This is a genomic window from Pseudoalteromonas sp. T1lg21, from assembly GCF_002964625.1.
Taxonomy (GTDB): domain Bacteria; phylum Pseudomonadota; class Gammaproteobacteria; order Enterobacterales; family Alteromonadaceae; genus Pseudoalteromonas; species Pseudoalteromonas gelatinilytica.
In genome coordinates this window covers 80,399-311,084 of record NZ_PQBX01000004.1, presented here as the reverse complement: position 1 = coordinate 311,084, position 230,686 = coordinate 80,399, and the positions used below count along the sequence as shown (strand labels likewise).

Below are 230,686 nucleotides of genomic sequence, written 5' to 3'. Positions count from 1 at the left end.
TAGTGATTTGGTCAAGGAACCAATGTAAGCCCATACGCGCACCTAACTTGAAGTAGGTGTTAGAAACCATATCAATGCTACGCTCTGAATTGTTAGCAATTTCAGCTAAGTCCATGACAGAGAATAAGCTTGATAGTGACACAATACGTGTTGCAAGTGCTTTTGGTACATTGCTGTCAATTAGCTTATCTGCCGCTTTAACTAGGCGCTCGCTTTCTTTTTCAACCATGTAGCTGTTTAGGTTTTCACTTAAATCAGCAAATGTTGGTGCAAAGAATTCAATTGCTTGCTCAATCGTTTGTGCTTTATTGCGATGACGTAAGAACCAACGTGTTGCACGACGAACCGTACGACGTAGTTGATATAGCATTTCTGTTTGTACAGCTGCTGGGATCTTATTATCAAGTGCAACAATTGATGACCATGTTTCTGGCATCTGGAACACTTCTTTTGCAATTGAGTAGCAAAGTGCGATTTCAGCTTCGTTAGCACCTGTTTCTTCGTGCATACGAACCATAAAGTTAAGACCCATATCGTTAACGATGTTGTTTGCAAGTTTCGTTGCGATAATCTCTTTACGAAGTGGGTGGTTATCCATTGCATCGTTGAACTTCTCACGAAGTGGTACCGGGAATGAATTAACTAATAACTGACGGTAATAAGGGTTTTCTGTGATTTCATCAACCACTAGAGACTCTTTAAGAACCATTTTCGCGTAAGAAACAAGTACAGAAAGCTCTGGACGAGTTAAGTCTTTACCCGCTGCTGCACGCTCTGCAAGTTCTTCATCTGTTGGGATGAACTCGATTGCACGGTTAAGCTTGCCGTCTTTTTCAAGGGCATGGATAAAGCGTACTTTTTCTTTAAGTGTTGATGTACCTTTTGATTGTGTAATCGATAAGGTATGTGTTTGACGATAACAGTCTTTTAATACTAACTCAGACACTTCATCAGTCATTGAATAAAGTAACTCATCACGTTGTTTACGCGTTAAGTCACCTTCAGCAACTAGACCATTCAGTAAGATCTTAATGTTTACTTCGTTATCTGAACACGCAACACCACCTACGTTATCGATGAAGTCAGTGTTAACACGACCGCCTTTCGCAGCAAATTCGATACGACCAAGTTGCGTCGCACCTAAGTTACCGCCCTCACCTAAGATCTTCGCACCAAGCTCAGAACCATTAATACGAAGTGCATCATTCGCGCGGTCACCCACATCAGCATCTGTCTCTTTAGAGTTCTTGATGTAAGTACCGATACCACCATTCCAAAGTAAATCAAACTCCATCATCAGTGCAGCTTTGATTAACTCGTTAGGTGTCATGCTTGCTTTTTTAGTGCCAAGCATTTTCTTCATTTCAGGGCTTAAGCTAATTGATTTAGCCGCACGAGAGAATACACCACCACCTTGTGAAATAAGGTCTTTGTTGTAATCTTCCCAAGAAGAACGCGGTAGATTGAATAAACGCTCACGCTCTGGGTAAGATGCCGCTGCATCTGGGTTTGGATCAACGAAGATATGCATGTGGTTAAATGCAACTTGTAAGCGAATGTGCTTAGAAAGCAGCATACCGTTACCAAATACGTCACCTGCCATGTCACCGATAGCCACAACAGTGAAGTCTGTTGTTTGACAGTCAATATCCATTTCGCGGAAATGACGTTTAACAGATTCCCAACCACCTTTAGCAGTGATACCCATTTTCTTATGGTCATAACCAACTGAACCACCAGATGCGAATGCATCCCCTAGCCAGAAGTTATATTCATTTGCGATGCCGTTAGCGATATCAGAAAAAGTCGCAGTACCCTTATCGGCAGCAACTACTAAATACGGGTCATCTTCATCATGACGAACAACATCAACTGGTGGCACAATCTCACCACGTTCGATGTTATCTGTGATATCTAATAAACCACGGATGAAGATTTTGTAACACTCTTGGCCTTCTTTAAAGAACGCTTCACGGTCTGTCGGTAGCTGTTTACATACGAAACCACCTTTAGAACCTACTGGCACGATAACCGTGTTTTTAACTTGTTGCGCTTTAACAAGACCCAGTACTTCAGTACGGAAATCTTCACGACGGTCAGACCAACGTAAACCACCACGCGCAACTTTACCACCACGTAAATGCACACCTTCAACGCGCGGTGAGTATACGAAAATCTCAAACGCTGGAAGCGGTAATGGCATTTCTGGGATCATAGAAGGCTGAACCTTGAACGATACATATGACTTAAATTGGCCATCCGCTTCTTTTTGGAAGAAGTTCGTTCTTAGTGTCGCGATGATCATGTCTACGTATAAACGAATGATACGGTCATCATCCAGGTTCGCTACGTTTTCAAGTTCTAAATAAATTTGTGCGATTAGCTTTTCTAAAACTTTTTCACTGCCAGGGTTCTTAACTGAGAACTTTTTAGTGAATAAGTTTACGATTTGCGATGCAATGTGTGGGTAATTTGCAAATGTGCTTTCAATGTAAGTCTGTGAGAACGTTACACCAATTTGACGCATGTATTTTGCATAGGCGCGAAGAATAGACGCTTCGCGACCCGTTAAACCACCCATTAATACTAAGCGGTTGAAACCATCGTTTTCTAAACGGTTATTCCACACATTTGTTAATGCAGCACGGAAACGCGCTGAAACTTTATCAAAGTCAGCAATGCCTTTGTTGTCAATTAGCATGGTGAAGTCCATGATCCAATTAACTTTACCATCAGTTGTTTTAACTGAGTAAGGCGTTTCACCCACGACACGTAAACCAAAGTTTTCTAACATTGGCATGACGTCAGATAAGTGGATTGGCTCATCTTTATGGAATAAGCTTAAACGAACTACGTTGGTATTTGCTTCTTCTTGTGGACGATAGAACAACATTTCTAGTTTGTTTTCGTCATTCAGAAGTTCAAGTTTTTCAATATCAACAACCGCTGCACTTGGTAGAACCTGGTCTTTATACGCACTTGCAAACGCTTGCGCATATTTACGGTTTAATTCTTTACCACGTGCTTCACCTGCGCTTTCTAAGAGTGCAGATTGGAGTCTATCTTCCCATGTACGGGCAGCTTCAATTAGGTTGTTTTCGATGTCTTTCACGTTATATTCAATATTATTGTCAGTCACACGCACCGTATAGTGTGTACGGGCTAATGTTGACTCAGAGAAGAAAGTAGTAAATTCGACTTTATCGTCAGAATTAAATGCATTGGCTAAGATACGTTGCGTTTCACGACGAAGAGCCGTGTTGTAGCGCTCACGTGGTACGTAAACCATGCAAGATAAGAAACGACCATAAGCGTCTTTACGAACGAACAAGCGACACATATCACGCTCTTGAACTTGCAATACACCCATCGCAACTTCAAGTAGCTCTGTTTCACGTGCTTGAACAAGTTCATCACGTGGATACGTTTCTAGAATGTTTAATACCGCTTTGTATGCGTGTGTACCTTTTGCAAAATCACACATATCCATGATGCGGTTAATTTTACTTTTTAGTACCGGCACATCAGCAGCGCTATTGTTGTAGAAGCTTGATGAGAATAAACCGATAAAACGGTCTTCACCAATTACATTGCCTTTGTCATCAAAACGCTTAATGCCTACGTAATCGATATAAGCTGGGCGATGAACGCGAGATACTGAGTTAGTTTTAGTTAAGATCAGTAAGTTATTGCTACGTGCTTCTTGACGAGCAACTTCAGGTAATTCTGATAATAAACGGCTGTGCTCTTCATCTGAATTTTTCATCAGACCAAGGCTTGTGCCCTTTTTACCTTTTAATTGATAATCACCTTTAACCGCTGATAATTCGTATTCACGGTAACCCATTAAGGTAAAGTTATCTTTTGCTAACCAGTCTAAAAACTCAACGGTTTCAGCAACTTCACTATCGTTATTATTATGATGGCGTTTTGGTAGCTCTTTGGTTACCGCAATCAACTTGTCACGAATTGGCTGCCAATCTTCTACAGCAATCGATACATCAACAAGCACAGATTCAAGTTCTTCTTTGAAAGACTCAATCACTTTTGCATCTGTTTGACGGTCAATTTCGATAAAGAACACAGTTTTTGTCGACGTTGATTCTTGCTCTGCCTTTAAGCTTGAAATACCCGTGATTTTCGCGTTTTTATCACGTTGGATTTTCAGCGGAGAGTGAAGTAATAAGTGAGAAGCGATGTTTGCGCGAGTCATGGCCATACGCACAGAATCAACTAAGAAAGGCATGTCTTTCGCGATGATTTCAACAATAGTGTGCGATGACTGCCAGCCATCTTTTGCTACTTCTGGGTTGAAGACACGGACAACCGCGTCATCAGAATTATTTTTTTCTAGCGAGTTCCATAGGCTTAGTGCAGCGCCATATAAGTCACTATCGTTGCGATGTGCCAAATCCTCTTTAGACATATTGCTGTACAAGGCTTTGGCGAATTTCTCAACGAGTAACACATTATCAGCGTGAACTTTTTTCTGGATCAGCTTACAGACATTATCTAAGATAACCGAGGCTTGCCCTTCATTTCGTGTCATTGTATGTTCCTTAATCTATACTACTTATCGATTAGTAGAATATTTGTACAGCCATTTATTAGCGTGGAGTCAGGTAAATTCTAACTCTTTTACAGCTAATAAACAGCCTTTTCGATGAAATCATTTTAAGCTTTTCAGCTATTTGGTCATCTATTCACAAAATATAGATATAAATGGCCATTACTGGCCATATTGGAGCACAATTATTCACATTATTTTTTCTGGTCAGTCCAGAGGAAGCTGCCAATTGCAGGTAAAAGTAGTACTGCACCCAACATGTTAACCAAGAACATGAAGGTCAAAAGTATACCCATATCTACTTGGAACTTCAGATCAGAGAAAATCCATGTGCTGACACCGATGGCTAAGGTAATACCCGTGAATAACACTGCGCTACCACGCTCTGCTAATGCATTGCGATAAGCCACTTCCAGTGCGACACCTTGTTTTAGCTGCCCCATCATTGATGACAGTATATAAATCCCATAATCAACACCAATACCAACACCTAAAGCGATAACAGGTAGTGTCGACACTGTTAAGCCAATTTCTAACTGTACCATCAACGCTTGCGCTAACGTCGATACGATGTACAGAGGTAATACTACGGCGATTGTGGCCTTCACACTTCTAAAGCTTATTAAGCATAGCAGGATTACGGCGCCGTAAACGTAAAGCATCATAGGTAGCTGTGCAGCTGATACTGATTCGTTCGTTGCAGCCATTACACCCACAGGCCCTGATGCAAGTTTAAACTTCAACGTGTCAGTTTCTTCGCCAGCAGCAAACTCTTTAACTTTAGCAACAACGTGGTCAATCGTTTCTGCTTTGTGGTCATTTAAGAAAATGATCACCGGCATGACAGAACAGTTTCCATCAAGTAAGCCTGAGCTTGTTTCAACACGCGATGTTGATTGCACTAAGCTCGCGGTGTTTCGCGGCAAGCTTTGCCATTTTAAGTTACCTTCGTTAAAGCCTGCATTCACAGATTGCGCAACTGAGCTTAAACTCACAGCCGATTGCACCCCTGCTACGTTTTCCATTTGCCATTGGAAACGACTAATACGTTCCATCACATCATGCTCAGTACAGGCTGCAGGATAGGCTTCAACAATCACTTTTAGGATATCTGAAGATATGGTGTATTTATCTGATATTAAGAAAGTATCTTGGTTATAACGGGCATCTTGATGCAGTGATGGTGCACCAGCATGTAAATCACCGATACGCATCTTATCAGCTTGCCAATAGCCCACAGCGAATAACACAGCTGTGAGTGCAATGATGAACAAAGCTGTTTTACGGTCTGTTGCTTTAACTAACAGTTCACGTAGTTTATCTAAGAAATTCGGTTTGTCTGTATGTGTACCCGCTTGAATATGCACTGAACCTTCGAAGCGCATATACGAAGCCCAAACCGGCAATAAGATTAAGTTTGTGAAAATAATAACCGCAACACCTAAGCTCGCGGTAATAGCAAGCTCACGAATAATACCAATATCAATCGTCAGTAAAGTTAAAAAGCCCACGGTATCAGATAACAGAGCAATACCACCTGGAATAAGTAGTGCTCTAAAGCTTGCCTGACAGCACACTCTGGTTGAGCTGCCCGATGTGACTTTTTTACCGATATCATTAATCATTTGCACACCATGGCTTACACCAATGGCAAACACTAAAAACGGCACCAAAATTGACATAGGGTCTAAACCAAAGCCTAGGCTTGACAGCAAACCTAACTGCCAAACAACAGCAATGATCGAACAAGCAATCGGTAAAATAGTCAGTTTTAAAGAGTGGCAGAACAGCCAAACCATTACAAATGTGAAAGCAATAGCAATAGCAAAGAATAACAGTACGCCCTTAGCGCCCTCTGCGACATCCCCAGCCATTTTTGCAAAACCGATAATATGAATACTGACCTTGTCAGTGCTTAGCGGTTCACGTACTTGTGTTTCTAACTTTTCAGCAAAGGCTAACGTGTCGAGTTTTTCTTGTGTTTGTGGATCAGTCTCGAGTAGCTGAGCAGTTACCATTGCACACGAGTAGTCGCTTGCAATCATGCGACCAACTACTTTTGCTTTTTCGATGTTTTCTTTTACAACCGCAAGCCCACGTTTGTCTGCTGTAAAGTTTGCAGGAATAATAGGACCACCGGCGAAACCATCTTCAACCACTTCAACGAAACGCGCACTCGGTGCAAAAATTGAATTTACTAACGGACGATTTACCCCTGGAATAAAGTAAAGCTGGTCGTGAACTGCTTTCAGTTGAGTAAAAAATTCTTCATTAAAAATATCACCGTCTGCATCACAGACTGAAATTAAAATACTGTTAGCGCCACCAAACTGCTTTTCGTGTTTAGTGTAAACTTTCATGTAGTCATGATTGAGCGGAATATTTTTGTTAAACGACGCGTCTAATTGAATTTGCGTTGCTTTGAATAATAAAAAACAGGTGATCAAAGCAAAAGAAATAATTGCGAACAAGCGATGGCGAAACACCGCTCTTTCTAAGATATCTAAAAAACCACGCATTACGGATTCAACTCCTTCACTTTAATGCCATTTTCTGAAGCCATAATCAGTTTGTTTTGAAACACAACGCCATCGAGTAATGACTTACCATCTGCCATTTGTTCTTCTGAGAGTTGATCATTTTTAATATGGAAAATCACGCCACTGTTTGCGAATAATAGCCATTCATTATTGTAATTAATTGCGCTATTCACGGTTGCATAATTGCTGTGCGGGATTTGCTGCCACTGATCACTGTCGGCTTGACGAGTAAAAATATTGCCACGAAGTCCTGCAACGATGTCTTCTCCACCTTGATCTGCAGTTGACGCAAACGTAAAGAAAGAGCCCATATAGATCTCTTCGAGGCGTTGCCAAGTTTGACCATTGTCTACACTTTCTGCCATCAACCCCATTTCACCGGCTAAAATTAAACGCTCACCGGCTTTAACGATGCGATTAAAATGTGGCAGTATTGATGCTGTCTCGACTTCATAACCCTCAGGATCATTTTCTTTTAAGTCATTTAAATAATCACGGTCATCTTCAAACAGTAAACTATCTAAAAAGCGCTTTTGCCAATGCTCACCACCATCATTGGTTTCAAAGAACATGCCATAAGCACCAACGGCATAACCGTGCTTTTCTGATGTAAATAAGATATCCAAACACGGTTTATCCATGTTTGGTAAAGATTGTTGTAACTGCCATGTTTTACCTGCATCCACTGTGTTAATGATGGTTGCATCATGACCACATGCCCAGCCTAAGTCGCTATTGTAAAAATCAACGGCTGTGAGTAGCACTTGTGTTGGGACACTCGCTTGTTGCCAAGATTGCGCATCTGAGCTTGTAATAACCACACCATGTTTACCTACAGCAACCAGCTGTGAACCTGCTAATTCAATGTCAGTAAGAAGAGTTTTGTTCGCATTAACAGCGCTAACGGCGTGTTGCGCTACTGGCATGTCTTGAGAAAAACATGAAGCACTATAAGCAAGACAGGCATAAAGCAAATACTTCATAAAGATAAATCGCCTTCGAAATGATAAAAAGAGAAGTCAAAAAAGCCACTGGGAAAACCAATTGCGTGTCCTGATGACTTACGCGAATTGCAAAAGGCACCTGTTAGCAGGTGCCTTATTTTGATTAACGACCTTCGCGACGTAATGCGCTTGAAGTAAACTCGTTATCGTTGAATGATTTAGAGAAATCATACATTTTTTCTTGGTTATCTAAACCAATTGCTAAATAACGACGTGAGTTAAGATCATGGTAAACTTCTAACGTACTCCAATGAGTTGGTACTTCATAGTAGTTAAGACCATGTGCCATCGCTACACGATACATTTGATCACGGTTATCGTAGATATCCGTTACATGTACTTGCCAGCTATCTTCATCAATATAGAAAACACGTTTCTTATAAATGTGACGCGTGCCCTCTTTTAGATTCGCTTCTACAACCCAAACACGGTGTTTTTCATAACGAACATGCTCAGGGTTGATATGACCAGCTTGTAAAATGTCATCATAGCTCAGTTTGTCACTGTGTAGCTTGTAGCTGTTATAAGGAATATAAAGCTCTTGCTTACCTTTTAATGTCCAGTTGTAACGGTTCGGTGAACCATTGAACATATCAAAGTCATCAGTTGTACGTAAGCTGTCAGCCGCTGTTCCTGGTGCATCATAAGCAACATTAGGTGCGCGACGAACACGGCGTTGACCTGAGTTGTATGTCCATGCTTGGCGAGGCGTTAAGATTTGGTCCATGGTTTCATGAACTAATAACGCAGTACCAGCAAGACGCGCAGGCTCAGTTACTTTTTGCTTAAACTTAAACAAGATATTTGATTCTTGTAGTTTTTCAGGTGTCGCTTCAGGCGATGAATACTCAACTAACAATTGTTCTTCAAAACCAACGTAGTTATAAGAGCCTGATGCTGTTGGTGCTGCTTGACCACCAGAGCGCTCGATTGATAAACCACGGAAACGTAATAAGTGGTTCCAAATAGCTTCTAAACCATCTTTAGGAATTGGAAACGGAACACCTACAGCGGTATTTTTAATACCATTACCACCTTCCACTAATTCCGCTGTCGTTGCATATTTTTTCGTTGCATCATATACAAACTGCGGATAAGACGCGCTACGACGGGTTGGATAGATGTTCATTTTGAACGTGTCAGGATAGGTATTGAATAATTCAATTTGACCTGGGCTCAAGTAATCTTTGTACTCGGCAACATTCGATTTATCAATCGTGAATAAAATTTTATCATCTGCATACGGATCAGGATGATGCATACCTGGCTTATAACTTGCCGGTGGCGTTGTAATGCCGCCTGTCCAAGCTGGAATTGAGCCATCTTTATTCGCTGCTTTTTCTGCGCCAATTGGCGTTAAATCATTACCTAAACGTGCCGCTTCATCAGCGGTAATTTTTGCAAGTACACTCGAGCTTGCGAAAATGCCACAAAATGCTGCAGCAATGAGGGTAGGTTTTCTAATAATCATAATTTACCCTTAGATTGAATATTTAATATTGAAAGAAACATAATCGCGGTCAGAGAAAGTATTCGTTGCGCCACCACCCCAGAAAGAGTTGTAGCTAAAGTCGAACGACCACGCATTTTGATAGTTGAAGTTCATAGTAACACCGAGCGATTTACGGTCTTCAACAAATAAGAACATTGGATCTGGTGTAATACCATTCACGTCATGTGAGAACACAAAACGTGGCGAGAAGTTAACACCATTAAAAATGTTGTAGTAATCACCTTTCGCAATAAGACGATAACCCCAAGCCGATGCTGTTGGGAATGGGTTCGTCTCAGGACCATTAGACAGACCTAGATGAAGTGTTGAGTAATCATCACTTAACGGGCCTTGCATGATACCGCTACGACCAGTACCCGCTACGTTTAAACGAAGCTCGTCGTAGTCAGGCATATCGTTAATGCGTACACCACCAATTTCACCAACAACTGCCCAGCTATCAGCACCTAATGATGGGCCAAATAGATGTGTTGCTGTAAATTGTAACTGTGCTGTATTACGCAGGATGAAACCTTGTGCAACTTCACCCGGACCTACAACACTTGTTGCATCGCCAAGACTCATTTGCGAAATACCAGCAAAGTCAGGACGAATACCCGCAACAGCTAGTTGCTCAGGCATACCCGCATACAGTAACTCTACGTCATCAATTTGTAGAGGCTCATCTTGACGGAAGGCAAATTCACCGGCAAATGCTGTTTCACCTAGCGAGGTATTGAAGCTGATACCGTAAAGTTTAATATCTTCTGGGTATTCTAACTGGCCTTTAGTGAATGCTTGTAGGTTTGTTACGTTATCTTCAGTGATATCTGTTGTTAAAAGCATACCGATATCGGCAGCGATTGCTTCACTGGTAAAGTTTGAAACCTGACCAGAGATTACCGGGCGACGGCTATGATAGTTAATGTGATATAGCGCTAACTCAGTATCATTCAAATCAGGTAAGAACATACCTAAACGTAAACCGTATTGGCCACCGTCATCAGGTTCGTTTTTACCAGCGCCACCCTTGCCTTTTAACGCCACTTTAGTTGGGTAAGCTAGGTACATTTGTGCCATCATTGCTCGGCCTTGTACTGATGTAGGATCAACACCTTGCGAGCGAACAATGTCATCTAAATTATTTAAGCTTTCAGTCAAGAATGCTAAGTCGATATCAGGGTTAGACGTGAAGCCTAATTGGATATTTTGCTGATAACCATTTTCAGATGCGAAATCGTTGGTCGAGAAGTACGTACCAGCCGCTGGAAGACGCGTTTCATGCCATTGATATTGGTAAAAGCCTTCAAGGGTTACATTATCAGTAATACCTAAAGACGCCCAAAGCATACCAACTGGAATAAAGGCTTCTTTTAATTCAGCACCAGGGGCTTTTAAACGATCGATATCAACAGGGTTTACGTTAATACCGTGAGAAATTAAAGTACTCTCCCCCCAGTTAACAACTTGTTGGCCTAAACGAATAGACAGCGGGTTACGACCTTCATTTAAATCAAAGTTTGCCCAAACATAAGCATCTAATAAACGCAGATCAGCACACACTTGTTCTTTGGTGTCGTCATCATCACATGGGTCTACTTTTTTACCTGATGTTGGGTTGCTATACGCAAAATCACCATCCATTAGGGCGAAGTCGTAGAAATACATGAAACGAGTAAATAAACCAAAGTTATCTTTGCTGATTGATAGCTCATGGTTACCTTTTAATAATTTTGAAAATGAATCACCACTATCAAAATTAAGGTTACCTGCATCACCATTATTTGAGTAAGCACCCGGTTGGTTCCATACATCAGCAGAAGAATAAATTGGATTTAGCGCAGAGTGATAACCCGTCCAATCAAATGAAGGATTATTACTTTTACCAATATGTTGGAAATCACGGTCTTCAATTCGTATGCTTTGACCATAAGAAAAGTTAGAGTCAAATCGAACGTCGAAGCCACCTAACTCAAAATTTGCCGCATGCAAAGATGTGCTTGAGAGTCCGAGTGTAGCTGCAGCGAGTCCCAAAGCTATTTTGTTTTTAACAAAAAGCGATCGTTTTATCATTGTGTTCATCCCCCTGTAACGGGTTGTTTTGTGATCAAATTGTTGTTTTTAGTATCTTTCTAACGATAGAAGCGAAACGCTAAAATTACAATACGGAACGCGTTCAATCGGTTAATATTTATTTAAAAATGTGACGTTTACGTATTGGTAAGACGTCATACTAGATATTTTATACACGTAAATTAACAATAGAACAAATCGAATTAACAAAAATATAATAAATTGAGCGAATTGGGGACAGTAAAAATTAGCTTTTTAGGTAACAAAAAAGCAGCCGAAGCTGCTTTATTAACTGATTTTTTCGAGTTTTAAGAATTGATTATCTGCGGTTAACGTTAATCTAAAACGCCCTCTTATTCCTAACGATGAGATAAAAGGACGTAAATGACTGGCAGCAAATCGAACTGTCTTACCACCATCTTCTGTGACTTGCACCGATTTATATTTACCGTGGTAGTAATCAAGACATTCTGAGTAACTCAGATACAATGCAAAATAATATTCTGTCATTAACTTTCGAGTGCTTTCTCTACTTTTTCAAACAGATCATCACTGAGTCCATCTAAATCAGCTAAACGTTGTAGTTGTGCTTTCATTGCCGCAGAACGATTTTCATCATAGCGTTTCCATGACATAAATGGCGTCAGCATACGTGATGCATTTTGTGGATTAATATCATTAAGCTTAACTAATAAGTCACCCAACAGCTGGTATCCTTTACCATCTGCACGATGGAACTGAGTGATATTAAAGTGACTAAAGCTGCCAACTAAAGCACGCACGCGGTTAGGGTTACCAAAGTCAAAACTTGGGTGTTCATAGAGCGCTTTAATATCGTTGATACTCGTTGCAGAATCTTTCATTGCTTGCAACGCAAACCATTTATCCATAACGAGCACATCATGCCGCCACTTTGCATCAAACTCTGTTAGCAGCCTATCACATAGTGAATGGTTTGCTTTTACCACCGCACTCAATGCGGCAAGGGCATTGGTCATATTAATACTGTGTGCAGATTCTATGATGAGGCTATTAACGTCGCTATGATTCGTTTTCGCTAAATAATGTAAACAAAGTTGCTTAAGAGCACGTACGGCAACAGCTGTCGCAGATGTTGAACCATCATCTTCTAGCGCGTTATAACAATTTACCAATGATTCTGTTAGGTGAGTTGCTATTTGTGATTCAAATGCATTTTGTACAGCAATAATGTCATCAACAGGGATAACTGCATATTCTGCCGCGAGGGTATCGTAGCTAGGCAGTTTTAAAAGCTCAGCAATTAGAGCAAGATCACCTTCTCGCTGATCAATTAATGCTTTTAATGCGAATAAAATGTCATCCGATAAACAGGCTTCACCACTGGCAATCGCCGCTTTCATTTCATTGGTAAATAAACGCTGCTGCGCATCCCAACGTGAAAAATCACTGCGAGCAAAACGCATGATATGTAATAGATCAGCAGCAGAGGTATCTTGATTAACAATACACGGCGCAGAGAAATCTTCGAGTAGCACTGCTACAGGGCGCTGTTTAATGCCCTCGAAAACAAACTGCTGCGTTTTTTCAGTGACATTTAATACCGAATCTTGGACCTGATTATCAATTATAAGAGGTAGCGACTGCCCTTCACTATCTAATAGCTCAATAGCAAATGGAATATGTAATAAGGCATTGTTAGGCTGATTATCAGGTGCAAACTGCTCAATGCTTAATGTGAAAGTTTGGTTTTGTTCATCATACGCTTGCTCTACATTGAGCTTAGGTGTACCCGCTTGACTATACCAGCGCTTAAATTGCGTTAAATCAATGCCAGACGCATCACTCATGGCAGCCACAAAATCATCACAGGTAACAGCCTGTCCGTCATGGCGCTCGAAATACAATGCCATACCTTGTTGGAACTTTTCTTCTCCAAGTAAGGTGTGCATCATGCGAATAACTTCAGCCCCTTTGTCATACACAGTCACTGTATAAAAGTTATTCATTTCAATGACTTTTTCAGGGCGAATTGGGTGTGCCATCGGCCCTGCATCTTCACTAAATTGGTGAGTACGCATGACTTTAACTGCATCGATACGGTTAAGCGCACGAGAACCTAAATCGCTACTAAACTCTTGGTCGCGGAAAACCGTTAAGCCCTCTTTTAACGACAGCTGGAACCAGTCACGGCAAGTAACACGGTTGCCGGTCCAGTTATGGAAATACTCGTGCCCTACAATTGATTCAATCGTATGATAATCTTTGTCAGTGGCTGTTTCTTGATTCGCCAGAACACATTTAGAGTTAAAGATATTCAAACCTTTATTTTCCATTGCGCCCATGTTGAAGAAATCAACGGCAACAATCATGTAGATATCTAAATCGTATTCAAGGTTAAAGCGCTCTTCATCCCATTGCATTGATTTCTTTAAAGACGTCATAGCATGAGGCGTCTTAGATAAATTACCTTTATCAACAAACAAAGCTAATTCTACTTTTCGACCAGACTGCGTCGTGTAATGGTCACGTAATACGTCAAAGTCACCGGCGACTAATGCAAATAAGTAGCTAGGCTTTTTAAATGGGTCTTGCCATTTTACAAAATGACGACCATCATCTAAGTTACCTGATTCAATTTGGTTACCATTAGACAGTAAATGAGTGTACTTTTTGTCGGCAATAATGGTTACATCAAAGCTGGCAAGTACGTCTGGGCGGTCAAGGTAATAGGTAATCTTTCTAAACCCTTCAGCTTCACATTGCGTACAGTAAGCTCCACCCGACAAGTACAAACCTTCTAACGAAGTATTCGTTTGTGGATCAATATGGTTTTCAATTTTAAGAATAAAGCTTGCAGGTAGATTATGAATAATCAGCTTTTCATCTTCAAGCGTGTAATCATCATACGCTTGATCATCAACCTTTACTGAGATAAGTGTTAAATCAACACCATCAAGCGCAAGATCTGCATTGCTCTCATCAGTACGGTTGATTGTCATTGTTGACTGTACTGATGTTTTTAAAGGGGCTAATTCGAAACGTAAATTGATGTGCTGGATTGAAAATTGTGGGGCTTGGTAATCTTTTAAATATTGAGCTTGAGGTTTAGTCGTAGTAGACATGACTGACTCCAAATGGCCCTGCACTGCAGGGCCTATATAGTTTATTCAGCGTTAGCTTCTTGTTTAAGGTGCTTTGGGGTAATACGTAAAATTTTAATACCTAAATAAGCGTAAACAATCGCTAAAAGTGGATTAATTAAATTAAAGAATGCATACATGGCATAATCAAATGGATTGATTAATAAAACACTTTGCATGTAGGCACCACAGGTGTTCCATGGGATAAGTGGGCTGGTAATTGTGCCGCCATCTTCTAATGTGCGAGATAAGTTAACCGGCTTTAAACCGCGTTTTTCGTATTCATCTTTAAACATACGACCAGGAACAACAATCGCGATATATTGATCCGCTGCAACTGCATTCGTACCAATACATGTTGCAATCGTAGCAGTGATAAGTGAGCCGGTGCTTTTAGCAATTTTTAAAATGCTTTTAACGAACATATCAAGTAAGCCGGTTTTTTCCATGATAGCGCCAAACATCAAGGCCGTCATGATCAGCCACGTTGTTGTTAGCATGCCAGCCATGCCACCACCGCTTAATAGTGAGTCCATTTTTTCATCGCCAGTATCAATGCTAAAACCATCGAAGAACGTTGTCCAAACTAGTTTAAAGTAGCCAATAGCATGACCTTGTGATGCATCAATTTGGCTATTGATTAAATCTGATTGAAATAACATAGCCCATATTGCACCTAGCACGGCACCAATCGAAATAGCAGGGAAAGCAGGCATCTTACGTATTGCTAAAAATAACAGCACCACCAGTGGCACTAGCATTTCAAAACCAATATTAAAATTTTGTTCTAGTAAATTTACGATTTCGTCAATACGGCCTGCTTCTGCTGAACCGCCAGCATTAAAGCCCATAAATATGAAAATGATTAATGCGATAATAAAGCTTGGTACCGTTGTCCAAAGCATGTGATGAATATGGTCAAATAAATCAGCCCCTGCCACTGCCGGCGCTAAATTCGTTGTTTCAGAAAGCGGGCTTAATTTATCACCAAAGTAGGCACCTGAGATAACCGCACCCGCCGTGACAACTTGTTCAAGACCAAGACCAGTTGCAACACCTAATAACGCCACACCAATGGTCGCAGCCGTTGTCCAAGAGCTACCGATACTCATAGCGACAATGCCACAAATCAAGCAGCTAGCGGCATAGAACCAGCTAGGGTTGATAATCTGTAGACCATAATAAATTAAAGTAGGTACGGTGCCTGATAACAACCAAGTACCAATTAAGGCACCCACCATTAATAGAATAATGATTGCTCCCAGGGATAAGGTGATCCCCTCAATCATAGCTTGTTCTAGTTTCTTCCAAGTGTAACCATTTTTTAAGCCTATTAATGCCGCGGTAAATGTAGCGAATAATAAAGCGATTTGGTTAGGACCTGATGATGAATTATCACCGAATAAATAAACAGCAGCGCCTAATAGGCACACGAGAACAGTAATTGGGATTAAGCATCTAAAAAACTGGCCTGTTTAATTGGCTTCTCTTCAATTGAATTCAAAAGATAGTCTCCTACACGTCTTATGTGGCGTGTTTAATTATTATTGTAAGCTTTGACGCAAAACTTCAGTGGCCTTATGCAGCCAAGTATTGTGATTATACCAATATGACCTGTTTTAGGTAGCAAAAAAGGCGCTTATGCGCCTTTTTATTAATCGATATTGCTAATTAATTGCTAATTATTTCTTAGCGATACGACCATATTTTATATAATCTTGGGTGATTAATGCCGCTTCTTCTAAGAAAGGGTCTAGTTCATCAAGGCTATCTGGTAAATCATCAAGCTTCTCAACTGGCTTTTCACCTAAGCGAACAAGTCGTTCATTAGCACGCTCTAAGGCACGCTCTTCACCTTCATCTTTCTCTTTTAGACGGGTCGCTTCAACCAATGAGATAGTTTTACGGTCTTTCTCTTCTTGGTAGCGCTTAATGTCATCAAACACATAGCCAAACTCAGGCTCACTGGCAATACGCGTATCATGAAGCTTATTAACGTAAGCAATCGCTGGTTTTAGGTTATCAACCGAATTGTACTTAGCACGGATGATGCTATCCCAAGGTAATGCGTTATCTTGCTGGCTCTCGCCCCACTCTGATGGGTCAATTGCCGATGGGAACGATACATCTGGGATCACGCCTTTGTGTTGTGTGCTGCCGCCGTTAATCCGGTAGAATTTTGCAATGGTATATTGCACGCTACCTAATGGGTGATCGTATAAGTCATAAGCACGGCCAAGTGGTTTGTGCTGTTGAACGGTACCCTTACCAAAGGTTTGTTCACCAATCACAATTGCGCGGCCATAGTCTTGCATTGCAGCTGCAAAAATCTCTGATGCAGACGCACTGTAGCGATCAACTAACACAGTTAGCGGGCCATCATAAAAAGTGACACCGTCACGATCTTTTTGCTCTTCAATACGATTATTCAGGGTATGAATTTGTACAACAGGGCCTTGGTCGATGAACAAGCCAGATAACTGAGTCGCTTCGTAAAGTGAACCGCCCCCGTTTTGACGTAAATCGATGATGATGCCGTCTACTTTAGCTTCTTTTAATTTCGCAATTTCAACTTTAACGTCTTGCGATAAATTGTTATAGAAACCAGGGATTTCAATCACACCAATTTTGCTGGTTAAGTCTGAATATTTTGCTTCAAATACTTCAGATTTTGCAGCGCGATCTTCTAGGCGAATTTTATCACGCGTAATTTCAACCACTTTCGGTGTGCCGTGAGCATCTGCCCCTTTAAGATATTGCAGACGAACTTTTGTGCCTTTAGGACCCTTGATCAAATCAACGACGTCATCTAAACGCCAGCCAATTACGTCAACAAAGTCTTCGCCTTCTTGAGCAACACCAATAATACGATCGTCTGCTTTAATTTGTTCTGATTTATCAGCTGGGCCACCAGGCACTAAACTACGGATAACTGTGTAGTCTTCATCATAGCTAAGCACCGCACCAATACCTTCTAACTCAAGATCCATATCCATCTTGAACTGTTCAGCGCGTCGTGGTGATAAATAAGAGGTATGTGCTTCGATGCTTCGTGCGAATGAATTCATCACGATTTGAAACGCATCTTCACTGTTTGTCTGAACTAAACGTTTTTGCGCATTGTGGTAGCGTTTGGTCAGAACTTCTTTGATGCCCTGCCAATCTTTACCGGTCATTTTTAAACGTAACGCATCATATTTAACGCGTTGACGCCAAAGTTCATCAAGCTCAGCTTGGCTTGTTGCCCAATCAGCGTCTTCACGGTCAAATACGTACTCATCTTCATTATCGAACTTCATTTCATTTTCAAGTAGCGATAAAGAATAATCGTAACGTTCAAAACGACGTTTTAAGCTTAAGTTAAAAATATCAAAGGCAAAACCCAATTTACCTGTCGACAATGCATTATCAAACTGGTCTTTATATTGCTCAAACGAGGCAATGTCAGACGCTAAAAATACACTTTTGTTGTAGTCGAGAGATTCAATGTAGCGATCAAAAATCTGTTCAGATAATTCATCGTTAAATTTAATTGGTTTGTAGTGTGCACGAGTAAATAAGTTTGTCACCCGTTTGCTTGCTGTACTATGTTGGCTTTCTTGCTTGAGTACTGGCAAATCTTTTTCTGTCAGATTATCTGACGATGCCAATAATGAACCTGAAAACAGGGCAGCGACTAACGGAATGAGCGTAAACTTTTTACTCATACACAACTCCTTTATTTTTTACAGCTATTAAATGATATACAGGCTGTCTGCTTTGGTTTTAACTTGCATCCCTGTTACTAACTCAACGTGAACTTCATCTTTATTCACTTCAGTAATAACTGCGTTTACAAGTGCTTGGCCAAGTTTAACTTTAACTTTGCTATTTACCTTGACCTCAGAGGCAGGTAAAGGTTCAACTTTTCCTGAACGTTTTACAGGAGCAGCTTTAGCAGGCTTATTACTTACTTTAGCGCCTTTTTCGCCAGATTTAGCGTGATGACCTGTATTCTTTTTGTAAGATTTTGTGTCACCGTCTTTGCGTGGACGTTGTGGCTTTTTACGCTTCGCCATTTTAGCGCGGCTTTCTTCTAACGCTTTTTGCGCGTGTTCAATGTGCTCTTGTTCCACTTTCTCGTCTTGATTACCATCAAGGTCGATACGGAACTCAGACTTAGTCACGGCTTCTAAATAGCGCCAGTTTGAGGTGTATTTTCTTAGTGCTTGACGTACCTGAGTCTTACTTACTTTCTCAGAACCTTCAATGCGCTCAGCAATATCTTTAAAGATACCGACTTTAAGCGGTTGAATGCCGTCTTTTTGTTTAAAACATTGTGGAAATTCTTGGTATAAGAAATCCAATACTTCATTAATATCTTTTAGCTTGTTTGTGGTTTCCATGTTAGAACCTTTTATTACATCTTTTCATCTAATGATGAATCGACATAGTGTGTTACCCAGTCGGTCAACTCTTCGAAGTCCGCTTCAATAAGCGCTAAATCACCACGAAGGTGTTCCCAAATACCATTTATAATTTCATCAATTGATTCACAGTCAAGGTCATCCGGTAGACGATCCCAAGCCATGTGAATCAAGTCGTTGAGCCTTTCGGCAACAACTTCTTCTTCCCCTTCCCAATCACCAACATCAGCAATTGCAAAGAGGTAATCTTGCACATTTAGCAGATCTTTCATTTTAGATTTGCCTCAAAGCATTTTACCAATGCTTCTAAACCAGCTTGATCATCAGCGTCGAATCGCGCAATGCTTGGGCTGTCGATATCAAGTACAGCAAATACTTTACCGTCTTTGAAAATCGGCACAACAACTTCAGAATTCGATGCAGCATCACAGGCAATGTGCCCAGCAAATGCATGAACGTCTTCAACGAGTTGTGTTTGTTGTGTTTGCGCGGCAGTTCCACATACCCCTTTACCTACTGGAATACGGATACATGCAGGATTACCTTGAAACGGCCCTAGCACTAATTCTTCAGGTGAATCCATTAAATAAAAGCCCGCCCAGTTTATATCCTCTAAAGAGGTAAATAACAGCGCACTAATATTTGCCATGTTGGCAATAACATTTGATTCACCAGTGATTAGCGACTCAGTTTGTTTAACTAATGACTGGTAAAAATCTTGCTTTTGCATACCAAACTACTTCTTATTAAACATACAGTAGCTAAAGGTACTCTTTGTAGACGACAAATGAAACCTTTTAAGGGCAAAAAAAAACATTTTGCCCTCAATTTCAGTCAGCTTGATTAAATATTCTGCTATTGATGAGAAGATTGTGTTGTAAGACCCTGTCTTAAACCAAATAAAAACAGACCCGCTGCAAGTGCAGACATCAATGCATTAACAATAAATTCCATGCCTGTTGTCGGACTTAATAGATAACTAAAGATGGCACCACCTAATAGACCTAGCGTTAATACACCTGAATAATTTACCTTTGCATACTTATACATAAGCAAATATCCCGGTACGACAAAGGCTGCCATAGTTAACCCAACGATATGTGCATTGGCTATTGCGCTAACAAGAAGCTTAAAGAAAATGCTTAAGCCATTTCCCTCAAGTGTAAACGCATAATAAAGGCCTAAGATACAACCGATGATCACAGGCGATAATAAAGAAAGTCCTACACTCTTTGCTAAACGATGTTTCATAAATTCCCTAATTTCACAAAGATAATACGAGAAGTAATAAGCATGGACTAACTAGTTGAAATGCGAAATATCGACAATAGTCGTAATTTGCAGGCTGAAGAAAAAGCGCTAGAAACAAAAAAGCCGCTGAATAAATTCAGCGGCTTCAATGATGGTGGAGAGATAGGGATTTGAACCCTAGAGGGGCTACAAACCCCTGCCGGTTTTCAAGACCGGTGCATTCGACCACTCTGCCATCTCTCCGACGGCGTGCATAATAGATAAAGCGGCCGTGCTTGTGAAGCTTTTTTTTCAAAAAACTGTTTAAGTGATTAAAAAACAACTAAATCGTTCAGCATTAACACAATTAAAGTCAAAATATAATCGATTTGAACTTTTCAATTATTTATCCTGTCTATTGATCCACAATAGTTTGCCCAAATATATAACTCTTGATAGGCTTAGTTCAGTTTAACAATTGGAACTAACGAACGTATAAGTTCATTTAAAGGAGCTCTAACAATGGCGTTTAATCAATCGTACAATACTGCTAGACCAGTAATGTCGACTATTGAAACCAATAAAGTTTTAAAAAACACCTACTTTTTACTCGCTATGACACTTGCATTTAGTGCAGTCACTGCCGGTATCTCTATGGTAATGAATCTACCTTATTTTATGGGGTTAGTATTCAGCTTGATTGCATTCGGCGTACTTTTTGTTGTTAATAAAAAGGCCGACAGTGCGTCAGGTGTTGCTTGGGTATTTGTTTTCACAGGTTTGATGGGCGCAGGGCTTGGTCCAATGCTTAACTACTACGCAGCAATGCCAAATGGCCCATTCCTTATTATGCAAGCGTTAGGTTCTACCGCGTTAATTTTCTTTGGTTTGTCGGCTTATGCGCTTACCACTAAAAAAGACTTCTCATTTATGGGCGGCTTTTTAACTGTTGGTTTAATAGTAGTTATTATTGCAAGCCTAGTTAACTTATTTATCGGCAGCTCAGTTACCTTTATGGTTATCAACGCCGCTGTTGTACTAATTATGTCTGGTTTCATCTTATTCGACACAAGCCGTATTATTAACGGCGGCGAAACCAATTACATCCGTGCAACGGTTGCTTTATACCTGAACATTTATAACTTATTCACTTCACTTCTACACCTACTTGGTGCAAGTGATGACTAATTAAATAGTTCTGCTAAAATAGCCCCTTTCTAGGGGCTTTTTTATTGGATGCGTTTTGGCACAATTTGTACTTTCTATTCATACCGCACCGACCGATCACGACACTACTCAACGGCTGATTAAATTTGCACAGGCTTGTCTTGATTCTGGTCACTCGATTGCAGCTGTTTTTCTTTATCAAGCAGGTGTTTACCACGCAAGTAACCATTTAGAACTTGCCAGTGACGAGCTACCAATTAATCGCTTGTGGCAGTCGTTAAGTGAGCAAAACATCCCCCTACTGCTATGTGTAACGGCCGCTGAAAAGCGTGGCTTAGATACCGCTAATACAGGTGTGTTTACCGTCGCTGGACTCGCTGAATTTGCGATGCTTGTCAGTGAAGCAGATAAATGGGTGCAATTTAAATGAAAAACATTTTAGTAATTAGTCAACATGGCCCATTTGATGATCAGCATATTCGTGAATCACTCGATACCACACTGATTTTTGCCGCTATCGAACAGAATATTAGCTGGCTTCTGAGTGGTGAAGCTGTTTTGGCTTTGAAAAAAAATCAACAGCCAGAATTACTTGGTATTAAAAACTATTTTAAAACCATTAAAACCCTTGAGTTATACGATGTAGAAAACATTTATGTATGTGAAAAGTCGTTAATGGATTTTAACTTAACAAAAGACACGTTAATGATTGATGTCAAAGTAGCTAACTTTGAACAACAGCGAGCGTTGATTGCACAGCAACATCAGGTGGTTACACTATGAGTACCTTGCATATTTTTTCAAAACCCTTATCGCATTACTGCAACAATATGCTCGCTAATTTGATTACTGCTCAAGATTCTGTGCTACTTGTCAGTGACGCATGTTATAACAGCAGACAATTTAAACAGTTTTCTTCTGCACTTTTTTTACTGAAAGAAGATGCAGAAGCGCGCGATATTTCACTTAGTCATAATGAATCAGCCTTAGACTACAGGCAATTTGTAGAATTGACTTTAAACGCAAAGAACACGATTACTTGGTAAACCATGCTTGAATTTAATAACAAACAGATTGAAACAGACAAACAAGGCTATTTACTTGATTCAAATGATTGGAGTGAAGAGCTCGCACCTATTATTGCTGAACAAGAGAACATTACCTTAAGTGAACAGCACTGGGAAGTTGTCCATTTCGTACGTGATTTTTACGTAGAGTACAACACCAGCCCCGCTATTCGCATGCTGGTCAAAGCCATGGCCCAAAAGCTAGGTGAAGAAAAAGGTAATAGTATGTATTTATACAAACTGTTTCCTAAGGGCCCCGCTAAGCAAGCGACTAAAATTGCTGGTTTACCTAAACCTGCTAGGTGCATTTAATGGTTAATAAAACCAATAGCAAACCACATCGCAGTAGCGGTCGCACTTATTCAAGACCAACACAAAAACGTGAATTTAAAAAAGCAATTAGCCCTGAGCAGCGCAAAGTGGTGCTATTTAACAAACCATTTGATGTGCTTTGCCAATTCACCGATGATCAAAACCGCAAGACGTTGGCAGACTATATCACTATTAAAGACGTGTATGCAGCAGGACGCCTAGACAGAGACAGCGAAGGGCTTTTGTTACTTACTAACTGTGGAAAGTTGCAACACACCCTTACTGAGCCCAATAAGAAAACAGCTAAAACTTATTGGGTGCAAGTAGAAGGTAATGTCAGTGATGAGGCTATCTTTGCGCTTAACAAAGGCGTAGCACTGAAAGATGGCATGACCAAGCCAGCCAAGGTTAGACGTATTGATGAGCCATCCGTTTGGCTTCGTACCCCACCCGTTCGCGAGCGTAAAAACATTCCAACTAGCTGGTTAGAAATCTCTATCACCGAAGGGCGCAATCGCCAAGTTCGCCGCATGACAGCACATGTTGGCTTCCCTACTTTGCGATTGATTCGTTACAGTATTGGTAACTATACCCTTGATGGCTTAGAGAGTGGTCAATTTAACGTAGTGAACAACCCAGATGCATAAACCGAATGTCACAGTGGCTGCTATCGTCACATGCCAAGACAAATTTTTACTTGTTAAAGAGCGCGATAAACACACAGGTGAGATTTGCTATAACCAGCCTGCCGGCCATTTGGAAGCCAATGAAACCTTAGCTGAAGCAGCTCATCGCGAACTTATTGAAGAAACAGGTATTAGCCTTCATGCCAGTCACCTTGTAGGCATTTATAATTTGCATGCCGCGAATGGTGTCCACTATATGCGTTTTAGCTTTGCTTTTAATTGCCCAGAGCCCGTTGAAACATCACCCCAAGATAATGACATTTTAAGTGCAGATTGGTTTAGCCTTGAACAAATTAAAAGCATGCCGCTGAGAAGCCCTTTGGTTTTAAAATGCATTGAAGATCATTTAGCTGGTAAAGCCTACCCACTTAGTTTGATTTACCAATAACCGCTGTGATTTTGGCTGGTTTGGGCGTCTAAAAGCATGCTATAATATCGGCCTTTCCATAGCAGTTAAAAAATGACAGCGAATATTATGAGCGAAAATAGTCACATTAAAGTCATCGTGGGCATGTCCGGCGGTGTTGATTCTTCAGTATCAGCGTATTTATTAAAGCAGCAAGGCTATCAAGTTGAAGGCCTGTTCATGAAAAACTGGGAAGAAGATGATAATGATGAATATTGCGCTGCAGCTGAAGACCTAAAAGACGCACAAGCAGTGTGCGACAAGCTAGGTATTGAGCTTCACACTGTAAATTTTGCAGCCGAATACTGGGACAACGTGTTTGAGTACTTTTTAGCAGAGTACAAAGCAGGCCGCACACCAAACCCAGACATCATGTGTAATAAAGAAATCAAATTCAAAGCATTCTTAGAGTTTGCAGCACAGGCACTGGGTGCTGATTATATTGCTACAGGTCACTATGTACGCCGCGAACAACGCGGTGATAAATTTGTAATGTGTCGTGGCCTTGATGACAACAAAGATCAAAGCTATTTCTTATACACGCTAAGCCATGAGCATATTGCGCAAACACTTTTCCCTGTTGGTGATATTGCTAAACCTGAAGTACGCCGCATCGCTGAAGAGCAAGACTTAATTACGCATGATAAGAAAGACAGTACCGGTATTTGTTTTATCGGTGAGCGTAAATTTAAAGATTTCTTACAAAAATTCTTACCAGCACAGCCTGGTAAAATTGAAGATACCGATGGCAATGAAGTGGGCGAGCACGAAGGCTTGATGTACCACACGCTTGGTCAACGTAAAGGCCTGTTAATTGGCGGCATGAAAGAAGGCTCAGGTGAACCTTGGTACGTTGTAGATAAAGACGTTGAACGTAACGTGTTAGTCGTTGGTCAAGGTAAAGACCACCCTCGCCTATACAGTAATGGCTTAAATGCAAACCAGCTACACTGGGTTGACCGTGAAGGCCCTAAAGGGACTACACGCTGTACTGTTAAAACTCGTTATCGCCAAGAAGATATCAGCTGTACTTTACTCGTTGGTGAAGATGGTATGGCACGCGTACTATTTGATGAGCCACAAAAAGCGGTTACACCGGGCCAATCAGCCGTATTTTACGCTGACGAAGTCTGTTTAGGTGGCGGTATTATTGATTCGGTGATCAAGTAATGACAGAGCACCAAGTCATGGCTTTAGCTGCCATGTGTCAAGTTGCTAAACAAGTACAAAAAGTTGCGCAATATGGCCAAGGCAGTGATCACGAATTAGAGAAATTACTAAACTGTATTGTCGAAACATCACCAAATAGCCCTGAAGAAGTGTATCAAGGTAAGCATAATTTACGAGAAGGCTATTGCATTTTGATTGCACAGCTTTCAGCCGGCGCAGACAAAGACGTCGAAATCGTAAAGTATGTAGGTGGTTTAATGCAATTAGAGCGTGCATTAAGCTCAAAACAAAACAGTTTAAATGAATTAGGTCGTCGCATTGATGATGTTAAACGTCGCCTCGACCATTTTGCTATCACAGATGATACTGTTGTAGCAGCGCTTGCTGATATTTACTCATCGGTGCTAAGCCCCCTTGGGCATCGTATTCAAGTGTACGGCAAGCCAGAGTTATTAAAACAGCAGCTCACGCAAAACAAAATCCGCGCCCTATTATTGGCCGGAATTCGTAGTGCCGTGTTATGGCGACAAATGGGCGGTAAACGCCGTCACTTTTTCTTTGCAAAAAGAAAAATCCTCGCCATTGCTAAACAATCAATTTAATTATCGTTCAAACTAGACAATTTAGGAGTCATTATGGAGCTTTCAGCGTTAACCGCTATCTCTCCGGTAGATGGTCGCTATGGCAGCAAGACCACGGAACTACGCAGCATTTTCAGCGAATTTGGTTTAATCAAATACCGTGTAACTGTTGAAGTTCGTTGGTTACAAGCTTTGTCTGCAGCAAGCGCAATCGCAGAAGTACCGGCATTTAGCGACGAGGCTAATGCTTTACTTAATGCCATTGTTGATAACTTTAGCGAAGCGGATGCAGCACGCGTTAAAGAAATCGAGCGCACAACTAACCATGACGTAAAAGCCGTTGAATACCTACTTAAAGAAAAAGTAGCAGACAACGCAGAGCTTAACGCAGTAAACGAATTTATTCACTTTGCATGTACTTCAGAAGACATTAATAACCTATCTCACGGTTTAATGCTAACAGAAGCGCGTGACAAAGTATTACTTCCATACTGTGACCAACTTCTAAATGCATTAAAAGAAAAAGCGGTTGAGTACAAGTCAGTTGCGATGATGACACGTACCCACGGTCAACCTGCTACTCCTTCTACAATGGGTAAAGAATTTGCTAACGTATACATGCGCTTAAAGCGTCAACGTGACCAAATTGCTAACGTAGAAATGTTAGGTAAAATCAATGGTGCTGTAGGTAACTACAATGCTCACCTAAGTGCATACCCAGATTACGATTGGCACAGCCACGCTGAACAATTCGTAACAAGCCTTGGTTTAACATTTAACCCGTTCACAACACAAATCGAGCCACACGATTACATTGCTGAGTTATTCGATGCGATTGCACGTTTCAACACTGTATTGCTTGATTTTGACCGTGACGTTTGGGGCTACATTGCGCTTAACCACTTCAAGCAAAAAACAATTGCAGGTGAAATTGGTTCTTCAACCATGCCTCACAAAGTAAACCCGATTGATTTTGAAAACTCTGAAGGTAACTTAGGTATTGCGAACGCAATTTTTGCACACCTTGCGCAAAAGCTACCTGTATCTCGCTGGCAACGTGACTTAACTGATTCAACAGTTTTACGTAACCTGGGTGTTGGTATGGGCTACACACTTATCGCTTACCAAGCGACATTAAAAGGTGTTAGCAAGCTTGAAGTAAATGAAGCGCGTTTACTCGAAGAACTAGATCAAAACTGGGAATTATTAGCAGAGCCTATCCAAACGGTAATGCGTAAATATGGTATCGAAAAGCCATATGAAAAACTTAAAGACCTTACGCGTGGTAAACGTGTAAACCAAGAAATCATGGCTGATTTCATCGATGGTCTTGAGTTACCTGAAGAAGCAAAAGTAGAAATGAAAAAATTAACACCGGCTAATTACATCGGTCGTGCTGTTGAGTTCATCGACAACTTAGCTTAAATTCAAACTAAGATTTTAAAAAGCGAAAGGCCTTCCTTTCGCTTTTTTTATACCACTTCGTTTAGGTCATGTTATGTATCAATTAACTATAAACTCATTAACCCAAGAGCAGTTTTTAGCCGAGTACTGGCAAAAGAAACCATTACTTATTAAGCAAGGCTTTAAAGATTTTTCTGATCCTATTGAGCCTGAAGAACTTGCCGGCCTTGCCATGGAAGAAAGTATTGAATCACGCATTGTCACCAATCACTCAGATGATTGGCAAGCATACCATGGCCCATTTGAAGACTTTAGTTTGCTAACTGAAAAGCACGCAACACTACTCGTGCAAGCGGTTGACCATTGGCATAACGATGCTGCGCAATTACTGGAGCCATTTTGTTTTATTCCAAACTGGCGTATCGATGACTTGATGATCAGCTATTCTACGCCGGGTGGTGGCGTGGGACCGCATTTAGATCAATACGATGTATTTATTATTCAAGGTGAAGGTAAACGCCATTGGCGCGTTGGTTTACCTGATGCGAACTTAAAACAATTCGCACAAAATAAAAGCCTATTACAAGTTGAGCAATTTCCTGCCGTGATCGATTGTGTGTTAGAGCCGGGTGATATTTTGTATATCCCACCTGGTTGTCCGCATGAAGGCTATGCCGTTGAAAACGCGCTTAATTACTCTGTGGGTTTTAGAGCGCCAAATCAACGCGATTTACTCTCTCAATTTGCCGATCACCTCATTTGATACTGAGCTTGGCAATCAACGATATGGTGATGCAGAGCTTAAATTGCGTACTTCAAAAGGTGAACTTAGCCAAGCTGAAGCTGAAAAAGTAAAGCAGCTTATGATTGCTGCGATTAATGATGACGAAGTATTCAAGACTTGGCTTGGTAACAGTATGAGCCAGCCAAAGCATGAGATGGATTTAGCCCCGCTAGAAGACCCATATTCATTAAATGATGTCATCGAGTTAATCAATGATGACGAGGTTGTTTTTGAGCGTTTAGGCGGTACCCGAGCTATCTACCAAGTTATTGACGATAAGATACTTTTAAGTATTAATGGCGTTAACTACATACATGATTTAGATGAACTTGAATTGATAACCAAGCTTACTGATCAAACTTGGCTGACCGCAGCTGACATAAATAGTTCAAAAAATAATCACATTTTCTTGAAAACCTTTACTACACTTTTAAATGAGGGTATTTGGTTTTGTTAGGAGCGTGTGTTTATGGGCTATCATATAGATGAAGTTGAATGGAGTATCGACAAGGAACTCTTACAACAAATCCGAGAACGGGTATTTGTATGCGAATTACATATCCCTAAACACATAGAGTTTGATCACCTAGATAAAACAGCACACCACGTACTCGTTACAGATGAGTGTAAATGCCCGGTTGCAACCGGGCGTTTATGTAGTGATGGCCTCATTGGCCGTATTGCCGTTTTACCTGAGCATCGCAATCGCTCAGTTTACAAATCATTACTGACATACTTAGTCAATATGGCAGAAAAACAAGGCTGCGACTGTGTCAGTATTAATTGTATTTTGAATGAAGTTGATCGATTTAAACGTAATGGCTTTTCAGCAGATGGCTTAGTATTTATGGAAGCCGGTATTCCAAGACAACGAATGCTGTGCCCTATCAAGCAATTTGATACTAGGCCGTTCACTTTAGTGCATTAAGCGAATTGGCATCAATAAAAAAGCTGAATAACATTATTCAGCTTTTTTAATAGAAATTATGCAAATTGAGTTATGCTGGCTCGTTTTGCCACAATTCTTCTCTTTGGAACAAATCATACAAGCCATGGGCACGATTGATGAGTAGATTTGCAAAATCAACTTTGGTTTTATCTACCGCGCCTGATTGCATAATTTGGTCAGCTTTTAATTGCCACTGCATCGAAAAGTAGCGCAACGCTTCTCGAGCACTACTAGCAGCCTCAACCGCAGCATGGTCTGCAGGAAGACGGCCATTTATGACCCAATAAACTTTACCGTTTTGTGCTTTAAATTTCCAAACGGCCACTAATGGCGCAATAAAACGACATTCTTTATCCATCACTGTCTGCGGGATAATCCCCTTTTCTGCTAAATGCTTTTGTGCATTTTGGAAACATTCTCTTTGCCAAATAACACTTTGTTTTTGCGCTTCGGCTTGTTCTTCTGGTGTTAATGGTCTTGCTTGTTTTTGTTCCATGGTGGTTACTCTTTTACAACATTTATGACACTTTAAGGTTTAAAATGGCGCTGTGCAAGTGTTTACGGGCTATCAAAGAGCATTTTAAATTACTTGCCTACTATTCATTCAAATCAGAAAGAAGAGTTAGGCTCAGTTAAAAATTGTAGCTCTTCGGGGGTTGATTCACGGCCTAAAATCGCGTTTCGGTGTGGGTAACGACCAAACCTATCAATAATCACTTTATGCTTTAGTTCAAATTCATAATTACTCATGCCTTTAAACAATTGTTCAGCATGTTGATGAATGACTTTCGATTCACTGTGCATAAACGGCATATAAATAAACGCCGCTTGAGAGCTAGGTAATTTTTTATCAAAACCAAGTTCAATTGCTCTTTGCGCTAAGCTTAGGGCTTGTGGATCTTGGCTAAAAGCCTGTGCAGTGTTTCGATAAATATTCCGTGAGAATTGATCTAACACAATAATTTCAGCTAAAGAGCCTTGGGCATCAAGTCGCCAGTCAGCATGCTCGCCAGCGATAACCTGCAAAAGACACTCTGAAAACTCACGTGAAATTAATGCATCAATGTCATTAGATTGTTGATACCAAGCTTCTGGGCCTAATTCATTAAACCAAAAATCGATAATCCTTTGCTTATTCATAAACTCTCCTTAATTACCCAGTACTTTTGCCGGATCTACCCTAGTGGCTTGCCACGCAGGATATAAGGTTGCCAAAATAGCGAGAACAAATGTAACAATCACCGTGATAACGATATCTTGCCAAACTAATTTACTGGGTAAAAACTCTATAAAATAAACACCTTGTAACGGGTTATCGCCAAATAAGTTACTTGCCCAAGTGAATAGTTCACTGATGTTTAACGCAAGCATTACGCCGATAATAGTGCCTAAGATCACACCAATTAAAGCTTGTGTAAAACCTTGCATTACGAAGGTTACTAAAATGGTGCTATCTTGTGCGCCCATGGTTTTTAAAATCGCAATATTTGCTTGTTTTTCACGTACTTCCATCACTAATGAAGAAACGATATTAAAACTCGCTACGGCAATTATTAAAAACACCACGATATACACAATGGTGCGAACCATTTGAATATCTTGATATAAGCTACCCTGCGTTCTAAACCAACTCGAGACATAGACATAATCTGGTATAACTTGCCCCACGCGCATCGCTGTTTGATGGGCTGCAAATACATCTTCTACTTGTAATCGTAATCCGGTTACTTGGTTTTCATCGAAACTCAGCACACTTTGCGCTTTATCAAGGCGAATGAAAGCAGCCGTTTCATCAATTGGGCCGCCCATTTTTATAATACCCGCAAGATTCAAGCTCACCCGCTTTGGTGCCAGTAAAGTGTTACTTTGCTGGTTTATCTGGGGAATTAATAAGGTAACTGGGTCGCCAATCTTAAGACCTAATCGGTTGACTATTTGCTGCCCTAACAGTACATCTTCTTGTTGTAACTGACTAACTAAACGCCCTTCTGTGAATTGGTTTAATGCCGACACTTGGTTTTCAAATTCGGGGCTAACACCACGCACTTCAACCGCTTTTAGCTCGCTTTTATATTGTGCCATGCCGTTAACACTAATAAATGGCGCAGCACCTGTAACACCTGCTTGAGAACGCAATAAAGCAACTTTTGACTGCCAGTTATTGATTGGTTTGTTAGGGGCAACATATTCAACCTGCGGAACTACCGATAAAAGTCGATGTACTAATTGCTGCTCAAAGCCATTGATCACTGAAAGCGCAACAATTAACACGGCGACTCCCAAAAGTATGCCGATTGTCGATGCTTTAGCGATAAAACTAACAAAACCGTTTTGTCCGTCTTTTTGGCCACTATGGGCACGAAATCGTTTTGAAATAAAGGCACTAAGCAACATGCTGAGACTCTTTAATAGCAAGCTTACCATCATCTAAATAGGCAATTTTGCCTAGTTTATCTGCAAGCTCTAAATCATGGGTTACCACAACAAAGCTGGTTTTTAAGCTGGTATTTAGCTCTTTGATTAAATCGTAAATCTTAATAGCGTTTTGTTTATCTAGGTTACCCGTAGGTTCATCGGCTAGCACTAAAGCAGGTTCGGTTACTAATGCACGTGCTATTGCAACCCGCTGCCTCTCACCACCTGATAACGCCGATGGTTTATGTTCGCTACGATGAGATAGCCCTACTTTATCTAGCATGTTACGGGCTTTTTCGGTTGCCGCTTTTGCGCTTAAGCCTTTAATTAATAATGGCATTGCAACATTTTCGATGGCAGTAAATTCCATTAATAAATGATGAAATTGATAAATGAAGCCCAAATTTTCATTTCGGAAACTGGCTTGTTGTTTACGGTTTAATTTAGCAACTTGCTGACCTTTAATTTCAACTTTACCTGAGCTTGCATTATCCAAGGTGCCTAATATGTGCAATAAGGTACTTTTACCGGAGCCTGAGCTACCAACAACGGCTAACATCTCACCTTGTTGAAGCGCTAAATCAACCCCTTTTAAAACAGCAACTTCGTTATCACCATCTTGATATACTTTGTTAAGCTGCTGACAATTGATAACTAAATCACTCATAACGTAATACCTCTGCTGGATTCACTTTTGCAGCTTTTCTGGCAGGATACAAGGTAGCTAAAAAGCTCATTGCGATACTCCCTGCGGCAATTAAACTCAAACTCATCACATCAAATTTAACGGGTAAACTCACACCGGCTAATAAATTGATGCCTAACATATTCAATAATTCATTAATGTTGCTACTTAATAGCACGCCAAGTAACGCACCGATGCTGGTACCGATTAGACCGTTGTATAAGCCTTGGATCATAAACACATGCTGTACTTGTAACGGAGTTAAACCCAATGTTTGTAAAATAGCGACTTCACTTTGTTTTTCACTGACCATCATGGTTAATGCTGACACGATATTAAACACCGCAACGAGCACGATTAAGCCAAGTAACATCGACATAATGCGCTTTTCCATTGCCACAGCAGCAAATAGTGTCCCTTGGCTAGCTCGCCAATCAGTAACAGCGTAATCATTTAAAATCGCTAACTGAGATTGCAATACTTGCTCAACGGCAAAAGGTTCATATAGCGACACACTTAAATTTGGCGCAGCTGATTTTGGCAGCTTTAAAACTCGGCCTAACGAATAGCCACTGGTAAATGCCAATGACATATCAATTTCTGATTGTGTTTCATACAGTGCAGCTACGGTAAACAAGCGCTGACTCGGTACTCGACCAAGTGGGGTGTACGAACTGGCATTAGGCATGATCACCCGTACTTTATCCCCAAGCGAAATACCCAATTTGCGGCTCAAATAGCGGCTAATTGCAATGTGGTAATTGCTATCCATTACCAAGGACCAATTACCGGCAACAATTTTATCTTTTACGTTATAAAGGGAGCTTCCTTCATCATAGAGCCCTTGTAACAACACACCATGCAAATCTTGGTTAGTTTGTAAAATGGCTTCACCATGACGATACAGGTTAACTTGTTTGATATCTTGAGAATTTTCTAGTTGCTGCTTTAACTGCAACATGGTTTCTTTCGAATTACCCTCAGCTGATACTTCAATATGAGGAATTAAACCGAGCATGTTGGTTTTAAGGTTATTCTCAAAGCCATTCATTACCGAACTAACTGTAAACAAGGCCATTAAGCCAATAGCAATGCCCGCAATAGAAAAAAATGAGATGAATGAGATAAAGGCATTACCCTTTGAGGAGCGACTATATCTCAGCCCTATAAAAAGGCTAACAGGTTGAAACATAATAAGTTGTGGGTAGTCCAAGGGCTAAATATGCGCCCATGTTAGCATACATTTAGCCAGCATGGGATGCGTGAAATTGTAAAAAATAATTATAAATCTGATACTTGAACACTAGCTACTAAATGGTCTAGCAATGCTTTTACATTGGTTGCTATAAATTGCCTTGGCGGGTATACCCCCCATACTCCTTCAGGTTCCGGTGCAACATTCGAAAGTACAGCTGTCAAACGGCCATTGGCTAGATGTTCATTTACATAGTAATCCGGTAATTGCACGATGCCTAACCCTTTAATTGCAGCATCAACCAATGCCCAACCACTATTACAGGCTAAGCGCCCAGCCACTTTAATATGCTTATCTTGGCCCTGCTCTTTTACCCGCCAATAACTGTTATTACCGATAAGGCAATGATGTTGATGTAATTCACTGACACTGTGTGGTTGACCAAAATTATTAATGTATTCTGGGCTACAGCATATAACGAGTCTGCGCTGACTAATACGGCGTGCTTTTAATGTTGAATCTTTTAAGTGGCCAAGTCGAATTGCTAAGTCATACCCTTCTTCGAGTAAATTAACTTGCTCATTACTTAAATGACTGATCACTTCAATATCTGGGTGCTTTTGCATAAACGAGTGCACTGCTGGCATGATATAGCTTTCACCGTACATCACAGGTGCCGTTAATTTTATACTGCCTTTAGGTGTCAGTTGCTGCTCTGCAAGCAGTGCCGTGGCATCATCCATGGCATGCTGTAATTGTTTTGTTTGATGCGCAAACACTTGACCCTCTTGTGTTAGCACAACTTTACGCGTTGTTCGGGTTAGCAGCTGTGTGTTCAATCGCTCTTCCAATTGACTCACATACCGGCTTACATGCGCCACTGACATACCCAGTAGTTTACTTGCTTTTGTAAAACTGCCCGTCTCTGCTACCGCTAAAAACTCATCAATTCCGTGCCAACGATTCATTATTACCATAGTGTAAAAGTGTTTTAATAAAACGGAGATTATCATTCATTGAGAAACAAATAAAATAGACTAGGTTTAATACTTACTTCCAACAACTATAAGGGAACGTTATGACTGATTTTATTAAATCAAAAGCGGCTATCGCTTGGGGTCCAAATCAACCACTATCAATTGAAGAAGTGGATGTAATGATGCCTAAAAAAGGCGAAGTGCTTGTAAAGATTGTTGCTACCGGTGTTTGTCACACAGATGCATTTACTTTATCTGGTGAAGACCCTGAAGGTATTTTCCCAGCAATCCTTGGCCATGAAGGTGGCGGTATCGTTGAAGCCATCGGTGAAGGCGTAACGCACGTTGAAGTAGGCGATCATGTTATTCCTCTTTACACTGCTGAATGTGGCGAGTGTAAGATGTGTAAATCGGGTAAAACAAACTTATGCTCTGCGGTACGTGAAACGCAAGGTAAAGGTTTAATGCCAGATGGCACAACGCGTTTCTATAAAGATGGCCAGCCAATTTATCACTACATGGGTTGCTCTACGTTCTCTGAGTACACTGTATTACCAGAGATTTCACTTGCTAAAGTAAGTAAAGAAGCGCCGCTTGAAGAAATTTGTTTACTTGGTTGTGGTGTAACAACCGGTATGGGTGCTGTTACTAAAACAGCAAAAGTTCAAAAAGGCGATACAGTCGCTATTTTTGGCTTAGGTGGTATCGGTTTATCAGCGATTATCGGGGCGAAAATGGCGGGTGCAAGCCGTATCATTGGTGTTGATATCAACACCAGTAAATTTGATCTTGCTACTAAATTAGGCGCAACTGATTTAATCAATCCAAATGACTTCGACAAACCAATTCAAGAAGTTATCGTTGAGATGACTGATGGCGGTGTTGATTTCTCATTTGAATGTATCGGTAACGTTAATGTAATGCGCTCTGCTCTTGAGTGTTGTCACAAAGGTTGGGGTGAATCGGTAATCATTGGTGTTGCAGGTGCAGGCCAAGAGATCTCTACTCGTCCATTCCAACTAGTTACGGGTCGTGTATGGCGCGGTAGTGCATTTGGTGGCGTTAAAGGTCGCTCTGAATTACCAGAGATTGTTGAGCGCTATATGAATGGTGAGTTTGCGTTAAATGATTTCATTACGCACACCATGAAACTTGAAGATATCAATGAAGCTTTCGACTTAATGCACGAAGGTAAGAGTATCCGCTCTGTAATTCATTATTAATCTTATAATTTGGCGCTAGGTATCAACCTAGCGCCTTTGTTTCAAGGATGTGGTTATGCTAGAAAACATAAGCTCAACAAAAGTCAGTGGTGGCTGGCATAAACAATATACCCACCAAGCTAGCAGCACACATTGTGCTATGCGCTTTGCAATATTTTTACCACCTGGTGCCAGCGAAACCAATAAAGTACCCGTCATGTATTGGTTGTCAGGTTTAACCTGTACTGATGAAAACTTTATGCAAAAAGCCGGGGCATTTAAAAAAGCGGCTGAACTGGGTATTGCGATTGTCGCTCCAGACACTAGCCCGCGCGGTGAAAATGTGCCTGACGATGAAAACTACGATTTTGGTCAAGGTGCTGGCTTTTATGTCAATGCGACTCAAGCGCCTTACAATGTGCATTACAACATGTACGACTATGTGGTTTCTGAATTACCTGCACTTATCGAAGCACACTTCCCTGTGACGTCTAAAAAAGCCATTGCGGGGCACTCTATGGGTGGTCACGGCGCATTGATGATTGCACTTAAAAACCCTAAACAATACGTCAGCGCCAGTGCTTTTAGCCCGATTGTGAACCCGATTAATTGCCCTTGGGGTGAAAAAGCATTTAGTAATTACCTTGGTAGTGATAAAGCAAGTTGGCTTGAATACGACAGCTGTGAATTAATGAAAAAAGCCGTCGCTGAAGATTATTTACCCATGCGTATTGATCAAGGTGAGGCCGATAATTTCTTAGCTGAGCAACTCAAAACCGAGCACTTATTTGCTGTCGTAAACGAGAAAGATTACCCAGCCGAAATTAACATGCACGCGGGTTATGATCATAGTTACTTCTTTATCAGCAGCTTTATTGATGAACACCTAATGTTTCATCAAAAATATCTGTGATTAATATCTCATTTTTAGTGTGAGGGCTTAGCTTCCTCACACTCTTTAATACTGCGTGTGATTTGCCTACAAACTAACTGTGGTTGTTGTTCTTCTGGTTTGAGTAAACCAATAACAGCGCTATCAATTTCAAAGCCTAACTTTGCAAATGAAAAGCCGTCGGCATCGGTTACAGTTCTGTTAGTTTGATTTGCATTTGTGGTTGCAAGATTCGTTGGTTGTGAGTTTTTTGCATAACCATCGACTAATGACCCTGCCACTGTACATCCAACTAATTGGTAACTAAATAAGAAAGTGACAAGTTTTAGACTGTTACTCATCATTAAAACTATCCATTAATGTGGGCCTTTTTTTCGGCTCAGCTTTAACCTCAACACATTCTTTTACTGCGCGACTAATTTGACGACATTTAAGCTCAACATCCTTATCTTTGCTGCTATTCTCTAAGCCTTCAATAATCGCTTTGTCGATTTCATAACCTAACATTGTCATGGTCATACCATAGTTGACTCGGTCGTTATCTTTTTTATCTGCATAGGCACTTGCAGGCTGTGCTTGGCTAGCGCGCCCACCAATACCATCAGCAACTAGGCCGATTGCAGTACAGCCACTGAGCAAACTAACAGAAAGTATAAGATACAGAGATTTAAGCATCGGTCCTCCAATACACTTAAGCTTATTTTGTAAGCATAATAACAAACGCGTAATTTAACTGTAAAAAACTGTAGATTAATCACAAATATCGCGAATAAACTCTTTTAGAAATCCGACTAATTGTAAAAGGAATATTAATAAAAAAGGCAAAGCGCCTAAAATTGCGACGCTACGATTTAACGGCTCATCTTGTAACAGTAATAATGCAAAGCTGCATATGAATAATGCTAAACACCATGCGTAGAGTGTCACACGGTTATTTTGCTCAGAGCCAACCAGCTCTCTTATGACCAAAATTGCAGAGTCAGCGGATGTAGCAACAAATATCAATAGTAATAACAAACTTGCCCAAATAAACACGGTTCCTTGCCAGTCTAATTGATTAAAAAATACAAACAAGCCTTGGCTATAATCCTGTTTTATTGCGACTAAAATGCCCGCTTGATTGAGTCTATCCCATTCAATTGCTGCCCCAGAAAAGGCCGCAAACCAAACAATAGTGACTAAAGTTGGAATACACACAACCGCCAAAATAAATTGCCAAACCTTGCGCCCCTGACTAATTTTAGCCAGGAACACACCAACAAATGGCCCCCACGCTAACCACCAAAAGTAATAGTTATATGTCCAATGAGTGGCCCAGTCAGGCGTTTTTAATTGGCTATCAAATTGCCAAGTGCCGGTCGCAAGTAACTGTAAATAGTACCCAGTTCCATCTAATGCGATTTTAATAATGGGCGCAATCGGCACAACAGTTAATAACCAGGTTAGTAAAGCAAAGGCCAAGACCACATTGAATATACTCAGTGACTGTACCCCGCGTCGTAATCCAAATTTAACCGACAGCGAATAAATAACGGCTAACAAACAAACGATTAATGAACCCACTAATAATGTTGAAGTAACCCCCAACTCGATTTCTACACCTTTACTGATCAGTAAAGTCGAGTTTGCTATGGTGCCGACGACACCAAAAAAAATAGCGATTACCGCAATTAATTTCACAACAAATGACACTGTAAATTTTGCAGACTTATCTATGTGATTACCAAGTGCAGTTAAAACAGGTGCACAAATATCACCTGACTTACCACTGTATTGCGTTAATCCACCAAGCACTAACGCAAACACCGCATAAAGTGCCCATGCATGGGCGCCCCAATTAACCAAGGTTAAAGCGAGACTACTGGCTAGTCGGTCTGGGTATAAGCTTTGTTTAAGTGGAGGGTCGAGAGAATGTAATGCTGGCTCTGCTACGCCCCAAAAAACCAAGCCAGACCCCATTCCCGCTGCAAACAACATAGCAAACCAGCCAAAATTAGAATACTCGACCACAGCCTGCTCGCCCCCCACTTTACGACTTCCGAGTGGGCTAATGGCTAAAATAATGATGGCAAACAATAAAAAATTCACCAATAAGAAAAAACTGCTCCCTGTCCATTTTAAAATCATTTGTACAAACGGCTGTACTTGCTCAGTGATAACACTAGGTAAAATAACAGCTATCAGTGCACCAAACATACACAGTGCAAGCGCGGTCTTTTCAAGAGAGGAGATGGAATGTTTCAATGTGAAGCCTATTTAGTCAGCGTGTTTAGCATACTGTTAGCATGGCTGAAATTCAAACAGCCAAAAGGCTGAAAAAATGACATAGCACTGCGTAAAAATCGCAAATTATACCAAGCCCTCCTTTTTTAAACCCGGCTACATGTCCCTAGTTTCCTCATTTTATTCAATTTGTTGATCGGGTATTGAAATTGCAACGCAATCAAAATCTAGATAGCAAGGAGCAAAGCATGGACTTTAATCTCGATTGGCATGAAATACTCGATAACTTAATTCATTTAGGAATTGCCTACTTACTTGCCCTCCCTATGGCATTTGATCGAGAAAAAACCAGTAATGGTGCAGGGCTTCGAACATTTCCTTTAGTTGCCGTTGCATCATGTGGTTATGCATTAGTGGGCATGTCTGTTTTGACAAGCTCTGAGGCTGAATCAAAAGTGCTCGAAGGGATTATCACCGGTATTGGTTTTATTGGCGGTGGCGCCATTTTGAAGAACAAGAATTCAACGTATGGAACAGCCACAGCAGCCAGTATTTGGAACATGGGACTCATCGGCATTGCTGTGGCATTTAGTCGTTACGAAATCGCCTTTCTAATGGCACTGATTAATTTCGTAACGCTTAAGTATGTAAAACGCTTAAAGTAAGCAATTAACTGGCGTCAAATTTTGAGTTAACGATGGCATAACCAGTTTGTTTAACTTTAATCTCAGCTGGGTTTGCAGATTTAACTAATAAACCGCAGCGTCTGCTTTGCTCATCAATAACGTAGTTAACTGACTCACTTGCTTCAAGATCAACGACTTGATCAGCACAGCGGATCTGCAATTTAGAGACATCGCTCGCGCCTTCAATTTTGATTGAACCGCGAGATAAAGATAAATAAGACAGCTTATCTTTTGAAACATTAATTTGTGAATTGATCTGCGGTGTACGGGCTAATAAGTCATCAATTTGCTTGATGGTGGCAAGCTTATTTTCTTCTGAAAACGCTTTTCCTTCAATATTATCCAATGCATAAATTGCATTGTAAGCAAGATTAAAATCGCCCTTAAAGCTGTACCATTGTAGAGCACTTTTAGCGACTAAATACTGTATATCAGTTGGCAGTTTTGCTCGCAGTAAATAGGCAACAGATAACTGTTCGTCAAAGCCAAACCATTGTTGTTGATGGTAATAATATTGGCTTTTCAACCAAGCAAATAATGCCTGCTCAGAGGTGTTTTTAGTATGATCTTTATATAACTCAACCAATGCTAATTCAGCTTTTTTAAACTCTTTCGCTTGTAGCATTTTATTGATTTCATCGTATTCATTAATAAACCCACGGCTCGCTTTATCATTAGAGTACCCGTTAAAATACTTACCTACTTCAAATGAAAACAGGTAACCACCTTCAACTGTTTTGCCTTCTTTTGTTGCGGGAGCAAACTCTAAATTTGTTAAATATTTCTCTGCGTTTTCTTCGCTACCGCGAGTATCAGATGCCATGATCACTTCAATGTCTTTTGCCTTACCTTGCGTATCAACCACATAAGACATTAATGCCCAGCCTTCTAAGCGAGAGCCATTGTAACTACCGGGATAACGGGGGTTTGTATTTTTGACAATATAGGCAGAAGTAGCAGCTTGAACATCAACGCCTAAGTCATTGACATCTCTAGCTAAAGTCTGAGTAGGTAATGCGATAAGTGAACAAAGTACAGCGAGTTTAGTTAATTTAATCATGAGTAATTGCTCCAATTCCCTTTGATAGGAACATTTATAGCACTAAAAAAGGCGCTTTAAAAGCGCCTTGCAATCAAGAATGTGCTTAAACATGCCTTGATCTTAAAACATATCCTGATAAGGGTTTGATTTTGATAATAAAACTTTTTTATCAAAACCTGGAATTGTCATTGAATCTTCACTAATTTCAATGTCATTTTCGTCAATTAAGCCATCACCAAAGCGATAAATAAGTTCATAATGACCTAAATCAGCCTGATGTTGGTAGTCAGCTTGCGCTTGGGCTACCTGAGTGTGACGGTCTTGATATTGCGCCATAACCTCATCACCATGCCGCTTTGCGAGCATCTTCAATGTAATTGCCGGTGATAACACAGTCGCTGTAGCATTGTTACCGCCAAACCCTTTGGAGTTAATGAATGCAATGTCCATTGCATCACATTGATAATGTTCTGTACGAATATCTAAATGTTGGCTGTACACATCATCTGCTACTTTATCGATTGTCGTAATACCCGGCATAATGTTGTGACTAAATACACCTAATGCCATAGCCAATTGATCACCACTGGCAGGCGCAATGGTATGGCCAACATACGCTTTAGGCGCAGCAACCTTCCAATTATCAATTGCAAATGTCTCTGCCACTTTATGATAGATCAGTGATTCTGTTACGCGGTTTTGCGGTGTACTTGAGCCGTGTGCCAAAATAAAGCTACGCTTTTGTACCGCCTCTTGACCAACAATACTGCTCGCTAGTGCAACAGATTTTGCCATCGTAATGTAGTTACCAGGGCCTGGTGCTGTAATTGATTTTTTAATACCATCGGCATTAACGAACACATCTGCAACACTGCCTAACACATCTGCACCTAACTCTAATGCCAATGCATCATCCATTAAAATAGCAACCTGTGCACCTTCACCAATTGTAAAACCACAGTTTTCACCAAATGGACGGCTGGTACGGCGATGATCAACCACATCAGAATTATCAAGGCGCTTTAGGCCCTCTTCATTAGCAAGTGCGCTCATATTACCAAAACCTTCAACGATTTCAGGTGTAATAGCACACTCAACAGACGCCACTATGGCTACACGCGTACGACCCGCTTGAATATCGTTTACTGCAGCACGGAGGTTATATAAAAACGTGGCACATGCACCTGATGTAGTAAAGGTTGTACCCACATTGCCTGTTACATAAGCATTGATAAAGTCAGTAGACATAGTGTTTAAGCCAAGTGCCAGTTGTTTTGTGCTCACACGGTCGCCCTGCTGACGTGCACGAATCAGTCCACCAAACCCTTCATCATCAACTTGACCCGCAACAGAAGCTGAATAAGTGCCAATTTGATCAGGCTCAACGCTATTCATTACCTGCTGCCATGGCAGACCTGTCGAACGAATTGCATCGGTTGCGGCAAAGATAGTCGCTTGCAGGCCTCTTGGTTGATAACGGCTGTTATACATAGCCGAAGGTTCAAAACCTGTTGGTAATTGGCCTGCTGCTTTAATTGGATTATCACGGGTACTGTCATGTTTAATAGCAAGATCAGCAGTAATTGTGACTTTCACTTTTTTATCGCTTAACTCTTCAACCTGCCAAGCACTTGGTACTGGGGTTGGTAAATCACGGCGGCGCGTTTCAAAAACAATCTGCTGCTCATCTGACGCTGTTAACGTCATTTTTTGCTGCCATGGCGTTGCATCCACATCGAAGTGATTTTTTTCAATTTTACGAATAAGTGTGCCAGCTAAAATTTGTTCACCGAACTTAGCTTCGATGTCTGATTCAGCAATGCTATTGCCGTCAACATCTTTGAGTACACCTTCAGTAAGAGTAACTAAGTTCATTAATGTCGCTAAGCCTAAAAATGTCTCCTGACGGGCTTTAGCGTCCAAGCTGTCTAACACGATACGACGATAACCTTGATGAAAAGAAGTGCGGCCTGCGGCATTAATACCACCCATACCGACAATAACGGGTAATGCTGTCATAAAAAACCTTGAGAAAACGTGTTATGAGAATTAAGCCAAGTTTAAATGGATTAATTAACCTGCTTTATGCTTAAATAGCCAAATAACCTGCACAATAGGCCAAAAACAACTGGTCGGAGCAATTTGAGTGACGAAACTTCAACACGTAAAAGCCATTGAAATTAGTATTTTGGTTTATCCCCATTTACTAATAACCAGTTTAACCTTGCCTATCGAAATGCTCAGAGCTGGTGAGGCCTTTGCTAAAAGCCATCGTCAGCAGAACGAATTTAAACCTCTCAACATCAATTTAGTGGCAAGTAGTCTAAAAGCGATCCCTAATCGTACTGGGCTGGCAATTATGCCCGATTGCGAAACCGTCACAGCGCCTGCTAGTGACTTAATTATTGTGCCTGGGATTTGGCGAAACCCGCGTCCTGTGGTGAGCAAGCAGCAAAGTTTGGTGAATTGGCTTGGTGATTCTTGGCAGCAAGGCAGCCATATCATTGGTGTTGGAACAGGTAATTGTTTAGTTGCCGAAGCAGGGTTATTGGATGGCCACCCTGCTACCACTCACTGGCATTACGCAGAGCAATTTAAACGTGACTACCCTAAAGTGCAGCTTAAGCCTGACTTTTTCATCACGCAATCTGAGCGCATGTATACGGTTGCGAGTTTAAATGCCCTTGCCGATGTTATTGTGCATATTATTAGTCAATATTACGGGCGAGAAGCTGCACAACATGTTGAGCGCAATTTCTCCCATGAAATTCGTAAACCCTATGAAGAGCAGCGCTACCTTGAAGGTGCTGTCGATAAACACCCAGATGAGCTCATTGCACAAATTCAATTTTGGCTAAAAAACAATTTAACCTCCGAACTTACCCTGCAAGAAATTGCGGCGCAATTTAGTTTAAGCTACCGCACCTTTACGCGCCGCTTTCGTCAAGCCACCAGCCAAACTCCTGTTGAGTATTGGCAACAGCTTCGAGTACAAACCGCAAAAGAGTTATTAGCGTCTTCAAATTTATCAATTCAAGAAGTTGCCCTAGAAGTAGGTTATAACGACCAAGGCCATTTAACTCGGGTATTTAAGAAAGTACTCTCACAAACACCCAGTGAATACCGTACCGTCGTTAGACGAAAACTATTTGGCTAACTCTAAATAGCAAGAAATGTTCTAAGTCGAAGTCAGATAAATCATATTTAAGTTGCTGAATTAAAAATTATTACTAAGCTTTTAGTTAGTTGTATTGGTATTTGTTTGAGTAAGAAAAAATGTATCAGCTTGATTATGATGAATTAGTGCAAAGTTGGAATAAAACGCTCGAAGTTTTAGCCTTGTTTGCCGATGTACCCGTCGCCTTAGTAATGAAGGTAGAAAATAATATTATTAGTGTTTTTTCTAAAAACGATAATCAAGCAAACCCCTATGAAATTGGTGATAATGAAGAGTTAGAAGATTCAGGTCTTTACTGTGAGCATGTATTAAAAACCCAGAACTTACTGAATATCCCCAACGCTCTTATTGATGAGGACTGGAAAGAAAACCCAGATATCAAACTTAATATGATTTCTTATTTAGGTTTACCAATATGTGCTGGAGACACCACACCATTTGGCACTATTTGTATCCTTGATAGCAAACCCCATGAATACACAGAGCCTGTCATAAAACTACTCGAAACCATAAAGCAAAGCTTTGAAACGCAACTCAAATTGTTATACCAACAAAAGCAAGCGTTTGAACAACAACAATTTGCAGAACTGGCTACTCTAATTAGAGGGATTGCCCACGAGCTCAACACGCCACTTGGTAACTGTATAACAGCAGTTGATGTCACTCAACTTGCTGTCAAAGAAACACAAACACGGCTTGTGAAAAAACGCCTTAGCCAACAAGCCTTACAAAGCACATTAGAAACATTAATAAATACCAATGAACTCTTAGACAGAAACTTAACTTCATGTGCTTACAAGATACGTATTTTACAAGATTTGCTTTATACCAAGTCACAATCAAGTAAAACAATCATGACGTTAGCTCAGCTTTCGGAGTCACTGTACAAACACTTAGAAGAACAAATAAAACATCGTGGTATCAAATTAGATATTAATTATCAAAACCCTCACAGCCAATTCGAAGTTGAAATAGACTTGCTAAAACAAGTACTTTTTATTTTGCAGCAAAACTCAATTGAGCATGCGTTCAACAATATCGAAAACCCTGCTATAGAAATTGATATATATGATTTTGATGAGGTATTAAAAGTTCACTACACCGATAATGGCACCGGTATCAGCATAAGTGAACAAAACTCCATTTTCACCCCATTTTATAAAGGTAAAAACAACCAATCAGGTATTGGGCTTGGCCTCAGCATTGCGAAGAAAATAGTTACTCAACAACTACAAGGTGAAATCTGTGTTCAAGAAAGTAACAACGGCGCACACTTTTTGATTAGTTTACCGAAGTAAGTAAATTAGTTTAAATGTCTTTTGTAAATAAAATTTTGCTAGTCTGTGGGCAGCCTCTGTCTTCATAACCCACTATTGCATAGTCATTTTTGATAAGCAGACTCAGCATTGCAGGAAAACGGTTCATCGACTTAACTTTTATAGCTCGATAGCTGTGGGCTTTAACCCATGCTTCTTGCGCGTTTAGTAAAGCCTGCGCAATGCCCTTCCCTCTACATTCTGGCGCAACCGCGCCAAGCCAACTATAAAAGGTGTTTGAATCTAACGCATAACCCAGTTTGTAGGCCACAGGCTTATTATCGATATAGGCAACTAAAGCTAGGTGCTCAACATCTGCACACTGTGCTTGTAATTTGCTAAGGGTATTTCGGCCATCAAACTCAGGAATTTGACTATCAACAAGTAACAAATCGTCTAAACTAGCAGGCTTTATCGTGTAACAAGGCTCCATGACTCACTCTAATCTATTATCTAACTTCACTTTTCTTTTCGATAATACAACTTTGAATAGCGTTTTACACGGGCATGCACGCCGCGACCTAAACTCTTAAATTTAGCTTCAAGTACATCTACACCATATAAAATACCTACTACTAGCACAGATAGTTTTATTGCAGCTAGTAAGTTGTCGGTGGCAATGACAACACCAATTGATGCTAATACCCAGATCGTTGCAGCGGATGTTACACCAACTACCGCGCCATCTTTTGCAAGCATTACTCCGGCACCTAAAAAGCCAATACCGGTGATAATTTGGCCCACTACACGTGAATGGTCTATCACATCGCCATGCAACATAAATGCAGTAGCAAGAAATAAGTAGGTACCTAACACAATGAGTGCGGAGGTACGAATACCAACAGGCTTACCGCGTAACTGACGCTCCATACCAATAATTGCGCCGCAAAATGCGGCGCTACCAATTGCTGACCAAGAATAAGGGGCAATATCAAATAAACTACTCAGAGTCACTGTACTTCCAAATCAAACTAACAATTAAAATTATAAATAAAAGGCCATCGCAGTGCTGAGTCTTGATGAACCAAAACTCGCCATTTTGTTAAAATCAGCTTTGGCTATTGGGACATGCTGACAATCAATCGCCAATTGTTTTTCGTTTTCACAAAACGGGTCATGCACGTACAAGCAATGCTCATCAATATGCGTTACACACACCCAGTGCGGTGACTTTTTACCATCAAACCGATAGGTGCTGATCAATAACACCACCGCTTTACCCTCAGCAAGCCAATCTTCAATGGAGGCCAAGGTTAACTCTTGATACCTCACAGGCAGTTTTGCAGCGATTGCTTCAGCCACAAACTGATTGTGTACGGTATGCAAAATGGCTTTTTTCTTTTCGCTTCTCACCCCGTCAATAAACAAAGTATCACGGGTATTTAAAACTACATCAGCTTTAAAACCACGTTTCATTGCTGCAAGTGCTAACCCTAGAGGATGGCAACCGCCATGCCCTGAAGTCATGAAGATAGTCGTGGCTTCACGCCATATATCCAGCTCTTTGAGTTGGCTCATTGCGGTATCATTCAAGGATGACATTGCCATTAATAGCGCCGCAGGACCACAGGTAAACTCGGTTGTTTGCTGATACCAAGGCGTGTGCTTATCGGCATTAAATTCGATATTACGACGAATGTTTTTTTGCATTCGATGGGCATCACTATGGTCATCATAATAATCACTGTAATGACCAAACACCTGGTAACCCAGTTTTTCATATAAACGAATTGCTGATTGGTTGTTTACCGCAACTTCTAAACGCATGTATAAACGGCCCCGTTTAGCCGTTTCATTTTCAAGCGCAAGTAGTAACTTTGAAGCAATACCTTTACCTTGCTGAGATTGCAAAACCGCCAGTGAATATAACCGAGCAAGGCGCGTCCCTTTGTGGCACCACACTAAACCATAACCAACCAGTTGATTATCTACCTCAGCCACCATCAATAAGCCGTGGCTTGCGCTGATCCAGCGTTTTAAACTACGGCTACTTAATCTATCTTGGCTAAAGCTTTGCTCTTCAATGGCGACAAGAGCCGTCAAATCCGTTGCATTGGCAAAGCGGATTTGACAAACAGATGCGTTCATTAACTGCGGCCTCGTGCTTCTAGGCGTTGTTTAAACTCATCCATAATGATCATATAAAGCTCATCACCTAAATAGGCATCTTCGACTTTATGGTCGATACTCGGGTTGTCATTCACTTCTAACACGTATGCTTTACCTTGATGCTCTTTAACATCAACACCATACAAACCTTTACCCACCGTTTTACAAGCTTTTAATGCTGCATCAAGTACCACTTTAGGTAGCTCAAAGGTTGGCAAGGTTTCAAAACCACCTGAGAAAAAGCGTTTTGCATCATGGTTGTAAATTTGCCAGTGATTACGCGCCATTAAATAACGACACGCATAAATTGCACGGCCATTTAACACCCCGACACGCCAGTCGTATTCGGTGTACATGTACTCTTGTGCAAGCACAAGTGCACTAAACTCAAACAGTTCTGTTAACTTAGCAACTAACTCATCACGAGTAGCAACTTTAAATACGCCTTTTGAAAAAGAGCCTTCTGGCATTTTTAATACCAGTGGGTAGCTAAAGTTTGCTTCTAAACTTTCAATTGTCTCTTCACGTGTATCAGCCACAACGTGAGTTTTTAAACTCGGCACTTTTTGATAATTAAAGGCATCGTGCAAATACACTTTATTACAACAGCGCAGTATTGACTCTGCATCATCAATCACCACTAACCCTAAGCTTTGTGCTTTACTCGCTAAACGATAGGTTGGATGGTCGATGGCCGTTGTTTGACGAATAAATAGCGCATCAAATTGTGCAATATTGGTAATTTCATCAAATGTCAGTGCTTGAGCATAAATACCATGTTTAGCGGCTGCTTTAATAAATTTAGCAATGGCATCTTTATCACTTGGCGGCACTTTTTCTTGGTGATCAACCAATATAGCCATATCCCAACGGTAACGACGTTTTTTATCGTGAATGCGCCACACAGACTCGGTAAAGCTACTAAGTTGTTTTACAAACTCTGTAAAGCCAGTGTCATCTAATGATGCAATCGTGCCTTGCTTCACAACTCCTTGCTCATCACACACCAAAATAGGCGCAGGATATTGTGAGAATAATGCTTTGGTTGCTTTACTTTGCTGCTCTTGATCTGTGTGACCAAAAAAGACAGTACCACCAGCGAGCTCTTTATGACGCGTGCTGTGCTCATCGCTACGGAGCGCATTAATTGTTTTTACACTCGGTAATACCTGGTGCTTTCTCGCTTCAGCAAGCAAAGAACAATAATAACCTTTACTTAAATACTGCCCTGTATCACACAAGTTTAAAATGCGCGTTTTTGGCTCATTATGTTTTGGGTAATCACGTAAGTAGGTGTCAAAGGTAATGACATTTTCGAAATTTTGAGCAATACGTTGCTCATTGTTATCAACCACTATCAAGGTTTTAAACACGACTTTTCCTAAATTAAGTCTTATGAAAAAAATGAAAACACCCAACCAATTAAGTGAACGCATGAGGCTAAACTTCACTTAACTAGATGGGTGCTTGAAATACCAATACCCGAGAATTGGTAATTGCGCGTATTGGTATAAGCATTAAGCTTGATGTGATTTATAGAGGGTTTTTAGCTTTGTGACCAACGAGTTATTTTTTACCTTAAGATGAAATTTATTGATTAATAAACTTTCTAGATCAGAGTATTTCAGTAATGTTGTAAAACTGCTTATTTCCTGCAATAGTCAGTGTTACTTCATCATCAATTTGCTGGCCAATCAGTTGTTTACCTAACGGCGCTTCTCGGGTTACAACATAAATCGGTTGCTCTTTTACGGTGACCACTAAGCCACCAGCACTTGGGCCCATAAAGAACCACTTTGCGTTATCTTGCTCATCGATAAGACACACTAATGCACCTTCACGAACCTTATTAAATTCGCTTTCTTTAAACACCGTATTGAATGCCTGAATATCACGGTAGCACTCATTAACTCGCTCAGCTTGCCCTTGCGCTAAATAAGCGGCTTCTAAACCCAAGGTATCGTATTGAGTTTCAGCAACACTTTCTTCGTGAGTTGCTGCATCATGGGCCGCTTTTGCCGCTTCTTTAGCGTTTTGCAGTTGTGCCTCAAGCGCAAAGCGTAAATGTTCAATTACGTGTGTTTTATTCATATCAAAGCAGTTAAAACAGAAAAGCCGCTATTCTATGGAAAATAGCGGCTGATGAAAGTAAGTTATAAAACTGACTTACGGCATCTCCATATAGGCTTTGGTTTTATCATCCAGTGTTTGGGTGTAATTTTCTGAACTTAACCCCAATAACTGCGGCAAGGTCGCGGCGATACAAATCGATGAGAATGTCCCCACCACAATGCCCACAAATAACGCGATAGCAAAACCCGTTAATGCAGCCCCTGCAAGCAGCCAAATACAGGCAATGGTCGCAAGTGTTGTGCCTGAGGTGATCAATGTACGCGTTAACGTAGAGCCAATTGCATCATTAATCACAACATGGGTATTTATGCGTTGATTGTCTGGCTGAATACGTAAAAGCTCTCTGACTCTGTCGCCAACAATAATTGAGTCATTTAATGAATAACCAATAATAGCCAGTAAACTCGCCAGCACGGTTAAATTAAACTCAAGCCCTAGCAAGGAAAACAAACCAAGCACTAAGATTAAATCATGTAACAGTGCAACCACTGAACCTACTGCGAGTCGCCATTCAAAGCGCACGGCAAGATAAACCATAATTGCAATCAGCGCTGCAAATAAAGCTAAACAGCCCTGTTCAAAAAGCTCATCACCCACTTGTGAGCCTAAAAATGAGCTAGATAATACGCTATAGTCGACGCCTTGTTCATTCAGCTCTGCTTGCCAAGTACTCGCTTTGCTAGCCTCTGGTGCTTCTCTTAAAACAAAGTGATATTCACCCGCTTTACTGATGGCTAATTTACTCGCAACCTCTGGGCTTAACTTTGCCTTTAAATCAGAAATTGTTGTGACTGACGTTGTGTTAATTTCCGTGATGTAGCCACCTGTAAAATCAAGACCAAAGTTTAGCCCTTTTACAGATAAAACAGTTAAGCTCGCGATGACTAAAACACAACTTAGCAGTAATCCTAAAACGCGCGCTATACTCGGTGCAGTTAATGTTGACCAACTCATGCTTTAGCCCCCGTTAAATTAGTTAGTTTAATGTAGAGTGTTTGGCTAAGCGCTTTCGAAATATAAACGCCAGTAAAGACACTGGTTAATAGCCCAAGCGCTAACGTGATTGCAAAGCCTTTCACCGGCCCATAACCAATGGCGTATAAAATAATTGCCGTGATCATCGTAGTCACATTGGCATCAAAAATGGTCGTAAATGCTTGGTTATAACCTTGCTCAATCGCTTGATATGTAGGTCGACCTTTGCGCTTCTCTTCTTTTATTCGCTCAAAGATAATCACATTGGTATCCACTGCCATCCCTATCGTCAGAACAAGCCCTGCAATACCCGGTAAAGTCAGTACAACCCCCGGTAATAACGACATTAAACCAACTAAAGCCGTTAGATTAAGCAATAAAGCAATATTGGCAATCAGCCCTAAGCGACGATACCAAAGCGCCATAAAGGCAAGGGTAATACCGATACCCAGCATTAACGCTGCTAAACCGTGTTCAATGTTTTCACTACCTAAGCTTGGGCCTATGGTTTGTTCTTGAACGATTGTCACTGGCGCTGTGAGCGACCCTGCGCGTAGTAAAAGCGCTAAATCGTAAGCTGCTTGCGGGCTTTTCATATTAGTAATGCTAAAACGAGAACTTAAATGCTGGGCAATGTTTGCTACATTGATCACTTCGCTTTTTTTCACAACGTCGCCATTCGCATCCCGCGAGTATTCAGAATACACCGTGGCCATTGGTTTACCTATGTTGTGCTTTGAAAAAGCAGACATCGCATCGCCACCTTGCGAATCTAAACTAAGCTGAACTAAAGGCTTGCCCCATTCATCTTTGCCAACACTGGCATTATTAATGTGATCACCTGAAAAAATCGCCATCGGATTTAAATTAACAACGCCACCGCCTTGTACATTAAACGCTTTACCACCTACTTCGACGACCTGGTAAAAATCAAGGGTCGCAGTTGCACCAATAATCCGTTTCGCTTCTGATGGGTCCTGCACACCGGGTAACTCAATGCGAATGCGCTGCTTACCTTGTCTTTGCGTTACCGCTTCAGTAATACCAAGCTCTTCAATGCGACCACGCAGGGTTGTTAAGCTTTGCGCCATAACTTGTTTATTGAATTCGTTTTGGCTTTGCTCATTAAAATGCAGTAATACTGTGGTTAGGTTATTCGTTGTTGATTTAGTTTGCATCAGGCCTTTGAATTGACCTTGTAACGTTGATACGAGCCCTGCAAGTTGCTCCTCGGAGCTTGGTAAAATTTGTAACTCAACTCCATCTTTTACTTCACTTGCACGGATCCCACGAATTTTGTCTTTACGAAGCGTCAATTTAGTTTGTTGATACACACTGTTTAAGTGCTCTTGCATTGCTTTATCTAGGTCAACATCAAGCACAAATAAAACGCCACCATTTAAGTCGAGTCCCAATTTAATCGGTGAAAGACCCAGCTGCTGAAGCCATTGTGGGCTTGTCGCATGCTCAACAATTTTAACCTTTAGCTGTGGGTATTGCGTTTTTATAAAGCTCAACGCATTAGCACTTTGAGTCGGCTCAGCTAATAAAATAGCCAGTTGTGCTTGGCTATCATTGGCTTCAGTCACTTCAAAACCATGTTGATTTAGTGACGTTGTCACACTTTGCAGCGTCACAGTTTGATCTGGCAAGCTAATGTGCAACCAAGATTTGTTAGGATAAAGATTAGGTAATGCGCTTACCGCTAGTAAAATACACGCCGCTATCATAGCGACATAACTCATTTTTAGACGACGCCATAGCGCCGGCTTAGATTTATGTGACATACATGACTTCCTTCCGGCATTGTCAGCCGGTAAAAATTAATTCCAAAAATATAAAAGTAACGAAGGAAGTCGTTTAGCTATGATAGGTCGTATTGGCTTTGTACAAGAGATTAGCGTCTTTCCAGCCACTAATGCGGGATTTACGTTGAGTGGCTAACGCAAACCATGGGATCACACGCACAGCACCTGGCGGCGCTAAAAAGTGCTCTTTTCCCCAATCTTCAGCAAAGAATTCAATCAATAGCTCGTAATCAGGATCAACCTGACTATGATAAAGAAACAATGATGAATTACTGGCAGTTAAACGCGGCACAAGGGTATCAAACCCCGATGGTTCTACCGGTTTAGGGTGTTCAACTGTATGAGTTTGAGAAATAACTGGGGTTTTAGTCAGCTCGACTTGGAACAATTTAGTCGCAGCATAGTGTGAGTGATTGTCAGGCATAGCCATGCTCTGTGCACTAAAGAACACAGTAAATAGCAAGATAATGACTGAGAAAAACCGTAACAAGAACTGACCAATAAATTAAGCGGATAACAGAGATATAATGAGGGTAAAAAAATAAAACACAAGGTATTACTTAAATAAAAGTACCTAAAATAAAGCGAGCCTAACTAGACCCGCTTATTAATTTAACTTTTTTAAACAAGTTAAACTTCTAATGATGACATGTCGATAACAAAGCGAGAGGCCATATCACCTTGCTTTAATTTATCGAATGCGTCATTAATTTGGTCCATATTGATCATTTCGACTTCTGGCAGAATATTATGTAACGCACAGAAATCGAGGATCTCTTGGGTTTGCGCTATACCGCCAATTAATGAGCCAGCAACACGGCGACGCCCCATTAATAACGGCACTGAGTTAGACTCAGCAAGCTCACCTACTTGACCAACCAATACTTGCGTACCATCAATATCCAAAAGCGGAATATACGGCGTAAAGTCGTGTTTTACCGGAATGGTATTAATGATCACATCAAATTGATTAGCATGCGCTTGCATGGCTGCTTCATCACTCGATACCAATAAATCTTTTGCGCCATAAGATAAAACCTGCTGTTTTTTCTTATCACTACGGCTTATTGCCGTAACATGTGCGCCCATTGCAGCTGCGATTTTAATCGCCATGTGGCCTAAACCACCTAGCCCAATCACACCAACACGGCTACCTGGGCCGACATTCCACGTGCGTAGTGGCGAATACGTTGTGATACCCGCACATAGAATTGGTGCACATTTAGCAAGGTCTAAGCCTTTTGGCACGCTCAATACAAACTCTTCACGCACAACAATGTGCTTTGAATAACCACCTTGAGTGAGTTCACCACTGATACGGTCTTGTCCTGAGTAGGTTCCTACCATCCCTTCGCGACAAAACTGCTCTTCACCGTGATGACACTGGTCACAGCTTAAACAGCTATCAACCATACAACCTACAGCGACATTATCGCCTACTTTATATTTTGTAACACCACTGCCTACTTCAAGGACACGGCCAACAATTTCATGGCCTGGTACGACAGGATACTGAGTCCAGCCCCAATCGTTTTCTGCTGTGTGTAAGTCTGAATGGCACACGCCACAATACAGAATTTCAATTGATACATCTTCATCACGAAGTGCACGGCGTTCAAAATGATACGGCTCTAATGGTTTTTCAGAATCATGTGCTGCATAACCGACGGTTTTCATGCTTACTCCTTAATTTTCTTCGTGTTTAACTCATGCAATTAACTAATTTGCTAATGCACTGGTGTATACTTCACTCAGTATAGAGGTAAATTTGCAAAGTTCACTTGCCTAAAACACGAAAGCTTTTGCCTATTTTTATCAAATTGATTTTAAGAGACCCCCATGCGTGGAATGAGCCGCAAAGAACAGGTGACAAGATCGCCTGATGCAATGAACCTATCACAAAGCATCAAAACACTCTGGCCCTATTTAATGACCTTTAAAGGCCGCGTTATTTTAGCCGTCTTAGCGCTTATTGCTGCAAAAGGCGCCACATTGCTGATGCCTTGGGCACTAAAAGAAATAATTGACGCTGTTGATGCGAGTATCAACCCGCTATTAAGCGTTCCTATTGCCTTGCTGATCGCCTATGGTTTACTGCGCTTTGCCAGTGTGTTTTTTGGTGAAGTACGCGATGCATTATTTGGCCGTGTTACAGAGCACGCAATGCGCCATATCGGCTTAAAAGTATTTAAGCACTTGCACAGTTTAGAGCTTGCCTTTCACCTTGATAGGCAAACAGGTGGTATCAGTCGCGATATAGAGCGTGGTACAAATGGCCTCAGTTTTTTAATGCGCTTTTTGATGTTTAACATCGTGCCAACCCTATTTGAAATAATCACAGTAGCGATTATTTTTGCGACCTTATTTTCACCGTGGTTTGCATTAGTCACCGTTATCGCGGTCGCTATTTACATTGTTTTTACTGTGATTGTAACGCAGTGGCGAAACCGATTCATTCGTGAAGCAAATACTGCTGATAATAACTCTAATACCCGTGCTATCGACAGCTTGCTAAATTACGAAACCGTTAAGTACTTCAACAATGAACACTATGAAGCAAACACCTACGACAGCTTTTTAGCTAAATGGGAGCAAGCGAGGCTTAAAAATCGTTTATCTTTACTGGCACTTAATTCAGGGCAAGCGCTTATAATCGCCGCGGCTATTACAGCGCTAATGTGGCTAGGTGCCAGCTCAGTGGTCAATAAAGAGCTGACAATAGGTGAGCTTGTGATGATCAATGCTTACATGATCCAGTTATTTTTACCGCTTAACTTTTTAGGTTTTGTTTATCGTGAGATACGTCGTGCGCTGACTGACCTTGAAAACATGCTGGGGCTATTAAATCGAAAAGCCGCCATTAGCGATGATAAAGATGCAAAACCATTAAATGTAACCAAAGCGGCTATTCGATTTGAAAATGTGTCGTTTAGTTACGACAAACAACGGCCAATTTTAAATACCTTAAGCTTTGAGGTTACTTCTGGCAGCAAAGTGGCCATTGTTGGTGCCAGTGGCGCAGGTAAAAGCACTCTAAGCCGCCTGCTCTACCGCTTTTATGATGTGGATGCGGGCAAAATTTATATCGATGAGCAAGCAATCAACACAGTAACACTTGAGAGCTTGCGCCAAGCTATTGCCATCGTACCGCAAGATACCGTGCTATTTAATACCAGCATTCGCGAAAACATCGCCTACGGAAACCCAACAGCAAGCGAAGATGAAATTGATAAAGCCATAAGCCTTGCCCATTTAGATGGATTTATTGCCAGCCTAGACAAAGGCGATAAAACCCTTGTTGGTGAGCGCGGTTTAAAAGTATCAGGCGGTGAAAAGCAGCGCATTGCAATAGCCAGAGCCATTTTAAAAGGTTCACCGATTTTATTATTTGATGAAGCAACATCGGCGCTAGATTCGCATTCAGAGCAAGCCATTCTTAGTGCGATGCGTGAAGTCGCACAAAGACACACCAGCTTAGTCATTGCGCATCGTTTATCAACAATTACTGACGCAGACAAAATTATTGTTATGAAACAAGGACAGGTTGTTGAGCAAGGTCAGCACCATCAACTGCTTGCAGCGAATGGTGAATACGCACGAATGTGGCAGTTACAGCAAAGCGAAGAATAAACACTGTTAACTAGTAGTTTAAATGATTAGAATAACCGCTTTATTTTTATCTATAACAAAAAGGCAACACGCAGATGGGCAGAGCTTATCAAAACAAAAAAGACTCAATGGCAAAAACTGCGGGTGCAAAAACCAAAGTTTATTCAAAGTACGGAAAAGAAATTTATATCTGCGCTAAGAATGGTGGTGTTGATCCCGATGGCAACTTAGCGCTTCGTCGCTTAATTGAGCGTGCAAAGAAAGACCAAGTACCTACGCATGTAATTGAGCGTGCAATCGATAAAGCCAAAGGCGGTGGCGGCGAAGATTACGTAGCAACTCGCTACGAAGGTTACGGCCCGGGCAACTGTATGATCATTGTTGACTGTTTAACCGACAACAACAAACGTACCTTTGCTGACGTACGTGTTTGTTTTACAAAAGCGAATGCAAAAATTGGTGCGCAAAACTCAGTATCACACTTATTCGATCACCTCGCTATTTTTGTCTTTGATGGTGATGATGACGAAGCTGTTTTAGAAGCATTAATGATGGCTGATGTAGATGTAACTGATGTTGAAGTTGAAGACGGTAAAATTACCGTATTTGCTCCACACACAGAATACAACAACACCCGTACAGCACTTGAAGAAATGGGAATTACTGATTTCCACGAAGATCTAATTGCTTTTGTGCCGCAAGTAGAAGCACCCATTGAAGGTGAAGACGTTGAAGTCATGGAGCGCTTTTTAGCCATGCTAGAAGACTGTGACGACGTACAAAACGTTTACCATAACGCACAGTTTTAATTAAAAAGGCCAACCAAGTTGGCCTTTTACCTTTTAGCCAAAGGAATCAACATTGAATACCCTCGAAGAGTTAAAAGCCGGTTCTCTACAAGGTTGTACACGGCTTCAGCTTGTTGCAGAACTAACCGAATTCCCAAAAGAAATTTATACCCTAGCCGATACGTTAGAAATCCTCGATTTATCTAATAACAAGCTAAGTGATTTACCTGACGATTTTTACAAATTAAAAAATCTCAAACGGCTGTTTTTATCATTTAATCAGTTTAAACATATTCCAGACGTGCTAAGACTATGCCCAAACTTAATCATGGTGGCATTTAAAGGTAATCAAATTACTGAGTTTAAAGCGCACTGTTTGCCAACGCAGATTGAATGGCTGATTTTAACTGATAATCAAATTCCCGCTTTGCCTGATACATTTGGTGAGTACGGCAAGCTTAAAAAGCTCGCACTGGCAGGTAATCAGTTAACACATTTGCCAGTCTCAATGGCTAATTGTAAAGAGCTTGAGCTAATACGTTTAAGTGCCAATAAACTTACAAAAATTGAAGATTGGCTTTTAGCTTTACCGAAACTTGCTTGGCTTGCCTTCTCTGGTAACGATTTAAATCGCTCAACTAGCTTGCACTGTGAGCAGTTTAGCCAAATCGCACTGGATGAAATCGAAGTAAAAAAGCAGATTGGCCAAGGTGCGTCTGGGGTTATTCATTTGGCCAATTGGCATCAACGTCCTGTTGCCCTTAAGTTATTTAAAGGCGAGATCACCAGTGATGGCTATCCACTTGATGAACTAAATTGTTGTTTAAAAGCAAGTGAGCATCCAAATCTCATAAAAGCATTGGGCTATGTCGATGAAAAGTCACAACTTGGTTTAGTGATGGAGCTTATCAGTAAAGAGTTTAGTAATCTTGGTTTGCCACCCTCTCTTGCAACTTGTACCCGAGACACATTCGAAGACAACTGCCAGTATTCGCCAGAAATGGTGCTAAAAATCGTCAAGCAAATGGCAAGTACCCTCGCCCATTTGCATCAAAAACAAGTAAGCCATGGTGACATTTATGCCCATAACAGTATGATCAATTCACATGGCGAGTTATTATTTGGTGACTTTGGCGCAGCAACTGACTTATCAATGCTGACGCCTAATCAACAGCAGCTATTAGAAGGCATTGAAGTACGCGCCCTTGGTTATTTCATCGATGATTTACTGACTGTAGTGAGAGAACAAAACGACATTACTAAGATGCTTTCTGAGATAGCTCAAGAGTGCTTGGTACTAAACTCAGACAAACGCCCTCGCCTTTCTGAGCTAGTTTCGCGATTATGAGTATAGGTAATAATAAATAAAGCCTCTATGAGGCTTTATTTTTGCTTTTTAAACGGGAACACCTGTTGCTTTAACATACCTTCGGGCATGTAATCGCCAACCACACCATATTTATCGGGCCACTCTGCTTGACCTTTCACAGCAGTGCCAAAAAGATAATCTAAAAAAGAAAAATGCGCAGCATAGTTACGGTCAATGGCCGCTTTATCAGATGAATGATGCCAATGATGAAACTGAGGTGTAACCAGCAAATACTTTAGCCAACCAAAATTCACCCGAACATTAGCGTGGTTAAACACGGCCTGAAAGCCAACAATAATGACATAGAGGCTAATAACATCCGATGGAAAGCCGAGCACAAAAATAGGCGTGAGCACTAAGCTGCGCGTCACGAGTATTTCTAAAATATGCTGACGAGAGCCTGCCAGCCAATCCATCTCTTTTGCACTATGATGCACGGCATGAAAACGCCAAAGCAGAGGCACTTCGTGATAAGCCCTATGCACAAAATATTGCATTAAATCGGCTACTAAAATGATTAGAAATAGCTGCAGTAAAAATGGCAGTTGAATAATAAAGCCTTGCACTGTATCAGACACAGCCCAGCCAAATGCATGATGCACGAACTGATTGGTTGCCAGCAACACAAAACCAATAATTAAGTGATTAACAAAGAAATGATTTAAATCACCCTGCCACTCAGAGCGGAGAATTTTTTGCTCTTTACGGTGCGGCAGTAGCTTCTCAATTAGAATAAAAATCAGTGTGGAGCCAAGTAAATCAAGAATAAACCAATCCAGCCCTAAATACGGCGTATTATCTTTAAAGTCGCCCACTTCAACATTCGGACCGCCAAATGCAATTGCCACAACTATAAATACCCAAGCCGTTGCACCCAGCCGTTTCTTGGTATTACGAACAAAGTTCAACAACCCTAAACTACCTGAAATAATCAATGCCACAAACATTAGCTGGCGTAAAAACTCGACACTGTAGTTTTGCCTGAGCTCTGGGGTCGTTAAGTACTCTGGAAAATGAAAAGCTAATACCCCTAAACAGGATAAAACAGCTAAGAAACAAGCAATATAACCGCTAATATTGCCTTCACCCACTTGAAACTGATCAGCTCTAAATAGCCGATGATAAAGACGTGTCATGATATAAAAATCCATTTATCAATTTTTTGCAGCATAACACAGAAGAATTTAGGAACAAATATACGCTAAGCCATCATGAACATGTGCACACAACAAATTGATATTGAGCTAATAAAGCCCAAAACGATACTGCGTTCAGGTAGGTAATGAATAATCAACGCAGGCATTGCAATAATATGTGAAGCTTTTGGCCTATTGCACAAACTATGTTTTTCAAAGTTCATAAAAGCGTTTTTTAGCCTTAAAAGATAAAGCTTTATTCCAGCCAAATGAATAAGCACAAATGTCGATGGACCTAAAAACTCAAGTAGCGCCATGAGCTCATATCCCATCATTAACTCAGGTCCAGCAATGAGAATGAGTAAAACTAGGGCAATTAACCTATATAACTTATTAGCGAATAACTGTTTAATTGTATTGAACATCCATATCCTTATGAAACGAAATGGCTTATAAAAGAATAAGCCTTTAACTATTACTGAAATGCTTTATCAAACTTATCTTGATCAAGATATTTATCAAATGCACCTAAAGCATTACCCACACTTGGCTCAGCCATTAACTCTTGCATTGCAACTTCACCGACAATACCGAATGCGTTTTCCATTGCTCCCTGACCGCCGACATCAATCGCCGCCCTAGCTTGCTTTGGACAGTCTTCGGTTAATAAACGGGTAACTAACGCACCAACATAGCGATTAGTGTCATCTATATCTTGCTCTGTTACATTCGCGAAAGGTTTAATAATACTGTGCGTCGACATACCTAGATAAATCCACTTAGCGAGGTTCTTTCGTTCTTTACCATTTAGTGAATCTGTTAAACACACTGCAAGTTGTTGTGCTTCTTCTGATGCTGAAGCATAACTAGGCAGTAACGAGGTTACAAAGAATGAAGTAGTTAATAAGATTTTTTTCATTATCTTTCCTTGAAAATAATTACGCACAATAAAGTAATGTGAATCCAAATCAATTTCCAGTAAAAACCAAAAAAGCCACGATAAACGTGGCTTTGTTGGATAAAGCTTAAACTTTTACTGTTCTATTATAAGAACTGACCTAACGCTTTAACTTGGTCTAACATGCGGTTTGAGAAACCCCACTCGTTATCGTACCAAGCCATCACTTTAACAAGCTTACCATCTACTTTAGTTTGAGTAGAATCGAAGATTGAAGACGCTGGGTTGTGGTTAAAGTCGATAGAAACAAGTGGTAGTTCGTTGTATTCAAGAATACCTTGCATTGCACCTTCTGATGCTGCTTTAACGACTTCGTTGATTTCTGCTGCAGTTGTTTCACGCTTAGCAACGAACGTTAAGTCTACTAAAGAAACGTTGATTGTTGGAACGCGAACTGCCATGCCGTCAAGTTTACCCGCAAGTTCAGGAAGCACTAAGCCAACCGCTTTAGCTGCACCTGTTTTAGTTGGGATCATTGACTGAGTTGCGCTACGTGCACGGTATAAGTCTGGGTGATAAACGTCAGATAAGTTTTGATCGTTTGTGTAAGCATGGATGGTTGTCATGCTACCTTGCTCGATACCTACTGTGTCGTTGATTGCTTTTGCAATCGGTGCTAAACAGTTTGTTGTACACGATGCGTTTGAAATGATGTTGCTGTCAGCGTTTAAAACTTCGCTGTTAACACCATGAACAACCGTTGCATCCATATCAGTACCAGGCGCAGAAACAATAACTTTTTTAGCACCGGCTTCAATGTGTTTTGTAGCTGCTTCACGTGAAGTGAATAAACCCGTACATTCTAATACGATATCGACGTTTAATTCCTTCCAAGGAAGGTTTGCAGGATCACGCTCTTGAGTAAGGGTAATTTCATCATTACCAATTAGCATGGTGTTTTCAGCAAGTGTTACTTTTTGAGAAAATTGACCGTGTACTGAGTCAAATTGAGTTAAATGCGCGTTAACATTTGCTGGTGCTAAATCGTTGATAGCAACAATTTTGATTTCGTTGTTTTGAGCTGACTCATAAAGAGCACGTAATACGTTACGACCGATACGTCCATAGCCATTAATTGCAACATTAATCATTCTAATATCTCCCGTTAATTATTTTACTTCACTTGCTTGGCGAGCAAGCGCTTCAATGGCTTGCCAGTCTTTGTTTTCAATAAGTTGTTTATCTAACATCCAAGTACCACCTACACAGATTACGTTTTTAAGTGCTAGGTAGTTAGGTGCTGTTTCAAGGCTAATGCCGCCAGTTGGGCAGAAAGTCACTTGCGGTAAAGGGCCACCAATTGATTTAAGCATTGCTGTACCACCTGCCGCTTCTGCAGGGAAGAACTTTAAGAACTTAAAGCCTTGGCTTGCTAATTTCATTACTTCACTTGGTGTTGCTGCACCGGGTAAAAATGGAATATCAGACTCTTTAGCCAGTGCTAATAATTCGTCGTTTACACCTGGGCTAACCATAAAATCAGCACCAGCTTCTACAGATGCATTAAATGTCGCTTTATCAATAACAGTGCCCGTGCCTACGTATGCTTCAGGTACAGCTTCTTTCATAAGCTTTACTGCTTCTGCCGCAATCGGCGTTCGCAAAGTAATTTCTAATGCTTTTAAGCCACCGTTATAAAGCGCACGCGCAAGGGGTGCTGCATCTTCAAGTTTTTCGATAACAACAACCGGTACCACAGGTGCCGATGATAAAATTTTCTCAATGCTCATTGTATGTTCCTCATAGCCCAGTAACGGCGTATTATTATTCTAAACCGAAGGCGCTAGCGCCAAGGTCTGCACTACTTACTATATTTCTGAAACCTGCGAATAATTCTCGGCCTGTACCATATGTTTGGCTTGGTTGGCTAAGTTGTAATTCACGTTTTGCTAATTCTTCATCGCTTACGTGTACTTTTAATACACCCGCTGGTGCATCAAGTGTCACTAAATCACCTTCGTGAATTTTAGCGATTACACCACCTTCAACAGCTTCAGGTGCTAAGTGGATTGCTGCAGGCACTTTACCTGATGCGCCCGACATACGACCGTCTGTCACAATCGCCACTTTGTAGCCTTGGTCTTGTAGTGTTGCCATTACTGGCGTTAATTTATGAAGCTCAGGCATGCCTTTCGCTTTCGGACCTTGCTCTTTAATTACAGCAATAAAGTCGGTGTTTAATTCACCACGGCTATACGCTTCTTGTAACTCGCCTTGTGAGCTAAATACTTTAGCTGGCGCAGAAACAACCTGATGTGACTCAGCCACTGCAGATACTTTAATAACTGCTTTACCAAGGTTACCTGTAAGAAGCTGTAAACCACCCTGCTTACTAAACGGATTATCAATCGGACGCAATACTTCTTCGTCGTGTGACTTTTCAGGACACGCTACCCATTTAACTTTGCTTGGGCCTGTGCTGTTAGTCATGATCACTGATGAATCTTTATCTAACATTGGCTCTGTGGTGTAAGCTTCAAGGCCATCACCAACAATCGTTTTCACGTCGTTGTGTAGGTAACCTTTGCTAAGTAGTTGCTTCATTAGGAAGCCCATACCACCAGCAGCTTGGAAGTGGTTCACATCTGCTGAACCATTCGGGTAGATGCGCGTAAGAAGTGGCACAACTTCAGATAGGTCAGCCATGTCTTTCCACGTAAGGATCACACCCGCTGCTTTAGCGATTGCTACTAAGTGGATTGCGTGGTTTGTTGAACCGCCTGTTGATAACAAGCCGACTAAACCATTAATAATTGTTTTTTCACTCACTACGTCTGCAAGGCAGTTAGCATCTTTTGTTTCGATTAACTGCTTTAACATGGTTTCTACAGCATGACCTGTTAAACCATCACGTAGTTCTGTGTATGGGTTAATGAAAGAGCTACCTGGTAAATGTAGACCCATGATTTCCATTAACATTTGATTCGAGTTTGCTGTGCCGTAGAAAGTACACGTACCCGCACTGTGATACGATGCGCTTTCTGCTTCTAAAAGCTCTTCGCGACTTACTAAGCCTTGTGCAAATTTTTGACGTACACGGGCTTTTTCTTTATTCGGGATACCCGATTGCATTGGACCTGCTGGTAAGAAATACGTTGGTAAATGACCAAATGATAAGGCACCAATTAAAAGTCCAGGGACAATCTTGTCGCATACGCCTAAACAGAAAACACCATCGAACACGTCGTGCGATAAAGAAACCGCTGTAGACATTGCGATCACATCACGCGAAAACAATGACAGTTCCATACCATCACGGCCTTGTGTCACACCGTCACACATTGCAGGTACGCCGCCAGCAACTTGTGCTGTTGCATCATACTTAGTTGCAAGGTTTTTGATGATTTCTGGATAGTCTTTGTAAGGCACATGCGCAGAAAGCATGTCATTATATGAATTGATAATCGCTAGATTTGGTTGCTCGTCTGCTTTTAAACGAGCTTTGTCATCGCTGCTACAAGCAGCCATAACGTGTGCAATATTACCACAGCCTAAACCAGCACGAACTCTTGTTTGTTTTTTTGCGTGCGCGATTCGCTCTAAATAAGCTTGGCGGGTCTCTTTACTACGTTCAATAACGCGTTCGGTGACTTCTTGGATACGAGGATGCAACATAAAATTCGACTCATCTCTATAGTTAGAGGATAAAGGCTCAGTAACAATTACAGACTCCACGAAAATAATTGTACTGAGCATCTTTGATTTACCCGTTCAAAGGTACGCTGACAGGCTGTCTCTCACAACCAACCTGACACCGGTGTCACTGTATTAACTCACGACTGTGACACCGGTGTCAACCCTATCTGTTAAATTTAGTTTAATTTTTTAAAATGACCAAATAATGAACAGTTTTATTTTAATAGAATATGAGTAGAATTCATGTAAAGCACCACTATCAAAGGTGTAACCATAAGAAAGGTTTTGTTGTGAGCTTTATTTAAAAACAGCAACTTACAGCATAAAAATGCAATTTTTAGATTGAAAATAAAAAAGCCCGAGAACGCGTCACTCATTCTCGGGCTACTGTGAAAAAACAAGATGAAATTTATTTAATCGCTGCTGTCGACTCGCGAGTAATCAATTTTGCCTCAAGGGTTACTTGGTAAGGAGACTCTTGTGGGTCGCTAATATGAGTGATCAGTTGTTTAACCGCTTGCTGAGTCATCTCTTCAACCGGTTGTGCAATGGTCGTTAACCCTGGCCAAATATGGCGAGCAATAGGTGCGTTATCAAACCCAGCAATAGAGATATCATCCGGCACTCTTAACTGCATTTGCGTAGCAAGTTTTAGCACCGCCGCTGCCATGTAGTCATTTGAAGCAAATACCGCTGTTGGGCGAGGGTTTAAATCTAAAATAGTACGCGCACTGTCAACACCAGAGTGATAACTAAAGTTACCTTCTTCAACTAAGCGTTCATCAAACTCAATACCATTTGAGGCAAGTGCTCTGCGGTAACCTTTAAAACGCTGCTCTGTCGCACTGTGATCAGGGTGACCTTTAATGAAAGCGATTTCTTTATGACCAAGCTTAATAAGATGCTCTGTTATTTCAAAAGCCCCCTGCTCGTCATTACTTCTTACCGAAATAGAGTCGTCTTCAAGTACCGCTGATGCGACACGAGCATACGGGATCTTTTTAGATTTTAAAAAACTTACAAGTTCAGGAAAATCTGAAAATGGAGGGGTAAGTACAATACCGTCTAAACGAGAAGTTTGAATTAAATGTTCAATGTTGCTAATTAATTCTTCTCCTCGTAACTCGCAAGGGTGGATCAATAAGTTGTAATTAAGCTCGTGACACGCAGCTAAAGCACCGGTTTGCACACGGGTGATATAGCTTTTACTCGGATTATCGTATAAGCAACCAATAATAAAACTACGGTTTTGAGCCAAACCTCGAGCGATTGGGTTTGGCGTGTAATCAAGCTCTTTAAATACCTTAAGTACTTTTTCGCGCGTTGCATCACTCACGTTAGGCTCATTGTTGAGTACGCGAGATACTGTTTTTTTCGATACACCGGCATAGCTGGCGACACTGTTGATGGTTACTTTCTTCATCCGCTCTACATCCAACTGCTAGTTACGCGTTACTATTTACATGTAAACACGCAGCAGCACCAATGAATGGAATGTTGTCTTGTGTTACAAGCGTAACGGGGATCTGTGAAGTATATTGCGACATAATGCCTTTGTCTGCAAAACGCTCAACAAATCGACTAGATAATAGACGTTGTTGCATGCGAGGTAAAATACCACCACCAATAAATACGCCACCTAAAGCACCGAATGTCAGGGCTAAGTCCCCTGCTACGCTGCCGATCCAATCACAAAATTGATTAAGTGTTGCATCACACACTTCGCATTGACCAGTGGTTGCAAGCTCGCTAATTTGTGCTGCATCTAAATTTTTTGCTTCAACACCTTTTACCGCTGCCATAGCACGATATAAATGTGCGATCCCTGGGCCCGAGAACACAGTCTCAACAGATACATGATTTAACTGCTTTTTAAGCTCAGTGATTAACAAGCGGTCTAATTCTGTCACTGCCGCAAGAGAAATATGCCCTGCTTCGCAGCTAAGAACAGCGCTGCCTTGTGATGTGCGAACTAAACACGCAGCACCAAAACCAGTGCCTGGTCCCATAACCGCAATGTTCGCATTTTCATCAGCCTGACCTGCTTTAACAGCCATATTTTGCGAATCATCTAAATACGGTGCAGCGTAAGCAAATGCAGCAAAGTCGTTGATTACTTCAAGTTGCTCGAATGAGAATTCTGCTTTTAAATCCGCAACATTAAAGTGCCAACCTAAGTTTGTTAAGTGAACTTGGCCTGCTTTAATTGGGCCTGCGACTGCTAAACATGCACGGCTTGGCTTAGGAAATGAAATTTGGCTGAAGTACTGGTTAATTGCACTTTCTAATGAGCCAAAATCAGCACTTGGGAATGTTAAATTGTGCTCGATAACAAACTGGTTAGTTTGTGCATTAAAGTCAGTGATTAAAGCGAAACGAGCGTTAGTGCCGCCGATATCGGCAACAAGAATAGGAGCAAATTCTGTGGTTGTCTGTGTGTTCATGATGTTTTCTCTATTTGTCTAAGCTGGTTGCCGCTTATTTTTCTAGTTTTCAATGGCAAAGCCACTGTGTCTGCTAAACTTTGGGTCATTACCTCAAAGAAGCTATCTTTTGTATTAAAAAAATGCTGCCCAAATGAATGGGCAGCCAAATACGTTTTGACAACAAAATGATAAAACAGTGACATTATGACACCGGTGTCAGATTGGGATCAATAAAAATTTTCATTATTTGTGCATGCATACGTATTTATTGGAAAAACCTGCGTATTAAGTATCGAAAAAGCATTTATATACGCATAAAAAATGCCTAGCTGTGTACAGAACAGCCACACACACGCCGCTTGTCACAAATAGCTTGAAAAAAATAATAAATAGCCGAAAATGGCAAATACTACTTCTGTTATTTGGTAACCATATGAAAGGTAAGGCGACATCTTTTGACATTGCACATTATGCGGGTGTGTCGCAGTCAACCGTGTCTCGCGCGCTGCGAAATAGTCCTTTGGTCAACGAAGAAACGCGTCGACGTGTTCATGAGGTAGCAAAGCAGCTCAACTATAAAGTTGATAAAAATGCCAGTAACTTAAGAACACAGCAAAGTAGCACCCTCGCCCTGTTGTTATTTGAAGATCCCACTTCGGATGAATCACAAATAAACCCTTTCTTTTTGGCAATGCTTGGCAGTATTACTAGAGCCTGTGCGAAAGAAGGCTACGACTTACTGGTGTCGTTTCAGTCGAGTAGCTCTGATTGGCAAGCCGATTACGAAGACAGCCACCGTGCAGATGGCTTAATTCTGCTTGGTTATGGTGATTACCTCGATTATCAACCTAAATTTAAAACCTTAATTGATCAACACACGAAATTTGTCTGCTGGGGTGCAAGTGTTGATAACCGCCCAGATTTAACGGTGAGCTGCGATAACTACGGCGGTGGTAAATTAGCAGCAGAACATTTACTTGCAACCGGTAGAACTGATTGTGCATTTATTGGCGATGCTTCTGATCATAGCCCGGAGTTTTTTGCCCGCTACCAAGGCTTTAAAGATGCATTTTTAGCAAAAGGCATAAAACTTAACGAACGAAAAATGGCGAATGCCATTTCGACAGAAGAATCTGGCTATCACGCGACTCGCTCTCTCATAGCAAATAACATTCGCTTTAACTCATTATTTGCCGCCAGTGACCTTATTGCTATTGGTGCTATTCGCGCATTGAAAGAAGCAAAAATAAAGGTCCCTGATGATGTGCATGTTGTTGGCTTTGATAACATTGCTGTTGCCAGCTTTGTAAACCCACCACTCACCACTGTTCAACAAGACACCACTCTTGCCGGGCAAATGTTGGTCGATAACCTGCTCAAGCTTATTCGTGGTGAAGATGTAGAGAATACCCTTTTACCACCGCGATTAATTATTCGCGGTTCGAGTGTTTAATTTTGTGGCGATAACAGCCTTGTTATCGCCTACTTCCTACTCAACCAGACACTGATTGCATTAAAATTAGTTTTTTTTCGATTTACCCAAGACTATTACTTCGAAAAAGCAGATAATTACACCTATTATGATGAAAATGCTTATCTGGCATAACGCTTTAGATGGCAACGCGCACAAAGGTGGAATTTTTTAATGGAAATTAAAGTTAATTTTCTCGACAACCTCAGACTTGAAGCCAAGTTTGATGATTTTTCAGTCATTGCAGACCAACCTATTCGCTATAAAGGTGATGGCACTGCACCAAGTCCATTCGATTACTTCTTAGCATCTTCTGCATTGTGTGCGGCTTACTTTATTAAAGTGTATTGTAATTCACGTGATATCCCGACTGACGGTATTCGTGTTGCGCAAAACAATATCGTTGACCCAGAAGACCGCTATAACCAAATTTTCCAAATTCAGGTTGAGTTACCAGAAAGCCTTTCAGAGAAAGATCGCACAGGTATTTTACGCTCTGTCGAGCGCTGTACAGTTAAACGTGTTATTCAAACTGGCCCTGAATTTAAGATCGATACTGTTGAAAGCATCGAAGCTGATGCGCAAGCAATGCTGATGGCAAAACCAAGTGATGACAGCAACACGTTTATTTTAGGTAAAGATTTACCACTTGAAGAAACCATCGCAAATATGACGGCCATCCTTGAAGAGTTAGGGATGAAAATCGAGATTTCTTCTTGGCGTAATATTGTGCCAAATGTATGGTCACTTCATATTCGTGATGCAGCTTCGCCTATGTGTTTTACTAATGGTAAAGGTGCAACGAAAGAAAGCGCACTATGCTCAGCTTTAGGTGAGTTTATTGAACGCTTAAACTGTAACTTCTTCTATAACGATCAGTTCTTAGGCGAAGACATTGCTAATAGCGAGTTTGTTCATTACCCAAATGAAAAGTGGTTTGCTCTGACTGACGATGACTCTCTACCTGAGGGTATTTTAGATGACTATACCCGTGAAATTTATAATCCAGATGGTGAGCTATGTGGCTCACACCTAATTGATACCAACTCGGGTAATAAAGAACGTGGTATTTGCTCTATTCCTTATGTACGCCACTCTGACGGTGAAACTGTTTACTTCCCATCAAACCTAATCGAAAACTTATTCTTAAGTAATGGTATGAGCGCAGGTAACAACTTTGCCGAAGCAAAAGTACAATGTTTATCTGAAATTTTTGAACGTGCTGTTAAGCGCCAGATCATTGAGCAAGAAATTGTTTTACCAGACGTACCAGAGGACGTTTTAAACAAATACCCAGGGATTGTTGCGGGTATTAATGGCCTTGAAGAACAAGGTTTCCCTGTTGTAGTAAAAGATGCCTCACTAGGCGGTCAGTTCCCAGTGATGTGCGTAACACTCATGAACCCTAAAACAGGCGGTGTATTTGCCTCTTTTGGTGCGCATCCAAGCTTTGAAGTGGCGTTAGAGCGCAGCTTAACTGAGCTATTACAAGGTAGAAGCTTTGAAGGCTTAAACGATGTGCCTAAACCGACGTTCAATAGCATGGCTGTGTCTGAGCCAGAAAACTTTGTAGAGCACTTTATTGATTCAACTGGCGTGATTTCATGGCGTTTCTTCAGTGCTAAACACGACTATGAGTTTGTTGAGTGGGATTTTTCTGGCAGCAATGAAGAAGAAACAGCGAGCTTATTCGGTATATTAGAAAGCTTAGGTAAAGAAGCTTACATTGCTGAATTCTCAGACCTTGGTACTGCATGTCGCATTTTAGTGCCTGATTTCTCAGAAGTGTATCCAGTAGAAGACTTAATTTGGGACAATACCAATAAAGCACTAAACTTCCGTGAAGATATCCTAAACCTGCATCGTTTATCAGAAGATCAACTTGCTGATCTCGTTGAGCGCTTAGAACAAAGTGAACTTGATAACTATATTGATATCATCACCTTAATCGGTATTGAGTTTGATGAAAACACTGTATGGGGTCAGTTAACGATTCTTGAGCTGAAGCTACTTATTTACCTAGCACTTGGTGATTTAGAAGCAGCAATGGAGCTTGTTGAAGCATTCTTACAGTATAACGACAATACCATTGTTGAGCGCGGCCTATTCTACCAAGCAATGCATGCAACGTTAGAAGTCGCACTGAGCGATGACCTTGAGATTGAAGATTACATTCATAGCTTCACCCGTATGTTTGGTCAAGAAACGATGGATGCAGTTGTTGGCTCAATCAACGGCGATGTAATGTTCTATGGTTTAACAGAAACCAGCATGAAGCTTGAGGGCTTAGATAGACACCTTCGTTTAATCGAAAGCTACAAAAAGCTACACACTGCTCGCGCTAAAAAAGCAGGGCTATAATCAGGTAAATCGAGCTGTAAGCAACCAACTTACAGCTCCATCCCTCTGTTTATTAAGGAAATTAATTAATATCTCAATAAAATACTTACATTTTTATATATTTGCGCTGTAAGCACCCCTACCTTGTCCAGTTCTGTTTAAACTGATAAATTTCGCTCAAGTTTCACCCTATCGATTTTTTAAATGGACTTAAAAGACTTCATTTCAGCCCCCCTTATCCTGCTTGTACTGTTTTGCTCTCACCCTTGTTTTGCAAAAATAACAATTGGTGTATCAAGCGAAAATGGCGAATCATTAAAGTACTCACGTAAACACTTTCACGGTGAATTAAAATCGGCTTATAGCTGTGTGTTCAATCACCTAGATACCGATTACGATGTTATCACTGTACCGCAAGCACGGCTTATTAAAATGTTGCAAAACAATGAAGTAGATATAGCCATGCCACTTTTATTATTACCACAGAGAGATCTATTTGCGGTTCGCTCAGCAACAATTTATCAAGTTGGATATGAACTGATAAGCCAAAGCGCAGACCCAGATTTGAGTATCGAGAATTTACGCAGGCAGGCTAACTTGAACGGTATCGTGTATAAACGCGGTACTGGGGCACGTACCTTAATGCTTAAATATTTAGGCATTGATAAAAATGAATCGCTAAGCCATGAACATCAAGTTAGTACATGGCAACAAGCCGTTGATTTCGTAGCTAAGAATAGAGCTGGTATCACAGCCCTACCGACTGTAATTGCAAAAGATATCGAGCCTCACCACTTTAATGGCGTTACGCGTATTAAAATGCCAGACCACCAATTAGGGCTATATATGTCATCACGTTTTGCCAAAAGCACTGATGCAACTGTGATCAATGATGCATCAAAAACCTGTAAAGAAGTTAGATAAACGATAGATTATTTAGTTTTAAGCTCGGCTAAACGGCTTTCAACTTGTAAACGCTCTTGCTCTGTTAGCTCGCCATAAAGCTTGGGGTATGGCCAGCCATAACCCCAACGAAAGCTGGTAGGTAAAAAAGGTGTGCCACCCACTCTGACCCCAGCAAGCATCAATACTGCAATTTCTTGCTCACCTACTTTTGCAACACACTTTTTTAAATCAATGTCAGCTTGCTCTCGTTGCTTGAAAGTACCGCCTTGCCAATATGCAAGGTCATGGGCTGTACAGCAAGCCAACCATAAGTTTTTATGTTCTAAGGTACCATCAGGAAAAGAGCTGCAACCATCTGTAGTGAAGGGTTTAAGTTCAGCACTACTGGTAATAGAAACATGAAAAAGTAACATCAAACCTAGGATAACGTTAGGATAATTTGCCACGCTCAAGACCTTAAGTAACGACTTAATACTCAACTTGGTACGCAAACCCTTCACAACTCAGCGCTTTTTGGCAATCAGTATCTGCATGTGCACTGATATAACACTGTCCATATACAATCGCATTGCCACCCCTTTGCTGTACTTTACTTTTAAGAGTATCTTGGAGTTGACTTCTAGATCCATCAATATCATCAAACGGACCAGCTTGTGGTAAATGCATATCACTTTCTAATTGGCAATAATAGCTCGAAACCTGGCCAAGAAATGTTGCTCTATAGCTCACTAATTGGCGATCTGTAAATACTTCAACATTGTGACCTCGTACTGAAGTTTCAACATCACCAAGCACATATTCACCCACGTTTGTATTTATTGCACAAGAGCACAATAAGCTAACACTCAATAAAGTAGATAAAACCCTATACATATTTGTACCTTCCCTGCATTGATTGATCGGCTTCTAACTCCGCCAAATAATAATGGCTTTTGTTAACTGAACTAAAGATAAGCAATCTTAACGTACCTATATAGGGAAATCACAATTAAATTGTAAAAAAGTGCAAAACAAAAAAACCGCCTAGATTAGTTCGGCGGCTTAATTATTTAAGTAGTTATTTAAAAGAAGCTTACTTTGCTAATGTTTCGGCTGCTTTTTCTGCAAAAAGGTTACCTAGTTTTATATAGTAATTACTTTTATAGTGCCATTTATCTTCAATGAATTCGACAGGTTCATCAAAGGCGATTAAATGAGCATTAGCATTTGATTTAACAAACTTTTTTTGAGCATCCCATACACTCTCTATATATGGCATCATGCGTGTTTCTGGTGTTTTACCAGAGTCTTCGATTCTGCCAAGAATGATTGGTAACTTTTTATTGCCAAATGTCATTTTCATATCATTCATTAGGCTTGTTAAATTAGCTAAATAAACCTTAGATGCTTGCTCATGATAGGCATCGGCCTCACCCTGCATCCAAATGATCCCTGCTGGGACTAAAGTATCTGCTTCACCATCACCGTCTATATCATTATTAGCTAACGCAGATCTTACTGTAGTTTGAAAGTTATCCCATTGGTTGATCTTGGAGTTGTCAGCATAGTTCTGCCCCCACGTACCAAAGCCAGATGCCCCAAGCGCAATAGATGAGCCACCACGCGCATATTTAATAATGGCTATTTTTTTACCCGTGAGCTCAGATAAACGTTTACCAAAACTCAATTCAGGGCCAAATCTATCAGATAAAATAATTGCATGATCTGTCGATCTTGCGCCTGTACCAAAGCCCGGCATTAAATTAGTCCAAACACCTTTGCCACCATTTAATGCATCATCAGCAACCGGGTTACCAAAAAAAAGTAACGTATTTTCAACTGGTTTTTTATACTGCGCTGGTAGGTCTTTATTAAAGCCAAATCCTTCCATATTTGATTGGCCGCCCATAAAGTAAAGCAAATAGTCATCCGCTTTACTTTGCGTACTTACTGCTAATAGAGCACATAAAGCTAGTTTTTTTAACATTATTTTTCCTTTTGCCAAAAGCAACATGCCCAATAAATATTGGGCATGTTAATTACGTTTTTACTTCAATGCGTCTTCAACAACTGGGTAATGATCCCACACATGTTTATCGCTCACTGAACGGAGTAACTTGATATATTCAGCGTGAGTCCAAGCCAGTGGTGTGGCAGAGTTTGTACCCTCACCTAGCTGATAGCCTGCTTTATTGTTGCCTACGCCATCCCAAACTTGTTCAGGTAACATCATGCCTTCATTGGCAAATGCTTCCATACCTTTTACATAGGTGTCTTTAATCACTTGTTGCTTCATCGCATCAAGGCTATTGGTTGCGTTTGCCGCAGCGATTTCATAGTGACCACGCTCACCTGTGAAAAACGGCCATACACGACCACGTTGACCAGGGGTGTTATTGCCACCTTCGGCATAGTTGTTACCTGTCACTTCATCTTCACCGTAACCATCGTTACCATAGCGACGGTAACCAGGGAATGAACCTGAGCCATCAGCAAAATTAAAGGTGTAACGCACTTGTAGGTTATCAACTAAGGTTTCGTCATCGTATTCTGGTAATGTTTTTACAATGCTTGGCGCAAGTGCATCACGAACACCATAACGTACAAGCTCTAAGAAACCACCATCAAGGATTTGCTTTTTATCAAAGCCTTCACGGCCATTATTGGCGTTAAGTGTGGTTGATGAGTTTGGATCTTTGTCTTGACCGATACGAATGAAATATTCACCATCGCTGTTTTCAGACTTAAGGTTACCTTGAGTCGTAAACATGGTGCTTTCAATTTCACTATTGTAGGTTTTAGCCGTTGCTAAGTAACGCTCTGCATTTTTAGTGTCACCTGCTTTTTTAGCAATATCAGCAGCTGTCACAAGGCCTGCAACAACCGCAGCCGTTGTTGAAGGAGAGAAACCATTTTGTTCTTCCCAACGCTCTTGTTGCGTAGCAGGCGGTGTAATTTGAGTGTCATTCCAAAGAATTTTCGCAAGACCACCATCAACTAAGAAATCAGCAGCTGGTTTTAACATTTTGCCATACCAATCTGTCAGCTCTTGATCGCTAAGTACGCCAGCTTGATGTAGTTTCCACGCTAACATAATTGGCATTGCTGTTTGGTCAAGCTGAACTCCTACCCACTCAAGCTCACCATCAACATGCGTCTTTTGTAAGAACCAACCCGTATCACCACCATTGCCAGGTGTGTTATCTGTTACTTGTACTTTTTCTAGATATTCAAACGCCGTTTTAGCGGTACGTGTATCACCCATGGCCATAAATGCCATTGCTACTTGATAGAAATCACGTACCCAAACCGCTTTATAACCGGTAGAACCTGTTTTAGCTGATACTGTTTCACCCCAAGGGTTAGACAGTGACGCAATTAAAGCACCGGCATGAGTTTTATCTTCTTGCGCTTTCAACACCATGGCGCTTGTATAGAGCAGCTTACCATTATCTGCGGTGCTGTTAGTTAATGTGCTCAAAGGTTCAAGGCTTGCTAAGTAGTCTTGCCAACCAATTGCAGCACCTTCACCGTTATATGCTGCAAGCACTTTTTGGTAACCTTGGTTTAAACTTGCTTGGCCTTCTTTTAAGCTTGCAGCTTCAGAGTTACCAAAGCTTAACGCTAAATCAAAGGTGGTGTTTTTTGATACTTCACCAAGCTCTGCAAGTAAGCTTACATTACCCGACTTATCACCAGTATTTTGGTAAATCGTTGAGAGTGATTGCGATGTTTTTAACTCTTTTAAGCCATCACTTACACCCGTAAAGCCAACGCTTGCTTGCTTAAATGGTTTAGCGGCTTGTAAAGATAAAAAGCTATCATCTTGCCAAGCAACTAGACCCTTATCAGTCACTTTTGCAAAATCATCTAAGCCGTTGTTATCAATGTAAGGGTTTACATTAACGTAGGCTTTTACACCTTCAAGATCGGTATTAAATACGCTACGAACAAACAATGTTTGCCCGTTAGGATCTGTAAAGATGTGTTTTTCTAGGGTGAAACGGCCTTGTTTATCTTTACTTACCACTTTGTACGCAAGCGATAATGGGCGACCAGCGTCGTCTTTGTATAAATAATCAATGCTTACATCAAGATCATCGCTCTCTGTAACGGTAAAGTCTTTACCGACTACAACAAACTGCATATCTTTGATTTGCGCCTGGTGAATTAAACCAAACATAGTTTCTGTGATCATGCCTTTCGCGATTGAGAACCATACTTTTGATACTTTGCCAGTAGCAGCTGCATCGCTATAGTGGCCGTCTTGGTATTGCTCGTAAGAGGTACCAATACCCGTTTTACCTGAGTAAGCCCAAAAAGGCTCAACACCCGGAGCTCCTGGCGCAGACACTTGCTCAACTGCTGTATTAACTGATTGCTCTGAACTACAAGCTGTTAAACCTAACGCTAACAAGCTTGCCGTAATAAGATTAAATTTTTTCATTGTGTGTCCTTATTATTGTTGCTTAACGCGCAGTACAGCGACTGCTGCTAGTACGAATGACACTGCACCAAGCACTAACGCATAAATCGGTTGATTATCAAAAAAGTGGCGTAAAATTAGGCCTAATACGCTTGCCGCTAAAAGCTGCGGAATAACAATAAAGAAGTTAAAGATACCCATGTACACACCCATTTTCTTACTTGGTACTGAGGTACTTAACATTGCGTATGGCAAAGATAGAATTGACGCCCAAGCAAAACCTACCCCAATCATCGGCCAGATAAGTAAACTTGGATCTTTGATAATAATGAAGCTGACCAGACCCAATGCACCTAGCACTAGATTGATAGCATGGGCCATTTTTAGCCCCACCTTTTTAACGATAACCGGAATACACATTGCAGCAATGGCAGCAAAACCATTGTAAGCGGCAAATAACACACCAACCCAATCAGCGCCGTTGTTATAAGCAAGTGAGCTTGTGTCACTGCTGCCATAGTGGAAACTGGTTACTGCCGACGTGGTATAAATCCACATTGCAAATAATGAGAACCAGCTAAAAAATTGTACCCAAGCCAATTGCTTCATTGCCTCAGGCATTGTGAATACATCATTCACAACTTGGTAAAAACCACCATTGGTTGCGTTTTTAGCCTTTAAAGCCCCTGCAATAAATTGAATAACACCAAAACTAATCAAGCCGCCAGCAAGTAAATAAAGCTCTTTTTCAAGCGATAAACCCGTAACAATACCAAGCACGACAAGACCAAGAACCGTAAAGATTACCGCGCCTTTATTAAAGTTTACATCACTTTGAATATCACTTGCGTCATCACTTTGCTCTTGCTCATGAAAGCTTTCAAGCTCTTCTGGCGAATACTCTTTAGTTGTAAATACAGTCCAAAGAACAGCAATAACAAGTACAACTGCACCAAAATAAAACGAGAATTTTACAGAATCTGGGATTTGCCCAGCAGGTGCTGTATTAGCAATATCGAACCAGTTAGTCATCATCCAAGGTAACGCAGACGCGACAACCGCACCAACACCAATGAAGAAGCTTTGCATTGCATAACCCGTTGCGCGTTGTTTTTTCGGTAGGTTATCACTGACAAGAGCACGGAATGGCTCCATAGTCACGTTAATTGACGCATCCATGATCCATAACATACCCGCCGCAATCCACAGGCTTGGTGAGTTAGGCATAATGAACAACGATAACGTCGTTAAAATAGCCCCATAGAAAAAGAACGGACGACGACGACCTAACTTATTCCATGTTTTATCACTCCAATAACCGATGATCGGTTGTACAATAAGACCAGTTAATGGCGCTGCAACCCAAAGGATTGGAATATCATCAACATTGGCACCTAGGGTTTGAAAAATACGGCTTACATTACCGTTTTGTAATGCAAATCCAAATTGGATACCTAGGAATCCAAAACACATATTCCATATTTGCCAAAAGCTTAGCGTTGGTTTGTTATTATTCATAGTCAGCCTTTAAGGTAAATACTGCACTGCTTAAGCCGTTCAGTTGTAATTGAATTGGCGCCTTTGTTGAAGCCTCAGGAATCACAATGTCTGCATGATTTTCGAGGTTATCAGTTAACGTTAAACCACTGTGGTTAAGCTTAGGTAACAACGTTTGGTTAAGAGTAAGCTCAACATTTTGTGGGTTTTCTGAAAAGTTACTTACTACAAGCACCAGTTGTTGACCTAGCTTACGCGTAAAGGCAATCACTTGCTCTGAGCCTGTCAATTCAACCGCTTGCATGTCACCACCAACAATGGCAGGAAGTGTGTTTAACGACATTAACTTGGTGTAGTAAGCGCGAAGATCAGCTTGCTGCTTTGAAAGCGCACCGCCATCGAATTTACCATTATTCATCCATGCTTGATGCGCAGGTACACCCATATAATCGAAAATGCTGGTACGCGTTGGGTCCCCAAAACCACCGTCCTCAGAGCCATCTTCACCGACAGCTTGACCAAAATAAAGTAAGGTTGGCGAGCGCGACATCAATGTAGATACCACCATCGCTGGCTTACCTTTTTCACTACTACCAGCGAAATCTGGGCTAGCAATACGTTGCTCATCATGGTTTTCTAAAAAGTGCAGCATGTGCTCTTCAATATCCGCCACTTGGCTTTGGATATCGAAAATAGTATCCGCTGATTGCTTGCCTTGCATCACAGCTTTAACCGTGTCGTAAAATCCGACTTTGTCGTAAAGGTAATCCATCTTACCTTGCTGGATATAAGGGCGATAAAGCGTTGGGTTATATACCTCAGCCAAAATAAAGGCATCGCTTTTTTGCATCTTGATTGATGAGTTCAAAAAGCTCCAAAACTCAACAGGCACCATTTCTGCCATGTCATAACGGAAACCATCGACACCTTTATCTAACCAATAAAGCGCGATATCGCGGAATTTATACCAGCTATTTGGTAAGTCTTTATCTTGCCAAAATGCGTAGTGCGCACGGTAATCTTTATCAGCGTAATCATCCGGTAGTGTTGGGAAGTCGTAGCTGCCATCTGGTTTCACACCGTAATTGATTTTAACTGTTTCGTACCAATCATTGATGTCAGGTTTAGCAGCGCGTGCCCCATTACCCGTCCATTTTGCTGGGGTTTCGGCAAACTGATTATCAGCAAGAGGATGCGGGTTACCACCTAACACTTGGTAGCTATCGCTGGTAGGAACTTGAAATGACTGCCCTGTTACATAGTAAAAGTTATTATCGCGAGCATAGGTTTTCGTCGTGTCATCATCAGCACCAAAATCCTTTACGCCTTCAGGCTTGGCGACCGACTCATAGTTACGCGCTACGTGGTTTGGCACAATATCAATAACAACTTTCATACCGTGCTCATGAGTACGATTGATTAGCTCTACAAACTCCTCTAAGCGGCGCTCAGGGTTAATTGCTAAATCAGGATTAACATCATAATAATCCTTCACAGCATAAGGCGAGCCTGCACGGCCTTTGACAACATCAGGATCATCTTGTGACAAACCGTATTCGGTATAGTCAGTTACTAAAGCATGACGCGGTACACCAGTGTACCAAACATGCGTTGTACCTAGCTCTTTAATGCCTTGTAGTGCAGCATCATTAAAATCAGCGAATTTACCTACCCCATTTTCTTCTAATGTGCCCCACGGTTTATTAGTGGTGTTAGTGTTACCAAATAATCGAGTGAATACTTGGTATACCACAGGCTTAGAGATAGCTGCTTGGCTAGATTCTGATTGCTGCTGTTGCGTGTTCTGCTGTACTGGCGCATCGTTACCACAGGCAGTTAAACCTAAAACCGAAGCCACTACTAACGCAGTTAGTTTGTATGTTGTCATCATTACTTCATTTTTCTGTAAATATCAGTTCATACTAATGTTAAGGGCTGCATACGGACAGTAAATGCATACGTATTCAGCCTATTAGTTGCAATTATTCAAGCTCGATTAAGCGTGCTTGCATAGCTTTTAAGCGGATTGGCGATGCAAGATCAACGCGTTTTTCGCTGATTAAATCACGTCCTTTATTATTGCCTTTCAGCACTTCTTGCATGTAGCTTAAATCCCAATCAATGGCTTGTTGGTTTTTGTTAAGAACAACCAATACAGTTTGGCCATTGTGCTCTCTCACATAGCTGTAAACGCCTTGCTTTGGTGAAAAATGCATTAAACGACCTTCGCTTAACGCTGGTTTTTCTTGGCGCAGCTTAAGCAGTTTTTTCATGCTAGCTAACATCTCTTGCTGATCAGCTGAAAGCCCCTCACCTGTGAAGGCATTTGCTTTTTGACCTTTAAACCCACCTGGGAAGTCAATACGAATATCACCGTGATCATTACTAGGTGTGTTATCGAGCAGCAGCTCAGTGCCGTAATAAATTTGTGGAATACCGCGAGTTGTTAACAGCAGCGTCATGGCTAATTTAGTTTTTGCGAGGTCTTGACCCAGCTCAGTGTAAACACGGCTCATGTCATGGTTATCTGCAAACACTAAAATGTTATCTGTATCAGCATATAAAAAGTCATTCGCCAGCGATTGATATACTTTTACCCACCCAGTATTCCAGCTTTCTTCTTCATTAATTGCTTGGATTAATGCCTCTTGTAATGAAAAGTCCATCACACTTGGTAAATCAGAGGTATAACCATCTTGATTGACTTTACCGCGCTGCCAATAAGAAGCAATTGCTGGGTTAGTTGTCCACTCTTCACCGACAATATTAAAGTTTGGATACTCGGTCATAATCGCTTTAGTCCAATCGGCTAAAAATGCTTTATCTGAGTATGAATAGGTATCAACACGAATGCCGCTTAAGTTGGCGTATTCAATCCACCAAATGGCATTTTGAATCAAATACGTTGATAGTAACGGCTGGCGCTGATTTAAATCAGGCATCGACTCAACAAACCAACCATCGTTAAATTGACGTTTGTCGTATTGGCTTGCGTGAGGGTCTTGGATTGTTTGTCTGGCGTGACTGGTTGCATTTTTACCGTTTTCAAACTTGCCATCAAAGTTAACCCAATCAGCTGTTGGCATGTCACTCATCCACTGATGTGATGAACCAAAGTGATTAAGTACCATGTCCATCACTAAGCCGATACCATGCTCTTTCGCTTCTGCAGATAAGGTTTTATAAAGCGCATTGCTACCCATGCGCGGATCAACTTTGTAAAAGTCAGTAATAGCGTAGCCATGATATGAATAGTTTGGCATATCATTTTCAAGTACAGGTGTTAACCAAAGTTGCGTCACACCTAAGTCCTCAAGATAATCTAGGCTATTGATAACACCTTGAATATCACCACCATGTCGACCTCCTTTAAAACTTGGGTTTGCTGGCTCTTGCATTCCAGCAACGGTGTCATTGTTTGGGTCACCATTTACAAAGCGATCAGGATTGATTAAATAAAGCGTATCTCTATTTGTAAAGCCATGACGATTGGCACTTTGCTTATCACGGGCATTTAATGGGTAAGTAAATTCTGTGCCATCTTTAGCTTTAAAAGTCAGTGTTCCCGCCTTTGCATTATCGCTAATGGTTAAATCTAAAAACGCGTAATTAGGGTTATTCGTTGTTGTCACCCCTTTAAACTCAACGCCTTTGTAAGGCATCATTTGCCACGTTTTGTTAGCAATATTGTTATCGTAAAGCATGACTTGTAATGAGTCATTTTGCATCTCTACCCACCAGTTTTCTGGTGACGCAGTAATAGCAAAACTTGCTGTTGAGTTAAAAAGTGTAAATGCGGTCGTTAGCGCTAAAAATGATTGTGTTTTTTTCATAATTAATTTTGTACTTTTTCTAAGAATTGACTGTGGCTCGGCAGCTGCTCGACAGTGCTATTAATCAAGGTTTTTAAATTACTAAATAGCTCATTTAATTGCTCATCTGATAACGCATCAGTTAATGGATGGTGATCTTCTGCAATAAGCCCTTGCCCTATCATCACTTGCTGCCATGCAACTTCGGCGAATAGCTCATCGTCTTCTCTAATGAGTTTGCCACTGGTTTTAAATAGCTCAATTTTCTTTTTAAGACTGCTTGGAATATCCATGCCTTTACAAAAACGCCAAAACGCACTGTCATCACGCTCAGTAATCTTGTAATGAAGAATAATAAAGTCACGAATTCGCTCAAATTCTGTTTTACTTTGTTGATTAAATTCATCCACAAGGCTTTGTTTAATACCTTGATGAGGAAAAAACTTAATTAAACGAATAGCTGCACTTTGAATTAAATGAATACTGGTCGATTCTAATGGCTCTAAAAATCCGCTCGATAAGCCAACTGATACTACATTTTTATGCCACTGTTTTAAGCGACGACCTGTTTTAAACTTAATAACGCGGGGCTCTGTCAGTGGTTTAGCAGGTAGGTTTTCTAAGAGCTGTTGCTTTGCCGCTTCATCTGATAAGAAACGAGAAGAATATACAATGCCGTTTCCTACACGATGCTGTAATGGTATTTGCCACTGCCAGCCTGAGTCTCTTGCAATTGAACGTGTATAAGGAATTGCATCAGCAGCTGATTCACTTTGCACCGCAATCGCACTATCACATGGTAACCAATGTGACCAATCTTCAAAGCCAGTATTAAGAGTTTGTTCTATCAATAAAGCACGTAAACCGGTGCAATCAATAAATAAGTCGCCATCAATATGCTCGCCATTTGTAAGCAGCAAAGAGCGAATATGCCCGCTCTGATGACATTGATTAACCGATTCAATTTTGCCTTCAATGCGATTTACTCCCCGTGATTGCGCTAATCCTTTTAAGAATTCGCCATATCGAGTGGCATCAAAATGGTAAGCATAATGTAAGCCCGCTAACTGGGTGTTAGGAATGTGTTTAAGGTGGGCAAACTTATGTGCTTTGGCAGCTTGATAGTTAAGTGAAAAATCCCAAAAGTCAGGTGCATTGTTAGCTTGATGTGCTTTTAACCAAAAATGGTAAAATTCACAAAACGGAAAATCTTTACCTATCTCACCAAAGGCATGCATGTAGCGGTGGCCTTGGCTGCGCCAATTCTCAAACTCGATACCGAGTTTAATCGTTGCACCAGTAGCCTTAATAAATTCTTTTTCAGAAATGCCAAGCGCACCATTTAGATGCAAAATAGGTGGAATGCTCGCTTCACCTACACCAATAGTGCCAATTTCTGCTGACTCAACCAAGGTGATCTCAATCACTTTACCCAGCACTTTATTAAGTAACGCAGCGGTTATCCACCCTGCTGTGCCACCACCGGCAATCACTACCTTGGTTATTTTTTTTGATTCCATAGTACACCTAACACTAAATTTAATTCATTGAGTGTAGCTCACTGATATAAAAAAGCCCTTGTAAAACAAATCACAAGGGCAATTTTCTATCGCTGTTTTAGCAATTACAGCTTGTAGCTGAAGCCTAACAGGAATGTACGACCGTAGTCTTGGTAATCACGTACTTGAAGTGAGTTATCACCTTGTAGTGAAGTGAACGGCTCTTCTGTGATGTTCTGTACTTGGAAAGTTACAGATAAACCGTCAAGGCTTTCTACACCGCCTTCGCTAAAGTCATAACCAATTTGAGCATCCCAAATTGTTTCGCCTTTAATGTCAACTTGTGTAGTCGCAAAACCTAGACCGTATACGTCACCTTTAAAGTCGCTACGTTTACGCATGCTTGTACGTGCTTGGAAACCGTTACGCTCAAAGTAAACTGTTAAGCTATCGATTTGGTCAGATAGACCAGGAAGCTCATAATCGTTACCATTTTGGTCAGTAATATCTTGCTCAACAGCAGTGTGGCTTGCAATTAAACCAAAACCATCAAGTGATTCACTAAACATAGTGAATGGTAGTGTTAATGAAAGCTCATAACCCCATAGGTCACCAGAGCCACCATTTACTTTACCAGAACCCGTACCTGTTGAAGTTGCAGGGATCTCACCAGTCGATGGGTCAGCTACGCCGCTCATGTCGATTTCGTAAGAACCATCGAAAATCCACTGAGTGATATCTTTATAGAATACAGCAGCTGCAAAGTAACCTTCTTCATGGAAGTAGTTTTCATAGCTTAAATCAAAACCTGTTGCTTCTTTAGGCTCAAGTTCTGGGTTACCGCCTGATACACTCCAGTAGTTACCATTGTTATCTGGTTGCTGGTTGTAAGACGCATTAACTGACGCGTTCATTTCGTCTAAGCGAGCACGAGAAATCGTTTTCGCTGCACCAAAACGAACAGTTTGCTCTTCATCAATGGCAAACGATAAGTTGATGCTTGGTAAGAAATGGCTGTAGTCATGGCTTACATCTGTTGGAGATACAACAACTAAACCATCCACTGTGTTAGCAGCATAGCCCTGTGAAGACTGTTCAGTTTTCACATAACGAACACCAACGTTACCTGTTACAGGAATTGAACCAATTTCAGCATTAATATCAGCTTGCGCAAAGAACGCTGTCACTTCTTCTTGTACAGTCCAAGACTGTGTCTTGTGTTTTGAATCAGTTAAGCTTTCTTGAAGAAGGTTATAATAACCATCGTTTACTAGACCGTTTGTATCGTAAGCAACCATGTTGCCCATACCAATGAAGTCAAGGCTCGCTGTGCCTAAACGGTATTGCTCAGGGATTGATAACATACCCGGGTTAGATAATGAGAAATCTTTTAATGTCATGAAGTAACCTTCAGACACTTTGCTCTTCTCACGGTCACGGTAAGACATACCAAATGACACACGGCTGATATAAGCGTTATCAAGCACTTTGCTTGCAGCAAGTTTCAATGTGCTTAGTTCATCATTGATTTCTGGTGCATTGATAAAGCCATCTTGTGCTGTGTTTTGATACTCAGTACCTGTTAAGCCGTATTTATCGTTAAGAGCAGCACTCGCACCCCATGATAATGGACCACCAAGTTGAATTAGGTCGTAATCACTGTAATCAAGGTTGTGGCTGAATTGCGCGCCTGTGTTACCACCGTCAAATTCATAACCAATTGTGTCAGCAACACCATTTGCATCACCACGGCCTGTACCTGAGTAGCTTTCGATACTCCAGATTTGACGTTCAACTTCAGAGCGGCTTACATCAAATTCTACTGACCAATCATCGCTGATGTCATATTTTGCATTGAAACCGAACTGAGTTAGCTCAGCGTTACGTTCTTCGTAGTCATTACGAACAACAACACGTTGTCCTTCTGTTACTGCGCTTGTGATAAAACCAGAGTCAGCATCAACTACTGCTGAGCTTGGGTCGATTGAACCTTGGCCCCAAGCAAATGGTACTTCAATACCACGTAAGATTTTCTCATCAGAGAAATCTACATATAAAGCATCAAATGTCATGTTTAGACGGTCATTCGGCGCAGCTTCAATTACTAGCATTGCTGAATCACGCTCAAGAGTCGATGAACGAACGAATGGTTTAGCACCACCTAAAATTGAATAAGTATTACCGTCATCACCAGTAAATTCAGGGTAACCCCAAGAGTTCCAACGTTTTTCTTGGTTTGGAGAGCTCATTGTGTTGTAAGCAAATGCAACACCGATAGTGTCATCAGCAAATTGATCAATGTATGAGAACGTACCACGGAAACCGCTATCGTCACCGTCTGGGTTTAATTTATCAAAACCCGTTTGCTCGTATTGACCGTTGAACATGATAACTTGTTCACCTTTACTTAAAGGTTTAACAGTTTGCATGTCGATAACACCCGCGATACCTTCAGCATCAATGCCTGCGCTTGGTGTTTTATATACCGTTACGCCACTCATAATTTCTGATGGGTAAAGGTCAAATTCAACGCCACGGTTGTCGCCGATTGATACTTGCTCACGACCGTTGAATGTTGTTGCACTTTCGTTTTCACTGAAACCACGAACACTTACACGGCTAGCTCGACCGTCTAGACGTTGTGCTGTTAAACCAGGAAGGCGTGCGATTGATTCTGCAATTGATGAATCAGGTAATTTACCGATATCTTCTGCTGAGATTGATTCAACGACTTCAGGCGTGAAGCGTTTAGTATTAATAGATTCTACAACACTGCCACGAAAACCTTTTACTTCGATAACTTCAACGTTATCGTTTTTTGCTTTTTGGTCTTCTTCTGCAGCATACGCTACAAAGCTATTTAAACCTGCGGCTGTTAAAGCCAGAGTTAATATACTTGGTTTGAACATAGACATGATGTTTTCCCATTACCCAAATTGTAATGCCAACGTGTTGCAGTTATTCATTTACATAATAGCTGTAATTCGCTGACTGATTTTGTTGTCGAATTGAATATTAACGCTCTGATTATTTTCTTAACAAATTTATGCATACGTATTCAGCGTAGTCGAACATTACAAAAATTAACAACATCTTTACAAAAGCACCAACTAAGCAATTGAATATAAATGATTTATCAAATTTTCAGTGTAAATTAATAGTAATGAAACAATTTCGCTATATTTTTGCTCCCATTTTGGCTACATAGATAGGTGCTAAGTCATTTATCTCGGTATATTGGCGACTTAACGCAACAGCAATAGGTACAAGGCTATACCAATGATAATTGGTCTTACCAATAACGGCGTTGCACCATTGTGGTGTAAGCCAGCTATATTATGCACCAAGCTGGCATTTTGCATTGTAATGCGACGGCTATATTGCTAATTGGTAAATTTTAAGATGCTAAATTCGTGTTGTTTAATTTTAAATCAAGCTAATAAATTTTACTGAGGTCAACGATGAATTTGGCGTGCATACGTATGCAGAGTTTTTACAGTATCTCACCCTTCACGTATGCTTTTGACATTCCGGCAACATATACAGTAGTGGTTGCCTAACAGTTTACACACACTGAGTGTCACGATGGAGAAAAACATGGCTCAAAAGCAGTGGTATAAAGGTGCGGTTATTTATCAAGTTTATCCGCGCAGTTTCCAAGACACCAATGGCGATGGCATTGGTGATATCAAAGGTATCATTGATCGCATTGATTATATTAAAAGCCTAGGTGTTGATGCTATTTGGGTTTCACCTTTCTTTAAATCACCAATGAAAGACTTTGGTTATGACATCAGTGACTATCGTGATATCGACCCATTGTTTGGTAATCTTGATGATTTTGATGAACTTATCGCGCAAGCGCACCAACGTGATATCAAGATCATTATTGATCAGGTATTGAGCCATACCTCAGATCAACATCAATGGTTCCTTGATAGCCGTGAAGACAAAACCAACGACAAAGCCGATTGGTACGTGTGGGCAGATGCTAAACCAGACGGTACACAACCAAATAACTGGTTATCTATTTTTGGTGGCCCTGCATGGCAATGGGAACCGCGCCGTGGTCAATATTACTTACATAACTTCTTTGCTGAGCAGCCAGATTTAAACTTCCATAATCCTGAAGTTCGCAAAGCTGTATTAGACAATGTTGAGTTTTGGCTTAAAAAAGGCGTTGATGGCTTCCGTTTAGATGCAATTAACTTTTGCTATCACGATGCCCAATTACGTGATAATCCTGCTAAGCCACCTGAAAAGCGTCAAGGCCGTGGCTTTAGCGAAGACAATCCATATGCGTTCCAGTATCACTACTACAATAATACGCAACCTGAGAACCTGAGTTTTATGCAGGACATTCGTGCCCTACTAAACAAGTACCCTGGCACAGTTGCATTAGGTGAGATTTCATCTGAAGATTCACTTGCAACCATGGCTGAGTACACATCAGGTGGTGACAAACTTCACATGGGTTATAGCTTCGAGCTACTGACTAACGACTATAGCGCTGAATATATTCGTACAACAGTGAGTACTCTTGAGCAACGCATGACTGAAGGCTGGCCATGTTGGGCATTCAGTAACCACGACGTAGAGCGTGTTGCTAGCCGCTGGAGTAAAGAGAACACTATCAATCCGCAGCAATGTAAAATGCTTACAGCCCTGTTAGCGTCTTTACGTGGCAGCGTGTGTATGTACCAAGGTGAAGAGCTTGGTTTAGGTGAAGCTGAAGTCGCATTTGAAGACTTACAAGACCCATACGGCATTACATTCTGGCCAAACTTTAAAGGCCGTGACGGTTGTCGTACACCAATGCCATGGGATGCAACGGATCCTGAACAAGCAGGTTTCTCTACAGTAAAACCTTGGTTACCTGTAGGCGATGCACACAAAGCCGTTGCTGTTAGCGCACAAGATCAAGATAAAGATTCAATCCTGAATGCGTATCGTGAGTTTATGGCATGGCGTAAAGATAAAGACGTACTGCTTGAAGGCGATATTGAGTTTTTGAACACGCAAGAGCCAGTGCTTGCTTTTTATAGAACACTTGGCGACGTTAAAATGCTTTGCGCTTTCAATTTAAGTGCTGATACTAGCGAGCTAACACTCTCTGATTCTGTGTCTTCACAGCATACTGAGATTTCTCATCACACAGCTGATTTAAACAATAATACAGTCACTCTGCCCGGGTTCGGTTGTTTTTATGCAACCCTGAATTAATCATCAGTTGTTAAAAACCAAGCCCTGCAATGCAGGGCTTTTTTATGACTAATCGTGGTATTAGTGGTTCATGGTTTTACTATTAATGTAATCTGTTAGTGCAAATAACACGCCCGACACCACAAACGTGACATGTATTAACACCTTCCAGAGTAGCTCATCTGTTGAATGGTTGTTTGAGCTAATAAACACTTTTAAAAGCTCCACAGCCGATATTGCGACAATAGCGCTTATTAATTTCATCTTAAGGCCTGAGAAACCAACCTTCCCCATCCACACCGGTCTATCTTCGTGGTTTTCTATATTCAACTTTGAAACAAAGTTTTCGTAACCACTAAAAATAATGATCAGCAAGAGCCCAGCTAAAAGCGCAGTATCAACCAAGGTTAAAATGCCAACCAAAAGCTCTTGATTTGACGCAATAAACGTATTTAAGGCCATGCTGTACAAGTATTTAAAAAACTTTAGCAGCAGTAATACCACAGCGACTAATAAGCCAATAAAGAATGGTGCTAATAACCAACGCGAACGAAAAATAAAACTCTCAACAATTTGCTCTAGCTTGGTTGGTACTTTCTTTATTTTTGAATGAGTCACTTGTTCAGACATAACTAAAATCTCTTTCCTTTAAAATTAACGAGATAATACGTGGAAACAAAACGCTTTTACCAGCATTGTAGGCTAAAACAACGCTGATTTTTTGCTTATCTTTACGATAAAAAAATTTCGTTATCTTTTTTAGAGATTTAGTTTATAAATTCACTCAAGCAAAGTGAGATACACATTGCGCACCATTACTGTGCAATTTAGCCGGTAATAATTAATTTTGTTGATTAGGAATAATTAAATGAAAAAAGCATTGCTAGCACTAATTTTGGCACCTGTTTTAAGTGTGTCTGCAACAAATGCAATCGCTAACGAAGCACCTGAAGCATCAGCTGAAATGATCAAAGAATACACTGAAATGTGTTTAAACTGGGCGAAAGATGATGACATCAGCAACGAAGAATTAAAGCCATACGTTTTAAAATGTGTAAACGATGAGCTTGAAGCTGAAGGCTATAAAAAAGTAACAGACGTACAAATCTAATTAGACGTTTGAAAGAATAAGAAAAAACCGGAATGACACAATGATGTGCGCTCCGGTTTTTTATTTTAATGGCTATTAAAATCTGCCACAGCACTTAATAAAAATAATAACGAACCTATCATGAATAACACCACACCGACTGTGGCGTACTCTATAAATGAAGGTAAAAATAAAGTAATGCCGAAGAAAAACGCACATGCTTATGTGATATTGACTAACGCGTTGACCTTAGGGGGCAAGTGTAAACTTCATATTCCTTTCCTCATTCTGTTAATTCAGGGATAAAGTGAAACGCTTTAACTATACGATTCCAGCTGTTTATCTCTAATACAACCGTCGTTAGGGCCACGATATCTTTTTCGCTAAAGATAGCCGACACTTGATTGTACACATCATTTTCAACATGCTTATCAATAATATTTGTTAATGACTCAGCCCAGGCGAGTGCAGCTACTTCTTCTTGTGAGAATACTGGTACTTCTCGCCACGCTGCCAGTACATCTAGTCGCTGTTGACGTTCATCATGGCTTCTGAGCTCTGCTGAGTGCATATGCTGACAAAAACCACAGCCATTAATTTGCGATACTCTGAGTCTGACTAAATCAGCGAGCTTCGCGGTTATATTTGTACCTTCTGGCAGTGTGCTCAGCCCTGTTAAGTGCTTAACGAGGCCAGGGTTAAGTGAATATACTTGCTGTTGTGATAAACGTGTTTGCATTTTAAATCTCCTGTCTTGATGTTGATGACACAATAACAACAGCCTAAAAGCAAAGATTGGTAAAAAACGACATTCGCAGGAGATAAAAACAAAAAAGGGATTGCAACTGCAATCCCTTTCGATATGAAGGTAAATTTACTTCTTAGCCGGGGCTTTTTTCTTAGCTGGCGCTTTCTTTTTACTCTCTTCTACCCACTTACCACTTTGATAGTGAGCGGTCCAACCTGTCGCTTTGCCATCAACTTCACTCATTACATACTGCTCTTTATTTTTGCGGCTGTAACGAACAATTGATGGGTTGCCATCAGGATCTTGTGTTGGCGCATCAGCTAGATAATAAAACTTTTCAGAGATACGGTCTTTAAATCGCTTCAGCTCTTCCACTTTAGGTGCGCGTGTCTCACGTGATTTAGGGAAGGTATTTGCCGCTAAGAAAATACCTGACGCACCATCACGCAGTACAAAATATGCCTCTGACTTTTCACACTCAAGTTCTGGTAAATGAACTGGGTCTTCTTTTGGCGGCGCTGCTTCACCGTTTTTAAGTAATTTACGTGTATTTTTACATTCTTCATTACTACAGCCGAAGTACTTGCCAAAACGACCTGATTTTAACTGCATATCTGAACCGCATTTATCACATTCGATAATTGGGCCGTCGTAACCTTTAATTTTAAAGGTACCTTGTTCAACGATATAACCCTTACATGCTGGGTTATTACCACACACATGCAATTTACGCGTTTCGTCAATTAAGTATGAATCCATTGCCGTTTCACAGATTGGACAACGCTTCATTTGCATCAATGATTCTGTTTCAACATCTTCAACATCGGCAGCAATCGCTTCATCACCAGGCACCAAATTCATGGTTGTTGTACAACGCTCTTTAGGTGGTAAGTTATACCCCGTACAACCTAAGAACACACCCGTTGAGGCGGTACGAATACCCATTTTACGGCCACAGGTTGGACAGTCGATATCTGTCTCAACCATTTGGTTTTGACGCATCCCCCCTTGCTCTTCATCACCTGAAGCAATTTCCAGCTGAGTTGAAAAGTCTGCATAAAATTTATCGAGTACTTGTGTCCATACGCGCTCACCTTCTGCGATATCATCCAGACGACCTTCCATCTTAGCGGTAAAATCAAAGTTCATCAGATCTTCAAAGTTTTCGACTAAGCGGTCTGTAACAATCTCACCCATTTTTTCAGCGAAGAAACGGCGATTTTCAACGCGTACATAACCACGGTCTTGAATCGTTGAAATGATTGATGCATACGTAGAAGGGCGACCAATACCACGTTTTTCTAATTCTTTAACTAAGCTTGCTTCACTAAAACGTGCAGGTGGCTTTGTAAAGTGCTGTTTAGGGTCTAACTCCACTAATGTGAGTACTTCACCCTCTTTAACCGCAGGCAGCGACTGGTCTTCTTCATTCTTTTTACGAACAGCTGGCTGAACTTTTGTCCAACCATCAAAGCGAAGTACACGACCTTTTGCTTTTAACTGATAATCACCTGCGCCTACCGTTAATGTGGTTAGGTCATATTCAGCTGGTACCATTTGGCAAGCAACAAACTGACGCCAAATAAGTTCATACAGTTTTTTAGCATCCGCTTCAACGCCGTCTAAATGACCAGACAGCACGGTAACGCTTGAAGGACGAATCGCTTCGTGCGCCTCTTGCGCATTGCCTTTAGAGCTATAACTAATTGGGGCTTTTGGTAAATACTTTTCACCAAATTGCTCTGTCACGTAATCACGACACATTTCAACAGCATCTTTCGATAGGTTTGTTGAGTCGGTACGCATATAAGTAATGTGACCCGCTTCATATAAGCGTTGTGCCAACATCATGGTCTTCTTAACACCATAACCTAGGCGTGTACTTGCTGCCTGTTGCATGGTTGAGGTAATAAATGGTGCACTTGGTTTACTTTTACTTGGCTTTTCTTCAACGCTAATGACCTTGTACTGGGCTTTTTCAAGTTCATTAACGGCAGACATTGCCTGTGCTTCATTTACAGGCTTAAAAGCCTTATCAGCGTGTTTAGTCACTTCTAAGCGAAGTGCAGCTTCGCTATTTTTTACATCGGCATGCACATCCCAAAACTCTTCTGGAATAAATGCTTTAATTTCACGCTCTCGCTCAACAAGCAAACGCACTGCTACCGATTGCACGCGACCTGCTGATAAACCACGCGCAACTTTAGCCCACAGTAATGGCGACACCATAAAGCCCACTACACGGTCAAGGAAACGACGCGCTTGCTGTGCGTAGACCATGTCAGTGTTTAGTTCACCCGGTGTTTCGAATGCCTGTTGAATTGCATTTTTAGTTATTTCGTTAAAAACAACTCGCTTATACTTTTCAGGCTCGCCACCGATAATTTGTTCGAGGTGCCATGCAATCGCTTCCCCTTCTCTATCCAAATCGGTTGCGAGATAGATTTTATCGGCGTTTTCAGCAAGTTTTTTTAATTCTTGAACAACTTTCTCTTTGCCCGGTAAGACTTCGTAATGCGGTTCCCAACCTTTTTCAGGATCAATACCCATACGGGCAACAAGATTTTTATAATCGCGTTGCTTTTTATAGGCAGCTTTTTCTTCTGGTGACATTTTTCGAACTTCTGCAGGCGTTTTTGTTGCTGCAGTTTTCGTTTTGCCCGAACCTGAAGTTGGTAGATCACGCACATGTCCAACGCTGGACTTTACGATGAAATCGTTACCTAAGTATTTATTAATTGTTTTTGCCTTTGCTGGAGACTCTACAATTACAAGTGATTTGCCCATAGTTGCCTATTTCTGACCGAATATTTTAAAAGTTTTTTGCCCTTATAAATGTATATCCATCACATTAAACAAATAAGTATGATTTTTTAACATTGGAGCACGAATATTTATAGGTATATCTACAAACACCAATTGTTACAAGCTTTTAATCGAAACTTTTCTTCATTGAGTGAATAATTAAACAATTTTTGTTGCTAATTTAGTCAATGTGGTGTTTTGCGGTAATTTCAAGGGGAATATATAGAACAGCAACAAAAATGCCAACCTTCTGGTTGGCATTTTTTTAAATTTAAACAAATAACTACTTATTAGCCATCGTCACTTATTGCTATTGTAGCAGTTGAAACATTGTCTTTGCCTGTTGTGAATTCAACTGTTAAGAAACCATCTGTTTTATCATTTGGATCAGCTTCACGGCTAATCGTAAGGGCAACCCCAGTCGCTGTTGTTCGGCTTGTATTACCTATATCAAAACCAGATGTACCACTGTAATCACCATTATCTGCACTAATTGCAACCGCTGTACCAGATGGCATTGGATTGTTATAAATATCAGAGAAATAAATCTCAAAGCTCAGTGCTGCTAACTGATTACCCGAATCAGCGGTAGTAATGTTAATAGAGCCTAAATCACAGTAGTCAGTATTCGCTGTCGTTTCTAAACGAGCGATAATTGCACCTGACTGAGTATCTGCTTGTCGATAAATTGTACTACAGTTCTCAATATCCACAGCAAGTTGCATTGCATTATCTGTAAATACAGTTGGATCGTCCTCTGTTGTTTCAGCGAGTGCTTCAGCAAAGCGATTTCGAAGCTCATCTTTTGTTACCACGAAGCGACTGTATGCAAAGCTCCCTGACATAATGATCTCAAACGAATCACGAACATCAATTAGCTCTTTTGTACATAAACTTTCAAATGTTGCATCTTCATCTGGCTCTGTCGCATCTTCAGAACACTCAAGGCCGTTATACTTACCATCAGCAAGTGTATGCATCTCATTTAAGTCAATATCGAAGTTCTCTTCAGTATGACCTGCATTTGTGTTCGTTGCGCTACATGGGTCGCTTGCATCACCTTCTTGGCAGTTTTCAGCAGCCTTTGTAATCGTTGCTGTAACAGGATCATAAATTGCTGCTAAGCCATCATAAACACCATTTTCATTATGATCAACAAAGGCTTCTGGTAAGTCATAACCACTATAATATTCATTTTTGTCAAAACGACCATTACCATTAATGTCGATAAATGACTCTTGACCTTTTGCCGTTACGAGAACTGTTGCACGACCACCGAGCGGTACACCATCGTCATCAAACGCGGCATTTAAAATGCCCGCCATACAAGGTGCTGCCACACCAAAATAAAGGTCGCAGTTAATTGCACTTGTTTTTGGATTAGTGCTATTTATTTTGTTGCCCCATTTATCTTCGCTAAATGGAATCGGATTTTGTGAACGCCACTGTGCAACGCACGCACCATCAACCGTGTTACATTCAAGTTGAGGATTAAACTCCTCACCATCTAATGTCCCTACAGCGCCACCTTCAGTCGTTAAATAAACCGACGTGCCATCTGGTACTGGGTTATTAAAGTGGTCTGCAACATAAACCGAAATATCCGTAGTATCACCAATGTAATTTAATGCTTCAATGTTGATGATTTCTGGGCCAGCAGTAAAGCTATTACCATCAGGTAAGCCAGAGCTGATTGAAACAAGATCTGACACGCTGGTTACTTGCTCATCAAGTGCAACTAACGAAAGTTCCCCTGTCGGACATGATACATTGCTATCACGGTCTGCTTCATCTAGAAGACATTCGTCATAAAGCTCTTTCCAACAGGTCACATTGTTGTTTTGATCCGTTGGGATTTGATCATCAGGAATATAACAAGCTTGTACACGCACTGCTTGCGGCACAAAACCAGAGTTAATTTGGATGCGCGCTAAGCCTTCTGAGTCAGTTGACACACTAGCATGCGAGTAACCGCTTGCATCGGTAACTTCAGAGAGAGAAATACCACCATTGGTCGAACTTAAACGAAAATCTAAACGTTTTTGTTTTGCTACATTACCAATCGCATCAGTAAGTTTAAATGTAAGTTGACTTGTTTCTTGGCGTGACACACCACCCGTGCCTTTTAATGCAAGCACATTAGCAGACGCTTCTACAAATTCGATTGCGCTTACTTCAGCAGCCGATACTGGCACATTTACTGATACCACTTTTGGCGTACCACCAGTTAATACTGTCGCCGTTACTGTATCACCCTGCGAAGTGTTACAGCCGTTGCTTCTGTATGTTGCTGTTGCAATGCCGCTAATACTGGTTGCGGTTTCATCCATTACAGATAAATCTGACTCAACACACCCTGAAGTGAACTCAACATCAAGAGGCGAAACATATAAATCACCTGATGCATCGTAAATTGTAACCGTGATGACAGTTGTCGCACCTGCAGCAAGCGGCACAAATTCGTCATCAATAACATTACCTGAGTCATCTAGCTTATTATATAGACCATTTGAAATTTCAACGCTCAACTCAGCTGTTGCAATTTCAAATGCTTTTGAAGAAGTCACAGACTTAGCAGTCACAGTAACCTCGCCCGCACCACTGTTTGCGCCAGGCTGTAATTTTAAAATGGCAAAACCAAAGTTATCCGTTAGCGCTTTACCTGATTCTGGTAATAAACCACCAAGATCAGTCGAAAGCTCAGCAATAATACCGTCGATACCGTCACCCGAGCTTGTATCAGTTACTTTGACCATGACATCGATTAGTTCGTCAGATGAGAACTGATTTACAACCGTACAACCTGACGTTAAGTAAGTCGTTTCAAGAGATGTTGTACTGCGATTAGCGTCCCAATCAGTCGCACAACCTTGAAGTAATTTAATATCAAGTTCAGCTTCAGCACTTTCGACAGGCGCATCATCACCATTTGAAATAAACCCAGCTACTTTTGTAATGCTGTTACCACTTTCATCTGTGTAAGTAGCTACAACTTGTCCTGCGCCTTTAGAGTCACCACTACTAAGTGTAACGTATGCCTCACCGTTTTCGTCCGTTAAAGCAGTGCCCAATACAGGCGTGATTTTACCTGTATAGTTCGTAGTAAATGAAATAAGTTGCCCATCCAGTGGCGTATCATCATCAAGTAAAGTCGCTGTAACCGTACCCTTGTTATCTTTGCTTACTGGGTTATCAAGGGAGAATGGCTGGCCTGAACTATCTACGATGTTCAAGCTAAGAGTCACACTACCACTGACACTTGAGTCATCGGTTTCAGAGCCATCGGAAGTAAATCCAAAGGTATCAGTGTAGGTTTCACTGTCGATTACATATGTTGCAGTAACAATCCCCGCACCAGCAGTATCGCCCGCAGTTAACGTAATAGATGCCACACCGTCTGTATCGGTTAGGTCGGTACCAGAAACAGGATCTAGTAAACCGATATCGCCATTGAGGCTAAAGTTAATTACAGCACCAACTACGGCTTCATCATTGTTAGTGAGTGTTGCCGAAATGGTTAACGGTGCGTCTGCTGTAACTGCATTCGCTGTTTCCGTCGTTGATTGGCTGTAACCCTGAACAGACACAACATAGTTTGTCTCTACGGTTGTGCCATCATCTCCGTCTGATGAATCACTGTCTAATGATCCACCACCGCCACAGGCGGCTAACAATGAGATGAAAACTAAAACACTTAGCCATCGCAATAAAGGCATCGACCTCTCCCTAGTTAGCTATTTTTTACTTATTTGATTGTTTACCTAATATTAACCTAAAAATTAAACGAAGATCATAATTTTTTTCCTTTAAAGGCAACGAATTTATTTCACTATTTATCGAATTTTTCTGTATAAAAATCTTCATGCTGGTAGTCTATGACAAAATTTATAAAAAAATAGTCTGGGTGTATGTCAAAAGTACGATCTTTAAGCCTTACATCTCGTATCATGGTAGGTATGGTACTGGGTGTAATCGTTGGTTTTATCTTCCAAGCCATTTTAGCGGGTGAAGACGATTTCCTTATTCCACTAGGGTTATTCTCTTTACCAATTAAAGCATTTTTTGTTGATGGTATTTTCCATGTTGGTGGCCAAATTTTCATTGCAAGCTTAAAAATGCTTGTCGTGCCACTGGTTTTTGTATCATTAGTCTGTGGTACTTGTAGCTTAAGTGACCCTAAAAAATTAGGCCGTTTAGGTGGTAAGTCTATTTTGCTTTATTTAGCGACAACAGCAATCGCCATTACTGTTGCTATTACTTTAGCCTTATTAGTTAATCCTGGTGAGGGCATTAACTTACCTTCTGATGCTAACTACAGTGCAAAAGAAGCACCGACCCTTGCACAAGTTATTATTGGTATGTTCCCAACAAACCCTATTGACGCTATGGCAAGTGGTAACATGTTACAGGTTATTGTTTTTGCATTACTGTTTGGTGTTGCTATGGCCCTAAGTGGTAAAGCAGGTCAACGTGTTGCAAGTGTATTCGAAGACTTAAACACAGTAATTTTAAAACTTGTTACCCTACTGATGAACATTGCACCTTATGGTGTCTTCTTCTTGATGGCTAAACTATTTACTACCATTGACCTAAATTTAATTAAAAGCCTTGCTTTATACTTCGGTGTAGTAGTATTCGCGTTATTATTCCACGGTTTTGTTAATTACAGTGTGCTATTAAAAATGTTCACTGGTCTTAACCCTGTGATGTTTTTAAAGAAGATGAAAAACGCCTGTCTATTTGCATTTAGTACATCTAGCTCAAGTGCAACTATGCCTATTACCCTTGAAACTGCGAGCAAGAAATTAGGTGCGCACAACTCAGTTGCTTCGTTTACTGTACCTTTAGGCGCAACCATTAACATGGACGGCACAGCAATTATGCAAGGTGTTGCGACCGTGTTCATCGCACAAGTATTTTCAGTTGACTTAACAATTTCTGATTACTTAATGGTTATTTTAACTGCAACACTTGCCTCTGTTGGTACTGCAGGTGTGCCAGGTGTCGGCCTTATTATGTTAGCCATGGTGTTAAACCAAGTAGGCTTGCCTGTAGAAGGAATTGCAATCATCATTGGTGTTGACCGCTTACTTGATATGACACGAACAGCTGTTAACGTAACAGGTGACTGTATGGTGACCTGCGTGGTCGCAAAATCTGAAGGTGAATTTGATGAGGACGTATTTAACGACCCAAATGCCGCTAAAGATTTAGAGGACTATCATAAGTCAATTAAGTAAAGACTTATTCGCAGCCAATAAAAAACCCGCTAAGTTAGCGGGTTTTTTATTGATAGTGCTGGATTATGGGTTTAAGCCTTTTAAGCGAGACATTAAACTAACACCCGCTTTACTTACCCCTGAACTTAAACCTACGGCAAGCTTATCGCTTAAATTCTTCTTAATACGGTACTTCACTTTATAGATTTGACGCTCTTTCGCTTGGCTCAATAAAATATCATCACTGGTATCAATCTTATCAACTAAGCCTTTATCAAATGCTTGTGTAGCAAACCAATGCTCACCGGTTGCAACAGTATCAATATCAAGAGACGGACGCTGCTCACTAACAAAGGTTTTAAATAAACCATGGGTTTGTTCAATTTCTTCTTTGAATTTTTCACGGCCTTTTTCGGTATTTTCACCAAAAATAGTTAACGTACGCTTGTACTCACCTGCTGTAATTTGCTCAAAGTCCACATCATTCTTTTTCAAAATTTTATGAAAGTTAGGAATTTGCGCAATTACGCCAATCGAGCCAACAATTGCAAAAGGTGCCGCCACTATCTCATTGGCCACACAGGCCATCATATAGCCCCCACTTGCCGCAACCTTATCAATCGCAACAGTTAAATGAATGCCAGCATTGCGTAAGCGTTGTAGTTGAGATGCCGCCAGACCATAGCCATGAACCACACCGCCGCCGCTTTCAAGGCGTACCAGCACGCGATCTTTTTCTTTGTCAGCGATGGTTAAAATAGCGGTAATTTCTTCTCGTAGACTTTCTACTTCGTGGGCATCAACACTGCCATTAAAATCAATTACATACAAACGTGATTTTGGCTCGTCGTTGTGCTGTTTTTTTGCTTCAGATTTTTGCTGTTTTTGGTGAGCCTTGAGCTCTTTTTTGGAAAGGGTATTTGCTATAAAGCTTTGTTTTAAGTCATCAAGTTGCTCACTCAAATCATCAATTGTTATCTCCCCTTTCTTTGCTTTGGGTTTTACTGCAGCGCCCATGATAATGGCTACAATCACCGCAAGTGCGATGACAAATGTGAGGGTCTTTGCAAAAAATAACCCATATTCATATAAAAATTCCAATCAAACTCTCCATTTATTAATGCATCGGCACAATTTACCACGCTTTAAAGTAAAAAAAAGCCACATAAAGTGGCTTTTTACTTAATTGGTTTTACTTAATTAGTAAGGTTTCGATTATTCTGTAACAACTTCTGGGTTGGTAACCTGAAGATATTGACCACGGCTTGCTAAGAACGTCGCGATTTGCAATTGCATTTCTGCAGTTGCCGCAGCACTTTCTTCAGCAGTCGCACCAGAATCAGCGGTTGCAACAGGTGTTAACACTGAGCTGTGATGGCCTTTAGTGAATTTAACCACATAGCTCATTGCATCAGCTGTCGGGCCTTGTGTTTCAGCAACGGTTGATAAACCCATTAGGTTAGCAAGAGGTAAGCTACCAGCAATTGGGTTGCTTGATACTGTTGGTGGAATAACCATATCAGCATTGTTGTTAGCACCATCGCCAACCACTACACTCATGTACACTGGCGTGCCAAGCGCTGCAACAGATGATGCATAGTTAGATGGATCACCACTATCAAGGGCTGTTTGCGCAGCAAAAGCAAACTGAGTGATCACACTTTGAATATTTGCAAGTTTTGCAGTTTCACCCGCAACCGTTAACGCGCCAATATATTCTTTATAGGCACATGTAACGAACGCGGTTTGATTAGCAGCAAGCGCACCACAGTTTGATAATGCTTCATTTTGAGTATAGGCACCAAACTCAGCTGACTCATCAATACCCGCAGCAAGTAATACAGATCCTTGTACAAATGGACCAAATGTATTTGACTCAATTAAGAAGCTTGCGATACCACCGCCACCACTGGCAAGTGCCACACTTTTCACGTTAAACATTGGATCAACTTGGTCAGCAAGCGGTGCATTAGTCACAGCAACAAATGCTGGAGCAACTACCGAGCCCAATGAATGACCTAAGAATGATACATCTTGTGCATTTAAATCAGCAGCACCTGTAAAGTTAAGACCTAAGCGTAAACCAAGTAAATCTGCAACTGACTGACGTAAGCTATCACGCGCTACTAATAACGACTGTAAATTCATATAGCTTAATACAGAACCTGTAGAAGCATTAAAATCATCAGTACCGTCACCATCTACATCAACACCACGCTCGCCATGCATAGGGTGATCAATTGCTGCTGTTGCAAAGCCTTGCAGTGTTAGCTGCGCTGTAATTGCTAACATATCTTCTTTTTTAGAAGTAATACCGTGCTGAAGGATAACAACAGGCCAGCCTGTCTCAGGCATGCTTAATGCGTCTAAGCCAAGCTGAGCTCGCACTGCATTGATCACAGGTAAAATTGGTTTGGTAATTTGCACTGGCACATTAGCGATACTTTGTGTTTTTGGAATTGTGTTGTACTTAGTTAGGTGTTTAGTTTGATCTAAGCCTAAATCACGTAACTTGCCACCACTTAACGCCATACAAAGGCCATCAGTTTCGCTAATAGGGTCTGTTGGGAATGAATCACCCGCTGCTGCTGCATAACCTAATACAGCTACACCACTGTCACAGAGACCTTGCCAATACGTTGCAGATAAATCGGCAACCGTTTTGCCGGTTGGTGTGGCTAAATACATAGGTAACATCACGCTACCCTTTTGATATTGCACACCACCAAATACAGGTGACACACCGGTAATACCTTGCGATGCGAATACTTGCTCAACTGTAATAACTGGTTGCTCAGGAATTTGCACCATTGGCGTTGGAAGTGCATCTTGCGTTAAACTTGCAGCAAGAAGTTGCTTTACTGTGCCAAGCACTTGACCTGCAGATTGCATAGTCATCGCAGCAGAATAGATAATTTCATCTTTTGTGATGGCACCGCCCGATGTCACTGCATCTTCATAGCTATTGATAACTGCTTGAAGTGACTTTTGCGAATCAGTAATAAGCGTTGTCTCTTCGCTCACTAGCGCATATGTTGAAGATGGCTCGATTGAACGACCTTCTGAGTCCATTAATGATGTTGTCAAAACATTAATGTAAGTGCTGCCAGCTTTAAATGGTTTAAGTGGGATCACAGCTACTGCATCACCAGAACCTTGAGTGACGAAGTCTACGCCAAAGGTTAATTCAGACACTAGTTTACAAGCAATACCTGCTGGGACTTGCGAGCAAGTTTCATCTGTTTGGCTTGCACCCATTACAACTTCAAAAATACGCACAGCGCCTGGTGAAGCAGCAGATGTCATATCAAGAGAGATCCCCGCAGGGAAAGTTAAATCGATTTTAAACGGAGTTTGTGTTGACCAGCCATCAAGCGCGCCCAGTGCCAGTTGTGGATCGGCATAGGCTGCGCGTTCAACGCTGACATTGTTGTCGTCTAATTCACCCGGTATGTTTAAAGTACCATCAAGGGTACCACTCATCAGTAAATCATTCGGTACTGAGATTACACTGTTCGCTGGGTCAAATTTTACTGTCGCGGTTGGGAGAACAGGAGGATTATCATTTTTAACATCTTCTAATGTTTCTCCTCCACCACAGCCAGTAATGGCTGACGCAATGGCTAGTGAGAGTAGCAGTTTTTTCATAATTTCGCTCCGCGCAAATCTTATTGTTATTGTGTGTTCAGGGTTAAAAGTAGTTATTCTACTACCTTTATTCTAAGTTAATTTAATGTAATTAGATTATTAATAAGACATTAGACCAGTTAAAGTTAACGTAAAGTTTCAATTTTCGCCACCTTAATTTGCAATAAATTCGATAACTTGGCTTTTTGCTATGGTAAAATGATGAAAAATCTAATCGATGGTACGTTTATGCATACTTATACAGCCGCAGAGAATGCGCTAAAAGACAAAGTAATTTTAATAACAGGTGCTGGTGACGGCATTGGTCGTGTTGCCGCATTAACTTATGCAAAGCATGGTGCCACTGTTATTTTACTAGGAAAAACAACCAATAAACTTGAATGTGTTTATGACGAAATCGTAAACGCGGGCTACCCGCAACCGGCCATCGTGCCGATGGATTTAAAAGGTGCCACTAAACAAAACTACCGTGATCTAGCTGCAACCATCGAAATGCAGTTTGGTAAGTTAGATGGATTACTTAATAACGCAGGTATCTTAGGTTCATTAGGTCCGCTTGAGCACTTCTGTGTATCAACATTTGAAAACATCATGAAAGTGAATGTAACCGCACAAGCTATGATCACCAAATTCATGTTTCCACTGCTTCGTAAATCAGATAGTGCATCTGTTATTTTTACTTCATCTGGTGTGGGTCGCAAAGGCCGCGAACACTGGGGTGCATATGCAATCTCAAAATTTGCTGTTGAAGGCATGATGCAAACGTGGGCTTGTGAAGTGGGTAAAACTAATATTCGCGTAAACTGTATTAACCCAGGTGCTACTCGCACATCGATGCGTGCATCAGCATACCCTGGTGAAGATAGAGATAAGTTAGCAACACCTGAAGATTTAATGCCGACTTATTTATACTTGATGAGCGACGACTCTAAAGAAGTGAACGGCCAGTCTTTAGATGCTCAACAGAAGTAAAGTAGATAGCTAATATCTAAACACAAAAAAAGCAGCTTTCGCTGCTTTTTTAATTTCCGATTAAATAAAACGTTTGATAATAAAATCAACTTTCACACGTTTAGCCTGCCCCAACAGTTTTTTAACCGGTGCAGGATAATCATCCATCGTTTCTAAGTCTTGTGGACCAGTTAAGCGACGACAATGCTGTAAAATAGCCTGCTTTTCTTGTTCAATTTGCTCAAGAATGTGCTGCTTAGGGTCGTCAATTAAAATACCGTTTTCAATATCTAAGCCCCATGCACGCGGATTTAGATTATGGCCACTTAATAAATGCAAACGTTTATCAGCGCAAATCCCTTTTAAGTGAAAAGAATTACTTTCATGCTTCCAAAGATAAACATTCAAATTACCATTATTGATATGGCGTTTCTGTGACTTTAAAAATTTATACAAAATCGTTTCGTATAAATAAGGTAATGCACCAATCTTACTAAATGGTTCACTTGGCGGCAGATAAAAATCGTTTGCTGTTTTATCCCCTACCACAATAGTTACTTGCTTACCCTGTTTTAATAAACGACGTAATGAGCGCATTAAAGGCGCTGGAAAGTTAAAGTAAGGGGTATAAAGAACAAGTTCTTGCTCTGTGGTATCAAATAACGATTTGATTAAACGATTCAGTTTATTACTTCGGCGACCTAAACCTAAGAATAAGCGCACACCCAGCTCACCAGCACTCGCTTCTGCAGCACTTTCATAACTTGCCGATTTTAATTCACGCATCAATTGTTTTTGGGCGACTTTAATATCATTAAATTTAATAAGTGGTCGCGTATCAATCCGTGGGACCGCCGCTGAACTTAAAAGATGGGTTTCGATAAAATCGATAACCGAGTTACATAAGCCTGCTTGATGAACTAAAAAATAACGGTCTAAGCGATAACGGTCATCTTGCTGCAGATATACATTATTTAAACTCGCGCCGCTGTATAATAATGTATCATCAATCACAAAGCCTTTTAGATGCAGTACCCCGAAAAGCTCTTTCGCTTTAACAGGAACACCATGTACTTTCACATTTGATTGATACTGCTCTTGAAAATCACAATACATGCTGGCATTGCCATCAGATTTTGCTGCGCCAATCAAACCTCGTTGAGCACGGTGGAAATCGACCAGCACTTTAACTTCTAACTCAGGGTTAGCAAGCGAGGCTTGATGTAATGCAGTTAAAATTTCACGGCCAGCTTCATCATCTTGTAAATACAAAGCGGTAATATAAATTCTATTTTTTGCTGAACCAATTAGACGCAATAGTTCAGTGCGATACTCTTTTGCATTTGTTAAGACTTGAACGTCTTCTGTAGTCAGCCCAAAAGCGGGCTTTTCCTGCCAAAATACCATAATTGCCTGTTCGTTTAGTTAGCTCATACCGCGAGCTAATATCAAAATTAGCTAAAACATATCAAAAAATTATTGCTTGGTCATGAATTACCGTACTTAGATCACATAACAATTCACGAACAGCTCACTTTATAAGCAAAAAGAAGCATTTAAATTATAATCAGTAAGGATTATTTGACAGCTTAGCGATTTGACTAAAAAAATAATCAGCGCTTTTGTTTACATCCGCCTTGTTTTTCTTAGAATCGGGCGCATAGACATCGTATTGAAACGTTTTTAGGAAAAACCATGAGTGACGCAAAACACTGTAAACTATTAATCTTAGGTTCTGGCCCTGCGGGGTACACAGCGGCGGTATACGCAGCACGTGCCAACCTTAACCCGGTTCTTATTACTGGTATTCAACAAGGTGGTCAATTAACGACAACCACTGAAGTTGAAAACTGGCCAGGCGATGCGCATGGTTTAACTGGCCCTGCGTTAATGGAGCGTATGAAAGAACACGCTGAGCGTTTCGAAACAGAAATCGTTTTTGACCACATTAATAAAGTTGATGTAACAAAACGCCCTTTCACTTTAACAGGTGACTCTGGCACGTATACATGTGATGCATTAATTATCGCAACCGGCGCGTCAGCTAAATACTTAGGTTTAGAATCAGAGACTAACTTCCAAGGTCGTGGTGTTTCTGCTTGTGCTACCTGTGATGGTTTCTTCTACCGCGGTCAAAAAGTAGCCGTTGTAGGTGGTGGTAACACTGCTGTTGAAGAGGCTCTTTATTTATCAAACATTGCAGATGAAGTGCATGTTATCCACCGTCGTGATAGCTTCCGTAGTGAAAAAATCTTAGCTGATCGTTTAAACGAAAAAGCGACAAACGGTAATGTTGTTCTTCATTACAACCGTACTTTGGATGAAGTGCTTGGTGACGAAATGGGTGTAACAGGCATCCGTATCAAAGCAACTGATACTGAAGAGACAGAAAACCTAGATCTTGCCGGTGTGTTCATTGCAATCGGCCATAAGCCTAACACTGATATGTTTGAAGGCCAGCTTGAAATGAAAGATGGCTATTTAGTTGTTGAGTCTGGCTTAAACGGTAACGCAACACAAACAAGTGTACCTGGGGTGTTTGCTGCAGGTGATGTGTGTGATCACATCTACCGTCAAGCAATTACTTCTGCGGGTACGGGTTGTATGGCTGCACTTGATGCAGAACGTTTCTTAGATAACCTATAGTTAGTTGATCTAAAGCACTAAATACTAGGGGCTGTTGCAAAACAGCCCCTTTTTTATAGCTAAAATTTTGTTAAAATCAGAGTAAATAACAATGATACCGCTGATATGATCAAGCAACTTTACCAACTCTCGCCCGAGAGTGTTGATTTTCCAGACCCAGAACTCGCCCTTGATGAGCCCGATGGCCTGTTGGCAATTGGCGGAGATTTATCAGTAGAACGAATTAAAAATGCCTACCAAACCGGCGTTTTTCCTTGGTTTAGTGATTATGAGCCCATCATGTGGTGGTCACCGAGTATGCGCGGTATTATTGAACTCGATGAATTTCATGTCAGCCGCAGTTTAAAAAAGTATTTAAAGCGTTTTCCTGTACGTGTCACCATAAATCACGCATTTGCCCACGTTATCAATGCGTGTCGTGAACAACGTATTGATGCTGAAGGGACGTGGATCACAGAGCAAATGATGCATGCCTACATCGAAGCACACCATCAAGGTGTCGCACACAGCCTTGAAATATGGCACGAAGATGAACTCGTTGCAGGTCTGTATGGCATCATGCAAAACGGTATATTTTGTGGTGAGTCAATGTTTCATAATATTAGTAACGGCTCAAAACTGGCGATGTGGGCGTTAGTCAATTGGCTAAAGAAACATCAAGCGTATTTTATTGATTGCCAACTAGAAAACCCATATTTAATCACTTTAGGTGCAAAAGTTATCCCACGCGGAGAATTTTTAACTAGACTTAAGTTAGCGCACAGTTTTGTGCCTAAAAAAGACATGTGGCAACCGCAAGAGTTGATTAATATTTATGACTGAGCACTTACCCGCTAGGCTTGGTTTAAGCCAGCAATTTGATTGCAGTTACTTACCCGATCGTCAGGAACAGCTACTTGTTATACTCGATCCAAGTTGCTATTGCCCTGATAAATTTGAGCAATTATTAGCGCTGGGTTTTAGACGCAGTGGCGACCAAATCTATCGTCCTCATTGCCCTATTTGTAATGCGTGTAATTCAGTGCGCGTATTAGCCCAACAATTTACTCCTTCTAAATCGCAAAAGCGCAAATTAAATAAAGCAAAAAAAGTTTTCACCGTTAGTTATAGTGAATACGAGCGCGCAGAATACTACCCGTTATACTGCAAATATATCACCCAAAGGCATCAAGATGGCTCAATGTTCCCACCTGATCAGAGCCAATACGAAAGTTTTTTGTTTTGCCAGTGGTTACCTGTCACATTTATTGAGTTACGAGATGACGATAAGTTAGTCGCCGTTGCAGTAACCGATTGCATGCATAACGCTATCTCAGCGATTTACACATTTTTTGACCCAGATTATGAACACTACAGTATTGGGAGCATCATGATCATGGAGCAAATTCAGTTTGCTAAACAACAAGCAAAACAATTTGTCTATTTGGGATATCAAATCGACGAATGCAACAAAATGAAATATAAAACCCAATTTTTGCCTGCACAAAAGCATATTGGCGATGAGTGGTTGGCGATTTAATTTACAAAATTAAGCCCTGTAGCTTTACTTATTGCTGTATTTTCGGCAAAATCTGCAGCGTTTAACTATTAAAGAGGTGTTACGCTAAACATGGCGAAAGAAGACGTAATCGAAATGCAAGGTACGGTCCTTGATACTTTACCAAATACAATGTTCCGAGTTGAGCTAGAAAATGGTCACGTAGTTGTGGCTCATATCTCTGGTAAAATGCGCAAAAACTACATCCGCATCTTAACTGGCGACAAAGTAACCGTAGAAATGACTCCTTACGATTTATCGAAAGGTCGCATCGTATTCCGTGCTCGCTAAGTTAGTGCGTTAACGAGAGATTTAGCTTTTTGCTGCTTTGAATGAGCAGATGTGTTTATTACAAAGAGCTAAAAGCGTTTGTTAAATGGTGTTCAAACTAACTTAGTTTTAATTCCATTTAATAAACAAAAAGCCCAGCAATTGCTGGGCTTTTTGTTTTCAGTAAAAACAGCTTAAGCCGTTTCTAAGCTAGTCTCAAAATCAAAGTGAATTTTCTTATCTTTCACAGATACTTTAACCGAACCGCCATCAGCGAGTTCACCAAACAAGATTGCGTTTGCTAGTGGCTTTTTAAGCTCCTCTTGAATAACACGTGCCATCGGACGTGCACCCATTGCTTTATCATAGCCTTTATCTGCCAACCACTCTCTTGCTTTAGAAGTAAGCTCAAAGTTAACTGATTTCTTATCAAGTTGAGCTTGTAATTCAACAATGAATTTATCAACCACTTGCAAGATAACTTCTTTCTCAAGGTGGTTAAACCAAATGATGTTATCTAAGCGGTTTCTAAACTCTGGTGAAAACACTTTATTGATTTCACTCATCGCATCGTGTGAATGGTCTTGCTCTGTAAATCCAATCGACTTACGAACCGTTTCTTGTACACCCGCATTTGTTGTCATCACTAATACCACGTTTCTGAAATCAGCTTTCCGGCCATTATTATCAGTCAGTGTACCGTGATCCATTACTTGCAATAGGATGTTATAAATATCTGAATGCGCTTTTTCGATTTCGTCTAGTAGTACAACCGCATGCGGATTCTTAATTACCGCTTCAGTTAGTAAGCCACCTTGTTCAAAACCAACATAACCTGGAGGTGCACCAATTAAACGACTCACCGCATGGCGTTCAACATACTCAGACATATCAAAACGAATAAACTCAACACCCATACACTTAGCAAGTTGCTTAGTCACCTCTGTTTTACCAACCCCTGTTGGGCCCGCAAATAAGAATGAACCTACTGGCTTGTCTTCGTTAGCAAGGCCTGAGCGCGATAAACGAATTGCCGAAGTCAGTGCATCAATCGATTGATCTTGTCCAAACACCAGCATCTTCAAGTTGCGATCAAGATTCTTCAATGTTTCTTTATCGCTTGATGAAACACTTTGCTGAGGAATACGCGCCATTTTAGAGACGATCAACTCAATATCAGCCACACCAATGGTTTTCTTACGTTTCGATGCTGGCTGTAAACGTTGATTCGCCCCAGCTTCATCGATGACATCAATTGCCTTATCCGGTAAATGGCGTTCATTGATATATTTAGCACTAAGCTCAGCAGCAGCCTTTAATGCTTTTTGAGTGTAACGAATACCATGGTGCTCTTCATAACGCTCTTTTAAGCCGTTAAGAATTTTCGTGGTATCAGCCACACTCGGCTCAAGTACATCAATTTTTTGGAAACGACGTACTAATGCACGGTCTTTTTCAAAGATATTCTTAAACTCATTGTATGTTGTTGAGCCCATGCAACGTAGCTTACCACTTGAAAGTAGTGGTTTAATTAGGTTCGAAGCATCCATTACGCCACCGGATGCCGCACCGGCACCTATGATGGTATGAATTTCATCAATAAATAAAATTGAACCTGGTTTAGCTTGTAACTCTTTAAGTAGCGATTTGAAACGTTTTTCAAAATCACCACGGTATTTAGTACCCGCCAATAATGCGCCCATGTCGAGTGAATAAACCACGGCATCAGCAATCACTTCAGGTACTTCTTTGTTTACGATACGATAAGCAAGGCCTTCTGCAATCGCGGTTTTACCCACCCCTGCTTCACCCACTAAAAGCGGGTTGTTTTTCTTACGGCGACATAACACTTGTACAGTACGCTCAACTTCGTTGTCACGGCCGACCAATGGGTCGATATTGCCATCGATAGCTTGCTGATTCAGGTTAGTTGTAAAGTTTTCAAGTTTAGTTGGCTCTTCGCCTTGTACTTCTTGCACTTCTTCATGAATGTCATCGTGGTCCTCACCGCCGATGTCATCATCTGCTTTTGAGATACCATGTGAAATAAAGTTAACAATATCTAAACGATTAACGTCTGATTTTTTAAGTAAATAAACAGCTTGGCTTTCTTGCTCAGAAAAAATAGCAACCAGTACATTTACGCCAGTTACTTCGTTTTTGCCCGATGATTGCACGTGAAATACTGCGCGCTGTAGTACACGCTGAAAGCCTAACGTTGGCTGAGTTTCTCTGTCTTCCTCAAGATCTGGAATAACAGGCGTTGTTTCATCAATAAAATCTGATAATTCGACTTTTAATGCGCTCATATCTACGCCACAGGCGTTTAGCGCTTCTCCAGCAGAAGGGTTATCGAGCAGTGCAAGTAAAAGATGCTCGACAGTCATAAATTCATGACGACGTGTTCTCGCTTCGCGAAACGCCGCATTCAAGGTTAGTTCTAAGTCTTTGTTTAGCATTGGCAACCCCTTACTGAGATAATATTTATATACCGTTGTGACGGGCTAATTGGTTCACCCTACCTTGGTATTTATTCCTGCTCACAACTACATAGCAGTGGATGCTCGTTGTCTCGCGCGTAACGATTAACTTGTTCAGCTTTGGTATGTGCTACATCAGCGCTGTAAACACCGCATATCGCTTTACCATTATGATGAACTTGAAGCATCACATCTGTTGCTCTATCGCTATCCATATTAAAAAACGTCATTAGTACTTCTATCACAAAGTCCATAGGCGTGTAATCATCATTATTCAAAATGACTTTATATTTTCGCGGTGGTTGCAATTTTTGCTTTTCACTATCGCGAACCGTTTCAATAACACCAGAATCTTTCATGCCACTCATAATTAAATATAGTCTTGTCTTTAGAACTCAAGCAAACTTGAATAAAAAAATAAATAAATTGTTAAAAAATAGTCTAAAACACTTGACTGACTGGCTAAATAAACTACAGTCAAATATAGATTGATTAATCATTAGTCAGTCTAGCAAATTACACGGTTTAGAATAACTAAATTAGTCAACTTATAGAAGGATGTAGAAGTATGGCTTGTGGAAAAGTCAAATGGTTCAACAATGCCAAAGGTTTTGGCTTCATCGTAGAAGACGGCAGCGAGACTGATATCTTCGCTCATTACTCAACGATTGTAATGGACGGTTATAAAACACTTAAAGCTGGTCAAGATGTAACATTCGAATTGCAACAAGGTCCAAAAGGGTTACACGCAACGAATATTGCGCCTAACGATGAAATCTCTTAGGTAAAACCTATTCGAGTATCAAGCGAGCGACCTTGTTAAGTTCCTCGCTTACTCTTCCCTCACTAAATATATCCTTATTATTCTCTTGAAATTCCATTTCTTTACCCCAATTGTTTAATTGTTATTAGCCCTTTAGAGCCAAGCTTGTTACACTCTTGTTGCTCAAATTTAGCTTTTTCGTCATTTTTTGACGTACGGCTTTTGGCTAATTTCATAATTAGCTCAAATGAGCTATAAGAATTTTACAGTCTGTCAGCTGTGGTTATTTTAATACGACGTATTGAGTTGCAACAGCTAACAGACTGCTTGCTGTTGTTTTATCAAGGAGCTTAAACTTGGTAATTCAAAGCTATCTATTGCATTGTTGAATATGGCTAATTAAGGGTTACTGTTAGCAGTCATTACCAAACATTACGCCAACTATCTAGGAATGATGATGACATCAAAAATTATCTATACTAAAACAGATGAAGCGCCAGCTCTAGCGACGTATTCATTGTTACCAATCATCCAAGCGTACACCAACGCGGCGGGTGTTGAAGTTGAAACTCGCGACATTTCATTAGCGGGCCGTGTAATTGCGAACTTCCCTGAGTACCTAACTGAAGATCAACGTATTGATGACGCACTTGCTGAATTAGGTGAAATGGCTAAGACACCTGAAGCTAACATTATCAAATTACCTAACATCAGTGCTTCTATTCCTCAGTTACGTGCGGTAATTAAAGAGTTACAAGAAAAAGGTTACGCATTACCTGATTACCCATCAGAGCCAAAAACTGATGAAGAAAAGAAAGTTAAAGCAACTTACGACAAAATCAAAGGTTCTGCAGTAAACCCTGTACTTCGTGAAGGTAACTCAGACCGCCGTGCTCCTGGTTCAGTAAAAGAATATGCACGTAACAATCCACACTCAATGGGTGCATGGAGCAAAGATTCTCAGTCTTACGTTGCAAGCATGGAAGACGGTGACTTCTTCGGTTCTGAGCAATCAGTAACGGTTGCAGAAGCAACTGACGTACGTATCGAGCATGTTGCTGAAAACGGTGATATCACTGTTCTTAAAGCAAGTACACCATTACTAGCGGGTGAAGTAATTGACGCTTCGCGCATGAGTGCTGCTAAGCTGCAAGCTTTCCTTGCTCAAGAAATTCAAGCAGCGAAAGACAAAGGTGTGTTGTTCTCATTACATATGAAAGCAACCATGATGAAAGTGTCTGATCCAATCATCTTCGGTCACGCTGTAAAAGTATTCTTCAAAGACGTATTCACGAAACACGCTGATCTTTTCAAAGAACTAGATGTTGATGTAAACAACGGCTTTGGTGATGTATTTGCAAAAATTGAAAGCCTAGATGCAGCTAAAAAAGCTGAAATTGAAGCTGATATTCAAGCGGTATATGACAACAACCCTGCTATCGCAATGGTTGATTCTGACCGTGGTATCACCAACCTTCACGTACCAAGCGATGTGATTATTGATGCATCAATGCCTGCTGCAATCCGTTCTAGCGGTCAAATGTGGAATAGCGAAGGTAAATTACAAGACACGAGCTTTGTAATTCCTGATCGTTGTTACTCAGGCGTTTACCAAGCAACTATCGATTTCTGTAAAGAAAACGGTGCATTCGATCCAACAACTATGGGTAGCGTACCTAACGTTGGTCTTATGGCACAAAAAGCTGAAGAGTACGGTTCACACGACAAAACGTTTGAAGTAGCCGCTGCGGGTACTATCCGTGTAGTAGACACCGCTGGCACAACTTTACTTGAGCATGCTGTTGAGCAAGGTGATATCTGGCGTATGTGTCAGGTGAAAGACGCACCAATTCAAGATTGGGTTAAACTTGCTGTTAACCGCGCTCGCGCAACTGGCACGCCAGCAGTTTTCTGGTTAGACGAAAACCGTGCACACGATGCCGAGTTAATCAAAAAAGTAAACGCGTATTTACCACAACATGATACTGACGGTCTTGAGATCCACATCTTAGCACCAATTGAAGCAACTAAATTCTCTTTAGAGCGCATCAAAGAAGGTAAAGACACAATTTCAGTAACGGGTAACGTTTTACGTGACTACCTAACTGACTTATTCCCAATCCTTGAGCTTGGTACAAGTGCGAAAATGCTTTCAATCGTACCACTTATGAATGGTGGTGGTTTATTCGAAACGGGTGCAGGTGGTTCAGCGCCTAAACACGTTCAACAATTCGAAAAAGAAAACCACTTACGTTGGGATTCATTAGGTGAATTCTTAGCACTAGCGGCTTCTTTAGAGCACCTAGCGGTTAATACTGGTAATAAGAAAGCACAAGTACTTGCTGATACACTTGATAAAGCAACAGGTACTTTCCTAGCTGAAAACAAATCACCTTCACGTAAAGTGAAAGAGATTGATAACCGTGGTTCACACTTCTTCCTTTCATTATTCTGGGCACAAGAACTGGCTGCACAAAATGATGATGCGGAATTAAAAGCACAATTCACACAAATCGCAGCTGATCTTGAGTCTCAAAAAGACCAAATCGTTACTGAATTAAACGATGCACAAGGTCCAGCTATGAGCGTTGGTGGTTATTACCAGCCAAATGATGAGTTAGCATTTAAAGCAATGCGCCCAAGCTCAACATTTAATGACATTCTAGCTAAGCTGGTTTAATTCCTTAAACCTAATTCATTAGCTAACAAAAGGGCTACCTCTACGTGTGTTGAACACGAAAGAGGTAGCTCTTTTTTTTGCTTAAGCGATTCATGAATTGAATTTTATTATTCTAAATCAGAAGTTTTAGCTTAAATAGCGACAGGTTTTATCTCTCAAAACGATTAAGTATTATTGAGAATTGCTAGCATACCTCTCACTTATGGCATTCATTTTCACACCACTTTAGCAAAGCCGTTTTCACGCATTGGTAATCAATCGGCTTAGCAACAAAATCATTCATTCCTGCTGCAAAACATCGCTGTTTATCCGCTTCAAGTACATTGGCGGTTAAGGCAATAATAGGGGTATCTTTATATACTGGCATTTTTCTTATGCATATTGTTGCTTGTGGGCCATCAAGTACCGGCATCTGCATATCCATAAAAATAATATCAAAGTTATTTTGCAGGTTGTTTTCCTCACTATGTTCCTTACATAGCGCAACGGCCTGCTCACCATCCCCTGCTATTTTTATTGAGCTTATACCAAACTCATTTAACATCGCTTCGATAACAACCTGATTAATATCATTGTCTTCGACGACCAGTACATTTAGTGATGAAAAGTCTAGTTGTTTCTCTTCGGTTTCTTGCTTATTTACGACTTCAAACTCAGATTGCTCAATAACCTGTGTAGTTTTTAGTTCAAAATAAAAACGAGACCCCTGCCCAACCTCACTCTTAACTTGCAAAGGAGCATCCATTAAATTTAGTAATTTACTTGAGATAGCAAGGCCAAGTCCTGTGCCACCGAAGCGCCGTGTAATTGAGGTATCTGCTTGAGAAAACGCTTCAAATAGCTTACCGAGATTTTCTTTTGCGATACCTATTCCTGTATCAATCACGCTAAATTTGATGCTCAGATTATCGCTACCAAGCTCGTTAATTTTTACGTTGAGCGTCACACTGCCTTTTTCAGTGAACTTTATTGCATTCCCTAACAGGTTGATAAGCACTTGTTTTAAGCGTGTTTCATCAGCAAGAAAAATACAATGCAGCAGTTCATCTGCAACAGAAATATGTAATTTGATATGCTTGCTTTTTGCTTGCTCTGCAAATAGATGCTTTAGCTCATCTAACAATGAATTTAAGTGAATTGGTATTGGTGCAAGTTCAATTTTAGATGCTTCAATTTTACTGATATCTAAAATGTCATTAATAATGACCAATAGTCCAGTCCCTGAAGATTGAATAATATTAAGCATCTTCATTTGTTCATGTGTCAGCTTGGTACGCCCAAGCTGCCTTGCCATTCCTAAAATGCCATTCATTGGAGTGCGAATTTCATGACTCATGTTTGCCAGAAATTCTGACTTAACTTTGGTGGTGTGTTCTGCCGTTTTCTTCGCTTGGGTAAGATCTTGGCTTAACACCCGAAATCTATCTGCTGCAGTTGCAAGCACACCAATTTCATCGTTGCGCTTTAAATCATAAATGGGTGCTGATAAATCACCAGCTAAGAAGTATTGAAAACTTGCAGTTAAACGTGTGATTGCACGCGATATATGCAGGTGGAAAAAGATGGCAAGCGCGATAATATAAATAACCACGCCAACAGCAAGAAAACGCAGAGTTTGATCTGTTTTTATGACTGTTTCTTGCGCTTCCCTTTTAATCTTTTGTAATTTTGCTAAAGATTGCTCCCTGAGTTTATCGGCAAGGGTACTGAACTCAATGGCATCGCCAGCCATAACAACATTAACCAAACTTAAATAGTTTCGGTTAGCCTGCACGCCTTTCGAAAAAGCATGCTGATATGTTTTTGCATAGTCACGGTTTTTGCTTAATTCTGTATTGGTTGACGTTTTATTTGATAAGATAGCTAGTGCCTTATTAACCGCAGCTCTTTTAGAATAATCCTTTTTGGCAAGAAACAAGGAAGCATCACGATGCAATTCATGCCATACATTGAGATGCTCGGTGATAACCAGTATTTCTTCAGTGTTAGTCGCCGTTAATTTAAGGCCATTTAATTCATTGATGGCAGCTAAATAGATTTGCGGTAACTCAACGTCAGTAAGTTCTGTTTTGATTTCATAACGCTTGGCAAGCACATCTAAATTTTCACCGTACCGTGAAATCAGTTGTGTCATTGAATTTAAATACACTTGGCTTTCAAGTTCATCACTTTTCAAATCAACACTTTCTAAGCGTGTTTTTATACTTTCAAAGTTCTCTATGATTTTACTAAATACCGTTTTACTACCTGAGAATCCATAAACAGAGATATCCCGCTGCATTTCAACGATATCTTTATTTATTCGAAGAATAGCCACAGCATAATTACTGATACGGCTTATATCGTTAAAGGATGCTTCAATTCTTTGCAATCGCTTGTTCAAGACAAAGTAGCTCGCCCCCATTGCAAGTAATACAAGCGTCAATGCTAATAACACCTTGGCCGCCAAAGACCTAGAAACAATTGTTAGCAAAGTAATTCCTTATGAGTTCAATAACTCATACCATTTATCTAAACTGTAATCATAGTTAGGCATTACCGTATTCCATACCGCTATATTTGAAAAGCGCTTGATATAACTGCCTCCATCGCGGACTTGACCCGCTTGCACAGATATTTTTCCGTCTGTTCCGCGTAAATCGATGGATGCTTCTTGCCCTTCATACCAATATTGCCATTCAGCTTTTGACATAAGAGGCTGACTCCGCTCTGGGTTTGAGATGTAATAGCCTTGTCTTGCTATAAACGCGCCTGGATAGCCAGAAAGCCACCAATTCATGTATTCATAGGCAGCATCTTTAACATGCCCCTGTGCATTTGCAGATAAGCACATTACCCCATGCAAGCACGATAGCCTTCTTTTGGAGAGGCATACACAACGGGTATACCTTGCCCTTTGCAAGCGCTGACACCGGGCGAAAACATGCTTTGAATCGTGACGCGCTTCATTTTCATAAAATCGACGGATTGCGGTACCGAAGTCCAAAAGCCAGCGAAGTGACCCTGCCTTTTCTTTTGCAATAAAATTGCAAACAGCTGGTCAATTTCGCTAATACTCATATTGCCCATATCTTTAAATGTCATCAGCCCCTGCGCTTCGGCAGCCAGTGCAGCATCAAAAATACCGATTGTTGGCGCATTAACAAGGGCGACCTTACCTTTATTCTTTTCATCGAGTAACCAAGACCAAGACTCTGTTTCGTAAGGAGTACCCTGTTTTATAAATTGTGTGTTGTAGCCAAACGAGTCAACATTGTGTACATAAGGCATAAAACTTATTGCATTGGTTGGTGTAGTCGCAAGCGAACCATCTGCTTGTACGTATAGAAGTTTGTTGGGTGAGTCACCAGCGCCTAATTTAGCATCAGGTACAATTTTTCCCGTTTTAGAAAGTGGATTAATTTCCTGCCAATAAGTAAGCCGCTCTGTTTCGATAGGCTGAATTGCACCTGCTTGCCAGAGAATGTTAATTGAATCTGACCATTGCTCATATAAATCGAAACTACTTGGATCTGACGCTGCTTTTTGCAGCACTGCAGCACTGCCCATGGGGGTAAATTCAATATTAATACCCAGCTCAAGCATCGCTTTTTGCCTGAGCTCTTCTTGTAGAGTTACGTGGGTGCCCATTACCCTAATTGTAGGCGTGTTCTTCGCGAACACATAAGGAGCCTTGAAAGCAAGTGTTGAAGCCACAGCACCAACACCTAATGTCTTAAGAAAATCACGGCGGTTATCAGAGTAGTCCATTTAGCAATCCAACATTTTAAACCCATTAAAAGTATAGGTTAAATTTCGAAATTGCCTAAAATAAGTACTAATTTACCTTGCTATAATTTTTCTATCCTGAGCAGCCATACAACACGAATGCTTACATTGAAAAATGCTCTTTTGCAGTTGCTATTGCTTGTTCAATGGCCGTGTTTTTAACAGGCTTTGAAACAAATAAATCCATTCCAGCTTGTTTGCAGGCTGCCTTATCATCTGCAGAGGTGTTGGCTGTTAAAGCGATGATATAGGTTTTATCCGTTGGGCAGATTTGCTCCTCTCTTAAAATACGGGTTGCTTCAATACCATCCATTTCAGGCATTACACAATCCATAAAAATTAGATTGTAATTGTTTTGCTTACACTTATTTATCGCATCAATCCCATCGCAGGCATAATCGGCCGTTAAACCTAATTTCTCAAGATGCGCTTTCAAAACAAATCGATTTATTTGATTGTCATCAACAACCAGTATTGATAGAGGCAAGGTTGAAAAGTCGATATCACAGGTAAGTAGCGCATCATGTGATTGTGGCTGCCCGAGCTTTAGAGGTAGTTGAATATCAAAACAACTGCCTTTTTGATATTCGCTACTGACCTGTATTGTGCCACCCATATAATCAATCAGTTCTTTGACAATAGCGAGCCCAAGGCCTGTTCCGCCTTGCTTACGCTCTTTTGTAACCTCTTGTGTAAAGGGTGAAAATAGCGATTTCATAAAGCTCTCGGTCATCCCTATTCCTGTATCGCTAACCTGTAAATGAAGGCTCACATCACCATCATGATGTTTAGCAGATACCTTAAGCTTTATTTCACCCTGCTCAGTAAACTTTAACGCGTTACTCAGTAAGTTTGAGGCTATTTGAGTGAGTCGAGTATTGTCACAATAAATCCAACATTCATCACTAATATCAATGTCGACGTCAAAATTGAGATTCTTTTCCTGGTATAAAGGTAAATATAATGACGCAAGATCAACAAAGATTGTTTTTAGTAAAAAGTGACTAGGCTCTAATTTGAGTTCACCATGATTTATCTTAGAAAAGTCGAGCACTTCGTTGATGATGTTTAACAAAATATCAGCACTTCGTAGTGCAACTTTGAGTTTTTCTTCTCGCTTTTGCTCTGACTTTTCATAAAGTAAAGTCGTTAGCATGCCTGTAATGCCATTTAACGGCGTGCGCAGTTCATGGCTAATTTTAGCCAGCAAGATACTGCGATCTTCAAGTGTACGTTCAGCATCCGCTTTTTGCTTTTTAAGCTCTTCACGAAGTAGCACCTCTTTCGTGACATCTTGAAAAGTACCAATTAAACGAATGCATTGCCCGTTTTCAAATTCAGCTTCGCCATACGTTGAAACCCATATAGGATTTCCTTTTGCTGTGATGAGCTGAATTTCGATATTCCAATCTTTACCCTGCTCGATTGCTTCTTGGACTACGTGTTGTATTGCATCACGACTTTCACCTTCTTTATAAAACTCAATGGCCGTTTCAAGATTAGGGGAATAATCTGCAGGGACTTCGTGGATAGCTTTCGTTTGCTTGCTCCAGTACAATTTACTGGCCAACAAATCGAGTTCCCATGAACCAATTCGAGCGACCTCTTCCACTTGTGCCAGCATGTAGTTTTTTTTCAATAACCGTTCAGATGAGGCATTTCGTGCCAATTCATTCCCTAACCACTGAGCAAATAGCTCGACATAATCATGGGACTCTTCACTAAATGGCTCTGATACATTCGGGGCAGAGAAGTTAACTGTACCAAATACTTTTTTGCCAACATAAATAGGCGCACCTATGTATGACTCAAGTTGAAAGTTTACATAACAAGGGTGCTGTGCAATATGGCTTTTCGATGCATGATGAAACGACAAAGCCTTGTTCGCTTCAAGAGTATGAGTACAATAGGTTCCCTCAATATCAAACTGCGTTCCAACAGCAATCGCATCATCAGGTGCAACCACATGAATAACCGTATAGAGCTTGTCATCAACTTGACTCACAATCGCAAACTCAAGATCAAATACATCTAAACCAAATTGCAGTAACTTGACTACTTTACTCGAAAAATCAATTTCTTGGTTTGATACTATATCGTGAAATTGGCGCAGAAAGTTCAACCTAGCTCCCTAGTTATACGAATTTTATTTTGCTCTAAAGAAGCATACCAAGAATTTCAAATAACAACAGCAGTAATCATAATTTTAGATTGAATTTGTATTATTAATAATGATTTTCACTTATTAAAAAGCCCCTTAAAAAGGGGCTTTTCTTAGCTCTTTTAGTGTCTGTATACTCGCCTTCTATAAACGAAAGGTAACAGAGCAATTAGAAATACAAAAACGCCACCGCTACTAGACTCAGTTTTATCACCATTGCTACTAGTAGTTACATTTTTGACAGTAACATCTATTGATTGTTCTGTTGTTCCTTCCCCATCCGAAACGACTACTTTGAATCTGATTAACGAATCCACTGAGACAGTTGGAGATTTAAATTTTAACGTTTGAGAAGTAGATTGAAGAATATCAGCTTGAAGCCCTTGCGTTTGCGTCCAATTGTAAGTTAATGACTGTGATTCTTTATCTGTCGCAGAAACAGTAATCACACCTTCTGCATTCTCATTAACTGTATAACTATTAGCAAGTTCAATTGTTGGCAATTGGTTTACATGCATGAATAAAACAGATTGCTCATGAACAAATTCCTCGTAACCATCGTTAATGGTTAAAGAAATTGTTCCCTGCTTCGACTCTAAAAGCTCAGATACTTTCAAGATTGCTATACTTTCATTCTGGTTTTCGATAGTAACTTCGGGTATCGAAATTGCCCAGTGATACGTTAATTCATCTGCGTCACTATCTGATGTGCCTGACGCATCTAGAACGAAAGTATGCAGCTCTTCTATCGTTTCTGGAATAATAAGAGATAATGTTGGTGCGCTATTAAGACTTTCTTGTGCAAGTTTTGCGACAACCTCAACAAAACCATTTTTCACGCCGTCTAAGTCAAATTCACTACCATCTTCAATCCTAATCACTGAACAATTACTGCACTCAGAACTAAACTCGCTGCTTGCAATTATCTCTACCGATTTCCAACCACTTAACGTTAGTACGCGTGCTTGTAGCTCATCGCTCAATAAAGCGTTTTCAAGCATTGGTAAAGCAAGATCTACTGATTCTGTGCGCTGAGCGAGTTCAACATTAATGTTTATCATGTCACTCTTCAATTGGAAGTGAGGATCTTCAACCCTCATCTCGGTGAAGGCATCAAGCAACATCTCTTCAGATACATTCATATTTTCTATGAAGTGCTCACTGTGAGTGCGAATAACGTCACCTGCTCTGATGATATGGAAAACATTGTTCGTATGTACATAAGAATCAGATGCGAGTACCCCCTTCGAGGTGTTTGCTGAATTATCTAAGAAATCAACAATCCCATCACCATCACTGTCGCCTATCCACTCTATAATATCAGGAATATTATCACCATCGGTGTCCGCACTTTCATCATCAAAGATAACATTATTAATTAATGGCACGGTCTCAGTTTTAGTCAGAACCGACTCTCCATTTTGTAAAATGTCATACTGTAAGGTAATGTCTCCTTGCCAAGCATCTTCAATACCAAAATAGCCACTCCAAATTGATGTGTCATACATATACACGTCAACTTCATTGATGACTTGTTCAGCAGATAATAATGTTACTTTTAGCTCTAAATTTTCATAATTTGAAAAGCCATATACTTGTATAGAAAGATCGGCGCTATTCCCTTTGACCAAACTTGCCATTTTCTTACCATTTTGTTTATGAGTTGCACTGATAGTGCGTGGAGCATCCTCATCTAAATGAATTATTTCAGATTTACTAAACTCCCCTGTATAACCGCCGTCGTATACTTCAAGCTCAATTGAATCGACTGACGATTCCAAGATACTTGCGAAGACTACATTCTTGATCCCTTCAATACTGTAGTCACCAAAATAATGGCTATAATTTCCAGCACTTAAATTTAACCCCAAGTAATCATATAACGGTTTGCCTCTTACATTAAGCGCAACGACAGGCAGAGCATTTCGATAAACATAGGTAGCAGGCTGAATATCAATACGAGGATTTATATGTAGGTTTATTGTGCCTGAGGCTGTATTACCTGCATTATCGCTTGCCGTAATATCTAAAGAGTAACGTCCAGACTCAAATGCTATATCAATGTCTGATTCAATAGTTATTTCATTTATGCCTGATACCGCATCATAAACAACTGAACGGTTTACTAACTCCTCGAACAATTGTTCTTCAGTAAATTCGCCGTTCATAGCGACGACATCGTTTCGGATGATTGGAGCAGTCGTATCAGTAACAAAGAATGTTTGCACAGCTCTTGCGCTATTACCTGCAATGTCTTCAGCTACCCACGTTATTTGATTCTCGCCATATACTAGCGTTCTAGATGAAGGGTATACCTCGACAGCAACTCTATTGTTATCTGTTACCTCAGGATAAAGGCTTCTAGAAATGTAAGTATTTTCATAAACCCCTTCTATTGTCACAGGTGACAAATCAGAGAATACTGGTGGTAAATTTTCTCCTAAATTAGGATCATCTGGATGACTATCCTCACTATCAACCACACCATCTGAATCTGTATCTTCAGCAGTTGGGTTAGAACCTATTTCAAATTCAGTTATGTTAGCCAAACCATCTCTGTCTAAATCTTGACTTGCATCGAATGAGTCAAGAACATTCAAACCAAATTGATACTCCCAGAAATCAGCCATGCCGTCATTGTCGGTATCTAAACGAGTATCAATCTCTGAAATCCACATGACACTATCAATAAAAAATGAGTCGTAACGGGAAAAATCAGCACCACCTAGATTAAATTTAATTGTATTGAAGCCACTAGCTATAGGAATTAATAGTCGAGATTTTTCGTATTGAATTTCAATATCTTCGTTATTAACTTGAACTTGTAAAAGCCTATACTTATTGGTGTTATAGTCAACAGTGATAAAGCCCTGCTCAAACAAACCAGCAATAGCAAAGCCTGCATTCACTCGTGTATAAGTTTCGCCATTGAAGTTAGGGTAAAAAGAAAGGCTATTAATTCCGTTAGAAGACCAACTATCACTTGAAATCCAGTCAACATTATTTGCTGCTAACACCGTGAAGCGGTTTGGTAACCCACCATATTCAAAACTTTCGAAAAGGTTATTTATTGCTGAAGGCGTTGATGCGTATTCTGTTGGTGAGCTTTGCGCATAATATTCTTGTACGTCTGTATAACCATCTTCATCTAGATCAGAACCAGTAACATTTGCATTAATAGGTGAGGTCATAAGTATATTTACTTCATAACCGTCAGGAAGTTCATCCCCATCACTATCCGAATGCCTAGGATCTGTTCCAAGAGCATACTCTTGCAGAGCAGTTAGTTCGTCATTATCGTAGTCAGAAGAAGCATCATTAGCATCAGTTAAATTAAGCCCATTTTCAACTTCCCAAAAATCAGGCAGCCCATCACTATCTGTATCAGCATCGCTCGTTTTAGAAATAAACTTAAAATTATCTAGCCAAACAGCATCCTCTCCTGTAGATATTGAACCATCTTTTGAATATGAAAACTCAATAACGTTAATACCTTCAGGGATTTTAACAGTTACCGACCCTTCCTTCGTTCCAGCGATCCACTCAATATCACTATTTGAACCATTAATTCTCAGCGCAAAAGAATCGCAACAATCTTCAGATTCTATTTTATAGTCAAATACAAGGTATGCTTCTACGAAGACACCTGTAGCACTGAATGAGCTCATCTGACTATCTGAGATTTTACCAGAGCGAATGCTATGCGAACCATCGGTAGCAAAACTATTATCAATGTACCAATCTGCGTTGTTCTCTGATGAATGGTTAAACCATTGAGGTAGTTGAGAGTCTTCAAATGAACTAGTTAGATTCAATTGCTCTGGAAATGACTCTGCATCTTGTGGGTCTGTTTGTAACTGAAACTCGGTGTAGTTACTAAATCCATCATTGTCACTATCAAGCATTGCATCAGTAGAGTCTGTTAAATTTAGACCATGCTCATATTCCCAGCCGTCTGGAATTTGGTCTCCATCTGTATCAAGGTTATTAGGATCGCCCTGATTTAAAAACTCATTGAGGTTACTCAAACCGTCATTATCATTATCCAATGATGCATCGTCTGAATTCGAAGGATCTAGCCCGTGTGCAACTTCCCAAGAGTCGGGTATTGAATCACCATCATTATCAGCAAATTCATTACTGAAATAAATGTTATCAATGAAAACTGTATCTAAGCCTGATGATACAGAACTATCTTTAATGTAAGCGAATTTAAGTGTATTTAAGCCTACAGGAATAACCTGCTCGAAAGAGCGCCAATCGGTGATACCAGAATCAATAACAATTAATTGCTCGTTTAGGTAAACATACAAATGATCAAAACCAGCTTCTGTAGAAAGTTTATAAATAAAGCTTAAATACTTAGTCTGGTCTGTTACAAAGCTGTATTCAAAACTAGTTGCTTGACTATCGTCAATGTCATTATTAGCCAAAGAGAAACTATAGTTTTCATCTATTTGTGAAGTTTCCCATGGCGTAGAAGGGTCTGTAAAATTAAAGCTTGCCGGAACAAGATTGTCATTAAAGTTAAATGAGATTGTTGCAGGTATTGTTGGCGTAGAATCAGCATCACTAGGGTCTGAACCTAATAAAAATTCAATTAGGTTAGTGAAGCTATCATTATCTAAGTCACTTTGTGCATCTGAACTATCAAGTGGATCTAAGGCGAAATTGACTTCCCAACCATCCGTCATTTTGTCGTTATCAGAATCAGGGTTAGTTAAGCTCGTTTGATACACATGATGTTCTTGATAATCAGTTAAGCCATCATCATCTGAATCAGAATCATTTGGCAAAGAATTTAAACTGTATTCTTCTAGGTTGGTCAATCCATCTTCATCTAGATCACCTGAGGCATCTGTAGGGTCTGATGAATCGAGTGAATATAACAACTCCCAATTGTCATCCATTCCATCGTTATCATTATCAATGAATTGAATATTATTACATACAACACCTACCGTATTGAATGCATCAACAACATCATTTGCCGCATAACCTAAATCAATGGCACTGTTTATTGCACCACATGCACCATCGATAAAGTCCGTTGAATTTACCCAATAATTTTGGTTTGCGTAGAGCATAATTTGAAAAGCTTTACGTGGATCCCACTCTGGCTTATTTGCTAGTAAATAAAATGCTCTGTTGAATACACCACTACTGTAATGAACATCAATTCCAGAATAAAACTGTGATGCGTGGTCTATTGAAATACCATCATTTGACGGCGTTTCAAAATAACGCAATGCAGTTCTATTTTTTGTGATGTCGGCACCAGACAACCAATCTGTAGTGCCTCTGACAAAGTATTCAGCAGTTTCACCAGCCATGTCTGAGAAAGACTCATTGATCCCTCCCGATTGGTCATAATAAAATAAATTGGAATTTTGCTCAGTAACACCATGACTTACTTCATGAGATACGATATCTAAAGAAACTAGCGGGTAAAAACTATCAGCACCATCACCAAAGCTCATCGCAGAGCCATTCCAAGTCGCGTTTTCCCAACCATCACCTTGGTGAACACGCAACAATAACTTAAAAGTCAGTGGTGCCGTGTTATACCATTGCTCATACATATCAAACACTGAGGTACCAAATGCATGGGCATCGTTTAAAGGCGAATAGGCACCATTAACCTCTTTGTGAGTATTTCGAGCACATGGGAATGAAAACGCAGATGAAGGCTCGCTCCCTGACTCCATCGAAACAGTTTTTACTTTATCATTTTCTAAAAAACATGTTTCTCCTACTTGGGAAACAGCAAATGCGGGATAATCATCGCCATATTCATAACGGCCAACTTTCTCATTACCACCAGGTCCCATCGCCTGTGTGTGTTTGATATTATTCCACGCTTTAAACACTTCATAAGTCTTTTCACTGATAATAGCTGAAGGCCTTGATTCAAGTTTTGCATTTAAAATTTCAAGTTCAATTAAATATGCGTAATGAGCTTGATCGTTTTTAACATAAATGTAGCGCTCTGATTTTACGAGCTTATAAGAAGAATCTAGTGACAGTTTAGAGGCTTTAAGTACTGCTAAAACAGCGGTCTCTAAATCAAATTGATTATTCGCTCTTAATTGCAATTGTGTTTCATTGATATCAGTCGCAAAAAAGCCACTCAAATGCTTTGACTGCGCTTGAACACGAATTTGTTGGCCCCAAATTGGAATGCCAGAATAATATTGCTGTAGAATTTTGTTTGATGAATTTTTTCTTACCGCACTCGTCGAGTTAAGGTGAGGCAAAGTTACCTCTTCAAAATAAGAACCTTTTTTTTGATTATTTTGAAGATTCTGATTTATTAACAGCAGGTTTTGAAGTTGTGGTTGGTTAAGAGGACTGACCCTTTCGACTGTTGCAGCTTGAAGAGAGTATGCGTTAAACATACTAAAAACTGCAGCACCTGCAATTAATCCCTTATGCATAATAGTTCCTTAAATACATTATTTACTTATTATCGGGACTAAATTACCAAAAATAAACACAACCTGCACCAATTTGTTAAGCTCACATTAATAATTTAACCAAAATTTCGACTACATATCTTAAAACTCACACTGGAAAAATACTCAATACCCATCAATACTTTATTATTAATAACTGAAACAGTCCCCTACCCATTCAATGTCGCTAAGAGCTAAATTTATCCTTCTGCTATCCACAATTTTTTGTGTGGTGGTAGCCAATACTTTCATTATCTATGCATTAGATAAACAAGGTCAGGCTAAGCTTGAAGCAGTGATCCATACTCATAATGTGCTCGATGAATCAGAAAAGCTCTACAATCAAATAACGAACGCCGAAACTGGACAACGGGGTTATTTATTAACGCAAGACCTCAACTATTTAGAACCCTACTATTCGGCTCTTGAACAAGTAAAACAACATTTTTTGGCCGTTAATAGACTAACGCTAAACAACTCCGAACAACAAAATACGCTTGCTTTAATTGATGAACTAGTTAACAAAAAATTAGCTGAATTGGCATTAACTGTGACACTCGTAATGCAAGGCACACCTTATGCCCTTGAAGAAGCTAAAGCGATTGTGTTAACTGATGAGGGAAAACAGTATATGGACCAAATCCGTTGGCATATTCTACAGTTTCAAAATACTGAGCAGACCAAGCTAGAACAGCAAAATGCTGAGTACCAAAGAAATAGGCTATTTATTACCCGGTTCGTCACTTTGCAAATCCCATTAATTGTTATCTTATTGATATTTTGTGCTTTATACATCAATTTAAAACTTTTCAAGCCCATGAAAATATTAATAAAAAACACCAAACAACTTGAAAAAGGCCTGCCTGCAAAAATGATGACGATAAATTCTCATGATGAAATAGGTTACCTTTTCAAACGCTTCATACGTATGAGCAACATAATTAATAAGCGAACAAGTAAATTAAATTTTCAAGTAAGTCACGATCATTTGACGGGTGTTTTAAATCGAACGGAACTAGAGCCTGCATTAAAACATGCTACTAGTCTTTGTTCTGAAGATAATAAACTGGCTGTAATCTTTATTGATATTAATAAATTCAAGCAACTCAACGATAACTATGGTCATTTAATCGGTGACCTAGTACTTAAAGAAACAGCAAAACGGGTTACTTCATCAGTTAGAGCTGATGATGATGTTTACCGTTATGGAGGGGATGAATTCGTTATTGTTGCCCACAACATTGCCAAGCGTTGCTACATAAATGCCATGCTCAACCATCTAATGGAACGATTTGATAGCCCTTTTATATTCGAACAACACACAGTTACGGTGTCACTTAGTATTGGTGTAGCCCTAGCACCTGATCACAGTCAAGATCCTCAAAAACTGCTCAAGCTTGCTGATCAAGCAATGTACCAAGCTAAACAAGCGTCAAAAAATGGTTATCATCTTTACCAGAATAGTACTCAAGAAGACTAATCTAAATCACTGCTTTATCCGTATATATTTGCAAAAACCCTCATCACTATGTATAAAATTTACACAGCACTTTTAACTTAAGGCAACACTATGCATCTTTTATTGACAGGCGGAACGGGTCTTATTGGTAGGCATTTGTGCCCTTTTTTATTAAACCATCACAAGGTGACTGTACTTACACGAAACCCAATTCAAGCTGCTGTTATTCTGACTCATCAAGTGCACACTGTTAAGTCACTCGATGAGGTGAATTTTGAAGAGGTTGACGCTGTAATTAATCTAGCTGGAGAGCCAATTGTCAACAAACGTTGGAGCGAGTCGCAAAAGCGCACTTTGTTAAATAGCAGAATTAATCTTACCCTACAGATATCTAAAGCGATTAGCCGCTGTGAATCACCACCTCATACCTTTATTTCTGGCAGTGCGATTGGCTTTTATGGCCGCCAAGAAAATCAGCCAATTGATGAGAGCTTTAATGATATTTACCCTGAGTTTAGTCATGTGCTTTGCCGTGATTGGGAGCATGCAGCGACGAAAGCACAATCTGAACAAACTCGAGTATGCCTACTTCGTACAGGTATCGTATTAGCTAAGCAAGGTGGTGCTTTAGGTAAAATGCTGCCTGCTTTTAAATTTGGCTTGGGTGGACCAGTAGGCCATGGTCAACAAGGAATGTCATGGATCCATATAGATGACATGATCCAACTTATCCTTTTTGTGCTCTCACATCAGGATATACACGGCCCAATCAATGCCACTGCGCCAAATCCTGTTGATAATAATGAGTTTAGTCAAACTCTTGCACATGTGATATCGCGTCCTGCCATGTTACGTATGCCTAGCTGGGTTTTAAAATTGATGATGGGCGAAATGTCAGACCTACTCCTTCATGGTCAATTTGTGCTTCCCAATAAACTACTTAGTCATAATTACCGCTTCCATTACCCAACGTTAAAACCAGCATTAGAAAGTCTAAAATTATAGTTACAATGTACGGGTTGATAATACTCAACTAATACATAATAATTAATCTGATTTTAGTCGAGTGATTATTCAGGGAAAATCATGATGCATTTACCCACCATAATCAGCATTTCAATTTTATTGAATGTGATTATTGGGGCGTTTCTACTGTCTTTGTATTTTTTAAGGCAACAGCCGAGCTATTTATATTGGGGTAGTTCGTGTTTATTTTTTGTATTTGCGCAAATCACCGCTTCTCTTCGTGTTTTTATCGACTTACCTTTAATTACCCATTATCTGGCAGCTTTACTCATTATTTCAGCGCCTTTGGCTGCAATTTTAGGGATCCATGCTTATAGTCAGTCAGATAGGAAATACCATAAAGCCTGCGCCTTTGTGCTGATCCTATCCATGCTGATATTACTGCCAGTGCATGACTCCCCATTAAACCACATAATCAGCACGGCCATCATTGCCATTTGCTTTAGCTACGCTGCATTTGCGCTCAGAAAGCTGCAAGTTGAGCGCATCATACACCTGGCTTTACTAAAACTGTGCTTTGTAATTCATGCTTTGATTATGTTAGTACAATTTTTGCTTTTAGTTTCTGATTATAAGGGCGATATTAATACTGATTTAAGCCACATTCTCGCGGTCATTTTGATAAGCCATATTATAATTACCACCCTAACTGCTATGATTTGGCCATTAATGATGTTTTTAGAATCAGAGCAGATACTAAGCGATCTTGCCAATCGTGACCCGCTTACAGGATTATTGAATCGCAGATCATTTATAATGATTAGCAACAATTACTTAGAGCAAGCTAATAGTAATCTTACAGAGCTCTGTGCTTTGATGATTGATATCGATTTCTTTAAAAAAGTAAATGATCAATATGGTCATGAAACCGGAGATGAAGCACTCAAATGGGTTGCTAAAAAGATTAAAAGCCAGCTTCGCGAACACGATTTAGTCGCCAGAATCGGCGGTGAAGAATTTGCAGTCATACTACCAAGCACCAGTCAGACCCAAGGCGAAAGCCTATCCGAACGGATCCGTTTAGCAATACACAACGATAGCTTTCAATATCAGCAACATTCAATAAAGCTTTCAATTAGTGTTGGCATCATAACTCATAAATCGGGCACAAATAATGTTAACGAATTACTGGCAGAAGCCGACAAAGGCTTATACAAAGCAAAATTAAATGGCCGAAATCAAGTTGTTACTATGGCATTTTAACGTGACAGCTTGTTAGTTTAATTTAAGCTTTCATTTAGCTGACTTAACTCATTGGTCACCCACTGTTTATCTAAGCATTGCTCTAAGTTAAGTTGGGCAAATTTTAAAAAATTGCGCGCCGCATGTGACAAATGGCGATCGGTGCGAACCACAAAATACCAATGACTGGCTAAATTCACATCCTCTACATCTAGCATGCAAAAACTCGTATCATGGGGTGGCAATACATGGCGAGAAACAACACCGAGCCCCATTCCTGAGCCAACTGCAACACGTATTGCCTCGTTACTGGCCATTTGTACTGTGTTGCCAAGGACAAAACCTCTACTTTGTAGCTCGCTTTCAAATAACATTCGCGTAGCTGAACCTGGCTCGCGAAGTAAAAAACGTTCACTCACTATATCGTGCAAAGTAACATGGCTTTTACTCGCAAGTGGATGGTTTATTGGCGCAATAAACACTAATGGGTTTTGCAAAAACCGCCCTGCTTTTGCGTGCTCTAATGAAGGGGGGTGACTAAATACATAAATATCATCTTCGCCTCTTTCAAATCGAGCAAGTACTTCAGCACGATTACCTATTTCAAGTGGCAGCTCAACATGAGGATGTAAATTACTATACGGTCCTAGTAATTTGGGCAAGATATATTGTGCGGTGTTAACCATGGCTATTTTACAACGCCCGCGCTCCCCACCTCTGAGCTCAGCTAAATAATCTTGATAATCATCAAAATGACCAAACACCTGCTGGCAAGTTTGAAACAACGCAAAACCCGCTTCTGTCACATGAATACGCTGCTGGTTAACCATCACTAATGGCTCATTCACTGTTTCTTGCAAGCGTTTAATTTGTTGTGAAACCGTTGGTTGCGTTAAGTGTAACTGCCTTGCTGTCTCACTAATTGAGCGCGTTTTTACCACACACATAAACACTTCAAGTAAGCGAAAAGAAATATGCCTTAAGTCCATTAATATTAACCCATAGATAATTACCTATAAGATACTATCATTTATTTAATTATTTACTATGTGGTTTTTTATCTAGAATAGCGGCGCTTTTAACCAAGAGGAGAACAAAGTGCCTGATATTGTTGTAATGTTTTTTGTTTTAGGGCTCACAGCCGGATTACTTCGCTCTGATCTTAAAATTCCGCAAGCAACCTATGAAACCCTTAGCCTATTGCTAATGCTCACCATTGGCTTAAAAGGCGGCATGGTGCTGCATGGCAATTTGCATTGGCAACTTCTACCCGAAATGGGCGCTGTGTTACTGCTTGGCGGCTTGATACCATTAATGCTGTATCCGGTTTTAAACAAGCTGCTTAACCTCTCTGTCGCAAATAGCGCAAGTATAGCCGCGCATTATGGCTCTGTTAGCGCAGGCACATTTGCTGTTGCTTTAGCGTATGCCGAATCGAATTCACTTAATGTAGGTGCTGAAGTCACGCTTTATTTAGTAATGCTTGAATTACCTGCCATCATCGTGGGTTTGTTACTATACCGCCGTCTAGGAAATAGCTCTGGGCAAAACCTATCACTCAAAGCGCTGTGGCATGAAACACTGACTAACAAAAGTGTGATCTTGCTTGTGGGTGGTGTGATTATTGGCATGATGTACGGCACGCAGCAAGGTAGCCAAGTAACTAGCCTTCTTACCAGCAGCTTTAAAGTTGTATTAGCATTATTCTTACTAGAAATGGGTTTAATGGCCGCACAAACACTGCGCCCTATTCCATGGCATCATTGGCGTTTAGCATTATTTGCACTTATAACACCGAACTTATTAGGTGCCATCGGCGTCTGTGTGGGTACTGCCCTGCAACTCGAGCTCGGCTCGGTAGTGATATTAGCAAGCCTAGTTGCAAGTGCCTCTTACATAGCAGCTCCAGCCGCTATAAAAGCAGCTATTCCTGATGCTGACATAGGCTTGGCCATGTTATGTTCTTTAGGCATAACCTTTCCTTTCAATGTATTACTAGGAATTGGCTTGTATCATCAAATAGCATTGTATATGAGTTAAAAAATTCGCTAACTATCACTTTATGCATGAGATTTTTTAAAAAGTCGTTTAATATAAATAAAAAAGCAGTGCAAGGACATGCTATGTTCAATCAAACGCTCAGCACTGAGCAACAGCATGTAAGTGATATTTTTATGCGCTTATGTACGCTTTGTCAGGTGCAAAATAATTTAGAATTAGAGCAACATTTATCATTACAACTTGGCTTTTGTGAGCAAAGTATTGAGCTTGCAACTGTGCCCTATGAGTTAATTGATAAACTAGCTAAAGCTTCTGAGGTTAGTTTTGATTCACTACTTAATGGTAGTAACCAAACCACAGCTGTACTTGATGGTCCCATATTACAAGCAATCAGTAACGGTATTATTAAGAGTATAAAAAAGCTATCAATGGCGGGGTTAATTAAAGGTGAGAACCAAACGCAAGAAGCACTTAGTCAACTTGCAGATATTCAGCTAAAACAAATAGCAAAAGAGCTCAAAATACAAAGCCAGGTTAAATAACCTGGCTTTTTACTAATTCTTACCTTTGTACATTTTCTCGTAAATGTCAGATATATTGTTTTGCTTATCGTAGTATCGCTGCAGCTCCCCAAGCGATAACTCCTTTATTTTATCGCTATCAAGCCCGGCAGGTTCTGCTAATTTAAAATGTGCGGCGTGTGGTGAATTGCCCATTAAGGTTGCAATTTCGCCCTTCAATTGTTCAGCTTTATTAAATAGTTTAATTGCTTTGCTGATATCTGTTTCATGTTCGGCTTGTAACGTGCACCAAACCACCTCAACAGACTTAGACCTGATTTGATCTTCAAAGATATTTTTTCGCGCAATCAACCACGTACTTGCAATCAGCAAGATGGCTAAAACGGCAATGGCTATGTAAATTAGTTCAAGCATTACGATCCCTCGGTAAACTAAATGTTACTATACACCCAAACTTGGTCCGTAATACATCAGGAAAAAGCATTATAAATGATAGTATGAGACTGAAAATCATCTAATAATTAATGTTAAGTTTTTGTTCCAAACGGCCAGCTTGGACTAAGTAATAGTTTTAATTTGGTTTTCAAAAGACCAGGAAACAACATCACAACAGCAAGCACAATACTAATGTAGAGCACAATAAAGCTATACATGTAGTGTATATAGGCATGTTCAGCTTGGATAAACAATACGACGAGCTTAAACCACAAAATAAAATGCGCTAAAGCTAAAAGTGTCGTCAGCTTGATTATACAGAAAAACAAATCCCCAAATGTATAACTAAACTTTGTATGCAATTTATATAAGATAGCCATACTCAAAACATTGAAACCAGCTAATACAAGATAAATGTTCTGTGCAAACGCACCGTTCCCACCCTCAGAAATATAAAGTAGAACCTTTTCCATAAGTAGAGAAGTTACTAAGTATTTTGATGCTACAACGGCAATTGACAAAAAGTCGCTAAAAAGCTCTCTATGTTTGAATGCTCTATAGAAAGAATGTATCAATGCGACTGTATAACAAAGAGCTATAATAACTTGAGTAGAGAACACTTTATGTGCAGAAGTTGCGACTAAAAACTCATTGTATAAATCTGTAAGGTATTGCATGGCGTATCCCAAAAAAGACACGCCTAAGCATAATGCTATACTCAAAAAAAAACCAGCGTTTGAGCTGGCTTTATTCTGTAAGTGCTTAGTTTTCTTTCTTTTTTGGTACCAAAATCACAATTCCAGCAGAGCCTTGTAAGTTTTTCTTTTTTGGCGGTACTAAAATTACGATTCCACCAGAGCCTTGAAGTTTTGTAGTATCAAAGCTTGAAACTGGTGCTGCGTCGAATGCTAAAGTAGATAGTAATAAAGCTGATAAAGTCATTTTTTTGTTCCTTCATTGTTAAAGATAGTTTTCGTTAGCAAATACCGAGCCACTAAAATACAAATTGGGTAAAAACTAACGACTAGCCCCTATATAAGCATAAAATTAAACCGTTAGGCCATTTTTTATACTATCCACGTTTACAAAACGTACGCTGAACAGCATCAAACCGTTTAGCTCTATAAACTAGCTAGGCTCTATGCCATAATTCTGTTAATTCAAAAAATAAGTCAAAGCGGCCCTACGCTTAGCAAGGTTTAATGCATGGCATATCCAGAACAACAGCAACCAACAATTTATTGGCACGACTATACAAAAACTCTTATAAATATTTGAAAATAAACAATCTAATTTTTAAAAATATTATTTTTATACACCATTAATAAACACTGGCAGTTTCTTGCCACATACAATTCACTTTACTATTGGCTCCAATTTATTTTTTAACACCCCTACTGTTGATTTGTGGCCTATAAATTCTGATTTTGTAATTGGCTCTCCTACTCCCTAATCTTTGTCACCATGCGTTTCTAGGCTTATTAAATCAAGGAGTACTTTAGCCATATCTACTGAGCTATCACCCAACCACACTGTTTTACCTTCCACTTTTGCTAAATCTGTTGCTTTAGGGTTTTGACTGGTTTTAGGTTCATATTTTCCGTAGCTTCAATATCAACCTGCTTTTTACTGCCTAACAATAATCTTTGACGTGAAACTATTAATACCTTTCACCCACTACGGTTTTTAATGAGCACCTCACATTTGTGATTTGATTGTCGTCTATGTTTGATGTGTCGTTTCTATCAATGCTGCAGATGCGCTCATGGTAACTTTCTTTTCGCTTGTTAAATTTTATCACAATAATATCAATAGATTAGCTATATCCCAGTAGCTCTTTAGGTATCAATTATCGTAAAGGCGTTCACCATTCTTACTTAAGGATTTAGACAAAATGATCAAGTCATTCAGTAAAGACCCAAAAGCATTTATTAAATTAATTAGGGGAGGTAAATAATGGGCTGGCTAAAATCCGTATTTTCATTATTAACCGATCCGATAGCCGACTTAACTGGCGGCTATCGGGAGCGTAAACGCATCGCCGCTGAAATGGCCGCGGATGTAGCACGTGCTGAAAACAACTTTAAAATTGCCCAGTTCAACGCCAAAGCAAAACGCCTTGAACAGGTTGAGCAAAACGACGCTGACTATGACTTACTTGTGCTTAAGAACCGCGACAAAACCATAATGGATGAAGTGATTATTTTATTCTTTTTGGGGTTGTTCATCTGTCACTTTATACCTGCTATGCAGCCGTACATGGCTGAAGGCTGGAAAGCGATGGGCTATAAAGGTGCGCCCTAGTACTTTGAGTTTGTGATTGTAGGGATTGCTGTTTCAACGCTTGGATTAATGCGGTTGTTTAGAGCATTTTGGCGGATCAGAGATAATAAGAAAAGCGCTAGTGACTAGCGCTTTAATAACAGAAGTGGAATTTCAATAATTCATTTTTATCTTGTAACTTACAAACAACTAGAGCATATCTTGTAGCTCAACATTTGATGTATATCCAATTTGTTCCATCATAATTCTACAACATATTTCTGAAAGAAAAATCAGGAAGTTAATATTTATATTAAGCTCTATATCAATTTTATGTACATATCGCCAGTCAACAAAAGCCTTATCACAATTTTTTAATTGCTGTTCGTAATCAGGCCATTTCACTACTAGATAATTTTGTATTTCAATGCAAATTTCTGAAGGTAGTTTTTCCATAAGTGCTAGCAAGTGATGACCTTTACAATCCACACCATCACTATAAAGAATAACTTTGAGAGCTAATTCAACGGAAAACGATGCATTAATAATACTTGGTGTCCCTATTGGAACCATCCCATTTATGTTACAACGTTTTGCAGCTGCATAAAATGAGAGTGCATTTGTTGCTGCATGAGATATTTGCTGTTCAGTCACTTTGGGTACCTAATATTTTATAATAGGTTACAGATCATAAACCGGCTACGGTTATAATTCTATTAAATCTAACTTTAAGTCGCTTGTTAATCTGAATGATGAGCCTTGCTGGTTTCCTATAGTGGATTTTGCTTTTTCTCTGTATAGTTCAACCGCATTAATTATATTCGACTCGAACTGTTCTAGCTTTTCGCTAAATATCTGCCTGCTTCTGAATTCACGAAATGCCTCCTCGTCTTCTTCTGTTAACTCCAAATGAGTATCATCACTGATTAAATTAAAATTAACATGGATATCTTCATGTCTGTCTCTAAAGTGATATGTTATAACTGAATCTATAGTTGGCTCAGCATGCTCATCTATACCTAATTCATTTAAAACGTACTTAATAAAATCTAACATTCAGTAATCCTTTTTAATGAGTAGTAAATAAGTACAACAAAGTAACTTTTTTAACTAACTAAGTCTACCAGACCAATCTAGCTCTTTTACCTTTTCAATTTTAGCGACCACCACTTCAAGACGCTTAAGTGCTTTAGTCAGATTTGGTCCAGGCACACCATTAAGCGTTGCTGCATTGGTTTTACTAATTCCTCGTACCAAGTAATCGCTTAGTGCTGCTTTTATATCTTCACTAGTGCTTTTACCAAACGATAAAAGTGAATCTAACCGCTCTTGGCTTTGCGAGCCTTTATGTAAATATTTCATAATTTATTTATCACTTAACTGATAATTAATTAATGATATTTCAATATCAGGTAAATCATCAGGTATTTGATCTTTTTGTTGTCACTTTATGTCAAACATTGTCACAGATTTGACAATCTGATCTTTTTCAAACAACTCTCAGATCCCTTTATTGCAAGGTCTAGCTAAAAATAGCATGTCACAACAGTTGTCAATTTGACGCATTTTTTGCACGAAAGCGGAAGGCGAGGAGGAATGAATTTTGTGGCCTTTTGATTGTCAAAAGGCACATCCAGTGTGCCTTGGCGGCCTAACTAAATACTATGTTATGCAGTTGAAAAAAACTCTTAAATCGGCTGTAAGCTAAATTAGTATGTTTAATTACTTTTAAATATCCAGTTAAGTAGCCTATTACAGTACTTAAATGTATTTTATTTGATTCCCCGCTTAACGACATTAGATTTTCTAGTATTCATAATATGGTGATGATTACCATGATATGAAGTACTTTCTTTAAGTGTCATAACCATAAAAAATACCACAACGTTAAACGAGAGCGCTTGATATAAACTGGCTGTATGTAAACCCCAATCAAAAACACTCAATAATAAACCGAGCCATACAACTAAAGTAAATAAACTTACCCATTGATTTATTTTTGATACGGATAATTTTGCAGGTCCAGTTACTAAGTCCTCGATAAACCCATCATCATCTGGTCTTTCAAGGCTTGTTTTGTAAAGCGGACCAATAATGTCATTTTCTAGCATGTTTACATGATTTTCCCAGTTTTCCTGCCAATATTTGCTTCCTTTATTAACTAAAAACCAAGCCCAAGTAAAAAATAAGCCAATACACCCAATAACAAACACATAAACTTCTTTATCAGAAGTTGGTTTTATATTGCTCGAGATAACTCCAAAAAAGCCAGCAAAAGTAACAGCAATCAAAGCCCAAAAATATGTGGCTCGCTTCCAATAAAGTTCTATTTCGAATTTTCTTATATCTAATGCATGCTCAAGAGCTTTTTCTTTTTTACTTTTCAAATTAACTCCCGCACCTTTCTCTTCCTGTTCCTTATCTTCAAACATTTTGTTATAACTTTCATTATCAACTTCATACGGATGGTGTTTCGACATCGTAGATTCATCATTTTAATTTTTTCGTAAAATAACACGTTTGCCAGCCCTATTGGCACTGTCTATAATTACAGTTGTTTTGTTAATTTTATTGGTGTGATTATGCGGGTAACGTGTCCGAACTGTGGAAGTAAAGCGACTATTTCATCAAGAGAAAATCAATCAACCCATGTAGCTGATCTTTATATTTCATGCACTGACGTTAAAAACTGTGGAGCAACGTTTGTGAGTACGTTAGCATTTAAACACTACCTAAACCCACCACGCCAAACAACTGCACAGATTGCCGCATTGTTAATTAAGAACTTACCTCGTGAACAGCAGCTAGAACTAACAGGTTTGTAATCTGTAAAAAAGCCCCATGAGGGGCTTAATGTAAATTAATCAATAACACAAGGGGCTTCACAAGAGTGTGGTAACAGGTAAACAGTTTTCTCTATAGTATCTTTTTGATGAAAGTATCTTTCTTTATCATTCAACCATTTCCCAGTATCGGGGTCTATATTCAGTATACCATTATCCTTTACTTTCAACTTAATATCGTAATATCCACCTTTGAAAGTTTTAATTGATAAAATGCTGCCTTTTTCAGAATTTTCAACTCCATTTACCCACCATGTGTATTCAGTAATATCTCCATCTCTATCTGTAGATGTAGATGAAATCCTAACTCGATTCACACCTCCAGACCATTCCGGTTCTTGTGAAAGAATAGTGAAATTTGCATTCGGAGAATAATTTCTATTTATAAAGTATTTTTTATAAGTAGAGTCGCATGCATATTCCCCCTGTAGACTATAACCATGAAATTTATATGGAAAGGAAGGGTAATACATACCCATGATATTTACTTGCTTGTCTGAGTTATGTGCCCAGCATCCTTCCCAGTATGTGAAGTCATGTGGTTCCTCTTTTAATTTATCACCAGCATGAACGTTTAGTGCAAGGAATAGTGACACAAAACCAACAATTACTTTTTTCATTATTTTTTCCTTAAATTTAATATATCCGTACCCGTTAAAGGCCCAAGTAAATTAACAGTAAATTAACACCAATGAAATAGTATTAAAGTACTAATTTTAAGGCTGCTTTAAAAAGTAATTCATTCAATTTATATTAGCGTGACTAGATTCGGTTTTAATTATTCAAAAGATATAATTACAACTAAGTTTCTTAATATTAATTATGAAACTTTGACGTTCAAAAGGCCTGAACTAATTAATATGGCTTATTTGTCACGCCAACAACTCTAATGACCACCAATCATTTTTACTGACTGCAGAAGCTTGATCATCATTAACTAACAAGGCCAAATCCCAGTCCCCTATTACAACAAGCCCATTCTCATTCCTTGTTTTAATTAACGAATCACGGCCATCATGCTCTGCATATGTGTATGCAAGCTCTATTAACTCTTTTGCTTGTTGTCTATGTGCATCGGTTACATGCCAACTACCCGATTTTTGGGCGAGTGTTTTCGCTCGGTATTCAATAGCGAGTCGTTTTTCATGTTTTTGTTGGGCTGCTTCGTCCAGAACCTGCAACTGACCATCTCTTATTTGATAAATTTGCTCGTTTCGCCTGATCCTTTTACCTGAAATTAGATCCTTTTTAACCTGCTCGATCTCTTTTGTGTCATGACCCTCCATATCAAGTAACAACTCATCCCTAGAGCCCGTGGCTATGGGCGTACAGTTATTACCACTAGTCCAAGAAAAATTATAGCTTTAGCTGAAGCATTAGAAACAACTCCAGAATATTTACAGTTTGGAGTTGGTGAATTAGATAATGCGGAAGTAACGAAAATAGTAACCAATAAACTACCGCTAATTAGTTGGGTACAAGCAGGTGCTTGGTCAGATATTTCCGAAGTTAGCCCTGTGGATGCTGAAAGATTCCTTTGCCCAGTTAATTGCAGTGAACAGTCATTTGTTCTTCGTGTGCAAGGAATAAGCATGGAGCCTAAGTTTAATGATGGCGATCTAATATTTGTTGACCCCGAAGCCGAGTGCATCCACGGTTCTTACGTTGTAGCTCGTTTAGATGACGACAACCAAGCCACTTTCAAACAGCTGATCATCGAAGGCAATCAAAAGTTCCTAAAAGCCGCCAACCCCAACTGGCCAGAACAACTCATCCCCATCAATGGCAACTGCACGTTGGTAGGAAAAGTAATTTTTACTGTGAAATCTCTGTAAAAATGAAATACTATCAATATCAAAGAAATGGAATTAGATATTTTGTTGATGAACTCTACGAGTAACAGAATTACTAAAGTAAATAATAATTAATAATCACAAGAATGGTGAGCAAAGGCATGAACAATTCAAACGAATACTTAAAATCCGCACTAGAAAAGCTTCACAGCAAGAACGAAGATTTCATAATAATAGGACTCACAGGTAGAACAGGCAGTGGTTGTACATCTGCAGCAAGAATATTATCAACCGATAAAGCTAAATTAAAGCATTGCTTATTCTCAGGGCCTGATGCTGAGAATAACTTTCAGCGAAAAGAAAAAATTCTAAATACGTTTTATAGAGAAAATTGGCACCCATTCACTCATTTGAGGGTTAGTTCAATATTAACGTACTTGTTATTACAGAAACTTTCTGAAGAAGAAATTAAAAATTTTCTGTCAGCTCAAGATTCTATAAGAGCAGCAGATATTAATTTCTTTTTATCTCTTCAAAGACAGCTAAAAACGGAGAAAGATAAGTTATCTAAATATGAATTTTTTATTACGTTTCTTGACAAACTTACAATGTTAATTAGAGAGCAATTAGATAACGAGACATTTGTTAAACTCTATCAAGCATTAGGACGAAATGCTCGTCGTTCTGGTTGTGTATCTAAAAGCGACATGAAGAAAGGTAAATTTTTCACCATTGCTCAAAACATAAAATATATTATTAATGAGTTACATAAAGAAAATAAAGATAAAAATCAAAGTACCTATATTACGATTGATGCAATTAGAAATCCTCTAGAAGCTAGTTATTTTCAAGAACGCTATTCTGCATTTTATCTACTCGCGATTTCTTGCGAGGAAGAAGTGAGAAAGTCACGTCTGATAAAGAAAGGTTTCTCAGATGAGAGTATTAATCAAATTGACAAAATAGAATATTCAAGTCTCGACTTAAATGATAAGAAAAGTTTTACAGATCAAGATATTCAAGGCTGTTTACAAAAAGCTGATATTTATATTGACAGTAATGCTAAAGATGGTGATTCAGATACCTTTCAGAAACTGACAAACCAATTAATAAAATTAGTATCACTGGCACAGAAACCGGGCCTTATTACACCGACTCCAGAAGAAAGGTGCATGCAAGTTGCTTATGCATCAAAGTTAAATTCAGGTTGTCTTTCTCGCCAAGTTGGCGCCGTTGTTACAATGAATAATTTCTCAATTAAAGCTGTTGGTTGGAATGATGCTCCGTATGGCCAAGTTCCTTGTAATCTAAGGTCTGTTGATAACCTTAAAAATAAAGTTGATTTGGAGGCATATAGCCCTTTCGAATTAGAAGATACTGAATTTAGAAACCACATGGAAAAGAGGCATCAAAAATTAATAAAAATAAATGAAACAGGTTATAACCCTTCATATTGCTTTAAATCAGAATATAACCAAATTAAGGAAGATAAAAATCAAGTACACACACGCTCATTACATGCAGAAGAAAATGCGTTTCTTCAAATGTCTAAAGATGGAGGAAGCGGAATTGAAGGAGGTTTTTTATTTACAACTGCGAGCCCTTGCGAGCTCTGTGCAAAAAAAGCCTATCAACTTGGTATGAAGAGAATTTACTATATTGACCCATATCCAGGTATCTCTCATAATCATATTTTAACTTCTGGTAAAAAAGAAATGCAGCCTCAAATGGTTCTCTTTAATGGTGCTATTGGCAGGGCTTTTCACAAGCTTTACACACCAATTGCAGCATATAAAGATGAATTAAATGCAATGATTGAGTAGCCACATTTATTGCGTCAAGTCGAAATATAAGTAACACCCTTTGGGTGTTCTGATTTCTCAATAACTTAAGGTGCCCGCTCAAAGCGGGCTCTATTTAAGCAATATCGTAAAGATTCAATGCATCAAATACTAATTGCAATCCTTCTTTATTTAGCTGATTTTGGTTTATAAGTTCGATAAATCTATATCTGGGTATCCTCGTCTCTCGTAATTGAATCCATAGATTATCTACTTCTTCAACCGTTATTGGCCTATCTTCATAAATACCCGTTAGATTCTTTCTGATTGCTCTTCTTGCTCTTAAGCTGTAGAACATATAGTTGTCTCCTCTGAATAAAAGCTATTTTTTGGCACTGCACCTTAAAGCAATTAAGTAAAAAAACTTTGATGTACACCCTAAAGTTTAAATTCATCCGTTACCTCATAGACCTAATAATAAAATCAAGAACTGTATAAAAATACAGTAAAAGACTATAATCTTAGAATAGATTGTAACGAGTACCTATTATGATTATCGAAAATGTGGATGTGGGCCCAAATTTAAAGAGCTTTCTAAAACGTTAGATATGGCCTTTTTAAAGGACTCAACTTTTATCGGCCGCGCAAGTGGCCGTAGTATGGAAGGTGTGGGGATCTATGATGGTGATTTGTTAATAATTGATAGGGCCAAAGATGTGCAGCAGAACGATGTAATCGTTGCATGCTTAAACGGTCAATTTGTTTGTAAGATAGCCGACTTAACTAATAACCTTTTGTTGTCGGCAAACCCTGCTAATAAGCCATATAAATTAACAGGGTTTGACCAATACAATGTTTAGGGTGTAGTTGCACAATCAATCAGAATGCATAGAAGCAGTACTGTTTTAGAGTTTGGGTGTTAGAGACTTCGACTTGAACGATTAAAGTCTCTTTAGCTTTTACTTGAAGAGCTTTTCATCACCTAGTTTTCTTTAGTTCTAATATAGATATTGTTCCATTACATCCCCCCCAATTTCGATGAATAAATTTTCTTCTGTCTCAACCTAGAATTGTCCAAAAAACATGCTACTTTTATTCAAGCTGGAATTTACTGTTCTTAATTTACTTATAAAACAACATGTATTCTAGTTAACCGAAGAAAGTATCAACTCGTTGCCTCCATCAGTAATTACTTAGCTCATTTAATGGTTATATCTAGGTATGGGAATAAACGACTTAATTCTAATTAAGCCAATAAAAAGGAAAACTTATGTCTGAAGCTACACATAACGATTTATTTCAAACAACATGGCAAGCAAGCTCAAACAACCATGATGTTGCTCCACTTACCATCCAATTTAATGCTGTTCACACATGTACAGTCCTAGTAGGAAGCCAGCCTTATGGAGTTACATGTAACTGGACTGAAAATTTTGCAGACGGAAACGTTACTAATTTTGGACTTACTGGTGGCTCTATTTCACTAGTAGGAAATTGTTCGTTAAGCTCTAAAACAGGTAATGCAACTGGTTTTGCTTGTGGTGAAGGTGCTGAAGGATGGACACTTACACTTTTACCAAATTAAATACGCATAACTTTCAGCTTTAAATCATTAAACCTCATCTTCTTGTTTAAATATTAAAAGAAGAATGATTATTTAATAATGTTAAATAACATTCCAGAAGAACTAAAAGTTGCTGTATTCTTTTGCTTTTAGTTCTTTCTAGTGAAATGAAATTTGAAATCTACGGAAAGAATTTTATCAATGATTAAATTACTCTAAATACAGCTTTAAAAATGATTCTTGTGAATTTTGATGTTGGCCCTAAGTTTAAAGAGCTTTCTAAAACGTTAGATATCAGCTTTTTGAAGGACTCAACTTTTATCAGCCAAGCAAGTGGCCGTAGTATGGAAGGTGTGGGTATCTTTGATGGTGATTTGTTAATTATTGATAGGTCCGAAGATGTGAAGCAGAACGATGTAATCGTTGCATGCTTAAACTGTCAATTTGTTTGTAAGATAGCCGACTTAACTAATAACCTTTTGTTGTCGGCAAACCCAGCTAATAAACCATATAAATTAACAGGGTTTGACCAATACAATGTTGAGGGTGTAGTTACACAATCAATTAGGATGCATAGAACTACTAGTGTTTTGGAATTTGGATGTTAACAAATCACCCCAATGCAAATTAGTACATAGGATTTTTGCTAATTTAAATATGGGTAGTTTGATGCTTACATCATAATAACTACCTATATGGTGTATCGAGTCTAGTAATGATGTACTTAACAACTAAATCAATATTTGTAGGCGGTTCGATTACATCATTATCTTGTAGTAAAAGATATTTATAAGCTTGCGTGCTAACTGAAAAGCTCGTTTCCAGAGATGAATTTACTTTTTCAAGGGGTACTACCTCTTTAGCCTTAATTCCAAATTTGAACAATTCGTCTTTAATTTTATCTACTTTATCAACAAAGCCATTAAAGTATACAGGATACTGTGGTTCTTCATTTATTGTAATGCCCACCTGAGTAGATAATAAAATACGTTGGTATGCATAGAAATGTTTTACTAATTCCTGAGTCTTATTATTTGCTATATCTTCAAACTTCATCTTCTCTCCATTTTTAATGTAGCCTATAGTCATTTAATTGGTGAGTCCTTAGAAATGTATTTACTCTTGAATTAAAGATAAAAAAATTAAAAATAAATTTAACTTAAAAAGGTACACCTGATCACAAAATAACTTAAGAAACGATGTTGTACAACAAAATGCATAAATAATTTTGCATTGAAAATACTCACCCTTTAGCTCTTTCACTTATTAGTATTAATAATTGTTTAAAAAACAGGTTTCGAATTTCTTCTTGGTATTTTAATAATTCCTTTTGGAAAGGAGCTTTTAATATGTTTATTTGCTCATCAGATAAATCTGTTTCGATAGAAAATGAGAAGCCTTTCCCAACTACACTATTTATTTCTTTAAATTGAGGCAAAACACTTCGAATAGCTTCTAATGCACGAGATCTGTCATAGTTGTATTCATCTACAAGCAAATCTAACATAAGTTGTTCAAAATGCTTTTCACTTGAAGTTCTAGAATTTGGAAATTCAATTATATTGCTCATTATATCCCCTAAATCTTATTTTTTACTCGAATTGATAGACCGTTTTTTTGCTAAAACTAACTTGCAATATAACTCATAACCTTCTCTCTGTTCTTTCATCCAATCATGTTTGTTGTAGACAGCCATAACGCCACGCATTGTATGTCCGAGCATCTTTTCTGTTAAGTGTGGCGCAACACCATGCTCACTTAGTAATGTGGATAATGATCTGCGCGCATCATGTGGTATGAACTTAGGCATGTTGTATTTTTCAAATAACTGTTCCCAAACACGACAACAATAACGGTTAATGGTATGTGTGGTCATCGGTTTTCGTGGGTTGCTACCTGGTATTATGTATTCAAAATTTCCGTAAACAGTTGCAAGTTTGTTTAAGATTTCTTTCATCAAACTAGAGATTGGCCGTCTTATCGCTTTATTTGTTTTTGAATTTTCAGGTGGTAACGTCCAAACATCATTTTCAAAATCAAAATGCTCCCACTTAGCTAAACCAATCTCAGAATGGCGAGCGCCTGTTATGAATATAAGCTGTAAACAAGACTTGGTTGCAAGGGTTGCTCTGGTAGATTCAATCTGCAACCAAAGTTTAGCAATTTCATCTAGCTGTAAAACTCGTTGGCCTACACTCGCCTGTTCACCAACATCACTCACATTTAAGTTCAACACCGGATTAATAGGCTTAACTAAGCCTCGTTTTTCAGCCCAACCTAAAATTGACTTTATGCGCGTTAAAATTGTGCCGGCGGTTTTAGGGCTGCCATCACGCTTTACCATATCAAAGTACTTTACCCAGGCATGAATAGCCATATTGTCGACTGGTAAGGCTCTATAGTTTAAGTAAGGAGCCACCCATTTTTTTACATGGTTTTTGTAGAGTGTTTGTGTTTTTTCTTTGAGGTCAGGCACACGAGTCAATACCCATCCATGAGCAACTTCAGTCATTGTGGGTAAGCCCTTTGCATTGTTACGCATTAGCTTTAATTCAATGCGAGGGTCTTTCTTTTGACTAAGCCAGTTTTGAAACTGTGGTATGTACGATTGCGCTTCTTTAATAGAAAGGCCAGGATAACGACCAAGTGTAATGATCACTTGTTTGCCATCAACTCGGCAACGATATTGCCAAGTAATCGTTCCTTTTGCTGATATCCTTACACTAAGGCTATCTCTGTGCGATAATGTGCTGGGCTCTTGGTTCTTGCCTAACAAATTTCAGAGTTTGGTATCGCTTAACGGTATTTGATTTTTTATACACACTTACAAAAAAATATACACGATACTATACACACCTTGAGATCATTGCAAGAAACACGAAGTAACTAGAAGAACTAAAAAAAGGCCCGAACGCATTGAATTTAAAGGCTTAGGATATTGCATGGCAAACAGAGAATACTACGACACCCCCCCTACGATATACTGGCACGACTACGAAACATTTGGCGCAAGCCCGCAAAAAGATCGTCCAAGTCAGTTTGCTGGCATTCGTACCGATCTTGATTTAAATATTATTGGTGAACCGTTAATTGAGTATTGTAAGCCGGCGGCTGATTACTTACCCCACCCCGAAGCATGTTTAATAACAGGTATTACCCCGCAAATTGCGATGCAAAAAGGCTTAGTTGAAGCTGAGTTTATGGCAAAAATCCATGCTGAATTTAGCCAACCTAACACCTGTGTAGCGGGCTATAACAGTATTCGCTTTGATGATGAAGTCACACGTTACAGCTTATATCGTAACTTTTATGACCCTTACGAGCGTGAATACAAAAACAATAATAGCCGTTGGGATACTATTGATTTAGTCCGAGCATGTTATGCACTACGCCCAGAAGGCATTGAATGGCCGCTTAAAGAAGACGGTACACCAAGCTTTAAACTCGAACACTTAACCGTTGCCAATGGCATTGAACATGCAGCCGCTCACGATGCACTAAGTGATGTAACAGCGACTATTGCACTGGCTAAATTAATTAAAGAAAAACAACCTAAGTTGTATCAGTTTTTCTTTAGCTTACGCTCTAAAAAAGCACTGGCTGATTTAGTTGATGTGTTTAACATGACACCACTGGTGCACACTTCATCACGAATTCCGGCAAATCAAGGCTGCACCAGCTGGATTGCACCAATGAGCTTTCATCCAGTTAATAAAAACGCCATTATTTGCTTTAATTTAACTGAAGATCCGCAAGTCTTATTAGATTTATCTGTTGAAGAGCTACGCACGTGCCTTTATACAAAACACAGCGACCTCGGCGAAGACGAAGCACCAGTAGGCCTTAAACTAGTGCATTTAAATAAGTGCCCTATTCTTGCGCCAGCAAAAACCTTGTTACCAGAGAACGCGGCGCGATTAGGTATTGACCGCGAAAAATGTTTACAAAATCTCGCTATTTTAAAAGCCAACACAGAACTTCGCGACAAAGTAACCGAAGTATTTAACGAACAGCGTGATTACGGCGAAACCACTAACCCTGACTATCAACTTTATGATGGTTTTACCAGCCATGCAGATAAAGCTAAATTTGCTATGATACGTGATGCAAGCCCTGAGCAATTAGCTTCAATGCAGCTTGATTTTGATGATAAAAAGTTTGCTACCTTGTTATTTAGATACCGCGCTCGAAACTGGCCACACACCCTTAGCCAGGATGAATTAGCCACTTGGCGTCAGTATTGCCAAAACAAGCTAATGCATGGTGAAGATAGCCCGTCGATCAGTGGCCAAGATTTCATGATCACCCTCGAAAATCTAGCTCATGAAAATGATGATAACGAGAAGAACCTGCATATTTTAAAAGCGTTGTACAATTACGCACAAAGCATGTAATAAAAAACGCGACAATCATTGTCGCGTTTTTTATGAATATTACTTTTTATGTAACGCTTCGATACGCGCTAATAAACTAGAGGTGTCGTAGCGGCCGCCGCCTAAAGCTTGCACATCGGCGTAATATTGATCAACTGTTGCCGTCATCGGCAAAGTTGCGCCGTTTGCCTTTGCCTCATCCAAAGCGATGCCTAAATCTTTGCGCATCCAATCAACAGCAAAACCAAATTCGTATTCACCAGCCCACATTGTTTTGTAGCGGTTTTCCATCTGCCATGAGCCAGCTGCACCTTTCGAGATGGTTTCAATCACTTTTTCACCATCAAGGCCAGCTTGTTTTGCAAAGTGTAAACCCTCAGCCAAGCCTTGTACCACACCAGCAATACAAATTTGATTTACCATTTTACAAAGTTGACCAGAACCTACTTCACCTAATAATTGGCTAAAACGGCTAAAAGCAGCCATGACAGGTTGAACAACATTAAAGTCGGCTTCGTCGCCACCAACCATCACGGTTAATACCCCATTTTCTGCACCCGCTTGGCCGCCAGAAACCGGCGCATCTAAAAATGCGATGCCTTGTAATTTTGCTTGAGCGCCAACTTCACGTGCCACTTCAGCTGATGTTGTAGTGTGGTCAACTAAATAGCTGCCCTCATGCATGCTTGCTAGCACACCATTTTCACCATAAACAACTGAACGTAAATCATCATCATTGCCTACACACATGAAAACGATATCAGCCCCTTTTGCGGCTTCACTTGGCGTTTCAGCGTATTCACCTTGATATTCTGATACCCACTTTTGCGCTTTAGCCGTTGTGCGGTTGTAAACTGTCACACTGTGACCTGCGTTGGCAAGGTGACCCGCCATTGGGTAACCCATTACACCTAATCCGATGAAGGCGACTTTCATTGACATAAAACTGACCTATTTGAGTGATAAATTAGTAACAATTTCATTATCTCAACCGAATAACTAAAAAGCGAATGAAAAAAAGTTCATTTAAACCGTTTAAAAACACACAGGTAAAACATGGATAGTATATATCGTTTCAATGCCCAGCTTGCATCTGGTGAAAACTTTAGCCTTGAATCGTTACAAGGAAAAACAGCGCTTATCGTCAATATTGCCAGCAAATGTAATTTTTCAGTGCAAATGGCAAGCCTTGAAAAGTTGTATCAAGAATATAAACAGCAAGGTTTTACCGTACTCGGTTTTGCCTGCAATCAATTTGGCCACAATGAACCTCTTGATGGCAATGAACTTAAAGCCTTTTATCAGCAACACTTTAATGTCAGCTTTCCTATTTTTAACAAGGTGTTAGTCAACGGCCCAGACGCCCATCCTTTATTTAATTATTTAAAGTGCCATACCCGAGGAATTGCGCAAAACCGCGCAATTAAATGGAATTTCACCAAATTTCTTATAAACTCAGAGGGTCAACTCGTTGCGCGATATGCCCCGCGCACCAAACCCGAAACCCTCAAAATGGTGATAGAGAGTAATTTAAATGATGAAACTGGCCTTATTCAGTGCGCAAAAGTATGAGCAACCGTTTTTTGAAAGGAATCTAACTGAATACGCTGAGTCTGTTTCGCTCAGTTATTTTGAGCAATCCTTAAACAGCAATACCACGCCCCTCTGCCAAGGTTTTGATGCAGTGTGCGTGTTTGTAAACGATACGGTCGACAAACACGTCATTGCAGATATGGCGGCTGTTGGCATTAAAGCAATCTTATTACGCTGTGCAGGCTTCAATAATGTAGACCTTGATGCTGCCAAAGAGCATAACATCAAGGTTTGCCGCGTGCCTGCATATAGCCCAGAAGCAGTAGCAGAGCATTGTATTGCACTCATGCTAACGCTCAACCGAAAAACCCATAAAGCCTTTAACCGAGTACGTGAAGGCAACTTTGATTTAAACGGTTTACTTGGTTTTAATCTGTTTAAAAAACGATTGGGATTATCGGCTGTGGCAAAATCGGTTTAGCACTGGTTAATATCTTAAATGGCTTTGGGGCGAAAGTACTCGTTTGTGACCCAATGGCTGGTGAAGGCCCTTACACCCTATGTGATTTAGACACATTACTCACACAAAGTGATGTCATCTCATTGCACTGCCCGCTCAACGAGCATACCCATCATTTAATTGATGCTAGCGCATTTGAGAAAATGAAAGATGGTGTCATGCTGATTAACACCTCTCGTGGTGCACTTCTCGATACTCAAGCCTGTATTCAAGCGCTTAAGTCTAAAAAGCTGGGACACCTAGGGCTTGATGTGTATGAGCAAGAGTCAGAGTTATTCTTTAAAGATCACCGTGAAGAAATCATGCAAGACGATATTTTTTCACGCCTTATTAGCTTCCCGAATGTGTTAGTGACAGGCCACCAAGGCTTCTTCACCCAAGAAGCACTTAGCGAAATCGCCTGCACTACATTGCAAAGCGCCAATGAAATAAGCCAAGGTTTACCATTAACTAACGAAGTTATTTAAAGCAAGCGCACCTTAAATTAAAAAGGCGTGAGGTTTAAACCCCACGCCTTTTATTTTTGTCTTTTACCTTGAAACTAGAAACTTGTAACTCGCAACTAGAGTTTCTATTTCAACAACGCCACGTTCACAAAAACCGCCGTCATTAATAACGGGCACACAAAGCGAATGTACTGGGCAAACCAATAATGTGGGCCGCTCGATACTTGATGCAATTTATTACCACGCTGCCATAACCAGCCAACAGTAATGAAATAGAACAGTCCCATTAAAGGTAATTGGTACTGTGTAAGCACCATAATGACTAAACCAAATAACCAGTCAAAATTTAAGATAATAAGTGATGAAGCGATAAAGACGACTAGCGTTACAAATAAGGTCGCTTTTTTGCGCTCTACACTGTGATTCTCAACTAAAAATGCCACTGGAATTTCGGTCGATGAAATAGTTGATGTCACTGAGGCAATCGACATTAATACAAAGAATAATAAGCCAACGAGTAAACCCACTTGACCCATCGTGCTAAACAGTTCAGGTAAAATCGCAAAAATTAACTGCCCTTCACCGACCAGTTTACCGCCGCTAAATACCTCTACACCGTTATGTTGAGCAACAAAAATAGCCGGAATAATCAATAAACCCGCTAAAAAGGCCACACCAGTATCAAGCAGTGCCACGGTTCCAGTTAATTTAGGCAGGTTGGCATCTGGTTTTAAATAAGAGCCGTAAACCATCATACAACCAACACCTAACGACAATGAAAAGAACGCTTGCCCCATTGCCGCAATAATTAAGTTTGCATCAAGAATTTGACTAAAATCTGGCACTAAGTAGGCTGCAAAACCATCCATCGCACCATCTAGGGTCGCAATATAAGCAATTAACGCCACTAATAATACTAGCAATAATGGCATTAAGCGACGTGACCAAGTCTCGATACCTGATTTAACGCCTTTTAAAATAATACTCGCAGTAAGAATAAGCATCAGTGGTGTAAACACAAAATTACGTGCCATCGAGTCACTGTGTAAAAAGTTACTTAACTCAGTAAAACCAAAGAAGCTTGCGAGTGGCTCAAGCGCATAAGCGAGCATCCACCCTGCAACTATCGAATAAAAGCTCAGCATCACAACCGCGCCAAAGAGGCCAATATAGCCTGCTGCAGCGCCCACTTTAGGCGCTGTGTCTTGCCATGCATTAGATAATGCTTTTACTGGATTCGCTTGCGCTTGGTGACCTAAATACAGCTCAGTATACAGAGCCGGAAGCGCTAATAAGAAGATAACAATGAAGTAAACGAGTAAAAATGCACCGCCGCCATGGTTTGCCGCTTGTGTTGGAAAGCCCCAAATATTACCTAAACCTACCGCCGCACCAGAAGCTGCTAAAACGAAACCTAATCGACTTTGAAAGCCGTCACGAACTTGTGCCATACATCTACAAATCTGTTATTATTTTTCCTCATTAAACCATAATTACAGTCAACTGCGTAAACTATTTGCGTTTGTTCGTGCCTATAAATGTGCATCTGCTGTAAAAATAAACAAAACTAAATACGAGCCTTCGTGTAAGCGTTAAACCATGAGCAGTCACTACTTTTCGAACACTCTTATCATCGAGCAGCAAAGCCAAACAACGGCCAAAAAAATTATGCTGATGGATGCAGCACGTATTGATGTTGCAAGTTTACCCGTTGATAAATTACTCAGTGGGTTTGAATTGAGCGTACTTGAAAAACGAAAAGTGCCTAGCGCCAAGCAAGAGTACTTAGCGACTCGCCTAACATTAAAGTATTTGTATCAAAATGCTTACCCTCATGATGATTTAGCCCTCAATGAAATATCGAGCCAGTTTGATGACAAAGACAGTAAGCTCAAATTACATACAAAACGAAGAGAACCTGTATGGGCCTGTTTATCACATTCAAATGGTTTAATTGGCGCTGCTCTTAACCCAGAACAGCAGCTATTTGGTTTTGATATTGAACAAAGCAGTAAACCTCGCCCTTTTCTCAAACTCGCAAAGCATTTTTATCATCAAGATGAAGTTGACTTAATTAGCCGTTTTGATGCTCCCGATGAACAAGCACAGTGCTTTTTTAGAATTTGGACGTTAAAAGAGGCGCTTGCCAAAGCAAGTGCTCAGCCGATTGCGAAACTACTTGCCCCTAATGTATTTGAAGAATTGAGCAAACATAATTTCAGCGCGAGTAGTAACTCTATTGAAGGTTTTGATATAAGTGTTGTGGCACAAAAAAGCACTGACTGGCAGTGCTCTTTTATTAACTTTAATGACTTACGCCGCGACTTGGCTTTCTAATAGTCGGCTGTGAATAGCCTGCACGACTTCATCTGACTCACTTTGCTCAACTAAGAAGCACAGGTTATGTTTACTTGCACCGTGGCAAATTAAACGAATATTAAAATCACTCAATACCTGCATTAAGTTCATTTCTTGCTGACGTAATTGAATCTCAGAACCAATTAAAGCCACCAGCGTTAAGTTATTCTCAACCGACACATGACAAAACTCAGAAAGCTTATCTAAACAAGCTTGATCAAGCTCAGGGCGTGATGCATTTGGTGCGTTATCTAAAGTGATTGCAACACTGATCTCTGAGGTAGTAACCAAATCAACCGAAATATTAAACTCACTTAAAATAGTGAATACACGGGCTAAGAAACCACTCGCCAGGAGCATTTCTGGGCTTTTAACCGTTAACAGAATTTGGTTTTTACGCTGCGTTACGGCACGAATACCTGGTTGCTGAGATTTTTCTTTTTCAATCCATGTTCCACCTAATTGCGGTTCACGGCTTGAACCAACAAACACACTAATATGGCTTCGGCTTGCAGGTAAAATTGTTGCCGGGTGCAGTACTTTTGCACCAAACGTTGCCATTTCTGCCGCTTCATCAAAGCTTAAGCGTGCAATTGGGCTTGCTTTAGCGCATAAACGCGGATCAGTACTGAAAATACCGACTACATCGGTCCAAATATGCACGCTTTTTGCGTTAATTGCTTCAGCGAGTAATGCTGCACTGTAATCTGAACCACCACGGCCTAAAGTGGTCGTTTGATTGTGTTCATTGCTACCAATAAAGCCTTGGGTTACCACAACCTGATCCTCAAGTAGCGGTACTAAATGCTCTTTAGCCGCTGCAGCGGTTGCTGCAACATTTGGGGTAGCTTTAGCAAATTGGCTATCTGTTTTTAGCACTTTGCGAACATCAAAACGCACCGCATCAAGACCTTGGCCACGTAACACTTGAGTAAACAAATACGATGATAAACGCTCACCAAAGCTCAGTAGCTCATCTTGCTCAGCTACTGACTTTGCGCCTTCTGACGCTAAATTTTGGAAAGCCTTAAGCGTTTCATTAAAGCCATGTGCTAAATCAGCATCAAGCGACAGCTCTGCCAAGATTGCTTCTTGAATGGCTACCACACCAGTAATATGTTCATCACGCTCAGCCGCGCTCAAATCACGTTTACACAATGCAACTAAATGATTGGTCACGCCAGCACTGGCACTCACTGCAACAATACGTACTTGATTATCAGCACAAACGATTTCTGCACAGCGGCTCATAGCATCAAAGTTAGCTACACTGGTGCCACCAAATTTTGCAACAACGTAATCTGATTTTGTGTTGGCGGCTAATTGGGTATTCATGTCGTCTCCTTTTGTGGAAAACTATCCACAGTAAATCAAGAAGAACTCGGCAAGGGGGTGCTTTGAAAATAAAGAGTAGTCCATGCCAGAAGCTCTCCACCTAGTTTGGTGACAGTTTTGAGGATTCAGCCCCATAAACCGAAAAATAACCGTGACGTCCGATTAATTTTCTCGGCGAGTACTTCCCTCATTAATGGTCATCGGCGTTCGTCACCTCACATTAATTACCTAAGTATCGCACCTCTTCTGAATGTTAAGTTAACACCTGGTTAAAATAACAAAGCCTGCTGTTAAAAGCAGGCTTCGAAAGTTAACGTTTAGACGTCTAGCTGTCAAGTTGTTTTATGAAATTAAACTGCCCGCTAAGTGCGAACCGTAATACCCAACGGTGTAGGCAATTAATAAATAAACCGACATTCTCAGATAGCTCATAAAGGTCAGCGCTTTTACTTTACTCATGGCGATAATACCTGCCGCAGAGCCGATAATAAGCATTGAACCACCTACCCCAGTTGCGTAAGTAAACGACAGCCATTGCTGTGGACTCATTACGATGTCAGCTTTTAAAAGTGCTGCAGTTAGAGGTACGTTATCTACCGCCGATGATAATAGCCCCATTAGGTAGTTGGCATATTCCGGTGCCATCAACTCATATAAGTGAGTAAATTTAGCAAGCATGCCAACTTCTTTTAATGCGCCAACGAGTAATAATACACCGACGAAGAACAACAAGGTGTCGTATTCAATCTCACGTATATAATCGATGATTTTTTTGTTAACGTCTTTTTTGCGCATTAAGAATTGTGCAACCAAAAACATCAGTGATAAACCAAATAAAAAGGTTAATAGCGGTGGTACACTGTAAAGTACGCTTAAAGTTAACGTGGCAATAATCGTCGAGAAGAAGATAACCGCAATGGTTATATCTGTTTTTTCAATTCGACGCGCGGTTTGTTTTTCAAATACTACATTACCCGACATACCCACCGATAGCATCGCTGCTAACAGTGCCACACTTGAAAGCGCAGGGACAATCAACAACAACAGGTGTCCTATCGTCACTTTTTCATCTAAGAAAATCATCAAGGTCGTAACATCACCGGTGATCAGCGATACCCCACCCGAGTTAACACTAAATACAATTAAGGTTGCATATTTTATTAATTTTTTAGGATCTAATTTCAGCGACATCACCACCGCAAGCGAGATTAAAGTCGCGGTTATGTTGTCTGATATTGATGAGAATAAAAATGCGAAACCACCAATCAGAAACATCAGCTTTCGTTCACTGATTTGATTTGGCATAATTTTATGAACAATATTCTGGATAAAGCCTTTAGAGTTTAAATACGCTACAAAGGTCATTGCAGCCATTAAAAACAGCCACAAAGTCGCGATCTCTAAAATGTTGTGATCCAATTGGTGTTGTATGGTTACTGGGCTTTGCCCATGAATTGGAGAGATAAATAAGATAATCCAGCATAAAGTGCCAAAAAAAAGCGTCGTTTTGGCCTTGTTTACATGGATAATATCCTCTATAACGATAAGCAAAAATGCCACCGCTATCAGGGTTAGGATAAGTGGGGTTACCATGGTGTTTGAACAACCTTTATAAAAATGTAAAAATTGTAAGTCGAGTGTTTCGGCGCGGATTCTAGCAGCATAGAAAGCATAAAACTATTCTCAATTACATAATTTACTACTAATCGCTAACACCAAAGTCTGAATTTACTGGAGCCTTATGATCCCAGCTAAAAAGTTATTAAATACCCTTACTGAACATTGGGGGGTGTTAGAACTGCTATTTAAACGTTTTAAGATGGCTGATTTCAGCTTGAAAGACGTACAAAATGCGATAAAACAAAAACAACCTTCCTGGTCAAATGAACGCATTTATAAAGAAACAAATCGTTTATTGAATCAAGATATTATCATTCCACTGGCAAAATCATCGCAGTTAGAAATTAACCGTGCAATCGCCGATTTTGCGACTTTTTTACTACAAGAAGAACACCTAGGTCTTGCCCAAGAAATTAGTGTGCTTGTTGATGATTTAGCTCGCCTTGGTAATCGCCTAGCTAAAGCGGGTGAAATTGAAGATTACGATGAGCTTCGTCGCTTCAGCCGTATTATGGATGATCGGGTACGCAAAATAATGAAATTGTTTGCCCACAATGAAAACGCGATTTTAAATATTGTTGAGCAAGCGAAAGCTGACAACGCGGTACAATCACTGCAAAAACGCTATCAAGCAGTAATTGAAGCATTCGATGAATACATTGAGCCTATGCTTGAAATGGTGGATATTCGTGGTGACTTCCACGCTTGCTTTAATACCATCGAAGCGCAAATTAGCACGCAAATAGAGCAAATTGATCGCCTAGGTAAGTCATATCAAGACAAGCGCATGCTTGAACAATTACGTACCCGTATTTTAGAAATGCATTTAGTTGGTCGTGAAAGTTTACGTAAAAGCGCCGATATGCTGATGCCGCTACGTGAAGAGTTACGCCGCAACAACCTAATTACTCGCCAAGCGGCTAAAGTGCTTGGTTTAGTGCGTAAAAATGGCGTCGATAACATGTTAAGTGCAGTACAGCCTAACTTTGTTTCAGACGCACAACGTTTTTCACTTGGTCAGCAACGTCATATCGTGGCCTATATGGCAGGCTTAGTTGACTTTGAGCACGATGAATATCAGCTTCCTGAACATGATGATGTGCCCGCCTATCAAAGCCCGCATATTCCTGATTACAACGATGTTAAAACACAATTTAGAAAACGCTTTAAAAAAGCCAGCAAAAAAGCTCAGCCGCTGCTTAGTTTCTTAGATGAAAGCTACCCAGATCTTGAGGCTGACGAAATGCTGTTCTTATATCAAAAATTGATTAGCGATGGCGACCTTGAAATCAGCCAAAGCCAAGAGAAAGTAAAAATAAAAATTGCCCAGCAACACTTCTCTCTTTACCCATTTAACTCATCGATTGCTGACGATAAAAAAGCAACAGAGCAATAACCATGACAGATATTAATTTAGATGATTTAACGCATCTGCAAGCTATTAATAAAAAGCTCACATCAGGCTACCACATTAGCGAACAAGACACGCTGATGTGGCAAGAGCTTGATCAACACATTGATGCTTATCGCCCGTTATTTAACGCCCTTGGCCATGACCTACAACATGATAGCCGTGGCTTTTACTATTTTGGCAGCGACGAAAGCACCCCAAATATGGGTAAAATTTCGCGTGCCATCGCACTGACTATCTACATCTTGATTGAGCACTATGCCAATACTGGTAAAGATCCAATGCGTGCCTTGTTTGACGAAGTAAACGACCTTGAACTGATGCAAACCTTAGTGCAAATCAACAAGCACCTGTTTGATCAATTAGAAATCTTCTCAGGCTCAGATTTACGCAAAGACGTTTACCTACGTATGGTGCGTTTAGGTCTTGCTCGCGAAGTAGAAAACGGCTTTATGCTGCAAGCACCTATTTATCGTTATATCGATGCATTAATGGAAGTAAACGAAGAAACCTACCTAGGAGATGACGAATAATGCAAAGCCAAAGCCTATACGGACTCAGCAAACTTGCGCTTTTAAATACTGCTGGCTATGCAAAATGCGTGATCCCGCTGGATAAAAGTAGTTCAATCTGTGCACCTAATAATACCGGTAAAAGCTCGGTAATTAATGCCTTACAATTTCCACTGATCAATGATTTACGTTTAACAGAATGGGATGGCCACGATTTAGACGAAACCCGAAAATTCTACTTTTCGTCAGACCAATCCTATATTTTACTCGAAGCTGACCTACCTAATGGCCCTGTGGTGATTGGTGTTGCCGGCCTTGGTAAAATTGCTGGTTACGCGCATCAGTTTTTTTGCTACCAAGGTAAGTTGAACCTTGATCACTACACTCAAGGCAAAACCATTGTAAAATTCACCAAGCTTTTTAATCACTTAAAAGAGCAAGGTTTCAATCCAATTGAATTAAAAGCGCAAGAGCTAAACGCCCTACTCACTGGCGGCGCAACCCCATTTGATGGCGATATCAACTTAAAGATGATCCCCCTCAATAACGTGCAAGACTCAGCGATTTATATAGAAATTTTCCGCCGTATCCTTAACTTGCATAAGTTAGGTGCCAGCGATGTTAAACGCTTTATGCTTCGTGTATTTGAGCGCCATATGTCAAACTCACGAGTTGATTTTTATGAAGTATGGCGACGTTCATTTGACAAAGTGAATCGCGCTAAACGTGAATTAAAAGCCCTTGAGTCAATGCAAGAGCCAATCGCAGCTCTTGAATCTATGCTTGAAAACCAAACGGTTTTAAAAGGTAAGCTTGCTGCCTATGCGCCAAAAATTGACCAAGCACTGATTGACTTTGAAACCTATCAACAAGAGCAACTCACTGAGCTAAATATTGCCCTTGAAGATATCGAACACGAAAAGCACGAGTTCGAACAAAAGCAGCAGCTGTATATTCAGCAATCCCGTGATATTGAACGTAAACAAACTCAAATTGAACAATGGTTTTTAGACTATCGAGCGCTTAAATCTGAGTTTGAATTGGTTAATAAAGCCACCCTAAAAGTAAGCCTTACGCAGCTTAAACAAGATTATGAATCGCTATCGCATTCATTAAGCAGTGCCCAAGGTCAAAGCTTACACACGCTTGATTACCGTATTAGCGAAACACAAAAGCAAATTAAGAGCTTAAAATTACAGCTGAAGAACCTTGAGTTCAATTTATTCACCCGTATGCGTGAAGATTTATCTTTAAAAGAAGTTGAAGAGATTTCGCGTATTCTAAACCCTGATATCTTATCGTTTGCCACCACCAGCAATGGTGATGTTGAGATCACAGACGAAGATGCCTTTGGTGAGTTCTTAGAGCAGTTATCGGCAAATGTGAAAGGCGGTGTACTTACTCTTCCTGGCGCGACGATTAAACTTAAAAAGCTAAGCCCAGTGCAAATGCAAACGGGCGAAAATAAAGAGCAATTAACCGCGCAACTCGCTGCCCTAGAAAACTCACTAAAAGAGTTTAAACAACAACGCGAAGTTGCTGCTAATGTCGCCGAAAAGCAAAAAGAAAAAGATGCCTTATATGATGAGCTAATGGCCTCAGAAGAAGCGTTAAAACGCTTTGAACAATTTGAAGTGATGCAGCAATCTGTCGATGCACAAACTCTGCTAAAAGAGCAATTAAATGCAGAGCGCGAACAAGTTGACGACTACCTGCAAGACATTCAAAAGAACAGCGGCTCAATCAGCGACCGTCGCTCAATTATCAAGTCGAAAAAAGATTTGCTTGCGCGCCAAGCCGACCGTTTACGCCAAGTTAAATCTGAACGTATCGATCACACGCTTGATTTTTACTCAGGCAAAGTCACTCCATATATGATTGAAATCAGTATTGATTTTGATAACTTAAGTGACCTCATTCATCACTTTAATAAAGACTGCCAAGAGCTACGTAACTTTGATATCAACGTACGTAACACCTACATGCATATTTACAATGCGGGTATTACTAAATTTGATAACGAAAACGATGAGTTTACTAAATACGAAAAGCTTATTAGCGCGTTTCATAACATAGAAAACGAGCGCGATGCCGTTGAACGTCAAGGCCGCGTTGCGTTAACCGAAGTAGCCGCTACTATTAAAGGCTTGCGAGAAGACCTAGACCGCCTGCGCCGCGAAATGAATAGCTTTAATAAAGGAATTAGTCAGCATAGGATCTCTAACCTTCAAGCATTCAAAATTAATGTTATTCCGCGCAAGATGTTGGTTGATAGCATTGATACAATTATCAGTACCTCAAATCAGTTTGAGCAAGGCGATACCCTCGACCTATTAAGCCAAGAGCCTTATAGCGAGTCTGCGGTAAACGAAGCGAAAGATCATTTAATTAAGCTTGCCTCAGAAAAAGCCGGTTTAACTCTGACCGATTTATTTGATATTCGTTTTGAAGTAGTAAACCGTGCTGGCGAAACTGAGCACTTCGAAAAAATCGATTCAGCCGGCTCTAACGGTACTCGTATTACCATTAAGCTACTGTGTGGCATGCTGTTTATTCGTTACTTATTAAGCGACCAAGAACAAAGCTTGTATCGTATTCCAATTTATATCGATGAAGCAGCCGATATCGACCCACAAAACCAAAAAGCAATTATCGAAACAGCGCTAAGCTTTGGCTTTGTGCCGATATTTGCCTCTGTTAAACCACAAGTTAGCTGTGATTACATCGTCCCAATTCGTACAGTGAAAGATGGTGCGCAAAACTGGGTTGATGAAAAAGACTGGATAGAAGTGGAACACACTGTTTAATTACAAACTGTTACTAACTTTTTTGTAAATTTACCGTAATTCATTTAGTGGAATTATTACTGTTTTATGTTATTAATTTAAATGATGGAAATTTAACCAAGGAGAAAAGAATATGAAAAGCATAATAATTGCATCAGCGGTATTACTTTTAGCGGCCTGCGCTAAGTCACCTAATTTGGATTACGACAAAACAGCTGATTTTAGTAATTACAAAACCTTTTCTTGGGTCCCTAATGCAAGCTTGACTGAAAACGTAGTAAATTATCAAATTAGTCCTTTAACGGAAAAACGTGTGCGTGATGCCGTAAATGCTCAGCTAGAAAAAAATGGCATGAAGTTAGTTGATATGGCACAAGCTGATGTACTTATAAATTACCATGCATCTGTTGATACTAAAATTAATACTCAGACAATGAACATGGGGTATAACTATTGGGGTGTTGGCCACAATACGTATACTGTTACGAATGAATATGATGTTGGCACATTGATTTTAGATGTTGTTGACAAATCATCAAATCAACTTGTTTGGCGTGGTGCTAAAGAAGGTCGTTTAAAAAAGAAACAGTCGCCACAAGAGCGCACTGATGCAATCGTAGATACAGTTGCAGATATTCTTAGTAGCTTCCCACCACAAAAAACTGATAACATCTAAATTCTGTTTTAGTTGAAAAACCGTGTGCCTAGCACGGTTTTTTATTGTCGTTTAAAAAGTTCACCTTTTTCTCCTACATCGTGCTTTATAAGTCAAAATAACTATAAATAATTCGCAAAACTATCTGGACGAAAGAGCTAGATAGAGCTCAAGCACAGCATTTCACCCAAGAATTAATCATTGATTCAGTCAAGGATGATTATGTTTACAAACTATTACAGTACTTTTTTGTAAATGTGCCATAGTCTTTAAATAATCATTCAGTTGAGTGTTTTTTGTGTTATGTTATCAATCAAGTAGTGGAATTTTTGCCAAGGAGCAAACAATATGAAGAACTTATTAATCGCGACGGCTGTATTATTTTTAGCGGCTTGCGCTAAAACGCCTGATTGGGATTACGACAAATCAGCAGATTTTAGTAATTATAAAACCTTCTCTTGGGTACCTAATGCCAGCTTGACTAAAAACGTAGCGAACTACCAAATTAGTCCTTTAATGGAAAAACGCGTTCGTGAAGCTGTTAATGCTGAACTTGAAAAAAGCGGTATGAAGCTAGTTGATTTAGCACAAGCAGATGTACTGATTAACTATCATGCCTCAGTTGATACAAAAATTGATGTTGATACCTTTAACGTAGGTTACGGTGCACGCTGGAATTACTGGGGTATGGGTTATAACACGCAAACCACCACTCGCGAATATGAAGTGGGTACGTTAATTTTAGACGTGGTAGACCGTGCTTCTAACCAATTAGTTTGGCGTGGTGCTAAAGAAGGTCGTTTGCAAAAAAATCAATCACCTGAAAAGCGCACTGAAGTTATCAAAGAAACGGTTGCTAACATTCTAAGTAACTTCCCACCGCAATCTATTAATCAAAACTAAACACCGTTTTAGTTAAAAGACCGCGCCTTAGCGCGGTTTTTTATTACCTGCTGAAATCTGGTTGGAGTGGTATAACTCAGTGATTCAGATACAATACCCGCAATTTTCAGTGCGCCTAACTAGCCCACTACCCCAGATTAAACAAAATCAAGAGAGTTTTAGATGGTACGCGCAGTACAGCTTACACTTCCCGCATTATTCGTCACTTGCACAGTGCTAGCAGAAGACACCAACAATATTGAACAAATCACCGTTGAAGTTTCAGCAACCGCAAATAAAGAACCGGTTGGTACTTTTGATGCGCCGGTATCAAACTTAGAATATGACCCACGTGTCGATTTGCAATCACGCAATATGGCTGAAGCGCAAGCTGATGTCACTATTCGTGGTGGTATCTTCGAAAATACTGGCTTTCGTGTCGGTAGCAGTACATTATTTGACCCTCAATCTGGTCACTACTTTGCTGAAATTCCTATTGCCCCACAGATGCTAACAGGTCCTTCAGTGCTTACAGGGGCTGATAATGCCCTTTATGGTATGAATAGCTCGGTTGGCACGGTTTCATTTGGCTGGCGCCCTATCACAAACACTGGCAGCGTTTCACTTGGCACAGGTACGAATGGCTTTAATTTACAAAGCATTCATGCTGCCCATAGCCAAAAGCTGGATAGTAAACCTGATTGGCGATTAGGTTTTGAGGGTGAATACTCGCACTCAAAAAGCGATGGCTCAATTGATAATGGCGACCACGACTTTGAACGTGCCTCAGCACGCGTTCAAATTGCAAGCTCTACCTCGCAAACCGATTTAATGTTCGGGCGCCAAGAGAAGTTTTTTGGTTGGCCAAATCTATACACGCCATTTAATTTTAATGAAACCGAAGACCTTGAAACCAAGCTTTTCATGCTCAATCACAAACAAATGTATGGTGAGAGCAATACCTTTGAAGTGACTGGCTATTATCGTAAACATAACGACCATTATGTTTTGTCTCGTGAAAACCCAGCTATTTTTGAAGCGTTTCACGAAACCACAGTTAAGTCATTAGCACTCTCTGGGCGTCACCGTTTAAATGACCGCTATGCAATTAATTATGCTGGGCAATTTATTGCTGATGAAATTGAATCAACGTCTCTTGAAAACAATTTTACGTCACGCAATTACACTAAGCTAAGTATCTTGCCTGAGTACAAATCAGCCCTTACAGCAAACAAAGAGCTTACTTTACGTGTTGGTGCTGCATTTGATGATACCAACCGTGATAGCTCAGATACCTCATTTATTGCCGATGCCAGCCTTAAAGTAGCTAATCAAAATGGCAGTGAACATACTTGGTATGCGTCATACGCCGAGGCAACACAAGTTCCCGGTTATACCGCTATTGGCGGCAGCGAAACGGGCGGATTATTCAGAAGTAACTACAGCCTTGAGCGCGAAACCACCGATAACCTTGAATTAGGTTTACTGATTGAACAGTCTTCATGGCGTTTAGATTCAGCTATTTTCTACCGTAAAGATAAAAACCTTACGGATTGGACATATCGCTTTGATGCAACCTCAGCACGTTTTGCAAACTCAGTTGATATAGACACCTTAGGCGTTGAGTTTTTAGCAAATAAATCGTTTGAAAGCGCTGAGTTGATTGCCAGCTACACCTATTTAGAAAAGTCAGAAGACTATGGCACGGCAGATATTGATGCGAGCTTTTATGCGCTTAACTACCCTGATCACCGTGTAACACTGGGTGCAGTATGGCAACCAATGGATGTGCTTGAGCTGCGTATCGATAACGAATGGCGTAAGCAACACAATAACCGCCTACGTAGCTCTGATGATGAAGCCTTCTTCACGCAGTTAACCCTAAAATTCACCCCAGCTCAGCTTGATAATGTGTTTGTTACCTTTGCAGCTGACAACATTTGGGATGAATCATTCGAAGAAGTCCCGGGTACCCCTGGTCGCGGCGAGCAATATACTCTTAGCGCTACTTATACGTGGTAAGCAAAAACAATAATGCCAGTCAATTGACTGGCATTTTTCGTTGAGAACGATTAATTATTTCATAATAATCTGTTTCACTTCATTTAGTTGCGAGCACTCAGACTGATGACATTCTCGAGTGGAGTTATCTTCTAAGATCTTTAAAGCATCATAGCCAAAATTATTTTTGAGTGACGTGTCAGCGCCTTTTTCAATTAGTAATTTCATCGCAGTGTAGTTACTCAATATCGCAGCATATATTATTGGTGTTGAGCCTGTACCATCCTTAACATCTAGTTTTGGAGAAAACCTAAGTAAAGTTCTTAGGTGCTCTATTCTATCTGGCCCTAATACTTCAAATATTAAATTTCGTTTTGCAGACACTCTGTAACTATTGGGATTTCCACCCATTTGAAGTAGCTCACTTAAAAAGTTAGAGTCGAGATTAATCGTGGCTAAGCTTAAAACACTACTCGATTGATTAATTTGATAATTTGGATCAGCCCCAGCAGCTAGCGCTTTTAAAAACTGGTCTTTATTATTTGATTTTAATGCATCAACGAGTTGTTGATTAGTATGCAATTGCGTTTCTGAGCTGTGATCAAGTTTGACTTGCAGTGGTATTGCATAAGTAAATGAGCTTGCTAACATCAGATAGATGATTACATGTATTTTCATAGTTAATTTCGCAAGTATTGTTTCTTGTATTCTAAAACAGACAAGTCGTTCTTTATTATTTTTAAATAACATGAAGAAAACTTTAGCCATAAAACACAACTGATCCCAGCAACCGTTAAAAAGTGTTAAAGGTTTAATCTTTTTTAAGTCATCTGTTCAAGTTCAGTAATTAAATACAGTGCTTGTTCGTTAGTGGTGCCACATACATCGATGGTAGCAGAAAAGTCACTACACACCTTAGGCCTTGATTCATCACCAAATAATTTACATAGGTTATTATCGTCGAGTTGAATACAGCGCTCTCCCGCCGCTTTCCCGTTTGGCATTCCTGGTATCGGTGAGCTAATACTGGGTGCAATACAACAGGCGCCACAGCCTAATCTACATGCCATTTTATCTGTCATTGAGTACCTCTTATAGAACCTTTGTAGCGTCTTTGTAATATGTGTAATGGTTTGTTACATCTTCAAACGCCTTGTAAACACTTTATTGCGTATGCTTAGCCTAACAAATTTATTTTTAATTACCGTCAACCGTGAGGGACTATCCCGTGGCTAGTAAAAAACAAATCATTCTCCCTATCGCCGTATTAGTCGGCGGACTTGGAATGGCATTCGCATTTGCCTCAATGAAGCAACCGCCAGTCGAAAAACCAGAACAAGATCTGCGACCGCTTGTATCAATTAAACCGTTAAGCTTTGACGCCATTACCCTCGATGTAAAATCATACGGTATCGTTAAACCTAAAAACCAAACTGAGCTTGTTGCGCAAGTGAGCGGTCAGGTTGTGTCGTTATCAGAACAATTTGTACAAGGTGGATTTGTTAAGCAAGGCGACATTCTAGCACGAATTGATCCAAATGATTACGAAGCTGCACTCATTGAAGCAGAAGCGGGACTAGCGCAAGCAAGCTCAGCACTTGAGATTGAACGTGCTCAGGTGTCAGTTGCACAAGCCGAATGGGATCGCATCAAAGGTGACTCAAACCAAGTTATTCCATCTGAGCTTTATTTACGTAAACCACAACTTGCTGAAAAACTTGCAAGTTACCGCGCTGCACAAGCCAGTGTAAAACGCGCTAAACGTAACCTTGAGCGCACTTACATTAAAGCGCCTTATGATGCGATTATCGACGAGCGCTTAATTAGTTTAGGCAGTGTGGTAAACCCAGGTAACAGCTTTGGTAGCCTAAGCTCAACGTCACTGGCTGAAATTCGTTTACCTGTAGCAGATAAAGATCTGCAATACCTAAATAACCAAGGTATTGGCGCCAGCGTATCAATTAACGCTGAATTTGCGGGTAAACAAACTACGTGGCAAGCGGCTATTGTACGTAGCGAAGGGGTTGTTGACCAACGCAGCCGCATGAATTATTTGGTAGCACAAGTGGCAACACCTTATGAGCAAAAACAACCACTACGTTTCGGTTCATACATAAATGCAACCATTCAAGGTCGTGCGCTGGACAACGCGATTGTGGTACCACATCACTTAGTAAAAGACAGCAAAGTCGCCGTGTTACAAGACGGTGAAACACTCTCGTTTAAAACACTCAATATAGTGCGTGAACAAAATGGCATGGTGATCGCCGACAATGGCCTTGCAAATGGTGAGCAACTGATTACCTCTGCACTTGAATACCCAACTGAAGGCATGGCAGTCAAGCTTGATAATGCAAAGCTTAATGCGCCAACAACGCAGTTAGCGTTAAAAGAGGAATAAGCCATGACCACGCACAGAGAAAAAGGGCTTATTGCCTGGTTTGCACGCAACCCGGTTGCTGCAAATTTGCTTATGATTTTTATCTTAGTGGGCGGTTTGTTAACGGCAATGTCTATCCGTAAACAAATGTTCCCGCAATTTGAGAGCAACTGGATCAGCATTCAAGCTGTTTATCCGGGTGCAGCGCCGCAAGAGGTTGAAGAAGGGATCACCATCAAGGTCGAAGAGTCTTTAGAGGGGCTCGAAGGCATTAAACGCTTAATTACCTATTCAAACCGTGGTTTTTCACAAGCTTGGATCGAAATCGAAGAAAAGTACGACCCTCAAGAAGTACTCGATGAAATCAAGATGCAGGTTGATTCAATCAATACCTTCCCTGCTGAGATGGAACGCCCTATTGTACGTCGTGATAAGTACGAGCAAGAGGTAATGATCTTAGCCCTGTATGGCGATATGACAAATTACCAACTAAAAGAGCTTGGTAACGACATAAAAGATGAATTACAAGCCTTACCTCAAATCAACTTGGTTGAATTTCATAGTGGTTTAAATTATGAAATTGGCATCGAAATTAGCCCAGATAAACTACGTGAGTATGGTTTAACCTTCCGTGATATTGCTACAGCCGTTCGCAGCTTCTCTGCAAATATGTCAGCTGGTCAAATTCGCTCAGAAAATGGCTATATTTCGATGCGTGTTGAAAACCAAGCGTATCGTGGTAAAGAGTTCGAAAATCTACCTTTATTACACTTACCTGATGGCGCACAAGTGTTCTTAGGCGATGTGGCCACTGTGCATGATGGCTTTGAAGAAGGCCTGCAATATTCTAAGTACAATGGTAAAAACTCACTAACATTTGAAGTTAATGCATCAAAAGATCAAGACATCACGAAAGTTGCAGGGGTATTAAAAAACTACCTAGCAGAAAAAGCACCACAGCTTCCGGCTGGCGTAAAACTGTCTCCGATTGTTGATTTAACTTACTACCTTGAAGGTCGTCTTAACATGATGATCGACAACATGGTATGGGGTGGTATTTTAGTCATGGTGGTACTGGCGCTATTCTTACCACTTCGTTTAGCATTTTGGGTGATGATGGGTTTACCTGTGTCATTCCTAGGTGCATTTTTAATGATGCCAATGGGCTTTTTAGATGTCACTATCAACTTAGCCTCGTTATTCGCATTTATTCTGGTACTCGGGATAGTCGTTGATGACGCTATCGTAGTGGGTGAGTCAGCCAGTTCTGAAATTGAAAAGCACGGTCATAGCCTTGATAACGTAGTACGCGGCGTAAAACGTGTTGCTATTCCTGCAACCTTTGGTGTGTTAACCACGATTGCCGCATTCTTACCGCAAACATTGGCATCAGGCCCAGGCTCTGCGTTTTCGAAAGCCATAGGCGGAGTGATCATCTTATGTTTAGTGTTCTCATTAATTGAATCAAAACTAATCTTGCCTGCTCACTTGGCGGCAATGAAAAATAAACCAGCGAATCCTAAAAACCCTTTACATCGCTTACGCTTAGGAATGGATAAAGGACTTAAAAACTTTGTCGATAATTATTACACTCCATTTATTGGTCACTGTATCCACTATCGTTACACCGTTATTGTTGGTTTTATTTGTGTATTGATTGTCAGTGGCGGTATGTTCGCAGGTGGTTTAGTGAAGTTTGTTGCGAACCCTAAAATTCCACATGATTTCCCACGTATCTCAATTGAAATGAATTTATCATCATCTGAGCAAGCGACTCTTGAAACAGCGCAAACAATTGAAAAACTGATTCTAGATGTCGATAAACAACTTGAAGAGCAATATGGTAAACCGATGATCCGCGATTTATCAGTTAGTCTGCGCGGCAGAACCAGCGCACGTATCATGGCAATTTTAGTTGAACCCGATTTACGTCCTATTGATACATTCCAGTTAAGTGCAATGTGGCGCGAACAAATGCCACCATTACCCGGTGTGAAAACGCTGAATATTGAAGACAGTATCATGAATGGGGGTCGCGATGACGGTGATGTAAGCTTCCGCCTTGAAGGTAAAGACATCAACAAACTTAAAGAAGTGGCTGCGCTATTAAAAGAGAAATTAAATAGCATGGAAGGTGTGGGTGATGTTAATGACTCACTCCAATCAGCAACCGATGAAGTACAACTTGAACTTAAACCGCTTGCTTACAGCTTAGGTTTAACCCTCTCGGATGTGGCATCACAAGTTAGCTTTAGTTACTACGGCCTAGAAGCACAACGTATTTTACGTGACGGTGAAGAAATTAAAGTAATGATCCGCTACCCTCGTGAATCGCGCAACGCGGTAAGTGACATCACAGATGCACGTATCATTACGCCAACAGGTGTTGAAGTGCCGCTAGCTGAAGTAGCTAAAGTAAATATTGTTGATGGTGTAAACCGTATTCGTCGTGAAAATGCTAAACGCACGGTAAATGTGTGGGCAGCCGTTAACACAGACCAAGCTGAACCATTTGCCATTGCAAAAGAAATCCGTGATGAGTATTTACCTAGCCTACTGAAAAGCTACCCAGGCGTAGAAAGTAATGTAGCGGGTCGTATTCAAGAAGAAATGGACAGTGTGGCAGAACAAGTGCGTGACTTTGCTCTATCAATGCTGATCATCTTTGCACTGTTAGCGATTCCACTTCGTTCATACTCACAGCCGTTTATTATTATGTCGGTTATTCCATTTGGTGTAATTGGTGCAATGTTCGGTCATATGATTTTAGGTATGACAATGAGCAGCCTGTCAGTATTTGGTATTATCGCGGTTGCAGGTGTTGTGGTAAATGACTCGCTAGTAATGGTCGACTTTGTTAATAAGGCCCGCGCAGAAGGTGTTGCAATTAAAGACGCGGTAATGCAAGCCGGTGGTCGTCGTTTTAGAGCTATCTTACTGACCTCTGTCACAACCTTTATTGGTGTATTACCAATCATTATGGAAACAAGCTTACAAGCAAAAATTGTTATCCCTATGGCTGTATCACTGGCATTCGGTGTGTTATTTGCAACGGTCATTACGCTTATTTTAATCCCTTGTCAGTACGTCGCGTTAGAAGACTTTAAACGCTTAATTGGCAAGCTGAGAGGTAAAAAAGCAGAGCCAGAAGCAAAATTACAAACAACCAGTCATTAAACTCCCTTTAAAATCCCAACCAAGCGCTTGGCAAACTCATTTGCCAAGCGTTTTTATTTAAAAAATATGTTCCTATAAATTGCATTGCTTTGCTAAGCTTAAATGAGCAAAAAAGAAACAATGTAAGCAAATTAAAAAAACACGTTATAAGGACATAGCTATGAAAATTCTTCGCTACACAGCTTTGGTAAGTTGTTTATCCATTTGCATGCCTGTGCTGGCCGAAAATCAGTACTTACAACAACAGCTTGAGCCTATTCTGATTGGTGAGTCGCACAGTATTGAAAAACAACAAATCCACTCCCCCGAAATGACCATTGCCACATACAAAGCAAACGGCTTTGAACGGGTATGGGATGACAGCAAATATGCTAAACAAGCGCTCAACTTAATTGCCCAAGCAGAACTTGAAGGCCTCTCCCCTAATGACTATCACTTTGATACTTTAATGGCACTAGCCAGCGAGATAGACAAACGTGGAGCCGATGCCGTCGAAGCCCAGTTTGATGTACTGATGACAGATGCTGTCATGACCTATGCAAAACACCTTATACGCGGAAAAGTTAACCCGAAACAACTCGCAGCCACGTGGAACTATGAACAATTTGATGTCAGCCCTGATGCCGCGGCCGCCTCATTACTTAAACATGTAAAATCAAAAAGCCTTGATAAGGGACTTGAAAACCTCAAGCCTGTTTTACCACATTATCAACGCCTAAAAGACGCCCTCGTGTTTTACCGAGAGCTTGATGCCACAGGTGAATTACCAGCCATCGTATTGCAAAACAATGTTTTAAAACCGGGTCAATCAGACCCAGCTGTGCCGCTCTTAAGGCAAAAATTAAAGCGATTAAACTATTTTGAAGGCAGTGAAAGTGACGTCACTGATTATGATGATGAGCTGGTGGCAGCAGTTAAACGCTTTCAAAATGCGCATCAAGTTGCTGATGATGGTGTGATTGGTAATGCAACGTTAAAACTACTCAACAAAGATTACAGCGAATACGTCAATGATATTTTAGTGAACCTAGAGCGCATTCGTTGGGTTGATAATACCCTAACAGAGCGCTTCTTAGTGGTTAATATCGCAGGTTACCTGCTGTATTTATTTGAAGACAATAAATTAAAATGGCAAACCAATGTAGTTGTAGGCAGAAACTACACCAAAACGCCAATATTTAAAGGGCAAATGAGCTATATCGTGATGAACCCAACCTGGACAGTACCTCGGAGCATTTCAGGTGGCATCATCAAAAAAATGAAAGAAAACCCAAACTACTTAAACGAGAAAGACTTTGTTGTGGTTGATAGCCGCCGTAATCCCGTGGATAGCGAGAGTATTGATTGGGCGAATGCCAGCCGTAAAAATTTTCCGTATTGGTTTGTACAACAACCTTCAGAGAATAATTCACTGGGACAAATAAAATTCATGTTCCCTAATAAATACTCAATCTATTTGCACGATACCCCTGCAAAAAGTTTATTTCAGCAAGACCAACGTGCATTTAGCCACGGCTGTGTAAGAGTTGATGACCCATTCACCTTGGCTGAGAAAATCTTAGAAACGTCAGATAATTGGAGCCGTAGTGAAATTGATGACGCCATTGCAGCAAAAGAGACTAAAAAAGTCAGCTTATCAAAACCGCTAGACGTACTTTTAATGTATTGGACCGTTGCGGGTAACGACGAGGGCCTACAATTTTATACCGACGTTTATAATCGGGATGGCGCGTTATTAAAAGCACTCACCACGCCATTAGCAAACAATACAATTTAGAGGTCACTATGTATTTCAGCCGTATTATTTTAAGTGTGTGCTTAGTGTTAACTACATGCTCTGTTGCTGCCATTGAATTAACTGACTCGCTGCACAGCCTTGTACTTGATGCGAAACAAGTGCTAACACTTGATAACACGGCTGATTTTACAGCTGCTGCAGTATCAGATGTTGAGACAGAGCGATTAGGGCCAAATAGTCTTGCCGTTTATGCCCCAGAAAATGCAGGGTTTTATAACCTAGTACTGAGTAACAATATTACCCGCAAACACTTACTCGTTATAGTGAAAACACCATTCAATGCCAACAATAAGCAATTGAATAATTACCAAATCGGCCTCTACCCTGCACCTTATAAAAACTACCCACAGTACAGTGCGCCAAATGGATTTATTGAAGTAACACAGGAAGACTTAACTCGCCAACTGACTCCTCATGTGCAAATTAAAAATGTAATTTGTAAGCAAGTGAGTGGCTTTCCAAAATATTTATATATAAATAACGACGGCTTGATGATGCTCGAAGAATTACTCACGTTTGTACAAAATGAAGGGATTAAAGTCAGCAAATTTGCCTTTATTAGTGGCTATCGAACTCCCCACTACAACCGCTCTATTGGTAATGGCAAACACAGCCGACACCAATATGGTGATGCCTTTGACTTATATATAGATGAGAATGGCGATGGTCGAATGGACGATTTAAATAGCGATGGTAAACTAACGATTGCTGATGTTGATGTACTTTATAAAGTGTTCGAAAAATTTCAAAAACAGAGCCGCTATAACGGCGGTATCGGTCGCTATAAACCCGCCTCTCACCACGGTGGTTTTGTTCACATAGATAACCGAGGATTTACCGCTAGGTGGTAGTACAATCCTCTTACAACCCTTGTTCAAATATTATCCGATTGCATTATTACTGCTTGATTGCTAAGTTATTGTGTGTAGGGGAAAATCGTAGTAAAAGACGTGATTAAAGACAGTGGTATTGATGAAACACAGCTTGATTTAATCGCCCTACTGAAAGACAAACAATCAGCTAATAGGACCACACTCTATGTCAGTAACGCTGACCCAATAAGCCCCGCTGGTTATTGGCAAGCACTTCAAAATAAGAGTGTAACTGTTGTGCATTACAGTAATTTTAACCACACCAGAAAGGTCAGCCTTATCAATCAAGCCATGCGCAATGAGGTTTTACATAGTCTAATGTAACCAACAAATAACAACGACAGCAATGAACATATTCTTTAAGAAATTAAGACTACTTGTAGTTTTTTATCTACTCGCAATTTCAAGCCTCGCACACAGCCAAAACATGCAAGCAGAAATGGCTGACTTTATTAATGGCTTTCATAACTTTAAGCAGTTTAATGGCAATGTGTTAGTTGCAAAGGATGGAAAAGTACTGTTTGAACAAAGCGTTGGCTATGCCAACTTTGAATGGGATATAAAACATAGTAATAAAAGTAAATTTAGAATTGGTTCAATTACCAAACAATTTACTGCCATATTAATTTTGCAATTGGCACAAGATGGAAAACTTAAACTCGATGATCACCTTGCAACATACCTCCCTGATTACAGACAAGATATAGCCACTAAAATCACCCTTCGCCAAATACTTAATCACACCTCTGGTCTTGGTAATTATACTCAAGCAAAATCGTTTCGTGATGAGTACAGTCGAAACCCCTACAGTGTTGATGAATTTATTCGCTTACTATGTAGTGATGATCTCGTGTTCGAACCCGGCACTGACTTTCGTTATAGCAATTCTGGCTACTTTATTTTGGGTGCAGTAATCGAAAAGGTAACAGGTCAAAAATATCAAGACGTATTACAGAAGAATATTTTAGATCCACTCGATATGAAGGATACAGGCTATGACTCTCACAATAAAATCATTAAATTTCGCGTATCAGGTTACGACAATGGCCTAGCAGGCTATAGCAATACTGATTATTTAGATATGTCTATCCCGTATGCTGCTGGGTCTATGTATTCAACAGCACGAGATTTACTAAAATGGGATCACGCTCTCTACACGGATAAGTTATTGAACAATGAATATAAAAAGCAGATGTATCACGTTTCTGAGCAAAGAAATTATGCACTTGGTTGGGAAGTAACAAGCCTTGATGAAAGTACCTACGGAAAAGCCCTGACACGTATCCAACATGGCGGTGGTATTAATGGTTTTAATGCATTTATAAGTAGAATCATCGAAGACAAATTACTGGTTATTATTTTAAATAATACCGGTGGTGCGCCACTCACTCCCATGACTAATGGCTTACTTGCAATTTACTATGGCAAACCCTACGAAAAAGCGACAGAGCATGCAGATAGTAAACTTTACAACGCATTTAAACGTGAAGGTATTGCAGGGTTAAAGAATACCTATCAGCAAATGGTGAGTGAGGGTAATACGCCGAGAGAAAGGTCGCTAAACTACTTTGGCTATGAATTAATGCAGATGGATGAGCTAGACGCCGCAATCACAGTGTTTGAACTCAACAATCAATCTTACCCAGATTCTGCAAATACGTTTGACAGTTTAGGTGAAGCATATTTAGCAGCTGGTGATAAACAAAAAGCATTAGCAAGTTACAAAAGTGCGCTAAAACTTAATCCTGACAGTGAAAGTGCTAAACAAGCTATTGAGAAATTACAATAAATGAAGGCCACAAGAGTGGCCTTATTTTTTTACTTACGGCTTAACGCTTTTAACAAGCCTGTTTTTGCGTTGCTTGGATATAGGCAACTAAATCTTCAATCGATACAACGGGCATGTTGTGCTCACTGGCAAACTTGCTTACTTCAGGCAAGCGAGCCATTGAACCGTCTGGATTCGTTAATTCGCAAATAACACCAAACGGTGTTAAGCCCGCTAACTGCATTAAATCAACCGATGCCTCGGTATGGCCACGGCGAACTAAAACCCCACCCGTTTGTGCACGCAGTCCAAACACATGTCCTGGGCGAGACAAATCTTCAGGCTTTGCATTGTCTGCTGTTGCCGCTTTAATGGTGGTTACACGATCAGCTGCTGAAACGCCGGTTGTCACGCCCGTTTTAGCTTCAATGGTCACTGTATACGCTGTTTTGTTCTGACTGGTGTTATGCTCAACCATTTGTGGTAAATCAAGCTGTTTAACACGCTCATCGCCCATGCAAAGACACACAATACCGCTACCTTCACGGATCATCATGGCCATTTGCTCTGTGGTCAGGTGCTGTGCTGAATACACAAAATCACCTTCGTTTTCACGGTTTTCGTCATCTACTACAAGCACGCCTTCACCCTGCTGCAAAGCAGCAATAGCACGTTCAACGCGTTCAAGTGGTTCGCCAAATTGGCTAAGTAAAGAAGACTGAATCATCATTTTTAATACCTATTAAATTAAATATGAAAAGATTCAGGACATTGAAAGGCACAGCAAAAAAGACCGCCCGCAGGCAGCCAATTACTGTTTTATAGATTAACTATATTCTCTTTCATCCGGACTATCACCGTCGGCTCTGGCCTCTCACCAGATCTGCTGACCTTTAACCAACGTTAAAGCGCTCGCGGGCTCACTTAAATTTAAAGTATACCGCCGGTGGGGAATTTCACCCCGCCCTGAGAATGCTGCTTAGCCATAAATATGAATAAGCCTCGCTATTCTATACCTAAAATAATTAGTTATCGAGTACCCGCTTATCTAAAATGCCTTTTTCAATCAATTGATTGAGAATTGCCTTGGTTTTTGCTCGGCATATATCACGCACTAAACGAACCGCGGGTGTAATGGATTGTCGGCTTGGGCAAATTAACCAAAGCTCTGCACATAAATGAGGGTAATTTTGCATTACTGGCACTACCCGCCCACTTAGCAAATCATCACTGATATCAATGCAAGATTTAACTGCTAGGCCTTTTCCAGCCACACACCAACGCCTTACCAAATCACCATCATTCGATGCTCGACGGCCTTGCATTTTCACCTTAAAGCGCTGGGCTCCATCGGTAAATTCCCAGACATTATTGATGATATCTTGCAGTTGATAAAATAGGCCTTGATGCTGATTTAATTCATCGGGATGTGTCGGCGCGCCATGTTCGGCAATATACTCTGGAGTTGCACATAACAGCCGCGGAACATTACAAATTTTAAAGCCATATAAATTTGAGTCGGATGGCGAGCCATACCTAAGCGCAAAATCAACGGAGTCTCGGTAAAAGTCGACATTACTATCGCTAATATGCGGGCGCATACTCAGTTTTGGATACTCATCAAGTAACTCATCTAACCAAGGAATAATAATATTGCGGCCTAAGTCTGAAGATAATGCGACTCTTAGTTCTCCTTCAATTTCATCATGCTCACCTTTTAAGGCGAGTGTCGCTTGCTCAAGCATGAGCACCGCTTGCTGACACTGAGGTAAAAAGCGTTCCCCTGCCGCAGATAAACGTAAATGACGAGTAGTTCGAACAAATAACTCTGCACCCAGCGCTGCTTCAACACGTTTAATTGCCGCACTGGCGGTAGCGGCTCGCATGTCTAATTTTGCTGCCGCGGTTGTAATACTGCGAAATTCAGCCACCTTGAGGATTAATTTGAGATCTTCAACCAGCATATTAACTAAAATTTTTTGATAATGTTTATTCGATTATGCGCTTTATCGTAAAGTATGCAAGGCGTAAACTGCACCTAATTGTTATACATGCGGGAGCAAACCATGACACACCCAATCATTTCTGACTTACAACGCCGTTACACAAGTAAACGTTACGACGCTTCAAAGCACATTAGCCAAGCAGACTTAGCTGTAATTTTAGAAGCATTACGCTTGTCGCCATCGTCTATTAATTCTCAACCATGGAAGTTTGTGGTCATTGAATCAGAGCAAGCAAAGCAACGTTTACATGATAGTTTTGCAAATAAGTTTCAATTTAACCAAGTACATGCAAAAGCGGCTTCGCACACTATTTTATTTGCTTATAACCCAAGCTATCAACGTGCTGATTATGAAAAAGTAATTGATGCGGATATTGCGAATGGCCGCACTAAGGCAGAAAACAAAGAGCAAGCATTTGGCGCATTTGCCTTCGTTGATTTAAATACTGACGAGCAAGGTGTTAACGCCGCTTGGACTAAAGCTCAAACCTACATTGCCTTAGGCAATACTATGCACACGGTAGCTCGTTTAGGTTTAGATTCAACACCGATGGAAGGTGTCGATAAAGACTTGCTCGGTGAGCTTTTTGCAGATGAATTAGGCGGCTATGTTTGTGAGGTGGCACTCGCTATTGGTTATCACGAGCCAGAACAAGATTATAATGCTGCATTACCAAAATCTCGTTTAGATAAAAATTCTGTAATTAAGATTGTTTAACAAACCTTAATAGTTACGCCTTTTAATGTAGGCGTAACTTAGAATGGCTATTATAAATGAGCTTATAAGCTTTTAATCAGATAGAAACTGCCTATACATTTTTTCATCCAAGCCTAAATTGGGACAAACCAAGGTTTTATCCTTCACCTTTGACAATGATAGCTTTTCATTATTAACAATAACTGCTTGATATTCTAATGAACAATTATCTTCTTTTGTTACGGACCATCTAGACAGTTTATCTAACGGTGATGGTGCCCCAGAAATAATATAAACCTCTGTCTCACCATATTTTTTAAAATTCAATAAATTATCATGAACTTTCACTAAACTGCATGGAGTAATTAATCCCAGTTTCTTTTCTGTATTATTTAACTTCACTGTACAACTTTCCGAATTTAATAAAAAAGCACTTTTCGCAGTTGAACAGGATAAAAGTAATATCATGCCAAGCAATAATAATTTTACTCTCACACTAATATCTCCCAAAACCAAACTTGATCACCAAGTTCAAGCCAATCAGAGCTTCCTCCCTTAAGGTATTCACCATCCCATAAATCAATATGGTCAGTGTTACCCCAACCATTCATAATGAAGATAATCCCTTTTTTATCTTTCAAAGCAGACAATGCGCCCCCTTTTATCACTTTTTTTGATCCGAATTCCTTACAATTAGAAGAGTCTATCCAGTTTGCTAATTCTTGTGCAGCCAATATATGCCTAGGGCTATGTTTCAGGCCGGGATAACATCTACGTTGAGGGTACATAATATCGAATGAAGAAGTATCAATTCCTGATTTTTCTAATGATACCCCCATCCTAATAGCACATTGATTTTGAAATAAAGATTTATCACAAGGTGAGTTAGGATAAGGGTGGTTTTTCCAAAGTTTGTTAAATTGAATTATCATAAAAGTTCCATTTTTATTTAAAAACCCATTATAGGAACTTCAGAGTAATAAACAACCCAACTAAAGTTTAAAAAATCACAACTCATTAAATGAATTGGTTGCCTTTATGTACATATTGTCTTCACAACCACATTACTCGCCAATCCATCAGACAAATCCGCCGTTATTGTGGCAACAGCTCCATTTATTAGTGCTAAATTAGGGGCAACATGACCAATGTCAGCATCAACGGTAACCGGGAACAAATTGCCTTTAAATGCAAGTTCGATTGCTTGATATTCATCAAAGTAGCAATCGTTGTTTATTGCAGGGCTGCGGCCGAACACCACTGCATTCACATCAGTAAAAACATCATTCAACTTTAATGATAACAAACAACGTGCAAGGGCCATTGGACTGAGCTCTGCATTTTCGAGGTATAAAATTAACCCCTCTGGTGCATACTGCTTTTTAAACTCATGTAACGCATAGTAATTTGAGGGTAACAACAAGCCTAGCGTATCTAAACAGCCACCAATTAATCGTCCAGATACTTCAATTTGGCGTGTATCTTTATAATTGATACAGCGCCACTGACTCTGTGCGGTAAAATCAAACTGAGCATCAGGCTCGGCTTTATAATCAATAGGCTTTTGCTGATAAAAAGGCGAAGCGACTTGATGCAGCTGCTGCTTTTCTTCAAGTGCCATGGCGTTGAAAATATCCGCTAAATAAGCATCAGGATCATTTGGGTGAATTTGCATCAAATTGGCAGCATGCAAGGTTGCCCAACCACAGCGAGTGGTTAATGCACATGCAAACGTACTGATATCTGAAAAACCAACTAACCACTTAGGTCTTGCTTTGCTTATCGCATTAAAATCAAGAAGAGGTAAAATCTCCATAGTGAGATCCCCTCCCCACGGAGGCATAATTGCCGCAATTGAATCATCAGTTAAATACTGCATTAGCTCTTCTGCTCGTTGCTTAGCGCTATTATGCTCTTGTCGTAAGCAGGCACCTTCAATAACGGTAAAACCTTTAGCAGATAAGCCACTAAGCACTGTGTCTAAGCGTCTATGAAATGCTTTATCAACACCCGATGAAAAAGCACAAATAGCTATACTATCGCCTTTGGCAAGCGGCTTAGGATATTGAATTTTAGCCATTATTACTCCTTCATTATGATTGCTAAGCGACCAACCTAGCGAATAAACTTCCCTCTGTAAACAGGCATAAAAAAACCGCAGTATAAAACTGCGGTTTTTATCAATGCTTGGTTAAGCTATTAAATATACTCAACTTCAATGATTTCGTACTCGACTTCACCGTTTGGTGTTTTAATGGTAACGGCATCATCTACCTCTTTACCAATTAAGCCACGTGCGATTGGCGAGTTAACAGAGATCAGGTTGTTTTTGATATCTGCTTCATCATCACCCACGATTTGGTAAGTTACCTCAGCGTCGGTTTCAACGTTAACGATAGTCACTGTTGTACCAAAAATAACTTTGCCAGTTTTTGGCATTTTCGTCACATCGATGATTTGTACATTTGAAAGTTTCGCTTCAATTTCTTGAATACGACCTTCACAGAAACCTTGTTGCTCACGAGCAGCATGGTATTCAGCGTTTTCTTTCAAATCACCGTGTTCACGCGCTTCAGCGATATCAGCGATAATTTTTGGACGTGTAACTGTTTTTAATTCGTTAAGTTCCTCGCGCAGTAATGCTGCACCACGAACCGTCATCGGAATTGATTGCATATTATTCTCACTTAATCCAAAGGGCGAATTGCTCGCCCCTGGCACATTTCCTTAGTTAATTCGCTGATGTAGTTCCTGAACTGACGTCACCTTGCTACGGTCGTCTGCTTGGTTAGCAGTACAGTTAGCAAATGCCGCGTTCAGCGTCGTTGTATAGTTAGTCTTGTGCTGTAATGCACCACGACGTAACACCTTCGAATCTTCAATCGCTTGGCGACCTTCAGTAGTGTTTACAATGTAGCTGTATTCACCATTTTTAATTCTATCAAGAATATGAGGACGACCTTCGAATACTTTGTTTACGCGACGTACTGCAATGCCTGCTTCTTCAAGTGCTTTTGCAGTGCCACCTGTTGCATCTAGCTCAAAACCTAATTCAGTCATGGTTTTAGCCAGTTCAACAATACGTGGTTTGTCACTGTTGCGTACCGATAGTAACGCGCGACCACCGCGTGGTAAAGTGTTGCTTGCACCTAATTGTGCTTTGGCGAATGCTTCGGCGAAAGTTTCACCAACACCCATTACCTCACCCGTTGAGCGCATTTCTGGGCCACGAATTGGGTCAACACCTTGGAACTTAGCAAAAGGAAGTACGACTTCTTTAACGCTGTAGTAAGGAGGAATTACTTCTTTTGTAATACCTTGGCTTGCCAGTGATTGACCCGCCATACAACGTGCCGCTACTTTAGCAAGTGCGATACCTGTTGCTTTAGAAACAAACGGTACTGTACGTGCAGCACGTGGGTTTACTTCGATTAAGTAAACTTGACCGTCTTTCACAGCAAACTGTGTATTCATCAGACCAATTACGCCAAGCTCTAGTGCCATATCTGTCACTTGCTTACGCATTACGTCTTGTACTTCAGCTGTTAATGAATGAGCTGGTAAAGAACATGCTGAGTCACCTGAGTGAACACCTGCTTGCTCGATGTGCTCCATAATACCACCGATGATTACTTGTTCACCGTCACAGATAGCGTCAACGTCAACTTCGATTGCGTTATCTAAGAAGTGATCAAGTAGTACTGGCGCTTCATTTGATGCAGATACCGCTTCAGTCATGTAACGACGTAAGTCGTCTTCATCGTATACGATTTCCATCGCACGACCACCTAGTACGTACGAAGGACGTACAACCAGTGGGAAACCGATTTCAGCAGACTTAACAACCGCTTCTTCTAAAGAAGTCACTGTTGCATTTTCTGGTTGCAGAAGGTTCAAACGCTCAACAAGTTGTTGGAAACGCTCACGGTCTTCAGCACGGTCGATTGCATCTGGAGAAGTACCAATAACTGGCACGCCATTCGCTTCTAGTGCACGTGCAAGTTTAAGTGGCGTTTGACCACCGTACTGAACGATCACACCTTTAGGCTTTTCAACACGTACGATTTCTAATACGTCTTCTAGAGTGATTGGCTCGAAGAATAAGCGATCTGATGTGTCGTAGTCAGTCGAAACAGTTTCAGGGTTACAGTTAACCATGATTGTTTCGTAGCCGTCTTCACGTAAAGCTAATGCTGCGTGAACACAGCAGTAATCGAATTCGATACCTTGACCGATACGGTTAGGGCCGCCACCGATTACCATGATTTTATCTTTGTCAGATGGATTCGCTTCACACTCTTCATCATAAGTTGAGTACATGTAAGCTGTATCTGAACTAAACTCTGCAGCACACGTATCAACGCGCTTGTATACAGGCACGATATCTAACTGGTGACGCTTTTTACGAATTTCTGCTTCAGAAACACCGGCAATTTCAGCGATACGCGCATCAGCGAAACCTTTACGCTTAAGCTTGCGTAAGAACTCAGCATTTAAACCAGCCATACCTACTTCGCTGATTGTTGCTTCATCTTTTAAGATGTCTTCGATTTGCACTAGGTACCAAGGGTCAATCTTAGTTAGTTCGAAAACGTCCTCTACGCTCATACCGTGACGCATTGCATCAGCAACGTACCAAATACGCTCTGCACCTGGCTCACGTAATTCACGGATGATTTTTTCTTTTGCTTTCGGATCATCAAGAGCAACAATTGGGTTAAAGCCCGTTGCGCCTACTTCAAGACCACGTAATGCTTTATGTAGTGACTCTTGTTGGTTACGACCAATCGCCATAACCTCACCCACAGACTTCATCTGTGTTGTAAGACGGTCGTTTGAACCTGCGAATTTTTCGAAGTTAAAACGTGGGATCTTAGTTACAACGTAGTCAATTGACGGCTCGAAAGACGCTGGTGTTTTACCGCCAGTGATGTCGTTTTGTAGCTCATCAAGGGTGTAACCTACAGCTAGTTTTGCAGCGATTTTCGCAATTGGGAAACCCGTTGCTTTTGATGCTAGAGCAGATGAACGCGATACACGCGGGTTCATCTCGATGATAACCATACGGCCATCAACTGGGTTCACACCAAATTGTACGTTTGAACCACCTGTTTCAACACCGATTTCACGAAGTACCGCCATCGATGCATTACGCATGATTTGGTATTCTTTATCCGTCAATGTTTGCGCTGGAGCAACCGTGATTGAGTCACCAGTATGAACACCCATAGGGTCAAAGTTTTCGATAGAACATACGATGATACAGTTGTCGTTTTTGTCACGCACAACTTCCATTTCGTATTCTTTCCAACCGATTAATGATTCGTCGATTAGAAGTTCATTTGTTGGTGATAAATCTAGACCACGCTCACAAATTTCATCAAATTCTTCTTGGTTGTATGCAACACCACCACCGGTACCACCCATCGTGAATGATGGACGAATGATACATGGGAAACCGATGCGGCTAAGTACATCGTGTGCTTCTTCCATTGAGTGAGCGATTTCTGCACGCGGACACTCAAGGCCAATGTTTTTCATTGCTAAGTCAAAACGCTCACGGTTTTCAGCTTTATCGATTGCATCAGCAGTTGCACCGATAAGTTCAACACCATGTTTAGCCAGTACGCCGTGCTTATCTAAATCAAGTGCACAGTTTAATGCTGTTTGACCACCCATAGTAGGCAGTACTGCATCAGGCTTTTCTTTTTCAATGATTTTCTCTACCACTTCCCAGTGAATTGGCTCGATGTACGTCGCATCCGCCATTTCAGGGTCAGTCATGATAGTTGCAGGGTTCGAGTTTACAAGAATTACTCGAAAGCCTTCTTCTCGTAGTGCTTTACACGCTTGTGCACCAGAGTAGTCAAATTCACAAGCTTGACCGATAACGATCGGGCCTGCGCCTAAGATAAGAATGCTTTTTATGTCGGTACGTTTTGGCATTGTTACTCCGGTTAAATTAGTTAGAACGTGCTTGCTCAAATCGATGAAGTGGTCAAATAATGGCGCCGCATCATGTGGACCTGGGCTTGCTTCTGGGTGACCTTGGAAGCTAAATGCAGGCTTATCTGTGCGGTGAATACCTTGTAGCGTGCCATCGAATAATGATACGTGAGTTGCACGTAAATTCGCTGGTAATGTTGCTTCGTCAGCTGCGAAACCGTGGTTTTGCGCTGTGATCATTACAACATTGCGATCAAGATCTTTAACTGGGTGGTTACCACCGTGGTGACCAAACTTCATTTTCATCGTTTTAGCACCTGAGGCAAGCGCTAGTAATTGGTGACCTAAACAGATACCAAAGATTGGCGTGTCTGTTTCTAGGAAAGTTTTAATTGCTTCAATCGCGTAGGTACACGGCTCAGGGTCGCCAGGGCCATTTGATAAGAAGATACCGTCTGGGTTTAATGCCAATACGTCTTCTGCAGATGTTTGTGCAGGAACAACGGTTAATTTACAACCGCGGTCAACTAACATACGTAAGATATTACGTTTAACACCGAAGTCATAAGCAACAACGTGGAACTTCTCGTCTGCTGCTTCTAGCGTTTTAAAACCTGAACCTAATGTCCAGCTTGAATCACGCCACTCAAAATTTTCCTTGGTTGAGACAACTTTTGCTAAATCCATGCCTTTTAAGCCTGGGAAGGCTTGCGCAGCTTCAAGCGCTTTATTCTCATCTAACTCGTCGCCTGCAATGATACAACCATTTTGAGCGCCTTTATCACGTAAGATACGCGTTAATTTACGAGTGTCGATGTCTGCAATACCTAAGATATTGCGTTCTTTTAAGTAATCACTTAACGATTGCTCGTTACGGAAATTACTTGCTAGCAGTGGCAAATCACGGATCACTAGGCCTTTAGCCCAGATTTGACCCGCTTCTTCGTCTTCGCTGTTAGTACCCGTATTACCGATATGTGGGTACGTCAAAGTTACGATTTGTTCCGCGTATGAAGGGTCAGTCAAAATTTCTTGATAACCAGTCATAGACGTATTGAATACTACTTCACCGACTGACATGCCGTCAGCGCCGATTGCAGTACCGCGAAACACTGTGCCGTCTTCTAGGACTAACAGAGCGGATTTAGTCAAGTTAACCTCCTAACAGTAAAAAACGGGAGTAAAGTCATTTGCTCTACTGCCCGTTTAAAGCGATTGGAAACACGCATTTATGAATTTTTGGCAAATTGGCGCTATTCTACAGTAATTTAGCTTTCAGATCTAATCTTAATTAATAAAATAGTAAAAATAAGCGTTATTAACGAAAAATTCACTGAAACTGCCAAAAAAGAGACTAAACTACTTCAAGTCAAGCACATCTTGCATGTCATAAAGTCCAGCTGGTTTATTTTTCAACCAGCCTGCAGCTCTTACAGCTCCTAACGCGAAGGTCATTCTTGAACTTGCTTTATGAGTTAATTCTAGCCTTTCGCCAGAAGTTGCGAAATATGCGGTGTGTTCACCTACAATATCTCCGCCTCTCATGACCGAATAACCGATTTCATTTTGCGATTTTGCGTGTTCGTCTTTGCTTCTATCAAAACGCGCGACTTCATCATGCTGCCAGCCTTTTGCCTCAGCAATTGCTTCACCAATTGCCAATGCAGTTCCCGATGGCGCATCGATTTTATGACGATGATGAGCTTCAAATATTTCGATATCCATGTCTTCGCCAAACTTCACAGCCGCAGTCTGCACTAAGTTAAGCAGTAAATTCACACCTACGCTATAGTTGCGGGCAAAAACAATCGGAATGTGTTTCGCAGCTTCATTAAGGGTATCAAGATCATCTTGGTTAAGGCCCGTAGTACCAATTACCATCGCGATATTTTTTTCGACCGCTGTTTTTAAGTGGTTGCGCATGCCTTGAGGTAAGGTGAAATCTATCAATACATCTGCATCTTTTACGTCTGTTTCTTTGCTAAATGATACATCTGCTGAAGCAGCGCTGTTTAATTGATTAACCGCTATATCTAAAAGTGGTGAGTTTTCGCGTACGTACGCGCCCGTTAATGTTGCGTCATCTTTTTTTGAGACTGCTTCTAAAAGTGCAAGTCCCATGCGGCCGTTTGCGCCAAATACACCTATGCGGTTCATATAGTTACCTTATCTATTCTTCTTAGCTGGCTGGATTTTATCGAAAACTCATGTAATAGTCAGGTTAGCTTATAAAAAATACAGAGCTAATTTTAGATTTATTAATAGAACAACAATAATAACAGATAGTCTTTGCATTTAGCCATCTATACATTTAAACTTCTTCCTTTGCGCCGATTTGGTCTTTGGCTTGCGGGCGCTGTTGTTGTCTTTCATTGTTTAAGACAGCGACTAAATACAGCTAAAAGAAGTGTTTGGCTGTGTTATTGGTTATCTAACGAGGAATATGATGCAGCCATCATTTAATAAAACAAAAGCAAAACTTTCTTTGCTGCCGCTTTTGGTGTTTGTCGGCTTATTTTTAGGCGCTGGCTTATACTTACAGTCTCAAGGTGTCGATTACGCCTTCTATCAATTGCCTGCTCCTGTGGCAATTTTGCCAGCCATTATGTTGGCATTTATCTTAAATAAAAATACCATCAACCACAGTGTTGAAACCTTTATTAAAGGTGCTGGCCATAGCAACATCATCACTATGTGTTTGATTTATCTGCTTGCCGGTGCCTTTTCTGCGGTTGCTGGCGCAACCGGTGGTGTTGATGCCGTTGTTAATGCCGGTTTATCACTTATTCCGCCGGCTCTTTTACTACCTGGATTATTTTTAATTGCTGCGGTTGTGTCGACTGCGATGGGCACTTCAATGGGTACTATCGGTGCGATTGGCCCGATTGCTTATGCCGTCGCCCAAAAAACAGGCATTGATCCATCTCTAATGGCTGGCACGATTGTATCGGGTGCCATGTTTGGTGATAACTTATCAATCATCTCTGACACAACAATTGCGGCAACTCGCACGCAAGGCTGTGAAATGAAAGATAAATTCCGTGAGAACTTAAAAATTGCCTTACCCGCTGCGGCATTAACTATCGGCTTGTTATTCTTCTTAACGCCTACTGCAGAAGCTGTTGAAACGCAAGACTTTGATATTTTATTAGTATTACCTTATGCATTTATCTTAATACTCGCGGTAATGGGCTTTAATGTATTCGTAGTACTGTTTAGCGGTATTATCTTTGCTGCACTCATGGGCTTTACTGGCAGCTATGAAGGTGCAAGCTTTGTAAAAGATGTTTATAAAGGCTTTACGGATATGCAGGAAATCTTCTTGCTATCGATGTTTATTGGCGGTCTTTCAGAGTTTATCCGTATTAATGGTGGCCTTGATTATATTGCTAACAAAATTCAAGCAATTACAAAAATCATTGCAAAATGGCACCGTAAAGTTGCGGATCAATTAGGGATTGCAGCACTGGTTATGACCAGTAACTTATGTATCGCTAATAATACCGTGTCTATTATAGTTGCAGGCCCGATTGCTAAAAAGTTAGCGGATGATGGTGAAATTACAGGAAAGCGTTCAGCAAGCTTACTTGATATTTTTGCTTGTGTTACGCAAGGCTCATTGCCGTATGGCGCACAAGCACTTCTACTGGGCGCAACGTTCAAAATTAGTCCGTGGGAAGTTTCTACCTCTTCTTATTACTGCTTTATTCTTGCCTTTACTGCCGTTGCAGTAATTTGCTTACGCCGAAATAAAGCATAAGTTAAATAATTTTTTCTCTCGATACGCCCAAATATGGGCGTATCTGCTATAATCCTGTCTTTATATCCCCCTTTACACCATCAATATTGAGATATGAACTTGAAAAAGATCCTTTCTGTTGCTGCGCTTTGTGCAGTAAGTACTTCGAGCTATGCCGCTAATTGGAGCTCTACGCAATTACACGTTAATAACGGTGAACACAAAAATCCGTTTTCATTAACTAAGTCAAATACCACAGTTGTATCACTACAGCATGCGTCTGGTTATGACTATGGCGACAACTTCTTTTTTATTGATTACAGCAATGACGACCGTCAAGATGGCTATCAAGATAAAGACTTTTACGGTGAGTGGTATTCAACATTTAGCTTATCAAAAATCTCTGGCAGTGATTTCTCATACGGGGCAATTGCTGATGTAGGTTTAACGGCAGGTTTTAATGCTGCGGGTGATTCAAAAGTTCTTAAGTATTTACCAGGTGTAAAACTTAGCTGGCAAGCACCGGGCTTTAGCTTTTTATCAACTTTATTTACAGCTTACATCGATGACAGTGAAGGGGTAGCACGTGGTGGTGCACCTACTGAAACAAACAGCTGGATGATTGATGTTGCTTGGGGCTACCCATTCACTATTGGTTCTCAAAAGTTCAACGTAACAGGTCATGTTGAATACATTGCTGAACGTGAAAATGAGTTTGGCGAAGATGTTAACGCATGGATTTTAGCGCAGCCAATCGTTACTTGGGACTTAGGTCATGCAATGAGCATGAAAGAAAATACCCTGCTACTTGGCATTGAGTGGCAATATTGGCACAACAAACTAGGTACAGACACAACTGAGTCAGTACCACAGCTTCACGTTGAGTGGACGTTCTAACGAGTTACGAGTTATTAGAATTAAAGCCTGTAGTCAGCTAGAATACAGGCTTTGTTTTAATTAAATTGATTAGAAGTCCATTTAGACACATAGCGACCACCTGCAACAGCTATTTTCTCTAAACGGTCGCAGGCACCAAAAGCAACTCCTGAACCAATTTCCTTCGTTGTTTTAGCTATAATCTCATCACCTTTTTTAAGTTGCACATGTAATGTTGCTGATGAGCTTGGTCTCACCGATGGAAAAACCCATCTATGCGAGTTAATTTCAATATATTTCGCTTCAACGACATACTCTGCTTTGGATTTTTCTTGTTGTTCAACTAATGTTACTAAATATTTTTTTGCTGAATCAGTAATTGAACTAGCTAACTTATCAAGCATGACACAATCACGTTGAACTTTATCTGCTTCAACTCCAAGGGCAAAATGCACTGCATTTAACGCTATAGGAGGTGTAGGCTTTAAGGCAATTGCTTGAGTTTGCTGCTGTTTGGTGCTTTTACAGGCGGTTAAAGACACTAAAGTACATAGCAAAAAAGTAGGGATAGAATACTTCATATTAATTCCATTTAATTGTTTTTATTATTAAATCAGATAGTTATTTGATGATAATAGACATCGACGAAAAATGAAACAAAAAGAGCTGCATAAGCAGCTCTGGAAAGATTTAATTACAGTTTACACTGTGGGGTTTTGCCTTTTGCTTTAGCGGCTTGTTGGGCTTTTAATGCATCCGACATGTGCTTTTGAAGCTCTTTAATGCGGTTACCCGGTGCAGGGTGAGTCGACATAAATTCTGGAGTACCGCTATTGCCTGCAGCACTCATATTTTGCCAAAGCGATACAGATTGCTCTGGGTTAAACCCTGCTTTTGCCATTAAATCTAAGCCAACAATATCTGCTTCTGATTCATGTGAGCGACTAAACGGTAAGACAACACCATACTGTGCCCCCAAACCTAAAGCTTGCATGATCTCACCGCGGTATTGCACATTCCCCATATCTAGTGCTGCACCACCAACTTGCAGGCCTGTTTGTAAAAGTGCGTTTTGCGATACACGCTCATTAGAATGCTCTGCAATAACGTGTGCTACTTCATGACCTAGTACTGTTGCCAATTGGTCTTGATTTACAGCAACTTTTAATAAACCTGTATGAACGCCAATATAGCCACCTGGTAATGCAAATGCGTTTGCTGAATCTTCTTCAAACACGACTACTTCCCACGATTGCTTTGCATACTCGTTAGGTAAAACGGCAATAACATCATCAGCAATACACTTCACATAAGCATTGACACCTGGATCAGTATTAACAGGTTGTGTTTTTTTCATTTCAGCAAAACTTGCTTGACCCATTTGGCTCATTTGCGAGTCTGAATAGAGTGCGATTTGTGTGCGCCCTGTTGGAGAGGTTTTACAACCCGCTAAAACTGCGGTTGCTAACACAGCCATCATTAACTTTTTCATACTAGTCCTTCAAATACTTAGTGCAATTGAGGCTAATATAGCAAAGCATTGCTTAATTTTATATGAAAATGAACAATCACCCACTCAGTTGTTATCATTTAGTTAATTCTTTTACTTAGCAGGCAAACTAAGTTCACCACAGTGATTCACACTGCTACAATAGTGACCTACTATTTGATGAATGAGTAAACAATGCCTTCCCCTGAGACTTTAAATAAACGCATTTTATTGCCTTTGCTGGCAAGTATTGTCGCGATTACGCCTTTGGCAATTGATTTATATTTACCCGCGATGTTGGTGATTGCCAACGACTTGCAAACAACCATGCCAAATGTGCAAATCTCGCTTAGCATTTATTTAGCAGGTTATGCCCTTGGTATGCTGTTTTTTGGCCCCATTGCTGATGAGCTTGGTAGGCGATTACTCGCTAAAGTGGGCTTAGCATTGTTTGGGATTAGTTCGTTAGCACTGGCGTTCTGTACTAACATCGAATTATTTTGGTCTTTAAGGGCCGTGCAAGCATTCACTGGCGCTGCTGCAACCGTCGTAGTGCCGGGTATTATTCGCCACATTTATCGAGAAAACACCGCCAAAGGCATGTCTTATGTCTCGATGATTATGATGGTTGCCCCGCTAATTGCACCGACCCTTGGCTCATTGATCATGGGTATTTCAACATGGCAGGTTATTTTTATTGCATTAGCTGCCTATAGCTTTGCAATATTGGCGTTAGTGCAAATTCATTTAATCGATATCCCTATTTTCAAAAGCCAGCAACGTGGTTTTGCACTGTTTTTTAATAGTTATAAAACCGTATTTTCACGTCGTAGCGCCCTTGCTGATATTGCCAGCTCGATGTTTGCCTCGTTTGCATTCTTCTGTTTTTTAACATCGGTACCTTATGTATATCTCGATTTTTTTAAAGTAGATGAGCAATTGTTCGGTGTGTTATTCGCTTTTAATGTATTAGCGTTGATGTTTGGTAACTTTATGAATACGCGCTTGGTGCCTCGTTTAGGGTCTCGTAAACTTTTGTTTATTGGCCTTGCTATTGGTTTTGTTTCTGGCGCTGCCTTACTGTTGTTCAGTGTGATGCATTTATCGCTGTATTTTATCGTAGCCGCTATCGCCCCGCTGATGATGAGTTTAGGTATTGTAGCGAGTAATGCAGACTCGTTGATACTGATGCAATTTGAGGAAAAGTCAGGTACTGCTACAGCCGTGATTGGTACCTTGAGATTCGGCAGCGGTGCTTTGGTTGGGCCTATCCTTGCTTTTGTTCACCCGCAAAGTGCCATTCCATTTTCTGCGATGATGTTCAGCGCACTGATACTTATCTTACTGGTGCAGCTTTGGCATCGAAAACTAGACAAAAAAAATGCCTGTGAATAACAGGCATTTTTTTATATCACTTTAAAGCTTATTCAGCTTCTTTTGATACCATAACCATTGCAGGACGTAATAAACGACCGTTTAATGTATAACCTTTCTGCATTACTGCAAGAACAGTATTCGGCGCTACATCATTGCTTGGTTGAATTGACATTGCTTGATGGAATTCAGGGTTAAATTGCTCACCTTGTGGGTTAACAATTTCAACACCAAACTTCGCTACTGCATCATTAAAGCTTTTCACAGTCATTTCGATACCTTCAAGCACAGGCTTAAGCTGCTCATTTTCTTTATCAGAAAACTCAATTGCACGCTCTAGGTTATCAATAACTGGAAGTAATTCGTTAGCAAACTTTTCAAGTGCAAACTTATGTGCTTTTTCTACATCTTGAGCGGCACGACGACGCATGTTCTCAACATCTGCAGCAGCACGAACAACACTGTCTTTTTGATCGTTAATCGTTTGTTTAGCTGCTTCTAGTTCGCTGTATAGTAATGCGATTTCAGCTTCTGGGCTTATTTCATCGCCTTCCACTTGCTCAGCTGCTTTTTCTGCTGCTTCTACTTCAGCTTGCATTTGTTCAAATTCTTCGTTTAGTTCAACTTCTTGCTCTGGTGATTTTGTCTGCTCAGACATAGCTTACATGCTCCAATTCTTTACAACTGCGGTAATTATGGGGATTGAATTAAAAGATTCAAGAGGCGGATGACCCGATTAACTCAAATTCTTGGATGATTGCTTCGATTTGCGCTGATTTTGGACAAATTATACAAAATCGACTTTGATATTCATGGTTATTAAAGTAGGGAACGCTGATCACCATTAACTCATTGCAATCAGTAAATGGTAACTGCTCGGTATTTAAAACCGATAAACCATTTTTGAAAGCGAGTTTATCTTCTACAAAATTTAAAAACGATACACCTATATTCAAACTGGTTTGGCAATCAACTTGACGATATAGGTAATTTTCACCTACCACGATGCTGTTATCGGAACCAAGCTTTTGACTTAATTGCCGTGTCCATTGCGTTAGTGAATCATGGCAGTTATGCGGAGCTGTGTTTGCCATCGCCTGCATACGGTATAAACCTTCCATCAAGGTTTGTTGGCTAAAGACAGTATTAAGCCAAGTAGCAAACTGGTAACGCACTGCATCCGATGAATCTTCCGGTTTACTGATGCAAATATTATGGCTTTGCCCTGCTCTATCGATTAACAATATAAGCCAATTACTGCCATCGAAATCAAGTACCTCTACACGAAAAACCAGTTGAGAGCTAACTTGCGGTAATCCCACACAACAGCACACTTTATAGCGCTGGCTCAAACCGTGGGCAAGCTCGACCAATTGTGCTTGCTGTGGCTGCCAATATGTTGCGATTTCTGGCAATGCAAAGAATTCGCTGAGCCAATAATCAAACCCTGCATTGGTAGGCACGCGACCAGCAGAAGTATGCGGCGAATATAGTAAGCCTTCTTTTTCAAGCCGTGCCATTGCGTTACGTACTGTTGCCGAACATACCGCCATGCCTTTTTGTTTGGCAATGCGGGTAGAGGCAACAGGCTGTCCTTCACCGTTACAGTAAAGGCTCATTACAGCTGAAAAAATTTGTTGGTCACGCGGATTTAATTTCATAATTTATACATCTTGCTTCTTGCCAGTGGATATTTGGGCACAGCAAGTTTATTTCAAGTTATTTTCAAAGCATTAATTTTTAATGTAATCTAGCGATATGAAAGTTTAAGTGCAAATAACATGGATTCACCGTTTAAAACCATAGGTTTAATTGGCAAACCTAATCACAGTGCTGCGGCTGCTACACTTGGTCGTCTACACACATTTTTGCGCGCATTAGGTTTTGAAGTGCTAGTAGAACAACGAACTGGCCGCCAGCTTGATGAGGTTCCTGCAGAAAACTTAGTCAAACTCGTTGATTTAGGTGAACGAGCAGATTTAGCGATTGTCGTGGGCGGTGATGGTAACATGCTTGGTGCTGCACGAGTTTTGGCACGTTTTGATGTGGCAGTTATTGGTGTAAACCGTGGTAATTTAGGGTTTTTAACCGATTTAAACCCAGAAGGTTTTGAAGCCAGCTTGGAACAAGTCTTAAGTGGTCAATTCCTCGAAGAAAAACGCTTCTTGCTTGAAGTTGAAGTATATCGTCACGCCGAACTGAAAAGTGCAAACTTGGCAGTGAATGAAGCAGTACTTCATGCTGATAAAGTTGCCCACATGATTGAGTTTGAGGCCTTTATTAACAACGACTTTGTATTTTCACAGCGTTCAGACGGTTTAATTGTCTCAACCCCAACAGGTTCAACTGCTTATTCATTATCTGGTGGCGGGCCGATTTTGACACCTGAGCTCAATGCGATCTCATTAGTTCCTATGTTCCCACATACATTATCAAGCCGCCCTCTTGTGGTTGATGCCGACAACGAAGTACGTTTAAAGCTCAGTCTTGAAAATACCGATAGCCTGCAAGTCAGTTGTGACAGTCATGTGGTTTTAGCTGTGTTACCTGGCGATGAAGTGGTGATAAAAAAGGCAGATAAACGCCTGCGCTTGATTCATCCGAAGGAATACTCTTATTACAATGTATTAAGAAAAAAATTAAACTGGGGAAGCCGCTTATTTTAAGCGGCTTTTTTATCTCAATTGATTGCCAAGGCACCTTGATTAGCGCAAAATATTCAAACTTAATGCTGTATTATTTTAAGGATTCTAAGCCGAAATGAGCTATATCGTTTTTCTTGCTCTATTATTACTTATTACCTTGCTAGGTTGTTACTGGATGGTTGAGAGCAACCGTCGCAAAGCGATTGAAGCTGAAAAAAAGCGTTTTAATCAGCGAGTAAAAGAAATTAATAACGATTTCAAAGACAAACTAATCGACTTTAGTGAAGGGAAGCTTATTCGCCCGAAAAATATTTCGCGCCTAAGCATGATCACTAGTAATTACTTTGTTGTACAAGCCCATAACGAAGAAAACCTCACATACCTTGAATACATTAGTGACCTATTGATTAATACAATCATGATGGAGGCAAGTAAAGCACAAGGCCCAGAACAAATAGACCAACTTGCTGACCGACTTCAGTATTTTATGGCTGAATTACCTTACAATGGTATTGAATACAATAAAGCGTTTTACCAAGAAGCCCTCCCTTCTCTGATCGAAGTAATTAAATATCAGCCCCCCACAGATTTACAAGATGATCAGCCGCCAGCCCAGAGCACACCGGCGCCAAATGATTCATACCAAGAAAATCAGCTGTCAGAATTAAGCAAAGCATAAAAATTTAATTTGCAAAACCCGAAAACACTGTATAAATTAACAGTTAATTAGCTGGATGGATAAACAGTATGTTAATCGGGTTAGAAATTAAAAACTTTGCCATTGTGAGTAATTTAAGTACTGAGTGGCACAATGGTATGACAGCCATTACAGGTGAAACAGGTGCGGGTAAATCAATTGCTATTGATGCCCTGTCATTATGTTTAGGCGAACGTGCTGATGCAGGTGCTGTTCGCCCTGGTACTGAACGCGCAGAAATTTGTGCACAATTCGATATTAGCCAGCTCCCTCTTGCCCAACACTTTTTAGAGCAACATTTACTTTCAAGCACTGAAGGTGAATGTTTACTGCGACGTGTTATTTGCAAGAATGGTCGTAGCAAAAGTTATATTAATGGCAGCTCCGTCACCGCTGCACAGTTGAAAGAGTTAGGTCAGTATTTAATTTCAATTCACGGCCAACATGCTCACCAGCATCTATTAAAAGCTGAACATCAGTTACACCTGCTCGATGCCTATGCAGGCCACAATCAGCTAATAGCGGATGTTAAAGAGCGCTATAAAGCCTACCAAGCATTACTTAAAGAGTTTAACCAGCTTGAACAACAACAGCAGCAACAAGCAGCTCAAAAGCAATTACTTGAGTATCAAGTCGCCGAGCTTGATGAATTTGCGCTACAACCGGGTGAATTTGAAGAGATTGAAGCTGAGCACCACAAATTAAGCCACAGCCAGACTATTTTAGAATCATGTCAGCGAGAGCTACAGCATTTATACGAAAGTGATGAGCAAAGCGCGTGTTCGTTATTACAACACAGTGCTCAGCAATTTGCTGAATTGGCAAGCTATGATGAAAGCCTTTCAAGCATTGCATCGTTATTAAGTGAAGCTGCCGTTCAAGTTGAAGAAGCAAGCCGTGAAATTCGCAGCTACGTTGATGTGACCGACTTAGATCCGGCACGATTAGACGAAGTTGAGACTCGTTTAACAGGTGCTATGGACCTTGCCCGTAAACATCACATAAAACCCGAAGAACTGGTTGAATTTCATCAGTCTATTGCCGAAGAATTAGCATCAATTAGTTATAACAGCGACCGCCTTGTGGCACTTGAAAGCGAAATTAGCAATGCGCTTGAACACTACAAACAAGCAGCAAAACAGTTAAGTGAAAGCCGCCATAGTTACGCAGATACACTCAATCAGTTAATTAGCGATAGCATGGCGAACTTATCAATGGAAAACGGCAAGTTTGCGATTGATATCCAACAAACTAGCGATAAAGCACCAAGTGCGATGGGTTTTGATACTGTCTCATTTTTAGTTTCAACCAACCCGGGGCAACCAATGCAAGCGCTTTCTAAAGTTGCTTCTGGTGGTGAATTATCGCGTATTAGTTTAGCTATTCAGGTAATTATTGCTCAGCGGGTTACAACGCCTACACTTATTTTCGATGAAGTTGATGTGGGTATATCAGGCCCTACTGCTTCTGCAGTCGGCAAGCTATTACGCCAATTAGGTAAATCGACCCAAGTTATTTGTGTGACTCACTTACCGCAGGTTGCAAGCTCTGGGCATCAACAATTTTTTGTAGCCAAAGAAATTGCAGACGGCGAAACATTCACGCAAATGAGTAAACTATCTAAAGATGGCCGTATTGATGAAATTGCTCGACTACTTGCTGGTGACAACATCAGTAAAATGGCACGAGCGAATGCCAAAGAGCTTATTAGCGCACATGCATAAATTGATAATTAATACTTTGAGAGTTTAAGTGGGTTAGAGTTTACTAATGAATATTAAAAATATGTTTACCGCTTTAGTATTTGGCTTGATTTTGCTTTTCTCAAACCATTCACAGGGCGCAACAACAGATTCACCTTATCAAGGTGCGCAAATAATCGTTACTTTATTTGAATGCTTTTTAATTGCCCTCCCTACTAGCGCATTATTTTTGATTGTTTGGAGTCGTTGGAAGCATTTACGTTTTAAGCAGTTACTACAAACGGTGTTAAATTCATCGTTAGTTTTCATGCTTATTAGCCTAGTAACAGTAAATCAATTAACACAGAGTATGTCGTCTTGGTTGATTGCTTTAGCGGTCAGCCATACATTGCTTGTTGGTATAAGTTATTTACTCGTTAAGCAACACACGAATAGAGTGAAAAGTACCCTGACTGGTTGCTGGTAATAGCTCCATAATTTGCACACATTTGCTGGTTAGTATAAGCGCACATTAAGCTTATTCTAACTGCAAATGAAATACTCTTTACTTATCGCTGCGTATTTTCTGTCTTTTTCGTGTGTAGCAACCTCACTGCCAAGCTCTCTATTAAATCAAGTCACTGATCTTGAGAATCAAGGCAAGCTCAGTGAAGCTCTCACTATTCTTGAGCAATATAAGGATAAAAATAACACGACATCAGGCCCTGATGTTGCCATGGCACAAGCGCCTCTTTTGCGTAAACAAGGTCATTATAACGAGGCGATAGAACTGTTACTGCCATTACAGAAGCTAGCTAGTCTGAGTAAAAAGGACCAATACCATATTCAAAAAGAGTTGGGGATCAATTATCGTCGCCAAGTAAAAACAATAGAAGCAAAAAATCATTATATGGCAGCCTTAGCGCTTGCCAACGAGCTTGAAGACAAGAACCTACAAGCACAAAGCCATAGCAATTTAGGTTCGCTATATGACACACTCAATGATCTTGAACAATCAATGCATCATCAGGTAAAAGCACAAGGTTTATTAGAAAACAGCGATAATTATGAACTGATTGCCACTAATTTTTATAACCTAGCAAATCTTGCTCAAAGACTTGATGACCTCTCTCAATCTGAGTACTTCTATAAAAAAGCACTCGAGTTTGATATTAAAACCAAAAACCAAATTAATATTGCCGATACCAGCTTACAACTTGCCAAGCTGGTGTATAAGCGTGGTGATTTGGAGCAAGCGCTCCCTTTACTAAATAATGCCTATACTCGTTTAGCCGACGTAAAGGCTTATGAAAATATGGCTACAGCTAAACATACATTGATGCAATTGTATTTGAAGATAGACAACCAGCATATGGCGCTCAGCAGTGCTGAGTCTGGTCTCAATGCGGCACTTAAATCAGGATCAACGTTAAGCCAACTCTATTCTTACTTTAATTTAATTGAACTGCATTTAGCACTTAAAAACCCTGAGCTCATTGGTCTTTATTTAAGCCGCACAAAAGAGTTGTTAGTGGGTATTGATAATCGCTTATTGAATCAAAAACAGCATGGCTATACCGCAATTTATGCCGAACTTATCGGTGATTACAAACTAGCAGCAGAGCAGCTAAAGCTTGAAAATAAACTGGCCGAATCTTTGTTTGAAGAGCATTTAAATCAAGCTGTCGAAAAAAACAAAAAGCAACTAACAGCTATTGAGCAACAGCAACGCATTGATGATGAGATTCAAAAAAATAAACTCGCTACGGCACAAATGAATAACCAACGACTAGAAAAACAAATTTGGTTGCTAACTGCCGGTATTGTTTTGTTGTTTAGCACCCTTGCCTTAGTGCTCTATTACTTTAAACATCGAAAAGCATTATTTAAAGCAAAGCTTTATCAATACAACTTGATTGAAAAAGACAAGATGCTTGCTGATATTTCCCATGAATTACGCACCCCACTGAGCGTTTTAAAGCTGCATATAGAAGCGCTTGAGCTTGATATTCAAGAAAACCGCGATCTCGCCTACAGCAAGATTAATGGCAAAATAGCGCAACTAAATAACTTAATTTCAGATGTGTACCAGTTGTCTCAAGCTGAAAATAAAACCCTGACATTGAATCTTCAACAATATAATGCCGCGCAGATTTTTGCTGAATACGAGCAAGACATGCGTCGTTATGTTTGCAGTCATCAGCTCACATTTTTTGCTGACATTGTTATTGCAGATGATGTTGCAATCACGGTAGATAAACAAAAACTCGACCAAATTCTCAACAATATTTTTACTAATGCATGCCTTTATACAGACAGCCCAGGCCATGTTCGCCTTAAAGTAAGAGCAAACAAGCAAGAGCTGTTTATTCAAGTCGATGATACCTCTCCTGGTGTCGGCAAAGCACATATTGGCAAACTCTTTGACCGTTTATATCGTGTCGAAGAATCTCGAAGCCGCGCATCAGGAGGCTCAGGTTTAGGGCTGTCAATTTGTCAGAGCTTTGTTGAATTGATGTCTGGGAATATCAACGCATTACCAGGAAAGTCAGGGGGGTTATGTATCAGAATCTTGCTCCCTTTAAGCAGAAAATAAACCTCTCCATTTTTCCACCACATTTTATTGCTTAAATAGCACTATAAACTACTGTGGAATGGAACCATGTCAGAGTCATTAAAGCATGCTCAATGGGCTAAATCTGTTGAGCGTAAACACCGCCAAAGCCAAATTAAAACAACCAAGAAGTCCCCACTTCCTATTTACGTGGCGTTTGCCAGCTTATTGATAAGTGCAGGGCTTTATTATGCAAGCTACGAAAAACCAATAGAGTACCCACCCCTCTCTGAAGCTGCTAAGCAACGTATTTCTCAGTTCTTTGCAAAGCAATTTTTATTAGGTCAATGGCGTTTAAATCAAATTAAGTACTCAACTGATGCTATTCAAGTATACGTACAAACACCCTCTGCGATTGCCCTTGAAGGTGAAGCACTAAGCCAATATTTACATTACGCTCTATGCCCAGTTCCAAGCAAACGCATTTGGCAAGATATTCAAGCAAGAGAGTTATCTGTGTATGTGTTCACCCATTCGATTCGAAAAGGTGAACGTACAGTGTGTAACTAATAGAAAAGCGATGAACGCCAAATCAATTGATTTGACGTTCATCATAGCGATAGCCTGCTCCATAAACGGAAGCGACTATCTTAGGAGAGAACTGTAAATTCTTCAGTTTTTTGCGAATATTTTTGATATGGCTGTCGATCACGCGGTCGGTAATATCAAAATTATTAGGTTGGATATGATCAAGTATCTGCTGCCTAGAAAAAACACGCTTAGGGGCTTTGTACAAAAGCTTAAATACGTCAAATTCCACTTTAGTTAAACCCAAAGACACACCTTTTATTTCAACTTCGAGGGCGTCTTCGTTTAAGCAAATCGCAGCAGGCGAATTCATCGCATCGCTTACAACCGGCGCTGGTGCACAGCGTCTTAAAATAGCTTTTACGCGCATCACCAGCTCTGCACCGCTAAAAGGTTTACAGACATAGTCATCAGCGCCATGTTCTAGCCCTTTTAATCTATCTGCCTCTTCAACTTTTGCGGTTACCATGATAATTGGCACCATAGAAAAAGCGCGGATCTGCTTCATGCACTCCACGCCATCTAAATTAGGTAACATTACATCTAAAATTATCGCATCTGGTTTATTTGCTTTAACCCACGAAACCACAGCACTGCCATCAGTGATGTGGTGAGTGGTAAAGCCAGATGCATTGAAGAACAACAGTACTTGCTCTGCAATATCTAAGTCGTCTTCGACGACTAATATCTGGGGCATTTTTATTTCCGTTTTATATTTTTTTTATTGTTTTTAATTGTTGCTTCACCATCGCTTTAAGCGCATCTGATAAGGTTTCATCTAATAAAACCATGGTCAGAATATCGTGCAGGTCTTCACTGTTCATGACCTCATCGAGTAAATCATTTTCAGATTTTGAACTTGGCTGAAAAAAATTTAACTGCTCGGTATTTGTGTGTTCGCAAAACATTTTCTTTTTATCCATGTTGTTAGCATCAAATATTCAGATGGGCTTCTGCCTCTAATGAACATTAAAACGCAACAATGTGGAGCAAATATGGAGTTAATACGAAATAATGAATTTTATCGATTCTGCAGTAAAATTCATTCGTAGATTGTAGGTAATAAGCGCTATTTTTTCATTATTTTTCTGAATCTTGATTAAATTTTCAAAACAGCTAAAAAGTAGGCAAAAAAAAGCAAGCTAGGCAGCTTGCTTTTAAACAAATGAATCGGCAACTTCGTAATTAAACGCCTAAATAGTCCATAATCCCTTCAGCGGCATTTCGGCCTTCGAAAATAGCCGTTACCACTAAGTCTGAGCCGCGGACAATATCGCCACCAGCAAAGATTTTAGGATTAGTTGTTTGGTGAGTAAACTCGCCTTTTTCTGGTGCATTGATACCGCCCCAATGATTGATTTCAACACCATACGGTTCTAACCAATCCATTTTATGAGGTTTAAAACCAAATGCCATGAGCACCTTGGTTGCTTCAATAATATGCTCAGAGCCTGCTACTTCTTCAGCACGGCGACGACCATTTTCATCCGGCTCACCGAGTTGTGTTTTCACCATTTTAACGCCAGCAACTTTACCTTGCTCATCAACCACAATACCTTTTGGCTGAACGTTGAAGGTAAACTCAACGCCCTCTTCACGGGCATTTTTAACTTCCCGTTTTGAGCCTGGCATGTTTTCTTCGTCACGACGATACGCACAGGTAACCTGTGTAGCACCTTGTCGAATAGAGGTTCTCACACAGTCCATTGCTGTATCACCACCGCCTAATACAACGACTTTTTCGTTCGCCATATCGATATAAGCTTGCTTGTCTTCTGCATAGCCCATAACACGGTTGGTGTTACCTATTAAGAATGGCAGTGCATCAAACACACCGTCTGCATCTTCATTTTCAAGCCCTGCACGCATACTTTGATAGGTACCCACCCCTAAGAATACGGCATCATATTCAGCCAAAATTTCATCAAGGGTGATGTCAACGCCAACTTCAGTGTTTAGCTTAAACTCGACACCCATTTCCGTGAAAATTTCGCGACGCTTTTGCATCACTTCTTTTTCAAGTTTGAATGATGGAATACCAAATGTAAGAAGGCCGCCGATTTCTGGGTGACGGTCAAACACCACAGGTTTTACCCCATTACGAACTAAAATATCTGCACAGCCCAAGCCAGCTGGGCCTGCACCGATGATAGCCACTTTTTTGTCAGACCAAACCACATACGACATATCTGGTTTCCAGCCCATCTTGAAGGCCGTATCTGTAATGTACTTTTCGATATTACCGATAGTGACAGCACCAAACTCTTCTTCTAGCGTACATGAGCCTTCACATAAGCGATCTTGTGGACAAACTCGGCCACACACCTCGGGTAAGCTGTTGGTACGGTGAGAAAGCTCTGCCGCTTCTAAAATACGGCCAGTACGAATTAACTTTAACCATTGTGGAATATAGTTATGTACTGGGCATTTCCATTCACAGTAAGGGTTACCACAATCTAAACAACGGTCCGCCTGTGAGTTAACTTGAGTCTCAGAGAACGGCTCATATATTTCTACGAAAGATTGCTTACGTGCTGAAATTGGCTTTTTACGCGGATCAACACGTTGTACATCGATAAACTGGTATACATTTTCGCTCATACTACCCCCTTACTGAGCCTGAACACGAAGCTCTGCGCTGCTGCGCGCTCGGTGTCCGAGTAAACTTTTTACATCACTAGATTTTGGCTTAACCAATTTAAACATCGGCATGTATAAATCAAAGTTAGCTAAAATCTGCTCAGCGCGGTTTGAGCCAGTCAGCTCTAAATGCTCAGCAATAAGACCGCGTAAATGCTCTTGATGAGAAGCTAAGCCCTCAAGCGTAACAATTTCAACAAGCTCTGGGTTAATGCGTTTTTCAAAGTCTTTGCCTTCATCAAGAATATAGGCAAAGCCACCTGTCATACCCGCACCAAAGTTAATACCCACTTTGCCAAGTACGCACACTACACCGCCAGTCATATACTCACAGCCGTTATCACCGACACCTTCTACAACTGCTTGTACGCCTGAGTTACGAACAGCAAAACGTTCACCTGCAGAGCCAGCAGCAAATAACTTACCACCCGTTGCCCCGTATAGACAGGTATTGCCAGCAATCGTTGCTTTGTGGCTTTCGAACGATGAACCAAGCGGCGGGCGAATTACCAGCTTACCGCCAGCCATGCCTTTACCAACATAGTCATTGGCATCACCAACGAGGGTCATTTCAAGACCACCCGCATTCCATACCCCAAATGATTGACCCGCTGTACCATGAAGCTCAATAGAGACAGGATCAGCAGCCATACCTTGGTTGCCATGTTTAGAGGCAATATAACCCGATAACATCGCGCCCACAGAGCGGTCGGTATTACAAATACGGCTTACCAATGAGGTGCCCGATTTTTCGTCAATTGCTTGTTTTGCTTTTTCAAGCAAGGTTTCATTTAGCTGACCTAAGTAGTGTGAGCTATTTGGCGCACTACAATACAGTGTTTCACCTGTTGGGTTGTTCGGCACAGCAATTACAGACGACAGATCCACTTTCTTTTGTTTCTCAGTATTACCTTCAATTGCTTCAAGTAAGTCCAAACGACCAATTAAATCAGTTAAACGAGTCACCCCTAAACTTGCCATAATTTGGCGTGCTTCTTGGGCAATAAACTTGAAGTAGTTCATCGCCATTTCAGGCAAACCATGATAATGCTTTTGACGCAGTGTATCGTCTTGCGTTGCAACACCGGTCGCACAGTTATTTAAGTGACAAATACGCAGATACTTACAACCAAGTGCCACCATAGGACCAGTACCAAAGCCAAAGCTTTCAGCACCTAAAATAGCAGCTTTAATGATGTCTAGACCCGTTTTAAGACCACCATCGGTTTGTAAACGAATACGGTGACGTAAGCCATTTTCTACTAGCGCTTGTTGAGTTTCAGCAAGGCCAAGCTCCCATGGGCTACCCGCATATTTCACCGAAGTAAGCGGGCTTGCACCGGTACCACCGTCATAACCTGCAATGGTAATTAAATCGGCATACGCTTTGGCAACACCCGTTGCGATAGTACCGACACCCGGCTCAGACACTAGTTTCACCGAAATTAGTGCTTCTGGGTTTACTTGTTTTAAATCGAAAATTAGCTGGGCTAAATCTTCAATCGAATAAATATCGTGATGCGGCGGTGGAGAAATCAAAGTCACACCTGGCACTGAGTAACGCAATTTTGCAATATACGGCGTCACTTTTTCACCTGGTAATTGACCACCCTCGCCTGGTTTTGCACCTTGCGCCACTTTAATCTGAATCACATCAGCGCTACGTAAGTAATGCGGTGTTACACCAAAGCGGCCAGAAGCAACCTGTTTAATACGTGAGTTTTTCTCTGTGCCGTAGCGAAGCTTGTCTTCACCACCCTCGCCAGAGTTTGAACAACCACCTAAACGGTTCATCGCTATTGCTAACGCTTCATGCGCTTCTGGCGATAACGCACCAATACTCATTGCTGCTGAGTCAAAACGTTTGTATAGCTCAGTTGCAGGTTCTACGTCATCAATACTGATGCCTGCATCAGGCACTTTCAGTGCAAGCATGTCACGCAAGTTAGTGATCGGACGATTATTAACCAGATCAGCGTACGCTACATAGTCACTATATTCTCCAGAACGCACAGCTTTTTGCAGTGTTTGAATAACGTCTGGGTTATAAGCATGGTATTCACCGCCATGAACATATTTTAATAAGCCGCCATGGCTTAATAATTTACGTTTACTAAATGCCAATTTATGAAGCTTGCGTTGGTCATCATCAAAATCAGTGAAACAGGCTCCTTTAATACGACTTGCTACGCCATTAAAACAGGCTTCTACAATCGCGTCAGACAAACCGACTGCTTCAAACAACATTGAGCAGCGATAAGATGCAACGGTACTGATACCCATTTTCGACATGATTTTATACAAGCCTTTATTTATCGCGTTACGATAGGCAAGTGTGACCTCACAATAGCTCTTGTTAAGAATCTTTTTGTCACTCATCGCAACTAAAGATTCATAAGCAAGGTACGGATAAATAGCCGTCGCGCCAAAACCAAGTAATACCGCAAACTGATGCGCATCACGGACACTACCCGATTCGATGATAATATTTGATTCACAACGTAAGTTATTATCAACTAAACGCTTTTGAATAGAACCAACCGCCATTGCTGCCGGAATAGGTAACTGTGTTTCACTGAAGTTACGGTCACTTAACACGAGCATTACGCAACCCGCTGCCGCTTTTTCTTGCGCTTCATCACAAATACGCGTGATGGCGTTTTCAAGGCCTTCTTCTGCAGTGTAAGTAATATCGATTTTACAATAGCTATAATGCGCTTGATCAGCACTTAAAAGCTGTTTCATGTCTGCATACATCAAAATAGGTGTATCAAACTGTAAACGCTTTGCGTGACCAGTTGTTTCGTTGAATACGTTTTGCTCACTACCAATACAGGTTGCCAGTGACATAACATGGTTTTCACGAAGCGGATCAATCGGTGGATTGGTTACTTGCGCAAATTTTTGTCTGAAGTAATCAAACAATGAACGATGACCTTCTGACAGTACCGCAAATGGCGTGTCATCCCCCATTGAACCTGTCGCTTCTTGGCCATTTTCACCCATTACACGAATAACGCTATCAAGTTCTTCGTTGGTGTAGCCAAACATTTTTTGATACTTAAGCAATGTTTCATCATCAAATGAACGGTTACCTGCGTCTTTTTCTGCAAGCTGTTCAAATGGCGTTAAACGCTTAACGTTTGCTTCAAGCCATGCTTTATATGGATGACGTGACTTAAGATCTTGGTCAATTTCATCTGAATGCCAAATTTTACCTTGGTGAGTATCAATAACTAACAGTTCACCCGGGCCTACACGGCCTTTCTCAACCACTTCATCAGGCGCGTAGTCCCAAATACCGACTTCAGAGGCAAGGGTAATAAAACCATCTTGCGTGATTACATAGCGCGCTGGGCGTAAGCCGTTACGGTCAAGGTTACAGGCTGCAAAACGGCCATCAGACATAACAATACCAGCCGGGCCATCCCATGGTTCCATATGCATTGAGTTAAAGTCATAGAATGCACGTAGGTCCTCATCCATAGCACGGTTCTTTTGCCATGCTGGCGGCACAAGCATACGCATTGCACGGAATAAATCCATGCCACCGGCTAAGAACAACTCAAGCATATTATCTAAGCTTGAAGAGTCTGAGCCGCTTTCGTTAACGAATGGTGCAGCTGATTGCAAATCAGGAATAAGTGGTGAGGCAAACTTGTACGCACGGGCACGGGCCCACTGGCGGTTACCTTGAATCGTATTGATTTCACCATTATGCGCTAAATAACGGAATGGTTGTGCAAGTGGCCAACGAGGTTGTGTATTAGTAGAGAAACGTTGGTGAAATACACAAATCGCACTGGTCATGCGAATGTCAGCTAAATCTAAATAAAAGTTAGGCAAGTCTACAGGCATCATTAAGCCTTTATAGACAGTGACCAAACCGGATAAGCTGGCAATATAAAAATGTTCATCGTTTTCAAGGCGCTTTTCAGCACGACGACGCGCTACATATAAGCGACGTTCTAAATCTTTTGGACGCCAGCCTTCTGGTGCGCTAACAAAAATTTGTTCAAAGCCTGGTAGTTGTTTTTTTGCAATTGGTCCTAAACATGACGCATCAGTCGGTACTACGCGCCAGCCTTGAATGCTCAAGGTTTCTTTTTCGAGTTCTTCACTCAACACATCTTTAGCTGTTTGCGCAAGTACAGGATCGGCATTTAAAAATACCATGCCTACGGCGTAGTTCTTTCCTAAATGCCAATCATGTTCGCTGGCAATAGCACGAAAGAAACTATCAGGTTTTTGCATTAATAAACCACAACCATCACCGGTTTTACCATCGGCAGAAATACCCCCACGGTGCTCCATGCGATCTAAGCCAGTGATTGCTGTTCGAATCAAGCGATGGCTCGCCTGACCATTGACCTGGGCTATTAAACCAAAGCCACAATTATCTTTTTCTAATTTTGAGTCGTATAACATAGACCCCTCCCCTTGCTACAACGACTAGCGGTTCAGTCTTTTGTGACAGTGCTAGCAGACGAACAAAACTATCGCCAAATATCCCATGAGTCAATAGAGTTTTGAATACATATTCATATTCATGAATATTTCTCACTTAAGGCACACTTTAAATTCTAAGCTAAATTTTTACATTTAGTCGTATTTTACCCGTTATTTTTTTATGACACTGGTGTCAAATTTAACAACTTGTAAAAAAATAATCTAAAAACCCGCACCTTTACGTTAACGTAAACTGCGCGCAATATTGAATAATTATTCACGCTATGAATATCAATGCAGTTTTTAATGGGCTCTAGTGCAGTACAGCTGCATCATTATTTACTCTTGGCTTTAGCATAGTTACAAACTATGTATCTGAGCAGCCGACCTTAGTCGCAATGTCTTAGTCTGTTTACCCTTGCGTCAACAATCAGCAATTTAAAAGTGTCCGCTGCGGACACTTTTTCTGTCCGCGGACAGATAATAAACCTGCAACAAAAATAAATCCTAATAAAAATCAACAATTTAAAAGTTGGCACGCTACTGGTATTGATAAGACATCAGCGAAATTAAGGATTTCAAAATGTTCACTATCAGTTTGTTTATGGCTTCTCCACTTACCATGCTTGCCGTTGGCTTCATGATCGTGTGTTTTGAGAATCGTAAGGAGTTAAAATGATTAAGGATACCAGCGCCCAAGATATTACCGTGGCGAAGAAAAACACCATAAAAAAACCACTTATAGTAGTAGCGGGTGTAATACTTGTTGGTGCGCTTGGCTTTCAAGCATTATTTGCAAGTAGCGATGGCAGCATTTCGGTAGATGCAGCGAGCTTACAAATTAGCGAAGTGACTCAAAAGACGCTCATCAGAGATGTGGCCGCGAGCGGTAAAATCGTTGCAGCTAATGCGCCGAAGGTTTATAGCCCTGAACGTGGTTTTGTCGATTTAAAAGTAAAAGCCGGTGACAGCGTTGAGGTAAATGAAGTGATCGCAACCGTAACCAGTCCTGAGCTAACCAACGAGCTAAAGCAACAGCAATCGGTATTAGCACGTTTAGAAGGTGAATTACAACGCAAGCAACTTGAAGCGCGCAGACAAAAACTGAGCCTGACTAAAGCGCTCGATTTAGCGCAAGTTGAACTCAATGCCGCTGATAGAGAAAACCGCCGAGCTAAAATCTCTATCGAGAAACATTTAATTAGCCAAATAGATCTAGAAAAAGCGGTTGATGACTTAGCCCGTGCCAAGCTTTCTTATAAGCACGCCGAGCAAGAAGTTAATCTAGCCAAAGATACCCTCGCATTTGAGCTAAAAGCCGCAGAGCGTGATCTGGCTCGTCAACAACTGATTGTTGACGACTTACTCAGACAAGTAAATGAACTTACTATCACTGCCAGTGTAAGCGGCATTGTGGGTAACTTATTAGTGCAACAAAAAGAAGCTGTCACACAAAGCCAACCATTAATGACATTGGTCGATTTAAGTAACTTTGAAGCAGAACTGCAAGTACCAGAAAGCTACGCCAATGAGCTAGGTCTTGGTATGCAAGTTGAGCTTACGTTAGGTGCTCGTCATGTCACAGGCACTCTTTCAGCCATTTCACCTGAAGTGAATAACCGCGAGGTGACAACCCGCGTACGTTTTGACAATGAGATTTCTGGCATCCGCCAAAACCAACGCTTAACCGCACGTATTTTATTAGAGAATCGCGACGATGTATTACAAGTAAAACGCGGCGCATTCTTACAACAAGGTGGCACCCATGCCTATAAGGTTGACGGTGACATGGCTTATTTAATCGATATAAAAACCGGTGCAAGCAGTATTAATGCTGTCGAGATAATTGAAGGCGTAGAGCCTGGCGATAAGTTAATTATCTCGAACTACGATCGCTTTAAAAAAGCAACCACACTGGTTTTACGCTAACAAATAAAAGGAATAATCAACATGCTTACAATGAACAACATCAGCAAAGTGTATCAAACAGATATGGTACAAACACATGCCCTTCGTGACTTTAATCTACAAGTAGAAGAAGGTGAATTTATTGCCGTAACAGGGCCAAGTGGCTCAGGTAAAACCACATTTTTAAACATCGCCGGTATGTTAGAACCATTTAGCGAAGGCCAATACATGCTAGACGGTATTGATGTGGGTAAGCTCAACGACAACCAGCGTGCTGACTTACGTAATCAAAAAATTGGTTTTATTTTCCAAGGCTTCAACCTTATTCCAGATTTGAATCTCTATGAAAATATTGAAGTACCACTGCGTTATCGCGGTATCAAAGCCGCCGAGCGTAAACGCCGAATCGAGCAATGCCTAGAGCAAGTTGGTTTAGCATCACGCGCTAAACACTTACCGCAACAACTTTCTGGTGGTCAACAACAACGTGTGGCGATTGCCAGAGCTCTTGCAGGTGAACCGCGCTTTTTACTTGCCGATGAGCCAACCGGTAATTTAGATAGCTTAATGGCGCGTCAAGTAATGGAGCTACTTGAGCAAATCAACCGTGATGGCGCAACCATCATCATGGTTACACATGATCCAGAGCTTGCCCGCAGAGCACCACGTAATATCCAAGTTGTTGACGGCCAATTAGCTGACTTCACCTTGTATCAAGGCACTCAAAATCTTAAAGCGGCTGGAGTGTAACCATGTTCCTTCATTATTTAGATTTAAGCTGGCGCAGCTTTAAGCGCACGCCACTTGTGAGCTTTTTAATGGTACTGGCCATTGCCATTGGTATTGGCGTAACCATGACAAGCTTATCTGTGTATCACATGATGTCAGCAGACCCTATTCCTGAAAAAAGTAGCGACCTTTATACTGTACAGCTACAAACCATGGATGAAGGCCGTACGTGGTGGACAGTCGATAACATGCCACTGCAATTAACTTATCAGGATGCCGTTAACCTTAATCAAGCGAATGCGGGTGGCAAACGTGTCACTATGGTTAGAACGGGTTTTTCGGTTTATTTAGACTCAGATAAAGTTAAACCATTTATTGGACAAGCACGCCTAACCACGCCTGATTTTTTCGATATGTTTAACCTATCATTTATTTATGGTGGGGTTTGGAGCGCGCAACAAGAAGCCGATGCAGCCCCTGTTGTGGTGATCAATAAAGAATTAAACGACAAGCTATTCGCAGGTGAAAACCCTGTCGGCAAAATGGTGTACCTCGATGATGCCAGCTACGAAGTTATTGGCGTGATTGATGATTGGGATATCACCACCAAATATTATGATCTGAACAACGGTGCATTTAATAAGACCGAGCAACTATTTTTACCATTTAGCCTAATGAAAGCACGCCAGCTTGAAAACTGGGGTAATACCAATGGTTGGAAGCACGAAAAAACCAACACCTTTAACGACAAACTCAATTCTGAAATGGTGTGGTTACAATTTTGGGTTGAACTAAAAACACCTGCAGAAAAACAAGCTTACCAAGACTTTTTAATGGCCTATATGCAAGAGCAACAAAAGCTAGGTCGTTTTAACCGCGAAAAATTAACCGCCACCTTACGCGATGTAAATGAGTGGATGCAATACAACAATGTCGTTAGCGAAGACAACGAAATTCTGGTTGGCCTAAGCTTTATGTTTTTGGCGGTATGCCTTGCCAACATTTTAGGTCTATTACTAGCGAAATTTTTACGCCGCGCTCCGGAAGTCGGTGTGCGCCGTGCATTAGGTGCCAGCAAACGCCAAATATTCTTTCAACATATTGTTGAGGTCGCGATGTTAGGTTTCTTAGGTGGCATCTTCGGAATTATTTTGGCGCAAGTGGGCTTATTAGGCGTACGTCAAAGCTATAGCTACTACCAAAGCTTAGCCACTATGGATTTAACCATGCTACTCAGCGCACCTGTGATTGCAATTAGCACCTGTGTGATAGCGGGTCTGTACCCTGCTTGGCTGGTATGTAAAACCAACCCTGCTATTTATCTTAAGAGCCAATAAGGAAGACACCCATGTTAGAAATTAAACCTATCTTTCACGCCTTATGCCGCTCAAAAGTTGGCGCTATTTTATTACTGATCCAAATTGCCATCACCACTGCGATTGTCAGTAACGCAGCGTTTATTATTCAAGACAGAATTAGCTATTTAAGCCAAGAGACTGGCTACCCTGAACAAGACATTTTCGTTTTTAATGTCATGATGTTTGGCAAAGATGTGTCGCCATCTCAGCAATATGAGCTTGATGAAGCCATGCTTCGTCAAATACCTGGTGTAGTTGATGCTGCTTATTCGAGTAACACACCGCTTTCGGGCAGTGGCTCTTCGTCAGATTTTAGTTTAAAGCCAGCACCTGAAGAGAGTAAATCAGCGCGTAGCTCTTACATGTTTATCGATGAGCATGGCATAAATACTTATGGTGTAAAACTCATTGCTGGGCGTAACTACACCGAAGACGAAGTGATCGTTACCGATAACTATGATGAGCTTTCAAAAGTAACCGTTGTCACTAAAACCCTACTCGATGAGCTGTTTCCTGACGGCAATGGTTTAGGTCAAACTGTCTATTTTGGTGACATTCCAATGAAAGTAATTGGTGTTGTTGAACTGATGAAAGGCCCATGGCTTAAAGACAGCCGCCCAGATAACGTAGCACTGCTGCCTTTTATTAAGCCTGGTACAAATGCACGCTTTGTGGTTAGAACAGAGCCTGGTCAACGTCAATCAGTCATGAATCGTGTTGAAGAAGCCATGCTGAAAAACTACAACAAACGCGTTATTTCTCGCATTCGTGGCTTAGATGACGATAAAGAGTCATACATGGCTGAAGATACATTAATGATGCGCATGTTGATTGTACTTATTACTATTTTAGTGTTGGTGACGGCCCTGGGTATTTTCGGCCTAACGCTGTTCAATATTAGTAAGCGTACTAAACAAATAGGCACTCGCCGCGCTTTAGGCGCCAGAAAATCTGCCATCATCAGCTACTTCTTAGTTGAAAACGCCATGATATGTATAGTTGGTTTAGTGATTGGTGTAATTGCTGCCGTGTATTTAGGCCAGTTGCTCATGCAGCACTTTTCAATTGCTCAGCTTGATATTAGCTACGTGCTTGCTACGGCGCTGGCAGTGTTCGTTATGAGTTTATTAGCAGTACTTGCACCTGCAAAACGGGCGGCGAATATCTCACCGAGCATTGCAACTCGAACAATTTAGTTCTCCCAACCTATGCTACACTGGATTAACAGTGTAGCATTCATCTTGCACCCTTATTAGGAAAATAACTAAAACAATAATATGGAAAAAATACTTATCGTCGACGATAACCCAGCCATTTTGGATGCATTGTCGTTATTACTCGAAATTCACGGTTTTGATGTTGTTACAGCAAGTAACCCGTTTGAGGCAATTCAAGCCGTACAATACCAACGCATAGCGCTTGTTATTCAAGACATGAACTTCACCGCCGACACCACTTCCGGCGAAGAAGGCAAAGAACTTTTTTATGCCTTACGAGACATTAATCCTCACTTACCGATTATTTTGATCACCGCATGGACAGAGCTTTCTACTGCCGTTGAACTTGTCAAAGCAGGGGCTGCTGATTATTTACCAAAACCATGGGACGATGCCAAGCTACTTACTTGTGTAAATAACCTAATCGAGCTGGGTAAAGCAAAACAACAAAACGAAACCTTTACCCGCCACCAGCAAGAACGTGACGCATCTGTGCAACAAGCAAATTTGGTGGGCTTGGTTTATAAAAGTACCGCTATGGAGCACATTGTTAATCTTGCGATTCAAGTGGCTAAATCGGATATTTCAGTGCTGATCACAGGCCCTAACGGCAGTGGTAAAGAGCGCATTGCGCAAATAATACAGGCTAATTCATTATTAGCTGATAAACCCTTTATCACTGTTAATGCCGGTGCTTTGCCAAGCGAGCTTATTGAGGCTGAGTTATTTGGTGCCGAAGCTGGCGCCTATACAGGTATTACTAAACAGCGTATTGGTCGTTTTGAAGCGGCCGATGGTGGCACCCTATTTTTAGACGAAATTGGTAACTTACCACTTTCTGGGCAAATGAAATTATTACGCATTTTACAAACTGGTGAATTTGAACGTTTAGGCTCAACACAAACACGTAAAGTGAATGTGCGGGTGATTTCAGCAACCAATGAAGATTTAAGCCATGCAATTAGAACAGGTCAATTTCGTGAAGACCTTTACTACCGCTTAAATGTAATTGAGTTAAATTTACCAAGCCTTGCCCATCGCCCAGATGATATTTTAGCTTTGGTCGCACACTTTTTACCTGAGCGCACACTGTCACTAAGTACAGAAAAAGCCCTGCTCGCCCATAGCTGGCCGGGTAATGTTCGTGAGCTTGAAAATGCCTGTAAACGCGCTGGCGTTTTAAAACCCACAGGGGTGATTGAGCTTGCTGATTTTGGCTTACAAGTTGAAACAAACAGCCCAACACAAACAAGAGCAGAGCCTAACAGACAAGAGATCGAACTTGCCATGCGCGAATACAAAGGTGTGATTGCTAAAGTGGCTCGCCATTTTGGCTTAAGCCGCCAAGCGCTCTATCGCAGGCTTGATAAATTTAAGATTGAATACTAATGCGTTCTTCGTTTCGATATAAAATCATAACTTTGTGTATTGCAGCGTCTGCATTGCCGCTTGTGTTGGTGTGTTATTTTGCGGGCATCAGCTTGCTTTACAGCCTATTAGCCCTGCTCGCTTGCGCCTTGATCAGCGGATTTTTTGCCGCGCAATTATCAGCTCCGCTCATTGATGGTATGAACTCGCTCGAAACCGGGCTGCTTAATTTTAAAGATGGTGAGCTGGCCACATTATTAGCCTATGATGGCAGTGATGAGCTAGGTGATTTATGCCGGCTTTATAACCAAACCGCAAAACAGCTTCGCCAAGAAAAACAATGGATTTATCAGCGTGAGTTGATGCTCGACAAAGTGCTGCAAAGCTCGCCACAAGCTGTACTTTTGACTAACGACCAAGGCTTTATTGTGTTTAGCAACCACAGTGCCCGCAGCTTACTCGATGCTAAATCAGCCCTTGAAGGCGCCAAGCTCGAAAACTTATTAGATTCAAGCTGCGAGCAATTAACGCGTGCCATTCACAAAGGCGTTGATGGCTTATTTACCCTGGACAAAGCAGATCAAGAATCACAAACTTGGCATATGGCAACAGGCCGATTATTGCTTAATAATCAGTTTCATCAACTGTATGTTTTTAAACAGCTGACTCGCGAACTAAGCCGCCAAGAAGTAGAGGTATGGAAAAAAGTTATTCGTATCATTAGCCATGAGCTTAACAACTCCCTAGGGCCAATGTCGTCGATGCTTCATAGCGCGCAACTATTAACGAAAGAAGTCGATGAACCACGCTTAAAACGAGTATTTACCACCATTGAAGACCGCATAAAACACCTTAATGAGTTTGTACAAGGCTATGGTAAATTTGCCAAGTTACCCACCCCTCAACTATCAACGATTAACTGGCCGACGCTGATTGAGCAATTAAAAAGTCAGTGGCAGGTTGAAGTATCACTTGATGAGCGAGTGACAACTGACGCTGATCACACTCAGCTCGAACAGTTACTTATAAACTTATTAAAAAATGCCTATGAATCAGGGTCAAACCCCGAAGATGTCAGTTTAACTGTGCAACAAGAAGCAAGTGGCACACACATCACAGTGAGTGATAAAGGTAAAGGTATGAGTGAAGCTGTAATGGCTAACGCACTTATTCCCTTTTACTCCACTAAAGCAACAGGCAGTGGCTTAGGGCTAGCACTTTGCAGGGAAATAGTTGAAGCACACCACGGGCAAATTAGCTTACATAACCGCGAGCAAGGTGGATTAAGCGTGCATGTTTTGCTGCCCGCGTAATACAACAGATATAAAAAAAGCCGCAATCAGCGGCTTTTCTCTACACTAAATATAATTATTCAGCGTCTTTTTCTTTGTACTTTGCAGCTGTTTCAGTGATTAATGGCTGTAATTCACCACGTTGAAACATTTCGATGATAATGTCACAACCACCGATAAGCTCGCCTTCTACCCATAGTTGTGGGAATGTTGGCCAGTTTGCGTATGCAGGTAACTCTGCACGAATATCTGGGTTAAGTAGAATGTCAACGTAAGCAAACTGCTCACCACACGCCATAAGTGCTTGTGATGCTTGTGAAGAAAAACCACAGTTAGGTAACTTTGGTGATCCTTTCATGTAAAGAAGGATTGGATTTTCAGAAATTTGCTGTTTAATTTTATCGATGGTTTCCATTTACAACCTCAAAAAAGACATTGGCTTACTACATTGGCCTTGAAAAAGTTTCACTGTGGCCTCAGATATATAACTTAAAATCGGCATTCGTAGCCACAATTTTAAATAGTCTTTAGCAATAGCATTGCTGTTTGCTAAAACTTGAGTAAAATACTCAACAATTATAGTAACACTATAATACCACTTGGTATAGGGAAGTACGCTGTTTACCTTGCTATTACCTATAACTGAGTGGACTATCAACCAAGAAGATGGAGATAAAAAATGGCATTTGAACTACCGTCACTACCATACGCAATCGATGCATTAGAGCCACATATTTCAAAAGAGACTCTAGAGTTTCACCACGGTAAACACCACAACACTTACGTTGTGAAATTAAACGGTCTGATCCCAGGCACAGAATTCGAAAACAAATCTCTAGAAGAAATCGTATGTTCTTCAGAAGGTGGCGTATTTAACAATGCTGCACAAATCTGGAACCACACGTTCTACTGGAACAGCCTATCTCCAAACGGTGGTGGCGAGCCTACGGGCGCAATCGCTGACGCGATCAACGCTAAATGGGGTTCTTTCGACGCATTCAAAGAAGCGTTAAACGACAAAGCAGTTAACAACTTCGGTTCAAGCTGGACTTGGTTAGTTAAACTAGCTGACGGCACACTTGATATCGTTAACACATCAAATGCTGCAACGCCATTAACTGATGAAGGTGTTACACCAATCCTAACTGTGGATCTTTGGGAACACGCTTACTACATCGATTACCGTAACGTTCGTCCAGATTACCTAAAAGGTTTCTGGGCATTAGTTAACTGGGACTTCGCGAACGCTAACTTCGCTTAATCTTCTGTTACTAGCAGTAATCAAAAAAAGACGCTTCGGCGTCTTTTTTATTGCCAGTGCACGCCCCTTCTAAGTCGCAGCCAAGCCCTCAGCCAAAAAGCGTAATCAAGATGAGCTTTTTTCAATTAAATTCTTAATTTTCTTGCGCAAAAATTCAAAATCGTGACTAAGCTTTAATTAGCCTTTGCTTTTCTCTTAATCTAATTACACGTCATTTTAGCGGGTTTTCGGAGGTCTCTATGAGTATTTTTGAGCATTACCAATCACGATACGAAGCAGCGCAAGAAGAAGAATACAGTATTGAGGAATTTCTCGAGATCTGTAAGAAGGATAAATCAGCTTATGCCAGCGCACCAGAGCGGCTATTAATGGCCATCGGTGAGCCGGAGATTATCGACACTTCAACCGATGCGCGCTTAAGCAGGCTGTTTTCTAATCGCGTAGTCGCACGCTACCCTGCATTTCACGATTTTTATGGTATGGAAGATGCCATTGAGCAAATCGTCTCTTATTTAAAACATGCTGCGCAAGGCTTAGAAGAATGTAAGCAAGTACTGTATTTACTTGGCCCGGTAGGTGGGGGTAAATCATCCATTGCTGAAAAGCTTAAATACTTAATGCAGCAGGTACCTATTTATTCGATTAAAGGCTCGCCTGTTAACGACCACCCTTTAGCGTTATTTGACCCAAATGAAGACGCTGAGCTTTTAGAAAAAGAATACGGCATTAAACCGCGTTATTTAAAAACGGTGATGTCACCGTGGGCTGCAAAACGCTTAAGTGAATTTAATGGTGATATTAGCCAATTTAGAGTGGTTAAGCGCTATCCATCTATTTTAAATCAAGTTGCGATTGCTAAAACCGAGCCGGGCGATGAAAACAACCAAGACATTTCAGCGCTAGTCGGTAAAGTCGATATTCGCCAGCTGAACACTTTGCGCAAAACGACCCTGATGCGTATGCCTATTCAGGTGCGCTTTGTTTAGCAAATCAAGGCTTAATGGAGTTTGTGGAAATGTTTAAAGCGCCAATCAAGGTGCTACACCCACTACTTACAGCCACGCAAGAAGGTAACTACAACGGAACAGAAGGTATCAGTGCCCTGCCGTTTAGCGGCATGATTTTAGCTCACTCAAATGAATCTGAGTGGCAAACATTTAAAAACAACAAAAACAATGAAGCATTTTTAGACCGTGTTTACATCGTCAAAGTGCCTTACTGTTTACGTGTTTCTGAAGAAGTTAAGATTTACAATAAATTGCTTGAAAACAGTGAATTACATGATGCCCCTTGTGCACCGGGCACATTAAAAACACTGGCACAATTTACCACCCTTTCTCGTATGAAAGAGCCTGAAAACTCAAGTATTTATTCAAAAATGCGCGTCTATGATGGTGAAAGCTTAAAAGACACCGACCCGAAAGCGAAGTCGTATCAAGAGTACCGCGACTACGCGGGTGTTGATGAAGGCATGACCGGGCTCTCTACCCGCTTTGCGTTTAAAATTCTATCGCGAGTGTTTAACTTCGATACCACTGAAGTGGCGGCCAACCCAGTGCACTTATTCTATGTTCTTGAGCAGCAAATAGAGCGTGAGCAATTTACCGCCGACGTTGAAGAGCGTTACTTAAGCCACTTAAAAGGGTATCTCATTCCTCAGTACGTGGAGTTTATTGGTAAAGAGTTACAAACGGCCTACTTAGAATCGTACTCTGAATATGGGCAAAACATCTTTGACCGCTACGTGACGTATGCTGATTTCTGGATCCAAGATCAAGAATACCGCGACCCAGATACTGGCCAGCTATTTGACCGTGCTGCACTTAACGCAGAGCTTGAGAAGATTGAAAAACCTGCGGGTATTTCAAACCCTAAAGATTTCCGGAATGAAATAGTCAATTTCGTACTGCGTGCGCGTGCGCACAACCAAGGCAAGAATCCGCTTTGGACCAGCTACGAAAAACTTCGCACGGTTATTGAGAAGAAAATGTTCTCAAATACCGAAGATCTGCTGCCGGTTATTTCCTTCAATGCGAAAACCTCGGCTGAAGATCAGAAAAAACACGAAGACTTTGTCAATCGTATGGTTGAGAAAGGCTATACCCAAAAACAAGTACGTTTACTTTCTGAATGGTATTTACGCGTTAGAAAATCGCAGTAAAAAAACGTTTGTTTTAAGGGGGTTGTTATGGCGCATTTTATTGACCGACGCCTGAATGGAAAAAACAAAAGTACCTTGAATCGTCAACGGTTCATCAGGCGTTATAAAAAACAGATTAAAGAAGCGGTATCTGATGCCATTAATAAGCGTAGCGTAACCGATACCACTAGCGGCGAGAGTATCTCGATTCCGCAACGTGATATCAGTGAGCCTATTTTTCATCAAGGACGTGGTGGCGACCGTGAACAGATCCACCCTGGTAATGACCAATTCTCTACGGGCGACAGAATTAAGCGCCCGCAAGGAGGCGCTCAAGGGGGTGGCAGTGGCGAAGGTGAAGCCAGTGATTCTGGTGAAGGACAAGACGACTTTGTATTCTCTATTTCAAAAGATGAATACCTAGACTTATTGTTCGAAGACCTTGAACTGCCTAATCTGCAACAAAACCAGCTCGATAAACTGGTGCAAATGAAAACCCATCGTGCTGGTTTTTGTAACGACGGCATGCCCAGTAATATTGATATTGTTCGTTCATTACAAGGTTCACTCGCCCGCAGGGTGGCAATGACCGCAGGCAAAAAACGTCACCTTGCAGAGCTTGAAGGACAACTCGCGTTACTCAAAGCAGAAGAGCAACCTGATAAAGCGGCCATCGCTTTACTTGAACGTCAAATTGAGGAACTACAAAGTCGCATTAAAGCGGTGCCTTTTATTGATAATTACGACTTACGTTTTCGTAACTATGAAAAACGACCACACCCTACAAGCAAAGCCGTGATGTTTTGTTTAATGGATGTGTCAGGCTCGATGGATCAAGCGACCAAAGACATGGCAAAACGCTTTTATATTTTGCTGTATCAATTTTTAACCCGTAGCTACAAAAATATAGAGGTAGTCTACATTCGTCATCATACCCAAGCGAAAGAAGTCGATGAGCAAGAGTTTTTCTATTCTCAAGAAACGGGTGGCACCATTGTTTCTAGTGCATTGAAACTGATGAACGAAATCATCGCGGAGCGTTATAACCCTGAAGAGTGGAACATTTACGCAGCACAAGCCTCTGATGGCGATAATTGGGCCGATGACTCGCCAAACTGTGGCGAAATTTTACGTAATAAACTGTTAAAGGCGGTGCGCTATTACGCCTATATTGAAATTACCGCCCGTGCTCATCAAAGCTTATGGCGTGAGTATCAATCGATAGCACAAACCCACGACAATTTTGCCATGCAACACATTCGTGGCGTTGAGGACATTTACCCAATTTTCCGTGAATTATTTAAAAAGAATCGTCAGCAGCAAGGCGTCGCATAGCCTTGCGAGTGAGGTAAAGTATGGCCGATAAACGTATTAGCGACGGTCCTGATTGGACATTTGATTTATTAGCAGAGTATCAAACTGAGATTGAACGGGTAGCGAAAATTTATAAACTCGATACCTACCCAAATCAAATTGAGGTGATCACTGCTGAACAAATGATGGATGCCTATTCGAGTGTGGGTATGCCGATTGGCTATAGCCACTGGTCGTATGGTAAAAAATTCATTCAAACAGAACAAAACTATAAACGTGGGCAAATGGGTCTTGCTTATGAGATTGTGATTAACTCAGATCCGTGTATTGCTTATTTAATGGAAGAAAACACCCTGCCAATGCAAGCCTTGGTAATGGCGCACGCTTGCTATGGCCACAATTCATTTTTTAAAGGTAATTACCTTTTTAAAACTTGGACTGATGCCAGCTCTATTATCGATTACTTATTATTTGCCAAAAATTATATTGCTAAATGCGAAGAAAAATACGGCATCAATGAAGTTGAGAATCTCATCGACTCATGCCATGCGTTAATGAATTACGGTGTGGACCGCTACAAACGCCCGCAACGTATTTCACTGTACGAAGAACAAAAGCGCCAGCAAGAACGTGAAGATTACTTACAATCGCAAGTCAACGAGTTGTGGCGCACAATCCCTACTTCGCAGCAAGAATCAAAAAAACGTGAGCGCCGCTTCCCTGCTGAGCCACAAGAAAACATTTTATATTTCATCGAAAAAAATGCGCCGCTGCTTGAGTCATGGCAGCGTGAAGTAATTCGTATTGTGCGTAAAATTTCGCAATATTTTTATCCCCAAAAACAAACTCAAGTGATGAATGAGGGCTGGGCTACGTTTTGGCATTACACCATTTTGAACCACCTGTACGATGAAGGTAAGCTCACCGATGCCTTTATGCTCGAGTTTTTACAAAGCCACACCAATGTAGTGTATCAACCGCCCTACAACAGCAATTATTATTCAGGGATCAACCCTTATGCTCTTGGCTTTAATATGATGGTTGATATTCGCCGTATTTGCGAAAACCCAACCGAAGAAGACAAGAAATGGTTTCCAGAGTATGCCGGCAGTGATTGGTTAGAAACCTTACATTTTGCAATGCAAAACTTTAAAGATGAGAGTTTTATAAGCCAGTTTTTATCGCCAAAAATTATCCGAGATTTTAAGCTCTTTACCATTATTGATCATGAAAAAGAGCCAACCCTTAATGTCGGCGCTATTCATGATGAAATGGGCTATCACAAGGTTCGTGAAACGCTTTCTGCACAATATAACTTAAGTAATCACGAACCAAACATTCAAGTCTATAACGTTGATATTAGAGGAGATCGTTCACTTACCCTGCGTTATGTACCCCATAACAATATTCCATTAGCGAAATCAAAAGATGAAGTACTAAAACACCTTTACAGGCTATGGGGCTTTAAGGTAAAACTGGAACAAGAAACCTCAACAGGTGAAGTTTCATTATTGGGTGAATGCCCAAGCAGTGATACCCGACACACAACAGAGTAGGCAAAATGGATAAAAAAATACTGGTGATCATCGACTCGATAGCCGATGCTAAAACGTCAATATTACACGCAAAACAAAAAGCCAAAGGAGTGAAGCATATTGATATCGTCGCCTTTAGCTATGAAGACACCAACAGTATTTTATATTCTATTCCACCCGATGAAGCGCTCGCTATTCAAGATAAGGAGCTCGCAAAAGTTCGTAATGCGCTAAGCCCTCTTATTAGCGAGCATTTAGACGCTAGCAGCTATACGTTGCAAACACTGTGGCATGAAAACCCAGTGCAGTGGCTTGCCAATGAACTTGATACGTCAGATTATGAAATGGTGATTAAAACTCGCCATATTGACGAACAAACGCAATTTACAGAGCTTGACTGGCAACTTATTCGCTTTAGCCCGTTACCACTTTATTTAGCTGCTGATAACAAATGGCGAAACAATACCAATGTGTTAGCAGCACTTGATTTGGGCAGTGAAAAAGCAACCAAATACCGCTTAAACGAAGCGATTATTAAAGCGGGATTAGCCTATGCTAATGACTACGACAGCGAGTTTTATGCCTGTTATACCGTGCATGTATCGCCGTTTTTACGTGATTTGGGGATTGTATTTTCAGATGAGCAAGTCATTAATGCGTTCGAAAAGCTACCGATAGCGCAGCGTGCCTTAATTGAAGCACATGACTTAAAAGATAAACTTGAGATTAAAGCGGGTGTGGTTGAACAAGTGATCCCTAGTATTGCTGCAAAATTAAATGCCGATTTAGTGATTATGGGTTCGGTGGGCAATACCGGAATTAAAGGTCATTTAATTGGTAATACCGCTGAAAAGGTTATGAAACTACTTAAAACAGATATTCTCGTTTTACCGCCGCTTGGCGTTTAACTCGTATCACTTAATAGAATTGTTATGAAAAAGGGGCTTATTAGCCCCTTCTTTATAAATCTGTATAAGCTGTAACCCTGTTACGGCCATTTTCTTTAGAGTGATACAAGGCTTTATCTGCCGCTTCAACCCATTTTTCGTAACGATCAAATTTTTCGTCAAAGCACGCAAAACCAATACTGACCGTCAGTTGAATTTGTTTGCCACCAAAGTAAATCGATGAATTCTCAATCAGCGTTCTTAATCGCTCAGCGAAGATATGCGCTCCTTCATGATCAGTATCGAGCAAGGTTACCGCAAACTCTTCCCCACCGTAGCGTCCAGCTAAGTCTGTTTCACGTAGAGTTTTACGAAGCAAGTCTGCAATATGACGCAACGCCTCATCCCCACCGCGGTGACCATGTTCATCATTGACCTTTTTAAAGTGATCGATATCAAACATCAATAAGGTGCTGCACCCGCCACTACGAACAATACGCATATATTCTTTGCGTAACTTTTCTTCCCAATAACCGCGATTGGTTAGCTTGGTAAGTGCATCAGTGCGGCTCATTTGTTCAAGCTTGCTGTTGGCTTCTTCTAGCTCTTTTTTATTCACCGCTTCATCGGTTACATCATAGATAATGATACAAATATGCGACACTTCGCCTGTGGTCGTCGTCAGTGGTATAAAGGTGGCATTTTGATACATATGATCCGCTTTACCTGTAATTGGGCGGTAATTTTTAAAGCGGAAAATATACGGCTGCTGCTCCCAGATAGTAAACGAGCGATTATTTAAGATGAACACAGACTCTGATTTGCTGCGAAACCACTTTTCATCGATTGATGGAAATAAGTCGAACAGATCTTTGTCTTTCACCGCGCTGGGCAATAAGCCAGAATGGTTTTCCATAAACCCATTCCATATGCATACTTTGTAGTCTCTATCGAGCACTACTAGGCCTACATCAACGGTATTAAACATATCCATTAACCAATGGAGTTCATTCATATTAAAATCGGCTGCAGGCATAGTCTAGTCTTCTAATAAATAAGCTACTTTGTACTTAAGGGTTTTTAATGAGTCCTCGGTGAACAGCAACATCAAATCACAGTTGATATTGTGATTTTCGATGCCATAGCTGATCTCAATCGCCAGCGTTCGTTGCCAGCGAGATTTATTGGCTTTTACTAAATCGGTCACATCACAATGCTGACCTAGTACCACAGGATGACCTTGGCTAAAACGCATATCGAGCTGTTTAGAAAGCCCTGATAAAATTGCACCGATCAGAATGTTGCTGACATCCATCAACAGCTCAAGCTCAACTTTATCGTTAAGCTCACCTTCGTAATTCATTAGTGATGCAATTTCTTTAAAGCTTGAATCATTTAGCAGTAATAAGGCTTCACCAGACACACCGCCGCCAATAAATCCTTGGCATACACCTGATGTCGTTGCGTTAGCATCAATTGAGCGTAGAGCCATATCTAGCTCATTTACTTCTAATACATTTACATTAGGGATTGGAAGTTTTACGAATACATTAAGAAGACGCGCTAATAAGTCCCCTGCTTGCCCCATAGCCACGTTTGTGAGTTCTTGATAGATGTCACGTACATCAGGGTCAACTTGCTCACCTAGCTTATTAGCAAGTCGTTCACGCATGGCTTTGTCTTTAATGCCATGATGCTCGATGATATTGGCAAGCTTTTCTGCAGAACACGGTTTTTGAATAAAGTCGATAGCACCTAACTCAAGCACACGTTGATGGGCGTTAGGCTGGATATCACCAGAAACAACGACAGTAAGCACATGAAGGCCTTGATCTTGAATGGCTTGAAGTACTTCGTAACCATCCATTTCAGGCATGTTTAAATCGAGAAATAGAATTTCTGGCTGGAGTTTTTTGATTTGCTCAATACAGTGCACACCGTCCTCAGCAAACTCAACTTTAATATCCCAATCATCGGGTAAAGAGCGCGCTAATTGTCGACGAGCTAACTTTGAATCATCACAAACTAATACCGATGTTGACATACTCTCTCTCTAAATCCGTACTTTTTAACTAGACACAAATTTGACTAGTAACTTTATTCTTATTTTTATATATAAAAAATAGGGTCACGAACACATGTTAATCAAACTATTGGTTATTTACAATTTTAAATTGTACTAATCCTTGGACCGACTCCTTGAGTATAATACACTGATGTTAAATGCGTTAATTTGAAGGAATCTTATTATGTTACGTCCACTTATATTTGCACTTGGAGCAGTATGCACGTTTAGTTATGCGGGTGATTTATCAGAAAATAGTTTAGATGCTGGTAAGGTTTCTGCGCAGTCAAAGCCTGTCACCTTACTAGGACAAGGTGTTGAAGTTGGTCAAAATGCACCTAATTTTAAAGTAGTAGATGGTAGCTTTACACCCGTTACACTAGACAACTACCAAGGCCAAGCGGTGCTTTTAAGCGTAGTGCCAAGTTTAGACACCGGTGTATGCAGTATTCAAACCAAACACTTTAATGAAAAGGTAGCTTCAGAATACCCAAGTGTAGCCATGCTTACTCTAAGCGCTGACTTACCATTTGCTCAAAAACGTTTTTGTAAAGCAGAGAATATCGACAAAGTGGTGACTTTATCGGATTCTGTATGGCATGACTTTGGTAAGAACTACGGTTTGATTATCAAGGATATGGGCCTGCTAACCCGTGCGGTATTTGTATTAGATAAAGAGCATAAAATCGTTTACAAACAGCTCGTTGATAACCTTTCAAAAGAGCCTGATTACGACAGTGCTATTGCTGCGTTGAAAAAACTGTAAAAACTCAATATCAACTCGCATAAAAAAACCGCCCAGTGGCGGTTTTTTTATATCTGCTATTAGGCTATTAACCTAAAAGCTCACCAAGTTGTTGGCTAACAGCTTCAACAGCTTGTGTACCGTCTAACTTGTGGTACTGAGTGTTGCCTGCTGTTGCTTCAGCTTGGTAGTAATCAACTAATGGTTTAGTTTGGTCGTGGTAGATACCTAAACGCTTACGCACTGTTTCTTCAGTGTCGTCATCACGAATGATAAGGTCTTCACCTGTGATGTCATCTTTGCCATCAACTTTTGGTGGATTATAAACAACGTGATAAACACGACCAGAACCTGGGTGTACGCGACGGCCACCCATACGCTCAACGATGATTTCGTCAGCAACGTCAAATTCGATAACGTGATCAACAACCACACCATTCTCTTTCATTGCATCAGCTTGAGGGATCGTACGTGGGAAACCGTCTAGTAAGAAACCTTTTTCGCAATCTGGCTTAGCGATGCGCTCTTTAACTAGACCGATAATAATTTCGTCAGATACTAATTGACCTGCATCCATTACTTTTTTAGCTTCAAGACCAAGTGGTGTACCTTCTTTGATTGCTGCACGCAGCATATCGCCCGTAGAAATTTGTGGAATACCGTATTTGTCCATCAAAAACTGAGCTTGAGTACCTTTACCTGCACCCGGCGCGCCCAAAAGAATAATGCGCATATCATTGTCCTCTGTGTGATACTAATCTTAAAAATGGTCGATCAGTGGAGTTTTGTTTTTAGAGCCTGAATTCTTCCACAACTGAGGCTATACCTCAAGTAACTTATACCAATTGCCTATATTAGCAGCAATAAAAAAGGGAGCCTTGCTCCCTTTTTCAACTCATTCAGTTAAAACGCTTATTTGCTTAAATCTAGCATAAGTTTGTTCAAACGAGTTACAAAGCCTGCTGGGTCTTTTAACGTACCGCGCTCGGCCAGTAATGCTTGGTCAAGAAGTACATGTGACCACTGGGCAAACTTGTCTTCATCTTGTTCAACGTTTAAGTGTTTAACAAGCTGATGCTCAGGGTTAAGCTCAAAAATTGGCTTTTGCTCAGGTACAGTTTGACCTACAGACTCCATTAGCTTTTGCATTTGCGAGCTCATATCATGCTCATCAGCAACAACACAAGCTGGTGAGTCTGTTAAACGATGCGTAAAGCGTACATCTTTAACATTATCACCTAACGCAGTTTTAATACGCTCAACTAGGCCAGCAACTTCTTTTTCTGACTCTTCTTGCGCTTTTTTCGTGTCTTCGTCATCCATGTTGCCTAAATCTAAGTCACCACGGGTGATTGACTGGAATGATTTTTCGTTGAACTCAGTTAAGTAGCTCATCATCCACTCATCAACACGGTCGCTTAGTAGCAATACTTCGATGCCTTTCTTACGGAAGATCTCTAAATGTGGTGAGCTCTTCGCTGCTGCAAACGAATCTGCAACCACATAGTAGATTTTATCTTGCTCTGGCTTCATACGCTCAATGTATTGCTCAAGCGATACATTTTGTGTGCTTTCGTCAGTGTGTGTAGAAGCAAAACGCAATAGCTTAGCAATGGCTTCTTTGTTTGCCATATCTTCAGCTGGACCTTCTTTTAACACCTGACCAAATTCATTCCAGAACGTTTGGTAATCTTCTTCACGATTTTTCGCCATGCGCTCAAGCATTTTCAGTACACGCGATGTACAACCTTTACGGATTGCTTGCGTTACCTTGTTATCTTGTAAGATTTCACGCGACACGTTAAGTGGTAAGTCGTTTGAATCAAGCAGACCTTTTACAAAGCGAAGGTAACTTGGCATGAATTGCTCTGCGTCATCCATAATGAAAACGCGTTGTACGTATAGTTTTAAACCCGTTTGGCGGTCACGGTTCCATAAATCAAAAGGCGCTTTTTTAGGAATATATAACAAGCTCGTGTATTCAGTTTTACCTTCAACCTTGTTATGTGCCCAGCTTAATGGCTCTTCCCAATCATGGCCAATGTGCTTATAAAACTCTTTGTACTCTTCGTCTGTGACTTCTGACTTATCACGAGTCCATAGTGCTGTCGCGCGGTTAATACCTTCCCACTCGCCTGGCTGCGCAGGAATTTTTTCGCCATCTGGACCTTCTGACTCTGGTACTTCTGCTTTATACATTTCAACAGGAATCGAAATATGATCAGAGTATTTAGTTACGATGCTACGTAAACGGAACTCATCAGCAAATTCTGTTTCGTCTTCACGAAGGTGAAGAATAATTTCAGTACCGCGTGTTGGTTTCTCAATCTCTTGTAAGGTGTAATCGCCTTCACCTGCAGATTGCCATTCGATACCTTGGCTTTCACCTGCTTTACGCGTACGTACGGTTACTTTATCAGCAACGATAAATGCTGAGTAAAAACCCACACCAAATTGACCAATCAATTGTGAATCTTTGCTTTGGTCACCTGTTAGGTTCTGGAAAAATTCTGCGGTGCCTGATTTGGCAATCGTACCCAGTGAATTGATCACATCTTCACGGCTCATACCAATACCGTTATCAGTAATGGTGACCGTGTTTGCGTCTTTATCGGCGCTGATACGGACTTTCAAATCTGCATCGTTTTCGTATAAATCGCCATTAGAAAGCGCTAGGAAACGCAATTTATCTGCTGCATCTGACGCGTTTGATACAAGCTCACGTAGGAAAATCTCTTTATTAGAGTAAAGAGAGTGAATCATCAGGTTTAATAGTTGTTTGACTTCTGTTTGAAAGCCTAATGTTTCTTTTTGTGCTGCAGTCATTGTGTAAATCTCCAATTAACAAAGTGTCTAATCTGCACTATGACTCATATATGGGGTAGGCTTTTGGAACTTCAAGGCAAAAAATTAAATTTGCGGGGAAAATTGAGGTTGCTCCATCTAATTAGCAACTTTCATATCGGCTATTACGAGTAAAACTTATCAATTATATTTAAGATATTAACATTGGAGGTTTCAATACTGATTCCAACCTAAAACAAGATCTCTAATTAATAAGTGATACTTAATCTATTAATGAATAAACAATTGCATCAAAAATATGAGCACTGAGTAGCAGGTAAGGTCTGTAATTCTTTGTTCGAGCGCAATACAGAAACGTTCAAATGAGAACACTCTTTAACTCTTCTTAAATTTTTTTCACCAAGAAAAGTCCACATAGCATGACTTGCTTCAAGATCATAATTTCGGTTCCCTAGCCAAGTATTTTCACCTTGACTATAAACTTTATATATAAATTCAGAAGGATACATTTTTCCATCAGAGTCAATATTAGACTTGAAGTAAGCAGTAAAATCCCCTTGCGAATTTAGAAACTTAAAGAACACTGGTTTGTTTGAATCTTTTAAGAAAACATCAAGCGAGGTTTGCACATCAGTAGGCGTAAGCTCAGCTCCTAATTCAACTAGCTTCTCATCAACTTTTTTAATTAGTACTTGTCTATCAATATTATTAGCTACTGATTTCTCAAAAGAATTTAACTCTAAAGAATGAATGTAATCTGAAAATTTACATTCATTAAATACACAGTTTCTCTGTGGCAATTCAATGTTAATATTATTTAATTTGATACTTTCTTTATTACTCAGTAACCAAGCGCCTTTGTAGTTAGACTCTGTAGTAACTGTGAAGAAATATTTTATGGTTAATTTATTCCCTTCATTTATACGCTCACCCTCAACCGTGAGTGTATCTTTAGCAGTGACCAAAAGTTTTAATGGGCATTCTTTGTAAAATTCAGGTTTCTGATTAACCAGATTGCATTTTGTATCTGTAGCAAATGCAACTGAAGAGAATGTATATAAAAAGCTAAGTGTTATCAGTATTTTCATTGTTTAAAATCCTTATCAAACCACTTAATAAGACAATACTACAATTAAAACACAAATTAAACCGTCCCCACTTAAGTAACATCTTACAAACAAAAAAGCCTGCTTAAAGCAGGCTTTTGATACCATATCAGGTATTAGTTTTGGTTTACGGCGCGTCGTCCACTAAATGCATGCATTAGGGTCATGCCATCAAGTAAGTCGAGCTCACCACCAACAGGCACACCGTGAGCAATACGAGATGCACTCACTTGGTACTTGTGGCAAAGCTCAGCAATATAATGAGCGGTGGTTTCCCCCTCAACACTTGGATTTGTTGCGAGGATCACCTCATTAATACCGCCTTGTTGCAACTTGCTTTCAAGAATATCAAGGCCAATTTCTTTTGGTCCTATGCCATCAATTGGCGACAAGTGACCCATTAAAACAAAGTAAAGCCCTTGATATTGACCAGTTTGCTCAATAGCGAGTACATCGGTTGGTGATTCGACCACACACAATAAACCACTATCTTGGCGTTTAACACTTAAACAAATATCGCATACAGCTTGCTCTGTAAAAGTACGACAAGATTGACAATGCCCTACTTCATCCATTGCTTTGGTTAATGCATGACCAAGCTGTTTACCACCCTGACGGTCACGCTCAAGCAAATGAAAAGCGATGCGCTGTGCCGACTTAGGGCCTATGCCCGGCTGACATCTTAGCGCTTCAATTAGCTGTGTTAAACTAGGAGATAGTTGCATACAAAATCACTTAGAATGGCATTTTCATACCTGGTGGTAATTGCATACCGCCAGTTACTTTGCTCATGCGCTCTTGAGTTTCTTCAGCAACACGACGAACAGCATCATTACACGCTGCCGCTAATAAATCTTCGATCATGTCTTTGTCGTCTTCCATTAGGCTGTCATCTAATTCAACACGACGAACATTGTGGTTACCAAGCATAGTTACTTTAACTAGGCCTGCACCTGCTTCACCTACAACTTCAAGGTTTGCGATTTCTTCTTGGGCTTTTTGCATGCGCTCTTGCATTTGCTGCGCTTGCTTCATCATGTTACCCATTCCACCTTTAAACATAACTGTCTCTCTTTCTAAACTACTTTAATTGGCATGAAGATAAGGGCTATTGTAACTAATTACAATGCCTGAATACTGTTTTCATCGATTATAGCGCTAAATAACTGCTGAAATTGCACTATATTTTCATCGCTATTTATTACATCAATCGCTTGTTGATGACGTCCCGCATCAATTTTTTGTTGAATTAAATACGGTGAATCAATTACGCCATCAGCAAACTCAATACTGAGCTCTACATTATGGCCGTAAATTTCACTTAATGCGGCATTGAGCTTTTGTCTTAGCACAGCGCTATCTAAATGGCGCTGTGATGAATCAACTTCAATGTGCAGCTGATTATTCTGCTTGGTAAAGATTGAATGCAGCGCAAATTGGCGCATGCGCCCACCCAGTCCCATGCGTTTTATTAAATACGCCCATTCATCTTGTTCGTGTGCAAATTTAATACTGCTGATCGGGCTTTCAAAATCATCGGGTACCGGAATACTAGCTTCTTCAACGACTGGCTCTGGCGCTTTTTGCGGATTGATCTGCTCAAGCAGCTCTGGCGCTAAATTTTCGGTGATTGTTTGATGCTTTTCTCTAAAGTCGACTTTTTTTACTTTATTAGTGCTCTCCCCCGTTTGCTGGGGGATGGGCTTTTTTACTTCAGCAGCCATTGCTTGCTGCTGAGGCTGAATATTGGTCGTGGCTTGGTTTTGTTGCCTGAGCGGCTCTACTACCGGCTTTGCTTCAGGCTGTGGCTCTGCTTTTACATCCGTTTGCGTCGCCGCACCACTTAAACGCCCGGCTCCTGAGATATTACGGTCTTGTAAAATACGTGCAATAGCCGATTGCGCTTGGCTTTGCTGCTGTTGCAATTGTGCAGGTGCAGTTTGCTGTTGCTGGGGCGCAGCAGCTTCATTTGCTGTAAAGCCCTGATCATAGGCGCTATTCATCACATCATCGTATTGCGCAGCAAGTGATGGATCCATTTCGGCATCATCATCCATGTAATCTTGCGCGGAGTACTCTGGTGTAGAGTAAGCTTGCGAAGAATCATCAGCAGCAGGCATCTGTTCTGCATTACTTTGCTCTTGCTGTTGTGGCGCTGGTTTAACGTCAGCGGCCATTGCAATTTCAGCTGGTTGAGCAGATTGTTCTAAAGGCTTAGCTTCAACTTGCTGATCAGACTCTTGGCTTTGTGCCGTTTCTGCCCTAGCTGTTTGAATAGGTGCTGCTTGTGTTTGCTGAGCCTCTGAAGGCACAGGATTTGTATGCTCAGAGCTTTGCGTTACTGGTGCTTGGGCTGATGCAGCTTGTTCACGTTGCGCCGTTGATTTTTTTAAAATATCGCGCAGTGCACTGGCGCCTGTTGGCTTAACCTGCTGCTGGGTATTCGCTGGAGTTTGGCTTTGTGCAAATTGAGTAGGTTGGAATGCAAGCAGTCGCAACATGATCATTTCAAAGCCAAGTTTAGCATCGGGTGCCCATTGCAAATCCTTTTTACCATTTAATAGTAATTGGTAGTAAACCTGCATCTGCTGTGCATCAGTGGTTTGTGCCACCTGCTCAATAAAATCTCGGTTAGTATCATCAAGTGCCGCTGCACTAGGCACGAGTTGCACAAGTTGAATAAGATGCGTAAGTGCAATTAAATCGTCGAGCAAGGCTACAAAATTAGGGTTTCGGCTAACAACTGCTTTTACTTCTTGAAGTAATGCATCGCCATCTTGGCATAGTAACGCTGCTAACATGGTTTGGCTATATTGAGTATCCATCAAGCCAAGCATGGTTTGCACAGCCTGATGATTAATATTGCCATTGGTTTGCGCAATTGCTTGGTCTGTAAGGCTCAGTGCATCACGCATACTGCCGTCAGCTGCTTTCGCCAAAATAGACAATGATTTATCGTCAAAACTTAGTTGTTCTTGATTAAGAACATGGGCAAGTTGATCATGAATTTCTGATTGCGACAAAGCATTTAAATTAAACTGTAAGCAACGCGATAAGATCGTCACAGGCAGTTTTTGCGGATCGGTTGTCGCTAATAAAAACTTCACATGCTCCGGGGGCTCTTCCAATGTTTTTAGTAAAGCATTGAAACTATGCTTTGACAGCATGTGAACTTCATCGATTAGGTATACCTTGTAACGTCCACGTGTTGGTGCATATTGAACGTTATCAAGGATTTCGCGGGTATCTTCTACTTTAGTACGCGATGCCGCATCGATTTCTAATAAATCAATATAACGACCTGCTTCGATGTCAGTACAACTTGAACATTGGCCGCATGGCTCAGCAGAGATACCCTTATCGCAGTTGAGGCTTTTTGCGAATATACGTGCGATGGTTGTTTTACCCACCCCACGGGTTCCAGTAAAGAGATAAGCATGATGGAGTCTATTTTGTGTTAATGCATTAACTAATGCTTGTTTAACATGAGACTGCCCCACTAACTCGTGAAAGGTTTGTGGTCGCCATTTCCTTGCTAGAACCTGATAACTCATTAATTATTCGCCTTCGAATTCAACCAACTTTAAGATTTTGATGCCCATATCAGCAACACGTTGTTCACCGCCCAGTTCAGGTAAAGAAACAACAAATGCAGCATCAGTTGCGTTACCGCCTAGCTTAGCGACTAATTTTGCCGTTGCTTCGATTGTGCCACCTGTAGCCAGTAAGTCGTCTACTAATAACACTTTATCGCCAGGGACAATTGCATCTGTATGAAGCTCAAGAATATCTTCACCATACTCTAATTGGTAGCTTTGTGAAATCACTTCGCGAGGAAGTTTGCCCGGTTTACGAACTGGAATGAACGGAACACCAAGTGCATATGACAGTGGCGCACCAAAAATAAAGCCACGTGATTCAGTACCAATGATTTTTGTAAAGCCTTGGTCTTTATATGCGGCAATAAAGCTGTCGATAGTTGCTTTAAATGCCTCAGCGTTAGCCATTAAAGTGGTTACATCGCGGAACATAATGCCCGGCTTAGGGTAATCAGCGATCGTTGCAATGCTCTGTTTGATGAGCGTTGAAGTTGCTTGAGTCATAATTATACTGCTCAAAAAGTTTATCTAACAAAGCTCGAGAGTATAACATCACCTTAGTAGAAAGTCGGTAGCAAGTTTCGAAATAATATAAGCAGCAATAAAAAAGGCTGCATAATGCAGCCTATTGTCTTAAATTTGCTTACGCAGATTAAGATAAAGAAGTGATCCAACCAAGGATAGCGTTAAGGCAGCCAATGCCACCGAATACAGCTAAAAACGCAATGAAATAAGTTGCATTGAACGGATCTTTAAAGTCTTTATCATTCGACATAGTTACTACCTTTATTTAAGCACGACAAAATAAGGCAGACATAATAGTCGAACTGCCCTCATCAATAAAGAGCTTTAGCCGATTTTTAAACCAATGTATTACTAACCACAATACCTCGCTCAGCCATGGCACTTAAGGTATTAAGCGCTCCTTGATAAAGCTGTTCTTGACTAAACTGAGGTGCATGCTTTGCAACTACTTGGCACACATGGTTTAAATCGATTCCTGGCTGAGATTCAATCATGTTTAGCAGTAACGCGGTCATCGCATTAGTTGATAAAAACTGCACTTCGTCATCGCTATCCCGATATACCACAAAATAGCTTGCCTCAGCTGCGGGCTCACTTGGTTGATTATCCACACTGATGGTATGAACTGGAAAACGATAACTCAAATTGCGAGCAAGGGAGCTTAAATACAATTCAGAACTGGTGACTTGATGAGCCGATAAGTTCGTTTCGTTTTCCAGCTCCTTCGCAACCGACACATCGAGCTCAACCCACTCATAATGCGCCAGTTCTAACATGAACGCAGGATCATCACTTTGCATTTCATAGTCATTTGCAAGAAAGGCCAAAAACTCCCCGGCAATATCTAAAAAATAAGGCGATTTACAATTATGTTGACTAAAAAACTGCCTAACGAGTCTGTGCCACGCTTGCTCTGAATATAAACTTTTTAGAACAGGATAGGCAGAGCTGACAAACCCATCCACATTATTAAAAAATAAGTCGCGGTAAATCGCCATACGGCGCTCTGAAACATCAACGGGCTTAGCATGTTGCTCAGGGTCGCGGATATGCGCCATAAACGCTTGCTGTACTTGCATAAAATGATTAGGCACTGTGTTTCACCGTTACTTGATTTTGCTTATTGGCTGTGTGCTGCAGTGTTTCAATGGTTTTAAGCTCTGCTAATAACTCACTCATCGGCGGAATATTAAAATCACGTTCTAATAAGGTGGGAAATACCCCATGAACGTCATAAGCTTTTTCAAGCAATCGCCAAACAGGGTCAATGACAGGCGCACCATGGGTATCAACCAATAAATCTTTAGCTTCAGTATAATGACCCGCAACATGTCCATAGGCGATGCGCTTTGTTGGTAATGCAGCTAAAAACTGCTCAGCATCATAACCATGATTAATCGAATTAACGTAAATGTTATTCACATCAAGCAGTAATTGACAATCGGCTTCTTCTAACACTGCATTAGTGAACTCAAGTTCAGTCATTTGTTGGCCAGGCGCGCCATAGTAAGAAACATTTTCGATAGCAATTGGCTGCTCTAGAATATCTTGTACTTGCCTAATACGAGAGGCCACATGTTTAATAGCCTCTTCAGTAAACGGAATAGGCATTAAATCATACATATGCCCTTCACCAGAGCAGTAGCTTAGGTGCTCGCTGAATAAACGAATATTATGCTCTTTAAAGAAAGCTTTTAGCGATTGCACAAATTCAATATCAAGCGCTTCTGGTGAGCCAATTGATAACGATAAGCCATGACAAACAAAGGCGTGCTGTTCAGTAAGCTGTTTAAATTGTTTACCAAAACGCCCCCCAAGCTTTAGCCAATTTTCAGGCGCAACTTCTAAGAACTCAATGGGTTTCGGAACATCGATGAGCATTTCGTCAAGCATTTCTCGGCGCAAACCTAATCCTATTTGCCCAAAATCTGCTGCTGATTTATTTAACATACTACCTCCTACTAAAAAGGGCCTTTACGGCCCTTTCAAAAGCTAAGTGAGCGTTTAGTGGTTAGAACCACATTTACCTTCGCCACACTTACCTTCTTTAGCTGCTTTTTTGTCTGCGCCACATTTACCTTCGCCG

Annotated in this window: 190 protein-coding genes, 1 tRNA gene, 9 pseudogenes and 2 riboswitches (1 of these 202 only partly in view); of the genes and pseudogenes, 83 read left to right on the top strand and 117 right to left on the bottom strand. The window is 40.5% G+C overall.

Annotated features, from left to right (window positions below; translation table 11 throughout):
• From C2M25_RS03935 to C2M25_RS03870, 14 genes and pseudogenes are all read right to left on the bottom strand, one after another.
• A protein-coding gene (locus tag C2M25_RS03935) for an NAD-glutamate dehydrogenase (RefSeq protein ID WP_105180450.1) crosses the window boundary here: on the bottom strand, positions 1-4,549 show its 5' portion. The gene continues 290 nt to the left of window position 1, outside the view; only the first 4,549 of its 4,839 coding nucleotides appear in the window; it begins with the start codon at positions 4,547-4,549; its stop codon lies off the left edge, out of view.
• A 212-nt stretch (positions 4,550-4,761) separates the two neighbouring features.
• The gene (locus tag C2M25_RS03930; RefSeq protein ID WP_105180449.1) at positions 4,762-7,086 is read right to left on the bottom strand and encodes an efflux RND transporter permease subunit; all 2,325 of its coding nucleotides are present in this window, start codon (positions 7,084-7,086) and stop codon (positions 4,762-4,764) included.
• On the bottom strand, positions 7,086-8,090 hold the full coding sequence (locus tag C2M25_RS03925) for a WD40/YVTN/BNR-like repeat-containing protein (protein WP_063705561.1): 1,005 nt from the start codon (positions 8,088-8,090) through the stop codon (positions 7,086-7,088). Before C2M25_RS03925 ends, C2M25_RS03930 begins: the two co-directional genes overlap by 1 nt.
• Before the next feature lie 124 nt (positions 8,091-8,214).
• Positions 8,215-9,579: a DUF1329 domain-containing protein gene (locus C2M25_RS03920; RefSeq protein WP_063706176.1), complete on the bottom strand. Its 1,365-nt coding sequence runs from the start codon at positions 9,577-9,579 to the stop codon at positions 8,215-8,217.
• Positions 9,580-9,591: 12 nt separating this feature from the next.
• Positions 9,592-11,676 (bottom strand): DUF1302 domain-containing protein, encoded by a 2,085-nt coding sequence (locus C2M25_RS03915; protein WP_063705564.1) that lies wholly within the window; start codon positions 11,674-11,676, stop codon positions 9,592-9,594.
• Between the two features lie 288 nt (positions 11,677-11,964).
• A complete protein-coding gene (locus tag C2M25_RS03910) occupies positions 11,965-12,186 on the bottom strand; it encodes a DUF2835 domain-containing protein (protein WP_105174066.1) in 222 nt (73 codons plus the stop codon).
• Positions 12,186-14,780 carry an aminopeptidase N gene (pepN, locus tag C2M25_RS03905; protein WP_105180448.1) on the bottom strand — a complete coding sequence of 865 codons (2,595 nt, stop codon included), beginning with the start codon at positions 14,778-14,780 and terminating at the stop codon, positions 12,186-12,188. Before pepN ends, C2M25_RS03910 begins: the two co-directional genes overlap by 1 nt.
• Before the next feature lie 41 nt (positions 14,781-14,821).
• Positions 14,822-16,302 (bottom strand): annotated as a pseudogene (nhaC, locus tag C2M25_RS03900) (Na+/H+ antiporter NhaC).
• Positions 16,303-16,480: 178 nt separating this feature from the next.
• Entirely contained in the window at positions 16,481-18,505 is a 2,025-nt protein-coding gene (gene prc, locus C2M25_RS03895) for a carboxy terminal-processing peptidase (RefSeq protein ID WP_105174064.1), read from the bottom strand.
• 27 nt (positions 18,506-18,532) lie between these two features.
• The gene (gene proQ / locus C2M25_RS03890) at positions 18,533-19,183 is read right to left on the bottom strand and encodes an RNA chaperone ProQ (protein ID WP_063705575.1); all 651 of its coding nucleotides are present in this window, start codon (positions 19,181-19,183) and stop codon (positions 18,533-18,535) included.
• Between the two features lie 14 nt (positions 19,184-19,197).
• The gene (locus C2M25_RS03885; RefSeq protein ID WP_063705577.1) at positions 19,198-19,476 is read right to left on the bottom strand and encodes a hypothetical protein; all 279 of its coding nucleotides are present in this window, start codon (positions 19,474-19,476) and stop codon (positions 19,198-19,200) included.
• Complete coding sequence (locus tag C2M25_RS03880) at positions 19,473-19,934, bottom strand: GAF domain-containing protein (RefSeq protein ID WP_063705580.1); 462 nt, start codon at positions 19,932-19,934, stop codon at positions 19,473-19,475. Before C2M25_RS03880 ends, C2M25_RS03885 begins: the two co-directional genes overlap by 4 nt.
• A 125-nt stretch (positions 19,935-20,059) precedes the next feature.
• Positions 20,060-20,455 (bottom strand): hypothetical protein, encoded by a 396-nt coding sequence (locus C2M25_RS03875; RefSeq protein WP_063705582.1) that lies wholly within the window; start codon positions 20,453-20,455, stop codon positions 20,060-20,062.
• A gap of 152 nt (positions 20,456-20,607) precedes the next feature.
• A tRNA-Ser gene (locus C2M25_RS03870) sits at positions 20,608-20,698 on the bottom strand.
• Between the two features lie 258 nt (positions 20,699-20,956).
• Here C2M25_RS03870 and C2M25_RS03865 point away from each other — a divergent pair.
• The 12 genes and pseudogenes from C2M25_RS03865 to C2M25_RS03810 all read left to right on the top strand — a co-directional run bounded on the left by C2M25_RS03865 (position 20,957) and on the right by C2M25_RS03810 (position 28,939).
• Complete coding sequence (locus C2M25_RS03865; protein WP_063705584.1) at positions 20,957-21,622, top strand: Bax inhibitor-1/YccA family protein; 666 nt, start codon at positions 20,957-20,959, stop codon at positions 21,620-21,622.
• 55 nt (positions 21,623-21,677) lie between these two features.
• Positions 21,678-22,031 (top strand): sulfurtransferase complex subunit TusD, encoded by a 354-nt coding sequence (tusD, locus tag C2M25_RS03860; protein WP_105180446.1) that lies wholly within the window; start codon positions 21,678-21,680, stop codon positions 22,029-22,031.
• Complete coding sequence (gene tusC, locus C2M25_RS03855; protein WP_105174063.1) at positions 22,028-22,384, top strand: sulfurtransferase complex subunit TusC; 357 nt, start codon at positions 22,028-22,030, stop codon at positions 22,382-22,384. The genes tusD and tusC overlap by 4 nt, the downstream gene beginning before the upstream one ends.
• Complete coding sequence (tusB, locus tag C2M25_RS03850; RefSeq protein WP_105174062.1) at positions 22,381-22,647, top strand: sulfurtransferase complex subunit TusB; 267 nt, start codon at positions 22,381-22,383, stop codon at positions 22,645-22,647. Before tusC ends, tusB begins: the two co-directional genes overlap by 4 nt.
• Positions 22,648-22,650: 3 nt before the next feature.
• The gene (gene tusE / locus C2M25_RS03845; RefSeq protein WP_063705594.1) at positions 22,651-22,980 is read left to right on the top strand and encodes a sulfurtransferase TusE; all 330 of its coding nucleotides are present in this window, start codon (positions 22,651-22,653) and stop codon (positions 22,978-22,980) included.
• Positions 22,980-23,627, top strand: coding sequence for a pseudouridine synthase (locus C2M25_RS03840; protein WP_105180445.1), 648 nt, complete (start codon positions 22,980-22,982; stop codon positions 23,625-23,627). Before tusE ends, C2M25_RS03840 begins: the two co-directional genes overlap by 1 nt.
• Positions 23,620-24,054, top strand: coding sequence for an NUDIX hydrolase (locus C2M25_RS03835; RefSeq protein WP_105180444.1), 435 nt, complete (start codon positions 23,620-23,622; stop codon positions 24,052-24,054). The genes C2M25_RS03840 and C2M25_RS03835 overlap by 8 nt, the downstream gene beginning before the upstream one ends.
• An 87-nt stretch (positions 24,055-24,141) precedes the next feature.
• Positions 24,142-25,242 carry a tRNA 2-thiouridine(34) synthase MnmA gene (mnmA, locus tag C2M25_RS03830; RefSeq protein ID WP_105174348.1) on the top strand — a complete coding sequence of 367 codons (1,101 nt, stop codon included), beginning with the start codon at positions 24,142-24,144 and terminating at the stop codon, positions 25,240-25,242.
• Complete coding sequence (gene hflD, locus C2M25_RS03825) at positions 25,242-25,844, top strand: high frequency lysogenization protein HflD (protein ID WP_105180443.1); 603 nt, start codon at positions 25,242-25,244, stop codon at positions 25,842-25,844. Before mnmA ends, hflD begins: the two co-directional genes overlap by 1 nt.
• A 33-nt stretch (positions 25,845-25,877) precedes the next feature.
• Positions 25,878-27,248: an adenylosuccinate lyase gene (gene purB, locus C2M25_RS03820; protein WP_063705605.1), complete on the top strand. Its 1,371-nt coding sequence runs from the start codon at positions 25,878-25,880 to the stop codon at positions 27,246-27,248.
• A 73-nt stretch (positions 27,249-27,321) separates the two neighbouring features.
• Positions 27,322-28,468, top strand: a pseudogene (locus C2M25_RS03815) (JmjC domain-containing protein).
• A 12-nt stretch (positions 28,469-28,480) separates the two neighbouring features.
• Positions 28,481-28,939 carry a GNAT family N-acetyltransferase gene (locus C2M25_RS03810; RefSeq protein ID WP_063705610.1) on the top strand — a complete coding sequence of 153 codons (459 nt, stop codon included), beginning with the start codon at positions 28,481-28,483 and terminating at the stop codon, positions 28,937-28,939.
• A gap of 70 nt (positions 28,940-29,009) precedes the next feature.
• On the opposite strand, the gene C2M25_RS03805 is transcribed toward C2M25_RS03810, so the two are convergent.
• The 6 genes from C2M25_RS03805 to C2M25_RS03780 form a co-directional block, all read right to left on the bottom strand.
• The gene (locus C2M25_RS03805) at positions 29,010-29,456 is read right to left on the bottom strand and encodes a DUF4826 family protein (RefSeq protein ID WP_105180442.1); all 447 of its coding nucleotides are present in this window, start codon (positions 29,454-29,456) and stop codon (positions 29,010-29,012) included.
• 113 nt (positions 29,457-29,569) lie between these two features.
• Complete coding sequence (locus tag C2M25_RS03800; protein ID WP_105180441.1) at positions 29,570-30,100, bottom strand: DUF924 family protein; 531 nt, start codon at positions 30,098-30,100, stop codon at positions 29,570-29,572.
• A gap of 9 nt (positions 30,101-30,109) precedes the next feature.
• Positions 30,110-31,354, bottom strand: coding sequence for a lipoprotein-releasing ABC transporter permease subunit (locus C2M25_RS03795; RefSeq protein ID WP_105180440.1), 1,245 nt, complete (start codon positions 31,352-31,354; stop codon positions 30,110-30,112).
• Complete coding sequence (gene lolD, locus C2M25_RS03790; RefSeq protein WP_105180439.1) at positions 31,344-32,042, bottom strand: lipoprotein-releasing ABC transporter ATP-binding protein LolD; 699 nt, start codon at positions 32,040-32,042, stop codon at positions 31,344-31,346. Before lolD ends, C2M25_RS03795 begins: the two co-directional genes overlap by 11 nt.
• Positions 32,035-33,252 carry a lipoprotein-releasing ABC transporter permease subunit gene (locus C2M25_RS03785; protein WP_105180438.1) on the bottom strand — a complete coding sequence of 406 codons (1,218 nt, stop codon included), beginning with the start codon at positions 33,250-33,252 and terminating at the stop codon, positions 32,035-32,037. The genes lolD and C2M25_RS03785 overlap by 8 nt, the downstream gene beginning before the upstream one ends.
• Positions 33,253-33,341: 89 nt before the next feature.
• The gene (locus C2M25_RS03780; protein WP_082874086.1) at positions 33,342-34,223 is read right to left on the bottom strand and encodes a LysR family transcriptional regulator; all 882 of its coding nucleotides are present in this window, start codon (positions 34,221-34,223) and stop codon (positions 33,342-33,344) included.
• Positions 34,224-34,333: 110 nt separating this feature from the next.
• Between C2M25_RS03780 and C2M25_RS03775 the strand changes: the two genes are divergently transcribed.
• Positions 34,334-35,455: an S-(hydroxymethyl)glutathione dehydrogenase/class III alcohol dehydrogenase gene (locus C2M25_RS03775; protein WP_063705626.1), complete on the top strand. Its 1,122-nt coding sequence runs from the start codon at positions 34,334-34,336 to the stop codon at positions 35,453-35,455.
• A 55-nt stretch (positions 35,456-35,510) separates the two neighbouring features.
• Positions 35,511-36,347, top strand: a complete 837-nt coding sequence (gene fghA, locus C2M25_RS03770; protein WP_105174055.1) for an S-formylglutathione hydrolase — start codon at positions 35,511-35,513, stop codon at positions 36,345-36,347.
• A gap of 14 nt (positions 36,348-36,361) precedes the next feature.
• On the opposite strand, the gene C2M25_RS03765 is transcribed toward fghA, so the two are convergent.
• The 3 genes from C2M25_RS03765 to C2M25_RS03755 all read right to left on the bottom strand — a co-directional run bounded on the left by C2M25_RS03765 (position 36,362) and on the right by C2M25_RS03755 (position 38,570).
• Positions 36,362-36,670, bottom strand: coding sequence for a hypothetical protein (locus C2M25_RS03765; protein ID WP_082874087.1), 309 nt, complete (start codon positions 36,668-36,670; stop codon positions 36,362-36,364).
• Entirely contained in the window at positions 36,660-37,001 is a 342-nt protein-coding gene (locus tag C2M25_RS03760) for a hypothetical protein (RefSeq protein WP_063705631.1), read from the bottom strand. Before C2M25_RS03760 ends, C2M25_RS03765 begins: the two co-directional genes overlap by 11 nt.
• Before the next feature lie 75 nt (positions 37,002-37,076).
• A complete protein-coding gene (locus C2M25_RS03755; RefSeq protein ID WP_234003525.1) occupies positions 37,077-38,570 on the bottom strand; it encodes a BCCT family transporter in 1,494 nt (497 codons plus the stop codon).
• 227 nt (positions 38,571-38,797) lie between these two features.
• Between C2M25_RS03755 and C2M25_RS03750 the strand changes: the two genes are divergently transcribed.
• The gene (locus C2M25_RS03750; RefSeq protein WP_063705635.1) at positions 38,798-39,214 is read left to right on the top strand and encodes an MgtC/SapB family protein; all 417 of its coding nucleotides are present in this window, start codon (positions 38,798-38,800) and stop codon (positions 39,212-39,214) included.
• A gap of 4 nt (positions 39,215-39,218) precedes the next feature.
• Here C2M25_RS03750 and C2M25_RS03745 read toward each other — a convergent pair whose 3' ends face one another.
• Together C2M25_RS03745 and C2M25_RS03740 are read right to left on the bottom strand one after the other, a co-directional pair.
• On the bottom strand, positions 39,219-40,295 hold the full coding sequence (locus C2M25_RS03745) for an energy transducer TonB (protein WP_105180436.1): 1,077 nt from the start codon (positions 40,293-40,295) through the stop codon (positions 39,219-39,221).
• 102 nt (positions 40,296-40,397) lie between these two features.
• Complete coding sequence (locus tag C2M25_RS03740) at positions 40,398-42,296, bottom strand: beta-ketoacyl synthase (RefSeq protein WP_105174051.1); 1,899 nt, start codon at positions 42,294-42,296, stop codon at positions 40,398-40,400.
• 127 nt (positions 42,297-42,423) lie between these two features.
• On the opposite strand from C2M25_RS03740, the gene C2M25_RS03735 reads away from it, so the two are divergent.
• Together C2M25_RS03735 and C2M25_RS03730 are read left to right on the top strand one after the other, a co-directional pair.
• Entirely contained in the window at positions 42,424-43,434 is a 1,011-nt protein-coding gene (locus C2M25_RS03735) for a GlxA family transcriptional regulator (RefSeq protein ID WP_105180435.1), read from the top strand.
• A 119-nt stretch (positions 43,435-43,553) separates the two neighbouring features.
• A complete protein-coding gene (locus C2M25_RS03730) occupies positions 43,554-44,753 on the top strand; it encodes a GAF domain-containing sensor histidine kinase (RefSeq protein WP_063705643.1) in 1,200 nt (399 codons plus the stop codon).
• Positions 44,754-44,763: 10 nt separating this feature from the next.
• Here the strand turns inward: C2M25_RS03730 and C2M25_RS03725 are convergent, their stop codons facing one another.
• The 9 genes from C2M25_RS03725 to C2M25_RS03685 all read right to left on the bottom strand — a co-directional run bounded on the left by C2M25_RS03725 (position 44,764) and on the right by C2M25_RS03685 (position 53,473).
• On the bottom strand, positions 44,764-45,204 hold the full coding sequence (locus tag C2M25_RS03725) for a GNAT family N-acetyltransferase (RefSeq protein WP_105180434.1): 441 nt from the start codon (positions 45,202-45,204) through the stop codon (positions 44,764-44,766).
• Between the two features lie 26 nt (positions 45,205-45,230).
• A complete protein-coding gene (locus C2M25_RS03720; protein WP_063705648.1) occupies positions 45,231-45,725 on the bottom strand; it encodes an MgtC/SapB family protein in 495 nt (164 codons plus the stop codon).
• Between the two features lie 30 nt (positions 45,726-45,755).
• Positions 45,756-46,859 carry a GNAT family N-acetyltransferase/peptidase C39 family protein gene (locus C2M25_RS03715; protein ID WP_063705650.1) on the bottom strand — a complete coding sequence of 368 codons (1,104 nt, stop codon included), beginning with the start codon at positions 46,857-46,859 and terminating at the stop codon, positions 45,756-45,758.
• Positions 46,859-48,253, bottom strand: a complete 1,395-nt coding sequence (locus tag C2M25_RS03710; RefSeq protein WP_105180433.1) for a RimK family protein — start codon at positions 48,251-48,253, stop codon at positions 46,859-46,861. The genes C2M25_RS03715 and C2M25_RS03710 overlap by 1 nt, the downstream gene beginning before the upstream one ends.
• Before the next feature lie 241 nt (positions 48,254-48,494).
• Positions 48,495-48,971: a GreA/GreB family elongation factor gene (locus tag C2M25_RS03705; protein WP_105180432.1), complete on the bottom strand. Its 477-nt coding sequence runs from the start codon at positions 48,969-48,971 to the stop codon at positions 48,495-48,497.
• Positions 48,972-49,046: 75 nt separating this feature from the next.
• Positions 49,047-49,967 carry a protein translocase subunit SecF gene (secF, locus tag C2M25_RS03700; RefSeq protein WP_105180431.1) on the bottom strand — a complete coding sequence of 307 codons (921 nt, stop codon included), beginning with the start codon at positions 49,965-49,967 and terminating at the stop codon, positions 49,047-49,049.
• Positions 49,964-51,775, bottom strand: coding sequence for a protein translocase subunit SecD (secD, locus tag C2M25_RS03695; RefSeq protein ID WP_105180430.1), 1,812 nt, complete (start codon positions 51,773-51,775; stop codon positions 49,964-49,966). The genes secF and secD overlap by 4 nt, the downstream gene beginning before the upstream one ends.
• Before the next feature lie 73 nt (positions 51,776-51,848).
• Complete coding sequence (locus C2M25_RS03690; protein WP_135924907.1) at positions 51,849-52,220, bottom strand: hypothetical protein; 372 nt, start codon at positions 52,218-52,220, stop codon at positions 51,849-51,851.
• A 206-nt stretch (positions 52,221-52,426) separates the two neighbouring features.
• A complete protein-coding gene (locus C2M25_RS03685; RefSeq protein WP_105174043.1) occupies positions 52,427-53,473 on the bottom strand; it encodes an NAD(P)-dependent alcohol dehydrogenase in 1,047 nt (348 codons plus the stop codon).
• A gap of 210 nt (positions 53,474-53,683) precedes the next feature.
• On the opposite strand from C2M25_RS03685, the gene C2M25_RS03680 reads away from it, so the two are divergent.
• From C2M25_RS03680 to C2M25_RS03670, 3 genes are all read left to right on the top strand, one after another.
• The gene (locus tag C2M25_RS03680) at positions 53,684-55,426 is read left to right on the top strand and encodes an ABCB family ABC transporter ATP-binding protein/permease (protein WP_105180535.1); all 1,743 of its coding nucleotides are present in this window, start codon (positions 53,684-53,686) and stop codon (positions 55,424-55,426) included.
• A 74-nt stretch (positions 55,427-55,500) separates the two neighbouring features.
• Positions 55,501-56,214, top strand: a complete 714-nt coding sequence (locus C2M25_RS03675; RefSeq protein WP_105180428.1) for a YebC/PmpR family DNA-binding transcriptional regulator — start codon at positions 55,501-55,503, stop codon at positions 56,212-56,214.
• Positions 56,215-56,266: 52 nt separating this feature from the next.
• Positions 56,267-57,541 (top strand): protein kinase, encoded by a 1,275-nt coding sequence (locus C2M25_RS03670; protein ID WP_105180427.1) that lies wholly within the window; start codon positions 56,267-56,269, stop codon positions 57,539-57,541.
• A 35-nt stretch (positions 57,542-57,576) separates the two neighbouring features.
• On the opposite strand, the gene C2M25_RS03665 is transcribed toward C2M25_RS03670, so the two are convergent.
• The 8 genes from C2M25_RS03665 to glk all read right to left on the bottom strand — a co-directional run bounded on the left by C2M25_RS03665 (position 57,577) and on the right by glk (position 65,736).
• Entirely contained in the window at positions 57,577-58,698 is a 1,122-nt protein-coding gene (locus C2M25_RS03665) for a sterol desaturase family protein (protein ID WP_105180426.1), read from the bottom strand.
• A 65-nt stretch (positions 58,699-58,763) separates the two neighbouring features.
• Positions 58,764-59,123: a hypothetical protein gene (locus C2M25_RS03660; RefSeq protein ID WP_105180425.1), complete on the bottom strand. Its 360-nt coding sequence runs from the start codon at positions 59,121-59,123 to the stop codon at positions 58,764-58,766.
• Positions 59,124-59,173: 50 nt separating this feature from the next.
• Complete coding sequence (locus C2M25_RS03655) at positions 59,174-59,617, bottom strand: hypothetical protein (RefSeq protein WP_063705671.1); 444 nt, start codon at positions 59,615-59,617, stop codon at positions 59,174-59,176.
• Positions 59,618-59,742: 125 nt separating this feature from the next.
• Positions 59,743-60,747 (bottom strand): type I glyceraldehyde-3-phosphate dehydrogenase, encoded by a 1,005-nt coding sequence (gene gap / locus C2M25_RS03650; RefSeq protein WP_105180424.1) that lies wholly within the window; start codon positions 60,745-60,747, stop codon positions 59,743-59,745.
• Positions 60,748-60,765: 18 nt separating this feature from the next.
• Positions 60,766-61,386: a bifunctional 4-hydroxy-2-oxoglutarate aldolase/2-dehydro-3-deoxy-phosphogluconate aldolase gene (locus C2M25_RS03645; protein WP_063705675.1), complete on the bottom strand. Its 621-nt coding sequence runs from the start codon at positions 61,384-61,386 to the stop codon at positions 60,766-60,768.
• 34 nt (positions 61,387-61,420) lie between these two features.
• The gene (gene edd / locus C2M25_RS03640; protein WP_105180423.1) at positions 61,421-63,271 is read right to left on the bottom strand and encodes a phosphogluconate dehydratase; all 1,851 of its coding nucleotides are present in this window, start codon (positions 63,269-63,271) and stop codon (positions 61,421-61,423) included.
• 430 nt (positions 63,272-63,701) lie between these two features.
• Entirely contained in the window at positions 63,702-64,715 is a 1,014-nt protein-coding gene (locus C2M25_RS03635; protein ID WP_105174038.1) for a LacI family DNA-binding transcriptional regulator, read from the bottom strand.
• A gap of 22 nt (positions 64,716-64,737) precedes the next feature.
• A complete protein-coding gene (gene glk, locus C2M25_RS03630; protein ID WP_063705682.1) occupies positions 64,738-65,736 on the bottom strand; it encodes a glucokinase in 999 nt (332 codons plus the stop codon).
• A 415-nt stretch (positions 65,737-66,151) separates the two neighbouring features.
• On the opposite strand from glk, the gene C2M25_RS03620 reads away from it, so the two are divergent.
• The 3 genes from C2M25_RS03620 to C2M25_RS03610 all read left to right on the top strand — a co-directional run bounded on the left by C2M25_RS03620 (position 66,152) and on the right by C2M25_RS03610 (position 70,453).
• A complete protein-coding gene (locus C2M25_RS03620) occupies positions 66,152-67,171 on the top strand; it encodes a LacI family DNA-binding transcriptional regulator (protein ID WP_105174036.1) in 1,020 nt (339 codons plus the stop codon).
• A 192-nt stretch (positions 67,172-67,363) separates the two neighbouring features.
• Positions 67,364-69,550, top strand: a complete 2,187-nt coding sequence (locus C2M25_RS03615) for an OsmC domain/YcaO domain-containing protein (RefSeq protein ID WP_105180421.1) — start codon at positions 67,364-67,366, stop codon at positions 69,548-69,550.
• Positions 69,551-69,733: 183 nt separating this feature from the next.
• Positions 69,734-70,453: a hypothetical protein gene (locus tag C2M25_RS03610; RefSeq protein ID WP_105180420.1), complete on the top strand. Its 720-nt coding sequence runs from the start codon at positions 69,734-69,736 to the stop codon at positions 70,451-70,453.
• A gap of 8 nt (positions 70,454-70,461) precedes the next feature.
• Here C2M25_RS03610 and C2M25_RS03605 read toward each other — a convergent pair whose 3' ends face one another.
• The 9 genes from C2M25_RS03605 to C2M25_RS03565 all read right to left on the bottom strand — a co-directional run bounded on the left by C2M25_RS03605 (position 70,462) and on the right by C2M25_RS03565 (position 84,563).
• Positions 70,462-70,848, bottom strand: coding sequence for a hypothetical protein (locus C2M25_RS03605; RefSeq protein ID WP_105180534.1), 387 nt, complete (start codon positions 70,846-70,848; stop codon positions 70,462-70,464).
• A 55-nt stretch (positions 70,849-70,903) separates the two neighbouring features.
• Positions 70,904-71,308 (bottom strand): hypothetical protein, encoded by a 405-nt coding sequence (locus C2M25_RS03600; protein ID WP_063705687.1) that lies wholly within the window; start codon positions 71,306-71,308, stop codon positions 70,904-70,906.
• 199 nt (positions 71,309-71,507) lie between these two features.
• Positions 71,508-72,401, bottom strand: a complete 894-nt coding sequence (locus C2M25_RS03595; protein ID WP_158679669.1) for a sialate O-acetylesterase — start codon at positions 72,399-72,401, stop codon at positions 71,508-71,510.
• Between the two features lie 60 nt (positions 72,402-72,461).
• A complete protein-coding gene (locus C2M25_RS03590) occupies positions 72,462-74,861 on the bottom strand; it encodes a glucan 1,4-alpha-glucosidase (RefSeq protein ID WP_105180418.1) in 2,400 nt (799 codons plus the stop codon).
• A gap of 12 nt (positions 74,862-74,873) precedes the next feature.
• Positions 74,874-76,358 carry an MFS transporter gene (locus tag C2M25_RS03585; RefSeq protein WP_063705692.1) on the bottom strand — a complete coding sequence of 495 codons (1,485 nt, stop codon included), beginning with the start codon at positions 76,356-76,358 and terminating at the stop codon, positions 74,874-74,876.
• Entirely contained in the window at positions 76,351-78,225 is a 1,875-nt protein-coding gene (locus tag C2M25_RS03580; protein ID WP_442792926.1) for an alpha-amylase family glycosyl hydrolase, read from the bottom strand. Before C2M25_RS03580 ends, C2M25_RS03585 begins: the two co-directional genes overlap by 8 nt.
• Before the next feature lie 94 nt (positions 78,226-78,319).
• Entirely contained in the window at positions 78,320-80,170 is a 1,851-nt protein-coding gene (locus C2M25_RS03575) for a glycoside hydrolase family 13 protein (RefSeq protein ID WP_105180416.1), read from the bottom strand.
• 2 nt (positions 80,171-80,172) lie between these two features.
• Complete coding sequence (locus C2M25_RS03570; protein ID WP_105180415.1) at positions 80,173-81,669, bottom strand: tryptophan halogenase family protein; 1,497 nt, start codon at positions 81,667-81,669, stop codon at positions 80,173-80,175.
• A gap of 104 nt (positions 81,670-81,773) precedes the next feature.
• Complete coding sequence (locus C2M25_RS03565) at positions 81,774-84,563, bottom strand: TonB-dependent receptor (RefSeq protein WP_063705700.1); 2,790 nt, start codon at positions 84,561-84,563, stop codon at positions 81,774-81,776.
• A gap of 682 nt (positions 84,564-85,245) precedes the next feature.
• Between C2M25_RS03565 and C2M25_RS03560 the strand changes: the two genes are divergently transcribed.
• Entirely contained in the window at positions 85,246-86,871 is a 1,626-nt protein-coding gene (locus C2M25_RS03560) for an alpha-glucosidase family protein (protein ID WP_105180414.1), read from the top strand.
• Positions 86,872-86,931: 60 nt separating this feature from the next.
• Here C2M25_RS03560 and C2M25_RS03555 read toward each other — a convergent pair whose 3' ends face one another.
• On the bottom strand, positions 86,932-87,480 hold the full coding sequence (locus C2M25_RS03555) for a TIGR00645 family protein (protein ID WP_105180413.1): 549 nt from the start codon (positions 87,478-87,480) through the stop codon (positions 86,932-86,934).
• Between the two features lie 238 nt (positions 87,481-87,718).
• Here C2M25_RS03555 and C2M25_RS03550 point away from each other — a divergent pair, with 238 nt between their 5' ends.
• Complete coding sequence (locus tag C2M25_RS03550) at positions 87,719-87,961, top strand: hypothetical protein (protein WP_063705707.1); 243 nt, start codon at positions 87,719-87,721, stop codon at positions 87,959-87,961.
• Positions 87,962-88,026: 65 nt separating this feature from the next.
• On the opposite strand, the pseudogene C2M25_RS21680 reads toward C2M25_RS03550, so the two are convergent.
• The 4 genes and pseudogenes from C2M25_RS21680 to C2M25_RS03535 all read right to left on the bottom strand — a co-directional run.
• Positions 88,027-88,149, bottom strand: a pseudogene (locus tag C2M25_RS21680) (YrhK family protein); the annotation flags it as partial.
• Between the two features lie 74 nt (positions 88,150-88,223).
• Positions 88,224-88,679, bottom strand: coding sequence for a carboxymuconolactone decarboxylase family protein (locus C2M25_RS03545; RefSeq protein WP_105180412.1), 456 nt, complete (start codon positions 88,677-88,679; stop codon positions 88,224-88,226).
• 135 nt (positions 88,680-88,814) lie between these two features.
• Positions 88,815-91,475, bottom strand: a complete 2,661-nt coding sequence (topA, locus tag C2M25_RS03540; RefSeq protein ID WP_105174028.1) for a type I DNA topoisomerase — start codon at positions 91,473-91,475, stop codon at positions 88,815-88,817.
• Between the two features lie 308 nt (positions 91,476-91,783).
• Positions 91,784-95,209 carry a hypothetical protein gene (locus C2M25_RS03535; protein ID WP_105180411.1) on the bottom strand — a complete coding sequence of 1,142 codons (3,426 nt, stop codon included), beginning with the start codon at positions 95,207-95,209 and terminating at the stop codon, positions 91,784-91,786.
• A gap of 192 nt (positions 95,210-95,401) precedes the next feature.
• Between C2M25_RS03535 and C2M25_RS03530 the strand changes: the two genes are divergently transcribed.
• Positions 95,402-96,733 carry a dicarboxylate/amino acid:cation symporter gene (locus C2M25_RS03530; protein ID WP_105180410.1) on the top strand — a complete coding sequence of 444 codons (1,332 nt, stop codon included), beginning with the start codon at positions 95,402-95,404 and terminating at the stop codon, positions 96,731-96,733.
• Between the two features lie 63 nt (positions 96,734-96,796).
• On the opposite strand, the gene sohB is transcribed toward C2M25_RS03530, so the two are convergent.
• Positions 96,797-97,813, bottom strand: coding sequence for a protease SohB (gene sohB, locus C2M25_RS03525; RefSeq protein WP_063705721.1), 1,017 nt, complete (start codon positions 97,811-97,813; stop codon positions 96,797-96,799).
• A 114-nt stretch (positions 97,814-97,927) separates the two neighbouring features.
• Positions 97,928-100,360, bottom strand: a complete 2,433-nt coding sequence (locus C2M25_RS03520; RefSeq protein WP_105180409.1) for a VolA/Pla-1 family phospholipase — start codon at positions 100,358-100,360, stop codon at positions 97,928-97,930.
• Between the two features lie 228 nt (positions 100,361-100,588).
• Between C2M25_RS03520 and C2M25_RS03515 the strand changes: the two genes are divergently transcribed.
• Complete coding sequence (locus C2M25_RS03515; RefSeq protein WP_063706185.1) at positions 100,589-101,332, top strand: YciK family oxidoreductase; 744 nt, start codon at positions 100,589-100,591, stop codon at positions 101,330-101,332.
• Between the two features lie 60 nt (positions 101,333-101,392).
• On the opposite strand, the gene pssA is transcribed toward C2M25_RS03515, so the two are convergent.
• The gene (pssA, locus tag C2M25_RS03510) at positions 101,393-102,718 is read right to left on the bottom strand and encodes a CDP-diacylglycerol--serine O-phosphatidyltransferase (RefSeq protein WP_105174023.1); all 1,326 of its coding nucleotides are present in this window, start codon (positions 102,716-102,718) and stop codon (positions 101,393-101,395) included.
• A 288-nt stretch (positions 102,719-103,006) separates the two neighbouring features.
• Between pssA and trxB the strand changes: the two genes are divergently transcribed.
• The 4 genes from trxB (at position 103,007) to infA (ending at position 105,785) form a co-directional block, all read left to right on the top strand.
• Positions 103,007-103,957 (top strand): thioredoxin-disulfide reductase, encoded by a 951-nt coding sequence (trxB, locus tag C2M25_RS03505; RefSeq protein WP_105174022.1) that lies wholly within the window; start codon positions 103,007-103,009, stop codon positions 103,955-103,957.
• Between the two features lie 105 nt (positions 103,958-104,062).
• Positions 104,063-104,779, top strand: a complete 717-nt coding sequence (aat, locus tag C2M25_RS03500; protein WP_105174021.1) for a leucyl/phenylalanyl-tRNA--protein transferase — start codon at positions 104,063-104,065, stop codon at positions 104,777-104,779.
• Positions 104,772-105,476 carry an arginyltransferase gene (locus tag C2M25_RS03495; protein WP_105180408.1) on the top strand — a complete coding sequence of 235 codons (705 nt, stop codon included), beginning with the start codon at positions 104,772-104,774 and terminating at the stop codon, positions 105,474-105,476. The genes aat and C2M25_RS03495 overlap by 8 nt, the downstream gene beginning before the upstream one ends.
• 90 nt (positions 105,477-105,566) lie before the next feature.
• On the top strand, positions 105,567-105,785 hold the full coding sequence (infA, locus tag C2M25_RS03490) for a translation initiation factor IF-1 (RefSeq protein ID WP_002962494.1): 219 nt from the start codon (positions 105,567-105,569) through the stop codon (positions 105,783-105,785).
• A 173-nt stretch (positions 105,786-105,958) separates the two neighbouring features.
• On the opposite strand, the gene clpA is transcribed toward infA, so the two are convergent.
• Both clpA and clpS read right to left on the bottom strand, forming a co-directional pair.
• The gene (gene clpA / locus C2M25_RS03485) at positions 105,959-108,223 is read right to left on the bottom strand and encodes an ATP-dependent Clp protease ATP-binding subunit ClpA (protein ID WP_063705738.1); all 2,265 of its coding nucleotides are present in this window, start codon (positions 108,221-108,223) and stop codon (positions 105,959-105,961) included.
• Between the two features lie 71 nt (positions 108,224-108,294).
• Complete coding sequence (gene clpS, locus C2M25_RS03480) at positions 108,295-108,603, bottom strand: ATP-dependent Clp protease adapter ClpS (RefSeq protein WP_161804337.1); 309 nt, start codon at positions 108,601-108,603, stop codon at positions 108,295-108,297.
• A gap of 209 nt (positions 108,604-108,812) precedes the next feature.
• Here clpS and cspD point away from each other — a divergent pair, with 209 nt between their 5' ends.
• Positions 108,813-109,028 (top strand): cold shock domain-containing protein CspD, encoded by a 216-nt coding sequence (cspD, locus tag C2M25_RS03475; RefSeq protein ID WP_036968098.1) that lies wholly within the window; start codon positions 108,813-108,815, stop codon positions 109,026-109,028.
• Between the two features lie 436 nt (positions 109,029-109,464).
• Complete coding sequence (locus tag C2M25_RS03470; RefSeq protein ID WP_063705741.1) at positions 109,465-111,687, top strand: NADP-dependent isocitrate dehydrogenase; 2,223 nt, start codon at positions 109,465-109,467, stop codon at positions 111,685-111,687.
• A 196-nt stretch (positions 111,688-111,883) separates the two neighbouring features.
• Here C2M25_RS03470 and C2M25_RS03465 read toward each other — a convergent pair whose 3' ends face one another.
• The 4 genes and pseudogenes from C2M25_RS03465 to C2M25_RS03450 form a co-directional block, all read right to left on the bottom strand.
• Positions 111,884-114,160, bottom strand: a complete 2,277-nt coding sequence (locus C2M25_RS03465; RefSeq protein WP_158679668.1) for an ATP-binding protein — start codon at positions 114,158-114,160, stop codon at positions 111,884-111,886.
• Between the two features lie 9 nt (positions 114,161-114,169).
• Positions 114,170-115,437: pseudogene (locus tag C2M25_RS03460) on the bottom strand (ABC transporter substrate-binding protein).
• 121 nt (positions 115,438-115,558) lie between these two features.
• Positions 115,559-117,577 carry a hybrid sensor histidine kinase/response regulator gene (locus C2M25_RS03455; RefSeq protein ID WP_105180406.1) on the bottom strand — a complete coding sequence of 673 codons (2,019 nt, stop codon included), beginning with the start codon at positions 117,575-117,577 and terminating at the stop codon, positions 115,559-115,561.
• Positions 117,578-117,738: 161 nt separating this feature from the next.
• Positions 117,739-123,873: a M4 family metallopeptidase gene (locus tag C2M25_RS03450; RefSeq protein ID WP_234003524.1), complete on the bottom strand. Its 6,135-nt coding sequence runs from the start codon at positions 123,871-123,873 to the stop codon at positions 117,739-117,741.
• Between the two features lie 379 nt (positions 123,874-124,252).
• On the opposite strand from C2M25_RS03450, the gene C2M25_RS03445 reads away from it, so the two are divergent.
• The 3 genes from C2M25_RS03445 to C2M25_RS03435 all read left to right on the top strand — a co-directional run bounded on the left by C2M25_RS03445 (position 124,253) and on the right by C2M25_RS03435 (position 127,759).
• Positions 124,253-125,551, top strand: a complete 1,299-nt coding sequence (locus C2M25_RS03445; RefSeq protein ID WP_105180405.1) for a diguanylate cyclase domain-containing protein — start codon at positions 124,253-124,255, stop codon at positions 125,549-125,551.
• Between the two features lie 90 nt (positions 125,552-125,641).
• Positions 125,642-126,535: a TIGR01777 family oxidoreductase gene (locus tag C2M25_RS03440; protein ID WP_105180404.1), complete on the top strand. Its 894-nt coding sequence runs from the start codon at positions 125,642-125,644 to the stop codon at positions 126,533-126,535.
• 81 nt (positions 126,536-126,616) lie between these two features.
• On the top strand, positions 126,617-127,759 hold the full coding sequence (locus tag C2M25_RS03435; RefSeq protein WP_105180403.1) for a GGDEF domain-containing protein: 1,143 nt from the start codon (positions 126,617-126,619) through the stop codon (positions 127,757-127,759).
• A gap of 17 nt (positions 127,760-127,776) precedes the next feature.
• On the opposite strand, the gene C2M25_RS03430 is transcribed toward C2M25_RS03435, so the two are convergent.
• On the bottom strand, positions 127,777-128,727 hold the full coding sequence (locus C2M25_RS03430; RefSeq protein ID WP_105180402.1) for a LysR family transcriptional regulator: 951 nt from the start codon (positions 128,725-128,727) through the stop codon (positions 127,777-127,779).
• A 109-nt stretch (positions 128,728-128,836) separates the two neighbouring features.
• Here C2M25_RS03430 and C2M25_RS03425 point away from each other — a divergent pair, with 109 nt between their 5' ends.
• Positions 128,837-129,778, top strand: coding sequence for a sodium-dependent bicarbonate transport family permease (locus tag C2M25_RS03425; protein WP_105180401.1), 942 nt, complete (start codon positions 128,837-128,839; stop codon positions 129,776-129,778).
• Positions 129,779-129,861: 83 nt separating this feature from the next.
• Positions 129,862-130,281, top strand: coding sequence for a hypothetical protein (locus tag C2M25_RS03420; RefSeq protein WP_105180400.1), 420 nt, complete (start codon positions 129,862-129,864; stop codon positions 130,279-130,281).
• A 12-nt stretch (positions 130,282-130,293) separates the two neighbouring features.
• Here C2M25_RS03420 and C2M25_RS03415 read toward each other — a convergent pair whose 3' ends face one another.
• From C2M25_RS03415 to C2M25_RS03405, 3 genes are all read right to left on the bottom strand, one after another.
• On the bottom strand, positions 130,294-130,674 hold the full coding sequence (locus C2M25_RS03415; RefSeq protein ID WP_063705764.1) for a hypothetical protein: 381 nt from the start codon (positions 130,672-130,674) through the stop codon (positions 130,294-130,296).
• A 113-nt stretch (positions 130,675-130,787) separates the two neighbouring features.
• Entirely contained in the window at positions 130,788-131,372 is a 585-nt protein-coding gene (locus tag C2M25_RS03410) for a hypothetical protein (protein ID WP_105180399.1), read from the bottom strand.
• A gap of 85 nt (positions 131,373-131,457) precedes the next feature.
• Positions 131,458-131,637 carry a hypothetical protein gene (locus C2M25_RS03405; protein ID WP_105180398.1) on the bottom strand — a complete coding sequence of 60 codons (180 nt, stop codon included), beginning with the start codon at positions 131,635-131,637 and terminating at the stop codon, positions 131,458-131,460.
• A gap of 1,014 nt (positions 131,638-132,651) precedes the next feature.
• On the opposite strand from C2M25_RS03405, the pseudogene C2M25_RS03400 reads away from it, so the two are divergent.
• A pseudogene (locus tag C2M25_RS03400) lies at positions 132,652-133,107 on the top strand (hypothetical protein).
• A 60-nt stretch (positions 133,108-133,167) separates the two neighbouring features.
• Here the strand turns inward: C2M25_RS03400 and C2M25_RS03395 are convergent.
• The 4 genes from C2M25_RS03395 to C2M25_RS03380 all read right to left on the bottom strand — a co-directional run bounded on the left by C2M25_RS03395 (position 133,168) and on the right by C2M25_RS03380 (position 135,437).
• Positions 133,168-133,611 carry a hypothetical protein gene (locus C2M25_RS03395; protein WP_105180397.1) on the bottom strand — a complete coding sequence of 148 codons (444 nt, stop codon included), beginning with the start codon at positions 133,609-133,611 and terminating at the stop codon, positions 133,168-133,170.
• A gap of 51 nt (positions 133,612-133,662) precedes the next feature.
• Positions 133,663-134,013 carry a hypothetical protein gene (locus tag C2M25_RS03390; protein WP_105180396.1) on the bottom strand — a complete coding sequence of 117 codons (351 nt, stop codon included), beginning with the start codon at positions 134,011-134,013 and terminating at the stop codon, positions 133,663-133,665.
• A gap of 54 nt (positions 134,014-134,067) precedes the next feature.
• Entirely contained in the window at positions 134,068-134,319 is a 252-nt protein-coding gene (locus tag C2M25_RS03385; protein WP_105180395.1) for a hypothetical protein, read from the bottom strand.
• Between the two features lie 410 nt (positions 134,320-134,729).
• Entirely contained in the window at positions 134,730-135,437 is a 708-nt protein-coding gene (locus C2M25_RS03380; RefSeq protein ID WP_199775143.1) for a RipA family octameric membrane protein, read from the bottom strand.
• A 102-nt stretch (positions 135,438-135,539) separates the two neighbouring features.
• Here C2M25_RS03380 and C2M25_RS03375 point away from each other — a divergent pair, with 102 nt between their 5' ends.
• Positions 135,540-135,782 (top strand): ogr/Delta-like zinc finger family protein, encoded by a 243-nt coding sequence (locus tag C2M25_RS03375; protein WP_234003523.1) that lies wholly within the window; start codon positions 135,540-135,542, stop codon positions 135,780-135,782.
• A 35-nt stretch (positions 135,783-135,817) separates the two neighbouring features.
• On the opposite strand, the gene C2M25_RS03370 is transcribed toward C2M25_RS03375, so the two are convergent.
• Together C2M25_RS03370 and C2M25_RS03365 are read right to left on the bottom strand one after the other, a co-directional pair.
• Positions 135,818-136,420 (bottom strand): hypothetical protein, encoded by a 603-nt coding sequence (locus C2M25_RS03370; RefSeq protein WP_105180394.1) that lies wholly within the window; start codon positions 136,418-136,420, stop codon positions 135,818-135,820.
• A 252-nt stretch (positions 136,421-136,672) separates the two neighbouring features.
• Positions 136,673-137,098, bottom strand: a complete 426-nt coding sequence (locus C2M25_RS03365) for a hypothetical protein (protein ID WP_158679667.1) — start codon at positions 137,096-137,098, stop codon at positions 136,673-136,675.
• A 3-nt stretch (positions 137,099-137,101) separates the two neighbouring features.
• On the opposite strand from C2M25_RS03365, the gene C2M25_RS21920 reads away from it, so the two are divergent.
• Positions 137,102-137,635 carry a LexA family protein gene (locus C2M25_RS21920; RefSeq protein WP_105180392.1) on the top strand — a complete coding sequence of 178 codons (534 nt, stop codon included), beginning with the start codon at positions 137,102-137,104 and terminating at the stop codon, positions 137,633-137,635.
• 119 nt (positions 137,636-137,754) lie between these two features.
• Positions 137,755-139,416, top strand: coding sequence for a deoxycytidylate deaminase (locus C2M25_RS03355; RefSeq protein ID WP_105180391.1), 1,662 nt, complete (start codon positions 137,755-137,757; stop codon positions 139,414-139,416).
• A gap of 94 nt (positions 139,417-139,510) precedes the next feature.
• On the opposite strand, the gene C2M25_RS03350 is transcribed toward C2M25_RS03355, so the two are convergent.
• A complete protein-coding gene (locus C2M25_RS03350) occupies positions 139,511-139,732 on the bottom strand; it encodes a hypothetical protein (protein ID WP_105180390.1) in 222 nt (73 codons plus the stop codon).
• 250 nt (positions 139,733-139,982) lie between these two features.
• On the opposite strand from C2M25_RS03350, the gene C2M25_RS03345 reads away from it, so the two are divergent.
• From C2M25_RS03345 to C2M25_RS03335, 3 genes are all read left to right on the top strand, one after another.
• Positions 139,983-140,234, top strand: a complete 252-nt coding sequence (locus C2M25_RS03345; protein ID WP_158679666.1) for a LexA family protein — start codon at positions 139,983-139,985, stop codon at positions 140,232-140,234.
• A gap of 410 nt (positions 140,235-140,644) precedes the next feature.
• Entirely contained in the window at positions 140,645-140,959 is a 315-nt protein-coding gene (locus C2M25_RS03340) for a hypothetical protein (RefSeq protein ID WP_105180389.1), read from the top strand.
• A 212-nt stretch (positions 140,960-141,171) separates the two neighbouring features.
• Complete coding sequence (locus tag C2M25_RS03335) at positions 141,172-141,546, top strand: LexA family protein (RefSeq protein WP_105180388.1); 375 nt, start codon at positions 141,172-141,174, stop codon at positions 141,544-141,546.
• A gap of 79 nt (positions 141,547-141,625) precedes the next feature.
• On the opposite strand, the gene C2M25_RS03330 is transcribed toward C2M25_RS03335, so the two are convergent.
• The 4 genes and pseudogenes from C2M25_RS03330 to C2M25_RS21915 form a co-directional block, all read right to left on the bottom strand.
• Positions 141,626-141,994, bottom strand: a complete 369-nt coding sequence (locus C2M25_RS03330) for a hypothetical protein (protein WP_158679665.1) — start codon at positions 141,992-141,994, stop codon at positions 141,626-141,628.
• A 187-nt stretch (positions 141,995-142,181) separates the two neighbouring features.
• A complete protein-coding gene (locus C2M25_RS03325) occupies positions 142,182-142,508 on the bottom strand; it encodes a hypothetical protein (protein ID WP_105180386.1) in 327 nt (108 codons plus the stop codon).
• A gap of 15 nt (positions 142,509-142,523) precedes the next feature.
• The gene (locus C2M25_RS03320; RefSeq protein WP_234003529.1) at positions 142,524-143,450 is read right to left on the bottom strand and encodes a tyrosine-type recombinase/integrase; all 927 of its coding nucleotides are present in this window, start codon (positions 143,448-143,450) and stop codon (positions 142,524-142,526) included.
• 48 nt (positions 143,451-143,498) lie between these two features.
• A pseudogene (locus C2M25_RS21915) lies at positions 143,499-143,714 on the bottom strand (Arm DNA-binding domain-containing protein); the annotation flags it as partial.
• Between the two features lie 166 nt (positions 143,715-143,880).
• Between C2M25_RS21915 and sbcB the strand changes: the two are divergent.
• Complete coding sequence (gene sbcB / locus C2M25_RS03315; protein ID WP_105180385.1) at positions 143,881-145,332, top strand: exodeoxyribonuclease I; 1,452 nt, start codon at positions 143,881-143,883, stop codon at positions 145,330-145,332.
• A gap of 39 nt (positions 145,333-145,371) precedes the next feature.
• Here sbcB and C2M25_RS03310 read toward each other — a convergent pair whose 3' ends face one another.
• Positions 145,372-146,253 (bottom strand): NAD(P)-dependent oxidoreductase, encoded by an 882-nt coding sequence (locus tag C2M25_RS03310; RefSeq protein WP_105174004.1) that lies wholly within the window; start codon positions 146,251-146,253, stop codon positions 145,372-145,374.
• Positions 146,254-146,367: 114 nt separating this feature from the next.
• Between C2M25_RS03310 and C2M25_RS03305 the strand changes: the two genes are divergently transcribed.
• Together C2M25_RS03305 and C2M25_RS03300 are read left to right on the top strand one after the other, a co-directional pair.
• Positions 146,368-146,883 (top strand): glutathione peroxidase, encoded by a 516-nt coding sequence (locus tag C2M25_RS03305; protein WP_055020820.1) that lies wholly within the window; start codon positions 146,368-146,370, stop codon positions 146,881-146,883.
• Positions 146,849-147,831: pseudogene (locus C2M25_RS03300) on the top strand (2-hydroxyacid dehydrogenase). The gene C2M25_RS03305 and the pseudogene C2M25_RS03300 overlap by 35 nt, the downstream one beginning before the upstream one ends.
• A 104-nt stretch (positions 147,832-147,935) precedes the next feature.
• On the opposite strand, the gene C2M25_RS03295 reads toward C2M25_RS03300, so the two are convergent.
• The gene (locus C2M25_RS03295) at positions 147,936-149,261 is read right to left on the bottom strand and encodes a sodium-dependent transporter (protein ID WP_105180384.1); all 1,326 of its coding nucleotides are present in this window, start codon (positions 149,259-149,261) and stop codon (positions 147,936-147,938) included.
• A 148-nt stretch (positions 149,262-149,409) separates the two neighbouring features.
• Between C2M25_RS03295 and C2M25_RS03290 the strand changes: the two genes are divergently transcribed.
• Positions 149,410-150,147, top strand: a complete 738-nt coding sequence (locus tag C2M25_RS03290) for a 4'-phosphopantetheinyl transferase family protein (RefSeq protein ID WP_105180383.1) — start codon at positions 149,410-149,412, stop codon at positions 150,145-150,147.
• Here C2M25_RS03290 and lysC read toward each other — a convergent pair.
• Together lysC and nhaD are read right to left on the bottom strand one after the other, a co-directional pair.
• On the bottom strand, positions 150,124-151,503 hold the full coding sequence (gene lysC / locus C2M25_RS03285) for a lysine-sensitive aspartokinase 3 (protein WP_105180382.1): 1,380 nt from the start codon (positions 151,501-151,503) through the stop codon (positions 150,124-150,126). The two genes, C2M25_RS03290 and lysC, sit on opposite strands and share 24 nt — an antisense overlap.
• A gap of 81 nt (positions 151,504-151,584) precedes the next feature.
• A riboswitch (Lysine riboswitch) is annotated at positions 151,585-151,757 on the bottom strand.
• Between the two features lie 88 nt (positions 151,758-151,845).
• Complete coding sequence (nhaD, locus tag C2M25_RS03280; RefSeq protein WP_105180381.1) at positions 151,846-153,096, bottom strand: sodium:proton antiporter NhaD; 1,251 nt, start codon at positions 153,094-153,096, stop codon at positions 151,846-151,848.
• Between the two features lie 148 nt (positions 153,097-153,244).
• Between nhaD and C2M25_RS03275 the strand changes: the two genes are divergently transcribed.
• The 6 genes from C2M25_RS03275 (at position 153,245) to C2M25_RS03250 (ending at position 161,391) form a co-directional block, all read left to right on the top strand.
• Positions 153,245-154,519, top strand: a complete 1,275-nt coding sequence (locus C2M25_RS03275; protein WP_063705786.1) for a hypothetical protein — start codon at positions 153,245-153,247, stop codon at positions 154,517-154,519.
• Positions 154,520-154,521: 2 nt separating this feature from the next.
• Complete coding sequence (locus tag C2M25_RS03270) at positions 154,522-155,067, top strand: condensin complex protein MksE (protein WP_105180380.1); 546 nt, start codon at positions 154,522-154,524, stop codon at positions 155,065-155,067.
• Positions 155,067-157,853 (top strand): ATPase, encoded by a 2,787-nt coding sequence (locus tag C2M25_RS03265; protein WP_105180379.1) that lies wholly within the window; start codon positions 155,067-155,069, stop codon positions 157,851-157,853. The genes C2M25_RS03270 and C2M25_RS03265 overlap by 1 nt, the downstream gene beginning before the upstream one ends.
• Before the next feature lie 112 nt (positions 157,854-157,965).
• Complete coding sequence (locus C2M25_RS03260) at positions 157,966-158,508, top strand: DUF4136 domain-containing protein (RefSeq protein ID WP_105180378.1); 543 nt, start codon at positions 157,966-157,968, stop codon at positions 158,506-158,508.
• 327 nt (positions 158,509-158,835) lie between these two features.
• Complete coding sequence (locus tag C2M25_RS03255; RefSeq protein ID WP_063705792.1) at positions 158,836-159,390, top strand: DUF4136 domain-containing protein; 555 nt, start codon at positions 158,836-158,838, stop codon at positions 159,388-159,390.
• 162 nt (positions 159,391-159,552) lie between these two features.
• A complete protein-coding gene (locus C2M25_RS03250; RefSeq protein WP_105180377.1) occupies positions 159,553-161,391 on the top strand; it encodes a TonB-dependent receptor in 1,839 nt (612 codons plus the stop codon).
• A gap of 54 nt (positions 161,392-161,445) precedes the next feature.
• Here the strand turns inward: C2M25_RS03250 and C2M25_RS03245 are convergent, their stop codons facing one another.
• The gene (locus tag C2M25_RS03245; protein ID WP_138625178.1) at positions 161,446-162,138 is read right to left on the bottom strand and encodes an ankyrin repeat domain-containing protein; all 693 of its coding nucleotides are present in this window, start codon (positions 162,136-162,138) and stop codon (positions 161,446-161,448) included.
• Positions 162,139-162,191: 53 nt separating this feature from the next.
• Complete coding sequence (locus C2M25_RS03240; protein ID WP_054562006.1) at positions 162,192-162,440, bottom strand: YkgJ family cysteine cluster protein; 249 nt, start codon at positions 162,438-162,440, stop codon at positions 162,192-162,194.
• Positions 162,441-162,598: 158 nt separating this feature from the next.
• Between C2M25_RS03240 and C2M25_RS03235 the strand changes: the two genes are divergently transcribed.
• From C2M25_RS03235 to C2M25_RS03210, 6 genes are all read left to right on the top strand, one after another.
• Positions 162,599-163,771, top strand: a complete 1,173-nt coding sequence (locus C2M25_RS03235) for an efflux RND transporter periplasmic adaptor subunit (RefSeq protein WP_105180376.1) — start codon at positions 162,599-162,601, stop codon at positions 163,769-163,771.
• Between the two features lie 3 nt (positions 163,772-163,774).
• Positions 163,775-166,927 (top strand): efflux RND transporter permease subunit, encoded by a 3,153-nt coding sequence (locus tag C2M25_RS03230; protein ID WP_105180375.1) that lies wholly within the window; start codon positions 163,775-163,777, stop codon positions 166,925-166,927.
• Positions 166,928-167,087: 160 nt separating this feature from the next.
• A complete protein-coding gene (locus C2M25_RS03225; protein ID WP_063705803.1) occupies positions 167,088-168,704 on the top strand; it encodes a L,D-transpeptidase family protein in 1,617 nt (538 codons plus the stop codon).
• Between the two features lie 8 nt (positions 168,705-168,712).
• The gene (locus C2M25_RS03220; RefSeq protein WP_105180374.1) at positions 168,713-169,576 is read left to right on the top strand and encodes a D-Ala-D-Ala carboxypeptidase family metallohydrolase; all 864 of its coding nucleotides are present in this window, start codon (positions 168,713-168,715) and stop codon (positions 169,574-169,576) included.
• A gap of 99 nt (positions 169,577-169,675) precedes the next feature.
• The gene (locus C2M25_RS03215) at positions 169,676-169,921 is read left to right on the top strand and encodes a hypothetical protein (RefSeq protein ID WP_105180373.1); all 246 of its coding nucleotides are present in this window, start codon (positions 169,676-169,678) and stop codon (positions 169,919-169,921) included.
• A gap of 22 nt (positions 169,922-169,943) precedes the next feature.
• Entirely contained in the window at positions 169,944-171,386 is a 1,443-nt protein-coding gene (locus tag C2M25_RS03210; RefSeq protein ID WP_105180372.1) for a serine hydrolase domain-containing protein, read from the top strand.
• A gap of 49 nt (positions 171,387-171,435) precedes the next feature.
• Here the strand turns inward: C2M25_RS03210 and ribB are convergent, their stop codons facing one another.
• Both ribB and C2M25_RS03200 read right to left on the bottom strand, forming a co-directional pair.
• On the bottom strand, positions 171,436-172,089 hold the full coding sequence (gene ribB, locus C2M25_RS03205) for a 3,4-dihydroxy-2-butanone-4-phosphate synthase (RefSeq protein WP_105180530.1): 654 nt from the start codon (positions 172,087-172,089) through the stop codon (positions 171,436-171,438).
• A 106-nt stretch (positions 172,090-172,195) separates the two neighbouring features.
• Positions 172,196-172,343: riboswitch (FMN riboswitch) on the bottom strand.
• Between the two features lie 47 nt (positions 172,344-172,390).
• The gene (locus C2M25_RS03200) at positions 172,391-173,329 is read right to left on the bottom strand and encodes a LysR family transcriptional regulator (protein ID WP_105180371.1); all 939 of its coding nucleotides are present in this window, start codon (positions 173,327-173,329) and stop codon (positions 172,391-172,393) included.
• Between the two features lie 102 nt (positions 173,330-173,431).
• Here C2M25_RS03200 and C2M25_RS03195 point away from each other — a divergent pair, with 102 nt between their 5' ends.
• Entirely contained in the window at positions 173,432-174,088 is a 657-nt protein-coding gene (locus C2M25_RS03195) for a nitroreductase family protein (RefSeq protein WP_105180529.1), read from the top strand.
• Between the two features lie 72 nt (positions 174,089-174,160).
• Here C2M25_RS03195 and C2M25_RS03190 read toward each other — a convergent pair whose 3' ends face one another.
• From C2M25_RS03190 to dapB, 7 genes and pseudogenes are all read right to left on the bottom strand, one after another.
• Positions 174,161-174,562: a hypothetical protein gene (locus tag C2M25_RS03190; protein ID WP_158679663.1), complete on the bottom strand. Its 402-nt coding sequence runs from the start codon at positions 174,560-174,562 to the stop codon at positions 174,161-174,163.
• Positions 174,559-174,999, bottom strand: a complete 441-nt coding sequence (locus C2M25_RS03185) for a T6SS effector amidase Tae4 family protein (protein ID WP_105180369.1) — start codon at positions 174,997-174,999, stop codon at positions 174,559-174,561. The genes C2M25_RS03190 and C2M25_RS03185 overlap by 4 nt, the downstream gene beginning before the upstream one ends.
• Before the next feature lie 104 nt (positions 175,000-175,103).
• Positions 175,104-176,147, bottom strand: coding sequence for a S66 family peptidase (locus tag C2M25_RS03180; protein WP_105180368.1), 1,044 nt, complete (start codon positions 176,145-176,147; stop codon positions 175,104-175,106).
• A gap of 119 nt (positions 176,148-176,266) precedes the next feature.
• On the bottom strand, positions 176,267-176,743 hold the full coding sequence (gene greA, locus C2M25_RS03175) for a transcription elongation factor GreA (protein WP_063705817.1): 477 nt from the start codon (positions 176,741-176,743) through the stop codon (positions 176,267-176,269).
• A 51-nt stretch (positions 176,744-176,794) separates the two neighbouring features.
• Positions 176,795-180,013 carry a carbamoyl-phosphate synthase large subunit gene (gene carB / locus C2M25_RS03170; RefSeq protein WP_063705819.1) on the bottom strand — a complete coding sequence of 1,073 codons (3,219 nt, stop codon included), beginning with the start codon at positions 180,011-180,013 and terminating at the stop codon, positions 176,795-176,797.
• A 96-nt stretch (positions 180,014-180,109) separates the two neighbouring features.
• A pseudogene (gene carA, locus C2M25_RS21910) lies at positions 180,110-181,093 on the bottom strand (glutamine-hydrolyzing carbamoyl-phosphate synthase small subunit); the annotation flags it as partial.
• 279 nt (positions 181,094-181,372) lie between these two features.
• Entirely contained in the window at positions 181,373-182,170 is a 798-nt protein-coding gene (gene dapB / locus C2M25_RS03165; protein ID WP_105180366.1) for a 4-hydroxy-tetrahydrodipicolinate reductase, read from the bottom strand.
• Between the two features lie 289 nt (positions 182,171-182,459).
• Here dapB and C2M25_RS03160 point away from each other — a divergent pair, with 289 nt between their 5' ends.
• Together C2M25_RS03160 and C2M25_RS03155 are read left to right on the top strand one after the other, a co-directional pair.
• Complete coding sequence (locus C2M25_RS03160) at positions 182,460-183,773, top strand: Na+/H+ antiporter NhaC family protein (RefSeq protein WP_105180365.1); 1,314 nt, start codon at positions 182,460-182,462, stop codon at positions 183,771-183,773.
• A gap of 93 nt (positions 183,774-183,866) precedes the next feature.
• Positions 183,867-184,649 carry an outer membrane protein OmpK gene (locus tag C2M25_RS03155; RefSeq protein ID WP_063705827.1) on the top strand — a complete coding sequence of 261 codons (783 nt, stop codon included), beginning with the start codon at positions 183,867-183,869 and terminating at the stop codon, positions 184,647-184,649.
• Positions 184,650-184,705: 56 nt separating this feature from the next.
• Here the strand turns inward: C2M25_RS03155 and C2M25_RS03150 are convergent, their stop codons facing one another.
• Both C2M25_RS03150 and C2M25_RS03145 read right to left on the bottom strand, forming a co-directional pair.
• Complete coding sequence (locus tag C2M25_RS03150; protein WP_105180364.1) at positions 184,706-185,209, bottom strand: hypothetical protein; 504 nt, start codon at positions 185,207-185,209, stop codon at positions 184,706-184,708.
• A 113-nt stretch (positions 185,210-185,322) separates the two neighbouring features.
• Positions 185,323-186,120: a M48 family metallopeptidase gene (locus C2M25_RS03145; protein WP_105180363.1), complete on the bottom strand. Its 798-nt coding sequence runs from the start codon at positions 186,118-186,120 to the stop codon at positions 185,323-185,325.
• A gap of 192 nt (positions 186,121-186,312) precedes the next feature.
• On the opposite strand from C2M25_RS03145, the gene C2M25_RS03140 reads away from it, so the two are divergent.
• On the top strand, positions 186,313-187,512 hold the full coding sequence (locus C2M25_RS03140) for a Bcr/CflA family efflux MFS transporter (protein WP_105180362.1): 1,200 nt from the start codon (positions 186,313-186,315) through the stop codon (positions 187,510-187,512).
• Positions 187,513-187,540: 28 nt separating this feature from the next.
• On the opposite strand, the gene grpE is transcribed toward C2M25_RS03140, so the two are convergent.
• Together grpE and C2M25_RS03130 are read right to left on the bottom strand one after the other, a co-directional pair.
• Positions 187,541-188,149: a nucleotide exchange factor GrpE gene (gene grpE / locus C2M25_RS03135; protein WP_105173985.1), complete on the bottom strand. Its 609-nt coding sequence runs from the start codon at positions 188,147-188,149 to the stop codon at positions 187,541-187,543.
• Between the two features lie 58 nt (positions 188,150-188,207).
• A complete protein-coding gene (locus C2M25_RS03130; protein ID WP_105173984.1) occupies positions 188,208-189,152 on the bottom strand; it encodes an HrcA family transcriptional regulator in 945 nt (314 codons plus the stop codon).
• Positions 189,153-189,272: 120 nt separating this feature from the next.
• On the opposite strand from C2M25_RS03130, the gene nadK reads away from it, so the two are divergent.
• From nadK to C2M25_RS03100, 6 genes are all read left to right on the top strand, one after another.
• Entirely contained in the window at positions 189,273-190,157 is an 885-nt protein-coding gene (nadK, locus tag C2M25_RS03125; RefSeq protein ID WP_063705841.1) for an NAD(+) kinase, read from the top strand.
• Positions 190,158-190,251: 94 nt separating this feature from the next.
• Positions 190,252-190,815 (top strand): hypothetical protein, encoded by a 564-nt coding sequence (locus C2M25_RS03120; RefSeq protein ID WP_063705843.1) that lies wholly within the window; start codon positions 190,252-190,254, stop codon positions 190,813-190,815.
• Between the two features lie 68 nt (positions 190,816-190,883).
• Positions 190,884-192,557 carry a DNA repair protein RecN gene (gene recN / locus C2M25_RS03115; protein ID WP_105173983.1) on the top strand — a complete coding sequence of 558 codons (1,674 nt, stop codon included), beginning with the start codon at positions 190,884-190,886 and terminating at the stop codon, positions 192,555-192,557.
• 46 nt (positions 192,558-192,603) lie between these two features.
• Entirely contained in the window at positions 192,604-193,002 is a 399-nt protein-coding gene (locus tag C2M25_RS03110; RefSeq protein ID WP_105180361.1) for a hypothetical protein, read from the top strand.
• A gap of 66 nt (positions 193,003-193,068) precedes the next feature.
• The gene (locus C2M25_RS03105) at positions 193,069-195,111 is read left to right on the top strand and encodes an ATP-binding protein (protein ID WP_105180360.1); all 2,043 of its coding nucleotides are present in this window, start codon (positions 193,069-193,071) and stop codon (positions 195,109-195,111) included.
• A 66-nt stretch (positions 195,112-195,177) separates the two neighbouring features.
• A complete protein-coding gene (locus C2M25_RS03100; RefSeq protein ID WP_105173980.1) occupies positions 195,178-195,639 on the top strand; it encodes a hypothetical protein in 462 nt (153 codons plus the stop codon).
• A gap of 22 nt (positions 195,640-195,661) precedes the next feature.
• Here C2M25_RS03100 and C2M25_RS03095 read toward each other — a convergent pair whose 3' ends face one another.
• From C2M25_RS03095 to gltB, 4 genes are all read right to left on the bottom strand, one after another.
• Positions 195,662-196,354: a response regulator gene (locus C2M25_RS03095; protein ID WP_063705855.1), complete on the bottom strand. Its 693-nt coding sequence runs from the start codon at positions 196,352-196,354 to the stop codon at positions 195,662-195,664.
• 13 nt (positions 196,355-196,367) lie between these two features.
• Positions 196,368-196,580, bottom strand: coding sequence for a hypothetical protein (locus tag C2M25_RS03090; protein ID WP_229677558.1), 213 nt, complete (start codon positions 196,578-196,580; stop codon positions 196,368-196,370).
• A gap of 262 nt (positions 196,581-196,842) precedes the next feature.
• Positions 196,843-198,258, bottom strand: coding sequence for an FAD-dependent oxidoreductase (locus C2M25_RS03085; RefSeq protein WP_063705857.1), 1,416 nt, complete (start codon positions 198,256-198,258; stop codon positions 196,843-196,845).
• A 9-nt stretch (positions 198,259-198,267) separates the two neighbouring features.
• A complete protein-coding gene (gltB, locus tag C2M25_RS03080; protein ID WP_105180359.1) occupies positions 198,268-202,725 on the bottom strand; it encodes a glutamate synthase large subunit in 4,458 nt (1,485 codons plus the stop codon).
• A 696-nt stretch (positions 202,726-203,421) separates the two neighbouring features.
• Between gltB and C2M25_RS03075 the strand changes: the two genes are divergently transcribed.
• The 6 genes from C2M25_RS03075 to C2M25_RS03050 all read left to right on the top strand — a co-directional run bounded on the left by C2M25_RS03075 (position 203,422) and on the right by C2M25_RS03050 (position 210,639).
• A complete protein-coding gene (locus tag C2M25_RS03075; RefSeq protein WP_063705861.1) occupies positions 203,422-204,675 on the top strand; it encodes an efflux RND transporter periplasmic adaptor subunit in 1,254 nt (417 codons plus the stop codon).
• A 21-nt stretch (positions 204,676-204,696) separates the two neighbouring features.
• The gene (locus C2M25_RS03070) at positions 204,697-205,404 is read left to right on the top strand and encodes an ABC transporter ATP-binding protein (RefSeq protein WP_054551528.1); all 708 of its coding nucleotides are present in this window, start codon (positions 204,697-204,699) and stop codon (positions 205,402-205,404) included.
• A gap of 2 nt (positions 205,405-205,406) precedes the next feature.
• Positions 205,407-206,720, top strand: coding sequence for an ABC transporter permease (locus C2M25_RS03065; RefSeq protein ID WP_105173978.1), 1,314 nt, complete (start codon positions 205,407-205,409; stop codon positions 206,718-206,720).
• Positions 206,721-206,731: 11 nt separating this feature from the next.
• A complete protein-coding gene (locus tag C2M25_RS03060) occupies positions 206,732-207,937 on the top strand; it encodes an ABC transporter permease (protein ID WP_105173977.1) in 1,206 nt (401 codons plus the stop codon).
• Positions 207,938-208,018: 81 nt separating this feature from the next.
• On the top strand, positions 208,019-209,347 hold the full coding sequence (locus C2M25_RS03055; protein ID WP_105173976.1) for a sigma-54-dependent transcriptional regulator: 1,329 nt from the start codon (positions 208,019-208,021) through the stop codon (positions 209,345-209,347).
• Positions 209,347-210,639 (top strand): sensor histidine kinase, encoded by a 1,293-nt coding sequence (locus C2M25_RS03050; RefSeq protein WP_105173975.1) that lies wholly within the window; start codon positions 209,347-209,349, stop codon positions 210,637-210,639. Before C2M25_RS03055 ends, C2M25_RS03050 begins: the two co-directional genes overlap by 1 nt.
• 55 nt (positions 210,640-210,694) lie before the next feature.
• Here the strand turns inward: C2M25_RS03050 and C2M25_RS03045 are convergent, their stop codons facing one another.
• Positions 210,695-211,033 (bottom strand): Grx4 family monothiol glutaredoxin, encoded by a 339-nt coding sequence (locus C2M25_RS03045; RefSeq protein ID WP_054551536.1) that lies wholly within the window; start codon positions 211,031-211,033, stop codon positions 210,695-210,697.
• A 264-nt stretch (positions 211,034-211,297) separates the two neighbouring features.
• Between C2M25_RS03045 and C2M25_RS03040 the strand changes: the two genes are divergently transcribed.
• The 5 genes and pseudogenes from C2M25_RS03040 (at position 211,298) to C2M25_RS03020 (ending at position 217,776) form a co-directional block, all read left to right on the top strand.
• On the top strand, positions 211,298-211,879 hold the full coding sequence (locus C2M25_RS03040; protein WP_054551537.1) for a superoxide dismutase: 582 nt from the start codon (positions 211,298-211,300) through the stop codon (positions 211,877-211,879).
• 239 nt (positions 211,880-212,118) lie between these two features.
• Positions 212,119-214,040 (top strand): annotated as a pseudogene (locus C2M25_RS03035) (PrkA family serine protein kinase).
• 27 nt (positions 214,041-214,067) lie between these two features.
• On the top strand, positions 214,068-215,354 hold the full coding sequence (locus tag C2M25_RS03030) for a YeaH/YhbH family protein (RefSeq protein ID WP_105180358.1): 1,287 nt from the start codon (positions 214,068-214,070) through the stop codon (positions 215,352-215,354).
• Between the two features lie 20 nt (positions 215,355-215,374).
• Complete coding sequence (locus C2M25_RS03025; protein WP_063705883.1) at positions 215,375-216,889, top strand: SpoVR family protein; 1,515 nt, start codon at positions 215,375-215,377, stop codon at positions 216,887-216,889.
• A 5-nt stretch (positions 216,890-216,894) separates the two neighbouring features.
• Positions 216,895-217,776, top strand: coding sequence for a universal stress protein (locus C2M25_RS03020; protein WP_063705885.1), 882 nt, complete (start codon positions 216,895-216,897; stop codon positions 217,774-217,776).
• Positions 217,777-217,828: 52 nt separating this feature from the next.
• Here the strand turns inward: C2M25_RS03020 and C2M25_RS03015 are convergent, their stop codons facing one another.
• Both C2M25_RS03015 and C2M25_RS03010 read right to left on the bottom strand, forming a co-directional pair.
• Positions 217,829-218,791 carry a sensor domain-containing diguanylate cyclase gene (locus C2M25_RS03015; protein ID WP_063705887.1) on the bottom strand — a complete coding sequence of 321 codons (963 nt, stop codon included), beginning with the start codon at positions 218,789-218,791 and terminating at the stop codon, positions 217,829-217,831.
• A gap of 3 nt (positions 218,792-218,794) precedes the next feature.
• Positions 218,795-219,799: a response regulator gene (locus C2M25_RS03010; protein ID WP_063705889.1), complete on the bottom strand. Its 1,005-nt coding sequence runs from the start codon at positions 219,797-219,799 to the stop codon at positions 218,795-218,797.
• 205 nt (positions 219,800-220,004) lie between these two features.
• Here C2M25_RS03010 and tpx point away from each other — a divergent pair, with 205 nt between their 5' ends.
• On the top strand, positions 220,005-220,586 hold the full coding sequence (gene tpx / locus C2M25_RS03005; protein WP_063705891.1) for a thiol peroxidase: 582 nt from the start codon (positions 220,005-220,007) through the stop codon (positions 220,584-220,586).
• Positions 220,587-220,653: 67 nt separating this feature from the next.
• On the opposite strand, the gene adk is transcribed toward tpx, so the two are convergent.
• The 11 genes from adk to C2M25_RS22285 all read right to left on the bottom strand — a co-directional run.
• Complete coding sequence (gene adk / locus C2M25_RS03000; protein ID WP_063705894.1) at positions 220,654-221,298, bottom strand: adenylate kinase; 645 nt, start codon at positions 221,296-221,298, stop codon at positions 220,654-220,656.
• Between the two features lie 179 nt (positions 221,299-221,477).
• Positions 221,478-223,391 (bottom strand): molecular chaperone HtpG, encoded by a 1,914-nt coding sequence (gene htpG, locus C2M25_RS02995; protein ID WP_063705897.1) that lies wholly within the window; start codon positions 223,389-223,391, stop codon positions 221,478-221,480.
• A 269-nt stretch (positions 223,392-223,660) separates the two neighbouring features.
• Complete coding sequence (locus C2M25_RS02990) at positions 223,661-224,458, bottom strand: hypothetical protein (RefSeq protein ID WP_063705899.1); 798 nt, start codon at positions 224,456-224,458, stop codon at positions 223,661-223,663.
• Positions 224,459-224,592: 134 nt separating this feature from the next.
• A complete protein-coding gene (gene recR, locus C2M25_RS02985; protein WP_105173974.1) occupies positions 224,593-225,201 on the bottom strand; it encodes a recombination mediator RecR in 609 nt (202 codons plus the stop codon).
• A gap of 10 nt (positions 225,202-225,211) precedes the next feature.
• Entirely contained in the window at positions 225,212-225,538 is a 327-nt protein-coding gene (locus C2M25_RS02980) for a YbaB/EbfC family nucleoid-associated protein (protein ID WP_054551547.1), read from the bottom strand.
• 59 nt (positions 225,539-225,597) lie between these two features.
• Positions 225,598-228,030: a DNA polymerase III subunit gamma/tau gene (gene dnaX, locus C2M25_RS02975; protein ID WP_105173973.1), complete on the bottom strand. Its 2,433-nt coding sequence runs from the start codon at positions 228,028-228,030 to the stop codon at positions 225,598-225,600.
• 3 nt (positions 228,031-228,033) lie between these two features.
• On the bottom strand, positions 228,034-228,579 hold the full coding sequence (apt, locus tag C2M25_RS02970) for an adenine phosphoribosyltransferase (RefSeq protein ID WP_105173972.1): 546 nt from the start codon (positions 228,577-228,579) through the stop codon (positions 228,034-228,036).
• Positions 228,580-228,727: 148 nt separating this feature from the next.
• Positions 228,728-228,850, bottom strand: a complete 123-nt coding sequence (locus C2M25_RS22160; RefSeq protein WP_254907726.1) for a hypothetical protein — start codon at positions 228,848-228,850, stop codon at positions 228,728-228,730.
• An 85-nt stretch (positions 228,851-228,935) separates the two neighbouring features.
• Positions 228,936-229,679 (bottom strand): HvfC family RiPP maturation protein, encoded by a 744-nt coding sequence (locus C2M25_RS02965; RefSeq protein WP_105174344.1) that lies wholly within the window; start codon positions 229,677-229,679, stop codon positions 228,936-228,938.
• A 7-nt stretch (positions 229,680-229,686) separates the two neighbouring features.
• Positions 229,687-230,550 (bottom strand): HvfB family MNIO-type RiPP peptide maturase, encoded by an 864-nt coding sequence (locus tag C2M25_RS02960; protein WP_105173971.1) that lies wholly within the window; start codon positions 230,548-230,550, stop codon positions 229,687-229,689.
• 54 nt (positions 230,551-230,604) lie between these two features.
• Positions 230,605-230,686: HvfA family oxazolone/thioamide-modified RiPP metallophore (locus C2M25_RS22285; RefSeq protein WP_442792923.1), on the bottom strand; the 82-nt coding region annotated here is incomplete at its 5' end.

Excerpts from the sequence above, each read along its gene's own strand:
- C2M25_RS03930 (WP_105180449.1), bottom strand. The coding sequence starts at position 7,086 with ATGCGTGGTTTTTTAGATATCTTAGAAAGAGCGGTGTTTCGCCATCGC.
- C2M25_RS03925 (WP_063705561.1), bottom strand. The coding sequence starts at position 8,090 with ATGAAGTATTTGCTTTATGCCTGTCTTGCTTATAGTGCTTCATGTTTT.
- C2M25_RS03915 (WP_063705564.1), bottom strand. The coding sequence starts at position 11,676 with ATGATAAAACGATCGCTTTTTGTTAAAAACAAAATAGCTTTGGGACTC.
- C2M25_RS03910 (WP_105174066.1), bottom strand. The coding sequence starts at position 12,186 with ATGACAGAATATTATTTTGCATTGTATCTGAGTTACTCAGAATGTCTT.
- pepN (WP_105180448.1), bottom strand. The coding sequence starts at position 14,780 with ATGTCTACTACGACTAAACCTCAAGCTCAATATTTAAAAGATTACCAA.
- prc (WP_105174064.1), bottom strand. The coding sequence starts at position 18,505 with ATGAGTAAAAAGTTTACGCTCATTCCGTTAGTCGCTGCCCTGTTTTCA.
- proQ (WP_063705575.1), bottom strand. The coding sequence starts at position 19,183 with ATGGAAACCACAAACAAGCTAAAAGATATTAATGAAGTATTGGATTTC.
- C2M25_RS03885 (WP_063705577.1), bottom strand. The coding sequence starts at position 19,476 with ATGAAAGATCTGCTAAATGTGCAAGATTACCTCTTTGCAATTGCTGAT.
- C2M25_RS03880 (WP_063705580.1), bottom strand. The coding sequence starts at position 19,934 with ATGCAAAAGCAAGATTTTTACCAGTCATTAGTTAAACAAACTGAGTCG.
- C2M25_RS03875 (WP_063705582.1), bottom strand. The coding sequence starts at position 20,455 with ATGAAACATCGTTTAGCAAAGAGTGTAGGACTTTCTTTATTATCGCCT.
- C2M25_RS03865 (WP_063705584.1), top strand. The coding sequence starts at position 20,957 with ATGGCGTTTAATCAATCGTACAATACTGCTAGACCAGTAATGTCGACT.
- tusC (WP_105174063.1), top strand. The coding sequence starts at position 22,028 with ATGAAAAACATTTTAGTAATTAGTCAACATGGCCCATTTGATGATCAG.
- tusB (WP_105174062.1), top strand. The coding sequence starts at position 22,381 with ATGAGTACCTTGCATATTTTTTCAAAACCCTTATCGCATTACTGCAAC.
- tusE (WP_063705594.1), top strand. The coding sequence starts at position 22,651 with ATGCTTGAATTTAATAACAAACAGATTGAAACAGACAAACAAGGCTAT.
- C2M25_RS03840 (WP_105180445.1), top strand. The coding sequence starts at position 22,980 with ATGGTTAATAAAACCAATAGCAAACCACATCGCAGTAGCGGTCGCACT.
- C2M25_RS03835 (WP_105180444.1), top strand. The coding sequence starts at position 23,620 with ATGCATAAACCGAATGTCACAGTGGCTGCTATCGTCACATGCCAAGAC.
- mnmA (WP_105174348.1), top strand. The coding sequence starts at position 24,142 with ATGAGCGAAAATAGTCACATTAAAGTCATCGTGGGCATGTCCGGCGGT.
- hflD (WP_105180443.1), top strand. The coding sequence starts at position 25,242 with ATGACAGAGCACCAAGTCATGGCTTTAGCTGCCATGTGTCAAGTTGCT.
- purB (WP_063705605.1), top strand. The coding sequence starts at position 25,878 with ATGGAGCTTTCAGCGTTAACCGCTATCTCTCCGGTAGATGGTCGCTAT.
- C2M25_RS03810 (WP_063705610.1), top strand. The coding sequence starts at position 28,481 with ATGGGCTATCATATAGATGAAGTTGAATGGAGTATCGACAAGGAACTC.
- C2M25_RS03805 (WP_105180442.1), bottom strand. The coding sequence starts at position 29,456 with ATGGAACAAAAACAAGCAAGACCATTAACACCAGAAGAACAAGCCGAA.
- C2M25_RS03800 (WP_105180441.1), bottom strand. The coding sequence starts at position 30,100 with ATGAATAAGCAAAGGATTATCGATTTTTGGTTTAATGAATTAGGCCCA.
- C2M25_RS03795 (WP_105180440.1), bottom strand. The coding sequence starts at position 31,354 with ATGTTGCTTAGTGCCTTTATTTCAAAACGATTTCGTGCCCATAGTGGC.
- lolD (WP_105180439.1), bottom strand. The coding sequence starts at position 32,042 with ATGAGTGATTTAGTTATCAATTGTCAGCAGCTTAACAAAGTATATCAA.
- C2M25_RS03785 (WP_105180438.1), bottom strand. The coding sequence starts at position 33,252 with ATGTTTCAACCTGTTAGCCTTTTTATAGGGCTGAGATATAGTCGCTCC.
- C2M25_RS03780 (WP_082874086.1), bottom strand. The coding sequence starts at position 34,223 with ATGAATCGTTGGCACGGAATTGATGAGTTTTTAGCGGTAGCAGAGACG.
- C2M25_RS03775 (WP_063705626.1), top strand. The coding sequence starts at position 34,334 with ATGACTGATTTTATTAAATCAAAAGCGGCTATCGCTTGGGGTCCAAAT.
- fghA (WP_105174055.1), top strand. The coding sequence starts at position 35,511 with ATGCTAGAAAACATAAGCTCAACAAAAGTCAGTGGTGGCTGGCATAAA.
- C2M25_RS03765 (WP_082874087.1), bottom strand. The coding sequence starts at position 36,670 with ATGATGAGTAACAGTCTAAAACTTGTCACTTTCTTATTTAGTTACCAA.
- C2M25_RS03760 (WP_063705631.1), bottom strand. The coding sequence starts at position 37,001 with ATGCTTAAATCTCTGTATCTTATACTTTCTGTTAGTTTGCTCAGTGGC.
- C2M25_RS03750 (WP_063705635.1), top strand. The coding sequence starts at position 38,798 with ATGGACTTTAATCTCGATTGGCATGAAATACTCGATAACTTAATTCAT.
- C2M25_RS03745 (WP_105180436.1), bottom strand. The coding sequence starts at position 40,295 with ATGATTAAATTAACTAAACTCGCTGTACTTTGTTCACTTATCGCATTA.
- C2M25_RS03740 (WP_105174051.1), bottom strand. The coding sequence starts at position 42,296 with ATGACAGCATTACCCGTTATTGTCGGTATGGGTGGTATTAATGCCGCA.
- C2M25_RS03730 (WP_063705643.1), top strand. The coding sequence starts at position 43,554 with ATGTATCAGCTTGATTATGATGAATTAGTGCAAAGTTGGAATAAAACG.
- C2M25_RS03725 (WP_105180434.1), bottom strand. The coding sequence starts at position 45,204 with ATGGAGCCTTGTTACACGATAAAGCCTGCTAGTTTAGACGATTTGTTA.
- C2M25_RS03715 (WP_063705650.1), bottom strand. The coding sequence starts at position 46,859 with ATGAACGCATCTGTTTGTCAAATCCGCTTTGCCAATGCAACGGATTTG.
- C2M25_RS03705 (WP_105180432.1), bottom strand. The coding sequence starts at position 48,971 with ATGAATAAAACACACGTAATTGAACATTTACGCTTTGCGCTTGAGGCA.
- secF (WP_105180431.1), bottom strand. The coding sequence starts at position 49,967 with ATGAGTTGGTCAACATTAACTGCACCGAGTATAGCGCGCGTTTTAGGA.
- secD (WP_105180430.1), bottom strand. The coding sequence starts at position 51,775 with ATGTCACATAAATCTAAGCCGGCGCTATGGCGTCGTCTAAAAATGAGT.
- C2M25_RS03690 (WP_135924907.1), bottom strand. The coding sequence starts at position 52,220 with ATGCCTGACAATCACTCACACTATGCTGCGACTAAATTGTTCCAAGTC.
- C2M25_RS03685 (WP_105174043.1), bottom strand. The coding sequence starts at position 53,473 with ATGAAAACCGTCGGTTATGCAGCACATGATTCTGAAAAACCATTAGAG.
- C2M25_RS03680 (WP_105180535.1), top strand. The coding sequence starts at position 53,684 with ATGAACCTATCACAAAGCATCAAAACACTCTGGCCCTATTTAATGACC.
- C2M25_RS03675 (WP_105180428.1), top strand. The coding sequence starts at position 55,501 with ATGGGCAGAGCTTATCAAAACAAAAAAGACTCAATGGCAAAAACTGCG.
- C2M25_RS03665 (WP_105180426.1), bottom strand. The coding sequence starts at position 58,698 with ATGACACGTCTTTATCATCGGCTATTTAGAGCTGATCAGTTTCAAGTG.
- C2M25_RS03660 (WP_105180425.1), bottom strand. The coding sequence starts at position 59,123 with ATGTTCAATACAATTAAACAGTTATTCGCTAATAAGTTATATAGGTTA.
- C2M25_RS03655 (WP_063705671.1), bottom strand. The coding sequence starts at position 59,617 with ATGAAAAAAATCTTATTAACTACTTCATTCTTTGTAACCTCGTTACTG.
- gap (WP_105180424.1), bottom strand. The coding sequence starts at position 60,747 with ATGATTAATGTTGCAATTAATGGCTATGGACGTATCGGTCGTAACGTA.
- C2M25_RS03645 (WP_063705675.1), bottom strand. The coding sequence starts at position 61,386 with ATGAGCATTGAGAAAATTTTATCATCGGCACCTGTGGTACCGGTTGTT.
- edd (WP_105180423.1), bottom strand. The coding sequence starts at position 63,271 with ATGTTGCATCCTCGTATCCAAGAAGTCACCGAACGCGTTATTGAACGT.
- C2M25_RS03635 (WP_105174038.1), bottom strand. The coding sequence starts at position 64,715 with ATGAAGAAAGTAACCATCAACAGTGTCGCCAGCTATGCCGGTGTATCG.
- glk (WP_063705682.1), bottom strand. The coding sequence starts at position 65,736 with ATGAACACACAGACAACCACAGAATTTGCTCCTATTCTTGTTGCCGAT.
- C2M25_RS03620 (WP_105174036.1), top strand. The coding sequence starts at position 66,152 with ATGAAAGGTAAGGCGACATCTTTTGACATTGCACATTATGCGGGTGTG.
- C2M25_RS03615 (WP_105180421.1), top strand. The coding sequence starts at position 67,364 with ATGGAAATTAAAGTTAATTTTCTCGACAACCTCAGACTTGAAGCCAAG.
- C2M25_RS03610 (WP_105180420.1), top strand. The coding sequence starts at position 69,734 with ATGGACTTAAAAGACTTCATTTCAGCCCCCCTTATCCTGCTTGTACTG.
- C2M25_RS03605 (WP_105180534.1), bottom strand. The coding sequence starts at position 70,848 with ATGTTACTTTTTCATGTTTCTATTACCAGTAGTGCTGAACTTAAACCC.
- C2M25_RS03600 (WP_063705687.1), bottom strand. The coding sequence starts at position 71,308 with ATGTATAGGGTTTTATCTACTTTATTGAGTGTTAGCTTATTGTGCTCT.
- C2M25_RS03595 (WP_158679669.1), bottom strand. The coding sequence starts at position 72,401 with ATGTTAAAAAAACTAGCTTTATGTGCTCTATTAGCAGTAAGTACGCAA.
- C2M25_RS03590 (WP_105180418.1), bottom strand. The coding sequence starts at position 74,861 with ATGAAAAAATTTAATCTTATTACGGCAAGCTTGTTAGCGTTAGGTTTA.
- C2M25_RS03585 (WP_063705692.1), bottom strand. The coding sequence starts at position 76,358 with ATGAATAATAACAAACCAACGCTAAGCTTTTGGCAAATATGGAATATG.
- C2M25_RS03580 (WP_442792926.1), bottom strand. The coding sequence starts at position 78,225 with ATGACAACATACAAACTAACTGCGTTAGTAGTGGCTTCGGTTTTAGGT.
- C2M25_RS03575 (WP_105180416.1), bottom strand. The coding sequence starts at position 80,170 with ATGAAAAAAACACAATCATTTTTAGCGCTAACGACCGCATTTACACTT.
- C2M25_RS03570 (WP_105180415.1), bottom strand. The coding sequence starts at position 81,669 with ATGGAATCAAAAAAAATAACCAAGGTAGTGATTGCCGGTGGTGGCACA.
- C2M25_RS03565 (WP_063705700.1), bottom strand. The coding sequence starts at position 84,563 with ATGTCTATGTTCAAACCAAGTATATTAACTCTGGCTTTAACAGCCGCA.
- C2M25_RS03560 (WP_105180414.1), top strand. The coding sequence starts at position 85,246 with ATGGCTCAAAAGCAGTGGTATAAAGGTGCGGTTATTTATCAAGTTTAT.
- C2M25_RS03555 (WP_105180413.1), bottom strand. The coding sequence starts at position 87,480 with ATGTCTGAACAAGTGACTCATTCAAAAATAAAGAAAGTACCAACCAAG.
- C2M25_RS03550 (WP_063705707.1), top strand. The coding sequence starts at position 87,719 with ATGAAAAAAGCATTGCTAGCACTAATTTTGGCACCTGTTTTAAGTGTG.
- C2M25_RS03545 (WP_105180412.1), bottom strand. The coding sequence starts at position 88,679 with ATGCAAACACGTTTATCACAACAGCAAGTATATTCACTTAACCCTGGC.
- topA (WP_105174028.1), bottom strand. The coding sequence starts at position 91,475 with ATGGGCAAATCACTTGTAATTGTAGAGTCTCCAGCAAAGGCAAAAACA.
- C2M25_RS03535 (WP_105180411.1), bottom strand. The coding sequence starts at position 95,209 with ATGCCTTTATTGCGATGGCTAAGTGTTTTAGTTTTCATCTCATTGTTA.
- C2M25_RS03530 (WP_105180410.1), top strand. The coding sequence starts at position 95,402 with ATGTCAAAAGTACGATCTTTAAGCCTTACATCTCGTATCATGGTAGGT.
- C2M25_RS03520 (WP_105180409.1), bottom strand. The coding sequence starts at position 100,360 with ATGAAAAAACTGCTACTCTCACTAGCCATTGCGTCAGCCATTACTGGC.
- C2M25_RS03515 (WP_063706185.1), top strand. The coding sequence starts at position 100,589 with ATGCATACTTATACAGCCGCAGAGAATGCGCTAAAAGACAAAGTAATT.
- pssA (WP_105174023.1), bottom strand. The coding sequence starts at position 102,718 with ATGGTATTTTGGCAGGAAAAGCCCGCTTTTGGGCTGACTACAGAAGAC.
- trxB (WP_105174022.1), top strand. The coding sequence starts at position 103,007 with ATGAGTGACGCAAAACACTGTAAACTATTAATCTTAGGTTCTGGCCCT.
- aat (WP_105174021.1), top strand. The coding sequence starts at position 104,063 with ATGATCAAGCAACTTTACCAACTCTCGCCCGAGAGTGTTGATTTTCCA.
- C2M25_RS03495 (WP_105180408.1), top strand. The coding sequence starts at position 104,772 with ATGACTGAGCACTTACCCGCTAGGCTTGGTTTAAGCCAGCAATTTGAT.
- infA (WP_002962494.1), top strand. The coding sequence starts at position 105,567 with ATGGCGAAAGAAGACGTAATCGAAATGCAAGGTACGGTCCTTGATACT.
- clpA (WP_063705738.1), bottom strand. The coding sequence starts at position 108,223 with ATGCTAAACAAAGACTTAGAACTAACCTTGAATGCGGCGTTTCGCGAA.
- clpS (WP_161804337.1), bottom strand. The coding sequence starts at position 108,603 with ATGAAAGATTCTGGTGTTATTGAAACGGTTCGCGATAGTGAAAAGCAA.
- cspD (WP_036968098.1), top strand. The coding sequence starts at position 108,813 with ATGGCTTGTGGAAAAGTCAAATGGTTCAACAATGCCAAAGGTTTTGGC.
- C2M25_RS03470 (WP_063705741.1), top strand. The coding sequence starts at position 109,465 with ATGACATCAAAAATTATCTATACTAAAACAGATGAAGCGCCAGCTCTA.
- C2M25_RS03445 (WP_105180405.1), top strand. The coding sequence starts at position 124,253 with ATGTCGCTAAGAGCTAAATTTATCCTTCTGCTATCCACAATTTTTTGT.
- C2M25_RS03440 (WP_105180404.1), top strand. The coding sequence starts at position 125,642 with ATGCATCTTTTATTGACAGGCGGAACGGGTCTTATTGGTAGGCATTTG.
- C2M25_RS03435 (WP_105180403.1), top strand. The coding sequence starts at position 126,617 with ATGATGCATTTACCCACCATAATCAGCATTTCAATTTTATTGAATGTG.
- C2M25_RS03430 (WP_105180402.1), bottom strand. The coding sequence starts at position 128,727 with ATGGACTTAAGGCATATTTCTTTTCGCTTACTTGAAGTGTTTATGTGT.
- C2M25_RS03420 (WP_105180400.1), top strand. The coding sequence starts at position 129,862 with ATGTTCAATCAAACGCTCAGCACTGAGCAACAGCATGTAAGTGATATT.
- C2M25_RS03415 (WP_063705764.1), bottom strand. The coding sequence starts at position 130,674 with ATGCTTGAACTAATTTACATAGCCATTGCCGTTTTAGCCATCTTGCTG.
- C2M25_RS03410 (WP_105180399.1), bottom strand. The coding sequence starts at position 131,372 with ATGCAATACCTTACAGATTTATACAATGAGTTTTTAGTCGCAACTTCT.
- C2M25_RS03405 (WP_105180398.1), bottom strand. The coding sequence starts at position 131,637 with ATGACTTTATCAGCTTTATTACTATCTACTTTAGCATTCGACGCAGCA.
- C2M25_RS03390 (WP_105180396.1), bottom strand. The coding sequence starts at position 134,013 with ATGTTAGATTTTATTAAGTACGTTTTAAATGAATTAGGTATAGATGAG.
- C2M25_RS03385 (WP_105180395.1), bottom strand. The coding sequence starts at position 134,319 with ATGAAATATTTACATAAAGGCTCGCAAAGCCAAGAGCGGTTAGATTCA.
- C2M25_RS03380 (WP_199775143.1), bottom strand. The coding sequence starts at position 135,437 with ATGTCGAAACACCATCCGTATGAAGTTGATAATGAAAGTTATAACAAA.
- C2M25_RS03375 (WP_234003523.1), top strand. The coding sequence starts at position 135,540 with ATGCGGGTAACGTGTCCGAACTGTGGAAGTAAAGCGACTATTTCATCA.
- C2M25_RS03370 (WP_105180394.1), bottom strand. The coding sequence starts at position 136,420 with ATGAAAAAAGTAATTGTTGGTTTTGTGTCACTATTCCTTGCACTAAAC.
- C2M25_RS03355 (WP_105180391.1), top strand. The coding sequence starts at position 137,755 with ATGAACAATTCAAACGAATACTTAAAATCCGCACTAGAAAAGCTTCAC.
- C2M25_RS03350 (WP_105180390.1), bottom strand. The coding sequence starts at position 139,732 with ATGTTCTACAGCTTAAGAGCAAGAAGAGCAATCAGAAAGAATCTAACG.
- C2M25_RS03345 (WP_158679666.1), top strand. The coding sequence starts at position 139,983 with ATGGCCTTTTTAAAGGACTCAACTTTTATCGGCCGCGCAAGTGGCCGT.
- C2M25_RS03340 (WP_105180389.1), top strand. The coding sequence starts at position 140,645 with ATGTCTGAAGCTACACATAACGATTTATTTCAAACAACATGGCAAGCA.
- C2M25_RS03335 (WP_105180388.1), top strand. The coding sequence starts at position 141,172 with ATGATTCTTGTGAATTTTGATGTTGGCCCTAAGTTTAAAGAGCTTTCT.
- C2M25_RS03330 (WP_158679665.1), bottom strand. The coding sequence starts at position 141,994 with ATGAAGTTTGAAGATATAGCAAATAATAAGACTCAGGAATTAGTAAAA.
- C2M25_RS03325 (WP_105180386.1), bottom strand. The coding sequence starts at position 142,508 with ATGAGCAATATAATTGAATTTCCAAATTCTAGAACTTCAAGTGAAAAG.
- C2M25_RS03320 (WP_234003529.1), bottom strand. The coding sequence starts at position 143,450 with ATGACTGAAGTTGCTCATGGATGGGTATTGACTCGTGTGCCTGACCTC.
- sbcB (WP_105180385.1), top strand. The coding sequence starts at position 143,881 with ATGGCAAACAGAGAATACTACGACACCCCCCCTACGATATACTGGCAC.
- C2M25_RS03310 (WP_105174004.1), bottom strand. The coding sequence starts at position 146,253 with ATGTCAATGAAAGTCGCCTTCATCGGATTAGGTGTAATGGGTTACCCA.
- C2M25_RS03305 (WP_055020820.1), top strand. The coding sequence starts at position 146,368 with ATGGATAGTATATATCGTTTCAATGCCCAGCTTGCATCTGGTGAAAAC.
- C2M25_RS03295 (WP_105180384.1), bottom strand. The coding sequence starts at position 149,261 with ATGGCACAAGTTCGTGACGGCTTTCAAAGTCGATTAGGTTTCGTTTTA.
- C2M25_RS03290 (WP_105180383.1), top strand. The coding sequence starts at position 149,410 with ATGAGCAGTCACTACTTTTCGAACACTCTTATCATCGAGCAGCAAAGC.
- lysC (WP_105180382.1), bottom strand. The coding sequence starts at position 151,503 with ATGAATACCCAATTAGCCGCCAACACAAAATCAGATTACGTTGTTGCA.
- nhaD (WP_105180381.1), bottom strand. The coding sequence starts at position 153,096 with ATGGTAACCCCACTTATCCTAACCCTGATAGCGGTGGCATTTTTGCTT.
- C2M25_RS03275 (WP_063705786.1), top strand. The coding sequence starts at position 153,245 with ATGATCCCAGCTAAAAAGTTATTAAATACCCTTACTGAACATTGGGGG.
- C2M25_RS03270 (WP_105180380.1), top strand. The coding sequence starts at position 154,522 with ATGACAGATATTAATTTAGATGATTTAACGCATCTGCAAGCTATTAAT.
- C2M25_RS03265 (WP_105180379.1), top strand. The coding sequence starts at position 155,067 with ATGCAAAGCCAAAGCCTATACGGACTCAGCAAACTTGCGCTTTTAAAT.
- C2M25_RS03260 (WP_105180378.1), top strand. The coding sequence starts at position 157,966 with ATGAAAAGCATAATAATTGCATCAGCGGTATTACTTTTAGCGGCCTGC.
- C2M25_RS03255 (WP_063705792.1), top strand. The coding sequence starts at position 158,836 with ATGAAGAACTTATTAATCGCGACGGCTGTATTATTTTTAGCGGCTTGC.
- C2M25_RS03250 (WP_105180377.1), top strand. The coding sequence starts at position 159,553 with ATGGTACGCGCAGTACAGCTTACACTTCCCGCATTATTCGTCACTTGC.
- C2M25_RS03245 (WP_138625178.1), bottom strand. The coding sequence starts at position 162,138 with ATGGCTAAAGTTTTCTTCATGTTATTTAAAAATAATAAAGAACGACTT.
- C2M25_RS03240 (WP_054562006.1), bottom strand. The coding sequence starts at position 162,440 with ATGGCATGTAGATTAGGCTGTGGCGCCTGTTGTATTGCACCCAGTATT.
- C2M25_RS03230 (WP_105180375.1), top strand. The coding sequence starts at position 163,775 with ATGACCACGCACAGAGAAAAAGGGCTTATTGCCTGGTTTGCACGCAAC.
- C2M25_RS03225 (WP_063705803.1), top strand. The coding sequence starts at position 167,088 with ATGAAAATTCTTCGCTACACAGCTTTGGTAAGTTGTTTATCCATTTGC.
- C2M25_RS03220 (WP_105180374.1), top strand. The coding sequence starts at position 168,713 with ATGTATTTCAGCCGTATTATTTTAAGTGTGTGCTTAGTGTTAACTACA.
- C2M25_RS03210 (WP_105180372.1), top strand. The coding sequence starts at position 169,944 with ATGAACATATTCTTTAAGAAATTAAGACTACTTGTAGTTTTTTATCTA.
- C2M25_RS03200 (WP_105180371.1), bottom strand. The coding sequence starts at position 173,329 with ATGCTGGTTGAAGATCTCAAATTAATCCTCAAGGTGGCTGAATTTCGC.
- C2M25_RS03195 (WP_105180529.1), top strand. The coding sequence starts at position 173,432 with ATGACACACCCAATCATTTCTGACTTACAACGCCGTTACACAAGTAAA.
- C2M25_RS03185 (WP_105180369.1), bottom strand. The coding sequence starts at position 174,999 with ATGATAATTCAATTTAACAAACTTTGGAAAAACCACCCTTATCCTAAC.
- C2M25_RS03180 (WP_105180368.1), bottom strand. The coding sequence starts at position 176,147 with ATGGCTAAAATTCAATATCCTAAGCCGCTTGCCAAAGGCGATAGTATA.
- greA (WP_063705817.1), bottom strand. The coding sequence starts at position 176,743 with ATGCAATCAATTCCGATGACGGTTCGTGGTGCAGCATTACTGCGCGAG.
- carB (WP_063705819.1), bottom strand. The coding sequence starts at position 180,013 with ATGCCAAAACGTACCGACATAAAAAGCATTCTTATCTTAGGCGCAGGC.
- dapB (WP_105180366.1), bottom strand. The coding sequence starts at position 182,170 with ATGAACCGCATAGGTGTATTTGGCGCAAACGGCCGCATGGGACTTGCA.
- C2M25_RS03160 (WP_105180365.1), top strand. The coding sequence starts at position 182,460 with ATGCAGCCATCATTTAATAAAACAAAAGCAAAACTTTCTTTGCTGCCG.
- C2M25_RS03155 (WP_063705827.1), top strand. The coding sequence starts at position 183,867 with ATGAACTTGAAAAAGATCCTTTCTGTTGCTGCGCTTTGTGCAGTAAGT.
- C2M25_RS03150 (WP_105180364.1), bottom strand. The coding sequence starts at position 185,209 with ATGAAGTATTCTATCCCTACTTTTTTGCTATGTACTTTAGTGTCTTTA.
- C2M25_RS03145 (WP_105180363.1), bottom strand. The coding sequence starts at position 186,120 with ATGAAAAAGTTAATGATGGCTGTGTTAGCAACCGCAGTTTTAGCGGGT.
- C2M25_RS03140 (WP_105180362.1), top strand. The coding sequence starts at position 186,313 with ATGCCTTCCCCTGAGACTTTAAATAAACGCATTTTATTGCCTTTGCTG.
- grpE (WP_105173985.1), bottom strand. The coding sequence starts at position 188,149 with ATGTCTGAGCAGACAAAATCACCAGAGCAAGAAGTTGAACTAAACGAA.
- C2M25_RS03130 (WP_105173984.1), bottom strand. The coding sequence starts at position 189,152 with ATGAAATTAAATCCGCGTGACCAACAAATTTTTTCAGCTGTAATGAGC.
- nadK (WP_063705841.1), top strand. The coding sequence starts at position 189,273 with ATGGATTCACCGTTTAAAACCATAGGTTTAATTGGCAAACCTAATCAC.
- C2M25_RS03120 (WP_063705843.1), top strand. The coding sequence starts at position 190,252 with ATGAGCTATATCGTTTTTCTTGCTCTATTATTACTTATTACCTTGCTA.
- recN (WP_105173983.1), top strand. The coding sequence starts at position 190,884 with ATGTTAATCGGGTTAGAAATTAAAAACTTTGCCATTGTGAGTAATTTA.
- C2M25_RS03110 (WP_105180361.1), top strand. The coding sequence starts at position 192,604 with ATGAATATTAAAAATATGTTTACCGCTTTAGTATTTGGCTTGATTTTG.
- C2M25_RS03105 (WP_105180360.1), top strand. The coding sequence starts at position 193,069 with ATGAAATACTCTTTACTTATCGCTGCGTATTTTCTGTCTTTTTCGTGT.
- C2M25_RS03100 (WP_105173980.1), top strand. The coding sequence starts at position 195,178 with ATGTCAGAGTCATTAAAGCATGCTCAATGGGCTAAATCTGTTGAGCGT.
- C2M25_RS03095 (WP_063705855.1), bottom strand. The coding sequence starts at position 196,354 with ATGCCCCAGATATTAGTCGTCGAAGACGACTTAGATATTGCAGAGCAA.
- C2M25_RS03090 (WP_229677558.1), bottom strand. The coding sequence starts at position 196,580 with ATGGATAAAAAGAAAATGTTTTGCGAACACACAAATACCGAGCAGTTA.
- C2M25_RS03085 (WP_063705857.1), bottom strand. The coding sequence starts at position 198,258 with ATGAGCGAAAATGTATACCAGTTTATCGATGTACAACGTGTTGATCCG.
- gltB (WP_105180359.1), bottom strand. The coding sequence starts at position 202,725 with ATGTTATACGACTCAAAATTAGAAAAAGATAATTGTGGCTTTGGTTTA.
- C2M25_RS03075 (WP_063705861.1), top strand. The coding sequence starts at position 203,422 with ATGATTAAGGATACCAGCGCCCAAGATATTACCGTGGCGAAGAAAAAC.
- C2M25_RS03070 (WP_054551528.1), top strand. The coding sequence starts at position 204,697 with ATGCTTACAATGAACAACATCAGCAAAGTGTATCAAACAGATATGGTA.
- C2M25_RS03065 (WP_105173978.1), top strand. The coding sequence starts at position 205,407 with ATGTTCCTTCATTATTTAGATTTAAGCTGGCGCAGCTTTAAGCGCACG.
- C2M25_RS03060 (WP_105173977.1), top strand. The coding sequence starts at position 206,732 with ATGTTAGAAATTAAACCTATCTTTCACGCCTTATGCCGCTCAAAAGTT.
- C2M25_RS03055 (WP_105173976.1), top strand. The coding sequence starts at position 208,019 with ATGGAAAAAATACTTATCGTCGACGATAACCCAGCCATTTTGGATGCA.
- C2M25_RS03050 (WP_105173975.1), top strand. The coding sequence starts at position 209,347 with ATGCGTTCTTCGTTTCGATATAAAATCATAACTTTGTGTATTGCAGCG.
- C2M25_RS03045 (WP_054551536.1), bottom strand. The coding sequence starts at position 211,033 with ATGGAAACCATCGATAAAATTAAACAGCAAATTTCTGAAAATCCAATC.
- C2M25_RS03040 (WP_054551537.1), top strand. The coding sequence starts at position 211,298 with ATGGCATTTGAACTACCGTCACTACCATACGCAATCGATGCATTAGAG.
- C2M25_RS03030 (WP_105180358.1), top strand. The coding sequence starts at position 214,068 with ATGGCGCATTTTATTGACCGACGCCTGAATGGAAAAAACAAAAGTACC.
- C2M25_RS03025 (WP_063705883.1), top strand. The coding sequence starts at position 215,375 with ATGGCCGATAAACGTATTAGCGACGGTCCTGATTGGACATTTGATTTA.
- C2M25_RS03020 (WP_063705885.1), top strand. The coding sequence starts at position 216,895 with ATGGATAAAAAAATACTGGTGATCATCGACTCGATAGCCGATGCTAAA.
- C2M25_RS03015 (WP_063705887.1), bottom strand. The coding sequence starts at position 218,791 with ATGCCTGCAGCCGATTTTAATATGAATGAACTCCATTGGTTAATGGAT.
- C2M25_RS03010 (WP_063705889.1), bottom strand. The coding sequence starts at position 219,799 with ATGTCAACATCGGTATTAGTTTGTGATGATTCAAAGTTAGCTCGTCGA.
- tpx (WP_063705891.1), top strand. The coding sequence starts at position 220,005 with ATGTTACGTCCACTTATATTTGCACTTGGAGCAGTATGCACGTTTAGT.
- adk (WP_063705894.1), bottom strand. The coding sequence starts at position 221,298 with ATGCGCATTATTCTTTTGGGCGCGCCGGGTGCAGGTAAAGGTACTCAA.
- htpG (WP_063705897.1), bottom strand. The coding sequence starts at position 223,391 with ATGACTGCAGCACAAAAAGAAACATTAGGCTTTCAAACAGAAGTCAAA.
- C2M25_RS02990 (WP_063705899.1), bottom strand. The coding sequence starts at position 224,458 with ATGAAAATACTGATAACACTTAGCTTTTTATATACATTCTCTTCAGTT.
- recR (WP_105173974.1), bottom strand. The coding sequence starts at position 225,201 with ATGCAACTATCTCCTAGTTTAACACAGCTAATTGAAGCGCTAAGATGT.
- C2M25_RS02980 (WP_054551547.1), bottom strand. The coding sequence starts at position 225,538 with ATGTTTAAAGGTGGAATGGGTAACATGATGAAGCAAGCGCAGCAAATG.
- dnaX (WP_105173973.1), bottom strand. The coding sequence starts at position 228,030 with ATGAGTTATCAGGTTCTAGCAAGGAAATGGCGACCACAAACCTTTCAC.
- apt (WP_105173972.1), bottom strand. The coding sequence starts at position 228,579 with ATGACTCAAGCAACTTCAACGCTCATCAAACAGAGCATTGCAACGATC.
- C2M25_RS22160 (WP_254907726.1), bottom strand. The coding sequence starts at position 228,850 with ATGTCGAATGATAAAGACTTTAAAGATCCGTTCAATGCAACTTATTTC.
- C2M25_RS02965 (WP_105174344.1), bottom strand. The coding sequence starts at position 229,679 with ATGCAAGTACAGCAAGCGTTTATGGCGCATATCCGCGACCCTGAGCAA.
- C2M25_RS02960 (WP_105173971.1), bottom strand. The coding sequence starts at position 230,550 with ATGTTAAATAAATCAGCAGCAGATTTTGGGCAAATAGGATTAGGTTTG.